The 230,686-nt window shown below is 59.2% G+C and carries 201 protein-coding genes and 1 pseudogene (1 of these 202 only partly in view); 88 read left to right on the top strand and 114 right to left on the bottom strand.

Annotated features, from left to right (window positions below):
• Positions 1 to 482: 482 nt before the first annotated feature.
• Positions 483 to 1,217 (bottom strand): XRE family transcriptional regulator, encoded by a 735-nt coding sequence (locus tag ACYZTM_RS21510; RefSeq protein ID WP_131059339.1) that lies wholly within the window; start codon positions 1,215 to 1,217, stop codon positions 483 to 485.
• A gap of 211 nt (positions 1,218 to 1,428) precedes the next feature.
• Between ACYZTM_RS21510 and mutS the strand changes: the two genes are divergently transcribed.
• Both mutS and fdxA read left to right on the top strand, forming a co-directional pair.
• Positions 1,429 to 3,996, top strand: coding sequence for a DNA mismatch repair protein MutS (mutS, locus tag ACYZTM_RS21505; RefSeq protein WP_461989177.1), 2,568 nt, complete (start codon positions 1,429 to 1,431; stop codon positions 3,994 to 3,996).
• A gap of 142 nt (positions 3,997 to 4,138) precedes the next feature.
• Positions 4,139 to 4,477 (top strand): ferredoxin FdxA, encoded by a 339-nt coding sequence (fdxA, locus tag ACYZTM_RS21500; RefSeq protein WP_131059180.1) that lies wholly within the window; start codon positions 4,139 to 4,141, stop codon positions 4,475 to 4,477.
• A 472-nt stretch (positions 4,478 to 4,949) separates the two neighbouring features.
• Here fdxA and rpoS read toward each other — a convergent pair whose 3' ends face one another.
• From rpoS to ACYZTM_RS21460, 8 genes are all read right to left on the bottom strand, one after another.
• Positions 4,950 to 5,957, bottom strand: coding sequence for an RNA polymerase sigma factor RpoS (gene rpoS, locus ACYZTM_RS21495; RefSeq protein ID WP_010462770.1), 1,008 nt, complete (start codon positions 5,955 to 5,957; stop codon positions 4,950 to 4,952).
• Between the two features lie 105 nt (positions 5,958 to 6,062).
• On the bottom strand, positions 6,063 to 6,920 hold the full coding sequence (locus ACYZTM_RS21490) for a peptidoglycan DD-metalloendopeptidase family protein (RefSeq protein WP_461984529.1): 858 nt from the start codon (positions 6,918 to 6,920) through the stop codon (positions 6,063 to 6,065).
• A gap of 211 nt (positions 6,921 to 7,131) precedes the next feature.
• A complete protein-coding gene (locus ACYZTM_RS21485; RefSeq protein WP_178083816.1) occupies positions 7,132 to 7,767 on the bottom strand; it encodes a protein-L-isoaspartate(D-aspartate) O-methyltransferase in 636 nt (211 codons plus the stop codon).
• Between the two features lie 41 nt (positions 7,768 to 7,808).
• Positions 7,809 to 8,558: a 5'/3'-nucleotidase SurE gene (surE, locus tag ACYZTM_RS21480; RefSeq protein ID WP_131059177.1), complete on the bottom strand. Its 750-nt coding sequence runs from the start codon at positions 8,556 to 8,558 to the stop codon at positions 7,809 to 7,811.
• Complete coding sequence (gene truD / locus ACYZTM_RS21475) at positions 8,546 to 9,604, bottom strand: tRNA pseudouridine(13) synthase TruD (protein ID WP_461984527.1); 1,059 nt, start codon at positions 9,602 to 9,604, stop codon at positions 8,546 to 8,548. Before truD ends, surE begins: the two co-directional genes overlap by 13 nt.
• Positions 9,601 to 10,074, bottom strand: coding sequence for a 2-C-methyl-D-erythritol 2,4-cyclodiphosphate synthase (ispF, locus tag ACYZTM_RS21470; RefSeq protein ID WP_010462780.1), 474 nt, complete (start codon positions 10,072 to 10,074; stop codon positions 9,601 to 9,603). The genes truD and ispF overlap by 4 nt, the downstream gene beginning before the upstream one ends.
• Before the next feature lie 43 nt (positions 10,075 to 10,117).
• A complete protein-coding gene (fghA, locus tag ACYZTM_RS21465; protein ID WP_461984525.1) occupies positions 10,118 to 10,963 on the bottom strand; it encodes an S-formylglutathione hydrolase in 846 nt (281 codons plus the stop codon).
• Between the two features lie 8 nt (positions 10,964 to 10,971).
• Positions 10,972 to 12,084: an S-(hydroxymethyl)glutathione dehydrogenase/class III alcohol dehydrogenase gene (locus ACYZTM_RS21460; RefSeq protein ID WP_131059174.1), complete on the bottom strand. Its 1,113-nt coding sequence runs from the start codon at positions 12,082 to 12,084 to the stop codon at positions 10,972 to 10,974.
• A 107-nt stretch (positions 12,085 to 12,191) separates the two neighbouring features.
• Between ACYZTM_RS21460 and ACYZTM_RS21455 the strand changes: the two genes are divergently transcribed.
• A complete protein-coding gene (locus ACYZTM_RS21455) occupies positions 12,192 to 13,088 on the top strand; it encodes a LysR substrate-binding domain-containing protein (protein ID WP_461984523.1) in 897 nt (298 codons plus the stop codon).
• Between the two features lie 153 nt (positions 13,089 to 13,241).
• Here the strand turns inward: ACYZTM_RS21455 and ispD are convergent, their stop codons facing one another.
• The 23 genes from ispD to rpsB all read right to left on the bottom strand — a co-directional run bounded on the left by ispD (position 13,242) and on the right by rpsB (position 39,437).
• A complete protein-coding gene (gene ispD, locus ACYZTM_RS21450) occupies positions 13,242 to 13,949 on the bottom strand; it encodes a 2-C-methyl-D-erythritol 4-phosphate cytidylyltransferase (RefSeq protein WP_461984521.1) in 708 nt (235 codons plus the stop codon).
• Positions 13,946 to 14,224: a cell division protein FtsB gene (gene ftsB / locus ACYZTM_RS21445; RefSeq protein ID WP_008028992.1), complete on the bottom strand. Its 279-nt coding sequence runs from the start codon at positions 14,222 to 14,224 to the stop codon at positions 13,946 to 13,948. Before ftsB ends, ispD begins: the two co-directional genes overlap by 4 nt.
• Positions 14,225 to 14,395: 171 nt before the next feature.
• On the bottom strand, positions 14,396 to 15,685 hold the full coding sequence (gene eno / locus ACYZTM_RS21440; protein ID WP_131059171.1) for a phosphopyruvate hydratase: 1,290 nt from the start codon (positions 15,683 to 15,685) through the stop codon (positions 14,396 to 14,398).
• A gap of 156 nt (positions 15,686 to 15,841) precedes the next feature.
• Positions 15,842 to 16,687, bottom strand: coding sequence for a 3-deoxy-8-phosphooctulonate synthase (kdsA, locus tag ACYZTM_RS21435; protein ID WP_007949350.1), 846 nt, complete (start codon positions 16,685 to 16,687; stop codon positions 15,842 to 15,844).
• Positions 16,688 to 16,692: 5 nt separating this feature from the next.
• On the bottom strand, positions 16,693 to 18,324 hold the full coding sequence (locus tag ACYZTM_RS21430; protein ID WP_131059170.1) for a CTP synthase: 1,632 nt from the start codon (positions 18,322 to 18,324) through the stop codon (positions 16,693 to 16,695).
• 274 nt (positions 18,325 to 18,598) lie between these two features.
• Positions 18,599 to 19,927, bottom strand: a complete 1,329-nt coding sequence (gene tilS / locus ACYZTM_RS21425) for a tRNA lysidine(34) synthetase TilS (protein ID WP_461984519.1) — start codon at positions 19,925 to 19,927, stop codon at positions 18,599 to 18,601.
• A gap of 131 nt (positions 19,928 to 20,058) precedes the next feature.
• Positions 20,059 to 21,006, bottom strand: coding sequence for an acetyl-CoA carboxylase carboxyltransferase subunit alpha (locus tag ACYZTM_RS21420; protein ID WP_131059168.1), 948 nt, complete (start codon positions 21,004 to 21,006; stop codon positions 20,059 to 20,061).
• 139 nt (positions 21,007 to 21,145) lie between these two features.
• Positions 21,146 to 24,667 carry a DNA polymerase III subunit alpha gene (dnaE, locus tag ACYZTM_RS21415; RefSeq protein ID WP_131059167.1) on the bottom strand — a complete coding sequence of 1,174 codons (3,522 nt, stop codon included), beginning with the start codon at positions 24,665 to 24,667 and terminating at the stop codon, positions 21,146 to 21,148.
• A gap of 139 nt (positions 24,668 to 24,806) precedes the next feature.
• On the bottom strand, positions 24,807 to 25,445 hold the full coding sequence (gene rnhB / locus ACYZTM_RS21410; RefSeq protein WP_131059166.1) for a ribonuclease HII: 639 nt from the start codon (positions 25,443 to 25,445) through the stop codon (positions 24,807 to 24,809).
• A complete protein-coding gene (gene lpxB, locus ACYZTM_RS21405) occupies positions 25,442 to 26,572 on the bottom strand; it encodes a lipid-A-disaccharide synthase (RefSeq protein ID WP_131059165.1) in 1,131 nt (376 codons plus the stop codon). Before lpxB ends, rnhB begins: the two co-directional genes overlap by 4 nt.
• Positions 26,573 to 26,574: 2 nt before the next feature.
• Complete coding sequence (lpxA, locus tag ACYZTM_RS21400) at positions 26,575 to 27,351, bottom strand: acyl-ACP--UDP-N-acetylglucosamine O-acyltransferase (protein WP_131059164.1); 777 nt, start codon at positions 27,349 to 27,351, stop codon at positions 26,575 to 26,577.
• Entirely contained in the window at positions 27,348 to 27,788 is a 441-nt protein-coding gene (fabZ, locus tag ACYZTM_RS21395; RefSeq protein ID WP_008154051.1) for a 3-hydroxyacyl-ACP dehydratase FabZ, read from the bottom strand. Before fabZ ends, lpxA begins: the two co-directional genes overlap by 4 nt.
• A 108-nt stretch (positions 27,789 to 27,896) precedes the next feature.
• Complete coding sequence (gene lpxD, locus ACYZTM_RS21390) at positions 27,897 to 28,952, bottom strand: UDP-3-O-(3-hydroxymyristoyl)glucosamine N-acyltransferase (RefSeq protein ID WP_109628213.1); 1,056 nt, start codon at positions 28,950 to 28,952, stop codon at positions 27,897 to 27,899.
• Between the two features lie 3 nt (positions 28,953 to 28,955).
• Positions 28,956 to 29,459, bottom strand: coding sequence for an OmpH/Skp family outer membrane protein (locus ACYZTM_RS21385; protein WP_150709950.1), 504 nt, complete (start codon positions 29,457 to 29,459; stop codon positions 28,956 to 28,958).
• Between the two features lie 45 nt (positions 29,460 to 29,504).
• Positions 29,505 to 31,895, bottom strand: a complete 2,391-nt coding sequence (bamA, locus tag ACYZTM_RS21380; RefSeq protein ID WP_461984515.1) for an outer membrane protein assembly factor BamA — start codon at positions 31,893 to 31,895, stop codon at positions 29,505 to 29,507.
• 74 nt (positions 31,896 to 31,969) lie between these two features.
• Positions 31,970 to 33,322, bottom strand: coding sequence for a sigma E protease regulator RseP (gene rseP, locus ACYZTM_RS21375; protein WP_131059162.1), 1,353 nt, complete (start codon positions 33,320 to 33,322; stop codon positions 31,970 to 31,972).
• Positions 33,323 to 33,375: 53 nt separating this feature from the next.
• Complete coding sequence (ispC, locus tag ACYZTM_RS21370) at positions 33,376 to 34,566, bottom strand: 1-deoxy-D-xylulose-5-phosphate reductoisomerase (RefSeq protein ID WP_131059161.1); 1,191 nt, start codon at positions 34,564 to 34,566, stop codon at positions 33,376 to 33,378.
• Positions 34,563 to 35,369: a phosphatidate cytidylyltransferase gene (locus ACYZTM_RS21365; RefSeq protein WP_131059160.1), complete on the bottom strand. Its 807-nt coding sequence runs from the start codon at positions 35,367 to 35,369 to the stop codon at positions 34,563 to 34,565. Before ACYZTM_RS21365 ends, ispC begins: the two co-directional genes overlap by 4 nt.
• Entirely contained in the window at positions 35,369 to 36,124 is a 756-nt protein-coding gene (gene uppS / locus ACYZTM_RS21360) for a polyprenyl diphosphate synthase (protein ID WP_131059159.1), read from the bottom strand. Before uppS ends, ACYZTM_RS21365 begins: the two co-directional genes overlap by 1 nt.
• Positions 36,125 to 36,137: 13 nt before the next feature.
• Positions 36,138 to 36,695, bottom strand: coding sequence for a ribosome recycling factor (gene frr / locus ACYZTM_RS21355; protein WP_131059158.1), 558 nt, complete (start codon positions 36,693 to 36,695; stop codon positions 36,138 to 36,140).
• Positions 36,692 to 37,435 (bottom strand): UMP kinase, encoded by a 744-nt coding sequence (pyrH, locus tag ACYZTM_RS21350; RefSeq protein ID WP_003172271.1) that lies wholly within the window; start codon positions 37,433 to 37,435, stop codon positions 36,692 to 36,694. The genes frr and pyrH overlap by 4 nt, the downstream gene beginning before the upstream one ends.
• A gap of 209 nt (positions 37,436 to 37,644) precedes the next feature.
• Positions 37,645 to 38,508, bottom strand: a complete 864-nt coding sequence (gene tsf, locus ACYZTM_RS21345) for a translation elongation factor Ts (protein WP_131059157.1) — start codon at positions 38,506 to 38,508, stop codon at positions 37,645 to 37,647.
• A 191-nt stretch (positions 38,509 to 38,699) separates the two neighbouring features.
• Positions 38,700 to 39,437, bottom strand: a complete 738-nt coding sequence (gene rpsB / locus ACYZTM_RS21340; RefSeq protein ID WP_461984510.1) for a 30S ribosomal protein S2 — start codon at positions 39,435 to 39,437, stop codon at positions 38,700 to 38,702.
• 373 nt (positions 39,438 to 39,810) lie between these two features.
• Here rpsB and map point away from each other — a divergent pair, with 373 nt between their 5' ends.
• From map to ACYZTM_RS21290, 10 genes are all read left to right on the top strand, one after another.
• A complete protein-coding gene (gene map, locus ACYZTM_RS21335; protein WP_131059156.1) occupies positions 39,811 to 40,593 on the top strand; it encodes a type I methionyl aminopeptidase in 783 nt (260 codons plus the stop codon).
• Positions 40,594 to 40,638: 45 nt separating this feature from the next.
• Positions 40,639 to 43,341 carry a [protein-PII] uridylyltransferase gene (locus ACYZTM_RS21330; protein ID WP_461984508.1) on the top strand — a complete coding sequence of 901 codons (2,703 nt, stop codon included), beginning with the start codon at positions 40,639 to 40,641 and terminating at the stop codon, positions 43,339 to 43,341.
• 43 nt (positions 43,342 to 43,384) lie between these two features.
• A complete protein-coding gene (gene dapC, locus ACYZTM_RS21325; RefSeq protein WP_461984506.1) occupies positions 43,385 to 44,584 on the top strand; it encodes a succinyldiaminopimelate transaminase in 1,200 nt (399 codons plus the stop codon).
• Positions 44,585 to 44,948: 364 nt separating this feature from the next.
• On the top strand, positions 44,949 to 45,596 hold the full coding sequence (locus ACYZTM_RS21320) for a zinc metalloprotease (RefSeq protein ID WP_461984504.1): 648 nt from the start codon (positions 44,949 to 44,951) through the stop codon (positions 45,594 to 45,596).
• A 32-nt stretch (positions 45,597 to 45,628) separates the two neighbouring features.
• Positions 45,629 to 46,372 carry a M12 family metallopeptidase gene (locus tag ACYZTM_RS21315; protein WP_461984502.1) on the top strand — a complete coding sequence of 248 codons (744 nt, stop codon included), beginning with the start codon at positions 45,629 to 45,631 and terminating at the stop codon, positions 46,370 to 46,372.
• 484 nt (positions 46,373 to 46,856) lie between these two features.
• A complete protein-coding gene (locus tag ACYZTM_RS21310) occupies positions 46,857 to 47,219 on the top strand; it encodes an ArsC family reductase (protein WP_222589966.1) in 363 nt (120 codons plus the stop codon).
• 32 nt (positions 47,220 to 47,251) lie between these two features.
• Positions 47,252 to 48,286 carry a 2,3,4,5-tetrahydropyridine-2,6-dicarboxylate N-succinyltransferase gene (dapD, locus tag ACYZTM_RS21305; RefSeq protein WP_461984499.1) on the top strand — a complete coding sequence of 345 codons (1,035 nt, stop codon included), beginning with the start codon at positions 47,252 to 47,254 and terminating at the stop codon, positions 48,284 to 48,286.
• Positions 48,287 to 48,445: 159 nt separating this feature from the next.
• Positions 48,446 to 49,651, top strand: a complete 1,206-nt coding sequence (locus tag ACYZTM_RS21300) for an aminotransferase class V-fold PLP-dependent enzyme (RefSeq protein WP_461984497.1) — start codon at positions 48,446 to 48,448, stop codon at positions 49,649 to 49,651.
• Positions 49,648 to 50,058, top strand: coding sequence for a SufE family protein (locus ACYZTM_RS21295; RefSeq protein ID WP_131059148.1), 411 nt, complete (start codon positions 49,648 to 49,650; stop codon positions 50,056 to 50,058). Before ACYZTM_RS21300 ends, ACYZTM_RS21295 begins: the two co-directional genes overlap by 4 nt.
• Positions 50,059 to 50,194: 136 nt before the next feature.
• Positions 50,195 to 51,508: an IS4 family transposase gene (locus ACYZTM_RS21290; protein WP_131063535.1), complete on the top strand. Its 1,314-nt coding sequence runs from the start codon at positions 50,195 to 50,197 to the stop codon at positions 51,506 to 51,508.
• A 52-nt stretch (positions 51,509 to 51,560) separates the two neighbouring features.
• Here the strand turns inward: ACYZTM_RS21290 and tcdA are convergent, their stop codons facing one another.
• Positions 51,561 to 52,370 (bottom strand): tRNA cyclic N6-threonylcarbamoyladenosine(37) synthase TcdA, encoded by an 810-nt coding sequence (gene tcdA / locus ACYZTM_RS21285; RefSeq protein WP_461984495.1) that lies wholly within the window; start codon positions 52,368 to 52,370, stop codon positions 51,561 to 51,563.
• 217 nt (positions 52,371 to 52,587) lie between these two features.
• Between tcdA and ACYZTM_RS21280 the strand changes: the two genes are divergently transcribed.
• The 4 genes from ACYZTM_RS21280 to ACYZTM_RS21265 all read left to right on the top strand — a co-directional run bounded on the left by ACYZTM_RS21280 (position 52,588) and on the right by ACYZTM_RS21265 (position 57,804).
• On the top strand, positions 52,588 to 55,179 hold the full coding sequence (locus tag ACYZTM_RS21280) for a glycosyltransferase (protein WP_461984493.1): 2,592 nt from the start codon (positions 52,588 to 52,590) through the stop codon (positions 55,177 to 55,179).
• A 211-nt stretch (positions 55,180 to 55,390) separates the two neighbouring features.
• Entirely contained in the window at positions 55,391 to 56,542 is a 1,152-nt protein-coding gene (gene dapE, locus ACYZTM_RS21275) for a succinyl-diaminopimelate desuccinylase (protein WP_461984491.1), read from the top strand.
• Positions 56,542 to 57,351: a putative RNA methyltransferase gene (locus tag ACYZTM_RS21270; RefSeq protein ID WP_461984489.1), complete on the top strand. Its 810-nt coding sequence runs from the start codon at positions 56,542 to 56,544 to the stop codon at positions 57,349 to 57,351. Before dapE ends, ACYZTM_RS21270 begins: the two co-directional genes overlap by 1 nt.
• A 75-nt stretch (positions 57,352 to 57,426) precedes the next feature.
• A complete protein-coding gene (locus ACYZTM_RS21265) occupies positions 57,427 to 57,804 on the top strand; it encodes a hypothetical protein (protein WP_461984487.1) in 378 nt (125 codons plus the stop codon).
• 136 nt (positions 57,805 to 57,940) lie between these two features.
• On the opposite strand, the gene ACYZTM_RS21260 is transcribed toward ACYZTM_RS21265, so the two are convergent.
• The gene (locus ACYZTM_RS21260; protein ID WP_010462862.1) at positions 57,941 to 58,150 is read right to left on the bottom strand and encodes a cold-shock protein; all 210 of its coding nucleotides are present in this window, start codon (positions 58,148 to 58,150) and stop codon (positions 57,941 to 57,943) included.
• A gap of 235 nt (positions 58,151 to 58,385) precedes the next feature.
• On the opposite strand from ACYZTM_RS21260, the gene plsB reads away from it, so the two are divergent.
• The 5 genes from plsB to ACYZTM_RS21235 all read left to right on the top strand — a co-directional run bounded on the left by plsB (position 58,386) and on the right by ACYZTM_RS21235 (position 63,291).
• Positions 58,386 to 60,872, top strand: coding sequence for a glycerol-3-phosphate 1-O-acyltransferase PlsB (plsB, locus tag ACYZTM_RS21255; protein WP_131063142.1), 2,487 nt, complete (start codon positions 58,386 to 58,388; stop codon positions 60,870 to 60,872).
• Positions 60,873 to 60,977: 105 nt separating this feature from the next.
• Positions 60,978 to 61,580, top strand: a complete 603-nt coding sequence (locus ACYZTM_RS21250; RefSeq protein WP_461984484.1) for a hypothetical protein — start codon at positions 60,978 to 60,980, stop codon at positions 61,578 to 61,580.
• 153 nt (positions 61,581 to 61,733) lie between these two features.
• Positions 61,734 to 62,099, top strand: coding sequence for a YbaY family lipoprotein (locus tag ACYZTM_RS21245; protein ID WP_131063144.1), 366 nt, complete (start codon positions 61,734 to 61,736; stop codon positions 62,097 to 62,099).
• Positions 62,100 to 62,175: 76 nt separating this feature from the next.
• A complete protein-coding gene (locus tag ACYZTM_RS21240) occupies positions 62,176 to 62,574 on the top strand; it encodes a YbaY family lipoprotein (protein ID WP_461984482.1) in 399 nt (132 codons plus the stop codon).
• A 27-nt stretch (positions 62,575 to 62,601) separates the two neighbouring features.
• Positions 62,602 to 63,291 (top strand): DUF4197 domain-containing protein, encoded by a 690-nt coding sequence (locus tag ACYZTM_RS21235; RefSeq protein ID WP_461984480.1) that lies wholly within the window; start codon positions 62,602 to 62,604, stop codon positions 63,289 to 63,291.
• 49 nt (positions 63,292 to 63,340) lie between these two features.
• Here the strand turns inward: ACYZTM_RS21235 and ACYZTM_RS21230 are convergent, their stop codons facing one another.
• The 3 genes from ACYZTM_RS21230 to ACYZTM_RS21220 form a co-directional block, all read right to left on the bottom strand.
• Complete coding sequence (locus ACYZTM_RS21230) at positions 63,341 to 64,687, bottom strand: Fic family protein (protein WP_461989174.1); 1,347 nt, start codon at positions 64,685 to 64,687, stop codon at positions 63,341 to 63,343.
• A 96-nt stretch (positions 64,688 to 64,783) separates the two neighbouring features.
• The gene (locus tag ACYZTM_RS21225) at positions 64,784 to 67,849 is read right to left on the bottom strand and encodes an efflux RND transporter permease subunit (protein WP_461984478.1); all 3,066 of its coding nucleotides are present in this window, start codon (positions 67,847 to 67,849) and stop codon (positions 64,784 to 64,786) included.
• 6 nt (positions 67,850 to 67,855) lie between these two features.
• Positions 67,856 to 68,956: an efflux RND transporter periplasmic adaptor subunit gene (locus ACYZTM_RS21220; protein WP_131063148.1), complete on the bottom strand. Its 1,101-nt coding sequence runs from the start codon at positions 68,954 to 68,956 to the stop codon at positions 67,856 to 67,858.
• Positions 68,957 to 69,049: 93 nt separating this feature from the next.
• Here ACYZTM_RS21220 and ACYZTM_RS21215 point away from each other — a divergent pair, with 93 nt between their 5' ends.
• Positions 69,050 to 69,694 carry a TetR/AcrR family transcriptional regulator gene (locus ACYZTM_RS21215; protein ID WP_131063149.1) on the top strand — a complete coding sequence of 215 codons (645 nt, stop codon included), beginning with the start codon at positions 69,050 to 69,052 and terminating at the stop codon, positions 69,692 to 69,694.
• Positions 69,695 to 69,817: 123 nt separating this feature from the next.
• Here the strand turns inward: ACYZTM_RS21215 and ACYZTM_RS21210 are convergent, their stop codons facing one another.
• Positions 69,818 to 70,600 (bottom strand): class I SAM-dependent methyltransferase, encoded by a 783-nt coding sequence (locus tag ACYZTM_RS21210; RefSeq protein WP_010462878.1) that lies wholly within the window; start codon positions 70,598 to 70,600, stop codon positions 69,818 to 69,820.
• A gap of 93 nt (positions 70,601 to 70,693) precedes the next feature.
• On the opposite strand from ACYZTM_RS21210, the gene ACYZTM_RS21205 reads away from it, so the two are divergent.
• Positions 70,694 to 71,314, top strand: coding sequence for an energy transducer TonB (locus ACYZTM_RS21205; RefSeq protein ID WP_131063150.1), 621 nt, complete (start codon positions 70,694 to 70,696; stop codon positions 71,312 to 71,314).
• Between the two features lie 3 nt (positions 71,315 to 71,317).
• On the opposite strand, the gene ACYZTM_RS21200 is transcribed toward ACYZTM_RS21205, so the two are convergent.
• From ACYZTM_RS21200 to ppc, 7 genes are all read right to left on the bottom strand, one after another.
• The gene (locus ACYZTM_RS21200) at positions 71,318 to 71,986 is read right to left on the bottom strand and encodes an extensin-like domain-containing protein (protein WP_461984475.1); all 669 of its coding nucleotides are present in this window, start codon (positions 71,984 to 71,986) and stop codon (positions 71,318 to 71,320) included.
• A gap of 29 nt (positions 71,987 to 72,015) precedes the next feature.
• Positions 72,016 to 72,837 carry an isocitrate lyase/PEP mutase family protein gene (locus ACYZTM_RS21195; RefSeq protein WP_131063152.1) on the bottom strand — a complete coding sequence of 274 codons (822 nt, stop codon included), beginning with the start codon at positions 72,835 to 72,837 and terminating at the stop codon, positions 72,016 to 72,018.
• Positions 72,838 to 72,870: 33 nt separating this feature from the next.
• Positions 72,871 to 73,731 carry a DUF72 domain-containing protein gene (locus ACYZTM_RS21190; RefSeq protein WP_461984473.1) on the bottom strand — a complete coding sequence of 287 codons (861 nt, stop codon included), beginning with the start codon at positions 73,729 to 73,731 and terminating at the stop codon, positions 72,871 to 72,873.
• Positions 73,731 to 74,036: a hypothetical protein gene (locus tag ACYZTM_RS21185; RefSeq protein ID WP_131063154.1), complete on the bottom strand. Its 306-nt coding sequence runs from the start codon at positions 74,034 to 74,036 to the stop codon at positions 73,731 to 73,733. Before ACYZTM_RS21185 ends, ACYZTM_RS21190 begins: the two co-directional genes overlap by 1 nt.
• Before the next feature lie 274 nt (positions 74,037 to 74,310).
• A complete protein-coding gene (tsaB, locus tag ACYZTM_RS21180; protein ID WP_131063155.1) occupies positions 74,311 to 74,985 on the bottom strand; it encodes a tRNA (adenosine(37)-N6)-threonylcarbamoyltransferase complex dimerization subunit type 1 TsaB in 675 nt (224 codons plus the stop codon).
• Between the two features lie 93 nt (positions 74,986 to 75,078).
• Entirely contained in the window at positions 75,079 to 75,726 is a 648-nt protein-coding gene (adk, locus tag ACYZTM_RS21175; RefSeq protein WP_131063156.1) for an adenylate kinase, read from the bottom strand.
• 288 nt (positions 75,727 to 76,014) lie between these two features.
• Positions 76,015 to 78,645, bottom strand: coding sequence for a phosphoenolpyruvate carboxylase (ppc, locus tag ACYZTM_RS21170; protein WP_461984470.1), 2,631 nt, complete (start codon positions 78,643 to 78,645; stop codon positions 76,015 to 76,017).
• A gap of 215 nt (positions 78,646 to 78,860) precedes the next feature.
• Between ppc and ACYZTM_RS21165 the strand changes: the two genes are divergently transcribed.
• From ACYZTM_RS21165 to ACYZTM_RS21155, 3 genes are all read left to right on the top strand, one after another.
• Complete coding sequence (locus ACYZTM_RS21165) at positions 78,861 to 79,205, top strand: pilin assembly protein (RefSeq protein WP_461984468.1); 345 nt, start codon at positions 78,861 to 78,863, stop codon at positions 79,203 to 79,205.
• A gap of 374 nt (positions 79,206 to 79,579) precedes the next feature.
• Entirely contained in the window at positions 79,580 to 79,993 is a 414-nt protein-coding gene (locus ACYZTM_RS21160) for a DUF4398 domain-containing protein (protein ID WP_131063158.1), read from the top strand.
• Positions 79,994 to 80,048: 55 nt separating this feature from the next.
• Entirely contained in the window at positions 80,049 to 80,837 is a 789-nt protein-coding gene (locus tag ACYZTM_RS21155; RefSeq protein WP_461984466.1) for an OmpA family protein, read from the top strand.
• A 228-nt stretch (positions 80,838 to 81,065) separates the two neighbouring features.
• Here the strand turns inward: ACYZTM_RS21155 and ACYZTM_RS21150 are convergent, their stop codons facing one another.
• The 7 genes from ACYZTM_RS21150 to prfB form a co-directional block, all read right to left on the bottom strand.
• The gene (locus tag ACYZTM_RS21150; protein ID WP_131063160.1) at positions 81,066 to 81,395 is read right to left on the bottom strand and encodes a hypothetical protein; all 330 of its coding nucleotides are present in this window, start codon (positions 81,393 to 81,395) and stop codon (positions 81,066 to 81,068) included.
• Complete coding sequence (locus ACYZTM_RS21145) at positions 81,392 to 82,306, bottom strand: alpha/beta hydrolase (protein WP_461984463.1); 915 nt, start codon at positions 82,304 to 82,306, stop codon at positions 81,392 to 81,394. The genes ACYZTM_RS21150 and ACYZTM_RS21145 overlap by 4 nt, the downstream gene beginning before the upstream one ends.
• Before the next feature lie 150 nt (positions 82,307 to 82,456).
• On the bottom strand, positions 82,457 to 83,734 hold the full coding sequence (locus ACYZTM_RS21140) for a flavohemoglobin expression-modulating QEGLA motif protein (RefSeq protein ID WP_131063474.1): 1,278 nt from the start codon (positions 83,732 to 83,734) through the stop codon (positions 82,457 to 82,459).
• Positions 83,735 to 83,770: 36 nt separating this feature from the next.
• The gene (locus ACYZTM_RS21135; protein WP_131063475.1) at positions 83,771 to 84,337 is read right to left on the bottom strand and encodes a hypothetical protein; all 567 of its coding nucleotides are present in this window, start codon (positions 84,335 to 84,337) and stop codon (positions 83,771 to 83,773) included.
• A 156-nt stretch (positions 84,338 to 84,493) separates the two neighbouring features.
• Positions 84,494 to 85,210, bottom strand: a complete 717-nt coding sequence (locus tag ACYZTM_RS21130; RefSeq protein ID WP_131063476.1) for a TetR/AcrR family transcriptional regulator — start codon at positions 85,208 to 85,210, stop codon at positions 84,494 to 84,496.
• Positions 85,211 to 85,312: 102 nt separating this feature from the next.
• Positions 85,313 to 86,815 carry a lysine--tRNA ligase gene (lysS, locus tag ACYZTM_RS21125; RefSeq protein WP_461984460.1) on the bottom strand — a complete coding sequence of 501 codons (1,503 nt, stop codon included), beginning with the start codon at positions 86,813 to 86,815 and terminating at the stop codon, positions 85,313 to 85,315.
• A 117-nt stretch (positions 86,816 to 86,932) separates the two neighbouring features.
• Positions 86,933 to 88,028 (bottom strand): peptide chain release factor 2 gene (gene prfB, locus ACYZTM_RS21120; protein ID WP_131063478.1). Its coding sequence is split into 2 segments (ribosomal slippage): positions 86,933 to 87,955 and positions 87,957 to 88,028, totalling 1,095 coding nucleotides; the frame shifts between segments, so codons are not numbered across the junction.
• Positions 88,029 to 88,281: 253 nt separating this feature from the next.
• On the opposite strand from prfB, the gene ACYZTM_RS21115 reads away from it, so the two are divergent.
• The 4 genes from ACYZTM_RS21115 (at position 88,282) to ACYZTM_RS21100 (ending at position 95,832) form a co-directional block, all read left to right on the top strand.
• A complete protein-coding gene (locus ACYZTM_RS21115; protein ID WP_461984458.1) occupies positions 88,282 to 90,348 on the top strand; it encodes a type VI secretion system Vgr family protein in 2,067 nt (688 codons plus the stop codon).
• Positions 90,345 to 91,040 (top strand): DUF4123 domain-containing protein, encoded by a 696-nt coding sequence (locus ACYZTM_RS21110; RefSeq protein ID WP_165557533.1) that lies wholly within the window; start codon positions 90,345 to 90,347, stop codon positions 91,038 to 91,040. The genes ACYZTM_RS21115 and ACYZTM_RS21110 overlap by 4 nt, the downstream gene beginning before the upstream one ends.
• A gap of 227 nt (positions 91,041 to 91,267) precedes the next feature.
• Positions 91,268 to 94,768 (top strand): toxin VasX, encoded by a 3,501-nt coding sequence (locus tag ACYZTM_RS21105; protein ID WP_461984455.1) that lies wholly within the window; start codon positions 91,268 to 91,270, stop codon positions 94,766 to 94,768.
• Positions 94,768 to 95,832, top strand: a complete 1,065-nt coding sequence (locus ACYZTM_RS21100; protein WP_461984453.1) for a hypothetical protein — start codon at positions 94,768 to 94,770, stop codon at positions 95,830 to 95,832. The genes ACYZTM_RS21105 and ACYZTM_RS21100 overlap by 1 nt, the downstream gene beginning before the upstream one ends.
• Positions 95,833 to 96,120: 288 nt before the next feature.
• On the opposite strand, the gene ACYZTM_RS21095 is transcribed toward ACYZTM_RS21100, so the two are convergent.
• From ACYZTM_RS21095 to ACYZTM_RS21050, 10 genes are all read right to left on the bottom strand, one after another.
• Positions 96,121 to 97,122, bottom strand: coding sequence for a diguanylate cyclase domain-containing protein (locus ACYZTM_RS21095; protein ID WP_131062609.1), 1,002 nt, complete (start codon positions 97,120 to 97,122; stop codon positions 96,121 to 96,123).
• 48 nt (positions 97,123 to 97,170) lie between these two features.
• Positions 97,171 to 98,181, bottom strand: coding sequence for a chemotaxis response regulator protein-glutamate methylesterase (gene cheB / locus ACYZTM_RS21090; RefSeq protein ID WP_131062608.1), 1,011 nt, complete (start codon positions 98,179 to 98,181; stop codon positions 97,171 to 97,173).
• The gene (locus ACYZTM_RS21085) at positions 98,178 to 100,466 is read right to left on the bottom strand and encodes a hybrid sensor histidine kinase/response regulator (RefSeq protein WP_131062607.1); all 2,289 of its coding nucleotides are present in this window, start codon (positions 100,464 to 100,466) and stop codon (positions 98,178 to 98,180) included. Before ACYZTM_RS21085 ends, cheB begins: the two co-directional genes overlap by 4 nt.
• Positions 100,463 to 101,146: a chemotaxis protein CheW gene (locus ACYZTM_RS21080; RefSeq protein WP_131062606.1), complete on the bottom strand. Its 684-nt coding sequence runs from the start codon at positions 101,144 to 101,146 to the stop codon at positions 100,463 to 100,465. The genes ACYZTM_RS21085 and ACYZTM_RS21080 overlap by 4 nt, the downstream gene beginning before the upstream one ends.
• Positions 101,143 to 102,414: a CheR family methyltransferase gene (locus ACYZTM_RS21075; RefSeq protein ID WP_461984449.1), complete on the bottom strand. Its 1,272-nt coding sequence runs from the start codon at positions 102,412 to 102,414 to the stop codon at positions 101,143 to 101,145. Before ACYZTM_RS21075 ends, ACYZTM_RS21080 begins: the two co-directional genes overlap by 4 nt.
• Positions 102,411 to 102,947: a chemotaxis protein CheW gene (locus tag ACYZTM_RS21070; RefSeq protein WP_131062604.1), complete on the bottom strand. Its 537-nt coding sequence runs from the start codon at positions 102,945 to 102,947 to the stop codon at positions 102,411 to 102,413. The genes ACYZTM_RS21075 and ACYZTM_RS21070 overlap by 4 nt, the downstream gene beginning before the upstream one ends.
• On the bottom strand, positions 102,947 to 104,569 hold the full coding sequence (locus tag ACYZTM_RS21065; RefSeq protein WP_461984447.1) for a methyl-accepting chemotaxis protein: 1,623 nt from the start codon (positions 104,567 to 104,569) through the stop codon (positions 102,947 to 102,949). Before ACYZTM_RS21065 ends, ACYZTM_RS21070 begins: the two co-directional genes overlap by 1 nt.
• Before the next feature lie 645 nt (positions 104,570 to 105,214).
• The gene (locus ACYZTM_RS21060) at positions 105,215 to 105,568 is read right to left on the bottom strand and encodes a hypothetical protein (protein ID WP_461984445.1); all 354 of its coding nucleotides are present in this window, start codon (positions 105,566 to 105,568) and stop codon (positions 105,215 to 105,217) included.
• A gap of 96 nt (positions 105,569 to 105,664) precedes the next feature.
• On the bottom strand, positions 105,665 to 106,555 hold the full coding sequence (locus ACYZTM_RS21055; RefSeq protein ID WP_461989172.1) for a WD40 repeat domain-containing protein: 891 nt from the start codon (positions 106,553 to 106,555) through the stop codon (positions 105,665 to 105,667).
• Positions 106,556 to 106,752: 197 nt separating this feature from the next.
• Positions 106,753 to 107,475: a tellurite resistance TerB family protein gene (locus ACYZTM_RS21050; protein ID WP_131062601.1), complete on the bottom strand. Its 723-nt coding sequence runs from the start codon at positions 107,473 to 107,475 to the stop codon at positions 106,753 to 106,755.
• Positions 107,476 to 107,649: 174 nt separating this feature from the next.
• Between ACYZTM_RS21050 and ACYZTM_RS21045 the strand changes: the two genes are divergently transcribed.
• The 8 genes from ACYZTM_RS21045 to ACYZTM_RS21010 all read left to right on the top strand — a co-directional run bounded on the left by ACYZTM_RS21045 (position 107,650) and on the right by ACYZTM_RS21010 (position 117,757).
• Entirely contained in the window at positions 107,650 to 108,564 is a 915-nt protein-coding gene (locus tag ACYZTM_RS21045) for a LysR family transcriptional regulator (RefSeq protein WP_131062600.1), read from the top strand.
• A 130-nt stretch (positions 108,565 to 108,694) separates the two neighbouring features.
• Entirely contained in the window at positions 108,695 to 110,152 is a 1,458-nt protein-coding gene (locus ACYZTM_RS21040; protein ID WP_461989170.1) for a gamma-aminobutyraldehyde dehydrogenase, read from the top strand.
• Between the two features lie 82 nt (positions 110,153 to 110,234).
• Positions 110,235 to 111,386 (top strand): putative ABC transporter substrate-binding protein YdcS, encoded by a 1,152-nt coding sequence (gene ydcS / locus ACYZTM_RS21035; protein ID WP_131062598.1) that lies wholly within the window; start codon positions 110,235 to 110,237, stop codon positions 111,384 to 111,386.
• A 253-nt stretch (positions 111,387 to 111,639) separates the two neighbouring features.
• Positions 111,640 to 112,677, top strand: coding sequence for an ABC transporter ATP-binding protein (locus ACYZTM_RS21030; protein WP_131062597.1), 1,038 nt, complete (start codon positions 111,640 to 111,642; stop codon positions 112,675 to 112,677).
• A gap of 1 nt (position 112,678) precedes the next feature.
• Entirely contained in the window at positions 112,679 to 113,626 is a 948-nt protein-coding gene (locus ACYZTM_RS21025; RefSeq protein ID WP_131062596.1) for an ABC transporter permease, read from the top strand.
• Complete coding sequence (locus ACYZTM_RS21020; protein WP_131062595.1) at positions 113,616 to 114,425, top strand: ABC transporter permease; 810 nt, start codon at positions 113,616 to 113,618, stop codon at positions 114,423 to 114,425. Before ACYZTM_RS21025 ends, ACYZTM_RS21020 begins: the two co-directional genes overlap by 11 nt.
• Before the next feature lie 184 nt (positions 114,426 to 114,609).
• On the top strand, positions 114,610 to 116,034 hold the full coding sequence (locus ACYZTM_RS21015; protein ID WP_461984440.1) for a gamma-aminobutyraldehyde dehydrogenase: 1,425 nt from the start codon (positions 114,610 to 114,612) through the stop codon (positions 116,032 to 116,034).
• Positions 116,035 to 116,275: 241 nt separating this feature from the next.
• Positions 116,276 to 117,757, top strand: a complete 1,482-nt coding sequence (locus ACYZTM_RS21010; RefSeq protein ID WP_131062593.1) for an APC family permease — start codon at positions 116,276 to 116,278, stop codon at positions 117,755 to 117,757.
• A gap of 102 nt (positions 117,758 to 117,859) precedes the next feature.
• Here the strand turns inward: ACYZTM_RS21010 and ACYZTM_RS21005 are convergent, their stop codons facing one another.
• Both ACYZTM_RS21005 and ACYZTM_RS21000 read right to left on the bottom strand, forming a co-directional pair.
• Positions 117,860 to 118,417, bottom strand: coding sequence for a hypothetical protein (locus ACYZTM_RS21005; RefSeq protein ID WP_131062592.1), 558 nt, complete (start codon positions 118,415 to 118,417; stop codon positions 117,860 to 117,862).
• A 5-nt stretch (positions 118,418 to 118,422) separates the two neighbouring features.
• Positions 118,423 to 119,004 (bottom strand): ComF family protein, encoded by a 582-nt coding sequence (locus ACYZTM_RS21000; protein WP_131062591.1) that lies wholly within the window; start codon positions 119,002 to 119,004, stop codon positions 118,423 to 118,425.
• Positions 119,005 to 119,481: 477 nt separating this feature from the next.
• Between ACYZTM_RS21000 and ACYZTM_RS20995 the strand changes: the two are divergent.
• Positions 119,482 to 119,953 (top strand): annotated as a pseudogene (locus ACYZTM_RS20995) (BRO-N domain-containing protein).
• A 58-nt stretch (positions 119,954 to 120,011) separates the two neighbouring features.
• Here the strand turns inward: ACYZTM_RS20995 and ACYZTM_RS20990 are convergent.
• Positions 120,012 to 120,197 (bottom strand): hypothetical protein, encoded by a 186-nt coding sequence (locus tag ACYZTM_RS20990; protein WP_131062589.1) that lies wholly within the window; start codon positions 120,195 to 120,197, stop codon positions 120,012 to 120,014.
• Positions 120,198 to 120,589: 392 nt separating this feature from the next.
• On the opposite strand from ACYZTM_RS20990, the gene ACYZTM_RS20985 reads away from it, so the two are divergent.
• Complete coding sequence (locus ACYZTM_RS20985) at positions 120,590 to 122,215, top strand: glucan biosynthesis protein D (protein WP_461984437.1); 1,626 nt, start codon at positions 120,590 to 120,592, stop codon at positions 122,213 to 122,215.
• Between the two features lie 126 nt (positions 122,216 to 122,341).
• Here the strand turns inward: ACYZTM_RS20985 and ACYZTM_RS20980 are convergent, their stop codons facing one another.
• From ACYZTM_RS20980 to ACYZTM_RS20970, 3 genes are all read right to left on the bottom strand, one after another.
• Entirely contained in the window at positions 122,342 to 123,448 is a 1,107-nt protein-coding gene (locus ACYZTM_RS20980; protein ID WP_131062587.1) for an NADH:flavin oxidoreductase/NADH oxidase, read from the bottom strand.
• A 265-nt stretch (positions 123,449 to 123,713) separates the two neighbouring features.
• Positions 123,714 to 125,423, bottom strand: coding sequence for a single-stranded-DNA-specific exonuclease RecJ (gene recJ, locus ACYZTM_RS20975; RefSeq protein ID WP_131062586.1), 1,710 nt, complete (start codon positions 125,421 to 125,423; stop codon positions 123,714 to 123,716).
• Positions 125,424 to 125,489: 66 nt separating this feature from the next.
• Positions 125,490 to 126,032: a YaeQ family protein gene (locus ACYZTM_RS20970; protein ID WP_010462971.1), complete on the bottom strand. Its 543-nt coding sequence runs from the start codon at positions 126,030 to 126,032 to the stop codon at positions 125,490 to 125,492.
• 147 nt (positions 126,033 to 126,179) lie between these two features.
• Between ACYZTM_RS20970 and ACYZTM_RS20965 the strand changes: the two genes are divergently transcribed.
• On the top strand, positions 126,180 to 127,379 hold the full coding sequence (locus ACYZTM_RS20965) for a CaiB/BaiF CoA transferase family protein (RefSeq protein ID WP_131062585.1): 1,200 nt from the start codon (positions 126,180 to 126,182) through the stop codon (positions 127,377 to 127,379).
• A 109-nt stretch (positions 127,380 to 127,488) separates the two neighbouring features.
• The gene (locus tag ACYZTM_RS20960) at positions 127,489 to 128,301 is read left to right on the top strand and encodes a TIGR02285 family protein (RefSeq protein ID WP_461989168.1); all 813 of its coding nucleotides are present in this window, start codon (positions 127,489 to 127,491) and stop codon (positions 128,299 to 128,301) included.
• Between the two features lie 169 nt (positions 128,302 to 128,470).
• Here the strand turns inward: ACYZTM_RS20960 and ACYZTM_RS20955 are convergent, their stop codons facing one another.
• From ACYZTM_RS20955 to ffh, 11 genes are all read right to left on the bottom strand, one after another.
• Positions 128,471 to 128,758, bottom strand: coding sequence for a DUF3509 domain-containing protein (locus tag ACYZTM_RS20955; protein WP_131062584.1), 288 nt, complete (start codon positions 128,756 to 128,758; stop codon positions 128,471 to 128,473).
• Between the two features lie 162 nt (positions 128,759 to 128,920).
• Positions 128,921 to 130,276: a transporter substrate-binding domain-containing protein gene (locus tag ACYZTM_RS20950; protein WP_461984434.1), complete on the bottom strand. Its 1,356-nt coding sequence runs from the start codon at positions 130,274 to 130,276 to the stop codon at positions 128,921 to 128,923.
• A gap of 121 nt (positions 130,277 to 130,397) precedes the next feature.
• Positions 130,398 to 131,807 carry a threonine synthase gene (gene thrC / locus ACYZTM_RS20945; protein ID WP_461984432.1) on the bottom strand — a complete coding sequence of 470 codons (1,410 nt, stop codon included), beginning with the start codon at positions 131,805 to 131,807 and terminating at the stop codon, positions 130,398 to 130,400.
• A 66-nt stretch (positions 131,808 to 131,873) separates the two neighbouring features.
• Positions 131,874 to 133,178: a homoserine dehydrogenase gene (locus ACYZTM_RS20940; protein WP_131062581.1), complete on the bottom strand. Its 1,305-nt coding sequence runs from the start codon at positions 133,176 to 133,178 to the stop codon at positions 131,874 to 131,876.
• A 134-nt stretch (positions 133,179 to 133,312) separates the two neighbouring features.
• Positions 133,313 to 134,044 (bottom strand): bifunctional protein-disulfide isomerase/oxidoreductase DsbC, encoded by a 732-nt coding sequence (gene dsbC, locus ACYZTM_RS20935; RefSeq protein WP_131062580.1) that lies wholly within the window; start codon positions 134,042 to 134,044, stop codon positions 133,313 to 133,315.
• A gap of 291 nt (positions 134,045 to 134,335) precedes the next feature.
• Positions 134,336 to 135,232 (bottom strand): site-specific tyrosine recombinase XerD, encoded by an 897-nt coding sequence (xerD, locus tag ACYZTM_RS20930; RefSeq protein WP_131062579.1) that lies wholly within the window; start codon positions 135,230 to 135,232, stop codon positions 134,336 to 134,338.
• 274 nt (positions 135,233 to 135,506) lie between these two features.
• Positions 135,507 to 135,857 (bottom strand): 50S ribosomal protein L19, encoded by a 351-nt coding sequence (rplS, locus tag ACYZTM_RS20925; protein ID WP_003175895.1) that lies wholly within the window; start codon positions 135,855 to 135,857, stop codon positions 135,507 to 135,509.
• Positions 135,858 to 135,902: 45 nt separating this feature from the next.
• The gene (gene trmD, locus ACYZTM_RS20920; RefSeq protein ID WP_154503229.1) at positions 135,903 to 136,676 is read right to left on the bottom strand and encodes a tRNA (guanosine(37)-N1)-methyltransferase TrmD; all 774 of its coding nucleotides are present in this window, start codon (positions 136,674 to 136,676) and stop codon (positions 135,903 to 135,905) included.
• Positions 136,658 to 137,194, bottom strand: coding sequence for a ribosome maturation factor RimM (rimM, locus tag ACYZTM_RS20915; protein WP_007897576.1), 537 nt, complete (start codon positions 137,192 to 137,194; stop codon positions 136,658 to 136,660). Before rimM ends, trmD begins: the two co-directional genes overlap by 19 nt.
• A gap of 5 nt (positions 137,195 to 137,199) precedes the next feature.
• Positions 137,200 to 137,451 carry a 30S ribosomal protein S16 gene (gene rpsP, locus ACYZTM_RS20910; RefSeq protein WP_007944872.1) on the bottom strand — a complete coding sequence of 84 codons (252 nt, stop codon included), beginning with the start codon at positions 137,449 to 137,451 and terminating at the stop codon, positions 137,200 to 137,202.
• A gap of 249 nt (positions 137,452 to 137,700) precedes the next feature.
• Entirely contained in the window at positions 137,701 to 139,077 is a 1,377-nt protein-coding gene (ffh, locus tag ACYZTM_RS20905) for a signal recognition particle protein (RefSeq protein WP_131062578.1), read from the bottom strand.
• A 210-nt stretch (positions 139,078 to 139,287) separates the two neighbouring features.
• Between ffh and ACYZTM_RS20900 the strand changes: the two genes are divergently transcribed.
• The 3 genes from ACYZTM_RS20900 to ACYZTM_RS20890 all read left to right on the top strand — a co-directional run bounded on the left by ACYZTM_RS20900 (position 139,288) and on the right by ACYZTM_RS20890 (position 143,113).
• On the top strand, positions 139,288 to 140,100 hold the full coding sequence (locus ACYZTM_RS20900; protein WP_131062577.1) for a cytochrome C assembly family protein: 813 nt from the start codon (positions 139,288 to 139,290) through the stop codon (positions 140,098 to 140,100).
• A gap of 12 nt (positions 140,101 to 140,112) precedes the next feature.
• On the top strand, positions 140,113 to 141,348 hold the full coding sequence (locus tag ACYZTM_RS20895) for a transporter associated domain-containing protein (protein WP_461984428.1): 1,236 nt from the start codon (positions 140,113 to 140,115) through the stop codon (positions 141,346 to 141,348).
• Between the two features lie 451 nt (positions 141,349 to 141,799).
• On the top strand, positions 141,800 to 143,113 hold the full coding sequence (locus ACYZTM_RS20890; protein ID WP_461984427.1) for an MFS transporter: 1,314 nt from the start codon (positions 141,800 to 141,802) through the stop codon (positions 143,111 to 143,113).
• Positions 143,114 to 143,200: 87 nt separating this feature from the next.
• Here the strand turns inward: ACYZTM_RS20890 and purT are convergent, their stop codons facing one another.
• The 5 genes from purT to ACYZTM_RS20865 all read right to left on the bottom strand — a co-directional run bounded on the left by purT (position 143,201) and on the right by ACYZTM_RS20865 (position 146,526).
• Positions 143,201 to 144,382: a formate-dependent phosphoribosylglycinamide formyltransferase gene (purT, locus tag ACYZTM_RS20885; protein ID WP_461984425.1), complete on the bottom strand. Its 1,182-nt coding sequence runs from the start codon at positions 144,380 to 144,382 to the stop codon at positions 143,201 to 143,203.
• 99 nt (positions 144,383 to 144,481) lie between these two features.
• Positions 144,482 to 144,949, bottom strand: a complete 468-nt coding sequence (locus ACYZTM_RS20880; RefSeq protein WP_461984423.1) for a preQ0 transporter — start codon at positions 144,947 to 144,949, stop codon at positions 144,482 to 144,484.
• A gap of 183 nt (positions 144,950 to 145,132) precedes the next feature.
• Positions 145,133 to 145,348, bottom strand: coding sequence for a DUF1289 domain-containing protein (locus tag ACYZTM_RS20875; RefSeq protein ID WP_131062572.1), 216 nt, complete (start codon positions 145,346 to 145,348; stop codon positions 145,133 to 145,135).
• Positions 145,345 to 145,869: a gamma carbonic anhydrase family protein gene (locus ACYZTM_RS20870; RefSeq protein WP_007944857.1), complete on the bottom strand. Its 525-nt coding sequence runs from the start codon at positions 145,867 to 145,869 to the stop codon at positions 145,345 to 145,347. Before ACYZTM_RS20870 ends, ACYZTM_RS20875 begins: the two co-directional genes overlap by 4 nt.
• A 57-nt stretch (positions 145,870 to 145,926) precedes the next feature.
• Positions 145,927 to 146,526: a CoA pyrophosphatase gene (locus ACYZTM_RS20865; RefSeq protein WP_131062571.1), complete on the bottom strand. Its 600-nt coding sequence runs from the start codon at positions 146,524 to 146,526 to the stop codon at positions 145,927 to 145,929.
• 146 nt (positions 146,527 to 146,672) lie between these two features.
• Here ACYZTM_RS20865 and ACYZTM_RS20860 point away from each other — a divergent pair, with 146 nt between their 5' ends.
• From ACYZTM_RS20860 to nagE, 7 genes are all read left to right on the top strand, one after another.
• Positions 146,673 to 147,224 (top strand): NUDIX hydrolase, encoded by a 552-nt coding sequence (locus ACYZTM_RS20860; protein ID WP_131062570.1) that lies wholly within the window; start codon positions 146,673 to 146,675, stop codon positions 147,222 to 147,224.
• Between the two features lie 68 nt (positions 147,225 to 147,292).
• Complete coding sequence (locus ACYZTM_RS20855) at positions 147,293 to 147,796, top strand: L,D-transpeptidase family protein (RefSeq protein ID WP_131062569.1); 504 nt, start codon at positions 147,293 to 147,295, stop codon at positions 147,794 to 147,796.
• Positions 147,797 to 148,315: 519 nt separating this feature from the next.
• On the top strand, positions 148,316 to 149,047 hold the full coding sequence (locus tag ACYZTM_RS20850) for a GntR family transcriptional regulator (protein ID WP_010463034.1): 732 nt from the start codon (positions 148,316 to 148,318) through the stop codon (positions 149,045 to 149,047).
• Between the two features lie 31 nt (positions 149,048 to 149,078).
• Positions 149,079 to 150,185 (top strand): N-acetylglucosamine-6-phosphate deacetylase, encoded by a 1,107-nt coding sequence (gene nagA, locus ACYZTM_RS20845; RefSeq protein ID WP_461984419.1) that lies wholly within the window; start codon positions 149,079 to 149,081, stop codon positions 150,183 to 150,185.
• Entirely contained in the window at positions 150,166 to 151,188 is a 1,023-nt protein-coding gene (locus ACYZTM_RS20840) for an SIS domain-containing protein (RefSeq protein ID WP_461984417.1), read from the top strand. The genes nagA and ACYZTM_RS20840 overlap by 20 nt, the downstream gene beginning before the upstream one ends.
• 156 nt (positions 151,189 to 151,344) lie before the next feature.
• Complete coding sequence (gene ptsP / locus ACYZTM_RS20835) at positions 151,345 to 153,861, top strand: phosphoenolpyruvate--protein phosphotransferase (RefSeq protein ID WP_461984415.1); 2,517 nt, start codon at positions 151,345 to 151,347, stop codon at positions 153,859 to 153,861.
• Positions 153,862 to 153,893: 32 nt separating this feature from the next.
• Complete coding sequence (gene nagE / locus ACYZTM_RS20830; RefSeq protein WP_131062565.1) at positions 153,894 to 155,609, top strand: N-acetylglucosamine-specific PTS transporter subunit IIBC; 1,716 nt, start codon at positions 153,894 to 153,896, stop codon at positions 155,607 to 155,609.
• 142 nt (positions 155,610 to 155,751) lie between these two features.
• Here the strand turns inward: nagE and ACYZTM_RS20825 are convergent, their stop codons facing one another.
• Positions 155,752 to 156,018, bottom strand: a complete 267-nt coding sequence (locus ACYZTM_RS20825) for a hypothetical protein (RefSeq protein ID WP_461984412.1) — start codon at positions 156,016 to 156,018, stop codon at positions 155,752 to 155,754.
• 108 nt (positions 156,019 to 156,126) lie between these two features.
• Between ACYZTM_RS20825 and ACYZTM_RS20820 the strand changes: the two genes are divergently transcribed.
• Entirely contained in the window at positions 156,127 to 156,252 is a 126-nt protein-coding gene (locus tag ACYZTM_RS20820) for a hypothetical protein (protein ID WP_461989286.1), read from the top strand.
• Between the two features lie 191 nt (positions 156,253 to 156,443).
• Here the strand turns inward: ACYZTM_RS20820 and ACYZTM_RS20815 are convergent, their stop codons facing one another.
• The 3 genes from ACYZTM_RS20815 to purL form a co-directional block, all read right to left on the bottom strand.
• The gene (locus ACYZTM_RS20815) at positions 156,444 to 156,749 is read right to left on the bottom strand and encodes a hypothetical protein (protein ID WP_461984410.1); all 306 of its coding nucleotides are present in this window, start codon (positions 156,747 to 156,749) and stop codon (positions 156,444 to 156,446) included.
• 248 nt (positions 156,750 to 156,997) lie between these two features.
• Positions 156,998 to 157,309 (bottom strand): NGG1p interacting factor NIF3, encoded by a 312-nt coding sequence (locus ACYZTM_RS20810; protein ID WP_461984408.1) that lies wholly within the window; start codon positions 157,307 to 157,309, stop codon positions 156,998 to 157,000.
• Positions 157,310 to 157,314: 5 nt separating this feature from the next.
• Positions 157,315 to 161,211, bottom strand: coding sequence for a phosphoribosylformylglycinamidine synthase (gene purL, locus ACYZTM_RS20805; RefSeq protein WP_461984406.1), 3,897 nt, complete (start codon positions 161,209 to 161,211; stop codon positions 157,315 to 157,317).
• A gap of 274 nt (positions 161,212 to 161,485) precedes the next feature.
• Here purL and mltF point away from each other — a divergent pair, with 274 nt between their 5' ends.
• Positions 161,486 to 162,946: a membrane-bound lytic murein transglycosylase MltF gene (gene mltF / locus ACYZTM_RS20800; RefSeq protein ID WP_461984404.1), complete on the top strand. Its 1,461-nt coding sequence runs from the start codon at positions 161,486 to 161,488 to the stop codon at positions 162,944 to 162,946.
• 128 nt (positions 162,947 to 163,074) lie between these two features.
• Here the strand turns inward: mltF and pdxJ are convergent, their stop codons facing one another.
• The 8 genes from pdxJ to lptF all read right to left on the bottom strand — a co-directional run bounded on the left by pdxJ (position 163,075) and on the right by lptF (position 171,489).
• The gene (pdxJ, locus tag ACYZTM_RS20795) at positions 163,075 to 163,818 is read right to left on the bottom strand and encodes a pyridoxine 5'-phosphate synthase (protein WP_131062816.1); all 744 of its coding nucleotides are present in this window, start codon (positions 163,816 to 163,818) and stop codon (positions 163,075 to 163,077) included.
• 49 nt (positions 163,819 to 163,867) lie between these two features.
• Positions 163,868 to 164,551, bottom strand: a complete 684-nt coding sequence (gene recO / locus ACYZTM_RS20790; protein WP_461957355.1) for a DNA repair protein RecO — start codon at positions 164,549 to 164,551, stop codon at positions 163,868 to 163,870.
• 165 nt (positions 164,552 to 164,716) lie between these two features.
• Positions 164,717 to 165,619 (bottom strand): GTPase Era, encoded by a 903-nt coding sequence (era, locus tag ACYZTM_RS20785; RefSeq protein WP_131062818.1) that lies wholly within the window; start codon positions 165,617 to 165,619, stop codon positions 164,717 to 164,719.
• Positions 165,612 to 166,301, bottom strand: a complete 690-nt coding sequence (gene rnc, locus ACYZTM_RS20780) for a ribonuclease III (protein WP_010463056.1) — start codon at positions 166,299 to 166,301, stop codon at positions 165,612 to 165,614. Before rnc ends, era begins: the two co-directional genes overlap by 8 nt.
• Positions 166,302 to 166,485: 184 nt before the next feature.
• Positions 166,486 to 167,340, bottom strand: coding sequence for a signal peptidase I (lepB, locus tag ACYZTM_RS20775; RefSeq protein WP_131062819.1), 855 nt, complete (start codon positions 167,338 to 167,340; stop codon positions 166,486 to 166,488).
• Positions 167,341 to 167,345: 5 nt separating this feature from the next.
• Positions 167,346 to 169,145, bottom strand: coding sequence for a translation elongation factor 4 (gene lepA, locus ACYZTM_RS20770; RefSeq protein ID WP_008151572.1), 1,800 nt, complete (start codon positions 169,143 to 169,145; stop codon positions 167,346 to 167,348).
• 171 nt (positions 169,146 to 169,316) lie between these two features.
• Positions 169,317 to 170,378, bottom strand: coding sequence for an LPS export ABC transporter permease LptG (gene lptG, locus ACYZTM_RS20765; protein ID WP_461984401.1), 1,062 nt, complete (start codon positions 170,376 to 170,378; stop codon positions 169,317 to 169,319).
• Positions 170,371 to 171,489, bottom strand: coding sequence for an LPS export ABC transporter permease LptF (lptF, locus tag ACYZTM_RS20760; RefSeq protein WP_461979742.1), 1,119 nt, complete (start codon positions 171,487 to 171,489; stop codon positions 170,371 to 170,373). The genes lptG and lptF overlap by 8 nt, the downstream gene beginning before the upstream one ends.
• Before the next feature lie 307 nt (positions 171,490 to 171,796).
• Between lptF and ACYZTM_RS20755 the strand changes: the two genes are divergently transcribed.
• The 5 genes from ACYZTM_RS20755 (at position 171,797) to rlmF (ending at position 178,566) form a co-directional block, all read left to right on the top strand.
• A complete protein-coding gene (locus tag ACYZTM_RS20755; protein ID WP_461984399.1) occupies positions 171,797 to 173,287 on the top strand; it encodes a leucyl aminopeptidase in 1,491 nt (496 codons plus the stop codon).
• 60 nt (positions 173,288 to 173,347) lie between these two features.
• Entirely contained in the window at positions 173,348 to 173,776 is a 429-nt protein-coding gene (locus ACYZTM_RS20750) for a DNA polymerase III subunit chi (RefSeq protein ID WP_131062823.1), read from the top strand.
• Between the two features lie 8 nt (positions 173,777 to 173,784).
• Positions 173,785 to 174,171, top strand: coding sequence for a DNA polymerase III subunit chi (locus ACYZTM_RS20745; RefSeq protein ID WP_131062824.1), 387 nt, complete (start codon positions 173,785 to 173,787; stop codon positions 174,169 to 174,171).
• Positions 174,172 to 174,462: 291 nt separating this feature from the next.
• Positions 174,463 to 177,309 carry a valine--tRNA ligase gene (locus tag ACYZTM_RS20740; protein WP_461984396.1) on the top strand — a complete coding sequence of 949 codons (2,847 nt, stop codon included), beginning with the start codon at positions 174,463 to 174,465 and terminating at the stop codon, positions 177,307 to 177,309.
• Positions 177,310 to 177,543: 234 nt separating this feature from the next.
• A complete protein-coding gene (gene rlmF, locus ACYZTM_RS20735) occupies positions 177,544 to 178,566 on the top strand; it encodes a 23S rRNA (adenine(1618)-N(6))-methyltransferase RlmF (protein WP_010463074.1) in 1,023 nt (340 codons plus the stop codon).
• 228 nt (positions 178,567 to 178,794) lie between these two features.
• On the opposite strand, the gene ACYZTM_RS20730 is transcribed toward rlmF, so the two are convergent.
• Positions 178,795 to 179,076, bottom strand: coding sequence for an HU family DNA-binding protein (locus ACYZTM_RS20730; protein WP_007905514.1), 282 nt, complete (start codon positions 179,074 to 179,076; stop codon positions 178,795 to 178,797).
• Positions 179,077 to 179,471: 395 nt separating this feature from the next.
• Between ACYZTM_RS20730 and yejK the strand changes: the two genes are divergently transcribed.
• Both yejK and ACYZTM_RS20720 read left to right on the top strand, forming a co-directional pair.
• Positions 179,472 to 180,476: a nucleoid-associated protein YejK gene (yejK, locus tag ACYZTM_RS20725; RefSeq protein ID WP_461984394.1), complete on the top strand. Its 1,005-nt coding sequence runs from the start codon at positions 179,472 to 179,474 to the stop codon at positions 180,474 to 180,476.
• Positions 180,476 to 180,826 (top strand): glutaredoxin family protein, encoded by a 351-nt coding sequence (locus tag ACYZTM_RS20720; RefSeq protein WP_131062828.1) that lies wholly within the window; start codon positions 180,476 to 180,478, stop codon positions 180,824 to 180,826. Before yejK ends, ACYZTM_RS20720 begins: the two co-directional genes overlap by 1 nt.
• Before the next feature lie 128 nt (positions 180,827 to 180,954).
• Here the strand turns inward: ACYZTM_RS20720 and ACYZTM_RS20715 are convergent, their stop codons facing one another.
• The 4 genes from ACYZTM_RS20715 to ACYZTM_RS20700 form a co-directional block, all read right to left on the bottom strand.
• The gene (locus ACYZTM_RS20715) at positions 180,955 to 181,890 is read right to left on the bottom strand and encodes a glutathione S-transferase family protein (protein WP_461984391.1); all 936 of its coding nucleotides are present in this window, start codon (positions 181,888 to 181,890) and stop codon (positions 180,955 to 180,957) included.
• An 88-nt stretch (positions 181,891 to 181,978) separates the two neighbouring features.
• A complete protein-coding gene (locus ACYZTM_RS20710; protein ID WP_131062830.1) occupies positions 181,979 to 182,290 on the bottom strand; it encodes a GIY-YIG nuclease family protein in 312 nt (103 codons plus the stop codon).
• Positions 182,291 to 182,329: 39 nt separating this feature from the next.
• Positions 182,330 to 182,800: a nuclear transport factor 2 family protein gene (locus tag ACYZTM_RS20705; RefSeq protein WP_131062831.1), complete on the bottom strand. Its 471-nt coding sequence runs from the start codon at positions 182,798 to 182,800 to the stop codon at positions 182,330 to 182,332.
• 103 nt (positions 182,801 to 182,903) lie between these two features.
• Positions 182,904 to 183,536, bottom strand: a complete 633-nt coding sequence (locus ACYZTM_RS20700) for a response regulator (RefSeq protein WP_131062832.1) — start codon at positions 183,534 to 183,536, stop codon at positions 182,904 to 182,906.
• A gap of 351 nt (positions 183,537 to 183,887) precedes the next feature.
• Between ACYZTM_RS20700 and ACYZTM_RS20695 the strand changes: the two genes are divergently transcribed.
• From ACYZTM_RS20695 to ACYZTM_RS20665, 7 genes are all read left to right on the top strand, one after another.
• Positions 183,888 to 184,517 carry a DUF1120 domain-containing protein gene (locus ACYZTM_RS20695; protein WP_131062833.1) on the top strand — a complete coding sequence of 210 codons (630 nt, stop codon included), beginning with the start codon at positions 183,888 to 183,890 and terminating at the stop codon, positions 184,515 to 184,517.
• A 66-nt stretch (positions 184,518 to 184,583) separates the two neighbouring features.
• Entirely contained in the window at positions 184,584 to 185,201 is a 618-nt protein-coding gene (locus ACYZTM_RS20690) for a DUF1120 domain-containing protein (RefSeq protein WP_131062834.1), read from the top strand.
• Between the two features lie 51 nt (positions 185,202 to 185,252).
• Complete coding sequence (locus ACYZTM_RS20685; protein WP_131062835.1) at positions 185,253 to 185,969, top strand: fimbria/pilus chaperone family protein; 717 nt, start codon at positions 185,253 to 185,255, stop codon at positions 185,967 to 185,969.
• A 117-nt stretch (positions 185,970 to 186,086) separates the two neighbouring features.
• Positions 186,087 to 188,555: a fimbria/pilus outer membrane usher protein gene (locus tag ACYZTM_RS20680; protein ID WP_131062836.1), complete on the top strand. Its 2,469-nt coding sequence runs from the start codon at positions 186,087 to 186,089 to the stop codon at positions 188,553 to 188,555.
• Positions 188,556 to 188,565: 10 nt separating this feature from the next.
• Positions 188,566 to 189,708 carry a DUF1120 domain-containing protein gene (locus ACYZTM_RS20675; protein ID WP_461984388.1) on the top strand — a complete coding sequence of 381 codons (1,143 nt, stop codon included), beginning with the start codon at positions 188,566 to 188,568 and terminating at the stop codon, positions 189,706 to 189,708.
• Positions 189,709 to 189,788: 80 nt separating this feature from the next.
• Positions 189,789 to 190,412: a DUF1120 domain-containing protein gene (locus ACYZTM_RS20670; protein WP_461984387.1), complete on the top strand. Its 624-nt coding sequence runs from the start codon at positions 189,789 to 189,791 to the stop codon at positions 190,410 to 190,412.
• Positions 190,413 to 190,490: 78 nt separating this feature from the next.
• Positions 190,491 to 191,141, top strand: a complete 651-nt coding sequence (locus ACYZTM_RS20665) for a DUF1120 domain-containing protein (protein WP_461984385.1) — start codon at positions 190,491 to 190,493, stop codon at positions 191,139 to 191,141.
• Here ACYZTM_RS20665 and ACYZTM_RS20660 read toward each other — a convergent pair whose 3' ends face one another.
• The 6 genes from ACYZTM_RS20660 to ACYZTM_RS20635 form a co-directional block, all read right to left on the bottom strand.
• Positions 191,142 to 192,443 carry a CynX/NimT family MFS transporter gene (locus ACYZTM_RS20660; RefSeq protein ID WP_131062840.1) on the bottom strand — a complete coding sequence of 434 codons (1,302 nt, stop codon included), beginning with the start codon at positions 192,441 to 192,443 and terminating at the stop codon, positions 191,142 to 191,144.
• Entirely contained in the window at positions 192,433 to 193,092 is a 660-nt protein-coding gene (locus ACYZTM_RS20655) for a FadR/GntR family transcriptional regulator (RefSeq protein WP_131062841.1), read from the bottom strand. Before ACYZTM_RS20655 ends, ACYZTM_RS20660 begins: the two co-directional genes overlap by 11 nt.
• A gap of 289 nt (positions 193,093 to 193,381) precedes the next feature.
• Positions 193,382 to 194,146, bottom strand: a complete 765-nt coding sequence (locus tag ACYZTM_RS20650; RefSeq protein ID WP_131062842.1) for an amino acid ABC transporter ATP-binding protein — start codon at positions 194,144 to 194,146, stop codon at positions 193,382 to 193,384.
• A 10-nt stretch (positions 194,147 to 194,156) separates the two neighbouring features.
• On the bottom strand, positions 194,157 to 195,254 hold the full coding sequence (locus tag ACYZTM_RS20645) for an amino acid ABC transporter permease (protein ID WP_131062843.1): 1,098 nt from the start codon (positions 195,252 to 195,254) through the stop codon (positions 194,157 to 194,159).
• Between the two features lie 10 nt (positions 195,255 to 195,264).
• Complete coding sequence (locus tag ACYZTM_RS20640) at positions 195,265 to 196,446, bottom strand: amino acid ABC transporter permease (protein ID WP_461984382.1); 1,182 nt, start codon at positions 196,444 to 196,446, stop codon at positions 195,265 to 195,267.
• Positions 196,447 to 196,511: 65 nt separating this feature from the next.
• On the bottom strand, positions 196,512 to 197,540 hold the full coding sequence (locus ACYZTM_RS20635) for an amino acid ABC transporter substrate-binding protein (protein WP_131062845.1): 1,029 nt from the start codon (positions 197,538 to 197,540) through the stop codon (positions 196,512 to 196,514).
• Between the two features lie 467 nt (positions 197,541 to 198,007).
• Here ACYZTM_RS20635 and ACYZTM_RS20630 point away from each other — a divergent pair, with 467 nt between their 5' ends.
• The 5 genes from ACYZTM_RS20630 (at position 198,008) to ACYZTM_RS20610 (ending at position 203,348) form a co-directional block, all read left to right on the top strand.
• On the top strand, positions 198,008 to 198,664 hold the full coding sequence (locus tag ACYZTM_RS20630) for an alpha/beta hydrolase (RefSeq protein WP_131062846.1): 657 nt from the start codon (positions 198,008 to 198,010) through the stop codon (positions 198,662 to 198,664).
• Between the two features lie 85 nt (positions 198,665 to 198,749).
• Entirely contained in the window at positions 198,750 to 200,237 is a 1,488-nt protein-coding gene (gene rhlB, locus ACYZTM_RS20625) for an ATP-dependent RNA helicase RhlB (RefSeq protein ID WP_461984379.1), read from the top strand.
• Between the two features lie 138 nt (positions 200,238 to 200,375).
• A complete protein-coding gene (locus tag ACYZTM_RS20620; protein WP_461984377.1) occupies positions 200,376 to 201,323 on the top strand; it encodes an ornithine cyclodeaminase family protein in 948 nt (315 codons plus the stop codon).
• Between the two features lie 165 nt (positions 201,324 to 201,488).
• Positions 201,489 to 202,616, top strand: a complete 1,128-nt coding sequence (locus tag ACYZTM_RS20615) for an NAD(P)/FAD-dependent oxidoreductase (protein WP_461984375.1) — start codon at positions 201,489 to 201,491, stop codon at positions 202,614 to 202,616.
• Positions 202,617 to 202,706: 90 nt separating this feature from the next.
• Positions 202,707 to 203,348, top strand: a complete 642-nt coding sequence (locus ACYZTM_RS20610; RefSeq protein WP_131062850.1) for a helix-turn-helix transcriptional regulator — start codon at positions 202,707 to 202,709, stop codon at positions 203,346 to 203,348.
• Positions 203,349 to 203,455: 107 nt separating this feature from the next.
• On the opposite strand, the gene ACYZTM_RS20605 is transcribed toward ACYZTM_RS20610, so the two are convergent.
• The 6 genes from ACYZTM_RS20605 to ACYZTM_RS20580 form a co-directional block, all read right to left on the bottom strand.
• The gene (locus ACYZTM_RS20605) at positions 203,456 to 204,232 is read right to left on the bottom strand and encodes an ABC transporter substrate-binding protein (protein ID WP_461984373.1); all 777 of its coding nucleotides are present in this window, start codon (positions 204,230 to 204,232) and stop codon (positions 203,456 to 203,458) included.
• Between the two features lie 294 nt (positions 204,233 to 204,526).
• On the bottom strand, positions 204,527 to 204,979 hold the full coding sequence (moaE, locus tag ACYZTM_RS20600; protein WP_131062852.1) for a molybdopterin synthase catalytic subunit MoaE: 453 nt from the start codon (positions 204,977 to 204,979) through the stop codon (positions 204,527 to 204,529).
• Positions 204,980 to 204,981: 2 nt separating this feature from the next.
• Positions 204,982 to 205,224, bottom strand: a complete 243-nt coding sequence (gene moaD / locus ACYZTM_RS20595; RefSeq protein WP_131062853.1) for a molybdopterin converting factor subunit 1 — start codon at positions 205,222 to 205,224, stop codon at positions 204,982 to 204,984.
• Positions 205,221 to 205,694, bottom strand: coding sequence for a cyclic pyranopterin monophosphate synthase MoaC (moaC, locus tag ACYZTM_RS20590; protein ID WP_059406245.1), 474 nt, complete (start codon positions 205,692 to 205,694; stop codon positions 205,221 to 205,223). Before moaC ends, moaD begins: the two co-directional genes overlap by 4 nt.
• A 236-nt stretch (positions 205,695 to 205,930) precedes the next feature.
• The gene (locus tag ACYZTM_RS20585; RefSeq protein WP_131063347.1) at positions 205,931 to 207,325 is read right to left on the bottom strand and encodes a PhoH family protein; all 1,395 of its coding nucleotides are present in this window, start codon (positions 207,323 to 207,325) and stop codon (positions 205,931 to 205,933) included.
• Positions 207,326 to 207,673: 348 nt separating this feature from the next.
• Positions 207,674 to 208,798, bottom strand: a complete 1,125-nt coding sequence (locus tag ACYZTM_RS20580; RefSeq protein ID WP_131063348.1) for a polysaccharide deacetylase family protein — start codon at positions 208,796 to 208,798, stop codon at positions 207,674 to 207,676.
• A gap of 267 nt (positions 208,799 to 209,065) precedes the next feature.
• On the opposite strand from ACYZTM_RS20580, the gene yaaA reads away from it, so the two are divergent.
• The 13 genes from yaaA (at position 209,066) to ACYZTM_RS20515 (ending at position 227,293) form a co-directional block, all read left to right on the top strand.
• Positions 209,066 to 209,845 (top strand): peroxide stress protein YaaA, encoded by a 780-nt coding sequence (gene yaaA / locus ACYZTM_RS20575; protein ID WP_131063349.1) that lies wholly within the window; start codon positions 209,066 to 209,068, stop codon positions 209,843 to 209,845.
• Between the two features lie 808 nt (positions 209,846 to 210,653).
• The gene (locus tag ACYZTM_RS20570) at positions 210,654 to 211,970 is read left to right on the top strand and encodes a nucleotide sugar dehydrogenase (RefSeq protein WP_109628077.1); all 1,317 of its coding nucleotides are present in this window, start codon (positions 210,654 to 210,656) and stop codon (positions 211,968 to 211,970) included.
• 121 nt (positions 211,971 to 212,091) lie between these two features.
• Complete coding sequence (gene alg8 / locus ACYZTM_RS20565) at positions 212,092 to 213,573, top strand: mannuronan synthase (RefSeq protein WP_371928444.1); 1,482 nt, start codon at positions 212,092 to 212,094, stop codon at positions 213,571 to 213,573.
• Between the two features lie 36 nt (positions 213,574 to 213,609).
• Positions 213,610 to 214,779 (top strand): alginate biosynthesis protein Alg44, encoded by a 1,170-nt coding sequence (locus tag ACYZTM_RS20560; protein ID WP_131063351.1) that lies wholly within the window; start codon positions 213,610 to 213,612, stop codon positions 214,777 to 214,779.
• A 9-nt stretch (positions 214,780 to 214,788) separates the two neighbouring features.
• The gene (gene algK / locus ACYZTM_RS20555; RefSeq protein WP_461984368.1) at positions 214,789 to 216,300 is read left to right on the top strand and encodes an alginate biosynthesis TPR repeat lipoprotein AlgK; all 1,512 of its coding nucleotides are present in this window, start codon (positions 214,789 to 214,791) and stop codon (positions 216,298 to 216,300) included.
• Positions 216,297 to 217,784 carry an alginate export family protein gene (locus ACYZTM_RS20550; protein ID WP_131063353.1) on the top strand — a complete coding sequence of 496 codons (1,488 nt, stop codon included), beginning with the start codon at positions 216,297 to 216,299 and terminating at the stop codon, positions 217,782 to 217,784. Before algK ends, ACYZTM_RS20550 begins: the two co-directional genes overlap by 4 nt.
• Before the next feature lie 26 nt (positions 217,785 to 217,810).
• Positions 217,811 to 219,400: a mannuronan 5-epimerase AlgG gene (algG, locus tag ACYZTM_RS20545; RefSeq protein WP_131063354.1), complete on the top strand. Its 1,590-nt coding sequence runs from the start codon at positions 217,811 to 217,813 to the stop codon at positions 219,398 to 219,400.
• A gap of 10 nt (positions 219,401 to 219,410) precedes the next feature.
• Complete coding sequence (locus tag ACYZTM_RS20540; protein WP_461984365.1) at positions 219,411 to 220,871, top strand: alginate O-acetyltransferase; 1,461 nt, start codon at positions 219,411 to 219,413, stop codon at positions 220,869 to 220,871.
• 11 nt (positions 220,872 to 220,882) lie between these two features.
• Complete coding sequence (locus ACYZTM_RS20535) at positions 220,883 to 222,016, top strand: mannuronate-specific alginate lyase (RefSeq protein WP_131063356.1); 1,134 nt, start codon at positions 220,883 to 220,885, stop codon at positions 222,014 to 222,016.
• A gap of 213 nt (positions 222,017 to 222,229) precedes the next feature.
• Positions 222,230 to 223,795, top strand: a complete 1,566-nt coding sequence (locus ACYZTM_RS20530) for an MBOAT family O-acyltransferase (RefSeq protein WP_461984363.1) — start codon at positions 222,230 to 222,232, stop codon at positions 223,793 to 223,795.
• Between the two features lie 11 nt (positions 223,796 to 223,806).
• On the top strand, positions 223,807 to 224,982 hold the full coding sequence (locus tag ACYZTM_RS20525) for an alginate O-acetyltransferase (RefSeq protein ID WP_131063358.1): 1,176 nt from the start codon (positions 223,807 to 223,809) through the stop codon (positions 224,980 to 224,982).
• A gap of 14 nt (positions 224,983 to 224,996) precedes the next feature.
• On the top strand, positions 224,997 to 225,650 hold the full coding sequence (locus ACYZTM_RS20520) for an alginate O-acetyltransferase AlgF (protein ID WP_131063359.1): 654 nt from the start codon (positions 224,997 to 224,999) through the stop codon (positions 225,648 to 225,650).
• A gap of 191 nt (positions 225,651 to 225,841) precedes the next feature.
• The gene (locus ACYZTM_RS20515) at positions 225,842 to 227,293 is read left to right on the top strand and encodes a mannose-1-phosphate guanylyltransferase/mannose-6-phosphate isomerase (protein ID WP_131063360.1); all 1,452 of its coding nucleotides are present in this window, start codon (positions 225,842 to 225,844) and stop codon (positions 227,291 to 227,293) included.
• Between the two features lie 83 nt (positions 227,294 to 227,376).
• Here ACYZTM_RS20515 and ACYZTM_RS20510 read toward each other — a convergent pair whose 3' ends face one another.
• Entirely contained in the window at positions 227,377 to 230,256 is a 2,880-nt protein-coding gene (locus tag ACYZTM_RS20510; RefSeq protein WP_461984360.1) for an RHS repeat domain-containing protein, read from the bottom strand.
• A 166-nt stretch (positions 230,257 to 230,422) separates the two neighbouring features.
• On the opposite strand from ACYZTM_RS20510, the gene ACYZTM_RS20505 reads away from it, so the two are divergent.
• Positions 230,423 to 230,686, top strand: partial view of a multidrug transporter gene (locus ACYZTM_RS20505; RefSeq protein WP_131063464.1) — the 5' portion only. The gene runs 201 nt beyond the window's last position; 264 of the gene's 465 nt are visible here — the first part of the coding sequence; it begins with the start codon at positions 230,423 to 230,425; its stop codon lies off the right edge, out of view.

The raw sequence follows: 230,686 nt of genomic DNA, 5'->3' as shown, positions 1-230,686 counted from the left end.
TCCTGTTGCTCTGCCGATGCCCAGACGAAAGTTTGATGTGCCTGACGGTAGGTAGGCATTCCAAAAAGCCCGGCGCTCGCCGGGCTTTTCAGTAATGCGGTCCTTCGCGTTGACTTTTCGGCGCTACTGGCGCGGTACGAGTCCATTCAGATTGTTCTTCCGACCGCGGTCCCTGCCCGCCGGATAACTGCTTCTGGTGCTTTACGCTGCACACCCGGGTCAGTTGCCAACCCTCTGAACCGTTGAGGCCGGTTCATCGCTGCCTTTGTGGTGGAACTAAAGAGCTTTGTTTCGAGCTGCTTTGTTGAGCGGCTTGAGACAAAGATTATGCATAGACGCATATACAGTCAATGCATAAATGCATTTATTTATGCGCCGACAATGCACTGACGCATTGAAGTCCCGAAAACAAAGGCGCTGAGGGTTTTTGGCAGACGAAAAAAAACCCGCAACTCGGCGGGTTTTAGCGGACAGCGGTGAGGTTAACGGGCGTACATTCCCCACCAGAAAACGTGACCGAGAATGACGATTTGCTCTTCCTGGACTTCCTGGAAGGTGTAATCCTCGTCCGGGTGTTCATCGCGATTGAAGCTGCGCAGGCGAATGCCGGTGGGCAAGCGATAAAGCTGTTTGACTCGCAATTGACCGTTGTGGTTGATGGCATACAGGTCGCCATCAATGATGTCGCCAATCCCGCACTTGCCCGCATTCACGCCAACGGTGGCGCCATCGCGCAGCACCGGCAACATACTGTTGCCGCGCACCGTCACGCATTTCGCCTGATCAAACTGCACACCGTTGTGGCGCAAACTGCGCTTTCCGAAGCGCAGGCTAGAGCGCTCGCTCTCTTCGATGACGAATCTTCCTGATCCAGCAGCCAATTCAACCTCGCGAAGAAAGGGGACCGACACCTCGTCGTCATCGACGGGCGTATCGTCGTCCCACAGACTTATGTCCTTGAGTTCGGAATGCAATTCATCGCGCCCGGCATTGGCGGTGGACGCAACATCCGCGCGCCCCCGCAACTGATCGGTGCTCACGGCGAAGTACTCGGCAATCTTCGAAATGTGTTTATCTGAAGGATCGACGATCTTCCCACTGAGGATCCGCGAGAGAGTGGATTGAGGCACGCCGGTGCGACGGTGAAGCTCCGTGGGGGAGATTCCGTGCTGATCGAGCAGCGCTCTTAGGACGGTAGAAACATTGCGTTTTTGCATAGCGGGCATAGTGCTTGAACTTTTTTCGGAAGACAAATGCTGTTTTGCATAAATCGTGCATAGACAGCAGAAATGTACAGCAGGGCTTTCACGCCTGCGTCCGGCAGACCGCTCATGTTAACCTTGCGCCTATCGCGGAAAAGCCGGGCCGATGTCCCTCCTTTGCCCTACACCTTTCAACGAATTTGCCTGATATCCGATGAATAAAGCACTGTCCGATCTGTCCAGCCACACGCCGATGATGCAGCAATATTGGCGCCTGAAGAACCAGCACCCCGACCAACTGATGTTCTACCGCATGGGTGACTTCTACGAGATCTTCTACGAAGACGCGAAGAAGGCCGCCAAGTTGCTGGACATCACCCTGACCGCCCGTGGTCAGTCGGCCGGTCAGGCAATTCCGATGTGTGGGATTCCTTACCACGCCGCCGAAGGTTATCTGGCGAAACTGGTCAAGCTCGGCGAGTCGGTGGTGATTTGTGAGCAGGTCGGCGATCCGGCCACCAGCAAAGGGCCGGTGGATCGTCAGGTGGTGCGAATCATCACGCCGGGTACGGTCAGCGATGAAGCGCTGCTGGATGAGCGTCGGGATAACCTGATCGCTGCGGTACTGGGTGACGAGCGTCTATTCGGTCTGGCCGTGCTGGACATCACCAGCGGCAATTTCAGCGTGCTGGAAATCAAAGGCTGGGAAAACCTGCTGGCGGAACTGGAGCGGGTCAATCCGGTGGAGCTGATGATCCCGGATGACTGGCCAAAGGACCTGCCGGCGGAAAAACGTCGTGGGGTTCGTCGCCGTGCGCCGTGGGATTTCGAGCGCGACTCAGCGCTGAAAAGTCTTTGTCAGCAATTTTCCACCCAGGACCTGAAGGGTTTTGGCTGTGAAAACCTGACCCTGGCCATCGGCGCCGCCGGTTGCCTGCTCAGCTACGCCAAGGAAACCCAGCGCACCGCCCTGCCGCACTTGCGCAGCTTGCGTCATGAACGCCTGGACGACACCGTGGTGCTGGACGGCGCAAGCCGTCGCAACCTGGAACTGGACACTAACCTGGCGGGCGGGCGCGACAACACGCTGCAATCGGTGGTCGATCGTTGCCAGACGGCCATGGGCAGCCGTCTGCTGACTCGTTGGCTGAACCGTCCGCTGCGCGATCTCACCGTACTGCTGGCGCGCCAGACCTCGATCACCTGCCTGCTCGACGGTTACCGTTTCGAAAAACTGCAACCGCAGCTTAAGGAAATCGGCGACATCGAGCGAATCCTGGCGCGGATCGGCCTGCGTAACGCCCGTCCTCGTGACCTGGCACGCCTGCGCGATGCGCTCGGTGCGCTGCCTGAGCTGCAAGTGGCGATGACCGAGCTGGAAGCTCCGCACATCATTCAATTGGCGAAGACCACCAGCACCTACCCGGAACTCGCGGCGTTGCTGGAAAAAGCCATCATCGACAACCCGCCCGCGGTGATCCGTGACGGTGGCGTTTTGAAAACCGGTTACGACAGCGAACTCGACGATCTGCAATCGCTCAGCGAAAACGCCGGGCAATTTCTGATCGACCTTGAAGCACGCGAAAAGGCTCGCACCGGCCTGTCTCACCTGAAGGTCGGTTACAACCGCATTCACGGCTACTTCATCGAGTTGCCGAGCAAGCAGGCCGAGTCGGCGCCGGCCGACTACATCCGCCGCCAAACGTTGAAAGGTGCCGAGCGGTTCATCACACCGGAATTGAAAGCGTTCGAGGACAAGGCGCTGTCGGCCAAGAGCCGTGCTCTGGCCCGCGAGAAGATGCTTTACGAAGCGCTGCTCGAAGACCTGATCGCCCAGTTGCCGCCGCTGCAAGACACCGCCGCCGCACTGGCCGAACTGGACGTGCTGAACAACCTTGCCGAGCGCGCCCTGAACCTCGACCTGAACTGCCCGCGCTTCGTTGACGAGCCGTGCATGCGCATCACCCAGGGTCGCCACCCGGTGGTCGAGCAAGTGCTGACCACGCCGTTCGTGGCCAACGACCTGAGCCTTGACGACAATACGCGCATGCTGGTGATCACCGGTCCGAACATGGGCGGTAAATCCACCTACATGCGTCAGACCGCTTTGATCGTGTTGCTGGCGCACATCGGCAGTTTCGTGCCGGCGGCCAGTTGCGAATTGTCGCTGGTGGATCGGATCTTCACCCGGATCGGTTCCAGCGATGACCTGGCGGGTGGGCGCTCGACCTTCATGGTCGAAATGAGTGAAACCGCGAACATTCTGCACAACGCCACCGAACGCAGCCTGGTGCTGATGGACGAAGTCGGTCGCGGCACCAGCACCTTCGACGGCCTGTCCCTGGCCTGGGCCGCCGCCGAACGCCTGGCCCATCTGCGGGCTTACACGCTGTTCGCCACCCACTATTTTGAGCTGACGGTGCTACCGGAGGCGCAACCGCTGGTGGCCAACGTTCACCTCAATGCCACCGAGCATAACGAGCGCATCGTGTTCCTGCACCACGTGTTGCCCGGGCCTGCCAGCCAGAGCTACGGCCTGGCGGTTGCGCAGTTGGCCGGTGTGCCGAGCGAAGTGATCGTGCGTGCTCGCGAGCATTTGGGCCGACTGGAAGCGACTGCCCTGCCTCATGAAGTTCCGAAGCCAGGCAAAGGCAAACCGGCCGCGCCGCAGCAGAGCGATATGTTCGCCAGCCTGCCGCATCCGGTACTGGATGAGTTAGCCAAACTTGATCTGGACGACATGACACCGCGTCGCGCGTTAGAAATGCTCTATGCACTAAAGACACGGATCTAACGCACTTGCCTGCAAGCTGTTAGAATCTCGCGCGGTTTGGGATGCTGCAGGCTAATAGCCTGGCCTGCAGACTATCGCTCCCAAACCTGGCGACCCCAACGTGAAGGGGCTCCGCTGCCGCCGCCTGAGGAGAAAATTAGAAATGACCTTCGTCGTCACCGACAACTGCATCAAGTGCAAGTACACCGACTGCGTAGAAGTCTGTCCGGTGGACTGCTTTTACGAAGGCCCGAACTTCCTGGTGATTCACCCGGATGAGTGCATCGACTGCGCACTGTGCGAACCAGAATGCCCTGCCGTGGCCATTTTCTCTGAAGATGAAGTCCCGCAAGACATGCAGGAATTCATTCAGCTGAACGTTGAGTTGGCCGAAATCTGGCCAAACATCACCGAGAAGAAAGAATCGATGCCGGACGCTGAAGAGTTTGATCGCGTCATCAACAAATCTGTAGGTAGCAAACTCCAAGACCTCGAACGCTGATTTCCCCCGCGTTCTCGAAAAGGCCCCTCGCGGGCCTTTTTGCTTTTCTACAGGCAAAAAAAGGGGCGGTTTGACCCGCCCACATTTTTTCCCTATTCCCTGTGTTCCTTTTCATCGTCCTGATGAATCGCTTCCTGCGATGTCCATTCCCTTCATCCTTGAAGGGCGTGTCTGTCCGTCGACACAGTTCAGATACTAGAGAGTTCCCCACCAAGAGCAATCGGCCAAAATCACCAGAACTCTCTGTCACATGCTTTTAATGTTTAATAATAACTATATAAATCAATTAGATAGTAAGAACGACGTAAGAAGATGGATGACTGCCACCCTGTAAAAATAACGAACACTTACGAAAGAGTAAGCCAAGACTTACAGCGCAAGACTACAAACCTGAGTCGATTGCCACCCATCTCTCAGGCAATAAAAAACCCCGCACCAGTCGGGGTTTTTTAATGCCACTCAAGCTTGTCGCTTACTGAAACAGCGACTCGCTCGACAGGCCGTTCTTCTCGAGAATCTCCCGAAGACGTTTCAGGCCTTCCACCTGTATCTGTCTGACCCGTTCCCGGGTCAGGCCAATTTCCAGGCCCACATCTTCAAGCGTGCTGCTCTCGTGACCGCGCAGGCCGAAGCGGCGCACCACCACTTCGCGTTGCTTGTCGGTCAGTTCCGAAAGCCATTGATCGATGCTCTGGGACAGGTCGTCGTCCTGCAACAGTTCACATGGATCGGTTGGGCGGTCATCCGTGAGGGTGTCCAGCAGGGTTTTATCCGAATCCGGACCCAGCGAGACGTCGACCGAAGAAACCCGCTCGTTCAAGCCGAGCATGCGCTTGACCTCTGCCACTGGTTTTTCCAGCAGGTTGGCAATTTCTTCAGGCGAGGGTTCGTGATCGAGTTTTTGAGTCAGCTCCCGTGCAGCCCGCAGGTACACGTTAAGCTCTTTGACCACATGGATCGGCAACCGGATGGTCCGGGTCTGATTCATGATTGCGCGCTCGATGGTCTGACGAATCCACCAGGTAGCGTAGGTCGAAAAGCGGAAGCCGCGTTCAGGGTCGAACTTCTCCACTGCCCGGATCAGTCCGAGGTTGCCCTCTTCGATCAGGTCCAGCAGCGACAGCCCACGATTGACGTAACGTCGGGCGATTTTCACCACCAGCCGCAGGTTGCTTTCAATCATGCGCTTGCGCCCGGCCGGATCACCACTTTGCGACAAGCGCGCAAAATGAACTTCTTCTTCCGGGGAGAGCAGAGGGGAAAAGCCGATTTCATTTAGGTACAGCTGCGTGGCATCGAGTGCCCGCGTGTAGTCGATGTACTTGTGTTGCTTTAACGAAGCGGAGTGTTTGGATTTGGCACGAACGGAAGGCGGTGCAGCCCCTTCATCATTCGACATCGAATCCGTAGCGATGCCGGTCTCCATAAGGAGAACCTCATCGTCGATGTCAAACTCCGGCACTTCTTTACTGAGAGCCATTGTTATAGTCCTTTGGTGAGTTCGACCTCAAGCTCAAGCGGCGCCTTGATCCTTGGCAACGCTGGAGCCTGTTCCCTCTACGTGACGGAACAGGCTGACAACAAATCAACGACGTGGCAGGAATTGCAGCGGATCTACAGGCTTACCTTGTCGGCGAATCTCAAAATGCAGTTTCACCCGGTCTGTACCCGTTGACCCCATTTCGGCAATTGTCTGTCCGACCTTGACCTGCTGCCCCTCCCGAACCAACAGCCTGCGGTTATGTCCGTAGGCACTGACGTAGGTATCGCTGTGTTTGATGATGACTAATTCGCCGTAGCCCCTTAAGCCACTCCCGGCGTATACCACCGTCCCATCAGACGCAGCTAAAACAGGCTGTCCCAAATCCCCGGCGATATCAATTCCTTTATTCAAACTACCGTTTGAGGAGAACTTTCCAATCAGAATGCCATTAGATGGCCATCCCCAGCCGGTCGGGGCCGGGCCGGCAGGAGGCATCGGAGCGAGGGTCGGCTTGCTGCCGACGGACGGTGCAACCACCGTTGTGCTCGTAGTTGCGCCATTCGGCTGGCGCCGGATTACCGTAGTTTTCAGCGTCGAAGAAGGCGTTGAATCGGTAGCGCTGGCGATCGGCGTCGGGGTTGAACCAGTGCGACCATCGAAGCGAATTGTCTGACCCGGATGGATCGTATACGGCGTAGGAATATTGTTCCGTGCGGCGAGGGCTTTGTAGTCCCAGCCGTAGCGAAAAGCGATCGAGAACAACGTATCTTTTGGTCGAACGACGTACTGACCCGTGGTCACCGCCGGACGCTGGGCGACGCCTTTGTTGCGGTCGACGACACGCACGTCACTCGTTTTGGAACTGGAGCAACCGACCAGCAAGGTGCTCAAGACGAGGCCAATCACCAGGCGCTGAAAGCTCTTTGTACCCATACGCTGCGCAATGACTGTGAGACTCACCCGCCGCTCCCTTTGTGGTGGCTGAAATTGTGGATTGCCGTGTTTCGGCACGAAATGTCGCAAGTATAACGGGCCAAACAGGCTTTACCTTTAATGAAGCGAAATCGCTTCGCGCACACGTTTGCTGCCCGCCGATGAATGCCGTTTAACACTTCGATGCCGCTGTAAGACCCGGGCAATCGAAGAGAATTCAGCGCGCCTGAACAAATGCTCAGGCCAGCGGCCCGTTGAGCAGTGGCACAAAGCGCACCGACCCCAGAACACGACGTGAAAAGCCTTGTTCTTCGCGGATGATCAGCATCAGTTGCTGCACTTCACCGGAGCCGACAGGGATCACCAGTCGCCCGCCTGGGGCCAACTGATCGAGCAGCGCCTGCGGTACATTGGTGGCCACCGCGGTAACGATAATACCGTTGTACGGCGCCAGTGCCGGCCAGCCTTCCCAACCATCGCCCCAGCGAAACACCACGTTGCGCAGGTTCAGCTCCACCAAGCGCTCCTTGGCCCGGTCCTGCAAAACCTTGATGCGCTCCACGGAGAACACCCGTTCAACCAGCTGCGACAGCACTGCCGTCTGATAGCCCGAACCGGTGCCGATTTCCATCACCTTGTCCAGCGGACCGGCCTCCAGCAGCAACTCGCTCATACGAGCCACCATATATGGCTGGGAGATGGTCTGGTTGTGTCCGATCGGCAGCGCCGTGTCTTCGTAGGCGCGATGAGCCAGCGCTTCGTCGACGAACAGGTGACGCGGCGTGCGGCGGATGACTTCCAGCACCTTGGCGTTGGAAACCCCTTCTTCATACAGACGCTGAATGAGGCGTTCGCGGGTCCGTTGCGAGGTCATGCCGATGCCGCGACGCAGAATATCGTCTTGTTCACGAGCCATTAGCGCAGCCCCTCCAACCAGCCATCGAGACTTCTGAAGGCATCATTGAAGGTGCGATCCAGTTGTAGCGGGGTAATCGATACATAACCCTGCATCACCGCATGGAAATCGGTGCCCGGGCCGCCATCTTCGGCATCCCCGGCGGCGGCGATCCAGTAACCGGACTTGCCGCGCGGGTCGACCACTTTCATCGGCGCCGCAGCACGTGCGCGGTGCCCGAGACGGGTCAGTTGAATTCCGCGAATGTGATCCAGCGGCAAATTGGGAATGTTCACGTTCAATACCGTGCGCGGTGGCAAGTCGAGGTCAGCGTGGGCCTCGACCAGTTTGCGCGCAAAGTAAGCGGCTGTGGGAAGGTTCTCCACTTGCCGTGAGACCAACGAGAAGGCGAACGAAGGACGCTCAAGGAATCGTCCCTCAAGTGCCGCAGCGACGGTGCCGGAATACAACACGTCGTCCCCCAGGTTGGCGCCCAGGTTGATGCCGGAAACCACCATGTCCGGTTCGCGTTCCAGCAAGCCGTTAAGGCCCAGGTGCACGCAATCGGTGGGTGTGCCGTTCAGGCTGATAAAGCCGTTGGCCAGGGTTTGCGGGTGCAACGGACGGTCGAGCGTCAGCGAGCTGCTGGCGCCGCTTTTGTCCTGGTCCGGGGCGATAACCACGCACTCGGTGTAATCCGCCAGCGCAGCATACAGCGCGGCGAGACCGGGTGCGGTTACCCCATCGTCGTTAGATATCAGAATACGCATGGGCTGTCCGTCTGCCCCACCGGCACCAGATCAACAAGCTCGCGCACCAATACGGTGGCAAAGCATCCGGCCGGGAGGACGAATTCCAGTTGCAGAATGTCAGGCTCGGGATAATGCCACGTCAACCCACCAATGGGCAGCCGCAGGATGCGACGTTCGTGGCTCATTCCGGCGTTAATCAACCAATCGCGCAGATCCGCTTCGCGAGCGGCGATTGCCTGCTCCAGTACATGGACAGCGCCGGTCGCCGGCGAGTCACCTTCGCCCCACTGGGGACCGGTCGGGTGCAGGTCGAGAATCGCCAGGCGCGGGTCGCTGCACTCGGCTTCACCTGCCGGAAAAAAACTGCGACTGTCGGTGAAGGCCAGCAGATCGCCCACCTGCGCTTGCTGCCAGGTACCATCCGCCACACGCGCCGCCAACACCTGGTTGAACAGAAAACTGCGGGCAGTGGAGAGCAGACGCGAACGTATATTGCGCTGCTCCGGCAACGCTTTACGCGCGGCCCAGGCACGGGCATCGACCACGTTACCGCCGTCGAACCCGAAACGCTGGGCGCCGAAATAATTGGGAATACCTTGCTTGGCGATCAGCTGCAGCCGCGCTTCGATGGCCGCCTTGTCGCCAGCAAATTGCGTCAGGCGCAAAGTGAAGCCATTGGCCGAGTGAGCACCGCGTTGCAGCTTGCGTTTGTGCCGACCGGTCTTGAGGATTTTCAGCGTATCGTTTTCCGCCGCCGACAGATCAGGATCGGCCTTGCCCGGCAGTTGCACGCTGAACCACTGGCGAGTCAGCGCCTGACGATCCTTGAGGCCCGCGTAACTGACGGTGCGCAATGGCACGCCTGCCGCCTTGGCGATCCGCCGTGCCGCTTCTTCGGTATTCAGACCGCGTTTTTCCACCCAGATCCACAGGTGCTCACCATCACCGCTAAGCGGAATATTGAGCACTTCGTCGACCTGAAAATCTTCCGCCGTGGCTTTCAACACCGCGGTGCCGAGAGCGTCACCATAGGCCCGCGGGCCGAGCAATTGCGCCTCGTTCATGCGCGCAGCAACAAGGCAACGGAATGCACGGCAATGCCTTCTTCGCGACCGACAAAGCCGAGCTTTTCGGTGGTGGTAGCTTTCACGTTCACTTGATCCAACTCAACTTGAAGATCCGCGGCAATCAGCGCGCGCATCGATTCGATATGCGGGGCCATTTTCGGGGCTTGGGCGACGATGGTGTTATCGACGTTGCCGACTTTCCAGCCCTTGGCGTGGATCAGTGCGACGACGTGACGCAACAGCACACGGCTGTCGGCGCCCTTGAATGTCGGGTCGGTGTCCGGGAAATGTTTACCGATATCACCCAACGCAGCGGCGCCGAGCAAGGCATCGCTCAAGGCGTGCAGCAGGACGTCACCGTCGGAGTGAGCGAGCAGCCCGAAGCCGTGCGCAATCCGCACGCCGCCCAGAGTAATGAAATCGCCTTCAGCGAAACGGTGCACATCATAGCCGTGGCCAATACGCATAAAAAAACGCCCCGATTTTTGTCAGGGCGTGATTCTACCTGCATTAGACGCCTAGGGCGCGTCCATGATGTTGCAAGTGGTCGTCGATGAAACTGGTGATGAAGAAATAGCTGTGGTCGTAGCCAGGTTGCAAGCGCAACGTCAGCGGATGACCGGCCAGTTTGGCGGCCTGTTGCAAGGTTTCAGGCTTGAGCTGGGTGGCGAGGAAATCGTCGCGATCACCTTGGTCGACCAGCAGCGGCAGCTTCTCGTTCGCCTCGGCGATCAAGGCACAGGCATCCCACTCGCGCCATTTCGATCGGTCTTCGCCCAGGTAACGGGAAAAGGCCTTCTGACCCCAAGGGCAATCCATCGGATTGTTGATTGGCGAGAACGCCGACACCGACTGATAACGCCCCGGATTACGCAACGCGCAGACCAGCGCACCGTGGCCGCCCATGGAGTGACCGCTGATACCGCGCTTGTCCGATGCCGGGAAATGAGCCTCAACCAATGTCGGTAATTCCTGCACGACATAGTCATGCATCCGATAGTGCCGCGACCAAGGTTCCTGCGTGGCATTCAAATAAAATCCGGCACCGAGACCGAAGTCCCAGGCGCCATCCGGATCACCCGGCACATCCGGGCCGCGAGGGCTGGTATCCGGTGCAACGATGATCAATCCAAGCTCGGCGGCCATGCGCATCGCGCCGGCCTTGTGCATGAAATTCTCGTCGGTGCAGGTCAGGCCGGACAACCAATACAGCACCGGCAGTTTGCCGCCCTGCTCCGCTTGCGGCGGCAGGTACACGGCGAACACCATGTCGCAGCCGAGCACATCGGAGCGGTGCTTGTAGCGTTTGTGCCAGCCGCCGAAGCTTTTCTGACAGGAGATATTTTCCAGGCTCATGACCGACCTCAGAAATGAATGACGCTACGGATGCTTTTGCCTTCGTGCATCAGGTCGAATGCCTTGTTGATGTCTTCCAGGCCCATGGTGTGGGTAATGAAAGTATCCAGCGGGATTTCGCCGGTTTCGGCCATTTCGACATAGCTCGGCAACTCGGTACGACCACGCACGCCGCCGAACGCCGAACCGCGCCAGACGCGACCGGTCACCAACTGGAAGGGACGGGTAGAGATTTCCTGGCCGGCACCGGCCACGCCGATGATCACCGATTCGCCCCAACCCTTGTGACAGCACTCAAGTGCGGCGCGCATCAATTGGACGTTGCCGATGCACTCGAAGGAAAAGTCGACGCCGCCGTCAGTCATGTCGACGATGACTTCCTGGATCGGGCGGTCGAAATCTTTCGGGTTCACGCAGTCGGTTGCACCCAACTGCTTGGCGATCTCGAACTTGCCCGGGTTGATGTCGATGGCAATGATCCGCGCAGCCTTGGCTTTGACCGCGCCGATCACAGCCGACAGACCGATGCCGCCGAGACCAAAAATGGCCACGGTGTCACCCGGTTTTACCTTGGCGGTATTGAGTACCGCGCCGATGCCGGTGGTGACACCGCAGCCCAGCAGGCAGACTTTTTCCAGCGGCGCTTCTTTAGCAATCTTTGCGACCGAGATTTCCGGCAGCACGGTGTACTCGGAAAAAGTCGAGGTACCCATGTAGTGGAAAATCGGCTGGCCCTTGTAGGAAAAGCGCGACGTGCCATCCGGCATCAGGCCTTTGCCCTGGGTCGCGCGGATCGCCTGACACAGGTTGGTTTTGCCCGACAGGCAGAATTTGCACTGACGGCATTCCGGGGTGTACAGCGGGATCACATGATCGCCGACGGCGACGGAGGTCACGCCCTCGCCGATCGCTTCAACCACCGCGCCACCTTCGTGACCGAGGATCGACGGAAAAATGCCTTCCGGATCAGCGCCGGAAAGGGTGTAGGCATCGGTATGACAGACACCGGAAGCCACCACACGCAACAGAACTTCACCGGCCTTGGGCATGGCGACATCGACTTCGACGATCTCGAGGGGTTTCTTTGCCTCGAAGGCAACGGCAGCGCGCGACTTGATCATGTGGATTCTCCGGTGAATAAAAACGAGACAGGGAGTGTAATACACCGCCTTACGAGGAATAATCCGGACAAAAGCAAAACATTATTGCCATACAGGGATAATCCTTGATGTCCGAAAATCGCTGGGAAGGAATCGACGAGTTCGTCGCTGTGGCCGAGTGCAGCCAATTCACGGCGGCTGCGGAACGCCTAGGGGTTTCTTCCTCTCACGTCAGTCGACAAATCGTACGCCTCGAAGAGCGCCTTCAGACCCGACTGCTTTACCGGAGCACCCGAAGGGTCACGCTGACCGAAGCCGGGCAAACCTTTTTGCAGCATTGCCAGCGCTTGCAGGACGGTCGCGAAGAAGCCTTGCGCGCAGTCGGCGACTTGACCAGCGAACCCAAAGGCATGCTGCGCATGACCTGCGCCGTGGCGTACGGCGAACGGTTCATCGTGCCGTTGGTAACCCGCTTCATGGGCCTTTATCCGCAACTGCGCGTCGACATTGAACTGAGCAACCGCCCGCTCGATCTGGTGCACGAAGGGCTGGACCTGGCGATCCGCCTCGGTCGCCTTCAGGATTCGCGACTGGTCGCCACACGCCTGGCACCACGGCGCATGTACTTGTGCGCATCACCGACCTACGTGGAACGGTATGGTCGCCCGCACAGCTTGTCGGAACTCAGCCGCCACAATTGCCTGATCGGCAGTTCGGACATGTGGCAACTGGAACAGAACGGGCGGGAATTTTCGCAACGGGTACAGGGAAACTGGCGCTGCAACAGTGGGCAAGCGGTTTTGGATGCGGCGCTACAGGGAGTCGGGTTGTGTCAGCTGCCGGATTATTACGTGTTGGAGCATCTGAAAGCCGGCTCTTTGATTTCATTGCTGGAGGCGCATCAGCCGCCCAATACGGCGGTGTGGGCGCTTTATCCGCAGCAACGGCACTTGTCGCCCAAGGTGCGCAAGTTGGTGGATTATCTGAAGGAAGGTTTGGCCGAGCGGCCGGAGTACCGAGGCTGATGTTTCAGTGCCAGATTTGTTGTTTGATCTACCGCTTTCGCGAGCAAGCCCGCTCCCACATTGAATCTCCGGTGTACACAAATGATATGTTCACTGGAGATTCCATGTGGGAGCGGGCTTGCTCGCGAAAGCAATCTGACAGACACCGCCGAATCAGCGGCGATTAGCCCAACGCTGACGAAGCCATTCAAGATCTTCGGGACGCGTAACCTTCAGGTTATCGGACCGACCTTCAATCAACCGCGGCGCCAAACCTGCCCACTCCATGGCCGAAGCTTCATCAGTCACCAAGGCATCCGCCACCAGACTGTCCGCCAACGCCCGATGCAACGCCCCAAGGCGAAACATCTGCGGCGTATACGCCTGCCAGATCACGCTGCGATCCACGGTTTCAACCACGCGACCGTGCTTATCGACACGCTTGAGGGTATCGCGTGCCGGCACCGCCAGCAGTCCGCCCACCGGGTCGTCAGCCAATTCGCTCAGCAACTTGTCCAGATCGTCGCGGCTCAGATTCGGTCGTGCGGCGTCGTGAACCAGCACCCAATCTTCATCGTCGGCACCCTGTGCATGTAAATGCAGCAAGGCATTGAGCACCGACCCGGAACGCTCATCGCCACCGTCTACCCGCTGAATACGCGGATCGGCAGCACACGGCAGGTTCGGCCAATAAGGATCATCAACAGCAAGACTGACCACCAACCCCTTCAGGGCAGGATGATCAAGGAAACAGCCAAGGCTGTGTTCGAGAATAGTGCGCCCGCCCAGTTGCAAGTATTGCTTGGGACGGTCCGCAGCCATACGGGCACCGACGCCCGCGGCAGGAATCACGGCCCAGAAGGCCGGTAACGAGGGGTTCATTGAGCCAACTGGTAAAGGGTTTCACCGTCCTTGACCATGCCCAACTCATGGCGAGCCCGCTCTTCAACGGTCTCCATGCCTTTTTTCAACTCACTGACTTCAGCGTCCATGACCCGATTGCGTTCCAGCAACCCTTCGTTCTCAGCGTGTTGATCCGCGATCTGCTGAGTCAGCTCGGCCACTTGCGCCAGACTGCCATTGCCCACCCACAGGCGGTATTGCAGGCCAGCCAGCAGCAGGAGCAAGACGAGGAACAACCAATTGGGACTGCGCATCGAATATCAGGTATCCAGTGAAAAAAGACAGCCATGCAAAAACTTTGAAGCTTCTGATAGCACGAAGCCTGGAAGTCCCAGGCTTGTGCTCTTAAGGCATCAGATTAGTGGCAAATCCATCGCTGCTGCGATTTTTCGGACACAATCCGGTGTCTTTTTACCAGTTAACGATTAACCGCGGAATTCGCTGCGACCGTTGTACTTGGCTTTGCCATTCAACTGCTCTTCGATGCGCAGCAGTTGGTTGTACTTGGAAACGCGGTCGGAACGGCACAGGGAGCCGGTCTTGATCTGGCCAGCCGCGGTGCCCACAGCCAGGTCGGCAATGGTCGAATCTTCGGTTTCGCCGGAGCGGTGCGAGATAACGGCGGTGTAACCAGCGGCCTTGGCCATCTGGATGGCTTCCAGGGTTTCGGTCAGGGTGCCGATCTGGTTGAACTTGATCAGGATCGAGTTGGCGATCTTTTTATCGATGCCCTCTTTCAGGATCTTGGTGTTGGTTACGAACAGGTCGTCGCCCACCAGCTGAGTCTTCTCGCCGATTTTGTCGGTGAGGATTTTCCAGCCAGCCCAGTCGGACTCGTCCAGGCCATCTTCAATGGAGATGATCGGGTAACGCTCGGTCAGGCCTTTGAGGTAGTCAGCGAAACCTTCAGCGGTGAACACCTGGCCTTCGCCGGACAGGTTGTACTTGCCGTCTTCGTAGAATTCGCTGGCTGCGCAGTCCAGAGCCAGGGTCACGTCGGTGCCCAGCTTGTAACCGGCGTTGGCCACGGCTTCGGAGATCACTTTCAACGCGTCTTCGTTGGAGGCCAGGTTCGGCGCGAAACCACCTTCGTCACCGACGGCAGTGCTCAGGCCACGGGCCTTCAGGACGGCTTTGAGGTGATGGAAAATCTCGGTGCCCATGCGCAGACCTTCCGAGAAAGACTTGGCGCCTACTGGCTGAACCATGAATTCCTGGATGTCGACGTTGTTATCGGCATGCTCGCCACCGTTGATGATGTTCATCATCGGAACCGGCATCGAGTAAACACCCGGGGTGCCGTTCAGGTTGGCGATGTGAGCGTACAGCGGCAGGTCCTGGTCCTGTGCTGCTGCCTTGGCCGCGGCCAGGGAAACGGCGAGGATCGCGTTGGCGCCCAGGGAACCTTTGTTTTCAGTACCGTCGAGCTTGATCATCGCGTGATCCAGCGCTTTCTGGTCGCTTGGGTCTGTACCTTTCAACAGGTCGCGGATCGGACCGTTGATGTTGGCGACGGCTTTAAGTACGCCTTTGCCCAGGTAACGGCTCTTGTCGCCATCACGCAGCTCGAGTGCTTCACGCGAGCCAGTGGAAGCACCGGACGGCGCGCAAGCGCTGCCGATGATGCCGTTATCGAGAAGCACGTCCGCTTCCACGGTGGGATTGCCACGGGAGTCGAGAACTTCACGACCTTTGATGTCGACGATTTTTGCCATTGTTGTAAACACTCCAAAGTTGACGAAAACGACGCAGCTAGAGGAAATCTTTTACCGTCGGCAAGTGGTGTGCAGCGGGCAGACTTGCGGACGATAAGGCTCAGGCCCGAGGGCCTGAGCAACAAATCGTGCGGTACTTTACCGGAGAAATGAGGTTTACGCGGTCTCTACCGTCGGAAAACTCTTCACCAGTTCGTCCAGAGCTTTGAGCTGGGCCAGGAACGGCTCCAGTTTGTCCAGACGCAAGGCGCAAGGGCCGTCGCATTTGGCGTTGTCCGGGTCCGGGTGGGCTTCGAGGAACAGCCCGGCCAGCGACTGGCTCATGCCGGCCTTGGCCAGGTCAGTAACCTGGGCGCGACGGCCGCCGGCGGAATCGGAGCGACCACCGGGCATTTGCAGCGCGTGAGTCACGTCGAAGAACACCGGGTATTCGAACTGCTTCATGATGCCGAAGCCGAGCATGTCGACAACCAGGTTGTTGTAGCCAAAACTCGAACCGCGTTCGCAGAGGATCAACTGATCGTTACCCGCTTCCACGCACTTGCTCAAGATGTGTTTCATCTCATGCGGGGCGAGGAACTGGGCTTTCTTGATGTTGATCACCGCGCCGGTCTTGGCCATCGCGACCACAAGGTCGGTCTGGCGCGACAGGAAGGCCGGCAGCTGGATGATGTCGCAGACTTCAGCGACGACCGCGGCCTGATCAGGCTCGTGGACGTCGGTGATGATCGGCACGCCGAAGGCTTGCTTGATGTCCTGGAAAATCCGCATGCCCTCTTCCAGGCCGGGGCCACGGTAAGAGGTCACGGAGGAACGGTTGGCCTTGTCGAAGCTGGCCTTGAATACGTAAGGGATACCGAGTTTCTCGGTGACCTTGACGTACTCTTCGCAGACCTGCATCGCCATGTCGCGGCTTTCCAGCACGTTCATGCCACCGAAAAGCACCATTGGCTTGTCGTTGGCAATCTCGATATCGCCTACACGGATGATCTTCTGCGCCATCGGATTTACGCCTTCTTCTGGTGTTGAACCAAAGCTGCTTTAACGAAACCGCTGAACAACGGGTGACCGTCGCGAGGTGTCGAGGTGAACTCAGGGTGGAACTGGCAAGCGACGAACCATGGATGATCCGGAGCTTCAACCACTTCTACCAGCGCGCCATCACCGGAACGACCGGAGATTTTCAGGCCGGCCTCCATGATTTGCGGCAGCAGGTTGTTGTTCACTTCGTAGCGATGACGGTGACGCTCGACGATCACGTCCTTGGCGTAGCAATCGTGGACCAGCGAACCCGGCTCAAGCAGGCAATCCTGCGCGCCGAGGCGCATGGTGCCGCCCAGATCGGAGGTTTCGGTACGGGTTTCGACCGCGCCGGTGGCATCTTCCCACTCGGTGATCAGACCCACGACCGGGTGACCGCTTGCACGATCGAACTCGGTGGAGTTGGCGTCTTTCCAGCCCAGCACATTACGAGCGAACTCGATCACGGCCACTTGCATGCCCAGGCAGATGCCCAGGTACGGAACCTTGTTTTCGCGAGCGTACTGAACGGCGGTGATCTTGCCTTCCACGCCACGCAGACCGAAGCCGCCCGGTACGAGGATCGCGTCGACACCTTCCAGCAGCGCGGTGCCCTGGTTTTCGATGTCTTCGGAATCGATGTAGCGCAGGTTGACCTTGGTGCGGTTGCTGATGCCGGCGTGACTCATCGCTTCGATCAACGACTTGTAGGCGTCCAGCAGTTCCATGTACTTGCCGACCATCGCGATGGTGACTTCGTGTTCCGGGTTCAGCTTGGCGTCAACCACGGCTTCCCACTCGGACAGATCGGCGCTGCCGCATTGCAGGCCGAAACGCTCGACAACGAAATCATCCAGGCCCTGGGAGTGCAGGATGCCCGGGATCTTGTAGATGGTGTCGGCGTCTTCCAGCGCGATCACCGCACGTTCTTCAACGTTGGTGAATTGCGCGATCTTGCGACGCGACGAGATGTCGATCGGATGATCGGAACGGCACACCAGCACGTCTGGCTGCAGGCCAATGGAACGCAGTTCCTTGACCGAGTGCTGAGTCGGCTTGGTTTTGGTTTCGCCGGCAGTGGCGATGTACGGCACCAGCGTCAGGTGCATCAGCATCGCGCGCTTGGCGCCGACTTCGAAACGCAATTGACGGATGGCTTCGAGGAACGGTTGGGATTCGATGTCACCCACGGTGCCACCGATCTCGACCATGGCCACGTCGGCATCGCCGGCGCCCTTGATGATGCGGCGCTTGATTTCGTCAGTGATGTGCGGGATCACCTGGATGGTTGCACCCAGGTAGTCACCACGGCGCTCTTTGCGCAGGACGTGTTCGTAGACACGGCCGGTGGTGAAGTTGTTGTTCTGGGTCATGGTCGTGCGGATGAACCGCTCGTAGTGGCCCAGGTCCAGGTCGGTCTCGGCGCCGTCGTGGGTGACGAACACTTCACCGTGCTGGAACGGGCTCATGGTGCCCGGGTCAACGTTGATGTACGGGTCCAGCTTCAGCATGGTGACCTTAAGTCCCCGCGCCTCCAGGATGGCCGCCAATGAAGCCGAGGCAATGCCTTTCCCCAATGAAGAAACAACACCGCCCGTGACGAATATGTAGCGCGTCATGAAAAACCCTAGAAGTCTGCGTTAAAGCGGTCCGAGCCGCCGGGGAAAGCGAAGGAAGGCCGAAGCCCCCGATCACCTGCATTAATCACAGTGCACCTTTCAAAAAAACCGCCGCGTTGGGACAGACCGGCAGATGAAACACCGATACGTTGCTCGCTACACATTTTTTGGAATCGCCCAGCAAAGACTGCTTGGTAATCGGCAACTCCTGCAATTCAGGCGAATCCACAGAAGTTGTATCAAGAAGGGAGCGTAGTCTACCGGAAACCCCCTTTCAGCTCAAACCTTGATCTTCGGTCGGTGGGTCCCAATGCAAATGCCAGCCTTCCTGCTCGTTGCCATCGAGGCCCCGCAGGTTGGCCACCGCCAGCAATTGCGCGTCCCGGTAGAGCAGCGGCAATCTGCCACGGGCGAAGCCCGGAACACCACGCTCGTTGAGCAAACGCTTGAGATCCCGGTGCCCGCGATCAGGCAGATTCGTGACCTCTCCTCCCTCACGATAGCGGATCTGCAGCGGGCCAGCGGGGATTTGGCCGGTGCAGGTGAGTACGCCATTTTCCGGTAACCCCAGCGCTGTCGAGGGATCAGCCCAGACGCCGGCGTATGGCGGGATACGCAGCCAACAGCCTGATAGCCACCAGATCCGCCCCCCCGCCCGATGCAATTCACCCTCCGCCAATCGCCAGACCGGACGGGCATCGCCAGTGGCATCGCGCAAATCGTCCCAACCCGACCAATGGTCGCTATCCGGCAGTCGCGTCAGTGCTGTGAGCCAGTGACTCACTGCGTTGCGTTGTCGCGCGGCAGAGAGTTTTGCCAGCGGCGCCAACTCCAGGGACGGCAAACCCAGCCAATAAAAATCACTGACAGTGCGGGCACTGGCCAGATCGATTTGCGCCAGGTCGTCGAGTAACCCCTGAGCTTCGCTCAGATGCGCGGCGCTGCGGGCCATGGTCGCCACCGCTTGCGGCCAGCGCTCGGTCAATACCGGGAACACGCGATGCCGCAGGTAATTGCGCGAGAACTGTCGGTCCTGGTTCGAAGGGTCCTCGATCCAGCTCAACCGATGCTCGGCCGCGTAGGCCTCAAGCTCGGCGCGCGTGACATCGAGCAACGGGCGCAGAAGATGCCCGCGACCCAGGACGCGCTCGCGAGGCATGCCCGACAAGCCCCTCACCCCTGCCCCGCGCAACAGCCGAAACAACAGGGTTTCCGCCTGATCGTCGCGGTGCTGCGCGGTCAGCAGCAGTTCATTCGCTTGAGTGACTTCAATGAACGCGCCATAGCGCGCATCCCGGGCCGCACGCTCCAGACTGGCGCCGGGATGGACCTGCACGTGAACCACCTGTAGCGGCACGCCCAGCGCGTCACAGACCGACTGACAATGTTGCGGCCACGCATCAGCCGCAGCCTGAAGGCCGTGGTGGATATGAATGGCTTGAAGTTCGGGCAGGGATTGGTTTTTTGCGAGATGGGCGAGGAGGTACAGCAGAACGGTGGAGTCGAGCCCGCCACTGAAGGCGATGCGCCAGACCGGAGCGTTGCGCCACGGGGCAAGTTTCAGCAGAACTCTGGAAGGCAGATCAATCATGGGCTGACTCATATCGATCACTCCACACAAAACAAATGTGGGAGCGGGCTTGCTCGCGAAGAGGCCATCAAATTCAACATCATCGTTGACTGACACACCGTCTTCGCGAGCAAGCCCGCTCCCACATTTAAGCCAAGGTCAGATCAGAGACCGTAGCTCATCAGACGCTCGTAACGACGGGCCAGCAGCGCTTCGTTATCGAACTTCTTCAACATCGCCAGTTGCGAGCTCAGCTCGGCACGGATCGATGCCGCCGCAGTCGCAGGATCACGATGAGCGCCGCCCAGCGGCTCGCCGATCACCTTGTCGACGATGCCCAGGCCTTTCAGGCGCTCGGCGGTGATACCCATGGCTTCAGCAGCGTCCGGCGCTTTCTCGGCGGTTTTCCACAGAATCGAGGCGCAACCTTCCGGCGAGATCACCGCGTAGGTCGAGTACTGCAGCATGTTCAGCTGATCGCAAACGCCGATCGCCAGAGCGCCACCAGAACCACCTTCACCGATCACGGTGGCGATGATTGGGGTTTTCAGACGAGCCATGACGCGCAGGTTCCAGGCAATCGCTTCGCTCTGGTTGCGCTCTTCAGCGTCGATGCCAGGGTAAGCGCCCGGGGTGTCGATGAAGGTCAGGATCGGCATTTTGAAACGTTCGGCCATTTCCATCAGGCGGCACGCCTTGCGGTAGCCTTCCGGACGCGGCATGCCGAAGTTGCGGCGAACTTTCTCGCGCACTTCACGGCCTTTCTGATGACCGATGATCATCACCGGCTGATCGTCCAGACGGGCAATGCCGCCAACGATCGCAGCGTCGTCGGAGAAGTGACGGTCGCCGTGCAGTTCATCGAACTCGGTGAAGATGTGTTCGATGTAGTCCAGGGTGTACGGACGTTTCGGGTGACGCGCGAGACGTGCGATCTGCCAGCTGGTCAGCTTGCCAAAGATGTCTTCGGTCAGCGTGCTGCTTTTGTCCTGCAGGCGGGAGATCTCATCGCCGATATTCAGCGAATTGTCGTTACCGACCAAGCGCAACTCTTCGATCTTGGCTTGCAGGTCGGCGATCGGCTGTTCGAAATCTAGAAAATTCGGGTTCATAGGCGTCCGTCTTGGGTCGACGTCCAAGAGAGCTTGGGCCGGCCGGTTGTCTATTCGCGCCCTACCTTAAGGGACAGGCGCGTTCAGGTCGAGATTAAAAATTCAGGTCGAGATCAGGGCCTTCGGTGGAACCTGACCGTCAACGGTATTGGAGGAAGACGTTGTCTCGCCCGAACTGGTCACGCAAGGCTTGAATCAACGCATCCGCCGGGTCGATTCGCCAGGTCTCGCCAAACTGCAGCAAGGCCTTCGCATCGGGGCTCGTGTACTCCATGGTAATCGGGCACGCGCCGCGGTGACGCTTGAACAACTCACCCAGCCAGCGTAGCTGATCGCCTTTCAAATCCTTGGTCTGCAACTTCAGGCGCAAGCTTTCGGCGAGGTTGGTGCGCGCATCTTCCATGCTCATCACCCGCTTGACCCGCAGCCGCAGGCCGCCGGAGAAGTCGTCGTTGCTGACTTCGCCTTCGACCACCACCATCGCGTCGGTCTGCAACAGCGACTGCGCCGAATGGAACGCCTCGGCAAACAGCGAAGCTTCGATCCGCCCGGAGCGGTCATCGAGGGTGATGAACCCCATCTTGTCGCCCTTTTTGTTCTTCATCACCCGCAGGGCGATGATCATGCCCGCGACGGTTTGCGTATCGCGAGCCGGCTTCAGGTCGATGATGCGCTGACGGGCAAAACGGCGGATCTCGCCTTCGTATTCGTCAATAGGGTGACCGGTCAAGTACAGGCCCAAGGTGTCTTTCTCGCCTTTCAGGCGTTCCTTCAACGTCAGCTCTTTCGCCTTGCGGTGATTGGCGTAGACATCGGCGTCTTCCTCGACGAACAGCCCGCCAAACAAGTCGGCGTGGCCACTGTCGTGGGTGCGTGCGGTTTGTTCAGCGGCCTTGATCGCCCCTTCCATCGCATTCAGCAACACGGCGCGGTTCTGGTCGATGCTCGCTTGGTAGGCTTTCGGTTCGTCATGGAAATAAGGCCCCAGACGATCCAGCGCGCCGCTGCGGATCAAACCGTCCAGGGTGCGCTTGTTGATTCGCTTGAGGTCGACACGGGCGCAGAAGTCGAACAAGTCCTTGAACGGACCGTCTTGGCGCGCCTCGGTGATCGCTTCCACCGGACCTTCGCCCACACCCTTGATCGCGCCGAGGCCGTAAATAATCCGGCCTTCGTCATTCACCGTGAACTTGAACTCCGAAGTATTCACATCCGGCGCGTCGAGACGCAGCTTCATGGTGCGAATTTCTTCGATCAAGGTCACGACCTTGTCGGTGTTGTGCATATCCGCCGACAGCACCGCAGCCATGAACGGCGCCGGGTAGTGCGTTTTCAGCCACGCGGTCTGGTACGACACCAGGCCGTAAGCGGCGGAGTGGGATTTGTTGAAGCCGTAACCGGCGAATTTTTCTACCAGATCGAAAATGTTACCGGCCAGGTCCGCGTCGATATTGTTAGCGGTGCATCCTTCAATGAAACCGCCGCGCTGCTTGGCCATTTCTTCGGGCTTTTTCTTACCCATGGCCCGACGCAGCATGTCCGCACCGCCGAGGGTGTAGCCGGCCATGACCTGGGCAATCTGCATCACCTGTTCCTGATACAGGATGATGCCGTAAGTGGGTGCCAATACGGGCTTGAGGCCTTCGTACTGGTAGTCCGAGTGCGGGTACGCCAGTTCGGCGCGGCCGTGCTTACGGTTGATGAAGTCATCCACCATGCCCGATTGCAGCGGGCCCGGACGGAACAGGGCCACCAGTGCGATCAAGTCTTCCAGGCAGTCGGGCTTGAGCTTTTTGATCAGCTCTTTCATGCCGCGCGACTCGAGCTGGAACACCGCGGTGGTTTCGGCTTTTTGCAGCAACTGGTACGTCGGTTTGTCATCCAGCGGGATGAACGCGATGTCCAGCGGCGGCTCATCGACCTTGGCGCGGTCGCGGTTGATGGTTTTCAGCGCCCAGTCGATGACCGTCAGGGTCCGTAGACCGAGGAAGTCGAACTTCACCAGACCCGCAGCCTCAACGTCATCCTTGTCGAACTGGGTCACCAGACCGTCGCCGGCCTCATCGCAATAGATCGGCGAGAAGTCCGTCAGCTTGGTCGGGGCGATGACCACACCACCGGCGTGCTTGCCGACGTTACGCACAACGCCTTCCAGCTTGCGCGCCATTTCCCAGATTTCCGCGGCTTCTTCATCGACCTTGATGAAGTCACGGAGGATTTCTTCCTGCTCGTAAGCTTTTTCCAGGGTCATGCCGACTTCGAACGGAATCATCTTCGACAGACGATCCGCCAGACCGTAGGACTTGCCCTGCACCCGCGCCACGTCACGGACCACAGCCTTGGCGGCCATGGAACCGAAGGTGATGATCTGACTCACCGCGTTGCGGCCATATTTCTCGGCCACGTAGTCGATCACGCGGTCACGACCGTCCATGCAGAAGTCGACGTCGAAGTCGGGCATGGAGACCCGTTCCGGGTTAAGGAAACGTTCGAACAGCAGGTCATATTCCAGCGGATCGAGGTCAGTGATCTTCTGCACATAGGCCACCAGCGACCCGGCACCCGACCCCCGGCCAGGCCCGACCGGCACGCCGTTGCTCTTGGCCCACTGGATAAAGTCCATAACGATCAGGAAGTAACCCGGGAACCCCATCTGGATGATGATATCCAGCTCGAAATTCAACCGGTCGACATAGACCTGGCGCTTGGTTTCGTAGTCTTCGGTGGTGTCCCTGGGCAGTAGCACGCTGAGGCGATCTTCCAGACCGTCGAACGAGACCTTGCGGAAGTACTCGTCGATGGTCATGCCATCAGGGATCGGGAAGTTGGGCAGGAAGTGAGTGCCCAGCTTCACTTCGATGTTGCAGCGCTTGGCGATCTCGACGGTGTTGGCCAGCGCCTCGGGAATGTCGCTGAACAGCTCGGCCATTTCCTCGGCGCTTTTGAGGTATTGCTGATCGCTGTAATTTTTCGAACGCCGCGGATCGTCGAGGGCGCGGCCCTCACCGATGCAGACGCGGGTTTCGTGAGCCGCGAAGTCTTCCTGCTTGATGAAACGCACGTCGTTGGTGGCGACCAGCGGCGCACCGATTTTTTCGGCCAGGGCCACGGCGCCGTGCAACTGTTCTTCGTCGTTGGGACGGTTGGTGCGCTGGATCTCCAGATAGAAGCGGTCCGGGAACACGGCCATCCATTCACGCGCGAGGTTTTCCGCTTCAGCTGGATTGCCGCTGAGCATCGCCAGGCCGATCTCGCCCTCTTTTGCCGCCGACAGCATGATCAAGCCTTCGCTGGCTTCGGCCACCCATTCACGCTCGATGATGATCGAGCCATTGCGCTGGCCGTCGATGAAGCCGCGGGAAATCAGTTCGGTGAGGTTGCGATAGCCGACAGCGTTCATCGCCAGCAGGCTGATCCGGCTCAAGGCGTTGTCCGGATCTTTGTTCGACAGCCACAGGTCGGCGCCGCAGATCGGCTTGATGCCTGCGCCCATGGCCGCTTTATAGAATTTGACCAGGGAACACATGTTGTTCTGGTCGGTGACCGCTACGGCAGGCATGTTCATGCCGACCAGGGTCTTGACCAGCGGCTTGATCCGCACCAGACCGTCGACCAGGGAATATTCAGTGTGCAGGCGTAGATGAACGAATGAAGCCGGCATAGTGATCCTGCGTAAAGTCATGAAAACAACAAGGCCCGGAAATCCGGCGTTTAAAGCTACTGCGCTTGGTAAGCCTGCGCTCGCTACGCTTTAAAACGCCGGATTGTACCGGGCCTTGGCGAAAACATCAGCCTCGCAACTAACTCTCGATCAGGTTTTCCCGCGCCTCATAAGCCAGGCGTACCGGGGCGAACGAACGACGATGAATCGGGGTCGGGCCCAGCCGTGACAAGGCTTCCAGATGAACGGGTGTCGGGTAACCTTTGTGTCCACCGATGCCGTAACCCGGGTAAATCAATTCGAAAGCAGCCATTTCACGGTCACGACTGACTTTGGCCAGGATCGATGCCGCAGCGATGGCCGGCACCTTGCCGTCGCCCTGCACCACCGCTTCGGCGCGCATGGACAGTTTCGGGCAACGGTTGCCATCGATCATCGCCAGTTTCGGCTGGATGTGCAGGCCTTCGATCGCGCGCTGCATGGCCAGCATGGTGGCATGCAGAATGTTCAACTCATCGATTTCTTCGACTTCAGCCCGGGCGATGCACCAGCTCAAGGCTTTTTCGCAGATTTCATCGTAGAGCTTTTCGCGGCGGGCTTCGGTGAGCTTCTTCGAATCGTTCAGACCGAGAATGGGCCGGTTCGGATCGAGAATCACAGCGGCTGTCACCACGGCACCACACAGCGGGCCGCGGCCGACTTCGTCAACGCCGGCAACCAATTCTTCGACTTCAGCGACCAAGGTGAAATCGAGACCCATCTGTAGTGCTTTTGTCATTGTGTTTTGCCGATCAGATTCAGTACTGCGTCCGCTGCCTGATTTGAGGCATCCAGACGCAAGGTACGGTGGATTTCATCGAAGCCACGGGTCTGTTCCTCGCCACCTGCGATCAGTGGCGACAACGTCTGGGCCAGCGCTTCAACCGTCGCATCATCCTGCAGCAACTCGGGCACCAACAAGCGCTGGGCCAGCAGGTTCGGCAACGAGATGTAGGGGCTCTTGACCATGCGCTTGAGAATCCAGAACGTCAGCGGCGCCAGACGATAAGCGACGACCATCGGCCGCTTGTACAACAGCGCCTCGAGGGTCGCCGTTCCGGAGGCAATCAACACCGCGTCGCAGGCTGCAAGCGCCAGATGAGATTTGCCGTCAAGCAAGGTCAGCGGCAGGTCGCGACCGGCGAGCAACTCTTCAAGCTGCGCGCGGCGCTGAGGGCTGGCGCACGGAATAATGAACCGCACGCCTGGGCGCATGGCGCGCAAACGCTCGGCGGTATCGAGGAACAACGCGCCCAGGCGCCCGACTTCGCCACCGCGACTGCCCGGCATCAGCGCAACCAATGGTCCATCAGGCAAACCGAGTTCGGCGCGCGCGGCGCAACGATCAGCTTCGAGGGGGATCGCATCGGCCAGGGTGTGCCCGACAAACCGCACCGGCACGCCCTTCGCTTCATAGAACTTCGCTTCGAACGGAAACAGCGTCAGCATCAGGTCGCAGCCTTCGCGAATCTTCAGCACCCGCTTCTGCCGCCACGCCCACACCGACGGGCTGACGTAATGCACGGTCTTGATCCCGGCCTGACGCAGCTTGAGTTCGATATTGAGGTTGAAGTCCGGGGCATCGATGCCGATAAACGCGTCCGGCTTTTCGGCGATCAGGTCGGCAATCAGCTTTTTGCGACGCGCCATCAGCTCGCGCAATCGACCCAGTACTTCCACCAGGCCCATGACCGAAAGACGTTCCATCGGGAAATACGAAGTCAGGCCTTCGGCCTGCATCAGCGGGCCACCGACACCGATGAACTCTACCGCCGGATGCTGAGCTTTGAGTGCGCGCATGAGACCCGCGCCCAGAATGTCACCGGAAGCCTCACCCGCCACCAGCGCAATACGCAAATTAGCCATGATTAACGTGTGATGCCGCGGGTCGAAGACTGGATGGAATCACGGAACACCGCGACTTCCGGGAACTGGTCCGAAGGTTCGGCCAATTCGGCGAGTGCCTGTTCAACCGTCAGGCCCTGGCGGTAAACCACCTTATAGGCACGACGCAGGGCGTGGATCGCGTCTTCGCTGAAACCACGACGTCGCATGCCTTCGAAGTTCATGCTGCGCGCTTCGGCGGGGTTGCCAAACACCGTGACGTACGCTGGAACGTCCTTGCCAATGGCGGTACCCATGCCGGAAAAGCTGTGGGCGCCGATGTGGCAATACTGGTGGACCAGGGTGAAACCGGACAGGATCGCCCAGTCTTCCACGTGCACATGACCCGCCAACGCTGTGTTGTTGACCAGGATGCAGTGGTTGCCGATCACGCTGTCGTGGCCGATGTGGGCATAGGCCATGATCAGGTTGTGATCGCCCAGGGTCGTTTCTGAACGGTCCTGAACGGTCCCGCGGTGAATCGTCACGCCTTCACGGATGACGTTGTGGTCACCGATGACCAGGCGGGTTTCTTCACCTTTGTATTTCAGATCGGGCGTGTCCTCACCTACCGAAGAAAACTGGTAGATGCGGTTATGCTTACCGATTCGGGTCGGGCCCTTGAGAATCACATGCGGCCCGATCACTGTCCCCTCGCCGATTTCCACACCTGCGCCGACGATCGACCATGGGCCGACCTCGACACCTTCGGCCAGGACGGCCGTCGGATCGATGATTGCGCGAGGGTCAATCAAACTCATAGTTTGCGTTCCGCGCAGATGATTTCAGCGGAGCAGACTGGTTTGCCATCGACCGAAGCCTGGCACTCGAACTTCCAGATTTGGCGCTTGCAGCTGATGAAGCGGGCTTCGAGGATCAACTGATCGCCTGGGGTGACGGGCTGGCGAAAACGCAGCTTGTCGGAGCCGACGAAGTAGTAAAGCGTGCCGTCGGCGGGCTTCACGTCGAGCATTTTGAAGCCAAGGATACCGGCAGCCTGAGCCATCGCTTCGATGATCAACACGCCCGGCATGATTGGATGCGCAGGGAAGTGACCATTGAAGAACGGTTCGTTGATGCTGACATTCTTGTAGGCGCGAATGCGCTTGCCTTCCACATCCAGATCCACGACCCGGTCCACCAGCAGGAACGGGTAACGGTGAGGCAGGTATTCGCGAATCTCGTTGATGTCCATCATTTCGGGGGGAAGCCTATGTAAAGATTGGGAGCGCGCGACTGACGCGCACCCCTCTAGCAAATCAAGGAGGCAGTCTAGCGGCTGTGCACACTTGATATGGAAATGGTATCAGCCATCTGATGAAGCATTACCGTCAGGGGTCACGTCCCCTACACGCTTTTCCAGCTGTCGCAAACGTCGCGCGATGTCATCGAGCTGACGGATACGGGCCGCGCTTTTGCGCCATTCGGCTGCTGGCTGCATTGCCGTACCGGAAGAATAGGAACCCTTTTCGGTAATCGAGTGGGTCACCATGGTCATCCCGGTGATAAAAACGTTGTCGCAAATTTCGATATGCCCCACCAGCCCTACGCCACCGGCGAGCATGCAATGCTTGCCGATCTTGGTGCTGCCGGAGATCCCCACACATGCGGCCATGGCGGTGTGATCACCGACCTGCACGTTGTGGGCGATCTGAATCTGATTGTCGAGCTTCACACCGTTACCCAAGACGGTATCGGCCAGCGCGCCGCGGTCGATAGCGGTATTTACGCCAATCTCCACATCATCACCAACCAACACACCACCGATCTGGGCGATTTTCTGCCAGACACCCTTCTCGTTGGCAAAACCGAAGCCTTCTCCACCCAGCACTGCACCGGACTGGATCACCACCCGTTTGCCGATGCGCACGTCGTGGTACAGCGTGACCCGCGGGGCCAGCCAGCCGCCCTCGCCGATTTCGCAACGGGCACCGATGAAGCAATGCGCACCCACGGTCACACCAGCGGCGATACGCGCGCCGCTTTCGATCACCGCAAAGGCACCGATGCTCGCCGCCGGATCAACCACTGCGTCCACAGCCACTACCGCAGTCGGGTGAATACCGGCAGGCGCCTTGGGCTTGGGATCGAACAGATGGGAAATACGTGCGTAGGCCAGATAAGGATCAGGCACCACCAATGCATCGCCGGCAAAACCCTCAGCGTCAGCGGCCTTCAGCAACAGGGCTGCGGCCCGGCAGTCCACCAGGTATTTACGGTATTGGGGGTTTGCGAGAAAGCTCAACTGAGCTGGGCCAGCCTCTTGCAAAGTGGCTAGCCCAGTAATTTCTTTCTCCGGGTCGCCACGTAGCGTGGCGCCGAGGAACTCGGCCAATTGGCCGAGCTTTATAGTCGCTGTCATGGATTACTTCAGCTGATTCATGCGCTCGATAACCTGGCGAGTGATGTCGTACTGAGGTTTGACATCAATCACTGCGCCACGCTCGAAGACCAGGTCAAAAGCACCTTTCTTGATGACTTCTTCCACAGCGCCGTCCAGTTTCGGCTTGAGCTGCTTCAGCATTTCACGGTCGGCAACGGCTTTGGCTTCGTTCAGTTCCTTGGACTGGAACTGGAAGTCACGGGCCTTTTGCTTGAACTCGAGCTCAAGGCGTTCACGCTCGCCTTGCTGCATCTTGTCGCCGCCCGCCATCAGACGGTCCTGGATGCCTTTGGCGCTGCTTTCCAAAGTCTTGAGCTTGGACAGTTGCGGGCCGAACTTTTTCTCGGCATCCACGGCGTATTTCTTGGCCGCGTCGGATTCCAGCAGGGCCATCTGATAGTTCAGAACGGCGATTTTCATGTCGGCAAAAGCCGGACCTGCTACCAGTACGGTCGCCAGGAGAACCAATTGAGTCAACTTACGCACGATGCACTCCTACAAAATCCATTGTCGTTATTGTGGGGCAGACGCTTAGAACGTCTGACCAAGAGAGAATTGGAACACTTGAGTCTCAGCGTCATCCGGTTTCTTGATAGGCATGGCCAACGCGAAGCTCAGAGGACCCAGTGCGGTGACCCAGGTCACGCCCACACCGACGGAACTCGCGACGTTGCTCAGGCTAATGTCGTTGCACTCTGTTTGAGCGGTCGAACCGACATTGGCGTTCGTCGTTTTGTCGCACTTGGAATCGAATACGTTACCCACATCCCAGAATACCGAAGTACGCAGGGAACGCTGATCCTTGACGAATGGCAGCGGGAACAGCAACTCGACACCACCCTGGACCAGGACGTTACCACCGAACGGCAGCGGATCCTGATCCGGGTCTCTGAGGGTGCCGGCGTTACCTGTCTCAGCCGCACCACGACTCGGGGTACTGCGCGGACCAAGGGTACTGTCCTTGAAGCCACGAACCGAGTTGAAACCACCAGCGTAGTAGTTTTCATAGAATGGCAAGCCATCGGTGGAACCGTAGCCATCGCCATAACCCAGTTCGGTGTGAAGACGAACGGTGTAGTTTTCAGTGATTGGCTGGAACAGCTGACCACGGTAATCAAGTTTGAAGAACGACAGGTCGCTACCCGGCGTGGTGGTTTCCAGAGTCAAGCTCTGGGAATGGCCACGGGTCGCCAGGACGCCTTTGTTCAAAGTCGACTCGGACCAACCGGCGGACGCCTTGAAGTTCAGGTAGTTGTCGCCTTCACGGTTAACGAAGTCGAAAATCTCGTCAACGGTGTACTGACCAGTCTTGATCTTGTCCTGTTGCACGCTCAGACCGAAGGTCAGGCGCGACGTCTCGCTGATCGGGTAACCGACGTTAACGCCAGCACCCAGGCTGTCTACGGCATAGCTGGCTACGTCGACATCGAGGTCATCGTAATCGGTGGTGCGATAGAAAGCGTTGTAACCCAGGCTCACGCCATCAGCCGTCCAGTACGGGTCGACATAACCAAAGTTATAGCGGCTCTGGTATTCACTGCGGGTCAAACCGACGCTGACCTTGTTACCGGTACCCAGGAAGTTGTTCTGAGTGATCGAACCACCGAGGATCAGACCGGCGCTTTGAGCGAAACCGACGCTAGCGGTGATCGAACCGGAAGCCTGCTCTTCAACGCTGTAGTTCACGTCAACCTGGTCATCGACACCCGGTACAGCAGGTGTTTCAACGTTGACTTCCTTGAAGAAGCCCAGACGCTCAAGACGGGTCTTGGATTGGTCGATCAGGTAGGTCGAAGCCCAGCCGCCTTCCATCTGACGCATTTCACGGCGCAGCACTTCGTCTTCGGACTTGGTGTTGCCACGGAAGTTGATGCGGTTGACGTAAGCACGCTTGCCCGGATCGACTGCGAAAGTGATGTCGACCGTGTGGTCTTCATCGTTAGGCTGAGGCACACCATTGACGTTGGCGAAGGTGTAGCCCTCGTTGCCCAGGCGGCGGGTGATCAGCTCGGACGTGGTGGTCATCAGCTTGCGCGAGAACACTTGGCCTTTCTGAACCAGCAGCAGGGACTTGACCTGGTCTTCAGGGACTTTCAGGTCGCCGCTCAGCTTGACGTCACGAACGGTGTATTTCTCGCCTTCGCTGACGTTGACGGTGATGTAGACGTGTTTCTTGTCCGGGGTAATGGACACCTGGGTCGAAGCGATATCCATGTTGATATAGCCACGGTCCAGGTAGTAGGAGCGCAGACGCTCCAGGTCACCCGACAGTTTTTCACGAGCGTACTTGTCATCGTTCTTGAAGAACGACAACCAGTTGGTGGTCTTCAATTCAAACAGGTCGATCAGGTCTTCATCAGGGAAGACCGTGTTACCCACCACGTTGATGTGCTGGATAGCCGCAACGGTGCCTTCGTTGATATTGACCTTCAGGCCGACGCGGTTACGCGGCTGCGGCACCACTTCGGTGTCGACGGTAGCCGAGTATCGACCCTGGGCGACATATTGGCGCTGCAGTTCGTTGCGGACACCTTCGAGGGTGGCGCGCTGGAAGATTTCGCCTTCGGCCAGACCGGATTGTTTGAGGCCCTTCATCAGGTCTTCAGTAGAGATCGCCTTGTTACCTTCGATCTCGATACTGGCGACCGACGGACGCTCGACTACCGTGATGACCAGGACGTTGCCATCGCGGCCCAGCTGGATATCTTGAAAGAACCCGGTTTTGAACAGCGCACGAGTGGATTCCACCAGGCGACGATCATCCGCCTGTTCACCGACGTTTAACGGCAAAGCACCAAAGACGCTACCCGCGGAGACCCGCTGGAGGCCATTGACGCGAATATCAGAGATAGTGAAGGACTCGGCGTGAACTTCGGCGATCATCAATACGGTGAGAACCGCAGTTAGCAGCAGACGTTTCATGAAGTCCTTTCTTATTCCAACTGGCAATAAACAAACTGCCGCAAAATGCGGCAGATTCGCAATTCAGCGAAGTGTTACAGACGGCCCAAATCATTGACCAGAGCAAGCAACATCACCCCGACCACCAAACTGATACCGATCTGTATCCCCCAACCCTGCACCCGATCTGACAAGGGACGACCACGCGCCCACTCGATCAGATAAAACAACAAATGCCCCCCATCCAGTACAGGAATGGGCAACAAATTCAGAACCCCCAGGCTAATACTCAGATAAGCAAGGAAATTCAGGAAATCAGCGACACCCGACTGGGCAGAAGCGCCCGCCACTTTAGCAATGGTTATCGGTCCACTCAAGTTTTTTACCGAGAGCTCACCGAACAACATTTTCTTGAGCGAATCGAGGGTCAGTACACTCATGGTCCAGGTGCGTCGAGCACCCTCGCCAATTGCGGCCAACGGGCCATAACTGACTTCGCGAATCATCTCTGGCGGCCAATCGACCGCTTTCACCCCGGCGCCCATGTAACCAGTAGGCGCCTTTTTCTCGCCGCGAGCGGCCAAAGTCACAGGGACGTCGATTTGAGCACCATCACGCTCAACGCGCAGCATGATTTTGGTATCCGGATGCATACGGACCGTGTCGACCACCTGTTGCCAGTCATCAAGTGACTTACCGTCGAGGGCCAACAGCCGATCACCGGTCTTCAGGCCCGCAGCCTGTGCCGGCCCTTTCGGATCAAGTTCGGCCAACACGGGCGGCAACGCCGGACGCCACGGGCGAATACCCAACGAACGGATAGGATCCGGCTCGTCTGCGCCCTTGAGCCATTTATCCAGCATCAGCTCACGCGGCGAATCTGCCGTGGAACCTTGCTCACGCACCAACAATTGAAGAGTACCGCTCTCGCCAAGACGACGGACCAGTTGCAGATTCACTGAGGCCCAGCCGGAAGTCGGCTCGCCATCGATGGCAATGATTTCCTGACCGGCACCCAGACCGGCCTTGGCAGCGATGCTGCCGGATTCGACCGCGCCGATGACCGGCCGCACCTGCTCGCTGCCGAGCATGGCCAGCACCCAGAAAAACACCATTGCCAATAGAAAGTTGGCGATCGGTCCCGCGGCCACGATGGCAATACGCTGACGGACAGATTTGCGATTGAAGGATTGTTCGACCTGATCGGCCGGCACTTCGCCTTCGCGCTCGTCGAGCATCTTCACGTAGCCGCCCAACGGAATGGCCGCCACCACAAACTCTGTGCCTTTCTTGTCGTGCCAACGCAGCAGTGGCATGCCGAAGCCCACGGAGAAACGCAGAACTTTGACTCCACAGCGACGTGCGACCCAGAAATGGCCGAATTCGTGGAAGGTGACCAGCACGCCCAATGCAACCAGGGTGCCGACAATCATATAGAGCGCGCTCATCTACTTTCTCCGCAATCCTATCCAGTGCTGCATGGGCCAGCGTATTGCAGCACTCACCGCCCGTGACGACTCAGCCATTGCCCGGCCAGTACTCGCGCTTTCGCGTCGGCCGTGAACACCGCCTCGAGATCATCCACCGCAACCACAGGCTCAAGGTTTAACACTTCCTCGATGATACTCGCGATTTCCGGGTAGCGAACCCGCCCGTCGAGAAACGCCGCGACAGCCACTTCATTTGCCGCATTGAGCATCGCCGGCGCGCTATTGCCCGCTTCGGCGGCCTGTCGCGCAAGGCGCAGGCAAGGGAAACGCTCTTCGTCGGGCTCCTGAAAGTCCAGGCGCGCGATGGCGAACAGATCCAGCGGCGCTACGCCCGAATCGATGCGCTCCGGCCAGGCCAGGGCATTGGCGATCGGCGTGCGCATGTCCGGATTGCCTAACTGCGCCAGCACCGAGCCATCGATATAGTCGACCAGAGAATGAATCACGCTCTGCGGGTGAATCACCACTTCGACCTGGGACGGCTTGGCGTCGAACAGCCAGCAGGCTTCAATCAATTCAAGCCCTTTGTTCATCATGCTGGCCGAATCGACCGAAATCTTGCGACCCATGGACCAGTTCGGATGAGCGCACGCTTGCTCAGGCGAAACATGCGACAACTCGGCCATCGGTGTCTGTCGGAACGGACCACCAGAGGCTGTCAGCAGAATCCGACGCACACCGACTGCGCCAAGCCCACGGGCGAAATCCTGTGGCATGCATTGGAAAATCGCGTTGTGTTCGCTGTCGATCGGCAGCAGCACCGAGCCGCTTTTGCGCACGGCCTGCATGAACAGGGCACCCGACATGACCAGCGCTTCTTTGTTGGCCAGCAGGATCTTCTTGCCCGCCTCGACCGCCGCCAGGGTCGGACGCAAGCCCGCCGCGCCAACGATGGCCGCCATGATCGCATCGACCTCGGGATCGGAAGCAACCTGGCACAGGCCCTCCTCTCCCACCAACACGCGGGTCGACAGGCCCGCGGCGCGCAAGTCGTCCTGCAAGGTTCGGGCAGCACCCGCTTCCGGCACGACGGCAAACCGCGGCGTATGACGCACGCACAAAGCCAGCAGCTCACTCAGGCGGCTGTAACCGCTCAAGGCGAAAACCTGATAGCGCTCGGGATGGCGAGCGATCACGTCCAGGGTACTCAGACCGATCGAACCGGTCGCCCCCAGAACGGTAATCTGTTGTGGGCGGCTCACGGTGCAGCCATCCACAACAGCACGGCAAAGACAGGGATCGCGGCCGTCAGGCTGTCGATGCGATCCAGCACACCGCCATGCCCCGGCAGCAGGTTACTGCTGTCCTTGATGCCCGATTGACGCTTGAACATGCTTTCGGTGAGATCACCCACGACCGAGATGAACACGATAATTGCCGCACCGATCAACCCTTTGAAAAGCTCGGCAACCGTCCAGTCCCGAACCAGGCCGACAATGACAGTGATTACCAGGCTCAGCGCCAGGCCGCCATACACGCCTTCCCAGCTCTTGCCGGGACTCACCAGCGGCGCCAGCTTGCGCTTGCCAAAGGCCCGACCGGAAAAGTACGCGCCGATATCGGCGCCCCAGACCAGCACCATCACCGCCATGATCAGCCAGTTGCCCAAGGGTTCCTGCTTGATCTGGACCAGACCTTGCCAGGCCGGCAGCAAGATCAGCAAACCGATCACAAGCTTGCAGGCCGTGCTGGACCAGTGTTCGCTGGAGCGCGGGTAAGTCAGCACCAGATACGTCGCCACGCCCCACCAGAGCACCGAAGCACCCAACACCCAGGGCGCGAGCCCCGGCAGGATGTGCATGACAAACAGCATCAATGCGACCACAACCGCATAGGCAACGCGAATCGGCTGGGCGTTAAAGCCTGCCAGGCGAGCCCACTCCCACGCACCGAGGGTCACGACCAGCCCGATGAACAGCGCAAAGCCTGTGCCTTCGAGCAGGAAAAACCCGCACAAGGCGATCGGCAGCAGGATCAGCGCGGTGATGATTCGTTGTTTAAGCATTAAACCCGGGCTCCAGACTCGACCTGCTCGCTCGTTTTACCGAAGCGGCGCTGACGAGAAGCGAAATCGGCCAGCGCGTTACGCATGGCGTCGTGTTTGAAGTCCGGCCAGAACAGGTCGGAGAAGTACAACTCGGCATAGGCCAGTTGCCACAGCAGGAAGTTGCTGATGCGGTGTTCGCCACCGGTGCGGATACACAAGTCCGGCAACGGCAGATCGCCGGTGGCCAGACAGGTCTGCAACAGCTCGGGCGTGATGTCCTCCGGACGCAGATGCCCGGCCTGAACCTCACGCGCCAGACGCTGCGCGGCTTGCGCGATGTCCCACTGACCGCCGTAGTTGGCGGCGATCTGCAAGACAAAGCGGTTGGCACCGGCGGTCATCGCTTCGGCTTCACGCATGGCAACCTGAAGCTCGGGATGAAAGCGCGAACGATCACCAATGATGCGCAGACTGATGTTGTTGTCATTGAGGCGCTTGGCCTCGCGACGCAACGCCTTGAAGAACAAATCCATCAAGGCACTGACTTCATCGGCCGGGCGCTGCCAGTTCTCACTGGAGAAAGCAAACAGGGTCAATACCTCGACCCCTGCCTCGGCACACACCTCGATCACTGCGCGAACTGCATCCACACCCGCTTTGTGCCCGGCGACACCCGGCATAAAGCGCTTTTTCGCCCAGCGATTATTACCATCCATGATGATCGCGACATGGCGCGGCACCGCGGACGGCGCAGTCTGCTTGGTCTTTTCCATGAAAACGCGACCCTTATACGGCCATCAGGTCGGCTTCTTTCTGCTTGGTGGCCGCATCAATGTCAGCCTCAGCCTTGTCGGTCAGCTTCTGGATATCGGCAGCGGCACGACGCTCTTCGTCTTCGCTGATTTCCTTGTCTTTCACCAGCTTCTTCAAATCACCCAAAGCATCGCGACGGATGTTACGTACCGCCACACGAGCGTCTTCGGCAGCGCTACGCGCCTGCTTGGTAAAACCTTTGCGGGTCTCTTCGGTCAGCGCCGGCATGGAGATCAGCAGCAACTCACCCAGATTGGTCGGATTGAGGTTCAGACCTGCGCTCTGGATAGCCTTGTCGACAGCGGCAAGCATATTGCGCTCAAAAGCTACTACTTGCAGGGTGCGGGAGTCTTTTACGGTGATGTTGGCCACTTGGGTGATGGAGGTGTCTGCGCCGTAGTACGGCACCATCACGCTACCCAGAATGCTCGGGTGTGCCTTGCCAGTGCGAATCTGGCCAAATGCATGGTTCAGAGAATCCAGGGATTTCTGCATGCGCTCTTGAGCGTCTTTCTTGATTTCGTTGATCATTGTTGGCCTTCCTCGATCAGGGTCCCTTCAGCGCCGCCATGTACGATGTTCAGCAGGGCGCCGGGCTTGTTCATGTTAAAGACGCGCAACGGCATCTTGTGGTCGCGGCACAGGCAAATGGCCGTCAGATCCATCACACCCAGCTTGCGATCCAGCACTTCATCGTAGGTCAGATGATCGAACTTCTCGGCATGCGGGTCTTTGAATGGGTCAGCGGTGTAGACGCCATCGACCTTGGTTGCCTTGAGCACGACATCGGCGTCGATTTCGATCGCTCGCAAGCAGGCTGCCGAATCCGTGGTGAAGAACGGATTACCGGTACCGGCCGCAAAGATCACGACTTCCTTGGCATTCAGGTGGCGCATGGCTTTGCGACGATCGTAGTGATCGGTCACGCCAACCATGGAAATGGCCGACATCACGATGGCCGAGATATTGGCACGTTCCAGCGCATCGCGCATGGCCAGGGCGTTCATCACAGTGGCCAGCATGCCCATGTGGTCGCCAGTGACCCGATCCATGCCGGCCGCACTCAGTGCAGCACCGCGGAACAAGTTACCGCCACCGATCACCAGACCGACCTGCACACCGATGCCGACCAATTGACCGACTTCCAGCGCCATGCGATCCAGAACTTTCGGATCGATCCCGAACTCTTCCGAGCCCATCAGGGCCTCGCCGCTAAGCTTGAGTAGAATGCGTTTATAGCGAGCCTGATAACCACTGCCCTGCTGAGCCATTGCGAATCTCTCCTGCGGCGTATTTTAAAATTCTTTGCGAGCTGTTTTCAGCTGGCGTTCACTCTAGCTTGGCGCTGCTTCAGCGCCATCGGAACATGGCTTTGTAAGCCAGTTCCAAAGGGAAACCAATTAAAAATTGGTGCCCCATCTGAAAAGAGGCTGCGCGCGTAAGCGGGCAGCCTCTTCAGGGCGACAGTTAAAAAACCGTCTTATTGCTTGGCAGCAGCCAGCTGGGCAGCAACTTCTTCAGCGAAGTTGTCGACCGGCTTCTCGATGCCTTCGCCTACTTTGAAGTAGGTGAAAGAAACGATTTCAGCACCGGCTTTCTTGGCCAGTTCGCCGACCTTGATTTCAGGGTTCTTGACGAACGCCTGCTCAACCAGGCTCGCTTCAGCCAGGAACTTGCTGATACGGCCTTTGACCATGTTTTCAACGATGTTTTCCGGCTTGCCGGCGATCTTGTCAGCGTTGAGGGTCAGGAACACGCCCTTCTCACGCTCGACCGCTTCAGCGGAAACTTCCGACGGCAGCAAGAATTCAGGGTTGGTCGCCGCTACGTGCATGGCGATGTCTTTGGCCAGCTCAACGCTGCCGCCTTTAAGGGCAACCACAACACCGATCTTGTTGCCGTGCAGGTAACCGCCAACAACATCACCTTCAACGCGAGCCAGGCGACGGATATTGACGTTTTCGCCAACCTTGCCGACCAGAACCAGGCGATCAGCTTCTTGAGCGGCGATCAGCGGAGCAACTTCAGTCAGTTTGTCAGCGAACGCTTTTTCAACGCTGGAAGCGACAAATGCCTTGAAGTCATCCTGCAAAGCCAGGAAGTCAGTCTGCGAGTTCACTTCCAGCAGAACGGCGGATTTACCGTCTTCCTTCAGAGCGATAGCGCCTTCAGCGGCTACGTTACCTGCTTTCTTGGCAGCCTTGATGGCGCCAGAAGCACGCATGTCATCAATGGCTTTTTCGATGTCGCCGCCAGCCTTGGTCAAGGCCTTTTTGCAGTCCATCATGCCTTCGCCAGTACGCTCGCGCAGTTCTTTGACCAACGCCGCAGTAATCTCTGCCATTTCAAAATTCCTCTTGGATAGGTTTTCAACCATTCCACCCGATCGAACGGGCGATCAATTCTTCCCGAACCCACTTGTTAGCAGCTGCACGTTACAGAGGCTGTAGCTGCGCCGCTCACAACCGGTTTTCAAGGTGGCAAAAAGGGGGCCAAGCCCCCTTTTTGCTTACTGAGTCAACGCCAGGGCGTCAATTACTCAGCTGCAGCCGCCGGAGCTTCTTCAACGAACTGCTCGGTGCCGCCAGCAACGTGGTTGCGACCGCGGATTACAGCGTCAGCCATCGAACCCATGTACAGCTGGATAGCGCGGATTGCGTCATCGTTGCCTGGGATGATGTAGTCAACGCCTTCCGGGCTGCTGTTGGTATCGACTACGCCGATAACCGGGATGCCCAGCTTGTTGGCTTCGGTGATCGCGATGCGCTCGTGATCAACGTCGATAACGAACAGTGCGTCTGGCAGACCGCCCATGTCCTTGATACCACCCAGGGAACGATCGAGCTTCTCAAGATCGCGAGTGCGCATCAGCGCTTCTTTCTTGGTCAGCTTGGTGAAAGTACCGTCTTCGGCTTGCACTTCAAGGTCACGCAGACGCTTGATGGAAGCACGGATGGTTTTGAAGTTGGTCAGCATGCCGCCCAACCAGCGGTGATCGACGTACGGCGAACCGCAACGTGCTGCTTCTTCAGCAACGATCTTGCCAGCGGAACGCTTGGTGCCGACGAACAGAATCTTGTTTTTGCCCTGGGCCAGACGCTCTACGAAAGTCAGAGCTTCGTTGAACATTGGCAGGGTTTTTTCAAGGTTGATGATGTGGATCTTGTTACGCGCGCCGAAAATGTATTTACCCATTTTCGGGTTCCAGTAACGGGTCTGGTGACCGAAGTGCACACCGGCCTTCAGCATATCGCGCATGTTGACTTGGGACATGATAGTTCCTTAATAAGTCGGGTTTGGCCTCCACGTATCCCAATGACCAACCAGCAGCATCAGCTGAAGGCACCCAGGTCATCGTGTCGACACGTGTGTGGATTTAAGCCTCTCGGGGTATCCCCGGAAAGCGGCGCATTTTATATCACAGGGCTGCAAAAAACGGAACCCGGATTCTCAATTCCTGATGCGCGACTTCAACCGCGCCCTTGGAATCGCCCAAGAATGCGCCAATCTATAGAGAGAAGCGATGCACAGAGGCTCAGATTTGCGCTGATCGTCTGTTAGAATCGCGTTTTTCAGGGCCGCGAAGATCGATCGCGCAATGCCCATTTCGTTTTAGCAAGCGCCATCGAGCGCAGAGAGAGCCTGTATGACCGTCACCCTCAAAACCCCCGAGGACATCGCAAAGATGCGTGTCGCCGGCAAACTGGCCGCCGATGTGCTGGAAATGATTGCCGAACATGTCAAGCCGGGCATCACCACCGAAGAACTGGACCGCATCTGCCACGACTACATCGTCAACGAGCAGAAAGCCATCCCTGCCCCGCTCAACTATAAAGGCTATCCGAAGTCGATCTGCACCTCGATCAACCACGTGGTCTGCCACGGCATCCCGAACGAGAAGCCGCTGAAGGATGGTGACACCCTGAACATCGATGTCACCGTCATCAAGGACGGTTTCCACGGTGACACCAGCCGCATGTTCCACGTCGGCACCGTGCCGGTCTGGGCCGAGCGCCTGTCGCAAATCACCCAAGAATGCATGTACAAGGCCATCGAAATCGTCAAACCCGGCTGCCGCCTGGGCGACATCGGTGAAATCATCCAGAAACACGCTGAAAAGAACGGTTTCTCGGTCGTACGCGAGTTCTGCGGTCACGGCATCGGCAAGGTGTTCCACGAAGAGCCGCAAATCCTGCACTACGGCCGCTCCGGCACCGGCATGGAGCTCAAAGCGGGCATGACCTTCACCATCGAGCCGATGATCAACCAGGGCAAGGCCGACACCAAGGTATTGGGCGACGGCTGGACCGCGATCACCAAGGACCGCAAGCTGTCGGCCCAGTGGGAACATACCCTGTTGGTGACCGAGACCGGTTACGAGATCTTCACCCTGCGCGCGGATGACACCATCCCGCGCGTTTCGGCCTGATCCGACCCGCGCCGTTCAAAGCCTTATAGATAGGAAAGCCAATCGATGCCGCAGGTGGATCCCGAACTCTTCGACCGCGGCCAGTTCCAGGCGGAACTGGCCCTGAAGGCAAGCCCGATCGCGGCCTTCAAGAAGGCGATCCGCCAGGCCCGCGAGGTGCTCGACGAGCGCTTTCGCAGCGGCCGGGACATTCGCCGGTTGATCGAGGATCGCGCCTGGTTCGTCGATAACATCCTGCAAAAGGCCTGGGAGCAATTCAACTGGAGCGAAGACGCCGACATCGCGCTGGTCGCGGTCGGCGGCTACGGTCGCGGCGAATTGCATCCTTATTCCGACATCGACCTGTTGATCCTGCTGGACAGCGCCGATCACGAAGTTTTCCGTGATTCCATCGAGCGTTTTCTGACGCTGTTGTGGGACGTCGGCCTGGAGGTCGGCCAGAGCGTTCGCTCCGTGGACGAATGCGCCATTGAAGCCCGCGCCGACCTGACGGTTGTCACCAACCTGATGGAAAGCCGCACCATCTGCGGTCCCGAACGCCTGCGCCAGCGCATGCTCGACGTCACCAGCACCGCGCACATGTGGCCGAGCAAGGACTTCTTCCTGGCCAAACGCGCCGAGCAAAAGGCCCGTCACCACAAATACAACGACACCGAATACAACCTGGAACCCAACGTCAAAGGCTCGCCCGGCGGGCTGCGGGACATTCAGACGATTCTGTGGGTGGCCCGCCGCGAATACGGCACCCTGAACCTGCGGGCCCTGGCCGGCGAAGGCTTCCTGGTCGAAAGCGAAAACGCCCTGCTGGCCTCGTCCCAGGAGTTTTTGTGGAAGGTCCGGTACGCGCTGCACATGCTCGCCGGTCGCTCCGAAGACCGCTTGCTGTTCGATCACCAGCGTTCGATTGCCGGGCTGCTGGGTTTCGAGGGCGATGACGCCAAGCACACCATCGAAAACTTCATGCAGCAGTATTACCGGGTGGTCATGAGCATTGCCCAGCTCAGCGACCTGATCATCCAGCACTTCGAGGAAGTCATCCTCGCCCCGGAAGACGAAGCGCCGCCGCAGCCGATCAATTCGCGGTTCCAGTTGCACGACGGCTACATCGAGGCGCGCAACGACAACGTGTTCCGTCGTACGCCGTTCGCCATGCTCGAGATCTTCGTGCTGATGGCCCAGCAGCCGGAAATCAAAGGCGTACGCGCCGATACCATTCGTCTGCTGCGTGAGCATCGTCACCTGATCGACGACGATTTCCGCAATGACATTCGCAACACCAGCCTGTTCATCGAACTGTTCAAGTGCAAGATCGGTATCCACCGCAACCTGCGCCGGATGAACCGTTACGGGATCCTCGGGCGTTATCTGCCGGAGTTCGGCTTCATTGTCGGGCAGATGCAGCACGACCTGTTTCACATCTATACGGTCGACGCCCACACCCTGAATTTGATCAAGCACCTGCGCAAGTTGCAGTACACCCAGGTGTCGGAAAAATTCCCGCTGGCCAGCAAGCTCATGGGCAAACTGCCCAAACCCGAGTTGATTTACCTGGCCGGCCTGTACCACGACATCGGCAAGGGCCGGCATGGCGACCACTCGGAAATCGGTGCGGTGGATGCCGAAGCCTTTTGCCAGCGCCACCAATTGCCGGTGTGGGACAGCCGCCTGATTGTCTGGCTGGTGCAGAACCACCTGGTGATGTCGACCACCGCCCAGCGCAAGGACTTGTCCGACCCGCAGGTGATCCACGATTTCGCACAAGCCGTCGCCGACGAAACCCGTCTCGATTATCTGTACGTGCTGACCGTTGCCGACATCAATGCCACCAACCCGACCCTGTGGAATTCCTGGCGCGCCAGCCTCTTGCGTCAGCTCTACACCGAGACCAAGCGCGCCTTGCGCCGCGGCCTGGAAAACCCGGTGGACCGCGAAATGCAGATCCGTCAGACCCAGAGCGCAGCCCTGGATATTCTGGTGCGCGGCGGTACCGATCCGGACGATGTCGAGCAGCTGTGGTCGCAATTGGGTGATGACTACTTCCTGCGTCACACTGCTGGCGACGTCGCCTGGCACAGTGACGCGATCCTCCAGCAACCGGCCGATGGCGGGCCGCTGGTGTTGATCAAGGAAACCACCCAGCGCGAATTCGAGGGCGGCACGCAGATCTTTATCTACGCACCTGACCAGCATGACTTCTTCGCCGTGACCGTGGCCGCGATGGACCAGCTCAACCTGAACATTCACGACGCCCGGGTCATCACCTCCAGCAGCCAGTTCACCCTCGACACCTACATCGTGCTCGACACTGACGGCGACTCGATCGGTGATAACCCGGCACGGGTCAAGCAAATCCGCAAAGGCCTGACCGATGCCCTACGCAACCCGGACGATTACCCGACGATCATCCAGCGTCGGGTGCCGCGCCAGCTCAAGCATTTCGCGTTTGCGCCACAGGTGACGATCCACAACGACGCCCAGCGCCAGGTGACGGTGCTGGAGCTCAGCGCCCCGGATCGCCCCGGCCTGTTGGCGCGGATCGGCACGATTTTCCTGGAGTTCGACTTGTCGCTGCAAAACGCCAAGATTGCGACCCTCGGCGAACGCGTGGAAGACGTGTTCTTTATTACCGACGCGAACAACCAGCCGCTGTCCGACCCGCTGCTGTGCAGCCGCTTGCAGGATGCGATCGTCAAACAGCTCAGCGTCAGCCACGAACCCGATATCAAACTGTCGCACATCAGCATCTAGCCGAGCGCCAGGATTGAGCCGCTTTGAACGAGACCCCGTACCGATGAACAACGCTCTGACCCAATTGCAGCCCTACCCGTTCGAGAAACTCCGCGCCCTGCTCGGCAGCGTCACGCCAAACCCGGACAAACGTGCCATCGCACTGTCCATCGGCGAGCCGAAACACCGTTCGCCAAGCTTTGTCGCCGAAGCCCTGGCCAGCAATCTGGATCAGATGGCCGTGTACCCGACCACCCTCGGCATCCCGGCCCTGCGTGAAGCCATCGCTGCGTGGTGCGAACGCCGTTTCAGCGTTCCGAAGGGCTGGCTCGACCCGGCGCGCAATGTGCTGCCGGTCAACGGTACCCGTGAAGCGCTGTTCGCCTTCACCCAGACCGTGGTCAACCGTGGCGACGACGCCCTGGTGGTGAGCCCGAACCCGTTCTATCAGATCTACGAAGGCGCGGCATTCCTTGCCGGGGCCAAGCCGCATTACCTGCCGTGCCTGGACGAAAACGGCTTCAACCCGGATTTCGATGCGGTTTCGCCAGACATCTGGAAACGCTGCCAGATCCTGTTCCTGTGCTCGCCGGGCAACCCGACCGGCGCCTTGATCCCGGTTGAAACCCTGAAAAAGCTGATCGCCCTGGCCGACGAATACGACTTCGTGATCGCCGCCGACGAGTGCTACAGCGAACTGTACTTCGACGAACAAACCCCGCCGGCCGGCTTGCTCAGCGCCTGCGTGGAATTGGGCCGCAAAGACTTCAAGCGTTGCGTGGTGTTCCACAGCCTGTCCAAGCGCTCCAACCTGCCGGGCCTGCGTTCAGGCTTCGTGGCCGGTGATGCGGACATTCTCAAAGGCTTCCTGCTGTATCGCACTTATCACGGCTGCGCGATGCCGGTTCAGACCCAACTGGCCAGCGTCGCCGCGTGGAATGACGAAGTGCATGTACGCGCCAACCGTGCGCTGTATCGCGAGAAGTACGATGCGGTGCTGGAAATCCTCGGCCCGGTAATGGACGTGCAACGTCCGGATGGCGGCTTCTACTTGTGGCCAAATGTTGAAGGCGACGACGAGGCGTTCTGCCGCGACCTGTTCGTTGAAGAACACGTCACCGTGGTGCCGGGCTCTTACTTGTCCCGTGAAGTTGACGGTTTTAATCCGGGCGCAGGCCGTGTGCGCATGGCACTGGTTGCGCCGCTGGCTGAGTGTGTAGAGGCGGCCGAGCGGATTCGCGCGTTTATTACCCGCAAGCAGTAAACCATGAAACCGTGCCATTCAATATGGCACGGCAACTTGTATTGTCAGACCCCACTTCAATACAACCAACCCCGCCCCACTACAAAACACCAAAGTTCATATAAATCCATATTGCTTCTCGAGCGCAATACCTGGCACTTCCAACAACACCAAGCAACACTTCCCGCAAGTCTTTCTCTTTACCAAATCCAATACCAACACTAGATTCTACTTCTGCCGCACCCCTATTAACAAAACAAGGAAGTTGAATCATGTATTTCACAGTATCTTTTGCTATCACGGCGTACGAAAACTTCGAACCCCCCTGCAACTTTGCAATTACACCGCGCACGCCTACTCAGATTCTCCCAAGAGTGGCAAAATAATGTGGGCCAAGAAAAACCCTTCCAAATTCTGGACTCCCGGTCGCACTCTTCGCATTGCCTTTCTCAATGGAACCGAAGAATTCAAGGCCGCGACCATCACCGCAGCCAACAACTGGCTACCGCATATCAATTTAAGTTTCGAATTCGTCGAAGGTAAAGAAGGCGACATCCGCATACTTAGCGAGGAAGGAACGTTCTCGTCTAACGTCGGCACAGACGCACTGTTATCTACAGATGAGCCAACCATGAGGCTCTGGCCACACTCCCCCATCCAAGCACGTTATTTTGCAGCCAATGTAATGCATGAATTCGGTCATATGCTGGGGGCAGAACATGAACAGACCCACCCGACAGCAAACATCCCCTGGAACACGTCAGCCCTTTATGCAGAGCATGGATTAACTGACAACCCTGAAAAAGACGACTACCAAGCCAAAGTGACACGAGAAAGACTCCACCAATGGTACCTGGATCGCGCAGACCCCGACGCGAGCATTTATTCAGAGTACGACCGAAAGTCGATCATGCACTACGAAATCCGCCAATCCTGGACCGAAGGCGACTTCCGGATCTTTCTCAATTTTGATCTCAGCGAAAAAGACAAGGCCTTCATGGCCAAGGCTTATCCGTATCCCGACAACGAGTGAATCAGACAACTTTAAAGTTAACGAGAACCAAAATGAGAAACGCAAAACCCTGCTCTATAATTTTTCCAAAAAATCGACCAGCCTCATACAATGCAGCCATTACAGAAAATCCGAACAACGCCTTAAACAACGAATCATCCATATTAGCTACTGGCGACTACAAAAAGATGTGGAAGCCTGGTCGCGAACTGAAAATTCGTTTTCTTGAAGATGTTTCATCAAGCTTCTTGCGAGCCTTTTCTCAGGCAATCACCCACTGGGAAAAACATGCAAATCTAAAATTCGCAATAGTGTCCCAGGGCGACGCAGACATCCGAATCACTACGGTCAGTGAAGAAAACAAATCATTGATAGGTACCGACGCCCTGACGTTCGATCAAGACGAAGCGACGATGTACCTCGAAACAACCCCAAGCGACGAACACTTTGAATCGACCGTACTCCATGAAATGGGACACGCACTTGGCTACCTGCACGAGCACTTGCACCAGGACGCAACCATCCCTTGGAACCGAGAAAAAGTTTACGAACATTATTTCGAGAATTACGGATGGAACAAACAGCGCGTAGATGAAAACGTGTTGACGCCCTGTTCGGGTGCGATAGTGGACACCGAATACGATAAGAACTCCATCATGCACTACGAGGTTGATAAAGAGCTGACCGACGGTGTGTGGGAAGTCGGCAAAAATACCGTGCTGAGTGAGCTGGATATAAAAATGGCGAAACGCACTTATCCGGAAGATCCGGATGATGTGCCCTGGAAGAATGTGTAAACGAGTTTCTTGATAATCGGGAAGTCGCTATCTGACCTGCCCCTGACTCGACTCGCTCAGATCCAGCTCACCCCCATATCTCCCGCAGCACGTCATCGCTGATCTGGTGCTGACGGATCAGGCTGTTAAAACACCGAGCGCTGCGCCCGCAGCGCTTTCAAGCGTATTCCGTTGCTGCCAATCAGCAGCGGCTTCCAGACAATCGACAGCATTGAAGTGCCATATTAGCCGCTTAGACTGGGGACTGGCCGTTGCATCAATGCCGCACGCAGTCGCGAATTGCTTGATAAACCCTGTAGGAGCGAGCCTGCTCGCGATGGCGATATTTCAGTCAACATAGCCTGCGACTGACACACCCTCATCGCGAGCAGGCTCGCTCCCACAGGGTTTGCGATGACTTAACAACCACGGCCGACGCGAAACCGTCCGGTCATGGCATAATCCGTCACCTTTAATTTCCAGCACCTGCAAAGGGGGCAATTCCTTGACCGTTTCAAGCAAAACGTTGCACCTTTTCGGCATCAAAGCCTGCGACACCATGAAAAAGGCGCGCACCTGGCTCGATGAACACGCTGTCAGCTATGACTTTCATGATTACAAAACGGTCGGAATCGACCGTGAACACCTGACCCAATGGTGCGACGAGCACGGCTGGCAAGTGGTGTTGAACCGTGCAGGCACGACCTTTCGCAAGCTCGACGACGAACGCAAAGCCGATCTCGACCAGCGCAAAGCCATCGAACTGATGCTCGCACAACCCTCGATGATCAAGCGCCCGGTGCTTGATCTCGGTGACCGAACCCTGATTGGCTTCAAGCCAGATATCTACGCGGCAGCTCTCAAGTAAGCAGCCCGTTCCATTTTGTTAGAGGTATCAACATGTCCACTACCCTGTTCAGCCTGGCCTTTGGTGTCGGCACTCAAAACCGTCAAGGCGCTTGGCTGGAAGTGTTTTACGCACAGCCATTGCTCAACCCGTCGGCCGAACTGGTCGCGGCCATCGCGCCGGTTCTGGGCTACTCCGAAGGCAATCAGGCCATCGCGTTCAGCACCGCTCAGGCTTCGCAACTGGCTGAAGCGCTGAGAGGCGTCGACGCTGCACAAGCTGCCTTGCTGACCCGTCTGGCCGAGAGCCACAAGCCGCTGGTTGCCACCATTCTGGCTGAAGACGCGCAACTGACCTCCACGCCTGAGGCTTACCTCAAGCTGCATTTGCTGTCCCATCGCCTGGTCAAGCCGCACGGCCTGAACCTGGCGGGCGTGTTCCCGTTGCTGCCGAACGTGGCCTGGACCAGCCAGGGCGCAATCGACCTGGCCGAACTGGCCGAACATCAACTGGAGGCCCGTCTGCGCGGCGAGCTGCTGGAAGTGTTCTCGGTAGACAAGTTCCCGAAAATGACCGACTACGTGGTTCCGGCCGGCGTGCGTATCGCTGATGCGGCACGTATTCGTCTGGGCGCTTACGTCGGCGAAGGCACCACCGTGATGCACGAAGGTTTCGTCAACTTCAACGCCGGCACCGAAGGCCCGGGCATGATCGAAGGCCGCGTGTCGGCTGGCGTGTTCGTCGGCAAGGGTTCGGACCTGGGCGGCGGCTGCTCGACCATGGGCACCCTGTCGGGTGGCGGCAACATCGTGATCAAGGTCGGCGAAGGCTGCCTGATCGGCGCGAACGCCGGGATCGGCATTCCGTTGGGCGATCGCAACACCGTTGAGTCGGGCCTGTACGTGACCGCCGGTACCAAAGTCGCGCTGCTGGACGAAAAAAATCAGCTGGTCAAAGTCGTGAAGGCCCGTGAACTGGCCGGTCAGCCTGACCTGCTGTTCCGCCGCAATTCGGAAACCGGTGCTGTGGAATGCAAAACCCACAAATCGGCGATCGAACTGAACGAAGCGCTGCACGCTCACAACTAAGCAGCACGTCAAACGATCACCTGTCTCTGTAGGAGCGAGGCTTGCCCGCGAAGCATTTGGCGGCCTCAAGGGCCACTTCGCGAGCAAGCTTCGCTCCTACAGGTTCGGCGTAGACCCGATCAGGCGTACACCCGCCCATGTTTACCAGGGCCCGATAGCATGATGATTCCCTCTCCCTGGCGGGCCGATTTTCCGGCCATCGCCGCTTTGCAACGGCAAGACCAGACATATCTGGACAACGCCGCCACCACGCAAAAACCTCAAGCCCTGCTGGATGCCCTGGCGCATTACTACGCCAATGGCGCGGCCAACGTGCATCGGGCGCAGCACTTGCCCGGCGCCCATGCCACCCAGGCGTTCGAGGCCAGCCGCAGCAAAGTCGCCCAATGGCTGAATACTGGCGATTGCGGACAAATCATCTTTACCCATGGCGCGACCTCCGCGCTGAACCTCCTGGCGTATGGCCTGGATCATTTGTTCACTCCAGGCGATGAGATTGTCATCAGCGCCCTGGAGCATCACGCCAACCTGCTGCCGTGGCAGCAACTGGCCCTGCGTCGCGACTTGAAACTGGTGATCTTGCCGCTGGACGCTGACGGTTTGATCGACCTTGATGCCGCCGCACAATTGATCGGTCCGAGAACCCGTTTGCTGGCGGTCAGTCAGCTGTCGAACGTGCTCGGCGCCTGGCAGCCTTTGCCCGCCTTGCTGGCGATGGCCAAGGCGCACGACGCGTTGACCGTGGTCGATGGCGCGCAAGGCGTGGTTCACGGTCGGCATGACGTGCAGGCGTTGGGTTGCGACTTTTATGTGTTCTCCAGCCACAAGCTCTATGGCCCCGACGGTTTGGGCGTGCTGTTCGGTCGCCATGAAGCGCTGAAACAACTGCGCCATTGGCAGTTCGGCGGCGAAATGGTGCTGGATGCGGATTACCACAGCGCACGCTTTCGCCCTGCACCACTGGGTTTCGAGGCGGGCACACCGCCGATTGCTGGTGTGATCGGTCTGGGGGCAACGCTGGATTATCTCGCGGGGCTGGATCAGGACGCCGTGTCTGCCCATGAAGCGGCGCTGCATGACTATTTGTTGAAGGGTCTTGAAGCGCGCAATGGCATTCGACTGTTGGGCAAGCCGCAACTGGCGCTGGCCAGTTTTGTCGTCGAGGGTGTGCATAACTCTGATCTCGCGCATTTGCTGACCGAACAGGGCATCGCGGTGCGCGCCGGACATCACTGCGCCATGCCGCTGCTCAAGAGCTTTGAACTGGCTGGGGCGATCCGGGTGTCGTTGGCGCTGTACAACGATTCCGAAGACCTGGAGCGGTTCTTTGAAGCGCTGGATCAGGCGCTGGAGTTGTTGCGATGAGTTTGCCGGCCGATGCCGTTATCGCCCTCGAAACCTTTCAAAATGCTGCAGGTTGGGAACAGCGGGCGCGGCTGTTGATGCAATGGGGGGACCGTCTGCCTGCGTTGAGTGACGTGGACAAGGTAGATGCCAACCGCGTGCATGGCTGTGAAAGCCAGGTGTGGTTGGTGGGCTCGTTGGACGACGGCCACTGGCAGTTCATGGCCAGCAGCGATGCGCGGATGATTCGCGGGTTGGTGGCGTTGCTGTTGGCGCGGGTTAACGGGTTGTCGGCGAATGAGTTGCGGCAAGTGGATTTGCCGGGGTGGTTTGATCAGCTGGGCTTGTCGCGGCAACTGTCACCTTCGCGCAGTAATGGCCTTAATGCCGTGCTACAGCGGATGACTGAGTTGGCTAAGTCCCTGTAGGAGCGAGGCTTGCCCGCGAAGGCGTCTTACCTGACACACCGCTTTCGCGGGCAAGCCTTAATGCCAGTCAGTTAAGAAATTGACTTGCCCGCCCAGCAGTAATAGAAACGGGCTTATGTTTTTATGAGCCCGCTTCATGTCCCTACAAAACGCCCTTCAAGAAGTTACCAAACTCAATCCGATCTCTTTCGAACGCTTTGCGCAACTGATCGATCCCCTGTGGATCGAGCAAGCGCTGGCCTCGACCGGAACGGTTTCTCTGCGCCGTAGACGCCTGCCGGCCGAGCGTATTGTCTGGTTGGTGGTGGGGTTGGCCTTGTTCAAGAACGAGCCGATTTGGCTCATCGTGCAGCAGCTGGGACTGGCTTTGGGCGAAGCAAAGGTGCCTGTGCCCAGCGCAGCAGTCCAGGCCCGGCAACGGCTGGGAGCAGAGCCCCTTGCCGCACTGTTTAAGCAATTGGCAGAGTCATGGGGCGGTGCTGAGCAGCCAGCTTCGGCTGGCTTTTTAGGGTTACGCAGCTTTGCGGTAGACGGCGTGGTTTGGTCCACCCCTGACACACCAGAAAACCGCCAAGCCTTTGGTGGCGGGCGGACTCACTCGGGAGACGGAGCCTGGCCACAAGTGCGCGGTGTTTGCCTGATGGATACCTATAGTCACTTGATTCGGGCTGCCTGTTTTGGCGAGTTTGCTGTCGGCGAACTTCGCTATGCCAAAGGTCTGGAGAAAGCGGTAAGCGATCATTCGGTGACGATTTTTGACCGCGCCTATTACTCGGCGGCCCTCTTGCTCGACTGGCAGCACAGTGGAACCGAACGGCACTGGCTCATGCGGGCACGCAAACCGCTCAAGTACGAGGTGATCGAAGAGTTGGGCGCCGGTGATTGGCTTGTGCGACTGACGGTTTCCAGAGATGCGCTCAAGCAACGTCCAGACCTTCCTAGCCATTGGCAGGCAAGACTGATTGAGTACTCGATAGACGACAAACCCCGCCGCTATCTCACCTCGTTGATCGATGCCGAACGTTACCCTGCCAATCAGGTGGCGGGGCACTACAACGAACGCTGGGAAATCGAGTTGGGTTACCGCGAGATCAAGCAAAACCTGCTCAAAGGAGAGCAATTACGCAGTAAACAACCTGATCTGGTGCGTCAAGAACTGTGGGGAACTCTGCTGGCCTACAACCTGATCCGTCAGGAAATGCGCTTGATGGCTGAAGAAATAAAGGTGGTACCGCAACGCTTGAGTTTTCTCTGGTTGTCTCAAGCGGTCAGCAATGCGCTGCGCTTCTGTCCGCTGGAAACGCCAGGCACGATCCCTAAACGACTGGCAGAACTGAGAATCCAGGCTCAGCACTTCATACTGCCAGCCAGACGAGAGCGAAGTTACCCAAGAGTGGTCAAGCCTAGACCAGTCAAATACCCCAAAAAGAGGGCTGGAGGGCTTAACTGACTGGCATTAGGGCAAGCCTCGCTCCTACAGGGACGCGTGACCAGTTCTCTGTTCAGACGGGTTTAACCCGATCCGCCGGGCGCCGAACGCCCGCCACAATCTTATCCACAGCCTTGGTCGCCGCGACCATGCCGAACGTCGCCGTCACCATCATCACCGCGCCAAACCCGCCGGCACAGTCGAGCTTCACGCCATCGCCGACAAAACTCTTCTGCAAGCAAATGCTGCCATCCGGTTTCGGGTAGCGCAGTTGTTCGGTCGAAAACACGCACGGCACGCTGTAATGACGCGTCACGGTGCGCGAAAAACCGTAATCCCGGCGCAGGGTCGAGCGCACCTTCGAAGCCAACGGGTCATTGAAGGTCCGGTTCAAGTCGCAGACCTGAATCAGTGTCGGGTCAATCTGCCCGCCCGCCCCGCCGGTGGTGATGATCTGGATCTTGCGGCGCTTGCACCAGGCAATCAGCGCAGCCTTCGCATTCACGCTGTCGATGCAATCGATCACGCAGTCGATGTTGGGCGTGATGTATTCGGCCATGGTCTCGCGCGTCACGAAATCCGCCACGGCGTGCACCGTGCAGTCCGGGTTGATCCCGCGTAAACGCTCAGCCATCACCTCGACCTTGGGTTTGCCGACGGTGCTGTCCAGCGCGTGCAACTGACGGTTGGCGTTGCTGACGCAGACGTCATCGAGGTCGAACAGGGAAATTTCGCCCACGCCACAACGGGCAATGGCTTCCGCCGCCCAGGAACCAACGCCACCGACGCCGACGATGGCCACATGGGCGGCGCGCAGGCGCTCCAGGCCGTCGATGCCATACAAACGGGCGATGCCTGCAAACCGCGGATCTTCTGTACTCATGACCATTACCCTAAAAACCGGCGCGCATTATAGGGCTACACGTCGACAAGATCTAAGTTACCGCGACAAGTGTAAGAACTTATGCGAATCGGGATTGCCAAACGTAAGGCATTTCCCTGTCAGCTATACGCTCAGGGAATGCCCGGTGTAGGATGCGCGCCCCTTGGCACACGCCGACCGGTCCTTCGTTCCACAGCCTTTGGAACCTGAAATAGCTATGTCATCGCGTAAATTTGGACTCAACCTGGTCGTGGTGCTTGCCATCGCTGCCCTGTTTACCGGCTTCTGGGCGCTGATCAATCGCCCGGTCACCGCTCCCAACTGGCCTGAACAGATCTCCGGCTTTTCGTACTCGCCGTTTCAGCAAGGCCAGTACCCACAAAAAGAGCAGTACCCGACCGACGATGAAATGCGTCGCGACCTGGAGATCATGAGCAAGCTGACGGACAACATCCGTACTTACTCAGTCGACGGTTCCCTTGGGGACATCCCCAAACTGGCGGAAGAATTCGGCTTGCGGGTGACCCTCGGTATCTGGATCAGCCCGGACGAAGAGCGCAACGAGCGCGAAATCACCCGCGCCATCGAGATCGCCAACAGCTCGCGCAGTGTGGTTCGCGTGGTTGTAGGCAACGAGGCGATCTTCCGTAAGGAAATTACCGCCGCGGAGCTCAGTATTATTCTGGATCGCGTCCGCGCGGCAGTGAAAGTGCCGGTGACCACCTCCGAGCAATGGCACGTCTGGGAAGAAAACCCAAGCCTGGCCAAGCACGTCGACCTGATCGCCGCTCACGTCCTGCCGTATTGGGAACATGTTCCGATGGAGCAGTCCGGACAGTTCGTACTTGACCGTGCCCGCGACCTGAAAAAAATGTTCCCGAAAAAACCACTGCTGCTGTCGGAAGTCGGCTGGCCGAGCAACGGCCGCATGCGTGGCGGCGCCGATGCGTCGCCGGCAGACCAGGCGATTTACCTGCGCACACTGGTCAACAAACTCAACCGCCAGGGCTTCAACTACTTTGTGATCGAAGCGTTCGACCAACCTTGGAAAGCCAGCGACGAAGGCTCGGTAGGCGCCTATTGGGGCGTGTTCAACGCCGCTCGTCAGCAGAAGTTCAACTTCGAAGGCCCGGTCGTCGCCATTCCGCAATGGCGCGTGCTCGCTGTCGGTTCGGTGGTGTTGGCCCTGCTCTCCCTGACCTTGCTGATGATCGACGGTTCGGCCCTGCGTCAACGCGGCCGTACCTTCCTGACCTTCATCGCGTTCCTTTGCGGTTCGGTGCTGGTGTGGATCGGTTACGACTACAGCCTGCAATACAGCACCTGGTTCAGCCTGACGGTGGGCTTCCTGCTTGCCCTCGGTGCGCTCGGGGTGTTTATCGTGCTGCTGACCGAGGCCCACGAACTGGCCGAAGCGGTCTGGACCCACAAGCGCCGGCGTGAATTCCTGCCGGTGGTGGGCGATTCGGACTACCGACCAAAAGTGTCGATTCACGTCCCTTGCTACAACGAGCCGCCGGAGATGGTCAAACAGACCCTCAACGCCCTGGCCAACCTCGATTATCCGGACTTTGAAGTCTTGATCATCGACAACAACACCAAGGACCCGGCGGTCTGGGAACCGGTGCAGGCCTACTGCGAAACACTGGGCCCGCGCTTCAAGTTCTTCCACGTCGCACCGTTGGCCGGCTTTAAGGGCGGTGCGCTGAATTACCTGATTCCGCACACCGCCAAGGATGCCGAAGTGATTGCGGTGATCGACTCGGACTACTGCGTCGATCCGAACTGGCTCAAGCACATGGTGCCGCACTTCGCCGACCCGAAAATCGCTGTGGTGCAGTCGCCACAGGATTACCGCGATCAGAACGAAAGCACCTTCAAGAAGCTTTGCTACGCGGAATACAAAGGCTTCTTCCACATCGGCATGGTCACCCGCAACGACCGTGACGCGATCATCCAGCACGGCACCATGACCATGACTCGGCGTTCGGTGCTCGAGGAACTGGGCTGGGCTGACTGGTGCATCTGTGAAGACGCCGAGTTGGGTCTGCGCGTATTCGAAAAAGGCCTGTCAGCGGCGTATTACCACACCAGCTACGGCAAAGGCCTGATGCCCGATACCTTTATCGACTTTAAGAAACAGCGTTTCCGCTGGGCCTATGGCGCGATTCAGATCATCAAGCGTCACACCACCAGCCTGTTGCGCGGTAAGGGCACCGAGCTGACCCGTGGCCAGCGTTACCACTTCCTTGCGGGCTGGTTGCCGTGGGTGGCGGACGGCATGAACATCTTCTTCACCGTGGGCGCCCTGTTGTGGTCGGCGGCGATGATCATCGTGCCGCAACGGGTCGATCCGCCGTTGCTGATTTTCGCGATCCCGCCACTGGCGCTTTTCGTGTTCAAGGTTGGCAAGATCATCTTCCTCTACCGTCGTGCGGTCGGGGTCAACCTCAAGGATGCGTTCTGCGCGGCACTGGCCGGGCTGGCGTTGTCGCACACCATCGCCAAAGCGGTGCTGTACGGCTTCTTCACCAGCAGCATTCCGTTTTTCCGCACACCCAAGAACGCCGATAACCACGGCTTCTGGGTGGCGATTTCGGAAGCGCGCGAAGAAGTGTTCATCATGTTGCTGTTGTGGGGCGCGGCGCTGGGGATATACCTGGTGAACGGCATGCCGAGCAACGACATGCGCTTCTGGGTGGCCATGTTGCTGGTGCAATCGCTGCCGTACCTGGCGGCGCTGATCATGGCGTTCCTGTCTTCGCTGCCGAAACCGGCACCCGATGCCGAAACGGCACCGGCAGTCTAAATCTGCGCAGATGCACTAAACGGCGGCCAATGGCCGCCGTTTTGCTTTAAGATAACCGCCATTTTGCGCGCCCTGCCCCAATTCCTGTAGGAGCGAGCGATGCGGCGATCCGACTTGCCCGCGAATGGAGCGACTCGGTGTAACAGATACACCGCATTATCGTTCTTCGCGGGCAAGCCTCGCTCCTACACAAGATCTTCTGGAGTCTTACATGACGGTCCACGCCGACCTTTCGCCGACCCTTCAACTCGCCATCGACCTGATCCGCCGTCCGTCCGTGACGCCGGTCGACGCCGATTGCCAGAAGCAGATGATGCAGCGCCTGGGCGATGCCGGTTTCACCCTGGAACCGATGCGCATCGAAGATGTGGATAACTTCTGGGCGACCCACGGCAAACACGACGGCCCGGTGCTGTGCTTCGCCGGTCACACCGACGTAGTACCGACCGGCCCGGTGTCCGCCTGGCAGATCGACCCATTCAACGCGCTGATCGACGAACACGGCATGCTCTGCGGCCGCGGCGCGGCGGACATGAAAGGCAGCCTCGCCTCGATGACTGTGGCGGCCGAGCGCTTTGTCGCCGACTACCCGGACCACAAGGGCAAGGTCGCTTTCCTGATCACCAGCGACGAAGAAGGCCCGGCGCACCACGGCACCAAGGCTGTTATTGAGCGCCTCGCCGCGCGCAAGGAGCGTCTGGACTGGTGCATTGTCGGCGAGCCGTCGAGCACCACCCTGGTGGGTGACGTGGTCAAGAACGGCCGTCGCGGCTCCCTCGGTGCCAAGCTGACCGTGCGCGGTGTGCAGGGTCACGTGGCGTATCCGCATCTGGCGAAGAACCCGATCCACCTCGCCGCCCCGGCCCTGGCCGAACTGGCCGCCGAGCATTGGGACCACGGCAACGATTTCTTCCCGCCGACCAGTTTCCAGATTTCCAACGTCAATTCCGGCACCGGCGCGACCAACGTCATTCCGGGCGACCTGGTGGCGGTGTTCAACTTCCGCTTCTCCACCGAGTCCACCGTCGAAGGCCTGCAAAAGCGCGTCGCCGACATCCTCGACAAGCATGGCCTGGACTGGCACATCGACTGGGCGCTGTCCGGTTTGCCGTTCCTGACCGAGCCGGGCGCGTTGCTGGATGCCGTCGCGTCGAGCATCAAGGACATCACCGGCCGTGAAACCAAGGCGTCAACCAGCGGTGGTACTTCCGATGGTCGCTTCATCGCGACCATGGGCACGCAAGTGGTTGAACTGGGCCCGGTCAACGCGACGATCCACCAAGTCAACGAGCGTGTACTCGCTGCCGACCTCGACGTGCTGACCGAAATCTACTACCAGACCCTGATCAAGTTGCTCGCCTGATGCTCGCCTGCCCGATATGCAGCGAACCGCTGAACGCGGTGGACAACGGCGTGGCCTGCCCCGCCGGGCATCGTTTCGACCGTGCGCGGCAGGGTTACCTGAACCTGCTGCCGGTGCAGCACAAGAACAGCCGCGACCCTGGGGATAACCTCGCCATGGTCGAAGCCCGTCGTGACTTCCTGAACGCCGGCCATTACGCGCCGGTGGCCAAGCGTCTGGCCGAACTGGCTGCACAATACGCGCCCCAGCGCTGGCTGGACATCGGTTGTGGTGAGGGTTACTACACCGCGCAAATCGCCGATGCCTTGCCCAACGCTGACGGTTACGCGCTGGATATCTCCCGGGAAGCAGTCAAACGCGCCTGCAAACGCAACCCGCAGCTGACCTGGTTGATCGCCAGCATGGCGCGGGTGCCGTTGGCCTCCGGTAGCTGCCAGTTTCTCGCCAGTGTCTTCAGTCCGCTGGATTGGGAGGAAGCCAAGCGCCTGCTCAGCCCCGGCGGCGGTCTGATGAAAGTCGGACCGACCAGCGGCCATCTGATGGAATTGCGCGAGCGTCTGTACGACGAAGTGCGTGAGTACACCGACGACAAGCATCTGGCTCTGGTGCCGGAAGGCATGACGCTGCAACACAGTGAAACCCTGGAGTTCAAACTGACGCTTTCAAAGGGTCAGGATCGCGCCAATCTGCTGGCCATGACGCCTCACGGCTGGCGTGCCAGTGCTGAACGCCGGACGGCGGTGATCGAACAGGCCGAGCCGTTCGAGGTCACCGTGTCGATGCGCTACGATTATTTCGTACTTCAATAATTTTTGGTTTCGAGCAATGGCTCGAGGCCGGCTAAATCCGCGAATGGATTTTTCAGACCCGCAGTGAGGACATCCATGCGCCAACCCGATATCGAGATTTACCTGAAAGACGCCGACGTCGACTACAAGGCCATCGCGGCCTGGCTCGGCGCCGCTGTCGGCCCGTGCAGCGACTGGGTTCAGAAGGGACAGACGTTCAAGTGCAAGGCCGGCAACGTGCCCGTCACCTGGCTGCCGAAGGCGGTAGGCAAGTGGAACAGCCTGTACCTGGAAAGCGACCAGACCCCGTGGGACGACGACATCGCCTGCGCCCGCGCAGCCTTTGCCGCGCTGGATATCGAGGTGCGTTGCGCACCGGGTACGTGGGTCGAGGAAGAAGGTGAAGAGACCGCGGATCGCTGGATGCGCATCAGCGCGGATGGTGAAGAAGAGATCACCTGGAAAACTGTGTAAGAAACACACCGATCAAATGTGGGAGCGGGCTTGCTCGCGAATGCGGTGTGTCAGGCAGCAATGATGTTGACTGACACACCGCATTCGCGAGCAAGCCCGCTCCCACAGTGGTTTTGGGTGATCCGTAAGATACGGATTACAGACCCACCACATCCTCGGCCTGCAACCCCTTCTCGCCAGTCACCACGGCGTATTCAACCTGCTGACCTTCAGCCAGCGAACGATGCCCCTCGCCGCGGATCGCGCGGTAGTGCACGAACACGTCCACCCCGTCCTCGCGTTGAATAAAGCCATAACCCTTGGCGTCGTTGAACCACTTCACATTGCCGGTTTCACGTGTTGCCATCTGTTCATACTCCTTTCTTATTATTGATCGGGCTTTTCGCAGGAAAGCCTCGGGAACATTGCTTGCACTGATAGGTGCCACTGTCTGGCCAGTGCGGGCTCGCCGAGTATATGACAGGCATCAAAACTCTCAACAGGAGATTACTTCGCCGCTTTTTTGCCGATTTTCGACGAATCCGGCACACTACCGACCGCCCGAGCAAACGCTCGGTTTCATTCACTCATGCAGATGCCGTATGACCCGTTCCCCGTTCCGCCGTCTTGTGTTTGGCACCCTGCGCCGACTGCTCTATCTCTGGGTTCGCTCGGAGACGATCAACCAGTCGTCGTTCACCCTCAACCTCGACCGCAGTCGTCCGGTGTTCTACGTCCTGCAAAATCCTTCGCTGACTGACCTCGCCGTGGTCGACACCGAATGCAGCAAGGCAGGCCTGCCCCGTCCGGTGCTGCCAGTGTCGGTGGGCAACCTGGTGGAACCGGCCGCGTTTTTCTACCTGACGCCGGAGCCCGACTGGCTCGGCCGTCAGGACAAACGCGGCGCACCGCCAACCCTGACCCGTCTGGTCAGTGCCCTGAGCCAGAACGCCGCAGAAGACGCGCAGATCATTCCGGTCAGCGTGTTCTGGGGGCAGTCGCCTGACAGCGAATCAAGTCCGTGGAAATTGCTCTTCGCCGACAGCTGGGCCGTGACCGGGCGCCTGCGCCGGTTGCTGAGCATCATCGTGCTGGGGCGCAAGACCCGGGTGCAGTTCTCGGCGCCGATTCACTTGCGCGAGCTGATCGACCACGACAAAGGCCACGAGCGCACCGTGCGCATGGCCCAGCGGATCCTGCGCGTGCACTTCCGCAACCTCAAGGCTGCGGTGATCGGCCCGGACATTTCGCACCGTCGCAACCTGGTCAAAGGCCTGCTCAACCAGCCGCTGGTCAAGCAAGCGATCCTCGACGAAGCCGAGCGCGAAAACATCTCCCCGGAGAAAGCCAAGGCCCAGGCCCTGCGCTACGGCAACGAGATCGCCTCGGACTACACCTACACCGCGATCCGCTTTATGGAAGTGGTGCTGAGCTGGTTCTGGAACAAGATCTACGACGGCATCAAGGTCAACAACATCGAAGGCGTGCAGAAGGTCGCCCCGGGCTACGAAGTGATCTATGTGCCGTGCCACCGCAGCCATATCGACTACCTGCTGCTGTCCTACCTACTGTTTCGCAACGGCCTGACCCCGCCGCACATTGCCGCCGGGATCAACCTCAACATGCCGGGCATCGGCGGCCTGCTACGTCGCGGCGGTGCGTTCTTCATGCGCCGTACTTTCAAGGGCAACCCGCTGTACACCTCGGTGTTCAACGAATACCTGCACACCCTGTTCACCAAAGGTTTCCCGGTCGAGTACTTCGTCGAGGGCGGCCGCTCGCGCACTGGGCGCATGCTGCAACCGAAAACCGGGATGCTGGCGATTACCCTGCGCAGCTTCCTGCGTTCGTCGCGCATGCCTATCGTGTTCATTCCGGTGTACATCGGTTATGAGCGTGTACTGGAAGGCCGGACTTACCTCGGCGAACTGCGCGGCGCGAGCAAGAAGAAAGAATCGATCTTCGACATTTTCAACGTCATCGGCGCGCTCAAACAGCGTTTTGGCCAGGTGGCGGTGAACTTCGGCGAGCCGATCAAACTCGCGGAGTTCCTCGACAACGAACAGCCCGACTGGCGTAAACAGGAACTCGGTCCGCAGTTCAAACCGGCCTGGCTCAACGAAACAACCAACCGTTTGGGCGAGAAAGTCGCGCAGCATCTGAACGAAGCGGCGGCGATCAACCCGGTCAACCTGGTGGCCCTGGCGCTACTGTCCACCACCCGCCTGGCGCTGGACGATCGCGCCATGGCGCGGGTGCTTGATTTGTATCTGGCGCTGTTGCGCAAGGTGCCGTACTCGACGCACACCACGCTGCCGGAAGGTGACGGTCGAGCGCTGATCGAGCATGTGAAGGATATGGACCTGCTGTCCGAGCAGAGCGATGCCTTGGGCAAGATTCTGTACCTGGACGAGCAGAACGCTGTCCTGATGACCTACTACCGCAACAACGTGCTGCACATCTTCGCCCTGCCCGCTTTGCTCGCGAGTTTCTTCCAAAGTGCCTCGCGCATGAGCCGCGAACAGATCCAGCGCTACACCCGGGCGCTGTATCCGTACCTGCAATCAGAACTGTTCATTCGCTGGACGCTGGACGAGCTGGATGGCGTGATCGATCAATGGCTCGAAGCGTTCGTCGAGCAAGGTCTGCTGCGTTTCGAGAACGACGTCTACCTGCGCCCGGCGCCAAGCTCGCGGCATTTCGTGTTGTTGACCTTGCTGTCGAAGAGCATCGCCCAAACGCTGCAACGCTTCTACATGACTGTGTCCCTGCTGCTCAACAGCGGCCAGAACAGCATCAGCGCCGAAGAACTGGAAGACCTGTGCACCGTCATGGCCCAGCGCCTGTCGATCCTGCACGGGCTGAATGCCCCGGAGTTCTTCGACAAGAGCCTGTTCCGGCACTTCATTCAAACCCTGCTGGATCTCGACGTGCTCAAGCGCGACGAGGCCGGCAAGCTGAGTTACCACGAACTGCTGGGTGAGCTGGCGGAAGGTGCGGCCAAACGGGTGTTGCCGGCGGAGATTCGGTTGTCGATCCGTCAGGTAGCGTTGCATCGAAGTGAAGATGCGGCGGACCAGGCTAGTTGAAGTAGTCCGTAACTTTCTGACAATGTCTATAGGAACAAGGATGTTCTTATAGTCTGTCAGATATGGATTAATAAGGTCCCATTTAATCCAGATACGGATATCGCAATGAACCCATTGGAAGACACCAGCCAATACGTCACCCTCACTTTTAGTTTGCCTGGAGAATTTTTGCCCCCAAGTGATGGTAAGGGTGAAACCTATATAAGCGTTAAAACTGCCAATACTTCTTCCCCCGTGAACGTAGCGCAATTCCGTGAACCGACAGTGCGTAGTGGGCACTGGAACTTTTCATTTGCGCACAACTATTCCGATGTCAGCGTCAAATACCTTGTGACGATCAACATGACCCACAATGGAGTCCCCCTGTTGATTGACCTGGACTATTTTGTGATTGTCCACCGTGCGCCGCACCGACAGACCCTGCATCTCAGCCCGATCGGCCGTCTCTATATCCAGGCGCAAGCGCCTCGATCAGTCGAACCCGAGCACGCCGTCACCGTTGCCGCCCACGAGCACGACGACACACGTGCACTCGTGACTCAGATATACATCAGCGAAAAAACGGCGGAGGCATTTTATCTGGAATACGATCCCGCCACTGTCGTACCCGGCAAGCGCTATACCCTGACTGCCACCGAAAACGAATATCTGAATTCAATAGCGGTCTATCCGGGATCCGTTGTATTGAAGCCCTTTAGCACGACTTGAAATAAGCTCGACAAGTTCACCTTCGTTGCTCGTTATCCCTATTGCTGCCTATTCGCTCAGCAAGTAGGGAAATGCCCTACATAGTGTTCGTTGCTCTCGGCTATATGCTGACGACTCGTCATTCCCGACGATTATTTTGATAAGGAAATCAAAATGAGCAACGATTACGAAAAGAGCATCAGCGGCACCGTGCACTATCTGCTCAGAATTGAGTTACCAACCAATTCGACACTTCACGTCAATCTGCTGGACATCACTTCCGCAGACGCACCTGCCAAAGAGCTCGCCCAGCAAGTCATTCCTCACGCAGAAACAACCGGGTTGGACTTTAACTTGCTGTACCAGATGGGCGATGTGCTGCCTGGCCACCGATATGTAATCCGTGCACGGATCGAAACCATCGAACAAGTGATCTTCGCGACCACTAAAGATCACGCAGTGGAGTTGGGTGTCGATCACCTGCGCCCTGAGGACGTTATTGTCCGCAACGTTCGTACCAAACCAGACAGTAACTTCTAAGCCCTCAGCTGAAAAAATCCGTTAAATTGTCGTTGGCGCCGGTCTTCTTCGGGCGCCAAGGACAGGGATTCAATTCATGAAAAAACTTTCGCTTCTGGGACTGGCTGCTTTGCTCAGTGCCTGCCAAACCACGCAACCTGCCGCAAAAACCAGCCTCGACGGTGGAGTCTTCTACCTGCAACGCATCGCCCTGCCGCCGAGCGCCACCTTGAGCGTCAGCCTGCAGGACGTGTCCCTCGCCGACGCGCCCGCCGTTGTCCTCGACGAACAGAAAGGCCCGGTCAAAGGCCAGGTGCCGCTGCCGTTTCATCTGAGGTACGATCCGGCCCAGATCAAACCCGGCCATCGCTATTCCGTCAGTGCGCGCATCGAAGTCGACGGCAAACTGATGTTCATCACCACCGAACACCACGCCGTACAGCTTGATGGCCGCGATCCGCAGCCACTGAAAATCCGCGTCGACGCCGTCCGCTAAACCCCTCTTTCGTACAAGGAAGCTGCCATGTTCCGCCCTACACTTCGCTTCGCCGGCCTCTGCGCAGGCTTGATGATCTCCGCCAGCGCGATGGCACTATCGCTCAGCGACCTGTCGCAAAAGGACGCCACCGGTGGCCTCAAGGATGCCCTGACCCAGGGCGCGCAACTGGCCGTCAAACAACTCGGCACGCCGGGCGGTTTCAGCAACAACCCGGACGTGAAAATCGAACTGCCGGGCAAGCTGGGCAAAGTCGCCAGCAAAATGAAACAGTTCGGCATGGGTGATCAGGTTACTCAGCTGGAAACCAGCATGAACAAAGCGGCCGAAACCGCTGTGACCCAGGCCCAGCCAATCCTGGTGGACGCCGTCAAGAAGATGAGCGTCGAGGACGCCAAAGGGATTCTTAGCGGCGGCAATGACTCGGCCACCCAATACCTGAGCAAAACCAGCCGCGAACAGATTCGCCTCAAATTCTTGCCGATCGTGAAACAAGCCACCGACCAGGTCGGCCTGGCCAAGCAATACAACACGTTCGCCGGCCAGGCAGCGACCATGGGTGTGCTGGATACCAAGAACGCCAACATCGAAAGCTACGTCACCGAGCAGGCGCTGAATGGTTTGTTCGAGATGATCGGCAAACAGGAAGAAACCATCCGCCAGAACCCTGCGGCGGCGGCAACGAGTTTGGCGAAGAAAGTTTTCGGTACGCTCTAAGCCTTAACACCGATCCTGTGGGAGCGGGCTTGCTCGCTCCCACAAAAGTTCAGATCGCCGATGCGGCACGCAGAAAGAACACCCATTCACGCCCTATTTTTCTCTTCTCAAACACATTCAACTCCACCAGCCCATTCAAAGTGGCTGAGGCGGTGTTGTACGAGCAGTCCAGATTCTCCTTCACATTGACTGCCGTGAACTCTTTCGCCATTCCACTCTTGGCCACTTGGTAAACGGCGCGCTGCTTCTCGGTCAGGCGATCGAAAAATCCGGATTCTGTCAGCCAGCGATCAAAGCGTTCCGTATACGCCAGACTTTTCCGATATGCCTCGGTAAAACCACTGACAGCTCGCAGAATCACTGAACACTGAACGTCGATGAAATAAGTCAGATCCCGATCATCAGCCTCGGTATTCAAATAGGATCGCCCATATTTCACCGGCGCATTACGCAGCAAAATGCTGATCGCTATATAGCGAAACGCAGAGAAATCATTCTTGAACATGAACCAGTAAAACAGCGCCCGCACGACTCGCCCGTTTCCGTCACGGAAAGGATGCTCATAACCCAGCGCAAAATGCAGCGCGATGCCTTTAATCATCGGATGCAGATAGTCCACCCGCTCGGGATTGTCGTGTGACTGGTTGATCCATTCCGACAATGTACGCAATCGCGAAACCAGACCCGCAGCAGGCGGCGGTGTATAAACGGTGTTGCCCTCCCCGTCCTGAACCACCACATCGTCGTTGGCCCGCAATACCCCTGGGGAATACTGAGCGTCATCAATACCCTCGACACCAACACGGTGCATCGCCGTCATCAGTTCGACACTCAACGGTTCGTAACGCTGTTCCCAGGCGAAGTTCATCATCTTGTAATTGCCCACCACCATTCGCTCATCCGGCGTGCGCGGCAGACGCTTGCGCTTGAGCATGTCCTTGGCCACTCGCGTGGTGGTGGCCGCACCTTCGAGCTGACTACTGCTGATGGCTTCATCTTCGATCAGATCATTCAGCAGATAGCTGAAATGCGCATGCTCACCGATCTGGCTGGTCATGTACTCCAGCGCAGCGGTCGTGGCTTGTCGGTCGACGATCGAAATGGCTTTTTGCGCCAACGGGGTCAGCACGAAGTTGCCCCACTGAACGGGCTCGCCCAACGGCAGAAGGCTTGAATATTGTGCGATCCGGGCTTTCTTCACCAACGCCCAGCACAGACTGGAATCCATTCCTGGCGACCAGCGATAGCGTACTTCGTCGAATGGAAGGTACCGCCCCTGATCATCCAGCGGCTTGAGCAAGGCGAGATAGTCCGGGAGTCGCTCTTTGTGGGGTGATTGCACCAACCAGTCAAACACTGGGTCCGACCTCCCCGTGAGCACGGGCGGTTTTTTCATCATTGATATCTCAAGTGCTCATTAAACTGAGCCTCGAGTACAGCATCCGGATCTCTCTGACTCAATATCAGAGAGATCCGAGATTGTCGTAGGAAGTCAGACCGACTCTTTCTTGATCCTGAACCACGCCGCATACAACGCCGGTAAAAACAGCAACGTCAATGCCGTCGCCACGATCAATCCGCCCATGATCGCCACCGCCATCGGCCCGAAGAACACGCTGCGTGACAACGGGATCATCGCCAGCACTGCCGCGAGCGCAGTCAACACGATCGGCCGGAAACGCCGCACCGTGGCTTCGATAATCGCTTGCCACGGCTTGAGCCCGGCCGCGATGTCCTGTTCGATCTGGTCCACCAGAATCACCGAGTTACGCATGATCATCCCGGACAATGCGATGGTCCCGAGCATCGCCACAAAACCAAACGGCTGACGGAACACCATCAGGAACAGCGTCACACCAATCAAGCCCAGCGGCGCGGTCAGGAACACCATCACCGTGCGGGAGAAACTGCGCAATTGCAGCATCAGCAAGGTCAACACCACCACGATGAACAGCGGCACGCCGGTCTTCACCGAGTTCTGCCCACGGGCCGAGTCTTCCACCGTGCCGCCGACGTCCAGCAAGTAGCCATCGGGCAATTCGGCGCGGATTGGATCGAGGGTCGGCATGATTTGCTGCACCAGCGTCGCCGGTTGTTCCTTGCCGTAGATGTCAGCGCGGATCGTCACGTTCGGCAGGCGATTACGGTGCCAGATAATGCCCTCCTCGAAGCCATATTCCAGAGTCGCGATTTGCGACAGCGCCACGCTGCGACCGTTATCGGTCGGCACCGCCAGGCTTGGCAGCAACGACAGTTCGGTGCGCTCGTGCAAGGTGCCGCGCAGCAGGATCTCGATCAACTCGTTGTCTTCGCGATACTGGCTGACGCTGGAACCGGTCAGGGAGCTTTGCAGAAACTTCGACAGGTTCGCCGTGCTCACGCCCAGCGCCCGGGCGCGGTCCTGATCAACGTTCAGGTACACGACTTTGCTAGGCTCTTCCCAGTCCAGATGCACGTTCACCACGTGCGGATTCTCGCGAACCTTGGCCGCCACTTTACGGGCCAGTGCGCGGACTTCCTCGATGTGCTCACCGGTCACCCGGAACTGCACCGGATAGCCGACCGGCGGACCATTTTCAAGTCGTGTGACCCGCGAGCGCAGGGCCGGGAATTGTTCGTTGAGGGTTTCGATCAACCAGGTGCGCAGGGTCTCGCGCTCCTCGATGGTCTTGGCCAGGACGACAAACTGAGCGAAGCTCGCCGCCGGCAGTTGCTGATCCAGCGGCAGGTAAAAACGCGGCGATCCGGTGCCGACATAGGCCACGTAGTTGTCGATGCCGGCGTGATCCTTCAGCAGCGCTTCAAGGCGTTTGACCTCATCGGCGGTGTTGCTCAGGGACGCACCTTCCGCGAGTTTCAAATCAACCATCAATTCAAGTCGACCCGAGGCCGGGAAGAATTGTTGCGGCACAAATCGGAACAGCACGATGGAGCCGATGAACAGCACCACGGTCAGCACGATGACGGTTTTACGCCAGCGCACGCACCACTCCACCAAGCGCCTGACCCGCTGATAGAACGGCGTGCCGTAAGGATCGGGCTGACCCGTACCGTGTTTGGCAGCATGAATTTTCGCCAGGTCGGGCAGGAGTTTTTCCCCCAGATACGGTACAAAAACCACCGCCGCAATCCACGAAGCCAACAACGCGATGGTCACCACCTGGAAGATCGAACGCGTGTATTCGCCAGTGCCCGATTGCGCGGTGGCGATCGGCAGGAACCCGGCAGCGGTAATCAGAGTGCCGGTGAGCATCGGGAACGCGGTGCTGGTCCAGGCGTAACTGGCGGCCTTGATGCGGTCGAAGCCCTGCTCCATTTTGATCGCCATCATTTCCACGGCGATGATCGCGTCGTCCACCAACAAACCCAACGCCAGCACCAACGCGCCGAGGGAAATCTTGTGCAGGCCGATGCCGAGGTAATACATGCAGGCGAAGGTCATCGCCAACACCAGCGGAATCGCCAGCGCCACCACCATACCGGTGCGCACGCCAAGGGAGAAAAAGCTCACCAGCAACACAATCGCCAGGGCCTCCACCAACACCTGAACGAACTCGCCGACCCCGGTTTTCACCGCTGCTGGCTGATCCGAGACCTTGCGCAGCTGCATGCCCGCCGGGAGGTTCTTCTGGATGCGGTCAAACTCGATTTCCAACGCCTTGCCCAGCACCAGAATGTCGCCACCCTCCTTCATCGCCACGGCCAGGCCGATGGCATTTTCCGCCATGAAGCGCATGCGTGGTGCCGGCGGATCGTTGAAGCCGCGACGCACATCCGCCACATCGGAGATGCGGAAGGTGCGATCGCCGACGCGGATCGGGAAGTTCTTGATCTCGTCGACCGTCTGGAAATTCCCCGAAACCCGTAGCTGCAAACGCTCGCTGGTGGTTTCAAAGAACCCGGCCGTGGACACCGCGTTCTGCTCTTCGAGGGCTTGCTGCACGGCGGCCAATGGCAAACCGAGTGTCGCGAGTTTGACGTTGGAGAGTTCGATCCAGATCTTCTCGTCCTGCAGCCCGAGCAGGTCGACCTTGCCCACATCCTTGACCCGTTGCAGCTGGACCTGGATGCGGTCGGCGTAATCCTTGAGCACCGCGTAATCAAAACCGTCGCCGGTCAGCGCGTAGATATTGCCGAAGGTGGTGCCGAATTCATCGTTGAAAAACGGCCCCTGAATACCCGGCGGCAAGGTGTGCCGAATGTCACTGACCTTTTTGCGGACTTGATACCACAGCTCCGGTATTTGCACCGAATGCATGGAGTCACGCGCAATGAAGGTCACCTGGGATTCGCCAGGGCGCGAAAACGAAACGATGCGCTCGTATTCGCCGGTTTCCATCAGTTTTTTTTCAATGCGTTCGGTGACCTGTCGCGAGACTTCCTGCGCGGTGGCGCCCGGCCAGTTGGTACGGATCACCATGGCTTTGAAGGTGAACGGCGGGTCTTCGCTTTGGCCGAGTTTGGTGTAGGAAAGCGCGCCGACGATGGCCAGCAAGAGCATCAGGAACAGTACGATCTGGCGATTGCGCAGCGCCCATTCGGAAAGATTGAAACCCATCGGGGATTACTCCTTGTCCGCCAGATTGACCACGCGGTTGGAGCGATCCACCGGGCGCACTTGCTGCCCCTCCAGAAGGACATGGACACCAGCAGCGACCACCCAGTCGCTGGCATTCAGGCCTTCGAGCACCGGGACGGTTTTCTCGCCGAAGGCACCGGCCCGGACCGGGGTTTTCTTCAAGGTATTGTTGGCACTGACAACCCAGACGTAGGTCGCGCGGTTTTCCGCCGTCAGTGCCGACAGCGGCACAGACAGCGGTATCACGTCAGCGGTCTGGACGAATACCCGGGCGCTCTGGCCGAGTTCGGCAGGGACTTTGCCGCCGGTGAATGAAATTCGGGCTGCGAAGGTGCGGGATTTTGGATCGGCAGCGGGCGACAGCTCACGGATGCGCCCGGCAAAACGCTGATCGGGTTGGGTCCAGAGTTCTACCGACACTGGCTGACCGACCTTGAAGCGCCCAAAGCTCTGCTCCGGCAGGCTGATCAATACTTCACGCTCGCCATCGGTGGCGAGGGTAAACACGGTTTGCCCGGCCGCCACCACTTGCCCGACTTCAACTGCGCGTTTAGCCACCACGCCATCCTGAGGCGCACGCAGCACCGCGTAGCTGGCCTGATTGGTCGAGACGTTGAATTCGGCTTTGATTTGCTTGAGGCGCGCTTCACCGGATCGGTAAAGGTTTTCGGAATTGTCGTACTGCGAACGGCTGACCATCTGACGGTCCATCAGCGTCTTGTAGCGATCACGCTCGGCGCGCACCAGGCTCAGATTGGCCTCGGCGGCGGCCACTTGGGCACGGGTGGCTTCCAGTTGCAGGCGTACGTCCTGAGGATCGAGCTCGGCCAGAGGCTGATCGGCCTTGACCCGCTGCCCCTCTTCGACCAATCGTCGGCTGACCTTGCCGCCAATGCGAAACGCCAGGTCCGGCTCATAACGAGCCCGCACTTCACCCGGATAGCTTTCCATTGCCTGCGCCGAAGGCTCTGGCTGCACGACCATGGCCGGGCGGACAGTGACTTGAGGCGCCTCTTCGTGGCCACACGCAGACAATAAAAACGCCAGGCTGACTGGCAACGCGAGGGGCAAGGCATAGCGGAACATGGTGAAGGACCTTTCGCTAATGGTGCTTGGAATAATTATACTGGCCAGTATGTTATTAATAGCAAACTCACCAGTCCAGTATTAAAGCGAAGAATGTCGAACAATCTTTCAGCACCCAACGGTCCGGGCCGCCCCAAGGATCTGGCCAAGCGCCAGGCCATCCTCGATGCGGCGAAAATTCTGTTTCTGAGTAATGGTTACGCCAACACCAGCATGGATGCCGTGGCGACCGAAGCCGGCGTGTCGAAGCTGACGGTCTACAGCCACTTCAACGACAAGGAGACGCTGTTCTCCGCCGCCGTGATGGCCAAGTGTGAAGAGCAGTTGCCCACGCTGTTTTTCGAGTTACCGGATGGCATTTCGGTAGAAACGGTGCTGCTGAACATCGCGCGCGGCTTTCATCAGCTGATCAACAGCGATGAATCAGTGAACCTGCATCGGCTGATGATGGCCCTGGGCAGCCAGGACCCGAAACTCTCGCTGATCTTCTTCGAAGCCGGGCCGCAGCGCATGCTGCATGGCATGGAGCGGTTGCTGGCGAAGGTTGATCAGAGCGGCGCGTTAAGCATCGATAAACCGCGTAATGCGGCCGAGCATTTCTTCTGCCTGCTCAAGGGCGCCGGGAATTTCCGCTTGCTGTATGGCTGTGGCGAGCCGGTGACGGGCGATGCGGCCGAGGAGCATGTGCGGGAAGTGGTGGGGTTGTTTATGCGGGCTTATCGACCTGAGTTAGCCTGATAGATATTGGGTGTCTGGTCTGGCGTCTTCGCGGGCAAGTCGGATCGCCGCCCGCTCGCTCCTACAGGGACGGTGGTGCTTTTTGTAGGAGCGAGGCTTGCCCGCGAATGAGGCGACGCGATCTCAGGGCTTGAGTGCTTTCTTCGGATAAATATCATACCGACTGGATTTCCCGTCCAGCGCATGGCTCGGCTTGGGCCCCGCAATACAAGGCGCCTTGCGCGGTCGCTTGACCACCACCCGATGGCTGGCCAGTGCCAACGCGGCTTCGAGCAGCGCCGGTGCATCCGGATCATCGCCAACCAACGGCCGAAACAGACGCATTTCCTTCTTCACCAACGCTGTTTTCTCACGATGCGGGAACATCGGGTCGAGGTAGATCACCTGCGGCGGCTCCCCTTCCCAGTTGCGCATCACCTCGATCGAATTGCCCTTGAGCAACTTCATCCGCGCCACAATTGGCGCGACATCGAAATCTTCCGCACCACGGGCCAGCCCATCCTCAAGCAACGCACCGATCAGCGGCTGCCGCTCGATCAGGCTCATCTCGCAGCCCAGGCTCGCCAGCACGAACGCATCCTTGCCCAGCCCCGCCGTGGCATCCAGCACGCGCGGACGCACGCCTTGGGCGATGCCAACCGCCTTGGCGATCATCTGCCCCGTGCCACCGCCGAACAACCGGCGATGCGCCGCGCCACCTTCGACGAAGTCCACCCGCACCGGCCCTGGTGCGTCCGGCCCGAGTTGTTGCAGCTGCAAACCCTGTTCGCCCACCTGCAAGGCAAACTCGCCGTCATCCACGTGCAAAGGCAAGCCCAGGCGTTCGGCCCATTGCTCGGCTTGTGGCTGAAACGCCGGGGCCGAGGCCTCGACGTGGATGCGGCAGGCCGCAGGTTGCTCAATCATGGGAAAACACGCTCAAAAAATTAATGATCGGCAAAAACGGCCGATAACAAAACTAACGAGCATTTTGCCAGAGCTGAGCGTCGACCGAGAAAAATGTCAGGCATTCAATCCACATCCGTAGGCTACCTATCGCGTCATGGCGATTATGGCCTGCGAAATTCACAGGCATTGAGCGGCGTCAGTCACCTGTGGCAGGATTTTTTTGCCCAGGCCCTGGCTGAACAGTCGACCGATGTGGTGCCGGCGTGCGGGACTTTCCCACCAGTTGATCTCGAAAGCCCTGTGGAGCCGACCGTCGGCAGCGAACTGCTGGCGCACATCGTCAGCCAGCGCGAATGCGATGTGAAAGAAACCCAAGTCAAGCCACCCGAGCCGCTGTTCCTACCGATTGCCGAGTTCGAAATGGACCTGGCCGACAAACCTTTCCCGCCGTTCCCGGCCGAAGAAATCGTCGCGCAACAGAAACAACAAGACTTCGAAAGTGGCTGGGTGCGTCCGATCGTGCTCACCGCCGGTCAGCCTGTGCCCGAAGCCGCCCCTGCGCCACAACCGCGTCCGCTGCACTTGCCGATCGCCGAATTCGAACTCGACCTACTGGACAAACCGTTCCCACCGTTCTCCCCCGAAGAACTGGTGGCGCAACAGAAACAATTCGATTTCGATAACGGCTGGGCTCGCCCGATCGTCCTGCAGAACCTGCGCATCGCCGCTTAAGCCTCAGCGACACACCCACCACGGCCCGACATCGACATGAAAGTGATTGCGATGGGCGGCGTTGTAGTCCGGGCTCAACACCACACTGAACAGGCCACAGGCGCCATCGCGAACCTGGCGCAAAAACCTTGCGTCCTGATTATCCTTCGGCCAATCCTTGAGCACGCTGATGGAGCGACCGTCAGCCAGGCGAAAACCGGCAATGTCCAGCGCGTCGGCGCTGGCATGCTGGCTTCGCCTGCCGTTTTCACGACCGTAGACGTTGCGGCAGGCAAAGCTGCCGAGATGATCGACCCGACTGACGGGCTGTCCATACACCGCTTGCGCGGCGGGTTGCAGGGCATGGTGTTCGAACAGGGCAAACGAAACCGCCAGACGGCAACTGGCGAGGAAGCTGCTGTTCAGCGCCACATCGCCGCCCTGCACACGCAAAGTGTTGATCAACGGACAGGTCGCACCGGGGCTGTCGGCTTGATGCGCAACGCGTAATCCGGAGCTGCTCAAGGCCTGATCACACAATTGCGGATCATCGCGCAGGCGCATCAGTTTGTAGCGCGTCAGAAAGTTCGGTTCAGCCTTCACGTCCAGCGGCGCCCAAGGGTTCCACTGGGGTGGCAGCGTGATCCAGCCGCGCCAGACGCTCACGCCCGCCGCACCGATGATCAACAGCATCAGCAACAGCCACCACCGAAACCGCACCGTCAGCGTTTGAACAATTGATTGGCCTTGGCGTACGGCATGGACCGTGACGTGAACCCGAAGGTGCCCGACGTCTTGATCTCTTCGGCCGCGCGAAAAAACTCACCATAAGCCGCCAAAGCCAGCGCCGAACCGACGCTGATACGTTTAACGCCCATTTCGCTCAACTGCTCGACCGTCAATTTGAGCCCGCCGGACATCAACACGTTGACCGGTTTGGGTGCAACGGCGCGGACCACCGCCAACACGTCTTCAGCGCTGCGCAGACCCGGCGCGTACAACACGTCGGCACCCGCCTCGGCGAACGCCTGCAAACGGCGAATGGTATCGGCCAGGTCAGGATTGCCGTGCAGAAAGTTCTCGGCACGGGCGGTCAGCATGAACGGGAAAGGCAAGCTGCGAGCGGCTGCGACGGCGGCTTCAATGCGCGCCACAGCGTGTTCGAAGCAGTAGATCGGCGCCTCCTCACGACCGGTGGCATCTTCGATTGAACCACCGACAGCACCGGCCGCCGCCGCCTGCAAAATACTCTGTGCGCACTCGGCTGGATCGTCCGCGAAGCCGTTTTCCAGGTCCACCGCCACTGGCAGCTCGGTTGCCGCGACAATCGCCCGGACGTTCGCCAGCGTATCGTCCAGCGTCAATGCGCCATCGGGCCGGGCGTTGGAAAAGGCGTAACCGGCACTGGTGGTCGCCAGCGCCTCGAAACCCAGGCTGGCGAGCATCTTCGCCGAGCCGGCGTCCCACGGATTGGGAATGACAAAAGCGCCCTCGCGTTCGTGCAGTGCTTTGAACGCCTGGGCTCGAAGGGTTTGCGCATCCATTGGCAGGCTCCTGAAAAGGGGAACGAAGCCGCCTCAGAGCAGGCCAAGTTGCTCGGCGGCGGGCTCTCTGTATAGCTCAGGCAACGGCGGCAAGCCAGGCAAACGCAGCATCAGTTTTGCGTGAAAACGTTGCGCCAGTTTCGCGGCCAGCAGGTTATCGGCGGTGTGCATGAAAATGTAGGGCGTACGACCCTCTTCGACCCACACGGCGATTTTCTCGACCCATGGCTCCAGGAACGGATCGTTCGCCTCAAGCTGTGGATGGCCGATGAACCGCACCTGCGGGAATTGAGTAAACGCTGCCGGACGCGGCGGCACTCTGGGCTTTTTCGATTGGGCGTGGAGCACCGACGGATCGGTCGATGTGCAGCTGAACAGCGCGCGCGGATCGAGGCAGATGCGTTCTACGCCACGATCCAGCAGCAGACGATTGAGCAGTCGCTCGCTATCACCTTTGGCGAAGAATTCGTCATGCCGCACTTCAACGGCCAGCGGTCGATCAAGGGCATCGATGAAGCCGGCCAGTTCGGGCAATCGGTGCGGGGTGAAGCTTTTCGACAATTGCAGCCAAAGGGGCGAAACCCGTTCACCGAGTGGGCTGAGCAATTGCAGGAAGGTTTCGGCGGCGGTCAGTTGTTCGCGCAGGTCACCGCTGTGGCTGATCTCGCCGGGAAACTTGGCGGTAAAGCGAAAGTGTTCGGGCATGGTCTCGGCCCAGCGCTGCACAGTGCTGGCAGCCGGGCTCGCGTAGAAGGTCGTATTGCCTTCCACGGCGTTGAATACTTGGGAATAGAGATTCAGAAATTCGGCGGGTTTGGCGTCCGGCGGATACAGATATTCGCGCCAGGCGTTTTCACTCCAGGACGGGCAGCCGAGGTAGTAAGGCAGCAACATCAGATGTACAGGTCGAGGCCCAGCACATCCGCATCCCAATCGACAAAACCGGCGGTACTCAGGTAGCTGGCGAGTGCCATGGCTACGCTTTTCTTCATGGCGCGGTGGTAGATCATGTCTTGCTGACGCGCCGGAAGATTGCTCAAGCGTTGCGCGGAAGCTTTGGCGGCGCGGGCAGCCAGTTGCTCTTCGGACGGAATTTCCAGATCGCCGTCGATATCGACGTAGTCGTCATCCGCCACAGGGCCTTTGCGGGGCTTGCGCTTGATGGGGTAGGACTGGGAGGAAACGCCGTCTATACGCATGGAGTACATGTCCGGTATCAGTAGTGGCAGTCTAATGGCACATAACCCACTTCGCAAACCGCCGAGTGATAACTAGAACACAGAAATACGAAAAGGTTTAAAAGCGGGGGTTAGAAAGTGACGATTGGCAATATCTGATAGATCGCTTTCGCGGGCAAGCCTCGCTCCTACAGGTTTTGAGCCGCCCCCAAAATATGTGAACGACACAAAACCTGTTGGAGCGAGCGGTGCGGCGATCCGACTTGCCCGCGAAGGGGTCAACTCGGTCTCGGAATTAACGCGCTTTCGGTGTCGCCACTTTATCGCGCAGGTAGACCGGTTGAGCCTCATCCGCAACGATCGCCTCACCGCGCTCCCAGGCAAACCGCGCCAGCGTCAGCAGGTCTTCAGCGTGCGGCAGCATGCCTGCGTCCTGCCCGCTCAGGTTGACGCCGATGCGCTCGGCATACCCCCAACCCGTGCCGGCGCCGAACCATTCACCACTGGCATCAACTGGCAATGCGGCCACTTCCGGCGGCAACACCGCTTCATGACCGACCAGACGCATCTCGCCCGCCGTTTCGCGGTAGCAACCCCAATACACTTCATCCATCCGCGCATCAATGGCGGCCGCGACCTGGCTCACGCCGTGTTCGCGATACGCCCGCTGCGCCAACACGGCCAGGTTGGACACCGGCAGCACCGGGCGATCCAGCGCAAACGCCAGCCCCTGCACCACGCCGATGGCGATCCGCACACCCGTGAACGCACCCGGCCCACGTCCGAATGCGATGGCATCGACCGCTTGCAGGGTGGTCCCGGCATCCGCCAGCAGTTGCTGAATCATTGGTAGCAACTTCTGCGCATGCAGGCGCGGGATCACCTCGTAATGACTCGTGACTTTGCCGTCATGCAGCAAGGCAACGGAGCAAGCTTCAGTCGCGGTGTCCAGGGCCAGCAAGGTGCTCATCGATGTGTCCGTAAGAGAGGTCAGAAAAAGTGCGCCAGTATAAACAACTACGGCCCGCAAGCGGGCCGTAGTAGATGAAGCAGTTCAGACTTTTCAGTTCAGCGCTTCAAGCACCTTGCCGGTGATCGCTTCAACCGAGCCAACACCTTCGATGTGGCTGTACTTCGGTTTGCCCTGAGCGACGGACAGCTCCTGGTAAAACTTCACCAGTGGCTCGGTCTGCGCATGGTAGACGGAGAGACGATGACGCACGGTTTCTTCGGTATCGTCTTTGCGCTGCACCAGCTCTTCACCGGTGATGTCGTCTTTACCGGCAATTTTCGGCGGGTTGTAGACGATGTGGTACACGCGGCCGGAAGCCTCATGCACGCGACGACCGGCGATACGCTGAACAATGTCCTCGTCCTTGACGTCGATTTCGACCACGTGATCCAGTTCGACGCCGGCTTTCACCAGGGCTTCAGCCTGAGGAATGGTGCGCGGGAAACCGTCAAACAGGAAACCGTTGGCGCAATCGGCCTGGCTGATGCGTTCTTTGACCAGATTGATGATCAGGTCATCGGAAACCAGGCCACCGCTGTCCATGACGCTCTTGGCGATCAGGCCCAGCTCGGTGCCGGCCTTGACCGCAGCACGCAGCATGTCGCCGGTGGAGATTTGCGGGATGCCGAACTTTTCGGTGATGAACTTAGCCTGAGTACCTTTACCGGCCCCGGGAGCTCCCAGCAGAATGACGCGCATCGATGTGCTCCTCAATTTTTTATATAGATAACAACGGATTCGCCTCGTGGGGCCAATCTCAAAAACAGGGTCGTGACCGCCCAAACGGCCAAAGGCTGATCAAGATACACAGCAGGCCCGGACCACACAAGCCGCCGAAAGTCGGAGAAACCTGCGCCACGCGTGACCTTTCGACGGGGTACCCCAAGTCGCAACCCCATCAATAACTGTCGCCTGGCAGACCTTTTCTGCCCCTCGCCCACAGGCACCCGATGCTCGCGCCGGGCGCCTTCCCCCACGACGAAAACCTTAGCCGGTATTTCGCAAACCGGCAGCAATCCCCGCCACAGACACCAGCAGCGCCTGTTCTACCGGGCTGCCCTGCGCCACTTCCTGTTGCCGCGAACGCGCCAACAGTTCGGCCTGCAATAGATGAAGCGGGTCGAGATAGGTGTTGCGCAAGCGGATGAATTCGAGGGTGTCAGGGCTATGTGCCAGTAGCTGAGACTGGCCGGTCAGCCCAAGGACCACAGCGCAGGCCTGCGACAATAGGTCGCGTAAATGCGCACCCAAAGGGAGCAAATCCGGCTCGACCAAGCGCTCATCGTAGGATCGGGCGATGTCGGAATCCGCTTTGGCCAAGACCATTTCCAGCATATCGATGCGTGTGCGAAAGAACGGCCACTGTTCGCGCATCTGCCCCAGCAGCTCGCCTTCGCCACGTTCCAGCGCCTTGCTCAGCGCCGCTTCCCAGCCAAGCCAGGCCGGCAACATCAGACGCGTCTGGGTCCAGCCGAAGATCCATGGAATGGCGCGCAGGCTTTCGATCCCGCCGGCACGGCGCTTGGCCGGGCGACTGCCCAATGGCAAACGTCCCAATTCCTGTTCCGGGGTGGACTGGCGGAAATACTCGACGAACTGCGGATTTTCCCGCACCACGGCGCGGTAAGCCTTGACGCCGTCGGCGGCCAATTCGTCCATCAGATGGCGCCAGGCCGGTTCCGGTGGAGGGGGCGGCAGCAAGGTCGCTTCCAGCACGGCGGCCAGGTACAGATTGAGATTTTGCTCGGCGATGTCCGGCAGGCCAAATTTGAAACGAATCATTTCCCCCTGCTCGGTGGTGCGGAAACGCCCCGCTACAGAACCGGGTGGCTGCGACAGAATCGCCGCGTGCGCCGGACCGCCGCCGCGTCCCACGGTGCCGCCACGACCATGGAACAACAGCAGCTCGACTTGCTGCTCGCGGCAGATATCGACCAGGCGCTCCTGCGCCCGATATTGCGCCCACGCCGCCGCAGTGGTGCCGGCGTCCTTGGCCGAGTCGGAATAGCCGATCATCACTTCCTGCGGCCCTTGCAGGCGCGAGCGATAGCCCGGCAGCAGCAACAGCTTTTCAATCACCGGACCGGCGTTGTCGAGGTCGGCGAGGGTTTCGAACAGCGGCACCACGCGCATTGGCCGCAACACGCCGGACTCTTTGAGCAACAGTTGCACGGCGAGTACGTCGGAAGCGGCACCGGCCATGGAGATCACATAGGAGCCGAGAGAAGCCCCCGGGGCGGCCGCAATTTCCCGGCACGTCGCCAATACCTCGGCGGTGTCGGCCGACGGTTTGAAGTACGCCGGCAGCAACGGCCGACGGTTGTTCTGTTCACGCACCAGGAAGGCGATGCGCTCCTCCTCGCTCCAGTCTTCATAGCGACCGAGGCCCAGGTAATCGGTGATTTCAGTCATGGCCGCGGTATGCCGCGACGAGTCCTGGCGCACATCGAGCCGCACCAGGAACAGCCCGAAGGTCACCGCGCGGCGCAAGCAATCGAGCAACGGACCATCCGCGATCACGCCCATGCCGCACTCGTGCAAAGACTGGTAACACAACTCCAGCGGGTCGAGCAGGTCACGGTTGTTGTGCAGTACATCGGCTGGCGCCGGGGTGGTGGCCGTCAATGAAGCGTGCGCCCAGTTACGCGTGGCCCGCAGACGTTCACGCAACTGTTTAAGCACCGCGCGATAAGGTTCGGCGCTGTCCCCAGCCTTGGCTTTCAGCGCATCGCTGGCCTGCTGCATCGACAGTTCCGCGGCGAGCTGATCGACATCGCGCACGTACAAATCAGCGGCCATCCAGCGCGCCAGCAGCAAGACTTCGCGGGTCACGGCGGCCGTCACATTCGGGTTGCCGTCGCGGTCGCCGCCCATCCACGAGGCGAAGCGGATCGGCGCGCCTTCCAGCGGCAAATGCAGGCCGGTGGCGGCATGCAGGGCTTTATCGGCCTTGCGCATGTAGTTCGGGATTGCCTGCCATAGCGAATGCTCGATCACCGCGAAACCCCATTTGGCTTCGTCGACCGGCGTCGGCCGGGTGCGGCGGATTTCTTCGGTGTGCCAGGCTTCGGCGATCAGACGCTGCAACTTCGCCTGGATCTGTTCGCGTTCGGCTGTGGTCAGGTCGCGATGGTCCTGGGCGGCCAGTTGCGCGGCGATGGCGTCGTATTTCTGGATCAGCGTGCGGCGTGCCACTTCGGTCGGGTGAGCGGTGAGGACCAGTTCGATCTCCAGCCGGCCGAGTTGCCGGGCGAGGGATTCGGCGCTGTGGCCTTCGGCGCGCAGGCGCGCGAGCAGTTCCGGCAGCACTCGCGCCTCAAACGGGGCCGGCTGCGACTCTTCGCGGCGGTGAATCAGCTGATACTGCTCGGCGATATTGGCCAGGTTCAAAAACTGGTTGAACGCCCGCGCGACCGGCAACAACTCTTCTTCGCTCAATTGGTTGAGGCTGGCGCTCAGCTCAGCGTCCATCGAACCACGACGGTCGGCTTTGGCGCCCTTGCGGATCTGCTCGATCTTCTCGAGAAAGCCGTCCCCGTACTGTTCACGAATGGTGTTGCCCAACAGCTCACCCAACAGGTGAACGTCCTCGCGCAAGCGTGCATCAATATCGGTCATCAGCAGTTCTCCAGCGAAAATCCGGGGGTCTTGGAATGCCATGCTCTGATAGCAGAGAGTGCCGCGCTAAAGCGCTTCTTACAAGCAGACGACGAAGGGACGTTAAACCTTGTGCGTTCAAGCTAGTCTGAAGAGTAAGCCGTACAACGGCTTGCCGCCGAGCATAGGCGGACACTCACACCGCCTGCCACGAGCAGGAGCGCAATGAGGTTTTTATGAAAATCCGCAAACTTGCCCAGCATTGGGAAGAAAACGCCAAGGGTCGCCTGACCGATACCGGTTACAGGATTCATCTGGACATGGAAGCGGCCGCACGGCTGGCGGCGATTACCGAGATGTACCCCAAACGCCAACCCGAAGAACTGCTTGGCGAGCTGATCGGCGCCGCGCTGGAAGAGCTCGAAAAGAGCTTTCCCTACGTGAAAGGATCGACCGTGGTGTCCACCGATGAAGAAGGTGATCCGCTGTACGAAGACGTCGGCCCGACCCCGCGCTTTCTCGCGTTGTCCAGACGTCATCTGCACGATTTGTCATCCGGTGACGACAAGCAAAAGCACTGATTCCCCACCGAACCTGTGGGAGCGGGCTTGCTCGCGAAAGCGGTGCATCAGTCAAGCAGATGGCGACTGACACGACGCCTTCGCGAGCAAGCCCGCTCCCACATTTGACCTGCGTACCCCTTCAAAAATGCGTGTTCCCGAGCCTTGAAAAGGCCAGGAATACCGCCGCACCTCGCCAAAGTTCCCGATCTAGAGCCTTTTCCGCTCGTTCAAAGTATTTTCAGGCGATAGGCCATCTTCTCTGAACTTTTGAAAAACACCTCGGGTCACAGGCATTAACCACGCCTGGGACGGCCGTTTCAAAACACACCGGAAATTGACGGTTACGGCTCCTTGCCCAGCATGGATTTTTAAGTTTTTCAGGAGTTATACCAATGGAGTTGAAGACCATGAAGATCAGCACTGCCAAGTCCTCGTTCAATCACCTGCGCGGTTTGAAACTGGCTGCCCTGGCAATCGGCAGCAGCTTCGTACTGGCCGGTTGCGCTGGCAATCCGCCGACCGAGCAATTCGCCGTGACTCAATCCGCTGTGAATGGCGCCGTCAGCGCCGGCGGCACCGAGTTCGCCGCCGTGGAAATGAAGTCCGCGCAGGACAAGCTCAAACAAGCCGAAATCGCCATGCATGACAAAAAGTATGCCGAGGCCAAAGTGTTGGCCGAACAGGCTGAGTGGGACGCTCGTGTAGCTGAACGCAAAGCTCAGGCGTTGAAGGCCGAACAGGCTGTAAAGGACTCCCAGAAAGGGGTTCAGGAACTGCGTCAGGAAAGCCAGCGCACCGTGCAGTAAGCGCGCATCCCGACCTCAGACTTGAAGCTCTTATCGATAGAAAGGACGAATTATTATGCGTAAACAATTGATGATCCCCGCTCTCCTGGCCGCAAGCGTTGCACTGGCTGCCTGCTCTACCCCGCCTAACGCGAACCTGGATCAGGCCCGCACCAACTACAGCGGCCTGCAAGCCAACCCGCAAGCCAGCAAAGTGGCGGCACTGGAAACCAAGGACGCCAGCGATTACCTGGACAAGGCCGACAAGGCTTATCTGGACAAGAGAGATCAGAACGAGGTCGACCAACTGGCCTATCTGACCAATCAGCGTGTTGAAGTGGCGAAGCAGACCATCGCCCTGCGCACCGCTGAAGCCAACCTGAAAAACGCTGCCGCGCAACGTGCCCAGGCGCGTCTCGATGCTCGCGATCAGCAGATCAAGCAGTTGCAGGACAGCCTGAACGCCAAGCAGACCGATCGCGGTACGCTGGTGACCTTCGGTGACGTGCTGTTCGCGACCGACCGTGCTGACCTGAAATCCAGCGGTCTGGTGAACATCAACAAACTGGCGCAGTTCCTTTCGGAAAACCCTGATCGCAAAGTGATCGTCGAGGGTTACACCGACAGCACCGGCACCGCGAGCCACAACCAGTCGCTGTCCGAGCGTCGTGCCGGTTCCGTGCGCATGGCGCTGGTGAAAATGGGCGTTGATCCAGCACGCGTCGTTGCGCAGGGTTATGGCAAGGAATACCCGGTTGCGGAAAACACCAGCACCTCGGGTCGTGCGATGAACCGTCGGGTGGAAGTAACCATTTCCAACGACAACCAGCCCGTGATCCCGCGTTCGGCTGTCAGCTCGAACTAAGCCTCACCTGCTGAAACACAAAAGCCCCGCCTGAGTCGATCAGGCGGGGCTTTTTATGTCTGCGGTTTATCTGATGCAATCGCGTTATCGTTCTTCGCGGGCAAGCCTCGCTCCTACGGGATGGTGGAGAACCTGTAGGAGCGAAGCTTGCTCGCGAATGAGGCGACTCGGTGTGTCTGACGCTCCGCGTTATCGTTCTTCGCGGGCGCCTCGCTCCTACGGGATCGATTACTGCTCGAGTTTTTGCGGGGTTTCTTCGCCCATGCAGCGCACGGCTTTTTTCTTGCTGTTGACCAATACGCCGGTCAGGCCTTTTTGTTCGGTGTCGAACATCACCAGCACGCCATCAATGCACTGGGCCACTTGCGCCGCGGGTTCCAGAGAGACTTTGTAGTCTTCACCCGGCACGGTCTTGAGCATGGTGAAGTCGCTGAGCAGCAGCGCATCTTCAGGTTTGGCGAAGTGCAGGTAACCGTAGAACCACAGGGCCCCGACGGTGCCGAGGATGCTGCAGATACCGGTGATGATCAGCGGGATGGCGTTACGTTCTTCACTCATTGCGGACTCTCTGATGGTTCATCTTCTGAATGCTTGGGTGCTGGGTAATTGGGGATTTCACCCAAGCGGCGCAGGCCGTTGAAATGCTGCGGGTCGTCGAGATAACGCAGCATCACTTTGCGCCAGACCGGGTCGGCAAATGTCTGCACATGACCACCCCGGGTCAATTGCAGCACGCGCGGCGGCGACGCAGCTTGATACAGACGGATGCCGTTGGAAAGAGGCACGATCGGATCGTCGATGCTGTGGTAGATCAGTTTCGGCACGCCATTGAGCTGCGCCATGGAATTGATCGCGCTGTCGCCGTCCGGCACCAGCCAGGACAACGGCACCTGGAACGCCCAAGTCAGCCAGGAATTGCTCAGGGCAAAACGGCCGATGCTGCGATAGCTGGCGGGCACGCCGTCGAGGACGAAGGCCTTGAGTTGTTTCTGACGCTCGGGATGCTGGACCAGGTAATGCACGGCCATCGAACCACCAAGGCTCTGGCCGAGCAGGATCAGCGGTTTGCCCTTGGCTTCGGGGGCCTGATCGAGCCACTTGAACGCGGCGTCGATGTCCTGATAGATCGCCGGCAGACTTGGTTCGCCTTCGGACAGCCCGTAACCGCGATAATCGATCAACAACACTTGATAGCCTTCCTCAGGCAACCACCAACTGCCGCCCAGATGCATCGGCAGATTGCCGCCGTTGCCGTGCAGATGCAGCACCGTGCCCTTGACCTCTACGCCTTTTTTCGCCGGCAGCCACCACGCGTTCAGCCTGAGGCCGTCGGCGGTGGTGAGGGTCACTTCACGGTAGTCGAGCTTGGCTTTTTCAGGGGTGAATAGCTGGCCGGGCTCGGGGTAGAACAGCAGCGAGCTGCAACCGCTCAGGGTCAGGAGAAGGCAGACGATGCCGAGGATTCTCATCCGTTGAAACCTCGTAAAAACGGGTTGGAAAAGCACCACATCCCCTGTAGGAGCGAGGCTTGCCCGCGAAAGCGATATGTCAGTCAACATAGATGTTGAATGTTAAACCGCCTTCGCGGGCAAGCCTCGCTCCTACAGGTCTTGTGGTGATTACAGGATGTTGGAGTAATCCGCTTCGATCCGGTCCAGGCTCAGGTGATTGAGGAAGTTGGAGAAGCACATCCACGCCGACAGTGCGTTCAGGTCGCGGAACTGATCCGGCAAATACTTCGGTGGCACCACCAGCCCTTCGTCCACCAACTGGCGCAAGGTCCGCATGTCTTCCAGCGTGGTCTTGCCGCAAAACAGCAGCGGAATCTGCTCGAGCTTGCCTTTACGCACGGCCAACTGAATGTAGTTGTAAACCATGATGAAGCCCTTGAGGTAGGACAAGTCTTTGGTAAACGGCAGACCGGTCGGTATCGAACCACGGAAAACCCGACTGGCGTTGCCGTAGCTTTCAGCCATTTCGAAGCCTTGTTCGCGGAAGAATTCGAAGACCTGCAAGAAGTCCGCGCCCTCCTCCACCATGTGAATGGCACGGGTGCGGTTGGTCAGTTTGCGCAGGCGGCTCGGGTAGGAAGCGAAGGTGATGATTTCCATCAGGATCGCCAGTCCTTCCTGGGTCACCGTCGACGACGGTGGGCCTTTTGACAGGAAGGTGCAGATCGGCTGGTTCAGCCCGTTGAGCGTGGTGCCCACGTGCACCAGCCCTTCATGGACTTCCAGGGCGCGCACGTCACGTTCGTTGAACATCGCGTCGGTGCGGATCTTGATGTAGTCGGCGCCGGCCGCCGCATCGGCAACGATACCGTCAGACTCGAACACCCGAATGGTTTCCTCGGCTTCGCCAAACACCTTGCTCAGCCGGGTTTGCAATAAATGCACGGCCTCTTTGGCAGTGAGGATTTTCGGCTCGTCCTTCAGGTCACCCCGGCCATCGATGTTGTTCAGGTAATCGGAGAGCATCAGGCCAAGGTCGGACAGGGTCGGGTCGCCGGCGTGGAACGCGTCGGACGCGGCGCCGTACAACTCCTGGGAAATCAGCCCGAAATCCTCGGTGCCGCGCGCTTCGAGCATGCGCACCACCATCCGATACTCCTTGCACATGCGCCGCATGATCTGGCCGACCGGATTGAACTGGCCGAGCTGACGGGTGATGTCTCGCTCGATGTTCTGGAATTCCAGCTTCACTTTGCTCGAATCAAACGACAGCGGCCTATTGAGGTAATAGTCGCGGTCCACCGCCGGCATTTCCTTGCCCTTGGCCTTGAGGAACCCCTTGCGGATGCCGTCGTCCCACTTGACCGCATCGAGGACGCGAATCGGCGTCTGCGCCAGCACAATGCGATCGGACAAAATGCGTATCGTCTGCTGGTAATCGTCCACCCGAAACTCCTGTAGAAAAACCGTTATGTGCTGGCTTTATTTAACTTTAGCTTTGGCTTTGGCCAGGCGCTGATAGCGCGCCGCCTCGACGAAGACATCGGAATTGGCCGGATCATCGAGGTAAGCAAAGACCTGGTCCATGCTGTTATTGATCAACACGCCGTCGCCATCATCGGTCTGGAAGCCTTCGCCGCTCAGGACTTTTTGCCCAAGGGCTTGATTGATCTGCTCGAGATCGAGGTTGTAGACCACCAATTCGTGCTTATCGTTGAGTTCAAAACCGAAGAGGGTGAAATGCCCGCCGAATTGCGCCGGGACCTTCGCCGACAGGTACCAGCGGCTGCCATGGCGCGACACCGTAAAGGGATAGGCTTCACGCTCTTTGGGCTTGGCCTTGAAGTAGCTGACCGCCTGATAGCGATTGTCGCCCAGACGTGTCAGCTCCAGGTTCATCGGCTCGCCCCAGGCGTTGGTGCTGGTCCATTTGCCGAGCAGACCTTTGGGCGCGGGGTCGCTGGCGGGCAGTGGGTCCTTGAAGGTCACCAGACAGCCACTGAGCAGCAGGAACGACAAGGCGATCACAACGACACGCCAGGCTTTCATTCAACACTCCCTATGAACACAGATCCCCGAATGCTCACCGTCCCTGTAGGAGCGAGGCTTGCCCGCGAAGGCGTAGTGTCAGTCAACATACCTGTTGAATGTTAAACCGCCTTCGCGGGCAAGCCTCGCTCCTACAGGGTCGCGGTGCACCCAGGATTACACCGACGCCAATACCAGGTGCATGTAACGATTCAGGATACCGAGCATTTCGGCTTCGGCGACAGGCTCGGCGTCGTTGAGCAGGCCCTGATATTCCATCCGTCCGATAATCGCCGTCAACACCTTGGCATCCTGTTGCGGTTCGCGCGAACCCAATACCTCGAAAAGCTGGCACGTACCCTGAAGCAGAATTTGCTGATGGGAGCGCACCAACAGCGCCAGGCGCGGGTTCAGCAGCGCTTCCTGACGGAACGCCTGCTCGGCCATCAAGTGTTCGCGACGGTTGATCAGTTGCCGGTGGACATAGTCCGCCATCAACCGCGCAATGTCGTCGGCCAGTTGCGAGCGCGACTCGGGGCTGCCGTCGCCACTGACCACCATATCGCGCAGCAGGCCCTCGTTGTTCACCCACAGCTTGGCCATGAAAGCGGCGCTGCGTTCCACGTATTGGGCGAAGGTATCGGTGAGCAAGTCATCGATATCCTTGAAGTAGTAAGTGGTGGCCGACAGGGGCACGCCGGCCTCGGCCGCCACCGCACGGTGACGCACGGCCCGCACGCCATCGCGCACGACAATGCGCATCGCCGCATCGAGAATGTCCTGTCGACGCTGCTCGCTACCCTGTCGGCTGGCCTTGCGACCCTGGTACTGAACGCTTTCAGCGACCGCAGTGGCGATGCCCGCTGCACCTTCTTGAGCAATTGCACGGTTCACGACAGGTAGTCCTCTCTTACTTCAAAAGTAACCATTTGATACGTTTGTACCAGACAGGCAATAAAAAGCCGCCTGTTATAGGCGGCTTTTTTATCGAAACACTTACGCTTGTGGCCGCATGTGCGGGAACAGGATCACATCGCGGATCGACGGTGAGTTAGTCAACAACATCACCAGACGGTCAATGCCGATACCTTCACCGGCCGTTGGCGGCATGCCGTACTCCAGCGCGCGAACGAAGTCGGCGTCGTAGTGCATGGCTTCGTCGTCGCCCGCGTCCTTGTCGGCCACCTGCGCCATGAAGCGCTCGGCCTGGTCTTCCGCGTCGTTCAACTCGGAGTAGGCGTTGGCGATTTCACGGCCACCGATGAACAGTTCAAAACGGTCGGTGACGCTTGGGTTCTCGTCGTTACGACGGGCCAGCGGCGACACTTCGAACGGGTACTGGGTAATGAAGTGCGGCTGCTCCAGCTTGTGCTCGACCAGTTCTTCGAAAATCATCACCTGCAATTTGCCCAGACCTTCGAAGCCCAGCACCTTGGCGCCGGCCTTCTTGGCGATGGCGCGAGCCTTGTCGATGTCGGTCAGGTCGTCGGCGGTCAGCTCAGGGTTGTACTTGAGGATCGAGTCGAACACCGACAGACGCACGAACGGTTCGCCGAAGTGGAACACCTTGTCGCCGTACGGCACGTCGGTGCTGCCCAGAACCAGCTGCGCCAGTTCGCGGAACAGTTCTTCGGTCAGGTCCATGTTGTCTTCGTAGTCGGCGTACGCCTGGTAGAACTCCAACATGGTGAATTCAGGGTTGTGACGCGTCGAAACGCCTTCGTTACGGAAGTTGCGGTTGATCTCGAACACTTTCTCGAAGCCGCCGACAACGAGGCGCTTGAGGTACAGCTCCGGCGCGATACGCAGGAACATTTCCATGTCCAGCGCGTTGTGGTGAGTCTCGAACGGCTTGGCCGCCGCACCACCGGGAATCGTTTGCAGCATCGGCGTTTCGACTTCCAGGAAGTCACGCTTCATCAGGAAGCTGCGGATGTGCGCAATCACTTGCGAACGCACGCGGAAAGTCTGGCGCACCTCTTCGTTGACGATCAGGTCAACGTAACGCTGGCGATAGCGCTGCTCGGTGTCGGTCAGGCCGTGGTGCTTGTCCGGCAGCGGGCGCAGCGACTTGGTCAGCAGGCGCACTTCGGTCATTTCAACGTACAGGTCGCCCTTGCCGGAACGGGCCAGGGTGCCAACGGCTGCAATGATGTCGCCCATGTCCCAGGTTTTCACCGCGGCCAGGGTTTCTTCGGACAGGGTCTTACGGTTGACGTAGACCTGAATCCGACCGGTCATGTCCTGGATCACCATGAACGAGCCACGGTTGAGCATGATGCGACCGGCAACCTTGACCGGGACTTCAGCCTCTGCCAGCTCTTCCTTGGTCTTGTCCGCGTACTGTTTCTGCAAGTCTTCGCAGTAGTTGTCGCGGCGGAAGTCGTTGGGGAAGGCATTGCCCTTGGCGCGCTCGGCAGCAAGCTTTTCCTTGCGCAGGGCGATCAGGGAGTTTTCTTCCTGTTGCAGGGCTTGCGGGTCGAGTTGTAGGTCGCTCATGTCTTTAAAAATTCCATCACAGGTTCGTTGCCCCCGGCATTCACCGGGGTTCGCGGGCAAGTCGGGCCGCCGCATCGCTCGCTCCTACAGGGTACGACGACCCTGTAGCGCGCGCCTTTACAGCCCTTGTTTCAGGCTCGCCACCAGGTATTCGTCGATATCGCCGTCGAGCACCTTGTCGCAGTCACTGCGTTCGATGTTAGTGCGCAAATCCTTGATTCGCGACGCATCGAGCACGTAAGAGCGAATCTGGTGACCCCAGCCGATGTCCGACTTGGTGTCTTCCAGGGCCTGGGAGGCGGCGTTTCGTTTCTGCACTTCCTGCTCGTACAAGCGCGCCCGCAACATTTTCATCGCGGTGTCTTTGTTGGCGTGCTGGGAGCGTTCGTTCTGGCAGCTGACCACGGTGTTGGTCGGTACGTGAGTAATCCGTACGGCCGAGTCGGTGGTGTTTACGTGCTGACCACCGGCACCCGAGGAGCGGTAGGTATCGATGCGCAGGTCCGACGGGTTGATGTCGATTTCGATGTTGTCATCGATTTCCGGCGACACGAACACGGCCGAGAACGAGGTGTGACGACGGTTGCCGGAGTCGAACGGGCTCTTGCGCACCAGACGGTGCACGCCGATCTCGGTGCGCAACCAGCCAAAGGCGTATTCGCCCTTGATGTGGACCGTGGCGCCCTTGATCCCGGCGACTTCACCGGCGGACAGTTCCATGATGGTCGCGTCGAAACCGCGTTTGTCAGCCCAGCGCAGGTACATGCGCAACAGGATGTTGGCCCAGTCCTGGGCTTCGGTACCGCCGGAGCCGGCCTGGATGTCCAGGTAGGCGTTGTTGGCGTCCATCACACCGCTGAACATGCGACGGAATTCGAGTTTTTCCAGCGACTCGCGCAGGCGCTCGACTTCGGCAGCGACGTCATCGACGGCGGCCTGGTCTTCTTCTTCGGCGGACATCAGCAGCAAATCTTTGGCGTCGGCCAGACCGCTGTGCATTTCGTCGAGGGTTTCGACGATCTGCGCCAGCAGCGACCGCTCGCGGCCCAGTTCCTGAGCGTACGACGGGTTGTTCCAGACAGCCGGATCTTCAAGCTCGCGATTGACTTCAGTCAGACGCTCATGCTTTTGATCGTAGTCAAAGATACCCCCGAATAGTTTCGGAGCGCTCGGACAGGTCCTTGATACTGTTAAGGATCGGGTTGATTTCCATGACGGGCAGCACTCGTTGGCGAACTTTTGAAAGCCGGCGAGTATAACGTAATCAAGCAATCACGGCAGCCCGCCTGGCGGACTGAATGCGCTCCAATTGCGTTTTGGCGGGCTCAGATGAAGGAAACCTTCCCCAAGAAAAATCCTCATCAGCAAAATGACTCGTCCTACACCAGAAACAGATTTGACCTGCATAAACCCCGCATTCACTCATTCACAGTCCCGCCCTTCTAAATCAGCACTAGGGATGTGTGATGTTCGGCCCTGCCAACCAAGCCTCTTTCCTCCTGGACATCGAGGGGTTTGCCCACGATCTGCGAGTCCTTGAGTTCACCGGCAAGGAAGCCATCAGCCAACCCTTTCGCTTTGATCTGAAACTGGTCAGCGAACGTGCCGATCTGGATCTGGAAAGCCTTCTGCATCGAATGGCTTTTCTCAGTTTCGACCGCCACGGCGCCGGCATTCATGGCCAGGTTTACAGCGTCGGCCAGGGCGACGCCGGCAAACGCCTGACCCAATATCAACTCAGCCTGATGCCAAGCCTGGCCTGGCTGGGCCACCGTTTCGACCAGAAAATATTCCAGAAACTGAGCGTGCCGCAGATCATCGCCCAGGTCCTGGAAAGCCACGGCATCCTGCGTGATGGCTACCGCTTCGCCCTCGGCACCGATTACCGCCCACGGGACTACTGCGTCCAATACGGCGAGAGCTGCCTGAATTTTCTGCAGCGACTGTGCGAAGAGGAAGGCCTGCATTACCACTTTGAGCACCGCCGCGAGGGGCATGTGCTGGTGTTCGGCGATGATCAAACGGTCTTTCCTAGACTGGCCCGCGCTACGCCCTACCTGCAAGACAGCGGAATGGTCGCCGATGCCCCGGTGATCAACGCCTTCACCCTCGCCATGGAAACCCGCCCCACTGGCGTGACTCGCCGCGACTACGACTTCGAAAAGCCTCTACTGCAATTGGAGAGCGGCGCGAAAGATCCTTCGCCGCTGCGACTCGAAGACTACGGCTTTCCCGGCCAATTCACCGACCGCGAACACGGCAAGCACCGTGCCCGACGAGCCCTTGAGCGGCACCGCAGCGATTATCGGCAAGCCACTGGACGCAGCGATCAGCCGATGCTGCTCAGTGGCCATTTCCTGCCCCTGACCGGTCACCCGCGCCAGGAATGGAACGATTTGTGGTTGCTGACAGAAGTCATCCACACCGCGAAACAACCGCAAGTGCTGGAAGAGTCGATCACCAGCGCCCCGAGCGACGACTTTTCCCAAGGCTACCGCAACACCTTTCTCGCTACACCGTGGAACACCCCTTTCAGGCCCACGCTCGCTCACCCCAAAACCACGATCAACGGCTATCAGCATGCCGTGGTCTGCGGCCCACCCGGCGAAGAAATCCACTGCGACGAATACGGCCGTGTTCGTGTTCAGTTTCCCTGGGACCGTGACGGCGACCACAACGATCACTCCAGTTGCTGGGTGCGAGTCGCCAGCGGCTGGGCTCACGACCGTTATGGCAGCGTGTTGATCCCCCGCGTCGGCATGGAAGTGATCGTCGGTTTCTATCAGGGCGACCCGGACAAACCGTTGATCGTCGCCTGCCTGGCCAATGGCGCCAATCGTCCCCCGCTCGACCTCCCCGCCGAGAAAACCCGTAGCACCTTCAGAACCCAAAGCAGCCCTGGCGGCGCAGGATTCAATGAACTGCGCATCGAAGATCGCAAAGGGGCCGAGGAAATTTCCGTCCGTGCCCAGCGCGATTACACACAACACGTGCTCAACGACGAACGGATTCAAGTCGACAACCAGCGCAGCATCGTGGTCGCAGGAAACGCCCGTCATGAACTGCACGCCGAAGAACAGCGCATCACCCACGGCAACCGGCTGACGGAAATCAGGCAAGAAGACCACCTGACCGTGCATGGCGACTGCCATATTCGCGCCACCAACCATCAGTTGAGCGCTCAACAGCAGGTGCACCTGAGTGCCGGCCAAAACATCGTCATCGATGGCGGCGCCAGCGTCACGATCCAGGTCGGTGGCGCGTGGATCTCGATCAATTCGGCAGGGGTTTTCAGCAGTGTACCCATTCAAGTGGGCGGTGCACCGATGCCGCTCATGGCGGCGAACCCGGTGGCGCTTGACACAAGCGAACCGCCACTCCGTGAAACAGTTTCAACCGCACTGCTCAAACAACTGCTCGGCGACGAAGCCCTGATCGAACTCTGCCAGATGCCCAGCGGTGGAACGCCAATGGACTGCCCGCTGAGCGACTGCCAATGCCGCAAAGCCTTGGGCTATGGAAACCGCTCATGAACACCTGGATTTTGCTGGAGCGTCCTGCCGCTCAGCTCAAAACCCTTTACAGCATGTCGACACATCCCGACACCCAGAAGCTGTTCGCCGGCACTTCACTCAACGGCTTCGCCGAGCAAAGCCCCCTGCTGGTCAGGCTGAACAACCAGCCAACGCTCACTCAGGCGATCGAGCAAACCCCGGCGCAATGGCCCGGCCTGCTGATCGAAAGCACGTGTGACACGCCTTCGGTACTCGCGCATTTACGCCAAATGCTGTTCGTCAACTTCGACCAGCAACGCAAAGGCGTGCTGCGCTACAGCAACCCGACCGTCGCCAGCTATTTTTTTGCCGCGTGTACCGCGCAAGACCTCAGCCTGTGGCTCGGCCCGATCAATCGTCTGCGCTGGTTGGGTGCGACGTGGGCCACTCAAGCGACGGGCGAAGCTGGCTGGCAGCAGTTGAACAACCTCCACGCGAACGACTGGCGCATTGAACGGACACACCGGGCAATGGTGCTGAGCGTCGCCCAGGAAGAGGCCTTGACGCGCCAGCGCAATGAACAGTTTCTCTATCACTGGTGGCGGCAACATCCCCAGCATTCATTTGTGCAGGCGACCCACTTGATGGCGCAAGCCCTGACTCAGGGCATCGACGACAGTGAAGACATCAGTGCCTTCCTGAGCGCCCACTGCACGCAGGCTCAGTCATGACGCGCCTCGGAAAATTGACCAGTGGCCCCGGCTGCGAGCGCGACAAGCTGATTGTTCAGGTCATTGGCACGGGACATTCGAAAAACCAGCGACTGCTGATCGTTGATCAGTCGGGCGTCGAACCTCTCCAGGCCCTGACCGATGAGGCCACGTGCGAAACCGAGCGTTCGACCAGCGTCCACAGCGAACTGTTTGTGTGGGATTGGTCGGCACAGCTCAAGCACCAGTTGTGGCTGGAGATTGCCACCCGCCAAGGCCCGCCCATTCGCCTGCCGTTGCTGGAGGCCGTGCGTGTCACCCCGCGTCAACTGGAAGCGCAGTGGAATCAGATCGTGCCGGTCCTGCCTTTCGCCGCGTTGCCCGGCACCCGCAGCCGCTATGACCTCGGCACGCCGGTGCTGTGCCGCAGCGGTTATGTCTATGTGTTTTACCGTGATCGTCTCTGGCGGGAGTTGGAGGTGCAGCAGGACGACGAACTCACGACTTACCGCGATATCGACCTGCAGGCGTATCGCCAGAACCAAGAACTCAGCAGCGACTACCGACAGGCCAGCGGAGTCGATCTCAGCGACATCTGGCTGCCCGCGACCTGGAATCATCAACCTGCCGAAGCCGTGCAACTGTGTTTCAGCGAAATCCAGCTCAGCGCTGCACGCCTGAAACGTCTGGAGAAAGACCCGACGTTGCGCACCCAGCGGTGTCAGAGCCCGGAGCTACGATGCGAGAGCAAGACGTTTGAAACGCTTTTCGACCAGCAGCCCGACGGGCAGGCCATGCTGGAAGCCTTCAGTCGCTTCAATGCATGGGATGCACAAGCGTCCGATGCCGCGACGAAGGCCAGCATCACTTGGCGCAACCTGGCCGCGCGAGCCTTTCCGGTCAGCCTGATCGCCCCGCAACGGGCACGCCAAAGCGGTTTCGAATATGTGCTGGAGCATCCTGGGCGTTATGCGTGCGACCTCTCGGGGCAATTCGCGGCGCAACGCAAAACCGAAGCCAAGGCCTGTCTTGATCAGTGGGAGCAAGGCGCCACACCTGCGTTACCTGCAACGTTTGAAAGCAGCGCCTGGGCTGATGGCCTCGCCACGTTGCTGGAGCAATTGCGAGGAAAAACACCGAACGCCGATGAAGCCGATCTCTGGCAGCCCCAGCCCACCGTCGTCGACGTGCTGGAGGCCGCTCGGCAACGGCGCATGTGCGGCGTGCTGCTGGAAGACCCGCGCCACCGCGTGCGGCATCTGGTTTCGCAGATCCAGCAACAGCAGCAATTGCTGACGCTGTACGCCGAGCGCGCCAGCCTGCACCCACACCACGCCAGCGCGGTCATGGTTCAGCAACTGATCGTGCCGGCGACCATCGGCGGCCAGAAAAACCCGTTGCACGCCTGCTTCGACAAAGTGAAAGAGGCCGGCCGCCGCGACATCAACCGCTTCACCGCCACCGCTGAACGCGCCCTGCTCTGGCAACAACTGAACATCGCGCAGTCGCTGCTTGCCGAGTACCTGCAACAACCCGTCACGCAGCAAACCCTGGCCGATCATTTGAGCCTGGAGGGCTTTGACTACCTCGCCGCGCTGTTTGCTGTCAGCCAGGTTTTCACGGCCCTCGCCACAGTGCCCGCGCAACTTGATCCGCTAGCCCGCAATGGTGATGTCACCAATGCGCTGACCGGGTTGAGTCTCTACAGCCCAAAGGCCAGTGTCGGCCAGACGTTGCTCAACGACATTGCCCATGATTCGGCGCACCCGCTGCATGTGATGCTTTGGCCTGCCGTTGATGAAGCTGCATTGGCGGCGCCATATGTGCCGCCCACCGTGAAAACGGTTAACGAGGGCGATGGTTGTTTACGCGCTGAACACCTCGCTGTATTCGAAACCGACCCAGGTCCTTACTACCCGCAGGTCGAACACCTCGACGGGCACTTGCTGGAAGGGTTGCTGGCCAGCGGCAGCCTGAACAGCACACTGACTGGCCAATCGAAAGCGGCGGCCGGCACCCTGCTAAGCATCTACGAAAATATTGCAGGCGCCATTGAAACCGCCATCAGCGCGGTGAACAAACCGTCCGGACCACAAACCACCCACGCCCCTACCAGCGCCTATCTGCATGGCCTGGGCGTGGGGCTGTTGCGCAGCCTGATGCCTAAGACTTTTGGCGAGATGCACTTCATCAATCGCCGTGATGCTGATCCGCAGCGGTATTACATCTTTGGCCTGTCCGATGTGCCGTCCGGCGAGCAGCGGCCACGGCGGGTTATTGGTGAGTATTTGAATGCCCGGGGCGAGCTATTGAAGGTGGGGAATATTGATGCGTTCGAGACACCGGGCGTCCCTCGCACAGGTAATTACAAACTGCTGGCGATGCCGGTGGACCATCCGACGGTGCGCAACCTTAGTGCGCTGAATCAGCGGATTAATGTGGTTCATAAAGAGGATGTGGAAGCTCGGGGGACGGACAACGCGAGAGTGAAAAGTGCGTTGCAGCGGGGAGTGGATGAGCATGTCGAGTTGACTAACAGCCGGGTTTATCGGGTGCTGGGCTCGTTGCCGTTTGCGGTGGGGGTTTTGATGTTGGAGGTTTGGAATCTGCGGATGGAGTGGCAGGGGCGGGAGCAGGTCGCGCGGGAGAAAGGGTTATTTCGCGTCAACATTGGCGCATTCGGAGCAGGGGTGGATCTAGCTATCGCTTTGGAAATGCTGACTGTAAAACTTGCCGGCACCCAATCTGTTTTAGCGGCTGGTCGCAAGGTTCTTTTTACTATTTCGGATGAGGCCGCGAAAACATTGGGTTCTCTAGCAGTCGAGTATTTAGTAAAGGAATTTACCGTGCGACTGGTTGCGCAAATAACCAGTGGTTTGGTTCTTACTGCCATTTGCCTGAAAGACGCCTGGTATGCATGGACATGGGGCGATGACGCGAGTTGGGCATATCTCATGATGGCCGTGGGTGGAGCAATCAGCGCTCTCAGTGGCGTGGTTATCAGTACCGTCACCTTTCTTGGTCTTGGTCCGGCAGGTTGGGTAGCGCTGATATTGATCGTGATAGGTGCAGGACTGGCTTGGTGGCTGACCGACAAGCCCATCGAAGAATGGCTGGTCAATGGCCCTTTCGGCACTCAAGTTCACTCAGGCAACGCGCACCTGCTTGATCCGCAGCGTGGTTTCTACTACCTGATCAGTTTATTTGCCGACATTCGCATTAACGTGGGCACCAACCCTAAATTCGTCCCCAATGCCAAACACGACGTTCACGCAAAAACGCCTTTTCAAGTTATCTCGTCCAATACCTGCATTCGCATGGAAAGTAATTTACCGGGTTTAATTACCAACTTTGGCACCCTCAACATCAATGCTCATTGCCGACTCAATACATTCGAAACTATAGGCGGCCGTATAAAAAGTGAAACCGTGCCATTCCAAAAACTAATTAATAGTCAACTCGTCTCACCCAAAGCGCAAAGGCTGATACCGCAGGGCCTAGAACTGTTCTTCGCAACCCCACCGAGCTATGCCTTTGACTTAGCGACACGCTCATCTGGCATTGAGCAGCAATGGCAAGTGAGAGCGCAGTGTGTATTGGAACAAAAAAATAAACGCTGGCACTTTCCTGCGCCGCCACCCAAGGACGGCACGCCATTCGACGCAACCCACAACAAACCCGACTTCGACAGTGAAGGTTCACTTTACTGGGCAGACGAAGTGACAAATAAATCACGGAACAGTAACTAATGACTGATGAATCGTGGTACGCCAAGACTGCCTATGGGTCGAATGAAGTACCCCAACAAGAACGCTCGGCTGAACGTCCGTGGATCATGCGTTTTGCCAAGGCCAGACTGCCTTGGGGCAATGCAGATGACATAACGTCTGTAAGCCTTCTCGAAAAATTCTCACCAAAAAAACTCCGACTTCATGAAGGATTCAAGAAAGAACGTGAAGAGAAAACAGCCTCAGAAGCCTATTCTCCGAGCCCATACGAACTTATTGACTTTCACATAAGGGATGACCACGAACGATTTAGGTATGCACTTCTCCCCGCAAGCTCTCACTTCTGGCTATATATGAAGTTTTTTGGTAAGTGGTTCTTTTACATACTTTTCATATTTAGTATTCCAAGTCACTTCGTGATGACTTCAGCAACAACAGAACCATTCTGGGAACTAACAAAACGCTCAGCAATCGAGTATTACTCTTGGCTTCTCGGCCTACCACTTCTGTCCTGGGCAATCGGTTCAATAGTCATAAAACACTTCCCCAGCCTCTGGATAAAACCCTCCCGAGGCCCCATCTGGGAACTCAACCGCCGCACCGGCCTGGTCACCGTCTTCGACTACAAAAACAACGGTGAATATAAAAAGAACGGCACCATCGGTGAACTCACCGCGCCGTTCTACGAGTTTGACGCCTACATCGCCACGTCCCCGGACAGTCAGGGCATGCCGATGAACGTGCTCTACCTCGCCCATCGCTACCGCAACATCATGATCAACTTCGGCGCATTACTCTGCCCCGGCCCCGAGGTACAACCCGCGTGCGCCCTGTGGGATTTCATCCAGAACTACATGGACGTCAGCCGCCCCTTGCCGGACCTGCCCCAATACGAGGAATACCGCCACCTCGACCCGACCACAGCCGAATACGACCGCCTCATCGGTCGCAACCCACGTTTCTGGATCGACATGGACGATGCAACGTTCAAACAAGTGGTCAGGGAGATGCATCAACGCGTCGCCGGCATCGATACGTTTCAGCGGCCGAACCTGATGGCCAGGTATGTGACCTATGTCGATTGAGCTACAAAAGATATGCAGCGCATTGCGCGCGAAACACTCTATGGGGAATTGCTGCCGGGGAGTACTAAGCGTACTAAGAGTGAGCGCAGGTGCCGAACGCGAATGACCTGTGGCGAGGGAGCTTGCTCCCGTTCGGGCTGCGAAGCAGTCGTGAAATCTGATCGAAGAGTATGGCAGGGAAAACGCAGGGGGCCGCTTCGCGGCCCAACGGGGCAATCCCCCTCGCCACAGAAGCCCCCCTGCTACAGGGTCTGTGGCATTGTGGAGAAATTGGCTCAGGTCGACCCGCTACTCAATCCCCACCTGATTCCGCCCATTATTCTTCGCCAAATACAGCCCCTTGTCCGCCGCCGAGATCAATTGCCGGCAATCACTGCCCTGCTGCGGGATCATGGTCGACAGGCCGATGCTGATGGTCAGGCTTGAGCCTTCGGTGGGGAAAATGTGCGGAATTTTCAGCGCTTCCACGGTCAGGCGCAGTTTTTCCGCCACCAGTCGCGCGCCACCCGGCGTGGTATTGGGCAGCACCAGGACAAATTCTTCACCGCCGTAACGGGCTGGCAGGTCCGACGGTCGGGCGCTGGCGTCGCGAATCGCGGTGGCGACTTTACGCAGGGCTTCATCACCTTCGAGGTGGCCAAAGCTGTCGTTGTAGGACTTGAAGTAGTCGACATCGATCATCAGCAGCGACAATTGGCTCTGATCACGCAGCGAACGGCGCCATTCCAGTTCCAGGTATTCGTCGAAGTGCCGGCGGTTCGACAGCCCGGTCAAGCCGTCGGAGTTCATCAACCGCTGCAACACCAGGTTGGTGTCGAGCAACTGCTGCTGGCTGACCCGCAACGCGCGGTACGCCGCATCGCGCTGCAACAAGGTCATGTAGGAGCGCGAGTGATAGCGAATGCGCGCCACCAGTTCGATGTTGTCCGGCAGTTTGACCAGGTAATCATTGGCCCCGGCCGCAAACGCCGCGCTCTTGATCAGCGGGTCTTCCTTGGTCGACAGGACAATGATCGGAATGTTTTTGGTCGCCGGATGGTTTCGATACTCACGCACCAGGCTGAGGCCGTCCAGGCCGGGCATCACAAGATCCTGAAGGATCACCGTCGGCTTGATGCGGATCGCCTGCGCAATGGCCTGGTGCGGGTCGGCGCAGAAGTGGAAGTCGATATTCTCTTCGTTCGACAACCCGCGGCGCACCGCCTCGCCGATCATTGCCTGATCGTCCACCAACAACACCATGGCGGCGTTTTCGTCGGTCTTGAAGTCGTCGAGTTGTAAGTCATTCATGGGCGGTCACCTGAATACTGCCTAGGCCAGAGTTGCTGCGAAAAGCCTTCATTTGGGGAAAATCTCCAGCAATCGTGGCGCTATCTTGTCCAGTGGGCGAACTTCCACGGCGGCATCGATGGCCGCTGCCGCTTTCGGCATTCCGTAAACCGCACTGCTTTGTTGGTCCTGAGCGATGGTCATGTAGCCCTGTTGGCGCATGAGTTTAAGCCCCTGCGCGCCATCGCGTCCCATGCCAGTGAGCAAAACACCCACGGCATCGCCGTTCCAGTAACTGGCCACGCTCTCGAAAAACACATCGATCGAGGGCCGATAGATCTCGTTGACTGGTTCGGCGGTGTAGGTCAGCGTGCCGTTTTTTAACAAGCGAATATGGTGATTGGTGCCCGCCAGCAACACCGTGCCGGCCAACGGGGGCTCGCCTTCCTGGGCCAGTCGCACCTTCAGGCCGCTGGCACTGCTCAGCCATTCCGCCATGCCGGCGGCGAACACCTGGTCAACATGCTGCACCAGCACGATCGCGGCCGAAAAATCTTTTGGCAGGCCCTTGAGCAAGACTTCCAGCGCCGCCGGCCCGCCTGCGGACGAGCCAATCGCGACCAGACGCTGACGCGAGGCCGAACTGCGCAGCGGGCTGGGGGCCGATCGCTCCCGATTGCCCTTGTCACCAATCAGCCAGCCAATGTTAATGATCTTGCGCAACAATGGCGCCGCCGCCTCTTGGGCATTGCCGGCACCGAGAGCCGGGGTGTCGACCACGTCCAGCGCGCCGTGCCCCATGGCCTCGAACACCCGATGCACGTTCTGCTGCCGGTCGACCGTGACGATGACAATGGCGCAGGGGGTCTCGGCCATGATCCGCCGGGTCGCCTCCACGCCGTCCATCACCGGCATGATCAGGTCCATCAAAATCAGGTCCGGGGTGAATTCGGCGCAACGTTGCACCGCCTCGGCGCCATTGCCGGCGACCCAGACCACTTGATGCGCCGGTTCGAATGCCAATGCGCGGCGCAGGGCCTCCACCGCCATGGGCATGTCGTTGACGATGGCTATTTTCATGCCCGCGCTCCTCCGATGAGCTCAACCACTGCATCAAGCAGGGCGTCGTCATGAAAACTGGCTTTGGCTAGATAATAGTCGGCTCCGGCGTCCAGTCCGCGACGACGGTCTTCTTCGCGATCTTTATAGGACACCACCATAACCGGCAGTGATTGCAGGCGATTGTCCTGGCGCAACAAAGACACCAGTTCGATGCCGTCCATGCGCGGCATATCAATGTCAGTAATCAGCAGATCGAAATCCTCCGAACGCAGGGCGTTCCAGCCATCCATACCGTCGACCGCCACGGCCACGTCGTAACCGCGATTGAGCAGCAACTTGCGCTGTAACTCGCGAACGGTCAACGAATCGTCGACCACCAGAATCCGTTTACGAGCCGCCTCGACGGCCTGGCTGCCTTGACGGGTAATCCGCTCCAGACGCCCGGTATTGAGCAGTTTGTCCACCGAGCGCAGCATGTCTTCGACGTCGACGATCAGCACCACCGACCCGTCGTCGAGCAAAGCCCCGGCGGAAATGTCCTGCACCTTGCCCAGACGTTCGTCCAGCGGCAATACGACCAATGTCCGCTCGCCAACAAACCGCTCCACTGCCACGCCGTAAATCGCCTCGCGCTCGCGGATCACCACGACTTTCAGGGTTTGTTGCCCACCCGGGCTCGCCGGCCGCTGCAACAACTGACTGGCGGCGACCAGCCCGACATGCCGGCCTTCGTGCCAGAAGTGCTGACGCCCTTCGACCTGAACGATGTCCGCCGGTTCCAGATCACACATGCGTTCGATGTGCGCCAACGGAAAGGCGTACGCCTCATCACCGACTTCCACCACCAGACTGCGCACTACAGACAGCGTCAGCGGCACTTCGAGGTGAAAACGACTGCCCTCGCCCGCCGTCTGCTCCAGCACCACTGCGCCGCGCAACTGACGGACCATGTGCTGAACCGCGTCCAGGCCGACGCCGCGCCCGGACACTTCGGTGACCTTGTCGCGCAGGCTGAAACCCGGCAGGAACAGGAACGTCAGCAGCTCTTCTTCGCTCAACTGGGCGGCGGTTTCCGCCGGGGATAACTGCCGCTCGATGATGCTGCGGCGGACCTTTTCCAGATCGACGCCGTGACCGTCATCGCTCAACTCCAGCACCAGCAGGCCCGCCTGATGGGAGGCGCGCAGACGAATCAGACCTTCTTCAGGCTTGCCGGCCAGCAAGCGTTGTTCGGGGGACTCGATACCGTGATCGACGGCGTTGCGCAGCAAGTGCGTCAGCGGCGCTTCGAGCTTTTCCAGGACGTCGCGATCAACCTGGGTTTTCTCGCCCTCGATCTCCAGCCGCACCTGTTTACCGAGGCTGCGACCGAGGTCGCGGACCATGCGCACTTGTCCACCCAACACGTCGGCAAACGGCCGCATGCGACAGGCCAGCGCGGTGTCGTACAACACCTGCGCCCGTTGACTGGCCTGCCAGGCGAACTCATCCAGTTCGGCGTTTTTTTCCACCAGCAATTGCTGCGCCTCAGCCAACAGCCGCCGGGCATCGCCCAGGGCTTCCTGGGCTTCGAGGCTCAAGGCATGTTCCTTGAGGTGGACGTTGAGGTTTTCCAGCGCCCGCAGGCCATTGTTCTGCATACGCTTGAGGCGCTGCATCGTGGCCAGGTGCGGCTTGAGTCGCTGGGTTTCCACCAGGGATTTGCTCGACAAGTCGAGCAGGCTGTTCAGGCGTTCGGCCGTGACGCGCAGCACCCGTTCGCCAGTATCTGTGGTGCGCCGGGTTCTTTTCGCTGGTTCTACGGGTGACGGTTCGGCGACCGGAACCAGCTCTTCGACCTTTGGCGCGAGCGCTTCGGGCTCTGACTCGGCCATGAAGGGCGCTATCGGCGTGCTGATCGGCATGGCCAACGCCAGCGGATCCAGCAACCGCGCCATCAGCGCCACATAGGCCTCGATGTCCGCCGCCCCGGGATTGTTATTCGGCGTCGCGATGCGCATCAGCAAATCGGTGCCTTGCAGCAAGGCGTCAATGTGCTCGGGCCGCAGGTACAGGCGCCCTTCCTGCGCGCTGACCAGGCAATCTTCCATCACATGCGCAACGCTGACGCCGGCATCGACCCCGACAATCCGCGCCGCGCCTTTGAGCGAGTGGGCAGCGCGCATGCACGATTCAAGGTGATCGGCCTGGGTCGGATCGCGCTCAAGCGCCAAAAGCCCTGCGCTCAGCACCTGGGTCTGGGCTTCGGCTTCGAGGCTGAACAGCTCCAGCAGCGAGGCGTCGCGCATTTGCTCGGGGGTCATGTGAGGCTCCGGGTCACGGCGGACAGCAACTGTTCTTCATCCAGCCAACGCAGGCTGCGACCTTTGAATTGCAACACGCCACGGGTGTATTTGGCGCTGGCCTGAGTGCCGGAGCGGGACGCCGCCTCGAGGAGGTGTTCGTCGATGGCGTGAATCCCGTCCACTTCATCCACCGGCACCACCACCGGCCCGCCGTGGGCGGCGATGATCAGCATCCGCGGCATGACCCGCGCGCCGGACGCCACGCTGCTGGCGCCGTCGAGCCCCAGCAGCTCCACGAGCGACAGGCACGCCACCAGAGCGCCGCGCACATTCGCCACGCCGAGCAAGGCCCCGGAGCGCTGGTGCGGCAAGGAGTGAATCGCTTGCAGCGGCGCCACTTCCACCAGGCTGCGGGTGGCCAGGCCCAGCCATTCTTCGCCGAGACGAAACATCAGCAGCGAGCGGGTTTTCACGTCGATTTCGGCCGTCGTCGAGACCTGCTCGCGATCGTCCTGTTGCAAGGCGTAGCGGTCGAGCAAGCGCGTGGCAGCGGCGGAATACACCGCGCAGTTGCGGCAGTGAATGTGCTCGATCAGCAACGGGCAGGACTTGTCGCCGTGGATACCGATGCGGTTCCAGCAGTCGTCGATGGCCTGGGCATCTTCATGGGTGAGGCTCAAGGTGGCGGAGGCCTTCATCGTTTACGCTCACTGTCGGCGGCGCGCTCGCTGCGGGCGGCGCGGTCCTGCAATCGTCTGGCACCCGTCGTGTCGCCCAACGATTGCAGCAACGCCGCCAGGTGCATCAACGCGTCGGAATGTTGCGGGTCGAGGTACAACGCCTTGCGATAAAAACCCTGGGCCTCCAGAACTCTGCCGGCGACATCGCTGAGCAAGCCCAGCCAGTAAAAGACCTGGGCTGCTGGCTCGTGACTGCGCAAATAGCTCTCGCACGCGGCGCGGGCTTCGGCGCTTTTGCCTTCGTTGGCCAGCGCGGCAATGTTCGCCAGCAGCGCGGCGGCGTCCGGGTTGGCGGTTTTCGTTGCGGCAGGTAACGGCGTCACCGTTGCGAAGGGCCGGCTGCGAACGGGCGGCGGGATCACGCTGCGCGCCGGTTGGCGCACGGGCAGAGGCGTCGGAACGAAAGCCGCAATGGGCGCAGGCTCTGGTGTGCTCTGACGACTGAACGCAAAGGACTGTGGGATGCCGATCGAACACATGCCGAAACGGCCGAGCAAACTGCCCTCGGCCGGACCGATAAACAGCACGCCGTCGACATGGGTCAGGCGCTTGAGCACTTCGAACACTTGCTGCTGGGTCGGTTGATCGAAATAGATCAGCAGGTTGCGGCAAAACACAAAGTCATAAGGCGACTCGTTGGCCAGCAACGTCGGATCCAGCAGATTGCCGACCTGCAAACGCACTTGTTCAAGCACTCGCCCGCTGAGGCGATAGCCCTCGTCTTCGGCGGTGAAATGCCGCTCGCGAAACGCGATGTCCTGACCACGGAACGAATTCTTGCAGTACAGTGCGCACCGGGCTTTTTCCACCGACAACAGGCTGACGTCCATGCCTTCGACCTTGAACTGGTGCGGCTGGAACCCGGCATCAAGCAACGCCATGGCGATGGAATACGGTTCTTCACCGGTGGAACACGGCAGGCTGAGAATCCGCAGCGCGCGCATGTTGTTGATGTCGCTCAGACGTTTGGCAGCCAGTTTCGCCAAGGTGGCGAAAGATTCCGGGTAACGGAAAAACCAGGTTTCGGGGACGATCACCGCTTCGATCAGCGCCTGTTGCTCGTCCCGCGAACCCTGCAAGGTGTGCCAGTACTCATCGGCCGTCAGCGCGCTGGACGCCGTGCTGCGCTGGCGCACCGCACGCTCGATGATCGCCGGCCCCACCGAGGTCACGTCGAGACCGATGCACTCTTTGAGGAAATCGAAAAACCGCTGATCGCTGCTCATGGCCGCTCCTCAAACAGCGCCAGGTCCAGTGGCGTCGACGGAAACAGCAGCGCGCGAACCTGCTCATCGAGCAAGTCGGCGACCCGCACCCATTGCAGCAAACCCTGAGCATCTTCGCGCACCGGCCCGAGGTACGGCGCCTGGCGATTGTCCAGGCCATAAGGCTGAAAATCCGCCGGGTTGCAGCGCAAGGTATCGGTGGCCTGCTCCAGAATCAGCCCGAGCAATTGCGCCTCAGCGGTTTCACCCGGGCGGTAATTGACCAGCACCAAGCGTGTGCTGGTGCGGGCCTGGGCCGGTTGGCCGAAGGTCAGCGCACTGAGGTCGATCACCGGCACCACCGCGCCGCGATAGGCGAACACCCCGGCGACCCAGTCCGGAGCGCGGGGAATCGGCTTCAACGGCAGCCGCGGCAGCACTTCCGCCACCTCGATGGCCTGCAAGGCAAAGCGCTCGTTGCCGATGCGGAACACCAGAAACAATGATTGCAGCGCCGGCTTCACGGCGGTGCGTTTAGCCGTGAGTTCGCTCATCAGACTTTGAATCGCGAAACGCCGCTGCGTAGCCCTACAGCTACCTGGCTCAGTTCATCGATAGCGAAACTGGCCTGACGCAGGGACTCGACGGTCTGGCTGCTGGCATCGCCCAACTGCACCAACGCATGGTTGATCTGTTCGGCGCCGGTAGCCTGCGCCTGCATGCCTTCGTTGACCATCAACACCCGTGGCGCCAGCGCCTGAACCTGATGAATGATCTGCGACAGTTGCTCGCCAACCTGCTGCACTTCGGACATGCCGCGGCGCACCTCTTCGGAGAACTTGTCCATGCCCATGACCCCGGCCGATACCGCCGACTGGATCTCGCGCACCATCTGCTCGATGTCGTACGTGGCGACGGCGGTCTGGTCCGCCAGACGCCGCACTTCGGTGGCGACCACGGCAAAACCGCGGCCGTATTCACCGGCTTTTTCGGCCTCGATGGCAGCGTTGAGAGACAGGAGATTGGTCTGGTCGGCGACCTTGACGATGGTCACCACCACCTGGTTGATGTTGCCGGCCTTCTCATTGAGGATCGCCAGTTTGGCGTTGACCAGATCGGCCGCGCCCATCACCGAATGCATGGTCTCTTCCATACGCGCCAAGCCTTGCTGCCCGGAGCCGGCGAGCACCGAGGCCTGATCGGCAGCGGTGGACACTTCAGTCATCGTGCGCACCAGATCACGGGAAGTGGCCGCAATCTCACGGGACGTTGCGCCGATTTCGGTGGTGGTGGCGGCGGTTTCGGTGGCGGTCGCCTGCTGTTGCTTGGAGGTGGCGGCGATCTCGGTCACCGACGTGGTGACCTGCACCGAGGAGCGTTGGGCCTGGGACACCAGCGAGGTGAGCTCGGCCATCATGTCGTTGAAGCCGGTTTCCACGGCGCCAAATTCGTCCTTGCGCGCAAGGTTCAAGCGGCCGCTCAAATCACCCGTGCGCATGATTTCGAGGATCTGCACGATGCGGTTCATGGGCGCCATGATCGCGCGCATCAGCAACAGGCCGCAGAGGCCAGCGGCCAAAACCGCCACCAGCAGGGAAATGCCCATGATGACTTGAGCGGTGAGCACGGCGTCATGGATGTCCGCCATGGCCTGATCTGCCCTGGCTTTGTTGTACGCAAGAATGTCATTTAGTTTCAGACGCCCCGCGGTCCACGTCGGGGTCAGCTGTTCGTTGAACAACTTGATGGCATCGGCTCGCTGGTTGCGCTGATGCAAGTCGAACACCGCGGCCAGCATCTTGCCGTAATCCTGATGGATTTTTTGGAAAACCGCGAACTCAGCTCTGTCTTCTTCGGTAGTCACAGTGCCGCGATAGTTGTTGATCGCTTCCTGCACTTGCGCTTCATAGCGCTTGAGGTCGGCGACATCTTTGGTACTGATACCCTGCCCTTCCTTCAGACCCAGCATCTCCTCGATGTGGAGGAAGCTGTCGACCCAAGCGCCACGAATCATCGAACTGTAATAGACCCCGGGAAGCGCGTCTTCACGTACGCTGTCTTCGCTGACCTCGATCTTCAACAGCCGCGAATACGAGACGACGACCATCAGCAACATGATGGCGATAATCACCGCAAAGCTCGCCAAAATGCGTTGGCGCAATGTCCAGTTCTTCACAGTCAGTCCTCGGGGTGCGGTTCAAATGTTGCGGAGTATAGCTGAGGGTGTTCCATTTATAAGACAGGTGTCATGCCACTGCTGCATGTGGCGATAACCCGTTCTGTGGTTTATCTGTCGGCCGAGAGGTCTGTTGTGTGCGCCACCTACTCCAGAAAGAAGGGCTGCACCAAAACTGCCGAAGAACAAAATGGGCTGTGGATTGCTCAGTAGGATTTGTTGGGGCTGAGACGCCTTCGCGAGCAGGCTCGCTCCCACTTGGACCGCATTTGTTTCGACAACCCGGTCAACTGTGGCCACGAGCCTGCACGCGAAGAACGTAGATGCGGTTTATAAACCGCGCTTGTGATGTGGAGACCGCTACATTAAAACCCCGCCCCCCAGAACTAATGCTGTTCACTTAAGCGCGGGCACTCATTTGTGGCGAGGGGATTCATCGAAACGTCGCACCGCCCCGTTCGGCTGCGAAGCAGTCGTAAATCCACACAACTCGGTCTGTCTGAACGGGCGCAGGGGGCCGCTTCGCAGCCCAACGGGGCGGTGCGACGTTTCGATGAATCCCCTCGACACAGGTTCTCGCTCGACTGATGATTGTCTTAAATGAACAGCATTACGCCCCCCAGAACAACCGTTGTGTTTTCCTCGTTAACCACGTTTAACCGTAAAATTATCAACGCGAAATTGGCCATTCGCCCTGATTTTTATCTTCCTGATACCTAGGAGACGGCCGGAATCGACCAGCACTTCTGGAAAACCACAGGGTAATCCAACAATATGTCGCGCACCGAGTTCATTACCGGACTCGCCAAAAAACCAAACATCCAAATAAGGAATGTTTGAGGTGTTATTAGCGCCCACCACCCAAAAACTTACTGAAGTTGCGGCTCCCTCAACTAACTCCAGAGAGTACGCCATCATATAATCCGTAAGTGCATCATAGTTATATAGCACATTCCCTTTTACTTGATCACCGTCAGAACCCATATTACTGACTTCCAACCATTACTCCGGATCTGATTTTTCGAGCAACATCACATCAAAGATACTGGTCGATATCACCTCATCGATCTCTGTAATTTTTTTCAGTTCAGTTGATTAAAAATCCTCAACCACTTCAGTTTGAACAGATACCGGGGTGATAACCGAGACAGAGTTTGATGCCAAATTTGCAGTATAAACAGTGCCCGCATGGTCAATCGCCACATCGAACGGGGACGATCCGACAGGTAAACGCACAACCTCTTCAAATGTTGACGTAGAAATAACAGAAATCGAGCTCTCCGAGTTAAGCGCTATGTACGCATGCAGTCCATCGAGGCTAAACACAACTGCTATTGGCCAACTTCCCACGGAAATTGTTTTAATCACTTCCTCCCTTCCAACATTGATTAACGAAACTGTTCTACTCTCATAATTACATACACCGAGGAGCTTGCCATCACGTGAAATAGCGACGTCGAGCGGATCATCTCCAACTTTAATACTACTGATTACTTCCCGAGTATTAGTATCAAAAACCATAATCACGCCATCTTTATCTCCCGAAATGTAAGCTCTGGGTTCACTCGGGCTGATAGCGATCGCTTTTGGCAAACCGGGATTCCATACTGAATGGACTTCTTTCAAACTTCTGGCATCCATCACTACAAACTGAGGCGCGCTCATCTTACAGAAATAGATGTAGTTTCCGTCAGGACTGAATCCCACTGAGTGATCAGCGCCCGTTCCCTCGATAGAGGCTCTGACCTCCAGCGTTTCCGCGCTGATAATCCATGCCCCATTTTGCCAACAAACAATAATGCGTTGATCGTCCGGACTAACAGCAATAGCGCCCACCGCTGTGCCAACTTTTATGACTTTAATAACCTCCAATGTTGCAGCATCAATAATCGTGACTGCGCCATCAGGCGCATCATGAGCAACAAAGACACGCTTTCCATCCCGGCTGCAAGCAAGCGCATTTGGCCTGTCGCTGACCTGGAATATCGAATCTTTTATTTGTTAGTGCCTTGGTGCTGTTGACTGGGTTTTTGGTCATGGTAATGGCTCCTGCCAATGGGTTTGACAGGACTATTGAGAACCCGAAACCAGCTCCCCGGCTACTGTCATATCTGACAGTAGCCGTCGAATTCCGATGAGAGGTGATATCTGATTTTCGACATGAACCAGGCGCCTGGATCGTCCTACATCGCAGCCTGACGCACCTGCTTCTCCAGCTCCGCCTTCAACCCCGGCTCCAGCTTCAATTGCCGCGCCAGCTCATCCAGGTAGGACTTCTCCATGAAGCTCTCCTCATCCACCAGCATCACGCTGGCGATGTACATCTCGGCAGCCATTTCCGGGGTGCTGGCCGCGCGGGCCACTTCTGTCGGGTCGAGCGGCTTGCTGAGTTCGGCATGCAGCCACTGCTGCAATTCCTGATCGTTGTCGAGTTTGGTGAATTCGCCTTCTATCAATGCACGCTCGCGTTCATCAACGTGGCCATCGGCTTTGGCCGCGGCAACCAACGCCTTGAGAATCGCCTGGCTGTGCAGTTCTACTTGCGCCGGGGGCAAACGATCGAGTGTTTGCGGCTCGGTTTTCGGCGCAGTGCCCTGCTGGGCCTGCCAGTTGCCATACGCCTTGTAGGCAATGACGCCGAGGGCCGCGAGGCCGCCGTAGATAGCGACTTTGCCGCCGACGTTGCGGGCCTTTTTGCTGCCGAGCAACAGGCCCATGGCACCCGCCGCCAATGCACCACCACCCGCGCCCGAGAGCAAGCCGCCGAGGCCGCCCGAACCACCGCTGCCGCCGAGCAATCCGCCCAATCCTCCGCTGGACGCTTTGTTTTGAGCGCCGCCGGCTTTGTTTTCCATCAGGTCCTGACCGGACTTGAGTAGTTGATCGAGCAATCCACGCGTATTCATTTTGCCGCCTCCACGAAAGGGGTTAACCGGACACTAAGGCCACCAGCCTAGAACGAAAGTGCCCGGCGACCGGGGACGAGAGTGCTTCTGGATGTTGCCTGGAAAAAAATGGCCATCGATTAAAGCGATATACACTCAAGCGAATCTATAAAAACCGCCCACCGGGTAATTTCCATGATGACCTTGCGTCAGATTCGTCACTTCATCGCCGTGGCCGAGACCGGATCGATCTCCGCCGCCGCACAAACCGCGTTCATTTCCCAATCGACATTGACCCTGGCGATCCAGCAACTGGAGGAGGAGATTGGGGTTGGCCTGTTCAACCGACACGCCAAGGGCATGAGCCTGACGCACCAGGGCCATCAATTCCTGCGCCAGGCGCACCTGATTCTGGCCACGGTGGACAACGCCAAACGCAGCCTGCAACAAAGCACCGACCAGGTCGCCGGTCAGTTGATCATCGGTGTGACCAGCCTGGTGGCCGGTTACTACCTGGCAGATTTGCTCACCCGTTTCCAGCGCGCTTACCCCAACGTCGAGATCCGGGTGATGGAGGACGAGCGCCCTTATATCGAGCATTTGCTGGTCAGCGGTGAAATCGATGTTGGCGTGCTGATCCTCTCCAACCTCGAAGACCGCCACGCCTTGCAGACGGAAGTGTTGACCCACTCACCCCATCGGTTATGGCTGCCGGCCCAGCATCCGCTGCTGGAACACGACAGCATCAACCTTGCCGATGTGGCCCGCGAACCGTTGATTCAGCTGAACGTCGATGAAATGGATCGCAATGCGCAACGCATGTGGTCGGCGGCCTCGCTGCAGCCGCGCATCACATTAAGAACCGCCTCAACGGAAGCCGTGCGAAGCCTGGTCGCCGCAGGATTAGGCGTTTCGATCCAGCCTGACATGACTTACCGCCCGTGGTCACTGGAGGGCGACATCATCGAAGCGCGACCGATTGCCGATTTGAGCCAGACCCTCGACGTCGGCCTGGCCTGGCGTCGCGGCACCGCGCGCCCAGCGCTGGTGGACCCGTTCCTGACCGTCGCCCGTGAGCAACCCCGCGGCGGGCGCAAGCCATCTATTTAATCGAATGCCACCTTCAGTATTTAGAATTTGTCGACCTCGGGCCTGAGCACTAGTCTTGCTGCATCTATAAGACGGTCGGGGCCCAGTCACAGGGAGCACCATGGCCACACAAGAAAAGAGAACCCGAAAAATGGCTGGCGCGCAGACCCCGTTGTTCACCGCGTTGTTGATCGATGGCGAATTGGTCGCGGGCCAGGGTGTTGTCGAGCCGATCCTCAACCCGGCCACCGGGGAAGTGCTTACCCACATCGCGGAAGCCAGCACCGAGCAAGTCGAAGCCGCCATCCTCGCCGCCCACCGCGCCTTTGCCGGTTGGTCGCGGACCACACCGCAGCAACGCTCGAACCTGTTGCTGGACATCGCCAACGCCATCGAAAAACAAGCCGACCTCCTCGCCCGCCTCGAATCCCTTAACTGCGGCAAGCCCTTGCACCTGGCCCGTCAGGATGACTTGAGCGCCACAGTCGATGTGTTCCGCTTCTTCGCCGGCGCCGTGCGCTGCCAGACCGGTCAGCTCAGCGGCGAGTACCTGCCGGGCTACACCAGCATGGTTCGTCGCGATCCGATTGGCGTGGTCGCGTCGATTGCGCCGTGGAACTACCCGATCATGATGGCCGCGTGGAAAATCGCTCCGGCCCTCGCCGCTGGCAACACGCTGGTGTTCAAGCCATCCGAACACACGCCGCTGTCGATTCTGGCACTGGCGCCAGCGCTGGCCGAGATCCTGCCGCGCGGCGTGATCAACATCGTTTGCGGCGGTGGTGAAGGCGTTGGCAGCCATTTGGTCAGCCATCCTAAAGTGCGCATGGTGTCGCTGACCGGCGATATCGTCACCGGGCAAAAAATCCTCCAGGCCGCCGCGAAAACCCTGAAGCGCACCCACCTTGAGCTCGGAGGCAAAGCGCCGGTGATCGTTTGTAACGATGCGGACATTCAAGCCGTGGTCGAAGGCGTGCGCACTTACGGCTATTACAACGCCGGTCAGGATTGCACTGCAGCGTGTCGCATTTATGCACAGGCCGGGATTCATGACCGCTTGGTGGCCGAACTCGGCGCGGCGGTCAGCAGCCTGCGCTTCGCCGGTAAACGCGATGCCGACAACGAGATCGGCCCGCTGATCAGCACCCGCCAACGCGACCGCGTGGCCAGTTTCGTCGAGCGTGCCCTCGGCCAGCCGCACATCGAGCGGGTGACCGGCGCGGCGGTGCATTCCGGCGCCGGCTTCTATTACCAGCCGACCTTGCTGGCCGGTTGCAAGCAGAGCGATGAAATCGTCCAGCGCGAAGTCTTCGGGCCGGTGGTCACCGTGACCCGTTTCGATGGACTCGAACAAGCCGTGGACTGGGCCAACGACTCGGAATATGGCCTCGCCTCGTCGGTCTGGACCCAGAACCTCGACAAGGCCATGCAGGTCGCGGCGCGGTTGCAGTACGGCTGCACCTGGATCAACAGCCATTTCATGCTGGTCAGCGAAATGCCCCACGGCGGCCTGAAACGTTCGGGCTATGGCAAAGACTTATCCAGCGATTCGCTTCAGGACTACAGCGTGGTGCGGCACATCATGGCGCGCCACGGACAGCATCTCTGACTACGCTAATAACCAGCCGCTAACGGCATGCTTCACCACGTTCACAACTGCCCCGACCATAATTAAAGAAGAGGGAATTCCCATGTTCGTGCACAAGACCGCACTGCTCAGTGCAATCACCACCGCGCTGTTGGCCAGCGCCAGCCTCCAGGCCGCCGAACCGCTGAAAGCCGTCGGTGCCGGCGAAGGTCAGCTGGATATCGTGGCGTGGCCCGGCTACATCGAACGTGGCGAAAGCGACAAGGCGTACGACTGGGTGACCGGTTTCGAAAAGGAAACCGGCTGCAAGGTCAATGTGAAGACCGCAGCGACTTCCGATGAAATGGTCAGCCTGATGGCCAAGGGCGGTTATGACCTGGTGACAGCGTCGGGCGATGCCTCCTTGCGGTTGATCGTCGGCAAGCGTGTGCAGCCGATCAACACGGCGTTGATTTCGAACTGGAAAAGCCTCGACCCGCGCCTGAAAGATGCGCCGTGGTACGTGGTCAACAAGCAAACCTATGGCACCCCGTACCAGTGGGGCCCTAACGTGCTGATGTACAACACCAACGTATTCAAAACCGCGCCGACCAGTTGGGGCGTGGTGTTCGATGCGCAGAACCTGCCCGATGGCAAGCCCAACAAGGGTCGCGTGCAGGCCTATGACGGCCCGATCTATATCGCCGACGCGGCGCTGTACCTGAAAACCACCAAGCCGGAACTGGGCATCAAGGACCCGTATCAACTCACCGAAGCTCAGTACAAGGCTGTACTCGATCTGTTGCGCGCCCAGCAGCCATTGATTCACCGCTACTGGCACGACACCACGGTGCAGATGAGTGACTTCAAAAACGAAGGTGTAGTTGCGTCCAGCGCCTGGCCGTATCAGGTCAACAGCCTGATGAACGAGAAACAGCCGATCGCATCGACCATCCCCAAAGAAGGCGCCACCGGTTGGGCCGACACCACCATGCTGCACACCGAGGCCAAGCACCCGAACTGCGCTTACAAGTGGATGGACTGGTCGCTGCAACCGAAAGTCCAGGGTGACCTGGCGGCATGGTTCGGTTCGTTGCCGGCGGTTCCTGAGGGTTGCAAAGCGAGCGAGCTGCTCGGAGCCGAGGGTTGCAAAACCAACGGCTTCGACCAGTTCGAGAAGATCGCCTTCTGGAAAACCCCGCAGGCTGAAGGCGGCAAGTTCGTGCCGTACAGCCGCTGGACCCAGGATTACATCGCGATTATGGGCGGTCGTTAACACTGCCCATCTATGGCGAATGAGCATTTGTGGCGAGGGGGCTTGCCCCCGTTGGGTGGCGAAGCCGCCCCAGAACCAGCCACCGCGGTCTAGCAGATAAACCGCGTTCTCCGTTTCACGGCTGCTGCGCAGTTCAACGGGGGCGCCACAGTGAGCATTCCAGCCCAACAAGCACATTGATCACGATTCAGATTTTTCAGAAGTCCAGGCAGGGGCCGCTGTGATGGCCCTCGCCTTTTCGGAGCACCGCACCATGACGCTTGCAGTCCAGTTCACCAACGTTTCCCGTCAGTTCGGCGAAGTGAAGGCCGTTGACCGGGTTTCCATCGATATCCAGGACGGCGAGTTCTTTTCCATGCTGGGCCCTTCCGGCTCGGGCAAAACCACGTGTTTGCGCCTGATCGCCGGTTTTGAACAACCGAGCGCAGGCTCCATCCGTATTCATGGCGAAGAAGCCGCCGGGCTGCCGCCATATGAGCGAGACGTCAACACGGTGTTTCAGGATTACGCGTTGTTCCCGCACATGAACGTGCTCGACAACGTCGCCTACGGCTTGAAAGTCAAAGGCGTCGGTAAAGCCGAACGGCAGAAACGCGCCGAAGAAGCCCTCGACATGGTTGCCCTCGGCGGCTACGGCGAGCGTAAACCGGTGCAACTGTCCGGCGGTCAGCGCCAGCGTGTGGCCCTGGCCCGCGCCCTGGTCAATCGCCCTCGCGTGCTGCTGCTCGATGAACCGTTGGGCGCCCTCGATCTGAAGCTGCGCGAACAAATGCAGAGCGAGTTGAAGAAGCTGCAACGCCAACTCGGCATCACCTTCATCTTCGTCACCCACGACCAGACCGAAGCGCTGTCGATGTCTGATCGTGTAGCCGTATTCAACAAGGGCCGCATCGAGCAGGTCGACACACCGCGCAACCTGTACATGAAACCGGCCACCACATTCGTCGCGGAATTCGTCGGCACGTCCAACGTGATTCGCGGTGATCTGGCGAAGCAATTGAGCGGCAATCCACAGCCGTTTTCGATTCGCCCGGAACACGTGCGCTTCGCCGAAGGCCCGCTGGCCAGTCACGAGATTGAAGTCAGCGGCTTGCTCCACGACATTCAGTACCAGGGCAGCGCCACGCGCTATGAACTGAAACTGGAAAACGGCCAGACCCTCAATATCAGCCAGGCCAACGTGCAGTGGCTGGACGTCAGCGCCCAGCATCAGACCGGACAACGCATCAGCGCACGCTGGGCGCGCGAGGCGATGATCCCGCTCCACGACACCGTCGTCGGTGGGGTGTGAGATGACCTCCGTGGCTATCCCTCAAACCCCGGCGGGAGGTTCGCCGTTACGCAGGTTTTCCAACCTGTTGTATCGCCGACCGAATTTTTACCTGTCGCTGCTGCTGGTGCCGCCGCTGCTGTGGTTCGGCGCGATCTATCTCGGTTCGCTGCTGGTCCTGCTGTGGCAAGGCTTCTACACCTTCGATGACTTCACCATGGCGGTCACCCCCGACCTGACCCTGGCGAACTTCGCAGCGCTGTTCCAGCCGTCGAACTTCGACATCATCCTGCGCACTCTGGGCATGGCCGTTGCCGTGTCGATCGCCAGCGCCATCGTCGCGTTTCCGATTGCCTATTACATGGCGCGTTACACCACCGGAAAGACCAAGGCGTTTTTCTACATCGCGGTGATGATGCCGATGTGGGCCAGTTACATCGTCAAGGCCTACGCCTGGACCTTGCTGCTGGCCAAGGGCGGTGTGGCGCAGTGGTTCGTTCAACACTTGGGGCTAGAGCCGCTTTTGCAATTTGTGTTGGGCATTCCGGGGGTGGGCGGCAGCACGCTGTCGACCTCGCATCTGGGCCGTTTCATGGTGTTCGTCTACATCTGGCTGCCCTTTATGATCCTGCCGATCCAGGCTTCGCTGGAACGCCTGCCGCCGTCTCTGCTGCAGGCTTCCGCCGACCTCGGTGCCAAGCCACGTCAGACCTTTATGCAGGTGATTCTGCCGCTGTCGATTCCAGGCATCGCGGCCGGTTCGATCTTCACCTTTTCGCTGACTTTGGGCGACTTCATCGTGCCGCAACTGGTGGGCCCACCGGGCTACTTCATCGGCAGCATGGTCTACGCCCAGCAAGGCGCGATCGGCAACATGCCGATGGCGGCCGCCTTCACGTTGGTGCCGATTGTGCTGATCGCCATTTACCTGTCCATTGTCAAACGACTGGGGGCCTTCGATGCACTCTGACAAAGCCTCTATCGGTCTGCGCATCGCGGCCTGGGGCGGGTTGGTGTTTCTGCACTTCCCGATTCTGATTATCTTCATGTACGCCTTCAACACCGAAGATGCGGCCTTCAGCTTTCCACCCAAGGGTTTCACCCTGAAGTGGATCGGCGTGGCGTTCTCGCGGCCCGACGTCCTGGAGGCGATCAAGCTGTCGGCTGAAATTGCCGCCATCGCAACGCTGATCGCGATGGTCCTCGGCACCCTCGCCTCGGCGGCGTTGTACCGGCGCGAGTTCTTCGGCAAGCAAGGCATCTCGCTGATGCTGATCCTGCCGATTGCGCTGCCCGGGATCATCACCGGTATCGCGCTGCTGGCGACGTTCAAGACGCTGGGGATCGAGCCGGGGATGTTCACCATCATCGTCGGCCACGCGACCTTCTGTGTGGTGATCGTCTACAACAACGTCATCGCCCGTTTGCGCCGCACTTCGCACAGTCTGATTGAAGCGTCGATGGACCTCGGCGCCGACGGTTGGCAGACCTTCCGCTACATCGTCCTGCCGAACTTAGGTTCGGCATTGCTGGCCGGCGGCATGCTCGCGTTTGCGCTGTCGTTCGACGAAATCATCGTCACCACTTTCACTGCCGGCCATGAACGTACGTTGCCGCTGTGGCTGCTCAATCAACTCAGCCGCCCACGGGACGTACCGGTGACCAACGTGGTCGCGATGCTGGTGATGATGGTGACCATGCTGCCGATTCTCGGCGCGTATTACCTGACCCGGGGCGGTGAAAGCGTGGCGGGCAGTGGCGGGAAATAACTGACAACTCAATAGGTGAACCGAATCTCGTAGGAGCGAGCGGTGCGACGATTCGACTTGCCCGCGAAGGCGGTGTGCCAGTCAACATCAATGTTGGATGTAATGGCCTCTTCGCGGGCAAGCCTCGCTCCTACAAGAGATTCGGTTTCGGCAGAAAAATAACAGTTTCGATGAGGACAACGTCATGCAAACCAAACTATTGATCAACGGCCAACTGATCGACGGCGAAGGCCCCGCCCAACCGGTGTTCAACCCGGCCCTGGGCCGTGTACTGGTGGAAATCAACGAAGCCAGCGAATTCCAGGTCGATGCCGCCGTGCGTGCCGCCGACAGCGCCTTCGAAGGCTGGTCGCAAACCACACCCAAAGAACGCTCATTACTGCTGCTCAAACTCGCCGACGCCATCGAGGCCCACGGCGAAGAGCTGGCCAAACTGGAATCGGACAACTGCGGCAAACCGTACACCGCCGCGCTGAACGACGAGATCCCGGCGATTGCCGACGTGTTCCGTTTCTTCGCCGGTGCCAGCCGTTGCATGAGCGGTTCGGCGGGCGGCGAATACTTGCCCGGCCACACCTCGATGATCCGCCGCGACCCGGTCGGTGTAATCGCCTCCATCGCGCCGTGGAACTACCCGCTGATGATGGTCGCCTGGAAAATCGCCCCGGCCCTCGCCGCGGGTAATACCGTGGTGCTCAAGCCGTCGGAACAAACCCCGTTGACCGCCCTGCGTCTGGCCGAACTGGCGTCGAAAATCTTCCCGGCCGGTGTGCTCAACCTGGTGTTTGGTCGGGGTCCTACGGTGGGCAGCCCACTGGTCACCCACCCGAAAGTGCGCATGGTCTCGCTGACCGGTTCGATCGCCACCGGTTCGAACATCATTTCCCGCACCGCCGACAGCGTCAAACGCATGCACATGGAACTGGGCGGCAAGGCCCCGGTGATCATCTTCGACGACGCCGATATCGACGCCGCCGTGGAAGGCATTCGCACCTTCGGCTTCTACAATGCCGGCCAGGACTGCACCGCGGCTTGCCGCATCTACGCGCAGGAAGGCATCTACGACAAATTCGTCGAGAAACTCGGCGAAGCGGTCAGCAGCATCAAGTACGGTTTGCAGGATGATCCATCGACCGAGTTGGGTCCGTTGATCACTGCGCAGCACCGTGACCGCGTGGCCGGGTTTGTCGAGCGTGCCGTGGCGCAACCGCATATCCGTTTGGTCACCGGCGGCAAGGCTGTGGAGGGCAATGGTTTCTTCTTCGAGCCCACCGTGTTGGCTGATGCTCAGCAGGACGACGAAATCGTTCGTCGCGAAGTGTTCGGGCCGGTGGTGTCGGTGACCAAGTTCATCGATGAAGCACAGGTGCTGGGTTGGGCCAACGATTCGAACTACGGCCTGGCGTCGTCGGTCTGGACCTCGGACGTCGGCCGAGCGCATCGCTTGTCAGCACGCTTGCAGTACGGCTGCACCTGGGTGAATACGCACTTCATGCTGGTCAGCGAAATGCCCCATGGCGGTCAGAAACTGTCCGGCTACGGGAAGGACATGTCCATGTACGGGCTGGAGGACTACACCGTCGTTCGGCATGTGATGTTCAAGCATTAAAAGCTTCGTCGGATCGCCGCCCGGAGCAAGCCCGCTCCCACAGATGATCGCATGCCCCTGTAGGAGCGAGGCTTGCCCGCGAAGGCGTCACCTCGGCTTCAAGGAAGAAACCGGCATCACGCACCACCAGGTTTCAAAGCCAGAAAACCAAAACAATAACCACCGATCCGGGCAGCGCCTTCAAGGCCCCGCCACGGTTTCGGACATCCGAAATCTGCCGATTTTCCGGAGCTGACACACCATGAGTACACCCGAACTCTCCCCATTCGTTGCCGACAGCGATGCCGAGCAGCTACGCAAACTGGGTTACACCTCGAACTTCAATCGCAGCATGAGCCTGTGGGAAAACTTCGCCCTGGGCTTCACTTATCTCTCTCCGGTCGTAGGGGTTTATACCCTGTTCGGCCTGTGCCTGGCCGCCGGTGGGCCACCGATGTTCTGGGCCTATTTGCTGGTCGGTTGCGGCCAGTTGCTGGTGTGCCTGATCTTCGGTGAAGTGGTCTCGCAGTTCCCGATTTCCGGCGGCGTCTACCCGTGGGCCCGTCGCTTGGTGGGCAAGCGCTGGGCGTGGATGGTCGGCTGGATCTACTCCATCGCCCTGTGCGTCACCATCGCTGCCGTTGCCGTCGGTGCCGGCCCGTACCTGGCCGCGATGATGGGCTTTGAACCGAGCAACAGCACCAACATCGTCATCGCACTGTTCCTGACACTGTTCGCCACCCTGGTCAACCTGAGTGGCACCAAAGTGCTGGCGCGGATCGCCATGTTCGGCTTCCTCTGCGAGCTGGTCGGCGCAGTGATCGTTGGCGTTTACCTGCTGATCTTCGAGCGTCACCAGTCGATCAGCGTCTTGTTCAACACCTTCGATATCAGCATCGATGGCTCGTACCTGCCGGCCTTCCTCACCGCCTCGCTGGCGGGGATGTTCCTGTACTACGGCTTCGAGGCCTGCGGCGATGTCGCCGAAGAAACCCCGAACCCGAGCAAACAAATCCCGGTGGCGATGCGCATGACCATCTACATCGGCGGCATCGCGGCGATGTTCGCCTGCCTGGCGCTGATCCTCGCCGTGCCGGACATGCAAGCCGTGATCAACGGCACCGACAAAGACCCGGTCACCACCATCCTCAACAACGCCTTCGGCCCGGTCGGTTCGAAAGTGGTCATGGGCGTGGTGATGATTTCCTTCATCTCCTGCGTCATCAGTCTGCAAGCGGCGGCGAGTCGCCTGCTGTATTCCTACGCCCGGGATGAAATGGTCATCGGCAGCTCGCTGCTGAAGAAAATCTCTCCTACGACGCAGGTGCCAGTTGCTGCGCTGTTCGTATCCGGCGTCCTGCCGGCGCTGATCATCATCCTCGGCTTCTTCCTGCAAGATGCCGTGGCAACCATCGTCAGCTTCGCCGCGATCGGCATCTACCTGGCGTTCCAGATGATCGTGCTCGCAGCGCTTTATGCGCGCATGAAAGGCTGGAAACCGAGCGGCAAATTCACCCTCGGCGCTTGGGGTTGGGCGGTGAACATCGGTGCGCTGGTTTATGGCGTCGGCGCGATCATCAACATGGCCTGGCCGCGCACACCGGATGCGGCGTGGTACATCAACTATGCGATGGTGCTCAGTACGGCGATCGTTATTGGGTTGGGGTTGTTGTACATGTGGATTGCCAAGCCGTATGACCACGGGACTGCGCCTGCGGGGGATGCCTGGAAGGTTAGTCGGTAAGGTTTCTCGGCACCGTTATTGGGGCCTGCGCTGAAATATCCCCTTTCTCACATTCCTAGAGAAAGGGGAGTTATTTACAGCCATAGACTGAAGATAAAACCATCAAAGCAACAGCTCTGCCTGGTCGTGTTTCAGTAAAGATATGCGATCGAAAAGCTTGATTTTTTCATCTGCCTTTTGTCTAGCGTGATCCGACATAAACGCAACGAGTTCCTCTAGCTGACTCACGTTCCCGACCACTTTAAAGGCTTTTTCTTTATTAACGAAAACGAGCGACTTTTTCTTTCGAGACAACAGCTCAATTACGTTACTCAGTGTTCCAGTACTTTTAGCATCCCATATCATCAAGCCGTAATCCGCAGCCTCGGCCATGACAACATCCTTCGCCGTAAAAAAAGCTCGCGACCCTTTGGAGTGCTTGGTTTCCACTGTTCTAGCCGGCCACTCTCCAAGATTGTTTCGCGGGACGACACCACTGCAATAAATAGTAGTTTTGGATCGGGCCAGGCTCAACAAATACTCTTGGATGTATGTGTCGGCTCCGCCTGCATCGCCAACCACGACATCAAACTCTGAATCAACGATATTATTGATACGCTCTTTAACCTTCGGATCAAGGTGCTTGATATTAATAGAGCCCGCAATAAATACAGTTGTCATCTATCTCATTTCCAAGTTAATGCCGCGACGTAAATTTTGCCCACCTTGGGATACTTACGCAAAGCAGCACAGGCGGCATCCATTGACGCCCCACTGTCAAACAAATCATCAACGACCAAAACATTCCAGCAGCCTGTACTGGTAATTTGATCATTCACACTGAAGCTAGCCCCAATAGCAGCAACCTTTTCAGCCTTGGAATGCAAATCTTTAAGCGATTGCCCCGTAGCGGCCTTTCGGAGTAAATCCGAGAATACAGGCTTTCCAATTATTCGACCTGACTCCATGGCCACCTCAGTAACGGGTTGTCGGGCACGAACATTCGAAGCCGGCATAGGAACTACGAATCCTACTTGAGCAAGCTTAGGTAAAACATTCGCAGCTACAGCTTGAGCCAGAGGGCCCACCTGACTCCAATCCTTCTGGTATTTGAGCTGGTAGGTTGCCTGTCCTACCTCGGTACGGTGGTTATCGAAGCGCGGGTTTCCGTGCTCGTCGTCCCCTAGAAAGGTACTACTTATCATGTGCTTGTCCAGCACCCATCCCAGGTCCCAAGGACCGTTTATCTGTTTGAGGGATACTTTCAAGGCGTTCTCCATTTTTAAGCCTGTCCGTTAAGCACCGAAATTTCCTTGGCGCTTTTTGACCATAGGCAATGAAAAACAGAGATTCCAGTCAAACGCCGCGTGGCGCTGACTCATCATGCAAAAACAGGAAATTCCTACAGACCGAACCTTCCGGTAAAAGCTCCAATTCCTACAACATGCGGCGCCAGAGTAGACTTGGCGCCGCGAGCGCCTGAACGATAGGCTTTACCTCGTCGCTGCCAAATCAGCGACCCGGGGTCGAAGCCGGTAAATCATCAACATGGCGCATCCGCGCCCCCCATATGAACTAGGGCAATTTTTTGCCTTCAGTTTTGCTTTATGGTGGGCCGTGTGGCGCGGGCCTCTCGGCTTTTCCGTGTTGATCGAGAATGTTCCGACTTCGAACGCCGCACAGTCCGCCACCCATAATCTGTCGAAGGATTAGTGGCGGCTCCCTTATCAACATGGAGTCGAAAAATGCTCAAGCACACGCTAAATCCGTCTGAAATCCATCCTCATTTCACCCCCACCGTCTTCACCCGCCACAACCGGCGTACAGGATCTCGGTCGCCTGATGGGCCGTCCGATGGACCAACGCCTCACTCTTAAACTCGATCCCGATCAACGTCGATACGTCTGGTTGCTGAAGGACGGCAAAACCGTCGAATCGCTGATGGTCAGCGAATCGGGAATGTATGCCCTCCTAGTCCATCATTTCATCCCGGAAAACCGAAACCTGCGCCAATGGTTGAGTAACGAAGTCATCCCCATGATGCGTAATTCGAGTGAGCCATCTGTGGATAACATTCCAAGCCTGAGTTCGTTGCAGTGGGCAGGCATCTCGGTGCCGCTGCTGCATTGGCAGCATCAAGCGTGGATCAAGTGGCGGGACATGCCCGATCTGATGCAGTCACAACGACCGTTCACGATCGTGGGCACTTGCAGTTGAAGGAAGGGTGAAAAATGAAAAAGGGGCAGACTTCACAGTCCGCCCCCTGGTTTATCGCTCAAAACCTAGAAACACTCCGCATCGCATCCACCAGATACCGCATCGCGATCCGGTCGCTTTCCGATAACTCGCGATACCTTTCCAGCAACTTCATTTCGTCCGAACTGAGGCGATGCCTTCGCCGCCCGGTCGCCAGGCAGGGAAAGATTCCTAACATTTCAGTGATGCCTTGTACCTTCGTCATGGACGATGTCCTTCTATAAGACCGAGAAAACTTCAAAAACCGCATCGCCCTATCCTTTTCATTAGCCGCCGGCCTGAAGGGCAGAAACCGGTCATGAACACAGGATAGGAACTATCGCGGCGCTGAAAAGCGGTTTTTAGAGTAATTAGTCAAAAAAAGCAGAAATGCCCTATAAATCAGAAAGTGCTGTCGGAAAACTTAACCGACATTTCTTGTTTCATTGCCGCACCATCAAAGTGCTACCAATCATTTTTTCTGTGCAACCGAACGGTTTAAGCTATTTGTTATCTGTTTAAAGTCCGTTGCGTTTGGCCGAAGGCATGTCCGAACCGATATTTTTGATCCAGCACGTGCCAGGAACGGCGCGGGATTGTTAACGACAGGTTGTACTTATGCATCGCAGGAATTTGCTCAAAGCGTCCATGACCATCGCTGCCTATACCGGCTTGTCAGCCACCGGCTTGCTGGCCGCTCATGCCTGGGCGGGCAACGGCGCCGCTGATGGCGAGGCCCAGGCGTTTGATTTCGAGGCCCTGAAGATTCAGGCCAAGCAACTCGCCGGCAATCGCTATCAGGACACCAAGCAGGTGCTGCCGCCGACGCTGGCGACCATGACGCCGCAGAATTTCAACGCGATCCGCTACGACGGCAACCACTCGCTGTGGAAAGACCTGAACGGTCAGCTGGACGTGCAGTTTTTCCACGTCGGCATGGGCTTCAAGCAGCCGGTGCGCATGTACAGCGTCGATCCGAAGACGCGCCAGGCACGTGAAGTGCATTTCCGCCCTTCCCTGTTCAACTACGAAAAAACCACGGTCGACACCAAACAGCTGACCGGCGACCTGGGGTTTTCCGGATTCAAGCTGTTCAAAGCACCGGAACTGGACAGGCATGACGTGCTGTCCTTCCTCGGCGCCAGTTATTTCCGTGCGGTAGATGCCACCGGCCAGTACGGTCTGTCGGCGCGCGGGCTGGCGGTCGATACCTACGCCAAGAAGCGTGAGGAGTTCCCGGACTTCACCAAGTTCTGGTTCGAGACCCCGGGCAAGGACAGTACCCGTTTCGTGGTCTACGCCCTGCTGGATTCGCCGAGCGCCACTGGCGCGTACCGCTTTGACATCGATTGCCAGGCCGAACGCGTGGTGATGGAAGTGGATGCCCACATCAATGCGCGCACCGCCATCGAACAACTGGGCATCGCACCGATGACCAGCATGTTCAGCTGCGGCACCCACGAGCGCCGCATGTGCGACACCATTCACCCGCAAATCCACGACTCGGATCGCCTGGCCATGTGGCGCGGCAACGGCGAGTGGATCTGCCGGCCGCTGAACAACCCGGCGACCCTGCAATTCAACGCCTTCGCCGACACCGATCCGAAAGGTTTCGGCCTGGTGCAGACCGATCACGAGTTCGCCAATTATCAGGACACCGTCGACTGGTACAGCAAGCGTCCAAGCCTGTGGGTAGAACCTACAACGGCGTGGGGCGAAGGCTCAATCGATCTGTTGGAAATTCCTACGACCGGCGAAACCCTCGATAACATCGTCGCGTTCTGGACCCCGAAAAAACCGGTCGCGGCCGGTGATTCCCTGAACTACGGTTACAAGCTCTACTGGAGCGCCCTGCCACCGGTGGGCACGCCGCTGGCGCGGGTCAACGCGACCCGTTCGGGCATGGGCGGCTTCATCGAAGGCTGGGCGCCGGGCGAGCATTACCCTGAGGTCTGGGCACGACGGTTTGCCGTGGACTTCACTGGTGGCGGTCTGGACCGCTTGCCGGAAGGTGCGGGGATCGAGCCGGTGGTGACGTGCTCGAACGGGCAGGTGAAGGATTTCAACGTGTTGGTGCTGGATGACATCAAGGGTTATCGGATTACCTTCGATTGGTACCCGACCAATGACAGCGTGGCGCCGGTTGAGCTGCGGTTGTTCATCCGAACCAATGACCAGACGTTGAGTGAAACCTGGTTGTACCAGTATTTCCCGCCGGCGCCGGATAAGCGTAAGTACACCTGATAGCTACAGGTTGTCTGGGCCGGCCTCTTCGCGGGCAAGTCGGCCTGACAGACGACAAATAATCCGGCCCAGAAACACAAAAGCCCCGATCACATCGATCGGGGCTTTTTGTTTTTACAGCCGCATTCAGTCGCGCAAATCCGACTCATGAATCGGCTGTTCGCGATGGGTCGCCCGCTGATACTGCGCCGGCCATATCGCCTTGCGACCGCCCAAATCATCATCCGCGTGCAGCGGCCAATACGGATCACGCAACAGTTCCCGCGCGAGGAAGATGATGTCCGCCTGGCAGGTGCGCAATATGTGCTCGGCCTGGGCTGGCTCGGTAATCATGCCTACCGTACCGGTGGCGATGCCTGACTCCTTGCGCACACGTTCGGCGAAACGGGTCTGATAACCCGGTCCTGTAGGAATTTCCGCGTTGGCTGCCGTACCGCCCGACGAAACGTCTATCAGGTCCACGCCCAGGTCTTTCAGGCGTCGTGCCAACTCTACCGTTTCATCCGGGTTCCAGCCGTCTTCCACCCAGTCGGTGGCCGACACTCGCACAAACAACGGCAGTTCTTCAGGCCATACCGCACGTACCGCTTCGGTAACCTGCAGCACCAGCCGGATCCGGTTCTCGAACGAACCGCCATATTGATCGCGTCGCTGATTGCTCAGGGGCGAAAGAAACTGATGCAACAGGTAACCGTGAGCGGCGTGTACTTCGACCACTTTGAAACCGGCGGTCAGTGCCCGCTTGGCTGCGGCGACAAAGGCCTGAATGACTTCGGCGATCTCGCCTTCATCAAGCTGTTTAGGGTGGGTGTGTTGCGGGTCAAAAGCAATCGGTGAAGGGCCTACCGGCACCCAGCCACCGTCTTCGGGTTTGATGCTGCCATGCCTGCCGATCCACGGCCGATGAGTGCTGGCCTTGCGCCCGGCGTGCGCCAGTTGAATGCCGGCCACCGCCCCCTGAGCGGCGATGAAGCGCGTGATGCGTTGCAGGGGTTCGATCTGTTCGTCATTCCACAAGCCGAGATCCTCGGCGGTGATGCGCCCGTCGGCCGTGACCGCTGTGGCTTCAGTAAAAATCAGACCGGCGCCGCCAACGGCGCGGCTGCCGAGATGGACCAGATGCCAGTCATTGGCCAGCCCATCGACGCTGGAGTACTGGCACATCGGTGACACGGCAATGCGGTTGAGCAGGGTCAATTGACGAAGGGTATAGGGTTCAAGCAGCAGACTCATGGGGCACCTCTCGAATCAGTGGGCAGGCTCCAGGGTTCTGTTTGAAAAGTCGACGAGTGACAGGAAAAAGGCGCGGCACCCGCCCCCGCGGGCAAAAATTGGACAAGACGTCACAAGGATAATCAAGCAGTGCTTAGAGCCTAGTCGACATCGGGGGATGAGGGAGGGTTCCAAGAAATTCGGCGTAAGGGAAATCGCTTTCGCGGGCAAGCCTCGCTCCTACGGATACCGACACCTGTAGGAGCGAGGCTTGCCCGCGAATGGCTCAACGCGGTTCGATGTGGGCAATCATCAGCTGCACAGTCTCGTTGCCGCGAAACTCGTTGAGGTCGAGTTTGTAGGCCAGTTCCACCCATTTGATGGTCGGGTTCGGCCAGATGTCGCGATCAATGCCGAAGGCAATGCCATCAAGTTTCACCGAGCCGCATTCGCTTTTCAGCACCACTTTGAGATGTCGCTCACCAACGACCCGCTGTTCAACCAACTGAAACACGCCATGGAACAGCGGCTCCGGGAAGTGCTGCCCCCAAGGTCCGGCATGCCGCAGCGCGCGGGCCAGTTCCAGGTGGAATTCCTCGACCGCCAGCGGGCCGTCCGACAGCAGACGCCCAGTCAGGTCTTCTTCGCGCAATTGCCTGCGCACTTCAGCGTCAAAGGCCTCGGCGAACAACGGAAAGTTCGCTTCCGGCAAGGTCAAACCGGCCGCCATGGCGTGGCCGCCGTACTTGCTGATCAGGTTCGGATGCTGCGCGGCCACTACGCTCAAGGCATCGCGAATGTGGAAGCCCTGAACCGAACGCCCCGAGCCCTTGAGCAAGCCATCGCCGGCATCGGCAAAGGCAATGGTCGGACGGAAATAACGCTCTTTCATGCGCGAGGCGAGGATTCCGATGACACCCTGGTGCCACTCGGGATCAAACAGGCACAAGCCAAACGGCATCGATTCGACCGGTAGATCCTTGAGCTGAGCCAGCGCTTCACGCTGCATGCCCTGCTCGATGGATTTACGGTCCTGGTTCATGCCGTCGAGCTGCACGGCCATTTCCCGCGCCAGACCTGCGTCGTCGGTGATCAAGCATTCGATGCCCAGGCTCATGTCATCCAGGCGCCCCGCCGCATTCAGGCGCGGGCCGACAATGAAGCCCAGGTCGGTCGAGGTGATGCGCGCCGGTTCACGCTTGGCCACTTCGAGAATCGCCTTGATCCCCGGACGGGCTCGCCCGGCGCGAATCCGCTCCAGGCCTTGGTGCACCAGAATCCGGTTGTTGGCATCCAGCGGTACCACGTCGGCAACGCTGCCCAGCGCCACCAGGTCCAGCAATTCGCCGATGTTCGGCTGTGGCGTGCTCGCGTACCAGCCGAGGCTGCGCAAACGCGCGCGCAGAGCCATCAACACATAAAAAATCACCCCGACGCCGGCCAATGCCTTGCTCGAAAATTCGCAACCCGGCTGGTTCGGATTGACGATGGCATCGGCCATCGGCAGTTCGTCGCCGGGCAAGTGGTGGTCGGTGACCAGCACATTCAGGCCAGCCTTTTTCGCCGCCGCGACGCCTTCGACACTGGAAATGCCGTTGTCCACGGTGATCAGCAACTGAGGCGTGCGCGTCAGCGCCACTTCAACGATTTCCGGGGTCAGGCCATAGCCATACTCGAATCGGTTCGGCACCAGGTAATCGACATGCGCCGCCCCCAGCAGCCGCAACCCCAGCACACCCACAGTACTGGCCGTCGCGCCATCGGCGTCGAAGTCGCCGACAATCAGAATTCGCTGACGCTGTTCCAGCGCCGTGACCAGCAGATCCACCGCCGCATCGATGCCTTTGAGCTGCTGGAACGGAATCAGCCGCGCCAGGCTCTTGTCCAGTTCCGCCTCCGATTGCACGCCCCGCGCCGCGTAAAGACGCGTCAGCAGCGGCGGCAGATCACCGAGGAATGGCAGGGTGTCGGGCAACAGGCGAGGTTCGATGCGCATGGGGTGACAGGTGCTTCTCTTGAATACGTAGGATAAAACCGGATAACGCGAACGAACGGCGAATAATCAGCCGCGTTCGCCGCTCAGCCACTGCAACTGCACTTCATGCTGACCACGGTCGTCGGTGACGAAAATCGTCCCTTCGCTGATCATCACGTCCCACTTGATCACGCGGGGCATGTCTTTGGCCAGGGTTTCCAGGATGTCCTGCGGAACCGCCGCGATGTGCACGTTTTTCAGGTTTTTGATCGCCGGGATCACTTTGGTTTCCCAGACGCGCAGGCTGCCGTAGGCCAACAGGCTGGTGCGCTCGGTACGGCGCGAGCACCAGGTCAGGCGATCAGCGTCTGGCTGGCCCACTTCAATCCAGTGCAGGACACGGTCGTCCAGGCTTTTTTCCCACAAGGCAGGTTCATCCACGTCTGACAGACCGCGGCCGAACGACAGCTGCTCGTTGTACCAGAAGGCGTAGGCCAGCAGCCGCACGGTCATGCGCTCTTCGGTTTCCGAAGGGTGGCGGGCGATGGTCTGCTTTACGCTCTCGTAGACGCTGCGGTCGAGGTCGGTGAGGTTCAGTTCAAACTTGTAGGTCGTGGACGGCTGGGCCATGAACGGGCTTCTTGATACGAGGAAAGGCGGCAAGTCTAACCGATGCAGTAGGCAATCAACGAATTGAAGGCGATCAACCTTGGTCGTCAGACATTCGGCTATGTTAAAAGGCTATATCCGCTCAGCCTTTGTACTACAGGATCCAGCATGCCGTTCACCGCCAAACCGCTCTCAGGTCTGAAAGTCATCGAATTGGGCACCTTGATCGCCGGGCCGTTTGCCTCGCGCATTTGCGGTGAGTTCGGTGCCGAAGTGATCAAGATCGAGTCTCCCGATGGCGGTGATCCGCTGCGCAAATGGCGAAAACTGTACGAAGGCACCTCGCTGTGGTGGTTCGTCCAGGCTCGCAACAAAAAGTCCCTGACCCTGAACCTGAAACACCCGGACGGCTTGGCGATTCTGAAAAAACTGCTGAGTGAAGCGGACATTCTGATCGAGAATTTTCGCCCTGGCGTGTTGGAAAAACTCGGCCTGGGCTGGGAAGTCTTGCACGCCCTCAACCCGAAACTGGTGATGGTGCGGCTGTCGGGGTTTGGCCAGACCGGGCCGATGAAAGATCAGCCAGGTTTTGGCGCCGTCGGTGAATCCATGGGTGGCCTGCGCTACATCACCGGTTTCGAAGACCGGCCACCGGTGCGCACCGGGATTTCCATCGGTGACTCGATTGCCGCGCTGTGGGGCGTGATTGGCGCGCTGATGGCGTTGCGTCATCGCGAGGTCAACGGCGGCCAGGGCCAAGTGGTGGACGTGGCGCTGTATGAAGCGATCTTCGCCATGATGGAAAGCATGGTGCCGGAGTTCGACGTGTTCGGCTTCATCCGCGAACGCACCGGCAACATCATGCCGGGCATCACGCCCTCCTCGATCCACACCAGCGCCGACGGCAAGCATGTGCAGATCGGCGCCAATGGCGATGCGATTTTCAAACGCTTCATGCTGGTCATCGGTCGCGAAGACCTGGCCAACGACCCGGTGCTGGCCAGTAACGACGGACGCGACAGCCGCCGCGACGAGATTTACGGAGTAATCGATCGCTGGGTCAATTCGCTGCCGCTGGACACCGTGCTCGCGCTGCTGAATCAGGCCGATGTGCCCGTCAGCCGGATCTTCAGCGCCGAAGACATGTTCAGCGATCCGCAATACCTGGCCCGGGAAATGTTCCTGCAGGCCAAGCTGCCGGACGGTAAAGACTTCAAGATGCCGGGAATTGTGCCGAAACTCTCTGAGACACCCGGCGATTGCGAATGGGTCGGGCCCCAACTGGGTGAGCACAACGCACAGGTACTCAACGAACTTGGCTATAACGTGTCGCAGATTGCACAGCTGCGCAAAGACGGAGCCATCTAAGCTGAGGCGCCGGCTAGTGCACTCCATCAGAATCTGCCTGACGCATGGCGGGGGGGCGGGGCGCGCGTTGCTGGTTACGCTTCTGTTCGTCGGACTGTCCCCGTCAGCGATGGCGCAACCCAAGGAAACGCTGGTCTGGCTGATGCGCGATTTGCCGCCACTGACGATTTTCGAGGGACCGAAAAAAGGCCAAGGGGTTATCGATCAACTGTTGCCGCTGTTGATCGCCGGCATGCCGCAGTATGAACACACGCTGATGCGGGTCAATCGAGCTCGCGGCTTGCAAATGCTCCACGAGCCCTCCCTCACTTGCGACGCGGCGCTGAACAAGAGCAAGGAGCGCGAGCGCTGGATCGCGTTTTCAGTTCCGGTTTTTCGAGCAATGAGTAACGGTGTTGCGGTACGGCGCGTGGATCGTGAGACGCTGACGCCCTTTATCCAGAACGGTGAACTGGACTTGGCCGCCCTGCTCGCCAGTGGCCGTGAGAAGCTGGGCATCATTGCCGAGCGCAACTACGGCGAGTACCTCGACGCGCTGCTCAAGCAAGCGCCGCCCGGCGCGCTGACGCTGCACTACGGCAACGACGCCCTGGGCAGTCTCCTGCAAATGCAACGCCTGGGGCGCTTGCGCCTGTTGCTGGGCTATCGTCCGGAAATCCGCTACCAGGCTCAGCAGCAGGGGATCGCGGAGGATGATTTGCAGTTTTACCCGATTCGTGGCGCGGAGAAATCCCTGTCCGGTTACATCGGCTGTACCGACACGCCCATGGGCCGGCAGGCGATCGTCGAGATCAACCAGCTGCTACGCAAACTTCCACGCGACCACTTGAGCGAGGCCTATGCCGAGTGGCTCGACCCGGAAAGTCGCAGCGCTTACCTCGAAGAAGCCCGAGTGTTTTTCGAGCATCAGGCGCAGCAATGACAAATCGCAGGCAAAAGAAACCCCGAGAAGTGGGGAGACGACTCGGGGTTAAACGTGGCCTACATAAAGACCAGTAACAGCAAGCTACAAGCACCGGAGCACAATGCTTGATCCTGCTGTTACATGCTCTGACTGACCTGAGAGCCGGAAGGTTCCCACAAAAAAAAATTCAATTTCGGCGGGCCAGGATCTTGTCCTGGGCAGCGTGACGCAAAGCCGCGATGACGCAGGGCTCCAGCCGTCCTTCGGCAATCAGCACGTCGCGGTGCAAGCCGTCGACGACATCCGTCAGCAGACGGTAATCGGTTAACTGGGCTTGATTGAACGCCCGTTCGACCACGATCGCGCCGGTCGCATTCTTCAGTGTCACCAGGCATTCGCCATGGGCGCCCGACGGGGTCAGCGTGACCTGATACGGGCTCAGAGCCTCACCGAGCAATAGACTAATACTTTCCATCTCGATCACCACTCAATAGTCCGAAAACAAAGTGCCTGGGGCGTATTCACAGTAAGTGACCACTGGCCCGAGAAGAAAGTTCTGGATTCCAGGTGCAGACGCGTCTGCGTCCCTGGTCGATAGAGCATGCACGGCAAAGATGACAGGGAAAAAACAGCCGACTCACATTTGCCTTGTACGGTGACCGATATCGGTCCATCCGCCCAGCAACCCTCGCAATTGACCGTCGACACTGTAGAACGGCACCGTCCACTGGTAGATGTCCCTGGCACCGTTTTTGAACATCAATTGACGTTCACTGAAGCGTGGCTTTCGAGTCTCCATCTGAGCCATGAATTCGGCATGCAGCAGCGCTGCGGTCTCTTTGGGCAACACATCGAGTTCAATCAGCTGTCGGCCCTGAACCTGATCAAATCGGGTGCCGAGGCTTTCCTCATAACTTTTGTTGCACATGATCAAACGCCCTTGCAGATCACGAACAAACATCGGATCGGGCATGGCGTCCATCAACGCTTGCTGGAACGCAAGCTGATCGCCCAGACCTTTCTCAGCGTCTATACGCTGCTTGATCAGCGCTGCCAGCCTGCGGTTCCAGAGCAGGGAAAGCAGACCGAACAGGCTGACGACAAACATGCCCCAGCAAACCCAGTGCGTCATCTGCCGCCAGGGAGAGGGAGGTTGAGCGGGAGCGATCCCATTGAGCCATTTCAGGCGAATGGCGCGCAGTTCAGCTGCAGGAAAGGCCTCAAGCGCCTTGTTCAAAATGCTCAGCAATGGCGACTGGCCTTTGCGAACCGCAAGGTGATCAGCCTCCCATTTGCCCTCCACTGCCCGCCCGAACTTGAGTTGTCCCAACGGATAGAGCTGCGCCCCGATTTCATTTTCGATGGTGGCAAAGGCTTCACCACTTTCAACCAGCGCCCTCGCTTCGGCGTAAGTCTTGACCGTGCGCAACTCGATCGCCGGGTAGTCGCGGCGAATCGTGCCTTCGAGTGCGTGCCGGGCCGGCAGCACCAGCACTCTTTTTGCCAACTGCTCCAGGGAGTGCATGACAGGTGCACCTGCCCGCCCGACAACCACCCACCCAGCGCCACCGAACGCATGACTGAAATCCAGGAACGCCTTACGCTCGTCATTCATTGCCAGGGTGGTGCTCATGTCCGCCTCGCCACTTTCCAGACGCCCGAGCAACTGATCGGTAGAAAACGACTCTTCGTGAACAAACTGCAAACCCGTCATGGCACTGATGCGATTGAGCAGATCGTTGTTCAAACCGCTCCATTGACCGTGCTCATCCTTGAACAGATAAAGCGGGTATTGCACCGATGCGACGATGACTTGCGGGTGCTCGGCAATCCATCTCGATTCCTGAGCATCCAGCTCGATGGTGGCGCCGGCGCCCGATCCCCTGGATTCTGGAATCGCCAATTGAGCCGCCGCCCCTCCTTGAGCAATGCCCAGGACGCCGATCAAAAACATCCAGCACACGGCCGGCTTTAACCCTCTGAAAAACAGCATTACCACTTCCTTCGCGATCAACTCGCCCGTCCTTCCTGGGGCGAAAACGCGACAAGTGTGGCATGCAGAAATGAGAAAGCCCGTCAGGAGACGGGCTTCAAAATGTGACAGCTTTTACCGCTTACAGAGGCTTGCCGCGGTTGCCATGCTGACTGACAAAGGCCTGCACGGCTTTCAAATCATTCGGCAACACGGTGCAACGCTCATCTCGCTCAAACAAATCAGAAAGATGTGCAGGTAGTTCGAGCGCTTTTCCTACGCCGGCTTTCTCCACTGCATCCGGGAATTTGACCGGATGGGCGGTGCCGAGAATCACCATTGGAATATCCAGGCTACGACGGCATTCGCGCGCAGCCTTCACACCGATGGCGGTGTGCGGATCCAGCAGCTCGCCGGTTTGCTCGTAGACTTCGGCGATGGTTTCGCAGGTTTGAGCGTCATCCACGGCCAGGGAATCGAACAACTTGCGGGCTTCGGTCCAGCGTTCCTCTTCGACGCTGAAACCGCCACCCTGCTTGAAGGTGTCCATCAAACCGGCAATCGCGGCGCCGTTGCGACCGTGCAGGTCGAACAGCAGGCGTTCGAAGTTCGACGAGACCATGATGTCCATCGACGGCGACAGCGTGGCGTGCAGGGTTTCCTTGACGTACTGATTGCCGCTCATGAAGCGGTGCAGGATGTCGTTGCGGTTGGTGGCGACGATCAACTGGTTGATCGGCAGACCCATGTTGCGTGCCAGGTAACCGGCGAAGATGTCGCCGAAGTTGCCGGTCGGCACCGAGAACGACACCGAACGCGCCGGGCCGCCCAACTGCAGGGCTGCGTGGAAGTAGTAAACGATCTGGGCCATGATCCGCGCCCAGTTGATCGAATTCACCGCCACCAGACGCGTGCCTTTGAGGAAGCTTTGGTCGGCGAAGCTTGCCTTGACCATTTCCTGGCAGTCATCGAAGTTGCCATCGATGGCAATGTTGTGGATGTTCTCGCCAAAAATGGTGGTCATCTGCCGACGCTGCACTTCAGACACGCGGTTGTGCGGGTGCAGGATGAAGATGTCGACGTTTTCGCAATGCTTGCAGCCTTCGATGGCAGCCGAACCGGTATCACCGGAAGTGGCGCCGACAATCACCACGCGCTCGCCGCGTTTTTCCAGCACGTAGTCGAGCAAGCGACCGAGCAGTTGCAGGGCGAAATCCTTGAACGCCAGGGTCGGGCCGTGGAACAGTTCCAGCACCCATTCGTTGCCGTTCAGTTGACGCAGCGGCGCGACGGCGTTGTGCGAGAACACGCCGTAAGTCTCTTCAAGGATCTTTTTGAAATCGGCATCCGGGATGCTGCCGGTGACGAACGGGCGCATCACCCGGAAGGCCAGTTCGTGGTACGGCAGACCGGCCCAGGAAGCGATTTCTTCCTGGGTGAAACGTGGCAGGTTTTCCGGGACGTACAGACCGCCATCGGTGGCGAGACCGGCCAGCAGGACATCTTCGAAATTCAGGGCCGGTGCCTGGCCGCGGGTACTGATATAACGCATGACTGGCTCCAATAGACAGTGTTCGCAAACCCGGGCCCGCACGCGGGCCCGGTGAACGATAACGGCTTAGTTCAGGTGCTCGACGCGGATCCGTACGACCGGACCGACCACACCTGTCAGGGCTTCCAGAGCGGCGATCGCGTCGTTCATGTGCTGTTCCAGCACGCGGTGGGTCAGCAGGATCATCGGCACCAGACCGTCATGCTCTTCGACTTCTTTCTGCATGATCGATTCGATGTTGATGCCACGCTCCGACAGGATGCTCGCGACCTGGGCCAGTACGCCCGGATGGTCTTTGGCCTGAATACGCAGGTAGTAGGCGCTTTCGCAGGCTTCGATCGGCAGGATCGGGTGCGCCGACAGCGAATCCGGCTGGAAGGCCAGGTGCGGCACGCGATTTTCCGGATCGGACGTCATGGCGCGAACCACGTCCACCAGGTCGGCGATCACCGACGAAGCGGTTGGCTCCATGCCAGCACCCGCGCCGTAGAACAGGGTCGAACCGGCAGCGTCGCCGTTGACCATCACCGCGTTCATCACGCCGTTGACGTTGGCGATCAGGCGATCGGCCGGGATCAGCGTCGGGTGCACGCGCAGTTCGATACCGGCCGCGGTGCTGCGCGCTACGCCCAGGTGCTTGATGCGATAGCCCAGCGCTTCGGCGTAGTTCACGTCAGCGGTGGTCAGTTTGGTGATGCCTTCGGTGTAGGCCTTGTCGAATTGCAGCGGGATACCGAACGCGATGGAGGCCAGGATCGTCAGCTTGTGGGCTGCGTCGATGCCTTCAACGTCGAAGGTCGGATCGGCTTCGGCGTAACCCAGGGCTTGCGCCTCGGCGAGAACGTCTTCGAAGGTCCGGCCCTTTTCGCGCATTTCGGTGAGGATGAAGTTGCCGGTGCCGTTGATGATCCCGGCCACCCAGTTGATGCGGTTGGCGGACAAGCCTTCACGGATCGCCTTGATCACCGGAATACCACCGGCCACGGCGGCTTCGAACGCAACGATCACGCCCTTCTCGCGGGCCTTGGCGAAAATTTCGTTACCGTGAACGGCGATCAACGCCTTGTTCGCGGTTACCACATGTTTTCCGTTCTCGATCGCTTTGAGTACCAGCTCACGGGCAACGGTGTAGCCGCCCACCAGCTCTATGACGATGTCGATCTCAGGGTTCGTGGCCACTTCGAAGACATCGTTGGTAATCGCAATACCGGTCGTCTGGAACTGAGGCTTTGGCGTGCGCATGGCAATTTGTGCCACTTCGATTCCACGCCCGGCACGACGAGCAATTTCCTCGGCGTTGCGCTGAAGTACGTTGAAGGTACCGCCACCGACGGTCCCTAACCCACAGATGCCTACTTTGACCGGTTTCACTGTGAACTCCCCATAAAACGGCCGACTCAAGGCCGGCCGTGAAAACAACCGCATGCTCGCGGTTCTCTATTGATGGCCCGGTGAATGTTACCGCCGGACCATGATCGTCAATGGCTGACCGTGACGATGCAAATTTATTTCGCGTCCAGCGCCAGTTTGGCGACTTGTGGCGCAGGCTGGTAGCCCGGAATGACCTGGCCGTCCGCCAAAACGATGGCCGGTGTGCCGTTCACGCCGATCGACTGACCCAGGGCGAACTGTTTGGAAACCGGGTTATCGCACTTGGCGGCCTTGATTTCCTTGCCGTCGACCATTTTGTCCATGGCCGCTTTCTTGTCTTTCGAGCACCACACCGCTTGCAGCTGTTCGTCACCCGGCGAGCCCAGGCCCTGGCGCGGGAACGCGACGTAACGCACTTCAATGCCGCGCTTGTTCAACTCAGGCACTTCGGCGTGCAGTTTGTGGCAGTACGGGCAAGTGGTGTCGGTGAATACGGTGATGTGCGATTTGGTTTCGCCGATCGCCGGGTAGACCACGGTTTCCGCGACTGGAATGGCGTTGACCAGTTTGGACACGCCCAGGCGTTCGGTCTTCTCGGTCAGGTTGATCGGTTTGCCGTCCTTGAGCTGGAACATGTAGCCCTGAACCACGTATTGGCCATCGGCGCTGGCGTAGAGCACGCGGCTGCCTTGAAGTTTGACTTCGTACAGGCCGGGCAGAGGGCTGGCGGAGATGCTTTCTACCGGTACTTCGAGCTGGAGGTTTTCCAGGCTTTTACGAATCGCTTTGTCGGCCGCGTCATCGGCGACGGCAAAGGTGCTGACCAACGCAATGGCTGCGGCGGCGAAAATCTGGGTCAGACGCATGAGAACTCCTGAAGACGGACAAATGGGACGATCAGAACGCCCGTGCCGAAACACCGGGTCATAACCGCCCATCGTGCAAACCGGCAAAGCCTACCACATAAGGGCTGTGTGGCCGAATGCGGGTGACAAAGACACCGCACTGCTGACACCCATTATTGTGGCGAGGGGATTTATCCCCGCTGGACTGCGCTGCAGTCCCATTTTTTGGGGCTGCTACGCAACCCAACGGGGCGGTGCGGCGTTCCGATAAGTCCCCTCGCCACAGGTGAGCATTCCGCGTCAGGAATTGCGCTATCCGCGCGGGTGGTGTTTGGCGTGCAGGTCTTGCAGGCGTGCGCGGGCGACGTGGGTGTAGATCTGGGTAGTCGACAGATCGCTGTGACCCAGCAGCATTTGCACCACACGCAAGTCAGCGCCATGGTTGAGCAAGTGCGTGGCGAAGGCATGACGCAAGGTATGCGGCGACAGCGACTTGCCGATCCCGGCGACCTTGGCCTGGTGCTTGATGCGGTGCCAGAAGGTCTGACGGGTCATCTGCTCGCCGCGCTGACTGGGAAACATGACATCGCTGGGACGCCCGCCGAGCAGCTCTTGGCGGCCATCACGCATATAACGCTCGACCCAGACAATCGCCTCCTCGCCCATCGGCACCAGCCGCTCCTTGCTGCCCTTGCCCATCACCCTCAGCACACCCTGGCGCAGATTGACCTGCTCCAGCGTCAGGCTGATCAACTCCGTCACCCGTAAGCCGCACGCGTAAAGCACTTCGAGCATGGCGCGGTCACGCTGACCGATAGCCTCACTCAAGTCCGGTGCCTTCAGCAGCGCTTCCACGTCTGCTTCCGACAGAGATTTGGGCAACGGCCTACCCAGCTGGGGCATATCGACGCGCAAGGTCGGATCGACGGCGATCAGCTTTTCACGCAGCAGATAGCGATAAAACCCACGCACACCGGAGAGAAATCGCGCTGTGGAACGGGGTTTGTAGTTTTGCTCCAGGCGCCAGGCCAGGTGATCGAGGATCAACTCGCGGCCGGCGTTGATCAGTTCCAGGCCCGTGTCCTGCAGCCAGCCGTTGAACAAGGCCAGGTCACTGCGGTAGGCATCGCGGGTGTTGTCGGAGAGGCCTTTCTCCAGCCAGAGAGCGTCGAGGAATTGGTCTATCAGGGGATGATCGATGGCAGGCATAGAGGCTCAGGTCACTGGAAAACTGACGGCAAGTCTTTCATAGCCTGCTGAGGCTTTATAGAGCCTGATGTAAACGCGGTGTTGGTAGATCGATTCGCGGGCAAGCCTCGCTCCTACAGGATTGAAAAACGATTCAATCCTGTAGGAGCGAGGCTTGCCCGCGAACGCCGCAACTCGGTCCCGGACCAGGCACGCATACCCCGGCAGCACCGATAAATCGCAGGCAACAAAAAAGCAGCCCGTAGGCTGCTTTTTTCTGCATCGGAAGCTGGACTTAAGCCAGTTTTTCCTTGATGCGAGCTGCTTTACCGGACAGGTCACGCAGGTAGTACAGCTTGGCTTTACGTACGTCACCGCGACGTTTAACGGCCATGCTGTCGATTTGCGGGCTGTAGGTCTGGAAAGTACGCTCTACGCCAACACCGTTGGAGATTTTACGAACGGTGAAAGCACTGTTTACGCCGCGGTTACGCTTGGCGATAACAACACCTTCGAACGCTTGCAGACGCGAACGGTCGCCTTCCTTCACTTTCACCTGAACGACAATGGTGTCGCCCGGGGCAAAGGTAGGGATCTCTTTGGTCATCTGCTCTGCTTCGAGTGCAAGGATGATTTTGTTAGTCATGCTGTGCTCCTAAGGTAAATCAACGGACTTACCATCGATACGTTGTTAACTATCGTCCCGCTCGCGGATGTATTCCTCGAGCAGCTTCTTCTCTTCTCCAGAAAGCGAGCGGCTTTCCAGAAGATCGGCGCGTCGTTCAAAGGTCCTACCAAGGGACTGCTGTAAACGCCAACGCCGGATATGCGCGTGATTGCCACTTAGCAACACGTCGGGAACACGCTGATCCGCATACACCTCAGGTCGGGTGTAGTGCGGGCAATCCAGCAAACCATCCGTAAAGGAATCTTCCTCGGCGGAGTCCGCATGCCCTAAAGCTCCAGGCAGCAGTCGTGTAACCGCATCGATCAGGACCATCGCCGGCAGCTCGCCGCCAGACAGTACATAGTCGCCAATCGACCACTCTTCATCGACATGAGCCTCTATAAAACGCTCGTCAATGCCTTCATAGCGGCCGGCAATCAGGATCAATGCATCCAGATTCGCCAACTCGCGTACCGCCGACTGAGTCAGTTGACGGCCTTGGGGGGACAGGTAAATTACCTTCGCCGCCTCCCCGGCTGCTGCCTTGGCCTGAACCAGTGCATCTTCCAGGGGTTTGATCTTCATCACCATGCCCGGACCACCGCCAAATGGGCGATCGTCTACAGTGTGATGTCGATCCGTCGTGTAGTCTCGCGGATTCCAACAGGTGAGCTGCAACAGCCCCTGTTTCACCGCACGACTGGTGATGCCGTACTCGCTGATGGCGGAGAACATCTCGGGAAACAAACTGATCACTTCTACGCGCAAGTTAGCCACGCTTAGAAGTCCGCATCCCATTCCACCTTCATCTCGCCCGCGGCGAGGTCGACGGCCAACACGCATTGCTCCGTATAGGGCAACAGGCGTTCGCGATCATCCAGGCTGCCAGCGCAAGGCTTGACCACCATTACATCATTGGCGCCGGTTTCCAGAAGATGATCGATTTTCCCGAGCAATTGCCCGAGTTGATCAATAACCTTCAGACCTTCCAGCTGGTACCAGTAGTACTCGCCGTCGGTCAATTCAGGGAACAGGTTGCGCGGCACGCAGATCTCATAACCGGCCAGAAGACGAGCTTCTTCACGATCATCAAGACCCTTGAGCTTTGCGACCAGGAACTTGTCGTTCCCACGTCCGCTGACCAGCTCGACCTGTTTCACATTACCTTCGCGCTTGAGCGTCCAGGTTTTGTACTGCAACAGGTTTTCAGTCGGATCAGTAAAGGAATACACCTTCACTTCGCCGCGAACGCCATGAACAGAATAAATCTTGCCGATAACGATCAAATCATCAGCAACAGCAGGCGTCGCGCTCATATTGCTCAGGCCGCAGCCTTAGCAGCGTCCTTCAACAACTGAGCAACACGCTCAGAAGGTTGTGCACCAACGCTCAGCCAGTAGGCTACGCGCTCTTGGTTCACGGACAGACGGACTTCTTGACCACGAGCAACAGGGTTGAAGAAACCAACCTGTTCCTTGTGCGAACCGTCGCGCGGGTTGCGGCTGTCGGTTACGGTCAAGTGGTAAAACGGGCGCTTTTTGGAGCCGCCAAGGGCAAGACGGATTGTTAGCATGTGAACATCGTTCCTGTAGTCGGTGCTGCAAATCTAAAGGCACAGCGGGCATAGGTGCCCGAAAGGCCGCATATTCTAAGGAATATCCGGACTTTTGCAAATGTCTTTTTCCGGCGGCCTATCGGACGCCATCCAGATTTGCTATAGAGCCGTCGTTGAAAACGGCCAGTCAGCTCCCGCCAAGTGCGGGTTTGCTGGAGATCCCACTTCCGTGTGGGCTGCGCAAGAGCAAGCCCTTGCGCGAATTCTTTACATTTTCGGCATGCCGCCGCCGGGCAACATACCGCCCATGCCGCGCATCATTTTGGCCATTCCGCCTTTTGCGGAGAATTTCTTCATCATCTTCTGCATCTGCTTGTGCTGCTTGATCAAGCGACCGATGTCCTGCACCTGAGTGCCGGAACCCAACGAAATCCGACGTTTGCGCGAACCGCTGATCAGGTCAGGGTCGCGGCGCTCGGCCGGGGTCATGGAATTGATGATGGCTTCCATCTGCTTGAATTGTTTCTCTGCCGCGCCCTGGGCATTGCCCATCTGCGCCAGGTTCACGCCGCCGATGTTCGGCAGTTTGTCCATGAGGCCGCCGAGACCGCCCATGTTCTTCATCTGTTGCAGCTGATCGCGGAAGTCTTCGAGGTCGAAGCCCTTGCCCTTCTTCAGCTTCTTGGCCAGTTTGTCGGCCTTGTCCTTGTCGAGGGTCGCTTCGGCCTGTTCGATCAGGCTGAGCACGTCGCCCATGCCGAGGATGCGCGAAGCAATACGCTCGGGGTGGAACGGCTCGAGCGCTTCGCTCTTCTCGCCCATACCGATGAATTTGATCGGCTTGCCAGTGATGGCACGGACAGAAAGTGCGGCACCGCCACGAGCGTCACCGTCGACCTTGGTCAGGATCACACCGGTCAGCGGCAATGCGTCGCCGAAGGCCTTGGCCGTGTTGGCGGCGTCCTGGCCGGTCATGGCGTCGACCACGAACAAGGTTTCGACCGGGTTGATCGCGGCGTGCAGCGCCTTGATCTCGCCCATCATTTCTTCGTCGATGTGCAGACGACCGGCGGTATCGACGATGACCACATCAATAAACTTAAGCTTTGCTTCTTTTATAGCCGCTTGCGCGATGTCGACCGGCTTCTGGCTCAGGTCGGACGGGAAGAAGGTTACGCCGACTTCACCTGCGAGCATTTCCAGCTGCTTGATCGCCGCCGGACGGTAAACGTCCGCAGACACGACCATGACCGACTTCTTCTTGCGCTCTTTAAGGAAGCGCGCGAGTTTGCCGGCGGTGGTGGTTTTACCCGCACCCTGCAAACCGGCCATCAACACCACGGCAGGCGGAACGGCGCTCAGGTTCAAATCTTCGTTGGCGGCGCCCATCAGGCTTTCGAGTTCGGCCTGGACGATCTTCACGAAGGCCTGGCCCGGCGTCAGGCTGCGCGACACCTCGGTGCCGACGGCGCGCTCCTTGACCGAATTGACGAAGTCTTTCACCACCGGCAAGGCGACGTCGGCTTCGAGCAACGCCATGCGCACTTCGCGCAGGGTGTCTTTGATGTTGTCCTCGGTCAGCTTGGCCTTGCCGGTGACATGGCGCAGCGTTTGCGAGAGACGGTCGGTTAAGTTTTCAAACATTGCGCGATCCTTTCAGGCCCTGTGTAGACCGGGATAATGGCGGCCCAGACCGGAATAAACATGTGCTCGGCGAGCCTGCGGCGTGGGCAGGTCGCGGATTATAGCGAAGACTGCGTCTGGCGGACACCTCATCGTCAGGTTGCATGGTCTTTCGTGCTGCGGGGGTTCTATGCCAAACTCAGCGCCTTTCGGGCTTGCCTAACAGGATTTATGCTCCCCTTGTCACCCAGTTTGCTGACTACCCTCGCCGCCGCCTGCTTATATGCCGCTGCGACCCTCTATCAAGGCACTCGTCTGGCCACCGGAGCCAAGGCGAACAAACGCCTGCTGGTCACGCTCGGCGTACTTGCCGTGCTGGCTCACAGCGCCAGCTTGTTTACCCACCTGCTGACACCGATCGGCCTCGGCCTGGACTTTTTCAGTGCCGCCAGCCTGATTGCCGCGGCGGTCATCGCCCTGACCCTGCTGGCCTGTTCGCGGATCCCGGTGGAAAACCTGCTTATATTGCTGTTCCCGCTCGGTGCCGCCACGGTGCTGCTGGCGCAGTTCGCCCCCGCCGGCACGGTGCAGATCATCGACGAAGAGCCGGGCATTCTCGCCCACATCCTGCTGTCGATCCTCGCTTACGGCATGTTCACCATCGCGATGTTTCAGGCCTTGTTGCTGCTGGTCCAGGACCATCAGCTCAAGCACAAACACCCGTCGGGGTTGATCAAGAACTTCCCGCCGCTGCAAACCATGGAAAGCCTGTTGTTCGGCTTCCTCTGGGCCGGCTGGACCCTGCTGTCGCTGTCGCTGCTGTCCGGCTGGTTGTTCGTCGACAACCTGTTCGCCCAGCACCTGGTGCACAAAACTCTACTGGCTTGCCTGGCCTGGATCGTCTTCAGCGTGCTGCTTTGGGGCCGTAACCGCCTCGGCTGGCGCGGACACAAGGCTATTCGCTGGACCCTCGCCGGTTTCTGCCTGCTGATGCTGGCGTACTTCGGCAGCAAGCTGGTCCGTGAATACATCCTGCATATCTGACGGGCGGCATTAATGGACGACTTGCCCATAGGGCCGATGCTCGCGGTACTGGCTCTGCTGATTTTATGGTCGGGGCTGTTTACCGCCATCGAAACCGCGCAACAATATTTGTTGGCCCAGCGAACCGCATCGCGTTCCAGCGACAAACCGGTAGCGAAGCTGAGCTTCCCGCTCAATAGCCTGATCTTCTGCAATACCTTGTGCCGCGCACTGGCCGTGGTTATCAGCACCCTGCTGGCGATCTTTATCTGGGCAGAAAACGGTCCGTGGATTGCCTGCTTGGGTGCAGGCGCCGCGCTTCTGGTGTTTGCCGACTACCTGCCCCGCACCCTCGCCGTGCGCTATCCCGACGCGGTCCTGGCCCTGGGCAACACGTTGCTCGGCGCGCCACTGAAAATCATCTACCCGGCCGCCTGGCTGCTCAATGGCTTCACCCAGCTGCTGATGCGACCGTTTGCCCGCAAAGTCAAAGTGGTGCAACAGAGCGAAGACGAAAGCCCGAACGACCGGAATGACGATTACGATCAAGCCGTCTGCCGCCCACACCCGCTGGCGGGCATCCACGCGCTCGACAACATCACGGTCAACGACATTCTGGTGCCGCGCAGTGACGTCGACGGGATCAACCTCGACGACTCCCTCGCAGAGATCATCGAGCAACTGCGCAACAACAAGCGCACCCGCCTGCCGGTGTTCCACAGCGACATCAATCAGGTCGAAGCGGTGCTCAATACCCGGCAGATCCGCCACTTGCTGACCGATTCAAGCCTGACCCTCGAAGCGCTGCTGGCCGCCAGTCACGAACCGTACTTCGTGCCGGAAAGCACTCCGCTGCAACTGCAACTTCTGAATTTCCACAAGCAGCAGCGGCGCCTGGGCATGGTGGTCGACGAATACGGCGAAGTGCTCGGCATCGTGACCCTGGAAGACATTCTCGAAGAAATCGTCGGCGAATTCGAAAGCCAGCACAGCCTGGACAACCCGCATATCCATCCGCAGGCCGATGGGCGTCTGGTGATCGAGGGTGCGGCGTCGATTCGCGAATTGAACAAGAGCCTGGGTTGGCACCTGCCCAGCGATGGCCCGAAAACCCTTAACGGGTTGGTGACCGAGGCGCTGGAGACGATTCCGGACAGTGCGGTTTGCCTGAAGATCGGGCGTTATCGCCTGGAGATTCTGGAGACGGAAGACAATCGCGTCACGCGCGTGCTGATCTGGCATACCAGCTCGGTTCCAGCAGTCATCTAAACCTTGGCATATCCCTGTAGTGAGGGGATTTATCTGTGGTGTGGGGTTTATCTGTGGCGAGGGGATTTATCCCCGTTGCGTTGCGAAGCAGCGCCAAAATCTCTGCATTCAGGCAAACCTCTCGGGGCTGCTTCGCAGCCCAAGGGGATAAATCCCCTCGCCACAATTTGATTCCCAATCTTAGTCACTGGTCGCTGGTTGTCGTCGCCAACGATTGGCCACTTGTTTGATCGTTAGCCACCTTCCTATAATCAAATCCGCTTACCCAAGCCCCGCCGGACCACGTGCTTACCCCGCACGCAGCAGGTTCCGGCCAGTCCATCGGCAATATCCGCACTACACCGACGACTGTTCCTACCTTGAACAGCGGCCGCGCCTCACTCCCACATCCCTGGGTGTTCGACCATAATAATTCGCTCCACTGGGGCACATGACTGTCAGGGATAACCGCATGACGACCAGCACGACTTATATCGACGCGCCTACCCAACCGACGAACTCCGCCACCCGCGTAGCCACGGCGAGTTTTATCGGCACTGCCATCGAGTTTTACGACTTCTACGTCTATGCCACCGCCGCTGCGCTGGTGATCGGTCCGGTGTTCTTTCCGCAGACCTCCGGCACCGCCCAGATGCTGTCGGCGTTCCTCACCTTCGGCATCGCTTTCCTTGCAAGACCCTTGGGCTCGGCGCTGTTTGGCCACTTCGGTGACCGCATCGGGCGCAAATCGACACTGGTCGCTTCGCTGCTATTGATGGGTGTATGCACCACGCTGATCGGCGTATTGCCGGGTTACGACAGCATCGGGGCCTGGGCGCCGATCCTGCTCTGCGTGCTGCGTTTCGGCCAAGGCCTTGGGTTGGGCGGCGAATGGGGTGGTGCGGCACTGCTGGCGACGGAGAATGCGCCCAAGGGCAGGCCCGCCTGGTTCGGCATGTTCCCGCAGCTCGGCCCTTCGATTGGTTTTCTGGCAGCTAACGGCCTGTTTCTGACGTTGGCCATGACCCTGAATGACGAGCAATTCCGCTCGTGGGGCTGGCGGATTCCGTTCCTGCTCAGTGCCGCGCTGGTGATGGTGGGCCTCTACGTGCGACTTAAACTCCACGAAACTCCGGTGTTCGCCAACGCCATGGCCCGTCAGGAGCGAGTGAAGATCCCGCTGGTCGAGCTGTTCAGTCAGTACTGGGTGCCGATGCTGCTGGGTGCCGGGTCGATGGTGGTGTGTTACGCACTGTTCTACATCTCGACCGTATTTTCGTTGAGTTATGGCGTGGCGACACTCGGCTACAGCCGCGAAACCTTCCTCGGGCTGCTGTGCTTCGCCGTATTGTTCATGGCGGCGGCAACACCGTTGTCGGCCTGGGCCAGCGACCGTTACGGGCGCAAACCGGTGCTGATCATCGGTGGCGTGCTGGCGATTTTGTCCGGATTCCTGATGGAACCGCTGCTGACCCAAGGCTCGACCTGGGGCGTGGCGCTGTTCCTGTGCATCGAGCTGTTTCTGATGGGCGTGACGTTTGCGCCGATGGGCGCGCTGCTGCCGGAGCTGTTCCCAACTCACGTGCGTTATACCGGTGCGTCGGCGGCCTACAATCTGGGCGGCATTGTCGGGGCCTCGGCAGCGCCGTTCTTCGCACAGAAGCTGGTGGCGATGGGTGGTTTGAGTTATGTCGGCGGGTATGTGTCGGGGGCGGCGGTGCTGAGTTTGATTGCGGTGCTGTGCCTGAAGGAGACGCGGCATAACGATCTGAATCGGGTGGCCTGACAGAAAAAGCTTCGCGGGCAAGCCTCGCTCCTACAGGGACCGCGTGATCCTGTGGGAGCGGGCTAACTCGCGAATGGCGCGCCTCGATTACAGCTCGACTACGACAGCTTGGGATGCGCGGGTCGCCTTGGCACGAGCCGCTTCAATCGACTCATCCCGCGCCAACGCCACGCCCATCCGACGCTGGCCATTCACCTCTGGCTTACCGAACAGGCGCAACGCCGTGTCCGGCTCGCTCAACGCAGCCCCCAGATTGGCGAAAGCGGTCTGGGTCGACTGCCCTTCCACCAGAATGACCGCCGAAGCCGAAGGCCCGAACTGACGGATCAACGGAATCGGCAGGCCCAGAATCGCGCGTGCGTGCAGCGCGAACTGCGACAGGTCCTGGGAAATCAGGGTCACCAGACCGGTGTCATGCGGGCGCGGCGAGACCTCACTGAACCATACCTGATCACCTTTGATGAACAGCTCGACACCAAACAGACCACGGCCACCCAAGGCTTCGGTAACAGCTTTGGCAACGCGCTCGGATTCCGCCAGGGCGATCCGGCTCATGGCTTGTGGCTGCCAGGATTCCTGATAGTCGCCCTTCTCCTGACGGTGACCGACTGGCGCGCAGAAGGTCGTGCCGCCCACGTGGCGTACGGTCAGCAAAGTGATTTCGTAGTCGAAGTCGATGAAACCTTCGACGATCACGCGACCTTTACCGGCGCGACCGCCTTCTTGAGCGTAATCCCACGCGCTTTTCACATCATCGGCGCTGCGCAGCAGGCTCTGGCCTTTGCCTGACGAACTCATCACTGGCTTGACCACGCACGGGAAGCCCAGGTCCTGGACGGCCTTGCTGTAGTCCTCGAAGGTGTCGGCGAAGTGGTACGGCGAGGTCGGCAGGTCCAGCTCTTCAGCGGCCAGGCGACGGATGCCTTCGCGGTTCATGGTCAGCTGCGCAGCGCGCGCGGTCGGGATCACGGTGAAGCCTTCGGCTTCCAGTTCGACCAGGGTCGCGGTGGCGATGGCTTCGATTTCCGGCACGATGAAGTGCGGCTTCTCGGCTTCGATCACGGCGCGCAGGGCAGCGCCGTCGAGCATGTTGATCACGTGGCTGCGATGCGCAACTTGCATGGCCGGCGCGTTGGCGTACCGGTCGACGGCAATCACTTCAACGCCCAGGCGTTGCAGCTCGATCACCACTTCCTTGCCCAACTCGCCACAGCCACACAGCAATACGCGGGTCGCGGTTGGCGACAATGGAGTTCCGATACGGGTCATCTCAGGTCCTCAAGAAGCGGATCATCGAGGGTCGCGGTGCCTGGCACGCTTCCCATGGGGAGAAAGCGCGGCATTTTACATGAACCGAAGGGTTTGGCTTCAGCTGGCGATGGCCTGTTTGCGCAAGCGCCAGGCCATGATCAGCCACACGACCGTCACGCCAGCGAACTTCGAACCCATGGCGGTGAGGATCACGGCCGGGGTGAAGGCGTCGATCATGCCGAAGAAGATGAAGGTATCGAGGGGAATGCTCAGGGCCGAACTTATCCACAGGCGATCGTGCAGCGGGCGCTTGGTAATACTGAACACCAGCCAATCGATGCATTCGGACACCGCGAAGGCTGTGGCGCTGGCCATAGCGATGGACGGATCGGAAGTGACATAGGACAGGACCAGCGCCACGAGCATCGCCGCGATGGCGCCATGGCCAAAACGCGTTTGCACCATGTCACGCAAGACAAACACCAAGCCGCCCCAGGCGGACCAGATGATGTCCAGGTGCGGGGCTGTGGAGAAGGCGTAGTTGATCAGTACGACGCTGCTGATGTAGGCGATCAGGAAAAACATGGGGGTGTGGAAGGCCTGAGAATTCAAGGCGCACAGGGTACTTCAGGTAGTGGGGTCCGGCCAATGGAGGTGTTAGCGTCAGTGGGGACGCCTTCGCGGGCAAGCCTCGCTCCTACAGTTTGAACGCATCATGCAAATCGCCCCAGACCTGTAGGAGCGAGGCTTGCCCGCGAAGGCCGCACCTCAGGAGTCGGATTTGGAAGGCAACATCCAGAGCAAACCACTGGATTTGGCCCGTTCATGACACAACCCCAACACCTTGCGGCGCTCTTCGTTGTCCATCCGGCTCCAGCGCGTGATCTCTTCCACCGTACGCTGACACCCGGTGCAAACATCATCCTCGTCCAGCGCACAGATATTTACACAGGGCGATCGCACCGGGCGTTCGGGCGTGTTCATTCTTCCTGCTCAACCAGGTCACGGGCGTAACGCTGGGAGTTATGCACATAGTGGGCGGCGCTGGCTTCGAGCATTTTCTTCTGCTGTTCAGTCAACTCGCGCACCACTTTACCGGGCGAGCCCATGACCAGTGAGCCGTCGGGAATCTCCTTGCCCTCACCGATCAGCGAGTTGGCGCCGATGATGCAGTTCTTGCCGATTTTCGCACCGTTGAGAATCACGGCATTAATGCCGATCAGGCTGTAATCGCCCACGGTGCAGCCATGAAGCATGGCGTTGTGGCCGATGGTCACGCCGGTGCCGATGGTCAGCGGGTAGCCCATGTCGGTGTGCATCACCGTGCCGTCCTGGACGTTGCTGTTCTTGCCAATCAGGATCAGTTCGTTGTCGCCACGCAACACGGCGTTGAACCAGACGTTGGCGCCCTCTTCCAACTTGACCTTGCCCACCAGCACGGCATTGGGTGCGACCCAGCTCTGCGGATGGGTTTCGACGCGGGCGTCGCCCAAGCGATATTTCATCTTCTTTTTGTCCTCAAGGCTCAGGCAGCCGCGTTTCACGCCATACGAACGATGGCTTCAAATATTGATAAAGCTTTTGGGTGGGTGGTGCAGGCTGATGTCGGCGTCATAGAGCAGGTTGATCAACTCGACGATCATGATCGCCGTCAGGCCCCAGATCTTGTACTCGCCATAACGATAACTCGGCACGTACCAACTACGGCCCTGATAATCGATGCGATGGGTATGTTCCCGAGGATCCTCGCGGAAGAACTCCAGCGGTACGCTGAAGACTGCGGCGATCTCGGCGTCGTTGGCCCGGTACTCAACAAAGTCCGGAATCACACCGACATAGGGGGTGACCTTGATGCCGTGCAGGGAGATCAGCGGGCTCAGCGGGCCGATCACTTCGACCAGCCCCGGCGGCAAGCCGATTTCTTCTTCGGCTTCGCGTAGCGCGGTAAAAATCAGGTCCGGGTCTTCGGGGTCACGCCGCCCACCGGGGAAGGCGACTTCACCGCCATGGGTCGAGAGCCCACTGGCGCGCAGGGTCAGAACCAGCTCCGGTTCGTCACTGCGGGTGATGGGCACCAGTACCGCGGCCTCGGGGAAACGTCGATCGGTTTCCAGGGTACGCGGCGTGTGGCTGCTTACCCGGTGAAGTAGCTCGTCCAGCATGAGTCTTCTCGATTTATTCTCTACTTTGCATCATGCACCAATCACACCGGCCGCCCAACCCCATAACCACTGCATGTCGCTAAACGACAACTTGCCGACAGACACCGTCGCACGCCAAGATAGGCGCAGCATTCAGGAACCCAAGCATGAAATTTTGCAGCCAGTGCGGCAACCCGGTCACCCAGCGCATTCCCGAAGGCGATTCGCGCCTGCGTTTTGTCTGTGACAGCTGTCAGGCGATTCACTATCAGAACCCCAATATCGTCGCCGGTTGCGTGGCGACCTGGGGCTCTAAAGTGCTGCTGTGCCGACGCGCCATCGAGCCTCGGCGCGGTTACTGGACCCTGCCCGCCGGCTTCATGGAAAACGGTGAAACCATCGAACAGGCGGCTATACGCGAGACGGCCGAGGAAGCCTGCGCACGGGTGCGCAACCTGAGCATCTATACGTTGATCGACGTACCGCACATCAGTCAGGTGCATGTGTTCTTTCGCGCGGAGCTGGTGGACCTGGATTTTTCCGCCGGCCCCGAGAGCCTGGAAGTGCAGCTTTTCGACGAAGCCGACATCCCGTGGTCCGAGTTGGCTTTCCGCACGGTGGGCCGTACCTTAGAATACTTCTTCGCTGACCGGCGGACCGAGGTCTACCCCGTGCGGTCCGAATCGATCCCGCCGCTTGCTCAGCCTGCCATCACATAAAGCTCCTGGCTTCAAAATCACCTATAACTAACTAAATAGTCGCGACACCTTTCAGGGATATCGTTTCAATGCGCTGGTTGCTTGCCGTGTTTTGCTTGTCGTTCGTCGCCATGTCACAGGCTTCCGTTGCGGAAACCCTGAACGGCAAAGTCATCGAAAAAGTTCTGGTGCTCAAATCCGCCCACCAATTGCAATTGATCAATGACGGCAAGCCGCTCAAGACCTATCGCATTTCCCTGGGCAAACGGCCGAAGGGTCCAAAGCTGATGGAAGGCGACAAGCGCACGCCTGAAGGTTTCTATTGGCTGGACTGGCGCAAGGTCAGCGATAAATTCAACCTGGCGATGCACATCTCCTACCCGAACGTCAGCGACTCTGCCCGCGCGCGGCGCGAAGGCGTCCCGCCTGGCAGCATGATCATGATCCACGGCACACCGGACACCGAAGAGACCCCGGAAGACCTGTTCCACACCCTGGACTGGACCGACGGCTGCATTGCCATGCGCAACATGGACATGCGTGAGGTTTGGGGCCTGGTGCCGGATGGCACGATGATCGAAATCCGCCCGTAACCTAAAAACTTCCAGCCTGCTGAAGAGCTTTTGTGGTGAGGGGATTTATCCCCGTTGCGCTGCGAAGCAGTGCTAATACCTGCAATTGCATTATGTCTGACTCACCGCGTCGGCTGGTTTCACGACTGCTTCGCAGCCGAACGGGGATAAATCCCCTCGCCACAATGAACCGCGCCAGCCGCGCCTTCTCCTTTTGAACCACCCCATCCGTAACTTCTCCTTTTGAGCACTACCTTCGGTCGCTCCTCGAAAAATAAATTCAAAAGATCGCAGCCCGCGTTGACGCCTACCGGGAAGATACCAATCCCCCCGACCGGCGTTACCGCACGCGGCGATCTTTGCGCTCAAAATCCCCACCTCTAATACCACTTAAAACCAAACCCCATTCACTACGCTCTACAGGGCAGGCTTTCTCGTGCCAAGTGCAAAGTGGTGGCATTGACATGGTATTCAAGTGGTATTAATTTTCACCCACCACCGAGCGACAACAATCCTATATCCGCATCGGACCAAACCTACATGAACGACCTCCAGGCCCTACGCCCTGACGACACCCAGCCCACGCCGTTGTACCTGCAACTGGCGCGCAATCTGGAAGCGGCGATTCATGCCGGCCAGTGGAAAGCCGAGCAGGCGATGCCCTCGGAGCGCAACCTCAGCGAGCTGCTGGGCATCTCACGCGTCACGGCACGCAAGGCGCTGGAAGTCTTGTTCGAGCAAGGCCTGATCCGCCGCAACCAGGGTTCCGGCACATTCATCACGCCGCGCCTCGAACAACCGCTGTCGCGCCTCTCGGGTTTCAGCGAAATGTTGCGCCTCAAGGGCTTCGTCCCCGGCTCGCAATGGCTGGAACGTGAGATCACGCCGCCGACCCACGAAGAACTGATCCGCCTCGGCCTCTCGCCCAACGACAAGGTCGCGCGGCTCAAGCGCCTGCGCAAAGCCGACGACACGGTGATGGCGATCGAGATGAGCACCCTGCCCGCCTCGATCATTCCCAAGCCGCAGGCGGTGGGCGATTCCCTCTATGAATACCTCGACGGCATCGGCAAGCCGATCGTCCGCGCGCTGCAGCACATCCAGGCGATCAACGCCTCGGACGAATTCGCCGCCCTCGTCGGCATCGCCCCCGGCACCGCCATGCTGCTGATGACCCGGGTCGGCTACCTGGAAGACAACACACCGATCGAAGTCACCGACACCTACTGCCGCAACGACTACTACGATTTTGTCGCAGAGCTGCGTAGATAAAGAGCTTCGCTGCTAAAACCGAGAACCGATCATGTCCGAAGACAACATCCTCACCGCCCACGGCTGGGTTCGCGGCCGGCTGATTCACCAACACGGCAAGGTCGTGTCCATCGAAGGCGTGCCGTGCGATCCGGCCGACAACGACTTGCCCTATCTGCTGCCCGGCTTCATCGACCTGCACGTTCACGGCGGCGGCGGCAAAGACATCATGGAAGGCGCGCCTGCCTTCGAAACCATCACCAAGACCCACGTGCGTTTTGGCACCACGTCATTGCTGGCGACCACCATGACCGCGCCGCCGGCAGAGATTTCCAGCGTGCTCAAAGCCGTCGGCGAGTTCTGCGAGCAGCGGCCAACAGGCAGCGCCCGAGTACTCGGCGTGCACCTCGAAGGCCCGTACATCAACCCTGGAAAACTGGGCGCTCAGCCGAATTTCGCCCACACCGCGTTGATGGCCGAAGTCGAGGAATACCTGGCGCTGGCACCGATCCTGGTGATCACCATCGCCCCGGAAATCGCCGGCCACGATGCCTTGATCCGCACGCTCAGCGCTCGCGGCATCCGCATGCAAATCGGCCACACCCTTGGCAGTTACGAGGAAGGCGTCGCCGCGCTGGCGGCCGGTGCCAGCAGTTTCACTCACCTCTACAACGCCATGAGCCCGCTGCATCATCGCGAACCGGGCATCGTCGGTGCGGCGCTGGCCCACGCCAAATATGCCGAATTGATTCCGGATTTGCTGCACGTGCATCCCGGCGCCATGCGGGTGGCCCTGCGCGCTATCCCGTGCCTGTATTGCGTCACCGATTCCACTGCCGCCGCCGGGATGCCCGACGGTGAATACAAGCTCGGCAGCCACACCGTGACCAAGTGCCTGGGCGGCGTGCGTTTGCCCGACGGCACCCTGGCCGGCAGCACCCTGACCATGGATCAGGCACTGCGCAATCTGGTGAAGATCGGTTTGCCGATCGCCGAGGCTTCGCAACGTCTTTCGCAATTCCCTGCCGATTACCTCGGCCTTCAAGAACGCGGCCGCCTACAACCTGGCAGCTGGGCCGACTGCGTGCGGCTGGATCGCTCACTCACACTCACCGCCGTCATGGTCGAAGGAGAAGACATTGACTTCAAAAATGCTTGAAGAGGCACTGTCCTCGTTCGAGGCCGTGCAAGCCCAACTGCAGCAACTCGACCCGCAGATGATCGAGATCGCCGGGCGCCTGCGCCGTCAGCCGCCGCAAGTGGCGATGACCGTCGCTCGCGGCAGCTCCGACCATGCCGCCAGTTACTTCGCCTACCTGACCATGCAGCAACTGGGGATCCCGGTGGCGTCATTGCCGATGTCGGTGGTGACCATGCAGCAAGCGCCGTTGAAGGTCAGCGGCCAAGTGGCGTTTGCGTTCTCGCAGTCGGGGCAAAGTCCGGACCTGGTGAACAGCCTGCGTCTGTTGCGCAAACGCGGCGCCTTGAGCATTTCCATGGTCAACGCCGAAAGTTCGCCGCTGGAAGCGGCGTGCGAATTCAGCCTGCCGCTGTGCGCAGGCACTGAAAGCAGCGTCGCGGCGACCAAGAGTTTTATCGCTACCCTCAGCGCCAGCGCCCGTCTGATCGCCCATTGGAAAGAAGACGTGGAATTGCTGGAAGCCGGCAGCGCCCTGCCGCAAGGTCTGCGCGAAGCGGCAAAACAGGATTGGAGCCTGGCCATCGACGCCCTGCGCGATTGCCAACGTTTGATGGTGATCGGTCGTGGCGCCGGTTTTGCCATCGCTCAGGAAGCGGCCCTCAAGTTCAAGGAAACCTCGGCGATTCAGGCCGAAGCCTTCAGCAGCGCCGAAGTGCGTCACGGCCCGATGGCGTTGATCGATGAAAATTACCCTCTGCTGATCTTCGCACCACGCGGTGCCGAGCAGGCCGGTCTGCTGAGCCTTGCAGCAGACATGCGCCAGCGTGGCGCTCGCGTTCTGCTGGCAGCGCCGGATGACGTTGCCGAACGCGAGCTCACCCTGACCCGCGCCGAGCACCCCGTCCTTGATCCGATTCTGGCGATCCAGAGTTTCTATGTCATGGCCGCCGGTTTGGCCGTGGCCCGTGGCATGGACCCGGATCAGCCGCGGCACCTCAGCAAAGTCACACGCACGCACTAGTCGAATGGCAACCCGATCCCTCATGTAGGAGCGAGGCTTGCCCGCGAAGAAGTCACCGCGGTCTATCTGAATGACCGCGTTATCGTTCTTCGCGGGCAAGCCTCGCTCCTACAGAGACCGCGTTGATCCGAACTGTATTTTTAATGAGACCGAGCCATGCATAACAACAATAAAGAGCTGACCCTCAGCGCCCCGCTCAGCGGCCCGGTGCTCACGCTCGCCAAAGTCCCGGACCCGGTGTTCGCCAGCGGTGCCATGGGTGACGGGATCGCCATCGACCCACTGAACGACACCCTGCACGCGCCGTGTGCGGGCGTGGTGGTGCACGTCGCCCGCAGCGGTCACGCCGTCACCTTGCGTGCCGATAACGGTGCCGAATTGCTCCTGCACCTGGGCCTCGACACCGTCGAGTTGCAGGGCGAAGGCTTCTCGATGCTGGTCAAAGAAGGCGCGCGCGTCAGCAACGGCCAGCCGCTGTTGCGCTACGACCTGGACAAGGTCGCGCAGCAGTGCAAAAGCCTGGTCAGCCTGATGATCCTGACCAACAGCCAAGACTTTCAGGCGCGGCCCATTACGCTGAAATCGGTGAAAGTCGGCGACCCGCTGCTGCACATCATTCGCCGGCTGGCGCCGGGCGCGCAGGCAGACATAGACCTTTCAGGCGAAGAGCTTTTCGGCCATGTCTGCATCGCCCATCGTGGCGGTCTGCACGCTCGCCCGGCCGCGCTGATTCGTCAGACCGCGCAAGGGTTCAAAAGCAAATCGCAGCTGCATTTCGCCGGCAAATCGGCGACTTGCGACAGCTTGATCGGGCTGATGAGCCTGGCCGTCGGCGAGCAGGACGAGGTTCAGGTCAGCTGCCAGGGCCCGGATGCCGAAGCGGCGTTGCAAGCGTTGCTGATCGCCTTGTCCACCGCACTGGCCGAAGACAGCCACGCCGCCGCGCCTGCGCCGATCACCCGACGCAATCGGACGGCCGAAGCCGGCGTGCTGCACGGTGTTTGCGCAGCGCCCGGTCTGGTCGGTGGACCGTTGTTTCGCTTGAACGCCATCAGCCTGCCGTTGGATGCCGGCAGCCACGATTCCGAGCAACAATTGCGCGCCCTCGAAACTGCGCTAAGCGCCGTACGCTGCGAAATCGACCACACGCTGGCCCAGGCCAGAAAACACAAAAACACAGACGAAGAAGCGATCTTCACCGCGCACCTCGCCTTGCTCGAAGACCCGGCGCTGCTGGACGCGGCCAACGTCTCTATCGTTCAAGGCATGGCCGCGACGCACGCCTGGAGTCAATCGATCGACGCGCAATGCGACGTCCTCCAGCAACTCGGCAGCGCACTGCTGGCCGAACGCGCCAACGATTTGCGCGACCTCAAACAGCGGGTGCTGCGCGCCTTGCTCGGCGAGGCCTGGCATTACGACGTGCCGGCTGGCGCCATCGTCGCCGCCCATGAACTGACGCCGTCGGACTTGCTGCAACTGAGCCAGCAAGGGGTCGCCGGGTTGTGCATGGCCGAGGGCGGCGCGACTTCCCACGTCGCGATTCTGGCTCGCGGCAAAGGTCTGCCGTGCATGGTTGCGCTGGGTTCTGCGCTGCTGGACCAGGCGCAAGGCCAGTCTGTGGTGCTGGATGCCGACGGTGGTCGTCTCGAATTGGCACCGACGGCTGAACGCCTGGCCGACGTGCATCAGGCACAACTTGATCATCAGCAACGCCGTGCGCTTCAACTGTCTCAGGCTCACACCCCGGCACTGACACTCGATGGCGTGCACATCGAAGTCGCCGCCAATGTCGCGTCCAGTGCAGAAGCAGCCGACGCACTGGCCAATGGCGCCGATGGCGTCGGCCTGCTGCGCACCGAGTTTTTGTTCGTGGACCGCAACACCGCGCCGGACGAACAGGAGCAAAGCCTTGCTTATCAAGCCGTGCTCGACGCCATGGGCGACAAGTCGGTGATCATCCGCACCATCGACGTCGGCGGCGACAAGCAACTCGATTACCTGCCGTTGCCGGTCGAGGCCAATCCGGTGCTCGGTTTGCGCGGTATTCGCCTGGCACAGGTGCGGCCGGAATTGCTCGACCAGCAACTGCGCGCGCTGTTGCACGTCAGCCCGCTGTCGCGCTGCCGGATGCTGTTGCCGATGGTGACCGAGGTCGATGAGTTGCTGCACATCCGCCAGCGCCTTGAGGCGTTGTGCACTGAACTCGGTGTCAGTGAACGCCCGGAGCTGGGGGTGATGATCGAAGTCCCGGCAGCCGCGTTGCTGGCCGAGCAACTGGCCGAACATGCGGACTTCCTCTCCATCGGCACCAACGACTTGTCCCAGTACACCCTGGCCATGGACCGCGACCACGCCGGCCTCGCCTCGCGGGTCGACGCGATGCACCCGGCGCTGCTGCGGCTGATCGCTCAGACCTGCGCCGGTGCGGCGGTGCATAACCGTTGGGTCGGCGTCTGCGGCGCTCTCGCCTCCGACCCACTGGCCACGCCGGTACTGATCGGCCTGGGCGTCAGCGAACTGTCGGTCAGCCCGGTACAAATCGGTGAAATCAAAGATCGCGTGCGACACCTCGACGCTGCCGAATGCCGACGCATCAGCCACGATCTGCTCAAGTTGAGCAGCGCCAGTGCGGTGCGTCACGCCTGTCACCAGCAATGGCCTCTGAGCTGAACAACAACTAAAAGAATCCAGGGAGATCCGCCATGTACCAATATTTCATCGAGGGACTGCAGCGCTTAGGCCGCGCGCTGATGCTGCCGATCGCAATCCTGCCGATTGCGGGGTTGCTGCTGCGACTGGGCGACACCGATCTGCTGAACATCGCGATCATCCATGACGCCGGCCAAGTGATCTTCGCCAACCTGGCAATGATCTTCGCCATCGGCATCGCGGTCGGTTTCGCCAAGGACAACAACGGCACCGCCGGCCTCGCCGGGGTCATTGGTTACCTGGTGATGATTTCCACGCTCAAGGTGCTCGATGCGAGCATCAACATGGGCATGCTCGCCGGGATCGTCAGCGGCTTGATGGCCGGCGCGCTGTACAACCGTTTCAAGGACATCAAGCTGCCGGAGTACCTGGCGTTCTTCGGCGGGAGGCGCTTCGTGCCGATCGTCACCGGGTTCGCCGCCGTCGGCCTGGGCGTGATCTTCGGTTTGATCTGGCCGCCGATCCAGCACGGCATCAACGGCTTCGGCACATTGATGATGGAGAGCGGCAGCATCGGCGCCTTCGTCTTCGGCGTGTTCAACCGCCTGCTGATCGTCACCGGATTGCACCACATCCTCAACAACATGGCGTGGTTCGTCTTCGGCAACTTCACCGACCCGACCACGGGCGCCATGGTCACCGGCGACCTGTCGCGCTACTTCGCCGGCGACCCGAAGGGCGGCCAGTTCATGACTGGCATGTTCCCGGTGATGATCTTCGGCCTGCCCGCCGCCTGCCTGGCGATGTACCGCAACGCCCTGCCGGAACGCCGCAAAGTCATGGGCGGGATCTTCCTGTCCATGGCGCTGACCTCATTCCTGACCGGCGTCACCGAGCCCATCGAATTTGCGTTCATGTTCCTCGCGCCGTTTCTGTTTTTGCTCCATGCGCTGCTGACGGGCCTGTCGATGGCGATCACCAATGCGCTGAACATCCACCTTGGTTTCACCTTCTCCGGCGGCTTCATCGACATGGTGCTTGGCTGGGGCGAATCCACCAACGGCTGGCGGGTGGTGCCGGTGGGGTTGGCGTACGCGGTGATCTATTACGTGGTGTTTGATTTCTGCATTCGCCGCTTCAACCTCAAGACGCCGGGGCGTGAAGAGGTGCCGACGGGCGACAAGGTTGTGGTCGCCGAGAATGAGCGTGCCGGGGCCTACATCAAGGCACTGGGTGGTGCGCAGAATTTGATCACCGTCGGGGCGTGCACCACACGCTTGCGCCTAGACATGGTGGATCGCAACAAGGCAAACGACGCAGAGTTGAAAGCCCTGGGTGCGATGGCGGTCGTGCGTCCGGGCAAGGGCGGGAGTTTGCAGGTGGTGGTCGGGCCGATGGCGGACAGTATTGCTGATGAGATTCGATTGGCGATGCCGGCGTTGGGACGTGCGCTGGTCTCCTCCCCTCCTGCTGTTATCGATGCACCGAAACCTGCCGCTGTGGCGAATTCAGAAGCGCAGCAATGGCTGAAGGCTTTGGGCGGCGGGGACAATGTATTGCAGATGGATTGCGTGGCCATGACCCGGATTCGCCTGCAATTGGCGGATGGCAAGGCGTTGTCGGAGGTTGATTTGAAGGCGCTGGGTTGTCAGGGGGTCAGCCAGCTTGAGGGTGGTGTTTGGCACTTGCTGATTGGTGACAAGGCGCCGAGTTTGAGTGGGGCGTTGGAAGCGTTGGTTAATCGTAGTGAGGTGAGTGCCAAGGTTTAATACATGAGTTCGTCCTCGCTATTGATTCAACTCTGTCTGGCTGTAGATCAACAAAATGAACGATAAAACACCGCTGGGCAGTCAGACTCAGCGGTGTTTTTGTTTGTTGAGAAAGTAGAGCGGTTTCCAACCTTACCGATCACTAGACAACGGTGAAAGAGAATTTTTTTTCCCAGTTCTGGTGCTGGAACTTGATCACACTAGTATGCGACCCTTTTTCGAATGGAAAACCCAGCGCGGTGGGTGATGAGCTGCTACTCCCCCGCTCTATGCCATTTATCTCCACGACAACCCTATTATCGGGCTCCGAAACATAATGAAACCAAACGAATCCTGGTTTGATTGTGCTGCCTTCAATAATCTCTTGCCCCAGGTGATCACGCACCTCAACTGAATTTTCGACGCTCATAGTAATAGTCCTCTAAAGCTGAGTTATAGAAACCCATCAAACCGTGTCTCTCCATTTACGACAACTGTCAGAACTAACAGGTACGCACTATCATCCGACGGATGGTAAATGCCTGAAACGCAAAAACTGCTGAGCATCAAAGGTCGGCAGCTGTTGATTGGTGACAAGGCACCGAGTTTGTGCGGGGCACTTGAGGCGTTGGTCAATCGTAGTGAGGTGAGTGCCAAGGTTTAGATTTTCTGGCGCCTGGCAGTCCGCCATCGCGAGCAGGCTCACTCCCACATTGGATCTAGGTGCACCGAACCATTGTGGGAGTGAGCCTGCTCGCGATGGGGCCTTGGCAGGCACCGAAGATTCCAGCACCTATAAAAAGCCGCTGACCGACACCGACCCAGCGGTTTTTTTCTGATAGAGGAAAACTGGATTCAGCGTTTCTCCTGTGGTGCCTCCACTTTAAATTTCCAGGCAGGAGACGTTCCCTCAACAGTTTCTGCCGTAATTGCATGCTCTCCCACATTCAGGTCGACCAACCTGAAAAACCATTCGCCATTTGCGTCTATGGTGGCTGCCCCTAGCGAGTCGCCATTGTTGAACAACTGAACGATCAGAGGATGCTTTGCGGTACCGAAAATGTCCACCATGGTGTCTTCAGTGGTACCTCCGTCGGGAATATCCCCTTTGGATCCTTCAATCCTGGTGATGACCGGTGCCACTGTTTTTGTTGAAGTCATGGATGAAGCTCCTTTTGAATGAGTCGAATTGGAGGCTCATCAAGCCTCATCCATTGAGGCGTGGCTACTGTAAGAACTAACAGGCTCAGGTGCTTTCCCGACCTGCGGCAGCATCGGGAACTTGAGCAATCTGTGACTGCGGGCTTGCCCGCGACTGGGCTCAGGCAGGCACTGGAGATTCCAACGCCCCAAAAAAAACCCGCTGACCGGTAAAGGTCAGCGGGTTTTTCCTTTCAGCGGCAATCAGATCAAAAATCTTCCAACCGCCACACTTCATAAGCTGGCGTCTCGTAGGGATGGCTGAGTTTCAGCGCAGCCACCGCAGCCACGATCAACTCATCCACCACCACCAGCTCAACCTTCCATTCCTCAACCTGCTCGACCTGCCCCGCTTCGCCAATAAACGGCTGACTACCGTCCAGTGGACGAAACTGGCCCAAACCTAACGCCTGCCACGCGCAGTGATCATAAGCCCCGATCCGCCCGCCACCGGCAGCGAACACAGCACTCTTGACCAGCTCGACATGACTGGCCGGAACGAAAAAACCGAGCTTATACACAGCTATCAGTTAACCCAGACGCGCGCATTACGGAACATACGCATCCACGGTGCGTCTTCGTTCCAGTCTTCCGAACGCCATGAGTTCTGCACGGCGCGGAACACGCGTTCCGGGTGCGGCATCATGATCGTTACGCGACCGTCGCGGCTGGTCAAACCGGTGATCCCGCGCGGCGAGCCGTTCGGGTTGGCCGGGTAGTTTTCGGTGACCTTGCCATGGTTGTCGACGAAACGCATCGCCACGCAACCCGACAGATCGGCTTCCAGCAACGCTTCTTCGCTGGCGAACTCGGCATGACCTTCACCGTGAGCGATCGCGATCGGCATGCGCGAACCGGCCATGCCTTGCAGGAAGATCGAGTTCGACTCCTGGACCTGAACCATCGCCACGCGCGCTTCGAACTGCTCGGAACGGTTACGCACAAAGTGCGGCCAGAACTCGCTGCCCGGAATCAGCTCGTGCAGGTTGGACATCATCTGGCAACCGTTGCACACGCCGAGGGTGAAGCTGTCGTTACGTTCGAAGAAGCCCTGGAACGCATCGCGAGCACGGCTGTTGAACAGCGCGGACTTGGCCCAGCCTTCACCGGCACCCAGGACGTCGCCGTAGGAGAAACCGCCGCAAGCGACCATGCCCTTGAAGTCGTTCAGGTCGACACGGCCGGCCAGAATGTCGCTCATGTGCACGTCGATCGCGTTGAAACCGGCGCGGTCGAACGCAGCCGCCATTTCCACCTGACCGTTGACGCCCTGCTCACGCAGCACGGCAACTTGTGGGCGGATGCCTTTCTTGATGTAAGGCGCGGCAACGTCCTGGTTGACGTCGTAGCTCAGCTTGACGCTCAGGCCCGGGTTGTCTTCTTCCAGCAGCACGTCGAATTCTTGTTCGGCGCAATCGGCGTTATCACGCAGACGCTGGATCTGGTAGCTGGTTTCAGCCCACTGACGTTGCAGCAGACGACGCTGACCTTCGAAGACAGTGTCGCCGTTGAAGGTGATGCTGATCTCGCCGTTGTTCATCGGCTGACCGACCACCGAAACGCAGTCCCCCAGACCGGCCGCGCTGAACTGCGCGAGGATGTCTGGGGTGGCATCCTGGCGAACCTGAATCACAGCGCCCAGTTCTTCGTTGAACAGGATCGCGGCGATGTCGGCGGAGGTTTCTGCCAGACCGTCGAGGTTAAGGCTCAGGCCGCAGTGGCCGGCGAAGGCCATTTCCACCACGCTGGTCAGCAGACCACCGTCGGAACGGTCATGGTAGGCCAACAGGTGACCGTCGGCGTTGAGGCCCTGGATCACGGCAAAGAAGGCTTTGAGGTCTTCGGCATCATCGACGTCAGGTGCTTGCGAGCCGAGCTTGCCGTGAACCTGAGCCAGGATCGAGGCGCCCATGCGGTTCTGGCCACGGCCCAGATCGATCAGGATCAGGTCGGTGGTGCCCTTGTTCATGCGCAGTTCCGGGGTCAGGGTCTGACGGATGTCAGCCACTGGCGCGAAACCGGTCACGATCAGGGACATTGGCGAGGTGACGGTCTTGTCGACGCCTTCGTCGTTCCAGCGCGTGGCCATGGACATGGAGTCCTTGCCCACCGGAATGGTAATGCCCAGCTCAGGGCACAGTTCCATGCCGACCGCTTTCACGGTGTCGTACAGACGCGCGTCTTCACCTGGGTGACCGGCAGCGGACATCCAGTTGGCCGACAGTTTGATGTCGGAGATTTTGTTGATGCGCGAAGCCGCGATGTTGGTCAGGGTTTCGCCGATGGCCATGCGACCCGACGCCGGAGCGTCCAGCAGTGCCAGCGGAGTGCGCTCGCCCATGGCCATGGCTTCACCAGTGTAAACGTCGAAGCTGGTGGCGGTGACGGCAACGTCGGCCACCGGAACCTGCCACGGGCCGACCATCTGATCACGGGCCACGAGGCCGGTGATGGTGCGGTCGCCGATGGTGATCAGGAAGCTTTTGCTGGCCACGGCCGGGTGATGCAGAACGCGCTCTACGCAGTCTGCAATTTCCAGCGTGCTTGGATCGAAGTCGTCGCCCAGTTCGTTTTCACGAACGGCCGAACGGTGCATGCGCGGGGCTTTGCCCAGCAGCACTTCCAGCGGCATGTCCACCGGGCTGTTGCCGAAGTGGCTGTCGGTGACCGTCAGTTGCGGCTCGGCAGTGGCTTCGCCGACCACGGCAAACGGGCAACGCTCGCGCTCGCAGATCGCCTGGAAGCGTTCGAAATCCGCTGGGCCGACCGCCAGAACGTAGCGCTCCTGGGATTCGTTACTCCAGATTTCGTGCGGGGCCATGCCCGGCTCGTCGTTTGGAATGTTGCGCAGTTCGAAGCGACCGCCACGATTACCGTCGTTGACCAGTTCCGGGAAGGCGTTGGACAGACCGCCCGCGCCGACGTCGTGGATGAAGCTGATCGGGTTTTTGTCGCCCAACTGCCAGCAACGGTCGATGACTTCCTGGCAGCGACGTTCCATCTCAGGGTTTTCGCGCTGTACCGAAGCGAAGTCCAGGTCGGCTGAGCTGGTGCCGGTGGCCATGGAAGAAGCAGCGCCGCCACCCAGACCGATCAACATCGCCGGGCCACCGAGCACGATCAGCTTGGAGCCGACGGTGATCTCGCCTTTCTGTACGTGTTCGGCACGGATGTTACCCATACCGCCGGCCAGCATGATCGGCTTGTGGTAACCGCGAACTTCGTCGCCACGCGGGGTGGTGATCGACTGTTCGAAGGTACGGAAATAACCGGTCAGGGCCGGACGACCGAATTCGTTGTTGAACGCGGCGCCACCCAGTGGGCCTTCGATCATGATGTCCAGCGCGGTGACGATGCGTTCAGGCTTGCCGTACGGCACTTCCCACGGCTGTTCGAAGCCCGGGATCTGCAAGTTCGATACGGTAAAACCGGTCAGGCCAGCCTTTGGCTTGGCGCCACGACCGGTAGCGCCTTCGTCGCGAATCTCGCCGCCGGAGCCAGTGGACGCGCCCGGGAACGGGGCAATCGCGGTCGGGTGGTTGTGAGTTTCGACTTTCATCAGGATGTGCACCGGTTCCTGCACCGCGCCGTACTGGCGGGTTTCAGGGTCCGGGAAGAAACGGCCGGCGACGTTACCGACGATCACCGAAGCGTTGTCCTTGTAAGCCGACAGCACGCCTTCGCTGTGCATCACGTAGGTGTTCTTGATCATGCCGAACAGGCTTTTTTCCTGGCTCTGACCATCAATGTCCCAACTGGCGTTGAAGATCTTGTGACGGCAGTGCTCGGAGTTCGCCTGGGCGAACATCATCAGTTCGATGTCGTGCGGGTTGCGCTTCAAACCAACGAAGGCGTTGACCAGGTAGTCGATTTCGTCTTCGGCCAGGGCCAGGCCCAGCTCGGTGTTGGCTTTTTCCAGCGCGGCGCGGCCGCCACCCAGCACGTCGATCGCGGTCAGCGGTTTCGGCTCGGCGTGGCTGAACAGGCCGGCGGCGTGTTCGAGGTTGCCCAATACGATCTGGGTCATGCGGTCGTGCAGCGCATCGGAGATCAGCTGAGCGTCGGCGTCGCTGAACTGGCCGGCCACGTAGAACGCGATGCCGCGCTCCAGGCGCTGGATCTTGCTCAGGCCGCAGTTGCGAGCGATGTCGCTGGCCTTGCTGGACCATGGCGAGATGGTGCCGAAACGCGGCAACACCAGGAACAGACGACCGGTCGGCTCTTGTACCGGAACACTTGGACCGTACTTCAGAAGGCGCGCAAGCACCTGCTGTTCGTCGCCGGTCAGGACGCCGGTAACTTCAGCGAAGTGAGCGAATTCAGCATACAAGCCGCTGACAGCCGGGACCTTCTGGCTCAGTTGCTCAAGGAGTTTGCTGTGGCGAAAGGCAGAAAGGGCAGGAGCGCCGCGCAGGATCAACATCTTCGGGACAGCCTCGGGAAGGGGTGTGCTTTGAGGCCGTGCATTCTAGCCTAAACCGCCCGCGACAGCACCCGAAACGGTACGCATGGCTGTACCCGAACGTCGGGCCGGGTATCCGGACCTGAAACCTGTGTTCTGCGACGGTTATTTTTTCTGTCACAAAATGCGGTCCGGGCCCATTCCTGCGGGCTCCACGCGGGTTTCCCGCGCCCTACCAGACAAGCCCTTCGCTGTCGAGATATGGCGCTCGTGGTCCTTTGCGTATACTGCGCAGATGTTTTCCCCAACGGCTTTGCGTCCGCGGTACGCCAAATGGCTGATCGCAACCGGACTCTTCCTGATGCTCAGTGGCTGTGTTGATAAACCCAACACACTGGAGCGCATAAAGGAGGATGGCGTGCTGCGGGTGGTTACCCGAAACAGCCCCGCCACCTACTTTCAGGATCGCAACGGTGAAACCGGCTTCGAATACGAGCTGGTGAAGCGCTTCGCCGACGATCTGGGGGTGGAGCTCAAGATCGAGACCGCCGACAACCTTGACGACCTGTTCAGTCAGGTGGGCAAGCCTAACGGCCCGGTGCTGGCTGCTGCCGGTCTGGTCAGCAGCGAGCAACGCAAACAACAGGTGCGGTTTTCCCACTCCTACCTGGAAGTCACCCCACAGATCATCTACCGCAACGGCCAATCGCGGCCGACCGACGCGGGCGACCTGGTCGGCAAGAAGATCATGGTGCTCAAGGGCAGCACCCACGCCGGGCAACTGGCGGAGCTGAAAAAGAAATATCCAGGCATTGAATACGAAGAGTCCGACGCGGTTGAAGTCGTCGACCTGCTGCGCATGGTCGATGAAGGTCAGATTGATCTGACCCTGGTCGACTCAAACGAAGTGGCGATGAACCAGGTCTACTTCCCCAAGGTGCGGGTAGCCTTCGACCTCGGTGACGCCAGCAACCAGAGTTGGGCCGTGGCCTCTGGCGACGACAACAGCTTGCTCAACGAGATCAACGCCTACCTCGACAAGGTGAAGAAGAACGGCACCCTGCAACGCCTGAAAGACCGCTATTACGGGCACGTCGATGTGCTCGGCTACGTCGGCGCCTATACCTTCGCCCAACACTTGCAACAACGTCTGCCCAAATACGAACAGCACTTCAAGGCGTACGCCAAGAAAGAGAAAGTCGATTGGCGCCTGCTGGCCGCGGTCGGCTATCAGGAATCGCTATGGCAAGCGGCCGTCACATCGAAGACCGGCGTGCGCGGACTGATGATGCTGACCCAGAACACCGCGCAGGCGATGGGCGTTTCCAATCGACTGGACCCCAAACAAAGCATCATGGGCGGCGCCAAGTACCTGGCCTACGTGAAGGATCAGTTGGATGAGTCGATCCAGGAGCCGGATCGCACCTGGTTTGCACTGGCGGCCTACAACGTTGGCGGCGGTCACCTGGATGACGCACGCAAACTGGCGGCCAAGGAAGGTCTGAACCCGGACAAGTGGCTGGACGTGAAGAAGATCCTGCCGCGGCTGTCAGAGAAGAAGTGGTACAGCAAGACGCGTTATGGCTACGCCCGGGGCGGCGAGCCTGTGCATTTCGTGGCGAACATCCGTCGCTACTACGACATCCTGACGTGGGTGACGCAACCGCAACTTGAAGGCAATCAGGTGGCCGAGGGCAACCTGCATGTACCTGGGGTCGACAAGACCAAGCCGAATCAGGAAACCCCGCAGCTCTGACAGAACAACCGAGATCAAATGTGGGAGCGGGCTTGCTCGCGAAAGCGGTGTGTCAGTCAACGAAGATGTTGAATGTTAAACCGCATTCGCGAGCAAGCCCGCTCCCACAGGGGTGTTATGTTGGGTTTTTAGGCTTTTGCGGCGGCCAGGATCAATGCCTTCATCTCCGAAACAGCCGACTTGAACCCAACGAACAACGCATGGGCCACCAGCGCATGGCCGATGTTCAATTCGTTGATGCCCTTGATCGCGGCCACGGCTTCAACGTTGTGATAATGCAGTCCGTGACCGGCATTGACGATCAACCCCTGAGCCAGGCCAAACGCGACGCCATCCGCCACACGCTTAAGCTCTTCAGCCACTTCAGTCGGCGTCTCGGCATCGGCATAACGACCGGTGTGCAATTCGATTGCCGGCGCACCCACACGACGGGACGCTTCGATCTGCCGCTCGTCAGCATCGATGAACAGCGACACTTCACAGCCGATCTTTGACAGGCGATCCACCGCTGCTTTAATCCGTACTTCCTGTCCCGCTACGTCCAGGCCACCTTCAGTGGTCAGTTCCTGACGGGTTTCCGGGACCAGGCAAATGTGCGCCGGGCGGATGCGCTCGGCGAACAGCATCATTTCTTCGGTGACGCCCATTTCGAAGTTCATGCGGGTTTGCAGCACGTCCTTGAGCAACAGCACGTCGCGTTCCTGGATGTGCCGGCGGTCTTCGCGCAGGTGCACGGTGATGCCGTCAGCGCCCGCCTCTTCCGCGTCCAGTGCTGCCTTGACCGGATCCGGGTAGCGAGTGCCCCGGGCCTGACGCAGGGTGGCAACGTGGTCGATGTTCACGCCAAGAAGAATGCGATTGCTGGTGGTCAAGGAAGCGCTCCTGAAGATAGGGAAGTTCGGTGCACAGCATACGGGGTGATCAGGGCTTGCGAAACAGTTCGCGGCTGACGAGGGGACGACCGCCCAGGTGAACGGCCAACGCCTGGCGCATCAGACGTTTGGCAGCGGACAATGCGCCGGGCGCGGTCCAGTCAGCGTCGGCCATGGCCAACAGCTCGGTGCCGTTGAACAGGCCGGGTTGCAGCAAGTACACCTGCTCCAGGCCGGCGTCCACTTGCAATCGGTACAGACCGTCCGGGGCGATGGGCTCGCCGTGGATGTCGGTGGTCAGGGCGAAGCCGTAACCGAGGTCGTCGAGCAGGCGCCATTCGAAGGATCGCAGCAACGGTTCCAGTGGGCGCCCTTCGGCCAGCGCGAGCAACGTCGCGGCATAGTGATCGAACACGCCAGGGTGCGGGTCTTCTGCGGGCAACAGGCGGATCAGCAGTTCATTGAGGTAGAGGCCACTGAACAGGGCCTCACCGATGAGCCATGTAGAAGTACCCGCACTTTCCATGCGTCCGACATTCTTCAGCTCGCCACGTCCGCGAAACTCGACTTCCAGCGGCACGAATGGTCGGGCCAATGTCCCGGCCTTGCCCCGCGCGCTACGCAACACCGCCCGCAGCCGACCTTGCGGCGTGAGGAAGTCCACCAGCGCGCTGCTTTCGCGGTAGGCGCGGCTGTGAAGCACGAAAGCGGGTTGGCCGATGGGCTGGGACATGGAGTTCTCAATGACGGAACGCAGTTTTACAAACAACCCGAAACCAATGCGGGAGCGGGCTTGCTCGCGAATGCGGTGTGACAGTCAACATCAATGCTGAATGTTACATCGTCTTCGCGAGCAAGCCCGCTCCCACAGAGGTTATACGGTGCAGCGTCGACCGGGTTACAGATCGCCGTAACCCAGCGAACGCAGAGCGCGCTCGTCGTCAGACCAGCCGCCTTTCACTTTCACCCACAGGTTGAGCATGATCTTGGAGTCAAACAGCAGCTCCATATCCTTGCGCGCCTCGGTGCCGATGCGTTTGATCCGCTCGCCCTTGTCGCCGATGATGATTTTCTTCTGACCGTCACGCTCGACGAGAATCAAGGCATGGATGTGCAGGGTTTTGCCCTGCTGCTTGAACTCTTCGATTTCGACCGTGATCTGGTACGGCAGCTCGGCGCCCATCTGGCGCATGATTTTCTCGCGTACCAGTTCAGCGGCGAGGAAGCGGCTGCTGCGGTCGGTGATCTGGTCTTCCGGGAAGAAGTGATCGTTTTCCGGCAGGTAGCCGGCAATCACACGCTCCAGCGCTTCGAGGTTGTGCCCGTGCTGGGCCGAGATCGGCATGATCTGCGCGTTCGGCAACTGTTCCTGCAACCAGGTCAGGTGCGGCATCAGCTCGGATTTGTCTTCGATGCGATCGGTCTTGTTCAGCGCCACGATCAGCGGGCCGGTCACGTACTGGACGCGTTCGAGAACCATCTGGTCTTCGTCGGTCCATTTGGTGCGGTCAACCACGAAGATCACCACGTCGACGTCTTTCAACGCCGCCGAAGCGGTCTTGTTCATGTAGCGGTTCAGAGCCTTTTCGCCGCCCTTGTGCATGCCCGGGGTGTCGACGTAGATCGCCTGCACGGCGCCTTCGGTCTTGATGCCCAGCATGTTGTGACGGGTGGTTTGCGGCTTGCGCGAAGTGATCGCCAGCTTCTGACCCAGGATATGGTTCAGCAGCGTGGACTTGCCCACGTTGGGACGGCCGACGATGGCAACATAGCCACAGCGAGTTGCAGTTGAATCAGTCATTGCCATTCTCCACACCCAGGGCAATCAGTGCTGCGGCGGCCGCTACCTGTTCGGCAATACGACGACTCACACCCTGACCTCGGCTTTTTTCATTCAGTAAGGTGATTTCACATTCGACGAAGAACGTCCGGCAATGCGGCTCACCCTGGATATCCACCACTTCGTAACGCGGCAGCTCGCAACCACGCGATTGCAGAAATTCCTGCAGGCGGGTTTTTGGATCTTTGTTGGTGTCGACCAGCGTCAGGCCTTCGAACTCACCGGCCAGCCAGGCCAGCACGCGCTCGCGCGCCATGTCCATGCCAGCATCGAGGTAGATCGCACCAATCAGTGCTTCCAGGGCATCGGCCAGAATCGACTCGCGACGGAAGCCGCCGCTTTTCAACTCACCGGAGCCCAGGCGCAGGTATTCGCCCAGGTCGAAACCGCGGGCCAGTACGGCCAGCGTCTCACCTTTCACCAGGCGTGCGCGCAAACGCGACAACTGGCCTTCGCGGGCCAGCGGGAAGCGATCGAACAGCGCCTCGCCAGCGACGAAGTTGAGGATGGCATCACCGAGGAATTCCAGGCGTTCGTTGTTGCGCCCGGCAAAACTGCGGTGAGTCAGGGCCAGGACCATCAGTTCCTGATCCTTGAAGGTGTAGCCGAGCTGACGCTCTAGACGGCTTAAGGAGACGCTCACGGTTTACCCACGCTGAGTTCGTGGCTGGATTCCACCGCCATGGCCGTGGTGCGGCGCAGGCTTGGGACAATTAACGCTGTGTTCAAAAATAACGTCCTGAATATCATTGGCTTCATGCTTTCGGCGCCGATTGTGTCGACTCCAGAAATGCATTCGGCGCTGTGTTCAATAGCGCCGTGTGTGATTACTTGATCAGGCCAACCCGCGAGAAATTCGGCAGGTGACTGAGTTTGGGTTCCGGCCAGCTCATCCAGACTGCGAAGGCCTTGCCGACGATATTCTTGTCGGGAACCATGCCCAGCAGATCCTTGGGAATGCTCGGATCATCCCAGTAGCGACTGTCGTTGGAGTTGTCGCGGTTGTCGCCCATCATGAAATAGTGCCCGGCCGGCACGGTCCACGAATGGTCCGGCGTTGCGCGGTAGCGGCTCATTTCCTTGCGGATCAAGTGCTCGGCCACGCCGAGTTTTTCCTTGTAGAGCTCGGCACTGCCCAGCGTGCCCGGCTCGGAGCCGACCCGTTGTTCGGCAATCGATTCGCCGTTGACAAACAAGCGCTTGTCGGCGGTGTAACGAATCTGGTCACCCGGCAGGCCCACCACACGCTTGATGTAGTTGACGTTCGGATCGCTCGGGTAGCGGAACACCATCACATCGCCGCGCTGCGGATCACCGACTTCGATGACTTTCTTGTCGAGCACCGGCAGGCGGATCCCGTAAGAAAACTTGTTCACCAGAATGAAGTCGCCGACGTCCAGGGTCGGTTTCATCGAGCCGGAAGGAATCTGGAACGGCTCCACGAGGAACGAACGCAGCACCAGCACGATGAACAACACCGGGAAGAACGACTTGCCGTATTCGACCAGCAGCGGCTCTTTGTTCAGTTTCTCGACGACCACCATGTCAGCCTGGCTGACGCTCCCCTGATAGGAGTTGATGGCAGCCCGGCGCCGAGGCGCCAGGAACAGCAGATCGAGCAACGCCAACAGGCCGCAGACGAACACGGCGATGACCAGCAACAGCGGGAAATTTAGCGACATAGGACCTAACTATCCAACCTGAGCACCGCAAGGAAGGCTTCTTGTGGAATTTCCACGTTGCCGACTTGCTTCATGCGTTTTTTACCGGCCTTCTGCTTTTCAAGCAGCTTTTTCTTACGGCTTACGTCACCGCCGTAGCATTTGGCCAATACGTTCTTTCTGAGAGCCTTGACGGAGGTCCGCGCAATGATCTGCCCGCCAATGGCGGCCTGGATCGCGACGTCGAACATCTGGCGCGGAATCAGTTCTTTCATCTTCTCGGTCAACTGGCGACCTTTGTAGTGCGCGTTATCCTTGTGCACGATCAGCGCCAGGGCGTCGACCTTGTCACCGTTGATCAGCACATCCAGTTTCACCAGATTAGCTGATTGATAACGGTCGAAATGGTAATCCAGCGAAGCATAACCGCGGCTGGTGGACTTCAGACGGTCGAAGAAGTCGAGGACCACTTCGTTCATCGGCAAATCGTAGGTCACCTGGACCTGCGTACCGAGGAACAACATGTCGTGCTGCACACCACGCTTCTCGATGCACAGGGTAATGACGTTGCCCAGATGCTCTTGCGGCACAAGAATGTTGGCCCGCACGATCGGTTCGCGCATGTCTTCGATCGAGGACAGGTCTGGAAGCTTCGACGGGTTGTCGACGTAAATCGTTTCACCGGTTTTCAGCAACAGCTCGAAAATAACCGTCGGCGCCGTGGTGATCAGGTCCAGGTCGTACTCGCGCTCCAGGCGCTCCTGGATGATTTCCATGTGCAGCATGCCGAGGAACCCGCAACGGAAGCCGAAGCCCAGGGCGTCGGAGCTTTCCGGGGTGTACTGCAGGGACGAGTCGTTGAGCGTGAGCTTTTGCAGGGCTTCACGGAAATCTTCGAAGTCGTCGGAGCTGACCGGGAACAGGCCGGCGTAGACCTGCGGCTGAATGCGTTTGAAGCCTGGCAGCACGTCAACGTCTGGCGTGGAGCTCAAGGTCAGGGTGTCACCGACCGGTGCACCGTGAATGTCCTTGATGCCGGCAATGATGAAGCCCACTTCGCCGGCCTTCAGGTCAACAGTGGCGGTGTGTTTCGGGTTGAAGACACCGACGCTGTCCACCAGGTGGATCTTGCCGGTGGATTTGACCAGGATCTTGTCGCCCTTCTTCACGCGACCGTGGCGCACGCGCACCAGGGAAACAACGCCCAGGTAATTGTCGAACCAGGAATCGATGATCAACGCTTGCAGCGGATCTTCATAGTTGCCGGTTGGCGCAGGAATGGTCTTGACCAGGCGCTCGAGCACTTCGTCGACGCCCAGACCGGTCTTGGCACTGCACTCGACCGCATCGGTGGCATCGATGCCGATGATTTTTTCGATTTCTTCTTTGACGCGGTCCGGATCGGCCTGCGGCAGGTCGATCTTGTTCAGGACCGGCATCACTTCCAGGCCCTGCTCAATCGCGGTGTAGCAGTTGGCAACCGATTGCGCTTCAACGCCTTGACCGGCATCGACCACCAGCAACGCGCCTTCACAGGCCGCCAGCGACCGGCTGACTTCATAGGTGAAGTCGACGTGGCCCGGGGTGTCAATGAAGTTCAGCTGGTACTTGATGCCATCGCGAGCGGTGTAATACAGGGTGACGCTGTGGGCCTTGATGGTGATCCCGCGTTCACGTTCCAGGTCCATGGAGTCCAGCACCTGGGCTTCCATTTCGCGCTCGGCGAGGCCGCCACACATCTGGATGAAGCGATCGGCCAGCGTCGACTTGCCATGGTCAATGTGGGCGATGATGGAGAAATTGCGGATATGACTCAAATCACTCACGGATCAACACTCAAAAAGGCTGCAGGCATAGCCCGCCGAAAAATAGCCGGGAATTGTACCTGATCCACGGCGCAAGCGTCACGTTCGCAGGTCAGACGGCACTTACAAAAACGCCCCGGTCTTGCGACAGGGGCGTTTTTTGTGACCCGCGGGGTCGGGAAAAACCCGTGATCAGCCGGCTCGGCGCAACAGCCAGACACCGGCCAAGGCACAGACGCCGGCCGGAACCAGCACCGCAAACAGCGGCGAGAATCCGAACACCAGGCTCGAAGGCCCCAGCAAATCCTGGACGATGCGAAAGGTGAAGCCGACCAGCACGCCAGTGAACACCCGCTGACCGAGGGTCACCGAGCGCAACGGGCCAAAGATGAAGGAAATCGCCATCAATACCAGCGCCGCGGTCACCAGCGGCTGCAACACCTTGACCCAAAACGCCAGCCAGTAACGGCCGTTGCTCAACCCCTGGTCAGCCAGGTAGTGGATGTAACCCCACAGGCCGCTGATCGACAGCGTGTCAGGCGACATCACCACCGTGCTCAGCAGTTGCGGACTCAAGGCGACATCCCAACGCTCGTCAGGGGTGGTGACCACTTCGGTGCTCTTTTCATGGAACAGCGTGGTGGTGACGTCGCTCAACTGCCAGTGATCCTGATCGAACTTCGCCCGCTTGGCGAAGCTGGACGACAGCATATGACGCTCATTATCGAAACGATAACGGGTGACGCCGTACAGCAAACCGTTCGGTTGCACAGAGTTGACGTGAATGAACTCATCACCCTGGCGGTGCCACAGACCATGCTTGGCGCTCTGCGCATCGCCGCCACCCTGAGCCAGGGAGCGGTTGGCCTGAGCGGTGACTTCGGTGGCCGGCGCGACGTATTCGCCGATCAGCACACCCACCACCATCAGGACCAGCATTGGCTTCATGACCGCCCAGACGATCCGGCCGACCGACACGCCGGCGGCGCGCATGATGGTCAGCTCGCTGTGGCTGGCCAGGCTGCCAAGGCCGATCAGGCAACCGATCAGCGCCGCCATTGGCAACATGTCGTACAAACGACGGGGCGCAGTCAGCAAGACGTAGCTCAAAACGTCGATCAAGGTGTAGGTATCGCTGACCTCGCTCATCTCATCGATGAAGGCAAACAACGTCGCCAGGCCAAGAATAATCCCCAGTACCGCCAGGATTGCTACGAATACGCTGCTACCGATGTAGCGATCCAACTTAACCACGGGCCACCTCCAGTGCAGCTCGGCGACTCGCCATCTTCAAGCGCAACGGCTCCCAATAGAGCAAGCCCAGGCCAATGGCCAGGAAAATTGCGTGCACCCACCACAACCCCAGCGCCGGCGGGATCTTGCCTTTTTCGAGGGCGCCGCGCGCGGCAATCAGGATGCTCAGGTAAGCCATATAAAGAAGAATCGCCGGCAGCAGCTTGAGGAAACGCCCCTGGCGTGGATTGACCCGCGACAGCGGCACCGCCATCAGGGTCACGATGAACACCAGCAATGGCAGGGACAGACGCCATTGCAGTTCAGTGCGCGAGCGGATGTCATCGCTGCCGATCAAGGAACGGGTGGTCATTGCATCGCGGTCGGTGACTTCGTCGCTGACGTCCGGCTTGGGCAGCAATACGCCGTACTCCTCGTATTTGATCGCCCGGTAGTCGGCCTGCCCTGGGTTACCGTCGTAGCGATAGCCGTTGTCGAGAATCAGATAACGATTGCCGTCAGGGCGGATTTCCTGACGACCCTTCTCAGCCACCAGCACGGAAATCCCGCGATCCTTCTTATCGGAGCTGATGTTTTTTTGCGAAATGAACACACCGCCCAAATTGATGCGGTCATCCGACAGCTGCTCGGTGTAGGTCACCCGGGTACCGTCGCGCAGGGCCTGAAAACGACCCGGCTCCAGGGTATCGAACTCGGTCAGCGCGTCCTGCTTGTTCAGCAGCAACTGGAACTGATTGGCACCTTGTGGCGCCAGGCTCAGACTCAGCCAGGCCACGACCAGCGCAACCAGCGTGGCCGGAAACAGCGTCATGGCAAGCAGACGTTGCTGGCTCATGCCGGTGGCCGACAACACAGTCATTTCGCTTTCGAGGTACAGCCGACCGTAGGCCAGCAGGATCCCGAGAAACAGGCCCAGTGGCAGGATCAGCTGCAGGAAACCTGGCAGACGAAAGCCCATGATCAGGAACAGGGAGCCCGGATCCAGCAGGCCCGAGGCCGCCTGGGCGAGGTATTTGATGAAGCGACCGCTCATGATGATGACCAGCAGCACGGCGCTGACGGCGCTCAAGGTCAACAGGACTTCGCGGGACAGATAACGGAAGACAATCAAACCAGACACTCCAGGGTTGTCAGGCTAAGGCGGCCAAACAAGCAAACGTATCAGACAGCCCGCAGGGCAGGGCCGCCGAAAAAGTTGGCGCATTATCCTGTGATTGAGTGCGCCTGTCACTGCGCATGCTCAAGCAGGCGGGTAATGCGTTGAAGATCGTACAACCGAGGGTTGTCAGGCGCAGTGAGCGAGGTTCAAACTGCGGCCTTTGTCGCGGGCCGTGACCTGCGTCTTTCTATTTATAAGCAAGCGTCTGTGCGCCGCCGTTTTACCCGCGCACGTTGACCATTAATTCAGGGACCCGGACATGGAACTGGTTGTAAAAAGCGTTAGCCCAGAAACGTTGAAGACCGCCACTCTGGTGGTCGCCGTCGGCGAAGGCCGCAAGCTCGGCGCCGTGGCAAAACAACTCGACGAACTGAGCGGCGGCGCGATCAGCACGGTACTCAAGCGCGGCGACCTGGCCGGCAAAGTCGGCCAGAGCCTGTTGCTGCACAGCCTGCCTAACCTCAAGGCCGAGCGCGTTCTGCTGGTCGGCGTAGGCAAGGACGAAGAGCTGGGTGACCGCCCGTTCCGTAAAATCATCGCTGGCGTCCTCAACACCCTTAAAGGCCTGGGCGGCACCGACGCCGTGCTGGCGCTGGACGAAGTCGTGATCAAAGGCCGCGACAGCTACGGCAAAATCCGCCTGCTGGCCGAAACCCTGGTGGACGGCGAATACACCTTCGACCAGTTCAAGAGCCAGAAAGCCGAACCTCGTTCCCTGAAGAAAATCACCCTGGTGACCATCAAGGCTGCACAGGCCGAAGTCGAGCGCGCCGTGGCCCACGCCACTGCGATTGCCAACGGCATGGCATTCACCCGCAACCTGGGCAACCTGCCGCCGAACATCTGCCACCCGACATTCCTCGGCGAACAAGCCAAGAACCTGGGTAAGGAATTCAAAAGCCTGAAAGTCGAAGTCCTTGATGAGAAGAAGATCAAGGAACTGGGCATGGGCTCGTTCTACGCCGTGGGCCAGGGCAGCGCCCAGCCTCCGCGCCTGATCGTCATGCAATACAACGGCGGCAAGAAATCCGAGAAGCCATACGCACTGGTCGGCAAAGGCATCACCTTTGACACCGGCGGCATCAGCCTGAAACCAGGCGCCGGCATGGATGAAATGAAGTACGACATGGGCGGCGCGGCCAGCGTGTTCGGCACCCTGCGCGCCGTGCTCGAGCTGAAACTGCCGATCAACCTGGTGTGCATCCTGGCCTGCGCCGAGAACATGCCGAGCGGCAATGCTTCGCGCCCAGGCGACATCGTCACCACCATGAGCGGCCAGACTGTTGAAATCCTCAACACCGACGCCGAAGGCCGTCTGGTGCTGTGCGATGCACTGACCTACTCCGAGCGCTTCAAGCCGCAAGCCGTGATCGACATCGCGACCCTGACCGGCGCTTGCGTCGTTGCCCTGGGTTCCCACACCTCCGGCCTGCTGGGCAACAACGACGAGCTGATCGATCAACTGCTGAGCGCCGGCAAGGCTGCCGACGACCGCGCATGGCAACTGCCGCTGTTTGATGAGTACCAAGAGCAGCTGGACAGCCCGTTCGCCGACATCGCCAACATTGGCGGCCCGAAAGCCGGCACCATCACCGCAGCCTGCTTCCTGTCGCGCTTCACCAAGAACCTGAACTGGGCGCACCTGGACATCGCCGGCACCGCATGGACCAGCGGCGGCAAGGACAAGGGCGCCACTGGCCGTCCGGTTCCGTTGCTGACCCAATACCTGCTGGACCGCGCCAAAGCCTGAAACCGATGACCTCGGGTGGCGTCACTTCCGGGTGACGCCGTTCGTGGCTCAGGAACCGCAATGACCAAAGTCGACTTCTATATCCTGCCCAGCGCCGATCCGTCGGCACGGCTGGATTTTGCCTGCAAACTCACCGAAAAAGCCTGGCGCATGGGCCACCGCATTTACCTGCATTGCAGCGATGCCGCCCAACGCGAGGATCTCGATGCACGTTTATGGGCTTTCAAGGGTGAAAGCTTCGTGCCTCACGGGCCTGCCGAAAGCGAACCTGAGGGTTTGATTGTGCTAGGACTGGGTGATGACTGCGGTCCGCATCAGGATCTGCTGGTCAATCTCGACCTGAAAGTGCCGGTGTTCGCCAAACAGTTCGCCCGCGTGGCGGAAGTGGTGGTGGAAGATCCGACGATTCGTGCGGCCGCGCGGGAGAGTTTCCGTTTCTATCGCGAACAGGGCTATCCTCTGCAAGATCACCGATTACAGCGACTTTGAGCATTCCGATGGACACTCCAAAACCGCAACAGAAGTCCGCGCACCTGCTGGATGACCTCGAGTCGATCCGCCAACTGCTCGGCGATGACAACCTGCAACCGCCGCTGCTGACCGACACGGTCGAAGACGGTGATCAGGAACAGATTCCGATGTTGTTCGACTCCGTCAGCGGTGCGCCGCAGGACGTCGAACCGACACCACCCGCCCCTGCCGCGCAACCGGCACCGGCGGCCGGCAAAGGTCCTGATGCCTTGCTGCATCTCGACAGCGAACTGCGTGCTGCTGCGATGTTGATCATGCAAGACGTGATCGATGATTTTGCACCGCACATTGAAACCGAGATCAAGCGCCGGCTGGATGCGCGGATGGAGCGGTTGCTTAGCCAGTACGAATAACACCCTCTCCTGTGGAAGCAAGCCTTTGTGGTGAGGGGATTTAGCGAAACGTCGCACCGCCCCGTTGGGCTGCGAAGCGGCCCCCAGCATTTCATTCGCACTACGCATTTACAGGGTTGACGACTGCTGCGCAGCCGAACGGGGTGGTGCGGCATTCCAATTAACCCCTCGCCACAAAGGCTCACTCCCACATTAGGTCTGCGCGCCGTCCGCCCCTGCTCGCCCTCTGCCTCATGCCCCGCTATACTTGCCGGCTTTTCCTGAATAAATGCCAATAGGGTCCCGCCGCGCATGGATAAGACCTACCAGCCGCACGCCATTGAAACTTCCTGGTACAACACCTGGGAGTCAGAGAATTACTTCGCCCCGCAAGGCGCGGGCGAGTCCTACACCATCATGATCCCGCCGCCGAACGTCACCGGCAGCCTGCACATGGGTCACGGCTTCAACAACGCGATCATGGACGCCCTGATCCGTTTCCGCCGCATGCAGGGTCGCAACACCCTGTGGCAACCGGGTACCGACCACGCCGGTATCGCCACGCAAATGCTGGTGGAACGTCAACTCGAAGCCCAGGGCCAGAATCGCCACGACCTGGGCCGTGAGAAATTCCTCGAGAAAGTCTGGGAGTGGAAGGATCAGTCCGGCGGCAACATCAGCCGTCAGATCCGCCGTCTCGGTTCGTCCGTGGACTGGGGCCGCGAGCGCTTCACTATGGACGATGGCCTCTCGGAAGCCGTTAAAGAAGCCTTCGTTCGGTTGCACGAAGACGGCCTGATCTACCGCGGCAAGCGTCTGGTCAACTGGGACACCAAGTTGCACACGGCGATTTCCGACCTCGAAGTGGAAAACCACGACGAGAAAGGTTTCCTGTGGAACCTGAAATACCCGCTGGCCGACGGCGTCAAGACCGCTGAAGGCAACGATTACCTGATCGTCGCGACCACTCGCCCGGAGACCATGCTCGGCGACTCCGCCGTCGCGGTTAACCCGAACGATGAACGCTACAAAGCCCTGATCGGCAAATTTGTCGAGCTGCCGCTGGTCGGCCGCCGCATCCCGATCATCGCCGACGATTACTGCGACCCAGAATTCGGCACCGGTTGCGTGAAAATCACCCCGGCCCACGATTTCAACGACTACGAAGTCGGCAAGCGCCACAACCTGCCGCTGCTGAACATCTTCGACAAGAACGCTGCCGTACTGCCGGCCTGTCAGGTGTTCAACCTGGACGGCACGCTGAATGAAAGCATCGACGGCAAGATACCGGCCGAATACGCCGGTCTGGACCGTTTTGAAGCGCGCAAGCAAATCGTGGCTGCGTTCGATGCTGCCGGCCTCTTGGTCAGCGTCAACGATCACGCGCTGAAAGTGCCGAAAGGCGACCGTTCCGGCACGATCATCGAGCCATGGCTGACCGACCAGTGGTACGTATCCACCAAGCCGTTGGCCGAGCCTGCGATTGCTGCCGTTGAAGACGGCCGTATCCAGTTCGTGCCGAAACAATACGAAAACATGTACTTCTCGTGGATGCGCGACATCCAGGATTGGTGCATCAGCCGTCAGCTGTGGTGGGGTCACCGGATTCCGGCCTGGTACGACGAGTCGGGCAAGGTCTATGTCGGTCGCGACGAAGCCGAAGTACGTGCCAAGAACAACCTTGGCCAGGACGTTGCGCTGCAACAGGACAACGACGTTCTCGATACCTGGTTCAGTTCGGGCCTGTGGACGTTCTCCACCCTCGGCTGGCCTGAGCAGACCGAGTTCCTGAAGAAATTCCACTCCACCGACGTGCTGGTGACTGGCTTCGACATCATTTTCTTCTGGGTCGCCCGGATGATCATGATGACCATGCACCTGATGAAGAATGAGGACGGCACGCCGCAGGTTCCATTCAAGACCGTCTACGTGCACGGCCTGGTGCGTGATGGCCAGGGCCAGAAGATGTCCAAGTCCAAGGGCAACGTCCTGGACCCGCTGGACATCATCGACGGTATCGAGCTCGAAGAGCTGGTGCAGAAACGCACGTCCGGCATGATGCAGCCGAAACTGGCGAAAAAGATCGAGAAGCAGACCCGCGACGAGTTCGCCGATGGCATCGCCAGCTACGGCACCGACGCCCTGCGTTTCACCTTCTGCTCACTGGCCTCCACCGGTCGTGACATCAAGTTCGACATGGGCCGCGTCGAAGGCTATCGCAACTTCTGCAACAAGATCTGGAACGCCGCGCGTTATGTTCTGGACAAGGGTGAAGACTGCGGCCAGAACGGCGAGGCTTACGAGCTGTCCCTGGCGGATCGCTGGATCATCTCGCAGCTGCAACGCACCGAAGCCGAAGTGACCCGTCAACTCGATCAGTTCCGTTTCGACCTGGCGGCACAAGCCTTGTACGAGTTCATCTGGAACCAGTATTGCGACTGGTACCTGGAACTCTCCAAGCCTGTGCTGTGGGACGAAAACGCCCCGGTAGAGCGTCAGCGCGGTACACGTCGCACACTGGTTCGGGTGCTGGAAGTCGCATTGCGCCTGGCGCACCCGTTCATGCCGTTCATCACCGAAGAAATCTGGCAGCGCATCGCGCCGCTGGCCGGTATCGAAGGTAAGACGATCATGCTGCAACCTTGGCCAGTGGCCAATGAAGAGCGCATCGATCCGGCGGCCGAGAACGATATCGAGTGGCTCAAGGAACTGATGCTCGGCACGCGCAACATCCGTGGCGAGATGAACATCGGTCCGGGTAAGCCGCTGCCGATCTATCTGAAAAACGTCAGCGCCGAAGATCAGCGTCGTCTCACCGAGAACGAAGCCCTGTTGAAGAAGCTGGCTCGCCTCGAATCGATCACTGTGTTGGCTGCCGGCGCAGAAGCACCGCTGTCCGCTACCGCACTGGTCGGCGAGATGGAAGTGCTGGTGCCGATGGCCGGCCTGATCGATAAAGATGCCGAACTGGCGCGTCTGGACAAGGAAATCCTGCGTCTGCAAGGCGAAGTTCAGCGCGTGGGTGGCAAGCTGTCCAACGCTGGCTTCGTCGACAAGGCTCCAGCCGAAGTCATCGACAAGGAACGCGCTAAACTGGCCGAAGCTGAACAGGCTTTGGGCAAATTGGCGGAGCAGCATGCGCGGATTGCCAGCCTGTAACGGCAAATCGCAATGAACAAGGGAGGCCCGAAACGGCCTCCCTTTTTTGTGCCTGCCCCTTTTCGCTTTCTGTAGGAGCGAGGCTTGCCCGCGAAGAACGATAACGCGGTCTACCTGATTGACCGTGTCGCATCCTTCGCGGGCAAGCCTCGCTCCTACAGGAGGATCCCCGCGTTGCCATCGACTGTGGGACAATACCCGCCACTTTTAGCCATACCCGAATCGACAACGCCCATGAACGCCCCCCGCACACCAAGACCTGCGCGCAAGAAGCCTGACACCGCCACCCCGGCCAAAGCCGTGGAGCCTCGTGAGAAGGCCAGCCTGCATCCGCGCAACCGCCATCAGGGTCGCTACGACTTTCCGGCGCTGATCAAAACCACGCCGGAACTGGCGAAGTTCGTGATCATCAACCCGTACGGCAAGGAAAGCATCGACTTCGCCAGCCCCGATGCGGTGCGTGTGTTCAACCGGGCGCTGCTCAAGTCGTTTTACGGCATCGCCCACTGGGACATCCCGGCCGATTACCTCTGCCCGCCAGTTCCGGGGCGTGCTGACTACGTGCACTTCCTGGCCGACCTGCTGGCCAGCGTCAACGACGGCGAGATTCCCCGCGGCGCGCCGGTCAAGGTGCTCGATATCGGCATGGGCGCCAACTGCGTCTATCCGTTGATCGGCTACAGCGACTACCGCTGGCACTTCCTTGGCTCGGAAATCGACCCGACGGCCGTGGCTGCGGCCAAAGCCATCGTGCAGTCCAACGGGCTGAACAAAGCCATCCAGTTGCGCCAGCAAAGCAATCCCAAGCACATTCTGTTGGGCCTGCTTGAACCCGGCGAGCGTTTTGACCTGACCATGTGCAACCCGCCGTTTCATGCATCGATGGACGAGGCGACCAAGGGCAGCGAACGCAAATGGCGTGCTCTGGGCCGTGCCGACCCGAAGCGCAAGCTGCCGGTGCTGAACTTCGGTGGTCAATCGGCCGAACTGTGGTGTGAAGGTGGTGAAGCACGGTTTGTGACGCAGTTGATCGCCGAAAGTGCGCATTTCCAGCACAAAGTGCTGTGGTTTAGCACGCTGGTTTCGAAGGCGTCGAACCTGCCTTCGATCCAGACGGCGCTGAAAAAGGCCGGCGTACTGGAAAGCCAGGTCGTGGAAATGTCCCAGGGCCAGAAGCAAAGCCGCTTCGTCGCATGGACCTTCCAGACCAAATCCGAGCAGCAGGTGTGGCGTGAACGTTGGGCCCGTAAAAGCTGAGTAAAGCTATTTCCGAGCTGTCAAAATCAAATGTGGGAGCGAGCATGCTCGCGATAGCGGTGTATCAGTCGACTTTTTTGGTGACTGACCCACCGCCATCGCGAGCAGGTCGAATCGTCGCACCGTCGCACCCACATGGTATTAGGTGTTTGCAGGTCAATCGCTGAATTTCAGACACAAAAAAGCCGTGCCCGGATTGCTCCGGAGCACGGCTTTTTTTACTGCGTCTTACTTGTTAACAGCGTCGGTCAGGCCTTTGGCCACAACCAGCTTGATAACTTTCTTGGCAGCGATTTCGATGGCAGCGCCAGTCGAAGGGTTGCGGCCGGTACGGGCTGGACGCTCGGTCACTTTCAGTTTGCCGATACCTGGCAGAGTGATTTCGCCGCCGTTTTCCAGCTGATCGGCAACGATTTGGCCCAGTTGGTCCAGAGCGTTACGCGCGGTGGTTTTTGGCGCGTCGATAGCTTCAGCGATGTCGGCGATCAGTTGGTCTTTAGTAAGAGCCATGTAGTGTTCCTTCCCTATCAAATTCATATGGATTGCAGAGTGCAGTGTCAGCCATCGAGCCCGATCTTCTGGATCTGGCACCCTCGGCCAATAACCACGGGATCGGGGTTATAGATACCGAAATCAGGGTTTGGTTCGACCTGACAAATGCTGAATGCACGCTTAACGCAGTGACTTCGCGTAAGACCGGGCAAAACTAGCACAGAGACGGGGAAATATCCGCCTCTAGCTACCCATTTGGTCAGCTTTATTGCTCTAAAACGGGAAAAAACCGCATAAGGGCCGCCGGACGGCTGTGAATTGCCCTTCGAGCCGCGCCAAAACCAGTGGTTGCGGTACACTTGGCACTTTTTTGGGGGAGCACGCCCTCCTCTCTTCAATCAGCCGAGAAGCCCATGCCGATCCGTCATTGCATCGTCCACCTGATCGACAAAAAACCCGACGGCACACCTGCAGTTCTCCACGCCCGCGACTCGGAACTGGCCGAGTCGAGCGCTATCGAGAACATGCTTGCCGACCTCAACGAGAGCTACAACGCCAAACAAGGCAAGGCCTGGGGTTTCTTCCATGCCGAGTCCGGGGCGCATCCGTTCAGCGGCTGGCTGAAGGAATACCTCGACGGTGGCAAGGATTTCACGGCGTTCAGCCGGGTGGCGGTGGAACACCTGCAAAAACTGATGGAAGAGTCGAATCTCTCTGTGGGCGGCCACGTGCTGTTCGCGCATTACCAGCAGGGCATGACCGATTACCTGGCCATCGCGCTGCTGCACCACAGTGAAGGCGTTGCAGTGACCGATCAGTTAGACGTGACACCGTCCCGGCACCTTGATTTGGGCCAGTTGCACCTGGCGGCACGGATCAATGTGTCCGAGTGGCAGAACAACAAGCAATCAAAGCAGTACATTTCGTTCATCAAAGGCAAGAACGGAAAAAAGGTTTCGGAGTATTTCCGCGACTTCATTGGCTGCCAGGAAGGCGTCGACGGCCCGGGCGAAACCCGCACCCTGCTCAAGGCCTTCAGTGATTTCGTTGAAAGCGAGGATTTGCCGGAAGAATCCGCCCGCGAAAAGACCAAGACCCTGGTGGATTACGCCAGCAGCCAGGCCAAGCTTGGCGAGCCGATGGGCCTGGTAGAACTCTCGGAACTGATCGATGAAGAGCGCCCGAAAGCCTTCTACGATCACATCCGCAACAAGGATTACGGCTTGTCGCCGGAGATCCCGGCGGATAAACGCACCTTGAACCAGTTCCGTCGCTTCACCGGCCGCGCTGAAGGCCTGTCCATCAGCTTCGAAGCACACCTGCTGGGCTCGAAGATTGAATACGACGAAGAAGCCGGCACGCTGATCATCAAGGGCCTGCCCACGCAGCTGACCGATCAGCTCAAGCGACGCAATTGATGCTGAACGGCCTGCTGAAAAAATTCCTGCTGATCCTGCTGGTGGTCGTGGTTTACCAGAACTGGGGCAAGATCGAGCGGCTATTCAATCCGAGCCAAGTGGTGTCCGAGCAGACCCATGCCAAGGCCAACGTCGTGCTCTACGCGACCGACTGGTGCGGCTACTGCAAACTGACGCGGCGCTTTCTCGATCAGAAAGGCATTCCGTATAAGGAATTCGATATCGAGAAAGACGCCGAGGCCCGCAAGGCCTATGAGGCGCTGGGGGGACGCGGGATTCCGTTGATCGATGTGAACGGGACGTTGATTCGCGGGTATGACCCCGATGAAATTCTCGCTGCCCTGAAATAATCAGCTCGGAATTATCAATACCTGTGGCGAGGGGATTTATCCCCGTTGGACTGCACAGCAGTTCCTTTTCTTAGGGGCCGCTTCGCAGCCCAACGGGGATAAATCCCCTCGCCACAGGTGTGTGTTGATCAGTGCTTTTCGATGCGGAATCCGAACCGCGGAAAGTGCACATGCACCACACCGCCCCGCTCGTCTTCGCGACGCAGAATCAACTCTTCGTGCCCCGCAAACAGCAACTCACCTGCCACCGGGTCAACGCCGTAATCCGTTGCCGCGATGACCACCCGCTGGCCAACCTCAAAACCATTCGGCTCATCGAATTGCTCATCCGGCAACGCGGCCGGTGTGGCATTGCGCGCAATCTCCAGCGCTTCCTCGGACGACATCTCGCTGAAAGCGCCATGCCCGAACCCCATCACGCGACCGAACCACGCCGACACCGCCGGATAAGCATCCACCAACGGTGCGGTCACGGGCGTGGCCTTGAGGAACCACAACGGATGGGCCAGGGCGAAGTCGGCAATCGACGGCTCGCCCAACAGGAAGTCGCCCTGTTCACGCTGAAGCTGCTGCTCCAGGCGTGCCATGAGGGTCGGCCATTGATGCCTGGCTTGCTCGGCAGACAGTTTTGTGGCGCTGCCACCGCTGAAGAGTCCGGCGCGATCAGCCAGAAACGCCTTGATCGCTTCCGGCGGTAAGTTGCCGAAACGCACCGCTATCGATTCCGGCTGAAACACCAGGCTGACCGCATGCTGGAATACCACCGAATCGGCCCAGGCGGCGAAGGTCGCAGCGATCATTTCCTGACCTTCCGGGAAGAACGCCGGCAAGGCTTTTTCCTGCTCCAGACGACGGGCAATCAGCGACGTGTCGCAATAAATATCAGCACCAATCTGCAGCACCGGCGTCCGGCGGTAGCCACCGGTCAGCGCGGTCAGATCAGGTTTTGGCATGATCGGCGCGATCTTCACCGAGCGCCAGGACAGCCCCTTGAAGCCCAGCAGCAGACGGGCCTTTTCGGCAAAAGGGGACGTCGGGTAATGATGGAGAATCAATTCGGACATGCTCGGCTCCGCCGCACGGATAAGGAACCCGCAGCTTAGCGCGCAATCCGGGGGCAGCCTACAGATCTGCCTGATGGGAACTTATCAGTCAGGTTGATAAGCCCGCGACAGCGCTGGCGACCAGACATTCCTTGGCGCTTTTCTTGAGTTTTTTGATCAAGCGTTCTTGCCGCAGTGCTTCGCTTTTATCGCGGCAGACCTCGGTATAGACCAAGGCCACAGCAGGACTGGAGAGGAAGAAACGTGCGCCCTTGCCACTCTGGTGGGTGGCGAAGCGGCGGACGGGATCGTCGCTGATCCCGCAGTACAGCGAACCATTGGCCGCGCGAACGAGGTAGACGAACCAGGATTTGTTCACTGGCGTGTCGGCGTCGACAGGGATTTCGCTGAGGGTAGTCACGTAACGATCAAGGCTTGTAGGAAACAAGCCGCGATCTTATCAGCGACTGGCCTGAAATGCCTTCAACCCCTTCAACGCTTGAGCGCGAACGGCATTTCTCACCGCTGGCGACCAGCCCAGCAGCAACCCCTTGAAACCCAGCGCCTGCCGCGACCAGGCCCACATATCGAAGCTGTCATGGTGCTCGCAAATCTTGCCGTCACGGAAGACGAACTGCGCCTGAATATCGTTGACCACCGTGTTGCCGGTCTGGCTGAACAGGTAGGTCGCGACCCAATGTGCGCCCCCCGTGCGTTCCTCGGCTCGAACGTTGTCGAACGTCATGGAAAATTCCTTCGCCCGAGTCGTGAGCATGCGCCACATGTCGCCGGCATCGCGGCCGTGCAGTTCGCCAAAGGCCGGATCACTGAACAGCACATCGTCGGTGTAGCAGGCGCTCATGGCCTCGGCATCCAGCCGCTGGAAGGCTTGGTAGAACTGGGTGATCAATGCGCGGTTGGCGTCACTCATGGACAGGCTCCGAAGTTTTTACAGGATTGCCTGCACGATAGTCTGCAAATGCACGGAACACTATTGGCATTCGTGGCGGGAATACCCTGAGGTGCGCCGACGCCTAATGCACCATGCCGCTATCACGAGCATAAGCAAAGAGATCCACATCCGTGGAAATGCCCAGCCTCTGCATGGCCATGCTTTTCTGTTTACTGATCGTCGAAACGCTGCGCTTGAAGTAGCTGGCGATTTCACTGACGGTCATGCCACTGGCGAGCATTCTCACCACTTCATGTTCTTTGGCTGACAGCGAAGGGGAACACGACTGAGCCGCGGTGTCTGCCTGAGCCAGCGCCGTGCGCAAGGACTCGCTGATGAAACGCCGCCCTTCGCTCACCGATTTGATCGCCAGGGGAAGCTCCGTCGCCGAGGCATCCTTGGCGACGATCGCCATCACCCCTTGAGCGAATGCCACTCTCAGCGTCGCAACGTTGGCAAACATCGTGACCAGAATAATCGGCGTCGAAGCGTAGTGACGTCGAACCGTGCTGAGCATCTTCAGTCCATCGGCCTGTTGGTTGCCCGGCATGGAGAAGTCCGTGATCAACAGATCGCAAGGCGTGATTGAGAGAAGGCGCAACAGGCTGTCCGGTCCATCGGCCTCACCCACGACCACACACCTGCGGGTTAGATCGATGAGCATCCGTAACCCGATGCGGACGACAGGATGGTCGTCAGCAATAATTACGCGCATTGTCGGATTTATCCTGTTTGGTGACTGGAATACGCGAAAAATAACGCCGTCCTATTCCGACCACAACGACCAATCTCGACCGCATAACCACTTCCCCCAACGTATCCGAGACTCTGTCCTTTCTCTGATAAAACAAAAGGAACCGCCCTACGTTTTAAAGCTACGCAGTTCACACCAAAAGACTACAGACAACACGTCGAAAAATGAGATCTGTAGCTCGCCATGAACTTTCATACCCCGGGCCCTACTTTTTCGTATTAGTTGCATTCCGCCCGGCTACCTCGATCGATAGATTGCGCCCTGTCCGAACAGGGCAACTCTCCAACAATCTTTCATCAAGGAAGAGCCGACATGAACAAAAATGTATCCCTCCTGACGGTTGCTTTGCTGCTGACCGGCGCCTCATCGGCGTTCGCGGCTTCCAGTACTGACCTGACTGTAACGGGCATCATCACTCCGGCGGCCTGTACCCCTGTTCTGTCCAATAACGGAACCGTAGATTTTGGAAAAACATCGGCCAAGGATCTCAACCAGACCAGCGTCACCCATTTGGGCACGGAAAAATTACAAGTCAATGTGGGTTGCGACGCCGCGACTACCTTTGCGCTGACACTGCTGGACAACCGCTCCAGCTCCACGCACAACCCCTATCAATATGGCCTGGGCAAGACCAGTGCCAATGAAAATCTCGGAGGGTTCACTGTGACCTACTTCGACGCCATCACCGACAGCGGCCCAAAAAACGTCATCGTTTCATTCGATGAGGGCGAAACCTGGCGGAACAATCAGCACATACCGGTCGACCCTTTTAGCTGGGCCGCAGTGGGCGACACCTCCACTGGAAGCTGGTATCCGGTTGTGACCAGTAATCTGGCGATGAACGTGGAAGTAGATGCCTTCATCGCTCGTGCTGACAGCTTGACCCTGACAGACGAAGTCACACTCGACGGCTCCGCAACACTCCAGATCAAGTACCTGTAACCCTTCCTCATCAACGAGCAACGCCCGGCACACGGCGTTGCCCGCTCACTCAAAGGACGACCCATCATGGAAAGATGCTCCCTCGCTCTATTGACTCCCCTGTTGCTCGTCTGCGCCCCAGCAGCCTTTGCCGCCAGCAGCGCCGACCTGAGCGTCACCGGTTTGATCACCCCCAGCGCCTGCACAGCCAGCCTGTCCGGCGGCGGCATCGTCGACCACGGCAAAGTGACGGTGAAAGATCTGAGACCGGACCAGCCCACGGCCCTGGAAAACGGCACGCTGTATCTGGAGGTGAATTGCGATGCCGCCACGCTGTTTACCCTGACGACGATCGACAACCGCGAAGGCTCTTCCGCCTTCCACCCCAATAGTCACGGGCTGGGCGTCGTCAACGACGACCAGAACCTGGGCAGTGTTGCGTTCGGCCTGTTCGATACAGTGGCCGATGGGGCGGCGGTGAAAACCATCATTTCCCTCAACGACGGTGCCTGGCGAGTGTCTTCCTACCTGGGGCACGCGGGCCGGACCGCGTTCGCGGCGTTGAGCGACCTGAGTACACCGATCGCCATCAAGGATTTGCGCGCGCGGCTCACGGCGTTTACCACCATCGTTCGCGCGAACGACCTGACGCTGACCGACGAAATTCCCATCGACGGGCATGTCACCGTGCAACTGAACTATTGATAGGTCGGTGATCCCGGCTCCATTTTTTTTGAACATTCAACGAGACACGTCATGACGATGTTTTCCAAAGTCACCCATCATCTGTTCCATTCCGGCATCGGCGCACTCGCCCTGTTGCTGACCGCACACGCTCAGGCCGACGGCATGGTGCCGAACACTTCTGTGGTCATCGTCAACGAGGCCGACGGCGAAGCGTCCGTGTCGGTGACCAACACCGATGCCAACCTGGCGTTGATGCACGTCACCCTCGAAGACATCGCCGAGGACAGCGAATCGCTGGTGTTCGTAACGCCACCGCTGGCGCGCGTCGAAGCGGGCAAAACCCAACTGGTGCGGTTCATTCTGCAATCGGAAAAACCCCTGCTCACTCAACGTTTGAAGCGGGTGATCTTCGAAGGCATCCCCCAAGGCAAAGCCGCCGCCGAGGCGGGTCAGGCACGGGTCGGTGTGACGGTACGCCAGAACTTGCCGGTGATCCTGCACCCCAAAGGCCTGGCGCCCAATCGAACGCCTTGGACCGGTCTGCAATGGTCACTGAAGGATGGTCAACTGACCGTGCGTAACGACACGCCTTATGTGGTCCGTCTGGGCCAGGAAGTGCAATTGTTGCCCGCGGCAGGCAATGCGATGTTGCCGAAAACCTACGTGCTACCCGGTGAGCACATCAGCATCAAGGTGCCCGAAGGCGCCGCCACGCAGGTGCGCTTTCAACCGGCGACGGTCTACGGCTTCGCGGTGCCGCATTACGAGGCGCCCATCCAGTCCTGAACTTCCCTTACGGCGTCCTCAAGGAACGATGAGCACCCATGTTTCAAGGCGACGGCCGCTTGGCCGTTGCCACAGGCGTGCCTGTAACCGCACGCCGCAATAACCCAAGTGAACCCGATGACCACAGTATCGATTTACCGTGATGGCGAAGCCGTGCCCGCTATTGGGGCCGGCGCTCGCTCTCATCCATGGCGGCGGCGAATCACGATGGCGTTGCTGCTGAGCAACGCGCTGATGATGCTCGACGCCCACGGTGAGGCGTCGTTGCCGGCGTCGTTCGACAAGGACACGTTGCTGCAGCGTGGCATTGATCCGGCGCTGGCGACGTTGCTGATGCAGGCACCGCGGTTCACGGTCGGCCGGCACCCGGTCACGCTCAGCGTCAACGGCCAGCGCCAGGGCCGGGTCGACGTCACGTTCGATCGCGAAGGGGCGTTGTGCTTCGATCGTGCGCTGCTCGATGCGGCGAACCTGCAGGTGCCTGCTCGTCTGTTGGACGAGAGCCAGTGCCACGATTTCCTCGACACCGCGCCTCAGACCATCATCGAATCGGACCCCGCGAGCCTCGCCCTGTCGTTGATCGTGCCCACCGATGCGATACGCCCCACTACCCGGGATTTTTCCGGCTATCAAACCGGCGGCATTGCCGGTTTGCTCAACTACGACGTCACCGGTTTGCACAGTCGTTCAGGAGATAGTTCGAGTCGCTACGCCTCGGCCAACACCGAACTCGGGTTCAATGCCGGCGACTGGATCGTGCGCAGCCGTCAGGTACAGACCTGGCAGGACGATATTTCCCGCACCACGCACATTGCGGCCTATGCCCAGCGCACCTTCGCCAGTCAGGAAGCGGTGCTGCAGGCGGGACAGATCAACCTCTACAACCCGGTGCTTGCTGGTGCACAGATCACCGGCGTGCAAGTGCTGAACGAGCAAGCGCTGCAGGTCGAGGGGCAAAGCGCGGTCATTGAAGGGATCGCCAACAGTCAGGCCCAGGTCGAGGTCCGTCAGAACGGTTCGCTGATCCATTCCACGGTGGTGCCCGCCGGCCCGTTCGCACTCACCAACGTGCGACGGCTCAACACGCGCTCCGACGTTGAGGTCACGATCAAGGAGGTCGATGGCAGCGAGCGCAGTTTTACCGTGCCCGCTGCGATGCTGGGGGTCAGTTTGCCGGCGCCCGGTTATTCACTGGGCACCGGTCAGGTGCGAAGTGTCGGTGACGCGCAGGGTGGCGATCCCTGGGTCATCAGCGGCGGCTGGAGCGGTGCGCTCACCCCGCAAGTGTCGCTCAGCGCCGGCCTGACCGGCGCCGCCGACTATCGCGCGGCGGGCGCCAGCGTCGGTCTGTTGCCCTCGCTCGCCACCCAGGTGCAAGCCACGCTGACCGGCGCGGATGCCAGCGGCAGACAAGCCAGTCAGGGGCTTCAGGCTGACCTGAGCGTCTCGCATCGGTTGAGCGAACAGTGGGCACTCAATGCCGGCAGCTCCTACCGAACCCTGGGATACCGGGAACTGGAAGAGGCGGTGTTCGACACCACTTCCGACAACAGCAAGTCCCGTTACCGCGATCAACAAAGCGCAGCCCTGTCGTGGTCGCATCCATGGCTCGGCGCCTTCAGCAGCGGCTTCAGCCGATCCTGCTCGTTCGATGGCCAAAGCAGCAGCCGCGCCCTCGCCTCCTGGGGCACCAGCCTCGGTGGTGTGTCGGTCTCGGCGACCGCCGAATGGCAGGTCAGTGGCGCGAGCCGCAATGATGACAGCCTCTACGTGAACCTCAGCATTCCGTTGGGCGAGAACCGCCGGGCGCGCACCTGGGTGCGCAGTTCTGCCGGCGAATACCGCAGCGGCGTCGGCTTGAGTGAGCAGGTCAACGATCAACTGGGTTACAGGGTGGGTGTCGAACACGACACGCGCGATAAACAAGTGCAGTCCACGACCGGCGTTTCGCTGCTGCCGCGCTACACCCAGCTTGATCTCAACTACACCCGCGCCGACGCCGAACGCTCCAGCTATCAGGCCAGCGCCCGTGGCGGCGCCGTGCTCCACGGCGGTGGCGTGACGCTGTCGCCCTACCCGGTGAGCGACACCTTCGCGCTGCTGTCGGTGGGCGACATGGGTTCGATCAAAGTGTCGACGCCCAGCGGTCCGGTGTGGACCGACTGGCAAGGTCAGGCGGTGATCCCGCAAGTGACGGCTTACGGCCGCAGCCCGGTGGAAGTCGACACCAAAACCCTGCCGCGCAACGCCGACATTCACAACGGGCTGGCGGTGATTTCGGCCGGTCGCGGTGCCGTCGACAACGTTGAATTCGGCATCACGATGACCCGTCGAGCGTTGCTCCAGGCCACCACCGCCAACGGCGCGCCCCTGCCGCGCGGTGCCGCCGTGAACACCGAGGATGGCGAATTCGTGACCCTGGTGCAGGACGGCGGCCTGGTGTTTTTGCCCAACGTTCTCGACCGCCGCTCGCTGTGGATCACCGCACCGGGGCTGGAGCGCTGTGAGCTGAATTTCGAACTGCCTGCCAACGCGGACACCCACGCGTACTACGAAACCGCCCCCGCCAAGTGCCGAACCCTCTGAGGATGACTTCATGAACCTGTCACGCTATCTGCTGCTGACCCTCACGCCTCTGGTACTGAGCGGATTCACTCCACTGGCCAAGGCGTCGACTGACGACTGTCAGTTCAACCTGAGCCAGCCGGTGCTCGATTACGGGCTGATGAACCGGGCTATACGCCCCAATGCCGCACCGGAGCGCAACCTCGGTGAGCGCCCGCTCAGTCTGACCTTGAGCTGTTCGCAGCCCATCGACATGAGCCTGTTCTATCGGGCCATGGCCGCGACCGCCGAACGCTTTCACTTTGCCGAACGTGGCAGCTATCAGGTGCGTATTCGAGACGCCGTGGTTGACGGCCAATCGGTGGAGATCGGGTTGATTGCCGGGGCCGGTCAGCCGCCGGCAGAAATGGCCTCGAACCTGATCTGGCGACCGGAACACGGGGTTGTGCCGGTGCGGGCCGGCGTGCCTGTGCAGGGTCGTAGTTTCTCGGCGCAACTTGAGCTGACTGCCTGGGTTCAAGAGCAAGGGATGCAGGTGCGTGACGCGGTGACTTGGGAAGCTTACGGGGTGTTCGACGCCGTAGCCGCCGGACGTACCCGCGAGGCGACCTTGCGCGCCCGCTTGGCTCCGGCAGCCTGCGAGCCGGTGTTGTCCAACGGTGGCGTGATCGACTTCGGCACCCTGTCCAAAAAAGACCTGCACGCGGACAAGGAAACACGCCTGCCGCCCAAGTCGTTGACGCTGATGGTCGGCTGCGACGCACCGGCGTCTTTCGCCTTGATCATGCATGACAACCGCTCAGCCTCGGCGACGCTCAACAGCGAAAATCACTACGGCCTGGGCAAGGACAGCCGCGGCAACAAGATTGGCCAGTACTCAGTAAATGTGGACCCGGCCGACGCCAATGCCGATGGCTTCGCCCGCCTCTATCGAACCGACTCCGATAACGCCGGCACGGCCTGGAGCACTGGCAGCGCCAACCCGATCGCCATCGGCAAAACCCGTTACCTGGCGTTCACCGACAGCGCCGGCAGCAGCGTCGGCCCGGTGCTGATCCAGAACTTCAGCACCACCGTGACCGTCGACGCCGTCATCGCCCCCACCAACAGCCTCGACCTGAGCACCGCCATCGAGCTCGATGGCGCGGGGACGATCGAGATTATTTACCTGTAACACCCAACCCGATCCTGCTGGGTCCGGGCGCAATTGAGCGGCTCGGGGCAGTCAGGACACAACCTAGAAGTGAGCAAACAATGATTAAAAAGTACTTTGCAGCACTCTCCGCCACCGCACTGATTGGCGTTGCGCCTTATACATTGGCAGCTTCGAGCACTGATTTGACGGTGACTGGCGTTATCACGCCAGCGGCGTGCACGCCAACGCTTTCCGGTGGAGGGATCGTCGATCATGGCAAGCTTTCAGCCAAAGACCTGCATCAGGACAAAGGCACGTTCCTGCCTTACGAGACATTGCAGCTAGCCGTGAGCTGTGACGCAGCGACCGCGTTCAGGCTGTCGCCGACCGATAACAAATTGGGCATGGGTGATGGTACAAATTCATTCGGCCTAAACTCTATCAATGACAATCAGCGGGTCGGCAGTTTCGACGTACGAATCATTGCACCAATGGCGGATGGTGTTGCCGTACAGCCGTTGTGGTCCCCCAACAATGGAGGTTCCTGGAGCACAGTCCCCTTCATGAGCCATAAAAACCTCTCGGCGTTCGGTGCTGTAGGCGGCCCGAACACGCCGATTGCCGTGAAGGATCTACTGACAGACCTTAGGGTCGAGACCGCAATTGCTCGCGCCGACTCACTGGACCTGACCAGCGACGTCGTGCTCGACGGCTCGGTCACTATCACTATCGACTACCCGTAACACCGTAGCCGACCTTGCCCGAGGTCATGCTTCGGGCAAGGACTGATTCCGCTCACCAGACAAAGCGAAACCTGTCCCATGAGAAAGATTCCACACGCTCTGACGATGGCGATCATCGTCCTGACTTCGCCGCTCACGTTCGCCCTCTCGTCGACGGACCTGAAGGTCACAGGCCTCATCACGCCGAACGCTTGCACACCGAATCTGTCCAACAACGGCTTCGTCGACTACGGAAAAATTTCCCGGCAGGACCTCAGCGTCGACAAACGCACGCGACTGCGCGACCAGATGCTCGACCTCAATATTCAGTGCAATGCCCCTGTGCGTTTTGCCCTGCTGATGCGCGACAACCGCGACGGCTCGGCAATCGTCAACAGCGAGATCTACTACGGCCTGAACCACGACCACAGCAACAATAAAATCGGTTTGTATTCGCTCAACTTCGATCCGGCCAGCACCGTGGTGGACGACTTGACGCAGGTCTATCGAACCGACTCCACCACCGGCGGCAAAGCCTGGAGTTCGTCGAACCGCCAGGTCATTCCGATTGGCGCCAAAAGCTATCTCGGCTTTACCGACAGTGCAGGCAGCAGCGCCGGCCCGATTGCCATCCGTACTCTGACCAGCCGGGTGACGGTCGAAACGGTCATCGCGCCCACCTCCGAGCTGGACCTGAGCGCCGAGGTGCAACTCGACGGTTCGGCGACGCTGGATGTTGTTTACTTGTAGTCAGACCTTTTCGCTGACCACCTGCACGTACAGCGAACGCCCGGCGCCCAGGCCGGCGATGATTGCGCCGAGACCGATCACGCCGAAGATCCAGCCTAGCGCCGTCCAGCCGCCGGTCCAGTCGTGCACGATACCCACCGCGAACGGCCCCATCGACGCCAGGGTGTAACCGAAGCCTTGGGCCATGCTCGACAGGTTGGCCGCCACATGGGAATCGCGCGAGCGCAGCACGATCAGGGTCAGCGCCAGACTGAACGCACCGCCCTGCCCCAGGCCGAGCAGAATCGCCCAGCCCCACAGGCCTTCGATCGGTGCGTAAAGACAGCCGAACAAGCCTCCAAGGGTCAGCAACATGACCACGACGATCGCCAGCCGTTGATCCTTGCCGCGAGTCGCCAGCCAGGGCGCCGCCAGTGAACTGGCCAACTGCACGATCACCGAACCGGAGAGGACCAGACCGGCCTGGGTCGGGGTCAGGCCGCGACCGATCAGGATCGATGGCAACCATCCAAACACGATGTACGCCAGCGATGATTGCAGGCCCATGTACAACGTTACTTGCCAAGCCAGCGGATCACGCAACAGGCCGCGAACCCGATACGCAACGTTATGTGCGCCGTGTTTCTGGCCGACTTGCGGCAACCAGAAAATCGCCGCGACCAGCGCCGGCACCACCCAGAAACCGAGGCCCAAGGCCCAGCGCTTGTCGAAATGCTCGCTCAACGGCACCGTCGCACCCGCCGCCATCGCCGCGCCCAGGCATAAGGCCATGGTGTAGACGCCGGTCATGGTCCCGGCCTGTTTCGGGAAGTCGCGCTTGACGATACCCGGCAACAAAACGCCGATCACACCGATGCTCGCGCCGGCCAGCACACTGCCGGCAAACAGGCCGATCTCACCGAACGAACTGCGCAGGATGATCCCGCCGGCCAGCATCAGCAGAATGCCCAACACCACGCGCTCGGCGCCAAAACGTCGCGCCAGCAGGGGCGCCAGCGGAGCGAACAAGCCCAGGCACAGCACCGGCAACGTCGTCAGCAACCCGGCCTGGGCCGCCGACAAACCTAGGGTCTTCGAGACCTCGCTGAGCATCGGCGCCATGCTCGATAGCGCCGGGCGCAGGTTTAGCGCCACCAGAATCAGCCCCAGCAACAACAGCCACGGCCGACGCAGGATCGGGTGACTTTGCTGGACTTCTTCGTCATCGGCCTCGGCGTCGATCAGCAGCTCTTCGAGTTCTGCTGTGCGCTTGGGTTGAGTGGTGTTGTGGCTGGACATGGCATTCTCGGTTTCAAGGTTCATTGATCAACTGCCTCGACAGGGCTTTGGCCCGTTCCGGGTCGCGTTGCTCGACGGCATCAAGCAGTTCGATATGAAGGTCGAACACCTCTTGGCGTCGCGGGGTGATGTTCAGGGTCTGGCGCAAATGCGCGCCGACGATGCTGGAGAAATAGCGATACAGCTCGCTGAGTGTCGGGTTGTGCGCGGCATCCACCAGACGGCGGTGGAACACCATATCGCAGGCGATGTAGCTGTCGAGATCGCCGTGGTAGTGGCTGCCGCTGACGCCCAACGCTTCGCGCAATGCCACAAGGTCCTCGTCAGTTCTGCGCAGGGCAGCGAGGCCGATGGCCTCGACTTCAAGGATGTGTCGGGTCTCGCGGGCCTGTTCATGGGAGCAGCGCGACAAGGCTTTCATCGTGTCCAGCGGATCGATCACCGCCCGCAAGTAACTGCCGTCTCCCTGACGAATTTCGATCAGCCCGGAAAACGCCAATACGCGCATGGCTTCGCGCACGGTGTTGCGGCTGATGCCCAACTCGGCGGACAGCTCTGGCTCGGTGGGTAAGCGTTGGCCGACCTGCCATGCGCCGTTGTTGATGCGCTGGCGCAGTTGATCCAGCGCCTGATCGACCAAGGAACGTTTAACGAGTGGAGAAATGTCTGACATAGGATTCGCCCTTTCATCCAATCATAGGATGAATTTTCTGACATGTTAGTCAGCTTCCTCCGACAGGGCAACCTCTCATAGCGATACGAGCAACCATCCCTGTAGGAGCGGGCTTGCTCGCGAAGAGGGAGTGGTCAGCCAACACATAGGTGTCTGATACATCGCTTTCGTCGGAGCGCCGCCCGGAGCAAGCCCGCTCCCACAGGAATCTTGGCAACACGCGCAATGAAATCGCAGGCAAAAATAAACCCGGAACACTGTCCGGGTTTATTTCACTGCCAAGCGTCAATCAATGCAGGATCTGGCTCAGGAACAGCTTCGTCCGCTCATTCTGCGGGTTATCGAAGAAGTCGTTCGGCGCAGCCTGCTCGACGATTTCACCCTTGTCCATGAAGATCACGCGATTGGCCACGGTGCGGGCGAAGCCCATTTCGTGAGTCACGCAGAGCATGGTCATGCCGTCTTCGGCCAAGCCGATCATGGTGTCCAGAACCTCTTTCACCATCTCAGGATCGAGAGCCGAAGTCGGTTCATCGAACAGCATGATTTTCGGTTTCATGCACAAGGCACGGGCAATCGCTACACGCTGTTGCTGACCGCCGGACAGTTGCCCCGGGAATTTATGCGCCTGCTCCGGAATGCGGACGCGCTCCAGATAATGCATGGCGATTTCTTCGGCCTGGCGCTTGGGCATCTTGCGCACCCACATCGGCGCCAGCGTGCAGTTTTGCAGGATGGTCAGGTGCGGGAACAGGTTGAAGTGCTGGAACACCATGCCGACTTCACGGCGGACCGATTCGATCTGCTTGAGGTCGTTGGTCAGTTCCACGCCATCGACCACGATGCGACCTTGCTGGTGTTCTTCCAGACGGTTGAGGCAACGAATGGTCGTCGACTTGCCGGAACCCGACGGGCCGCACAGCACGATACGCTCGCCCTGCTTGACGTTCAGGTTGATGTCTTTCAGCACGTGGAACTGGCCATACCACTTGTTCACGCCCTGCATCTGAATAATGCCTTCAGGGCTCACAGACTTTTTGATTGCTTCGCTCATTACAGAACTCCTAACGCTTGTGGCCAGTGTCGAGCTTGCGTTCCAGATGCATGGAATAGCGCGACATACCAAAACAGAAAATCCAGAACACCAGGGCCGCGAACACATAGCCTTCAGTGGCCATGCCCAACCATTTCGGGTCGGCGGCGGCTTGTTTGACGCTGTTGAGCAGGTCGAACAGGCCGATGATGATCACCAGGCTCGTGTCCTTGAACAGCGCAATGAAGGTGTTGACGATGCCAGGGATTACCATCTTCAGGGCTTGCGGCAGAATCACCAGGCCCATGCTGCGCCAGTAACCGAGGCCCATCGCTGCAGCCGCTTCGTACTGACCTTTGGGAATCGCTTGCAGACCGCCACGCACCACTTCGGCCACGTAAGCCGACTGGAACAGGATCACGCCGATCAGCGCCCGCAGCAGTTTGTCGAAGTTCATGCCCTCTGGCAGGAACAACGGCAGCATCACCGAGGACATGAACAGCACCGTGATCAACGGCACGCCGCGCCAGAATTCGATGAAGGTCACGCAGACCACCCGAATCGCCGGCATGTTCGAACGACGGCCCAGCGCCAAAACGATACCCAGCGGCAGAGCGCCGGCAATACCGACGGTGGCGATCACCAGGGTTAGCATCAGGCCGCCCCATTGGCTGGTCGCCACCTGGGTCAAGCCGAAAACGCCGCCATGCAACAGGCACCAGGCAATGATCGGGTACAGCACCAGGAAGCTCAGCCCGTACACCGCTTTACGCGGGAAGCGCGAGATGAACAGCGGTGCCACGCCAATGACCGCCAGCCACACGGTCAGGTCCACGCGCCAGCGCAGATCCACCGGGTAGTAGCCGTACATGAACTGGCCGAAGCGCTGCTGGATGAACACCCAGCAGGCGCCCTCCTTAGTGCAGTCGGCCTGGCTGGTGCCGACCCAGTTGGCATCGAGGATCGCCCAACTCAGGATCGGCGGCACCACCAGGTAGATCAGATAGAACGCGAACAGGGTCAGCAGGGTGTTGAGCCAGCTGGAGAACATGTTGGCGCGCATCCACGCCACGACACCGATGCTGCGGCTCGGGGGTGGCATGTCAGGTTTGAAAGTATGAGTACTCATGCGCTTTTCCTTACCGCTCGATCAGCGCAATGCGCTTGTTGTACCAGTTCATCAGCAGGGAAATGCTGATACTGATCGCCAGGTACACGCTCATGGTGATGGCAATCACCTCGATCGCCTGCCCGGTCTGGTTCAGCACCGTACCGGCAAACAACGAGACCATTTCCGGATAACCGATACCGGCTGCCAGCGAGGAGTTCTTCGCCAGGTTCAGGTATTGGCTGGTCAGCGGTGGAATGATCACGCGCAGGGCTTGCGGGATGATCACCTTGCGCAGCGTCGGACCGTTGCGCAAACCCAACGAGTGCGCCGCTTCGGTCTGGCCGTGGCTGACCGACTTGATGCCCGAACGCACGATCTCGGCGATAAACGCCGCGGTGTACACGGTCAGGGCCAGGGTCAGCGCCAGCAGTTCCGGGATCAGCACCCAGCCACCGACAAAGTTGAAGCCCTTGAGCTCCGGCATTTCCCAATGCACGGGGGCGCCGAAGATCAGCGCACACAGCGCCGGGATCACCAGCAACAGCGCCAGGCCGGTCCAGAACTTGCGGAACGGAACGCCGGTGGCTTCGAAGCGTTTGTTGGCCCAGCGGCACATCAGCACGATGGCGACGATGGCCACGACGACGCCGACCACAAACGGCCAGAAACCGTCCGCCGCCAACGCTGCGGGCATATTCAGGCCGCGGCTGCTGACGAAGAAGGTGTCGCCGAAGTTATGGCTGTTGCGTGGCCCTGGCATGGTCAGGAACACCGCGAAGTACCAGAACAGGATTTGCAGCAGCGGCGGAATATTGCGGAAGACTTCCACATAAACAGTCGCCAGCTTGGCAATGATCCAGTTCTTCGACAGCCGTGACACACCGACGATGAACCCGAGGATCGTCGCCAGGATCACGCCGATGAAGGTCACCAGCAGTGTGTTGAGCAAGCCGATGACAAACACCCGGGCATAACTGTCCGATTCGGTGTAGTCGATCAGGTGTTGAGCGATGCCGAAACCGGCACTGCGCTCCAGAAAGCTGAAGCCGGAGGTAATGCCCCGGTGCTCAAGGTTGGTCTGCGTGTTATCGAACAGATACCAGCCCATCGAGACCACCGCCACAATGGTGATGATCTGAAATAGCCACGCACGCACTTTCGGATCGCTGAGGCTGAGCCTCTGCTTTGGTGCGCCGATTGAATTTTGCATGAAGTGCCCCGCAAATAATGGAACAGAACATCACCCGGCGGTTGGCCAGCCGGGTGATAGATCCATCAGCGCACTGGTGGTGCGTATTGAATGCCGCCGTTGTTCCACAGAGCGTTCAGCCCGCGGTCAATGGCCAGTGGAGTGCCCTTGCCGAGGTTTTTCTCGAACACTTCACCGTAGTTACCCACTTGTTTGACGATCTGAACGACCCAGTCCTTCTTCACTTTCAGGTCTTTGCCGTATTCACCGTCAGCGCCCAGCAGACGAGCAACGTCCGGGTTCTTGGTGGCTTTGGCTTCAGCTTCAACGTTTGTCTGGGTGATGCCCATTTCTTCAGCGTTGAGCATCGCGAACAGGGTCCACTTGACGATGCTGAACCACTCTTCGTCGCCTTTACGCACGACCGGGCCCAGAGGCTCCTTGGAGATGGTTTCCGGCAGAACGACGTAGTCGGTCGGGGTCGCCAGCTTGCTGCGTTGTGCGTAGAGCTGGGATTTGTCGGAGGTCAGCACGTCGCAACGACCGGATTCCAGCGACTTGGCGCTTTCATCGGAGGTGTCGAAAGTGATCGGGGTGTATTTCAGACCGTTACCGCGGAAGTAGTCGGAAACGTTCAGCTCAGTGGTGGTACCGGCTTGAATGCAGATGGTCGCGCCGTCGAGCTCTTTAGCGCTTTTCACACCCAGCTTGTTGTTCACCAGGAAGCCGATGCCGTCGTAGTAAGTCACGCCGGCAAACACCAGGCCCATGCCCGAATCGCGGGAGCTGGTCCAGGTAGTGTTACGCGACAGCACGTCGATTTCACCGGACTGCAGCGCGGTGAAGCGCTCTTTGGCGTTCAGCTGGCTGAATTTGACCTTGGTCGCGTCGCCGAATACGGCAGCGGCCACAGCGCGGCAGACGTCAGCATCGATACCGATGATCTTGCCAGTGGAGTCCGGAACCGAGAAGCCCGGCAGACCGTCACTTACACCGCACTGTACGAAACCTTTCTTCTGCACTGCATCCAGGGTTGCACCCGCCTGAGCGAACCCGCTGACACCTAGTACTGCGGCTGTAGTCACGATGGCCAGGGTGGATTTCAACATCTTCATTCAAACCTCCAGTTTTGCTTTTGTTGTGTCGGAGCTTGAGTCCTGTCGCACCCTTATGAGGCGTAGTCGACCCGTGTTGGCTTTTTTTGGGGTCAACCGACGTAGGACCTGCGCTATGAGTCTAGTAGGAGAAAATCCAAATCATGGACCACTCACTTCTCACCAATCGGCCGAACGGGCTGTAGCCCTTTCACGTTCGCGAAGCCCGTAGCGGCCACTGGCGAACATCCATCACCGGATTCTTTGCTATCCCACCAACCACAATGGCCTGATAGTGTTACCGACAGGCGTGGGATTTCAGTACAGGCTTTCCTATAGCAAAGCCCGTACCAGACCGCTCGCCGAAGCCGTTCGGCGACAGGTCAATAGCAAAACTTGTAGCCTTGCGACATCTTCTTAACGGATCAACCAGACCCGCACTCACCTCTCGCACTCAATGAGAGCGCACGCACAAAATTGGAGCAGCCATGACCGAGCCCTTGATTCTTCAACCCGTCAAGCCCGCAGACGCCTGCGTTATATGGCTGCACGGCCTGGGCGCTGACCGCTACGACTTCCTGCCCGTGGCCGAAGCCTTGCAGGAAAGCCTGCTGACCACCCGCTTCGTTCTTCCCCAGGCACCGACCCGCGCCGTCACCATCAACGGCGGTTACAAGATGCCGAGCTGGTACGACATATTGGCCATGAGCCCCGCGCGCGCAATCAGTCGCGAGCAGCTGGAGGCGTCGGCGCAACGAGTGTTTGATTTGATCGAAGAACAGCGATCCAGCGGAATAGACGCCTCGCGGATTTTTCTCGCAGGTTTTTCCCAAGGTGGCGCCGTCGTGTTGCACACCGCATTTCTGAAATGGCAGGGACCGCTGGGTGGCGTACTTGCCCTCTCCACGTATGCGCCGACCTTCAGTGATGAACTCGAGCTTTCCGCCAGCCAGCAGCGCATTCCCGTGCTGTCTTTACACGGCCAGTACGATGATGTCGTTCAAAACTCCATGGGCCGCACCGCCTATGAGTTTTTAAAGCAGCGTGGTGTCACCGTGACATGGCAGGAATACCCAATGGGCCACGAAGTGTTACCCGAAGAAATTCGCGACATCGGCGTCTGGCTGGCAGAGCGTTTACGCTAAAAGCTACCCATTGATCCATCCCCCTACGCCGCGCCCGATTCTTGCATTACACTGGCCGGCGTATATTCCTTAACCAATCGATGAGATGACCGTGCTCAAAGCACTCAAAAAAATGTTCGGTAAAAGCGAGACTGAGCAGCTCGCGCCAGTTCCCAGCGCTCCGTCTCACATCCCCAGCCACCGCACCGACGGTAATCAGCCTGGCCGGACCGCAACCGTAGCGGCACCAAAGCACGAACCGATGGCCACACCGGCCGCCCAACCTGTCGAGACTTTTGCCGCCGAGCCACCGAGCAGCGAAACGCCGAAACCTGCAAAACCGCGTCGCGAACCGAAACCGAAAGCGCCGGTCATTCCCTGGAAACTCGAAGACTTTGCCGTCGAACCTCAGGAAGGCAAAACCCGTTTCCACGATTTCAAACTCGCCCCGGAACTGATGCACGCCATCCAGGACCTGGGCTTCCCGTATTGCACGCCGATCCAGGCGCAAGTGCTGGGCTTCACCCTCGCGGGCAAAGACGCCATCGGTCGCGCCCAGACCGGCACCGGCAAAACCGCTGCGTTCCTGATCTCGATCATTACGCAACTGCTGGAAACCCCGCCACCCAAGGAACGCTACATGGGTGAACCGCGGGCACTGATCATCGCGCCGACCCGCGAACTGGTGGTGCAGATCGCCAAGGATGCCGCCGACCTGACCAAGTACACCGGCCTCAATGTCATGACGTTTGTCGGCGGCATGGACTTCGACAAGCAGCTCAAGCACCTCGAAGCCCGTCACTGCGACATTCTCGTGGCCACTCCGGGCCGCCTGCTCGACTTCAACCAGCGCGGCGACGTGCACCTGGACATGGTCGAAGTCATGGTCCTGGACGAAGCCGACCGGATGCTCGACATGGGTTTCATCCCACAAGTGCGTCAGATCATTCGCCAGACTCCGCCGAAGGACGAGCGTCAGACGCTGCTGTTCTCCGCGACCTTCACCGAAGACGTGATGAACCTGGCCAAGCAATGGACCACCGACCCGTCGATCGTCGAGATCGAGTCGCAGAACGTGGCCAGCGAAAACGTCGAGCAACACATTTACGCCGTGGCCGGTGCCGACAAATACAAACTGCTCTACAACCTGGTCAACGACAACGGTTGGGAACGGGTGATGGTCTTCGCCAACCGCAAGGATGAAGTGCGACGCATCGAAGAGCGCCTGGTGCGCGACGGCGTCAACGCTGCGCAGCTGTCCGGCGATGTCCCGCAGCACAAGCGCATCAAGACCCTGGAAGGTTTCCGTGAAGGCAAGATCCGCGTGCTGGTCGCCACTGATGTGGCTGGTCGCGGCATCCACATCGACGGCATCAGCCATGTGATCAACTTCACCTTGCCGGAAGTCCCGGACGATTACGTGCACCGCATCGGTCGTACCGGTCGTGCCGGCGCGGATGGCGTGTCCATCAGCTTCGCGGGTGAAGATGACTCCTACCAGCTACCGTCTATCGAGGCGTTGCTGGGTCGGAAAATCAGCTGTGAAACACCGCCGACGCATCTACTGCGGGCGGTCGAGCGTAAGCGCCCGTAACCGGCCTTACTGAAAAAGGCGCAGCCGGAAACGGACTGCGCTTTTTTTTCGTCCGGCTTTTCTCAACAGGAGCTTGCCCAAGACAACTATAAGTCCATAATGGACAAATTAGTTTACTTTCAATGCCCGGAGCCGACCATGTCCAGTACCCCTCACGTGATCACCCAACCCCAGGCGCGCGAGCTGTTGGCGCAAGTCGATGTGCCGCAGATCCTGCGCAAGCTGTTCATCGACCTGGCGGCCGGGCAAGCGGTGCAACCGGCGCAACAGTTGGTGGAATTCCCTCAGGGCGCTGGCGACTTCATCAACTACCTGGGCGTGCTGGCTGAAGATGGCGTCTACGGGGTCAAGACTTCGCCCTACATTGTGCGCGAGCAAGGCCCATTGGTGACCGCCTGGACGTTGTTGATGTCGATGCAGACCGGCCAACCGTTGCTGCTGTGCGATGCCGGTGAACTGACCACCGCACGCACGGCCGCGACCACCGCCGTCGCCGTCGATGCCCTCGCCCCGCTGAAGGCGCAGCGCCTGGCGATTATCGGCAGCGGCAAGGTCGCTCAGGCACACCTGCATTACGTTAAAGGTCTGCGTGACTGGCAGAGCATCAGCCTCTACTCGCCGAGCCTGAGCGATAAAAATCCTGAAACGCTGGCACAGCTCAAAAGCCTCGATCCACGCCTGACCATCACCGACAGTCGCGAAGCGGCGATTCAGGACGCCGACGTGATCATGCTCTGCACTTCGTCCGCGGGCCCGGTGATCGATCCATCCAGCTTGAGCAAACCGGCGCTGATCACCTCCATCAGCACCAACGCCCCGCGCGCCCATGAAGTACCGCCGCAGAGCCTCAATGACATGCAGGTGTTCTGCGACTATCGTCTGACCACTCCGGGCTCGGCGGGCGAAATGCTGATTGCCGGTGAGCAACATGGCTGGGACAAGAACGCGATCGTTGGCGACCTGCCCGACTTGCTCAGCGGCAAGGTGCAGCGTCCTGACTACAACCGTCACGTGTTCTTCCGCTCCATCGGCCTGGGCCTGGAAGACATCGCACTGGCCAATGCCATCTACCGCCTACAGCACTAACACCACAAACCCTTGTAGGAGCGAGGCTTGCCCGCGAAGGCGGTGTGTCAGTAAACATAAATCTAGACTGGTACACCGCCTTCGCGGGCAAGTCGGATCGCCGCCCGCTCGCTCCTACAGGGGTCATCTACACATTCGGCATTTGCGCCCCATCAGGAGACGTTCATGAGCCAGGCAGATTTCATCATCATCGGCGGCGGGATTGCCGGCGCTTCCACCGGTTTCTGGCTGTCGCAGCACGCCCGGGTGATCGTGCTCGAACGCGAATCCCATCCGGCCTATCACTCCACCGGACGCTCCGCCGCCCTGTACACCGCGGCCTATGGCACACCGCAGGTTCGCGCGCTGACCCAGGCCAGCCGCGACTTCTTCGACGCGCCGCCCACCGGATTCTGCGAACACCCGCTGCTGACCCCGCGCGGCGAAATGACCGTGGACTTCACCGGCGACCCGGCCGAGCTGAACAATCAATACCTGAGCGCCAAGGCCACGGTGTCGGAGATGCAACTGCTCAGTGCCGACGAAGCCTGTGCACGCCTGCCAATCCTGCGCCGGGAAAAAGTCCACGGCGCGATCTACGACCCGACTGCCAGCGACATCGACACCGATGCCCTGCACCAGGGTTACCTGCGCGGCATCCGTCGCAATGAAAGCGAAGTCCATACCGACAGCGAAGTGTTGAGCCTGACCCGTACTGCCGAAGGCCTGTGGCAGGTTCAAACCAAAGGTCAGACCTTCAGCGCGCCGACCATCATCAACGCTGCGGGCGCCTGGGCCGACAAGATCGGCGAACTGGCCGGCGCCAAACCGCTGGGCCTGCAACCGAAACGTCGCGCGGCGTTCATTTTCGCCGGCCCCGAGGGCGTGGACATCCACCATTGGCCGATGCTGGTCAGCCTCGACGAATCTTTCTACATGAAACCCGACGCGGGGATGTTCCTCGGCTCGCCGGCCAACGCCGACCCGGTCGAGCCCCACGACGTGCAGCCCGAAGAGCTGGACATTGCGATGGGCATCTACCAGATCGAAGAAGCCACCACGCTGACCATCCGCCGCCCGACCCGCACCTGGGCCGGCCTGCGCAGCTTCGTGGCTGACGGCGATCTGATCTGCGGCTTCGATCAACACGTGCCCGGGCTGTTCTGGGTCGCGGCACAAGGCGGCTACGGCATCCAGACATCACCCGCCATGGGCCTGGCCGGCGCAGCGCTGGTGCGCGGTGAAGCCTTGCCCGAACAGCTCAGCCGTTTCGGCCTGGACGCCGAAATGCTCTCCCCCGCTCGCCTGAGCTGATTTTCGTCCTGAGGTGACGTGTCGACACGATTGCGGCAAACTTCCAGCGCCCTTTTTGCAGGGCGCTGACGCTGCTTGGAGCTCCACTGTATGAACGCACCTGAAAAAGACCCGGCTGTGGATAACGCCTCTCTGGACAACTACCGCGCGATCGCCGATGCGATCGCAACGCTGTTCTTCCCCCATGCCGAAGTGGTGCTGCACGACCTGCGCACGCAAAAAGTCGATTACATCGCCAACAACCTGTCCAAGCGGGAAATAGGTGACGACTCGGCGCTGGAGGACATGCTCAGCGACGACGTCAGCGAACGAAACATCGGGCCGTACGAAAAGCTCAATTGGGATGGCCAGAAGATTCGCAGTCTGAGCAGTGTCTTGCGCGACAGCGACGGCCATCCGCTGGCGGTGCTGTGCATCAACCTGAACATTTCGCTGTTCGAAAATGCCAAGGCTGCGCTGGATCTGTTCCTCTCACCAAGCAAGCTGATTCCGCAGCCGGACTCACTGTTTCGCGATGACTGGCAGGAGCGAATCAATACCTTTCTGCACGCTTGGCTGCGCGAACGTCAGCTGAGCCTGAACCTGCTGACGCGCGATCACAAACGCGAACTGGTGCTGGCGCTGCACGCCGAAGGGGCTTTCAAAGGCAAAAGCGCTTCGAACTATGTGGCCAATGTGCTGAACATGGGGCGGGCGACTGTTTACAAGCATTTGAAGGAATTGAAGGGCTGAACCCTGGTAGATGTGTTGTTTGATCGGGCCTCTTCGCGGGCAAGCCTCGCTCCTACAGGGGAACGCGTTTCTCTGTAGGAGCGAGGCTTGCCCGCGAAGGCGATTTATCAGTCGCCGTAGATGTCGGATTTGAAATACTTATCCGAAATCTTCTGATACTCGCCACTCGCGCGAATACCATCGATGGCCGTGTTCAGTTCAGCGACCAACTCACTGTTACCCTTGCGCACCGCAATCCCGGCGCCCTCGCCCACGTACTTCGGATCCTTGAGCTCCGGCCCGGTAAAGCCATAGCCCTTGCCACGCGGCATTGCCAGGAAGTCACTCAGCGGAATGGTGTCGGCAAAAATGGCATCGAGGCGACCGGCTGCCAGGTCCATGTAGATTTCTTCGTTGTTGCCGTAACGCTTGACGTTGATGCCCTTCGGTTCAAAAACCTCGGTGGCGTAACGGTCGGTGGTGGTTGCACGCTGCACACCGACAGTCTTGCCCTTGAGGCTGGCGTACTGGTCATCAACTGCCGCACCTTCCTTCATCACCAGACGCGATGAGGTGAAGTAGTACTTGTGGGTGAAGTCCACCGACTTCTTGCGGTCTTCGTTGATGGTCATGGACGACAGCGCCATGTCGATTTTCTTCACTTTCAGGGAAGGAATCAGACCGTCGAATTCGCCTTCGACCCACACACACTTGACCTTCATCTGCGCGCACAAGGCGTTGCCGATGTCGTAGTCGAAACCGACGATCTCGCCTTTTTCGGTCTTGGACGCGAAGGGCGGGTAAGCGGCTTCGATACCGATACGCAGGGTTTTGTCGGCGGCGAACAGCGTACTGCACGCCAACAAGCTCAGCGCCAGACCGGTGAGGAGGGGGAATTTCTTCATGTTCATTTTCTCGCGGGTTGTTGTTGGTTTGGCAAGACAGAAGAAAGAGCTGAAACGGGGAAAAGCCTTTTTTGTACTTGTAATTCCATACTGGACTTTTATGTATAAGTCGTCAATCGGGGCGATGGCCAACGGTCGGGTGGTGTGTCAGGAAGATATTGGAGGATGCAATGGCCTCTTCGCGGGCAAGCCTCGCTCCTACGGGTTTTGTGTCGCATGCACGTTTTGTGAACAACACAAAATCTGTAGGAGCGAGGCTTGCCCGCGTAGGTGTACTTGCAGACACCGCAGGAATCAATGCTTCCAGCGATCCGCCGCCGCATGATCACTGGCACGCCCTTCCACCCAACGCGGCCCGTCACTGGTGTTTTCCTTCTTCCAGAACGGCGCACGGGTTTTCAGGTAGTCCATGACAAAGGCGCAGGCGTCGAACGCCGCCTGGCGGTGGGCGCTGGCGGCGCCGACGAAGACGATCGGTTCGCCCGGTTCCAAGGCGCCGATCCGGTGCAGCACTTCAAGCTTGAGCAGCGGCCAGCGCTGTTCGGCCTCAAGGGCGATTTTGCCGAGGGCCTTTTCGGTCATGCCCGGGTAGTGCTCGAGAAACATCCCGGCCACATCGAGTCCGTCATTAAAGTCGCGTACGTAGCCAACGAAACTCACCACAGCGCCGACGCCGACATTGGTGGCGTGCATGGCATTGACTTCAGCACCCGGATCGAAGGCCGTGGATTGCACGCGAATCGCCATGATCAGCCCCCGGTCACGGTCGGAAAGAACGCCACTTCGTCACCCTCAGTCACCGGCTCGTCGAGCTGGCAGAGGTCCTCGTTGCGGGCGCACATCAGGTTCTGCTCGCTCAGTACCTCGGCGCCGTCACGTTGAGCCAGCAGCGCACGCACATCGTCGACCGTGGCGAAATCGCCTTCAACCTTTACCGAATCCACGCCAAGCGCTTCGCGGTAACGGGCAAAAAACTTCACGGTGACGTTCATGGCTGATCCGCCTGGAAATGGCCGCTCTTGCCGCCGAGTTTTTCCAGCAACCGTACGCTTTCGATGGTCATGCCACGGTCCACGGCCTTGCACATGTCGTAAATGGTCAGCGCCGCCACACTGGCTGCCGTCAGGGCTTCCATTTCGACGCCGGTCTGTCCGGACAGCTTGCAGCGCGCAACGATGCGCACGGTGTCATCGCCTTCGGCACTGAGTTCGACCTTGACGCCGGTGAGCATCAGCGGATGGCACAGAGGAATCAGATCGCTGGTTTTCTTTGCCGCCTGAATGCCGGCGATGCGCGCCACGGCGAACACATCACCCTTGGGGTGACCGCCGCTGACGATCATCTGCAGGGTTTCGGGCAGCATGCGCACCAGCGCCTGGGCCGTCGCTTCACGGAACGTCACGGCTTTTTCGGTGACGTCGACCATGTTGGCGCGACCTTGGGAATCGAGATGAGTCAGCACAGGGTTACTCCTGATCAGGAGTGTCGATTGTAAACCTGCGGGTCAATTTTCCGCACGTTTGATTATTAAATCGACACACCTCCTGTAGGAGCGAGGCTTGCCCGCGAAAGCGATGTATCAGTCACATTGATGTCGGATGTGCCGCCGTCTTCGCGGGCAAGCCTCGCTCCTACAGGGTATGTGTGGGGCATAAAAAACCGGGCGGCTTTTGGGGCCGCCCGGTTTCGGTGAAGTGGTTACAAATGCGTTTCGGCGTATTCGGCCAGTATCGAACGTGGCACCCCTTGCAGGGTGATGTGCACCCCGTTGGGGAAATCCTTGAAGCGCTCTGTCAGGTACGTCAGCCCGGAACTGGTCGCGGACAGGTAAGGCGTGTCGATCTGTGCCAGGTTGCCCAGGCACACCACTTTGGAACCGGCGCCAGCACGGGTGATGATGGTTTTCATCTGGTGCGGTGTCAGGTTCTGGCATTCATCGATCAAAATCAGACTCTGCTGGAAGCTGCGGCCTCGAATGTAGTTGAGGGATTTGAACTGCAACGGCACTTTGCTGAGGATGTAATCGACGCTGCCATGGGTATTTTCGTCATCCATGTGCAAGGCTTCGAGGTTGTCGGTGATGGCGCCCAACCAAGGCTCCATTTTTTCCGCCTCGGTGCCGGGCAGGAAGCCGATTTCCTGGTCCAGGCCCTGCACGCTACGCGTTGCGATGATCCGGCGGTAGCGCTTGCTGACCATGGTCTGCTCGATCGCCGCCGCCAGGGCCAGGATGGTTTTGCCGGAGCCGGCAGCACCCGTAAGGTTGACCAGGTGGATATCCGGGTCAAGCAAGGCGTACAGCGCCAGGCTCTGATAGATGTCACGCGGTTTCAGGCCCCAGGCTTCCTGGTGCAACAGCGGCTCCTGATGCAGGTCGAGAATCAGCAGACGGTCTTCTTCAATCTCCTTGATCCAGCCGACAAAACCCTGTTCATCGATGATGAACTCGTTGATGTGCACCGCCGGCAGGTTGTCGATCAGCTTCACCTGGTGCCAGGTGCGGCCATGGTCCTGACGGGTCTCGACCTTGCTCACCAGGTCCCAGAAGGAGCCGGTCATGTTGTGGTAACCATTAGGGAGCAGCGATACGTCATCAACCAATTGGTCGGTGCTGTAGTCCTCGGCCGCGATCCCGCACGCCCGGGCCTTGAGGCGCATGTTGATGTCTTTGGTGACCAGCACGACGGGCAGCTTTGGTTCGCGCGCGTGCAAGTCGATCAACTGGTTGATGATGATGTTGTCGTTCAGGTGTTCGGGAAGAATGATGTTCGGTTCAGCACGTTTGCTCATCAGAATTGACAGCAAACCCTTGGGCCCACTTTTGCCACGCTGGATCGGCACACCAAGCTCGACGTCTTCGGGGCTGGCATCACCCAACGTCTTGTCGATCAGGCGAATCGCCTGACGGCATTCCGCAGCCACGCTGTGATGCCCGCTCTTGAGCTTGTCCAGCTCCTCAAGCACGGTCATCGGGATGGCAACGTGGTGTTCTTCGAAGTTAAGCAGGGCGTTTGGATCGTGAATCAATACGTTGGTATCGAGTACATAAAGGATTGGCTGGTTGGAGGAAGAACTACGTCCGTGATCATCCATACTCGGTCACCTTTGTGGGAGCCATTCGACGCAATACCTTGGCGGTGCTGCGCCTCGAAGTGACTACCGAATTCACCTGCGGGGACTCAAGTGAACTGCTCACACAAACTGGGTCTTGGGAGACGCCACCTGTGTTGCAGGTTTCGGCGGTCTGTCTTCGTAATACTCCAAAACCCATGACAGAAAAAAGTACTTTGACGTTTTTTTGAAGTTTATTTTTCAGAGTGACCAATAGCACTAGGCGGATTGCCATCACCCCGTTAAAGTCGGAAGTCCGCCTGCATCGAAATCTTCACGAAATTCACCCCGACTTGCCCTCCTCCCCAATGATTCCGGGCTTTTACGGTTTCAGCGAAAGGCGTCCTGGCAGTCCTCCCAACCGATCCCGCTTTGCGCCGTTTGCGTAATGAGCCAGGGCATCGCCGTTTTCACAGCATCCTGCTTCACATTGAAGTTAATCACCCCGTGTCGCCACAGCAGCATCAGCGTCAACACGCGCTGCGCGCTCGGATTGCCCTTGAGCTTGCCGGCGCCGTCCTGGGCATCGATGTCCCACAAGGCCACCTGCAAACCCTGCGCCTCGAAGAAGCCTTCGGCATCCGAGCGACGCTGGCCATCGGGCGGGCGGAACAGCGGCACGTAATTCTCCGGCAGTTTGCTTTTGACCAGCTCAACGCTGCGGCGCACCGAATCCTGCCAGTCCTGCCAGTGGCTGTGAGAACGAAATTCCCAACCTTGCACGCCGATGCACTGCGCTGAATAGGTCGCTTGCAGACTGGCCACCGCTCGCTCGGCCAGACGCGCCTGGATGTCTTTGCCAAGTACGAAGAACGTGCCGTTCATGTTCGACTTGCGCAAGTACTCTGTGACCCAGCCGGTGTTGTCCGGCGTGACATTGGCGGCGCTGTCGAAAGTCAGCAAGAACAGCCGGTCATGCATCTCGTCGCCGTTGCGCTCGTAGTCGCCAAAACGATCGACTTCGCTGCTGCTCTGTGGAAACAGTGCCGCCTTGCGCAGTTGCTCGTCGAGGTACTGGGCGTGGAACAACCGGCTCGGCTCCGACCACTTTATGTAGTAGCTGTCGTCGCTGACCTGAAACTTGGCCGCTTGCTGGCGCAGGGTGTCCATGTCCTCGACGAGGAAACAGAAGGACGCATCCTGATCACAGCTCTGCTGGGCGAAGTTGTAGTTGGCGAGCAGGCGCTGCCACATGCGCTGGCGCAGGTTGTTGACGGCCTCCAGATTGATGGTGCGCAGGCTTAGGCGTTGCGCCAGGCTCGCTTCATCCAGCGACTCGCTGGCCAGCAGCACGCGCGCGAACATGAGGATTTCGGCGCGTGACGCGACGTCGAACAGCGTTGGGCTGCTGAGCTGTTCCGGCCAGGTGCTGCGATCAAGCGTCGCCACTTCGCCCGGCGCCGCCATGGCACCGAAGCTCAACAGCCACGCCGAAAATAGAAAAACGATACGCAATGGGATGTCTCCATAACAAAACCCGCGCGGCACTATAGCTGATCTGGTCCACATTCCCGCAGCAGCACCGACCCCCTGTGGGAGCGGGCTTGCTCGCGAATGCGGTGTGTCAGTCGGCATCGTCGATAACTGACACACCGCATTCGCGAGCAAGCCCGCTCCCACAGGGTTTGCATAGAGCCACCGATCATTACCTATGGACTTGATAGCTGGAGTCAACCGGCCCAACCCCCTAGAATCGCCCCCACGATTAAAGGAGACGACTTCATGCTGATGGTGATTTCCCCCGCCAAGACCCTCGACTACGAAACACCGCCGGCGACCCAGCGCTTCACCCAGCCGCAATACCTCGACCATTCCCAGGAGTTGATCATGCAGCTGCGCGACCTGACGCCAGCACAGATCAGTGAGTTGATGCACGTCTCCGACAAGATCGGCGGCCTCAACGCCGCGCGTTTCGGCAGCTGGACGCCCGCGTTCACACCGGAAAACGCCAAACAGGCGCTGCTCGCCTTTAAGGGCGATGTGTATACCGGCCTGAACGCACAAACCTTCAGCGAAGCCGATTTCGATTACGCCCAACAGCACTTGCGCATGCTTTCAGGCCTGTACGGCTTGCTGCGACCTCTGGATCTGATGCAACCGTATCGACTGGAAATGGGCACCAAACTGGCGAATGCCCGCGGCAAGGATCTGTATGCATTCTGGGGTACGCGGATCAGCGAATGGCTGAACGAAGCACTGGCTGATCAGGGCGACGACGTGTTGCTGAACCTGGCCTCCAACGAGTACTTCTCGGCGGTCAAACGCAGCGCCCTTAACGCGCGCATCATTAACACCGACTTCAAAGACTTGAAGAACGGCCAATACAAGATCATCAGCTTCTACGCAAAAAAAGCGCGTGGAATGATGAGCCGTTTTGTCATTGAAGAGCGCGTCAACGACCCGGCAGACCTCAAAAAATTTGACGTTCATGGCTATCGCTACAGCGCCGAGCAGTCTAAACCGGACCATTTGGTATTCCTGCGCGATCACGCGCCAGAGTAAGCACCCGGTCGGTGCACGACAGCAAAAAAACGTCGTGCGCCGCCGTCTGATCGTCCAACAATTTCCCGCCTTATTCGCCGACTTACTGGCGCCAGAAATACATCACTCAATTTTCTAACTATTGTTTCACTCGACATTGATGATTTTTTTCAGTAGTGGCACTGAAAATTTTTATCGGTAGTGGCACAAAACTATCTAACCCGATAATCGGCCTATATATAAAGGGCCAAACGGCAAGTGCTATCAATATGAGAGCAGTGCCATCTTTCTCAATATTTCAAGAAATTTCAGAATTCGCGATGGGCGGACCGGAACTATGTCCAAATGCGTAGTTCATACCATCGGTAACGATTCTCCCAGCGTTTGTGCGAGATAACTTACGCAGAGAAGAGCGTCGCGTAGCGAAGTTGTCACATTAACTTCTGCACACTGGACCTCTGATTTGGGCGACACATAAAGGACAGGAGATACGCTAATCAATATCCCCTTCATGACCAAGGCAGCGCCCCTATAAACGTGCTCAGCTGAGCACCCAACCGCTTGATTTACGGGCTTGCGCCTGGCATTGAGCGCGCAAGACCATTGCACGAATGTCTTCTGATTAGAAGATTGGCTGCATAACAGGGCATATCAAAATAATAAGGCCTAGTTGCGCACATTTTGAGTGCACTTATTTAGACACTCGGAACTTTGTATGCCTGCACGCGGCACTGTGGCGCCTGTAAGCCGCACTTTCGAGTGCACTATACCGCTGAACACCATTAACTCCGGCCATGTAATGGCTTGATAAAACACAGAGGTAATTGCGATGCGTATCAGCATATTTGGTTTGGGTTACGTCGGCGCAGTATGTGCCGGTTGCCTGTCTGCACGGGGCCATGACGTCGTTGGCGTCGATGTTGCCAAAGACAAAATCGATATGATCAACGCCGGTAAATCGCCGATCGTTGAACCGGGTCTGGGCGAACTTCTGAAGAAGGGCATCGAGACGGGCAAATTGCGCGGCACGACCAACTTCGCCGAGGCGATTCGCGACACCGACCTGTCGATGATCTGCGTCGGTACGCCGAGCAAGAAGAACGGCGACCTGGAACTGAACTACATCGAAGCCGTGTGCCGCGAGATCGGTTTTGTCCTGCGTGACAAGACCACCCGCCACACCATCGTGGTTCGCAGCACCGTTTTGCCGGGCACGGTCGCAAACGTTGTCATCCCGATCCTCGAAGACTGCTCCGGCAAGAAAGCCGGCGTTGATTTCGGCGTTGCAGTGAACCCTGAGTTCCTGCGTGAAAGCACCGCGATCGCCGACTACGACCTGCCGCCAATGACCGTCATCGGCGAGTTCGACAAGGCCTCGGGCGACGTTCTGCAATCGCTGTACGAAGAGCTCGACGCACCGATCATCCGCAAGGACATCGCTGTCGCCGAGATGATCAAGTACACCTGCAACGTGTGGCACGCCACCAAGGTGACCTTCGCCAACGAGATCGGCAACATCGCCAAGGCGTGCGGCGTCGACGGTCGTGAAGTGATGGAAGTGGTCTGCCAGGACAAGACCCTCAACCTGTCCCAGTACTACATGCGCCCAGGCTTCGCGTTCGGCGGTTCTTGCCTGCCGAAGGACGTGCGCGCCCTGACCTACCGCGCCGGTGCCCTGGACGTGGAATCGCCTTTGCTGAACTCGCTGATGCGCAGTAACGAGTCCCAGGTGCAGAACGCCTTCGACATCGTTTCCAGCCACGACAAACGCAAAGTCGCCCTGCTGGGCCTGAGCTTCAAGGCCGGCACCGATGATCTGCGCGAAAGCCCGCTGGTTGATCTGGCGGAAATGCTGATCGGCAAGGGTTACGACCTGAGCATCTACGACAGCAACGTCGAATACGCCCGTGTCCACGGCGCGAACAAGGATTACATCGAGTCGAAGATCCCTCACGTCTCGTCCTTGCTCAACGCTGACTTCGACGACGTGATCGCCAACTCCGACGTGATCATCCTCGGCAACCGTGACGAGAAATTCCGCGCCCTGGCGCAGAACGCTCCGCACGGCAAGCAAGTCGTCGACCTGGTTGGCTTCATGTCCAAAGCCACCAGCGTCAGCGGCCGCACCGAAGGCATCTGCTGGTAACAAGCGGTATCGGGAGGGATTGCGGCGCTCACAAGGCCCGCAACCCTCCCGGCTTTTTCGCCTGCCTTAACCCCATCGGGCCACCCCACAGGCTCGCCCGAGATAGAGACGGATGCAGATTATGCACAGGCTAAAGCACGGCCTACTTCAGGCCGCCGGTTGGCTGTTTTACCTAAGTTTATTGATGGGCATCGCCATGGCGTTGCCTGCGTCCACATTCGATTCCGATTCGAAGGACTTTATCTTCCTCATCGGTATCATCGGCATCTGGCGCTACTCGATGGGCGCCACGCACTTTGTGCGCGGCATGCTGTTTCTGTACGTGGTCTACCCGCACCTGCGGCGCAAAGTGCGCAAGCTGGGTGACGCGGCAAACCCGTCCCATGTGTTTTTGATGGTCACCAGTTTCCGTATCGATGCACTGACCACCGCTCAGGTCTACGCCTCGGTGATTCGCGAAGCGATCGACTGCGGCCTGCCGACCACCATGGTCTGCTCCATCGTGGAAATGTCCGATGAGAAGCTGGTGAAAAGCCTTTGGTCCCGGATGAATCCGCCGGATCGGGTCAAGCTCGACTTCGTGCGCATTCCCGGCACCGGCAAGCGTGATGGCCTGGCCTACGGTTTTCGCGCCATCTCCCGCCACCTGCCGGACGACCGCGCAGTCGTTGCAGTGATCGATGGCGACACCGTGCTCGCCGAGGGCACCGTGCTCAAGACCGTGCCGTGGTTCCAGCTGTTCGGCAATGTCGGCGGCCTGACCACTAACGAGTTCTGCGAAGTGCGCGGCGGCTACATCATGAGCGAATGGCACAAACTGCGCTTCGCCCAGCGCCACATCAACATGTGCTCGATGGCCCTGTCCAAGCGCGTATTGACCATGACCGGCCGGATGTCGGTGTTCCGCGCGACCGTGGTCACCAACCCGGACTTCATCGCCGACGTGGAAAGCGACTCGCTGCAACACTGGCGCCTGGGCCGCTTCAAGTTCCTGACCGGTGACGACAAGTCGAGCTGGTTCAGCCTGATGCGCCTGGGCTACGACACGTTCTACGTGCCGGACGCCGCGATCCACACCGTGGAGCATCCGCCGGAAAAAAGCTTCATCAAGGCCAGTCGCAAACTGATGTTCCGCTGGTACGGCAACAACCTGCGCCAGAACGCTCGCGCGCTCGGCCTGGGGGTTAAACGCCTCGGCCTGTTCACCTCGGTGGTGCTGTTCGATCAGCGCGTGTCGATGTGGACCTCGCTGCTGGGCCTGACCGTCGCGCTGATCGCCAGCTTCAAGTACGGCACCGCGTTCATCCTGGTGTACCTGCTGTGGATCGGTATTACCCGCCTGATCCTGACCGTGCTGCTGTCCTTGTCCGGTCACCGGATCGGCCCGGCCTACCCGGCGATTCTCTATTACAACCAGATCGTTGGCGCGCTGGTGAAGATCTACGTGTTCTTCCGCCTCGACCAACAGTCCTGGACTCGCCAGCCCACTTCCCTGACCCGTGATCTCGCCAGCTTTCAACGTTGGTTCAACACCTGGTCGTCTCGGACCATGACCTTCTCCGCCGGCAGCATCTTTGTTGCCGTGCTGCTGATGATGGTCTGACCGCCCCCTTATTGAATTAACCAGGAAATTGCCCCTATGAATACCGCCGTCAACGCCAACGTAGTGCATGAGTCAGAAGCCCAGCGCCAACACGCCCGAGTGAAAATCCCGGCCAAGCTGCGCTTCTTCGGTCCCGACCGGACCCCGATGGAAGCTCGAGTGATCGATCTTTCCGCTGGCGGTCTGGCCTTCAACGCCGGTCAGCTGCCACTGAAAATCGGCGACGTGTACAAGGCTCGCCTGCAATTCGTCATCGATAACCTCGGCCTGGCCATGGACGTGGAGCTGCAAGTGCGCTCCTTCGACCGCCCGACCGGTCGTGCCGGTTGCCAGTTCCAGAACCTGGAACCACAAGACATCTCGACACTGCGCCACTTGATCACCTCGCACCTGGCCGGCGACATCGTCAGCATGGGTGAAGTGCTGGCGACCCTACAGCGCGACAACTTCACCAAGGCGCGCAAGGTCAAGGATGGCGGCCACGGCATGTCGGCGTTCGGTCGCCTGCGCGCTGTGACGTTCAGCCTGGCGATTTTCCTCGTCGGCCTGGCGGCGTTCGGTTTCATCTTCAAGTCGGTGTACGGCATGTACTTCGTCAGCCATGCCCAGGCTGGCCTTGTCAGCGTGCCGGGCATGAACATCACCATGCCACGTGACGGCACCGTGCAGAGCCTGATCAAAGCCGACGGCGTTGCCGCCAAAGGCGCTCCGCTCGCGACGTTCAGCACCAGCATGCTCGATGTGCTCAAGGGCCATCTTGACGACAACCAACTGCAACCGGCCAAGGTTGAAGAGCTGTTCGGCAAGCAAATGACCGGCACCCTGACCTCGCCGTGCGATTGCACCGTGGCCCAGCAAATGGTCGCCGACGGTCAGTACGCCAGCAAAGGCGACGTGATCTTCCAACTGGTGCCGCGCAACAGCGAAGCCAATGTCGAAGCGCGCTTCTCCTATCGCCAGTTCGCCGATGTACGTCCAGGCAACACGGTCAGCTTCCAGATCGCCGGCGAAGACACCACTCGCACCGGCAAAATCGTCAGCAGCACCAGCCTGAAAAGCGCCGATCTGTCGTCCGACATCCGCGTGCTGATCCAGCCCGACGAGCCGCTGGACAGCAAGTTCGCCGGTCGCCCGGTCGAAGTGAACAGCACCCGTGGTCCGAACCTGAACTGGCTGATCGACAAAGCCATGGCTTCCGGTCTTTAAGCAGAGGACATGCCTGTGACTATCTCAAAAATCTTGAACGCACCGCACACCTTGTGGGAGCGGGCTTGCTCGCGAAGGGATCAGCTCGGTATGTCTGATGCACCGCAGCGCCTGCTTCGCGAGCAAGCCCGCTCCCACACTGGTTATGCATTCTGTGCACTGGCCCTGGCGGTCAGCCTCAGCGGTTGCGCCGGTCTGCCCGACCAGCGTCTGGCCAACGAAGCCCTCAAGCGCGGCGACACCGCGCTGGCGGCGCAGAATTACCAGCAACTGGCAGACCTGGGCTACAGCGAAGCACAGGTTGGCCTGGCTGATATCCAGGTCGACAGCCGTGACCCGGCACAAATCAAACAGGCCGAGGCGACTTACCGCGCCGCGGCCAGCGTCTCGCCGCGTGCCCAGGCTCGCCTGGGTCGCCTTCTAGTGGCCAAGCCGGGTTCCACCGAAGCCGAACAGCACGAAGCCGAAGGCCTGTTGAAAAAAGCCTCGGCCGCTGGCGAAGGCAACACCCTGATCCCGCTGGCGATGCTGTACCTGCAATACCCGCACAGTTTCCCCAACGTGAACGCTCAGCAGCAGATCAGCCAATGGCGCGCCGAAGGCAAACCGGAAGCGGGCCTGGCCCAGGTGCTGCTCTATCGCACCCAAGGCACGTACGACCAGCATCTGGACGAAGTGGAAACGATCTGCAAAGCCGCGTTGAACACCACGGACATCTGCTACGTCGAACTGGCCACGGTCTATCAGAAACAGGCCAAGCCTGAGCAACAGGCCGAGCTGATCAAGCAGATGCAAGCCGCTCATGCTCGCGGCACGGTAACCGCTCAGCGCGTGGACAGCGTGGCTCGCATATTGAGCGATGCAAACTTGGGCAAGACCGACGAGAAAACCGCTCAGTCGCTGCTCGAAGGCATCGCTCCGGGCTACCCCGCTTCCTGGGTCAGCCTTGCGCAATTGCTCTACGACTTCCCGGAACTGGGCGACGTCGACACGATGATGAAGTACCTGGACAACGGCCGCGCCGCTGACCAGCCGCGTGCCGAGCTGTTGCTGGGCAAGCTCTACTACGAAGGCAAAATGGTGCCGGCCGACGCGAAGGCCGCCGAAGAACACTTCAAGAAAGCCGTCGACAGAGAAGTGGCCGCCGATTACTACCTCGGCCAGATCTACCGTCGCGGCTACCTGGGCAAGGTCTATTCGCAGAAAGCGCTGGACCACCTGCTCAAGGCTGCGCGTAACGGCCAGAACAGCGCCGACTTTGCCATTGCCCAACTGTTTTCCCAAGGCAAGGGCACCAAGCCCGACCCTCTTAACGCTTACGTCTTCAGCCAATTGGCCAAGGCGCAGAACACCCCGCAAGCCACCGAGCTTGCGCAAACACTCGAAGCCCAACTGCCGCCTGCCCAGCTCGCCGAGGCCCAACGCCTGTTGAAACAAGAACAGGCCGTTCGTGGTGCCTTGAGTCAGAACACGCTGGAACTGCATGCCCTGGAAGAAGAAGACGGCGAGGAATCCCTATGAAGTTGAATCCATTCGTGAAGGCCGGTATCGGCCTGTCATTCGCCCTCTTGTGGTCGTGCCCGACCCTGGCGGCCCTGACTGAAAGCAAGAACTACGGCCTTGACGTCAAAGTCACTGCCCAGTCCGAAGACGACACCGACCTGGGTACGGCGAGCGGCGGCGACGTCAACGGCGTCGGCCTCGACTTGCGTCCATGGATTTATGGCGAGAGCGGCGCGTGGAGCGGCTACGCCATGGGTCAGGCCGTGACGTCCACCGACATCATCGAGACCGACACCCTGCAGCAGTCCGACAGCGACGGCACCCAGGCCACCGACAACGGTGATCGCAAGAGCAAGAAAAACTACCTGGCGATGCGCGAGTTCTGGGTCGGCTACAGCGGCCTCACGCCGTACCCTGGCGAGATCCTCAAGCTCGGTCGCCAACGCCTGCGCAACGACGACGGCCAATGGCGCGACACCAACATCGAAGCCCTGAACTGGACCTTCGACACCACCCTGTTGCGCGCCAACGCCGGTGTCGCCGAACGCTTCAGCGAATACCGCACCGACCTCACCGAACTGGCGCCCAAAGACAAGGATCGCCTGCACGCTTACGCCGATGCGGCGTATCAGTGGACGCCGGGCAACTGGGTCGGCATTCGCGGTCATCACACCCACGATGACGGCAAGCTCGACTATCCGCAACCTGGTGTTCCCGCCGATTCTCTGGACAAGAAAGAGAATGGCGACATCAGCTGGATCGGCCTGACCGCCGACAGCGATGCCTACAACTGGCGCAACACCAACACCGTCAATTACTGGGGCAGCGTCACCGGCATGAGCGGCGACCGCGACACGGTCAACCCGCTGACCGCCGAAGGCACCGCGCCCGCACAAGCCAAGACCAGCGGCAACGTCGATGGCTGGGCCACTGACCTGGGCGTGCGTCTGCGCCTCGATCCGCAATGGCAAGTCGGTGCAGCCTATGCCCGCGCCAGCGCCGATTACGAACAGAACGGCCTGCAAAGCAACCGCTCGAACTACACCGGTACCCGTTCGCGGGTTCACCGTTTCGGCGAAGCCTTCCGCGGCGAAATGAACAACATGCAGACCGCTACGTTGTTCGGTTCGTGGATGCTCAACGACGAATACGACGCCAGCGTGATCTACCACAAATTCTGGCGCGTCGACGGCAATAAGCCAGTCGGCAGCAACGGCATCAACGCCGTGCAGAACGACACCGACGACGTGACCGGTGCCGTGCTCTCCAGCACGTCCCTGCCGCTGGAAGATGGCAACAAAGACCTCGGCCAGGAAATGGACGTGGTCGTCACCAAGTACTTCAAGCAAGGCCTGCTGCCCGCCTCCTTGAGCCAGTCGATCGATGAGCCTTCGGCCCTCGTGCGTTTGCGCGGCGGTGTGTTCAAGCCGGGTGATGCGTATGGCAAAGGCGTCGACTCGTACATGCACCGCGCGTTTATCGACGTGATCTGGCGCTTCTGATGCGAACCGCGATGGGAGTTCCTGACATGAACAGTCCGAAGAGAGGCTCGTTGACCTTGCTGGCCGGCGCGATGCTGCTGGCAAGCTCGGCGGCCTTCGCCACGGTGGAGCCGGCCGCGCCCGTCCAGAAAGGGCAGCCGGCGACCGTTGCCAAGGGTCTGCAACAGGCCAAGACCTACACCGTCAGCAGCGCACCGACCGAGCCGCTGGAACTGGCGGCGCCGAAACTGCCGGACACCTCCGGCTACACCGCCGAAGCCATCGCCGCGAAAATCGTGCGTACCAAGGCCGGCAAGATCAGCGTGCGCCGGATGATGCAGGAAGACGCGCTGAAGGACTTCATCGGCGGCGACAACAAGATGGCCGAGTGGGTGGTGCGTCAGCACGGTATCCCGCAGGCAATCTTCGTCGACGACGGCTACATGAACCTCAAGGACCTGGCCAAGAAAGTACCCAAGCAGTACTTCAGCGAAACCTCGCCGGGCGTGTTCCTGGCGAAGTTGCCGATCGTGGTCGGCAAGAACGGCATTCTGGAAATCGACAAGCAGACCCAGGAATTGCGCCTGTCCCAAGAGGCCGGTTCGTTCCTGGTCAACGACGGTCAGTTGTTTGTGCGCGATACCAAGATCACTGGCTGGCGCGAGAAGGACAACGGTCCGGCGACGTTCAAGTCCCCGAAAGAATTCCGTCCGTTCCTGCTGGCCTGGGGCGGCACCCAGACCTACATCGCCAACAGCAAGATGGCGAGTTTCGGCTACGCCAACAGTAAGTCTTACGGCGTGAGTATTTCCCAGTACACGCCGAACATGGCCAAGGTGCTCAAGCGTCCTGAACCAACTGGCTGGATCATCGGCTCCGAGTTCTCGGACATGTGGTACGGCTTCTATTGCTACGAAACCCGCGACTTCGTGGTCAAGGGCAACACCTACAAAGACAACATCGTTTACGGCATTGACCCGCATGACCGTTCCCACGGTCTGATCATCGCCGACAACACCGTTTTCGGGACCAAGAAGAAGCACGGGATCATCATTTCCCGTGAGGTCAACGACAGCTTCATCTTCAACAACCGCAGCTACGACAACAAGTTGTCGGGCCTGGTGATCGACCGTAACAGCGTCAACAACCTGATCGCCTACAACGAGATCTACAAGAACCACACGGACGGCATCACCCTCTACGAGAGTGGCGACAACCTGCTGTGGGCCAACAAGGTGATCAGCAACCGTCGCCACGGTATCCGTATTCGTAACAGCGTGAACATTCGCCTCTATGAAAACCTCGCCATGGCCAACGGCCTGACCGGCGTCTACGGCCACATCAAGGACCTGAGCGACACCGACCGGGACATCAAGCTCGACCCGTTCGACGCCCAGGTGTCGCTGATCATCGTCGGCGGCGAACTGGCCGGCAACGGCAGCGGACCACTGTCCATCGACTCGCCGCTGAGCGTCGAGTTGTATCGCGTGTCCATGCTCGCGCCGACCAAATCCAGCGGCATCAGCTTCAACGGGATTCTTGGCGAGCGCCAGGATGAAATTCTCGACCTGCTGGTGCGCCAGCAGAAAGCCGTGCTGATCGACCCTGTCGAACGCCAGACCGAAATGCAGGACTGAGGATAATTTTATGCACTTACACTTGATCAAATTACTCAGCCTGTCGGCCCTGACCGTCGGCATTTTCGCGGCCAGCGCCGGTGCTCGTGCCGATGAAGCGGCCGGCAACATAAAGCCACCCAGCTTCGACGCTGAACCGTGCTGCAACCTGTGCCCGGCAGCGCACGACGCGAAAAACTACACCACGCGTTACCAGCAGAACTTCACCACGCTGGTGCAGGCTCAGGGCGATTGGCTATTCCGTACGCAAGAAGACTTGCGCACCGAGTTCGACACCACGCCCGCCGGCTACAAACGCATGAAAGAACTGCACGACGCGTTCAAGAGCAAAGGCGTCGAACTGGTCGTCGTTTACCAGCCGACCCGTGGCTTGGTGAACCGCAACAAGCTCAACCCGGAAGACAAAGCCAAGTTCGATTTCGACAAGGCCTTGAGGAACTACAAGACCATGCTCGGGCGTTTCGCCGCCATGGGCTACACCGTGCCGGACCTGTCGCCGCTGACCAACGAGTCGCTGCCTGAGACCCCGCAGGCCCACGACTTCTACTTCCGCGGCGACCAACACTGGACGCCGTATGGCGCCCAGCGCACGGCGAAAATCGTCGGTGAGCAAATCAAGAAAATGCCGGCCTTTGCCGACGTGCCGAAACGCGAATTCGAGAGCCATAAGTCGGGTCGCATGGGCAAGACCGGAACGTTACACAACATGGCCGGTCAACTCTGTGGCACCAGCTACGCGACCCAGTACATGGATCAGTTCACCACCGAGCCCAAAGGCGAAGCAGCTGATGGCGATCTGTTCAGTGATTCCGGCAATCCGGAGGTCACCCTGGTCGGTACCAGCCACAGTGGCAAGAACTACAACTTCTCCGGTTTCCTCGAAGAGGCCATCGGCGCCGACATCCTCAACGTGGCGTTCCCCGGCGGTGGGCTGGAAGGTTCGATGCTTCAGTACCTGGGCAGCGAAGAGTTCCAGACCAAGCCGCCGAAGATTCTGATCTGGGAATTCTCGCCGCTCTATCGCCTCGACCAGGAAACCATCTACCGCCAGATGATGGCGCTGCTGGACAACGGTTGCGAAGGAAAGGATGCACAGTTGACCGGCAGCACCACGTTGAAACCGGGCAAGAACGAATTGATGGTCAACAGCAAGAACCTGAATCTGCAAAACAGCAGCCACCAGGTCGACATTCGCTTCGCCGATCCGTCGGTGAAAAATCTGCAAGCCACCCTCTGGTACATGAACGGTCGCCACGAGGACATCAAAATCGAAAAACCGGAAACCTCCGATACCGACGGGCGTTTCGCCTTTGAGTTGCGCACGGACGAAGACTGGGCCTCGCAGAATCTGCTGGCCGTCGAAATCCAGGGCCCTGAAACGGGTGCCACGCCACAGAAAGTCGAAGCGAAAATCTGCAAACGCAACGTGTTCCCTGGCGCTGGGCAGCGTACCGCTCAGGCCGGGCAGTGAGGCAACCTCTTATGACATGCATGCAAACCCGAACTTTGAAAAGATTAATCGCACCGTCCCTGTTGAGCCTGGCCATGTTTGCCGGTGCGACTCAGGCCGCTGCGCCCCTGCGTCCGCCACAGGGATACTTCGCGCCGATTGAAAAAGTCAAAACCGGCGACAAGCGCGAAGGCTGTGATGCGATGCCGACGCCGTACACCGGCTCCCTGCAATTTCGCAGCAAGTACGAAGGTTCCGACAAGGCCCGTTCGACCCTGAACGAGGCATCGGAAAAAGCCTTCCGCGACACCACGGCCGACATCACCAAGATTGAGCGCGGCACCAGCAAGCGCGTTATGCAGTACATGCGTGATGGTCGTCCGGAACAACTGGAATGCACCCTGAGTTGGTTGACCGCCTGGGCCAAGGCCGATGCGTTGATGTCCAAGGACTTCAACCACACCGGCAAGTCCATGCGCAAATGGGCGTTGGGCAGCATGGCCTCGTCCTATATCCGCCTGAAATTCTCCGACTCGCATCCGTTGGCGAACCATCAGCAAGAGGCGCAACTGATTGAGGCCTGGTTCAGCAAAATGGCTGATCAAGTGGTCAGCGACTGGGACAACCTGCCGCTGGAAAAAACCAACAACCACTCGTACTGGTCCGCCTGGTCGGTGATGGCAACGTCCATCGCCACCAACCGCCGCGACCTCTTCGACTGGTCGGTGAAGGAATACAAAGTCGGCGTCAATCAAATCGACGCCCAGGGTTTCCTGCCCAACGAACTCAAGCGCCAGCAACGCGCCCTCTCCTATCACAACTACGCCCTGCCGCCTCTGGCGATGATCGCCAGTTTCGCTCAGGTCAACGGTGTGGACTTGCGTCAGGAAAACAACGGCGCATTGAAGCGCCTGGGTGATCGAGTGCTCGCGGGGGTCGAAGACCCGGAAGAATTCGAGAAGAAGAACGGTAAAGAACAGGACATGACCGACCTCAAGGTCGACTCGAAATTTGCCTGGCTCGAACCGTTCTGCACGCTCTACACCTGCTCGCCGGATGTGCTTGAGAAAAAGCGCGAGATGCAGCCGTTCAAAACCTTCCGCCTCGGTGGGGATTTGACCAAGGTCTACGACCCGGCGAGTGAAAAAGGCAAAAAAGGCTCCTAGAGCCAAACGCAAAACCCCTGTAGGAGCGAGGCTTGCCCGCGAATGCGGTCTGACATTCACCAATGATGTCGACTGACACTCCGCCTTCGCGGGCAAGCCTCGCTCCTACAGGTAATCGCGGCGATTTTGAATGCAATACATCCTCCCGAATTTCGTGGGGGGTTTGGGGGGGCCGTTGGCCCTTGACTGTTGGTTAAACGTGGAGAGACCGGGATGGTATTTTCATCCAACGTGTTCCTGTTTTTGTTCTTGCCGATCTTTCTCGGCATGTACTACTTAAGCGGAATACGCTATCGCAACCTGCTGCTGCTGCTCGCCAGCTACGTGTTCTATGCCTGGTGGCGTGTGGACTTCCTTGCGCTGTTCGCAGCCGTCACGTTGTGGAACTACTGGATCGGCCTCAAAGTCGGTGCCGCAGGCGTTCGGACCAAACCGGCACAGCGCTGGTTGCTCCTGGGCGTGGGCGTCGACCTGTGCATTCTCGGCTACTTCAAGTACGCCAACTTCGGCGTCGACAGCATCAACGCGATGATGACCTCGGTCGGTCTGTCGCCGTTCATCCTGACCCACGTGCTGTTGCCGATCGGGATCTCGTTCTACATCTTCGAGTCCATCAGCTACATCATCGACGTCTACCGGGGTGATACCCCGGCGACCCGCAACCTGATCGACTTTGCCGCGTTCGTGGCGATCTTCCCGCACCTGATCGCCGGCCCGGTGTTGCGTTTTCGCGACCTCGCCGACCAGTTCAACAACCGCACCCACACCCTCGACAAGTTTTCCGAAGGTGCCACGCGGTTCATGCAGGGCTTCATCAAAAAGGTCTTCATCGCCGACACCCTCGCGGTGGTGGCCGACCATTGTTTCGCCTTGCAGAACCCGACCACGGGCGACGCCTGGCTCGGCGCGCTGGCCTACACCGCGCAGCTGTATTTCGACTTCTCCGGTTACAGCGACATGGCGATCGGCCTGGGCTTGATGATGGGTTTCCGCTTCATGGAAAACTTCAAGCAGCCGTACATCAGCCAGTCGATCACCGAGTTCTGGCGTCGCTGGCACATCAGCCTGTCCACCTGGCTGCGTGACTACCTGTACATCACGCTGGGCGGTAACCGTAAAGGCACGCTGATGACCTATCGCAACCTGTTCCTGACCATGTTGCTGGGTGGTCTGTGGCACGGCGCGAACATCACGTACGTCATCTGGGGCGCCTGGCACGGCATGTGGCTGGCGATCGAAAAGGCCCTGGGCCTGAACACCTCGCCACGCAGCATCAACCCGATCCGCTGGGCACTGACTTTCCTGCTCGTGGTCATGGGCTGGGTGATCTTCCGCTCGGAAAACCTGCACGTCGCCGGTCGTATGTACGGCGCGATGTTCAGCTTCGGCGAATGGTCACTGTCGGAACTCAACGCGGCCAGCCTCACCGGCCTGCAAGTGGCAACCCTGGTGGTGGCTTACATGACTCTGGCGTTCTTCGGCATCCGTGATTTCTACAGCAACCTGCCGCCTGAGAAGACCAAGCCTGTGGTGAACGTCGAGGCCGATGGCCCGGGCGCCGCTCAGCCTGGAATGATCAAAGCAGTCCCGGGCGACAACCCGGCCAGCATCCACGAGCCTGGTTACACCGTCGGCGTTGAAGCCACCGTGCAACCGGCCTACTGGACCGCGGACTGGTCCCGTTACGTGATGCGCACGCTGGTACTGGTGCTGTTCATCGCCTCGATTTTCAAACTCTCGGCGCAAAGCTTCTCGCCGTTCCTTTACTTCCAGTTCTGAGGGATCTGACCATGACCCGCTCATTACGTATCTTCTACATCGCCCTGTTCATGGTGACCCTGCTGGTGCTGGGCCTGTGGTCCACGCGCAGCTTCTTCGGTTTCAGCACCAACGCCGATGCGACGGTGCTCAATGGCCGCTGGGCCAAAGCCGTGGAAACGCACTACGACGACGAGTTCCCGATCAAGCGCCTGGGCACCAACCTTTGGGCCGCGCTGGATTTCAAACTGTTCAACGAAGGTCGTCCGGGCGTAGTGCTCGGTCGCGATCAATGGTTGTACAGCGATGAAGAATTCAACCCGATCGTCAACGAAGAGTTGAACCTGCAAGGCAACTACGCGCTCGTAGAAGGCGTGCGTCAGGAATTGAAAGCCAAGGGCGTGAAACTGGTGATGGCGATTGTGCCGGCCAAAACTCGCCTGTACCCGGAGCACCTGGGCGCAGTGAAGCCTTCGAGCATTCACGCCAACCTCTATGAAGACTTCCACGCTCGTGTGGCGGCCAACAAAATCATCGCGCCCGACCTGTTCGGCCCGATGCTGAAAGCCAAGCTGGATGGTCAGCAAGTGTTCTTGCGCACTGACACCCACTGGACTCCGGAAGGCGCGCAAATCGCCGCCGAAACCCTGGCCAAAACCATTGCCGAGAAAACCCCGCTCAGCGGCGAGCCGCAACACTTCGTTACTGAACCTGCGGAGAAAGTCACGCACAAGGGCGACCTGCGGTTGTTCCTGCCGCTGGACCCGCTGTTCGAAAACCTGATGCCGAAGACGGAACCTTTGCAAAAGCGCAACACCGTGGCGGCGCAAGACCAGCCTGCCGGTGATGACGCGCTGTTCGCCAACACTGAAGTGCCGGTGGCCCTGATCGGCACCAGCTACAGCGCCAACCCTAACTGGAACTTCGTCGGAGCGTTGAAACAAGCGCTGAACAGCGACGTGGTCAATTACGCCGAAGACGGCCACGGCCCGATTCTGCCGATGCTCAGCTACCTGAAAAGTGACGCTTTCAAGAACAGCCCGCCACAAGTGCTGATCTGGGAGTTTCCTGAACGTTATCTGCCTGTGAACAACGAAATCGGCGACGCCGACCCGCAGTGGGTCGCAGCGCTCAAAGAAGCTGGTGCTCGCCAACAAAACGTAGCCGCAAACACTAAATCCGAGACGCCCGACCGGGCGCAAAACTGAAAGAGAGGTACACCATGACTTTCACTACTACTCCTCGCCGTCTCGCCAAGACCTTTGCTCTCGTCGCTGGCATGAGCGTGTTGTCGATGTCCGCCTTCGCTGGCGACGCCGCACTCTACGGCCCGACTGCACCGAAAGGTTCGAGCTTCGTACGTGTCTACAACGCCGGTAACGCTGAAGTCAGCGCCACCGTCGGCACCACCAACCTGGCCGAAGTCGCGCCGCTGTCCAGCACCGACTTCAGCTTCATGCCGGGCGGCGACTACAGCGCCAAGGTCGGCAGCCAGACCCTGCCGGTGAAACTGGCCGGCGATCACTATTACACCCTGGTCAACAACGCCAGCGGCGCGCCGCAACTGATCGAAGAGCCGCCATTCAAGAACAAGCAGAAATCCCTGGTTCGCGTACAGAACCTCAGCGACAAGGCCCTGACCCTGAAAACCGCTGACGGCAAGACCGAAGTGGTTCCGTCCGTGGCCGCCAAGGGCCGTGGCGAGCGTGAAATCAACCCGGTCAAAGTCAGCCTGGCCCTGTATGACGGCGCCACCAAAGTCGGCGACGTGAAGCCGGTTGCCTTGGAACGCGGTGAAGCCGCCGTGCTCTACGTCACCGGTAAAGGCAGCAGCCTGTCGCCAGTCTGGGTAAAACGCCCGGTTTCGACGCGCTAAACATTTTGCCCGACTGACCCCTTTCCCTGTAGGAGCACGGCTTGCCGGCGAAGAGGCCCTTGAGACCGCCTTCGCTGGCAAGCCATGCTCCTACAAGGGACCGAGGTGTCAGTTGGGACACGGAATAAGAACAAGAGTGAAACGACAGAACGCAGTAGCTCTGACCCATACGATTTTCAAGGAGTAACAACATGATTCCGGTGATCTTGTCAGGTGGTAGCGGCTCACGTCTTTGGCCGCTTTCGCGCAAGCAGTTCCCTAAACAGTTCCTCGCCCTGACCGGCGAACACACGCTGTTCCAGCAAACCCTGGAACGCCTGGTGTTTGAAGGCATGGACACCCCGATCGTGGTCTGCAACAAAGACCACCGCTTCATCGTCAACGAGCAACTGACCAACCGTAAACTGGAAACCCAGCGCATCCTGATGGAACCGTTCGGCCGCAACACTGCGCCGGCCGTGGCCCTGACCGCGATGATGCTGGTCAACGAAGGTCGTGACGAGTTGATGCTGGTGCTGCCGGCCGACCACGTACTGGAAGACCAGAAAGCCCTGCAACGCGCCTTGGCCCTGGCCACCGTCGCTGCCGAAAACGGCGAAATGGTGCTGTTCGGCGTGCCGGCCACCAAACCGGAAACCGGCTACGGCTACATCAAGTCCACCAATGACTCGCTGCTGCCCGAAGGCGTCAGCCGCGTCTCGCACTTCGTCGAAAAACCGGACGTGAAACGCGCCACCGAGTTCGTCCAGTCCGGCGGCTACTTCTGGAACAGCGGCATGTTCCTGTTCCGCGCCAGCCGCTTCCTGGAAGAGCTGAAAAAACACGATCCGGACATCTACGACACCTGCCTGCTGACCCTTGAGCGCAGCAAACAGGATGCCGACACCATCACCATCGACGAAGCCACTTTCGCCTGCTGCCCGGACAATTCCATCGATTACTCGGTCATGGAAAAAACCCAGCGCGCCTGCGTCGTGCCGCTGACCGCTGGCTGGAGCGATGTCGGTTGCTGGGCGTCGCTGTGGGAAGTGAATGACAAAGACGTCAACGGTAACGTCACCAAAGGCGACGTGGTCATTCAGGACAGCAAGAACTGCATGATCCACGGCAACGGCAAACTGGTGTCGGTGATCGGCCTGGAAAACATCGTGGTCGTCGAAACCAAGGACGCCATGATGATCGCCCACAAGGACTCGGTCCAAGGCGTGAAACAGATGGTCAACACCCTCAACGAGCAGGGCCGCACTGAAACCCAGAACCACTGCGAAGTCTATCGTCCGTGGGGCTCCTACGACTCGGTGGACATGGGCGGCCGCTTCCAGGTCAAGCACATCTCGGTCAAACCGGGAGCGTGCCTGTCGCTGCAAATGCACCACCACCGCGCCGAACACTGGATCGTGGTCAGCGGCACTGCCGAAGTGACCTGCGACGACAACGTGTTCCTGCTTTGCGAAAACCAGTCGACCTACATCCCGATCGCGTCGGTCCACCGTCTGCGCAACCCGGGCAAGATTCCACTTGAGATCATCGAAGTGCAATCGGGCAGCTACCTGGGCGAAGACGATATCGAGCGGTTTGAAGATATCTACGGTCGCTCCACCCCGATCGAACGCGGCGTGTCGGTGAAAACCATCGCGCAGTAAGCGTTAAGCAAAACCAGAAGCCCCCGTCCAGTTTGCTGCGTTCCCTATCCGCAGCGGGTTGGGCGGGGTTTTTTTTGCTGGTGTCAGCCCTGTGACAGCTGCCGAACCGGAGCTGAATGGGACTTTCCACTCAACGACTGCCGTCTACCAGCATAAGGCTTGGGCGCAACAAGCCCGATCAAATCCTGATTTCTGTTTAAATTCTGAACGACTTCCCCTGTCTGCGATGAGAGCTCGGCGATACGCTCGAAGGCGTTCGGGTCCGAACTGCCAGAGCTGGCGAACTCGTTGTTGATGGCCTGCATCCTGAATTCCAGCAGATCGATCACCGCCGGTATGTCGCCGTGAACTTCACTGAGCGATGCGGCATTCAGGCCCTGTGACGCCTGGTAAAACTCCCGGCCTGTCTTGATCAGGCCCGGCGCTTCTGATCCCAGCTTGCTGGCGACCTTGTCGATAACTTTATCAACCACTGCGGTGGCAACCTTTTTCCCCAGTTCTGTTCGCCCTTCACGGGTCCGCGGGTCCATCGCCGACAGCTCGAATTTTATCGTCTTCAGGTTGGTTTTCTTTTTGGGTTCAACGGCCTCGATGAATGATTTAGGGTTCATTTCGTTACCCTTGAAGCTGATCGGGCGATCCAGTTGATGCGTATCCACCACCCTGGAAATCAGCGCACTTGCCGCTTTAGCCCCGACAGCTGCCCCCGCTTTGCTTCCCAACCCTCCGGTCACAGGTCCTGCTAGCCCACCAATGGCACCGCCGGCCGCAGCCCCCGCCGCCGTACCCACCGAACTGACAGCACTGCTGGCAAGCTGGGTAATGACACGCCTGCCCAACGCTTTGAAACGATGCTGCGCATAAACGTGATTGAGTAGCGAATTCTTGAAGTCAGCAGCGCCACCTCCCACGGATTTCAACAAGGAACTTTGCTTGTCCAGGCTGTCGTTCAGCTCCGAAGCGTCGGTCAATCCTCCACCGTCGCTGTCGACGTAAGTCATGGGATTGTTTCTTACCATCTGATAAAGATTAGGCCCATCAATGAATCCTTTGGGGTCAGGATTGAGCCAACGGAACAACCACGGTACGTAGTAACGCAGCCCATAGTAAAAAAGCCCTGTCGCATCCCGCTCCTTGCCCGAATAACGAAGGGTTTTATAGTCGATGGCGATCACATCCGGGCCGGCGTACCACGCGGTTTCACCGTAGGGGTAAAAGACTTCCTGGCTGATGATTTGTGCATCGTCGGCCAGTTCCACGGTGCAGGATTTCAGGTGATCGACCAGGGTGTACCGGTGCTGATCGTTGACCCCGGACGGTGGAACGCTTTCCCAATGCAGCACCCGCACGGTGTTGAGGCCGGCCTGTGCGGTGATGACCTGCAGCACCTCCCCGGTGCCGTTGTCGGTACGAAGTTCCAGCCCGTGCAAGTAACGCACTTCAGCCGTCACGGTTCGGGCATTGGTCTGCAACGAGCGAGTTTTGCGCACGCGCTGGCCAGCGCCATCATAGAGATAGCGTTCACAGTCATTGCGTCCGGAATCGCGCTCTACCGGGCTGACCGAGTGCAGCTGGTTACGCAAATCCCAAGTCAGAAAGCGTCCTTGATCGAGCACCAGCAAATTGCCGTTGGCATCAAATGCAGCGGCGATTTCTGCTTCGGTTGGTGGCACGCCGTTGCGCCAGGGCAGGCAGCGATTGCTGTACTGTGCGGCGGTCAGTTCACTGCACGGATTCTGTGCGCCGACATGCGTCAGCTTCAGCAGGTTGCCGCCCTCGTCGTAGCAGTAAGTCTGATGGTAATTGGTGATCGCCGCCGGATCAGCGCGACCGACAGAATCCGGTCCTCGGTTGGGGCCGCCCGCCTCCCAGCCAAACGCCTGGATCAATTGATAAACACTGTCGTAGATAAAACGACTGAGAGGGTCGATGCGTTGGTTGTTGAAGTAACGCACCGGCAGCGCCTTGTCTTCGATACTCAGCACATTGCCCATTAGGTCATAGGCGTATAACAGATGTTGCAGCAGTCCGGCTTTATCGCTGTACGCTCGCCGCTCCACTAGACGGCCGTCCTCAGGGTCATACGTGAGCGTTGTTTGTACGCCATTACCCGCCACTTCTCGTAGGGTCTGCCCGTCGGCGTTGTACTCGATCTCGCTGACCAGCGTTTGCCAATTGGTTTTGCCGGCCAGCTTCAAGGCGCTTTGGCGCAGCCGGCCATCCACGGTGAAGGCGAAGGTCTGGCGGTTCTGCCGGGCATCGACCGTTTCCAGCACATCACCCAACGGCCCGTAACGCCACGTCGAGACGGCACCCTCTCCCGGCTCCAGCAGTGTTTGTCGATCGGCTATCGGTTCCGGCCAATCCGGCGCAACGGCTTGCCGGGTGAAGTGCTGAACGTGCGTTGTGCATTGGCCGGTGATCGCAAACGCCGCAAACAGCACGGTCCCGCCGGGGCCATCCTGGCGAATCAACTGCCCGCATTGGTTACGATCGCGGTAAACCGGATCGGCCCCACCATATTCCATACGTTCGGCACACTGGTGTGGTTGCGTGGCGACATGCTCAAACACCGCCACGGGACGAAGCAGGTCGTCGTAGTGAATCTCGCGTCGGGTACCGCGACTGTCCCAGCCCTGCCGCACTTCACTGGCCAAACCGAAAAGACTGATCTGTGAGCCGGCATCGACACTGACCGTACAGAAGGGATCACCGGGCAACGAATGCACGGTCGTGAGATTGGCCGGGGTGGAGGGGTCGTCCTTTTGCAACGCCCACAGCCGCGGATCCCACTGCTTGATCGCGAAACCTGCGACATCGTGGAGGGTGCGGTTGATGCGCGCCTGAGCCGGGGCACCTTCGATCTGGCGCCAATAATCAACCGAACGAACCGGCAGCCCTCGCGGGTCCACGACGAACAATCGGGGTGTTTTGTAGTGCATTCCCGTCGTCGATGCCTGCATGCCGGTTCGTCCCTGTTTGCTTGCGGTTATCCAACCCCTCGTGGCCGGGGCTGGCTACTGTCAGAAATTACAGTGCCGACCAACGGTGATCACGGTTGATCCGCGAATGTCCATTCCCGCAACCGTTCGGTAGGATGGTGGTCATGAGTTCAAGGAGCGTTCAAATATGTTCATCGGCGTCCTGCTGGTCATCACCTGGCTGATTTTATTACTGCGCTACCCGGCCAAGGCGTTGCCGGTCTCTGTGGCGGCCGCCATCGGGCTGGGTCTGGTGGCCACGTGGGTGATCTGGATGGACAACCGCGAGGTCAAGCAACTGGCGCGCCTGGAGTTGCGCATCACCTACGCGCCGGAACACTGCCCGGCAGACCGCCCGTTGCAGCTGACCATGAACAACGGCAACGACGTGCCGCTGACCGAGTTGCGCTGG

This window comes from Pseudomonas sp. MDT2-39-1 (assembly GCF_054898085.1).
This window is presented reverse-complemented; position numbering and strand designations above follow the sequence as displayed.

Excerpts from the sequence above, each read along its gene's own strand:
- ACYZTM_RS21510 (WP_131059339.1), bottom strand. The coding sequence starts at position 1,217 with ATGCAAAAACGCAATGTTTCTACCGTCCTAAGAGCGCTGCTCGATCAG.
- fdxA (WP_131059180.1), top strand. The coding sequence starts at position 4,139 with ATGACCTTCGTCGTCACCGACAACTGCATCAAGTGCAAGTACACCGAC.
- rpoS (WP_010462770.1), bottom strand. The coding sequence starts at position 5,957 with ATGGCTCTCAGTAAAGAAGTGCCGGAGTTTGACATCGACGATGAGGTT.
- ACYZTM_RS21485 (WP_178083816.1), bottom strand. The coding sequence starts at position 7,767 with ATGACCTCGCAACGGACCCGCGAACGCCTCATTCAGCGTCTGTATGAA.
- surE (WP_131059177.1), bottom strand. The coding sequence starts at position 8,558 with ATGCGTATTCTGATATCTAACGACGATGGGGTAACCGCACCCGGTCTC.
- truD (WP_461984527.1), bottom strand. The coding sequence starts at position 9,604 with ATGAACGAGGCGCAATTGCTCGGCCCGCGGGCCTATGGTGACGCTCTC.
- ispF (WP_010462780.1), bottom strand. The coding sequence starts at position 10,074 with ATGCGTATTGGCCACGGCTATGATGTGCACCGTTTCGCTGAAGGCGAT.
- fghA (WP_461984525.1), bottom strand. The coding sequence starts at position 10,963 with ATGAGCCTGGAAAATATCTCCTGTCAGAAAAGCTTCGGCGGCTGGCAC.
- ACYZTM_RS21460 (WP_131059174.1), bottom strand. The coding sequence starts at position 12,084 with ATGATCAAGTCGCGCGCTGCCGTTGCCTTCGAGGCAAAGAAACCCCTC.
- ACYZTM_RS21455 (WP_461984523.1), top strand. The coding sequence starts at position 12,192 with ATGTCCGAAAATCGCTGGGAAGGAATCGACGAGTTCGTCGCTGTGGCC.
- ispD (WP_461984521.1), bottom strand. The coding sequence starts at position 13,949 with ATGAACCCCTCGTTACCGGCCTTCTGGGCCGTGATTCCTGCCGCGGGC.
- ftsB (WP_008028992.1), bottom strand. The coding sequence starts at position 14,224 with ATGCGCAGTCCCAATTGGTTGTTCCTCGTCTTGCTCCTGCTGCTGGCT.
- eno (WP_131059171.1), bottom strand. The coding sequence starts at position 15,685 with ATGGCAAAAATCGTCGACATCAAAGGTCGTGAAGTTCTCGACTCCCGT.
- kdsA (WP_007949350.1), bottom strand. The coding sequence starts at position 16,687 with ATGGCGCAGAAGATCATCCGTGTAGGCGATATCGAGATTGCCAACGAC.
- ACYZTM_RS21430 (WP_131059170.1), bottom strand. The coding sequence starts at position 18,324 with ATGACGCGCTACATATTCGTCACGGGCGGTGTTGTTTCTTCATTGGGG.
- tilS (WP_461984519.1), bottom strand. The coding sequence starts at position 19,927 with ATGAGTCAGCCCATGATTGATCTGCCTTCCAGAGTTCTGCTGAAACTT.
- ACYZTM_RS21420 (WP_131059168.1), bottom strand. The coding sequence starts at position 21,006 with ATGAACCCGAATTTTCTAGATTTCGAACAGCCGATCGCCGACCTGCAA.
- dnaE (WP_131059167.1), bottom strand. The coding sequence starts at position 24,667 with ATGCCGGCTTCATTCGTTCATCTACGCCTGCACACTGAATATTCCCTG.
- rnhB (WP_131059166.1), bottom strand. The coding sequence starts at position 25,445 with ATGACAAAAGCACTACAGATGGGTCTCGATTTCACCTTGGTCGCTGAA.
- lpxB (WP_131059165.1), bottom strand. The coding sequence starts at position 26,572 with ATGGCTAATTTGCGTATTGCGCTGGTGGCGGGTGAGGCTTCCGGTGAC.
- lpxA (WP_131059164.1), bottom strand. The coding sequence starts at position 27,351 with ATGAGTTTGATTGACCCTCGCGCAATCATCGATCCGACGGCCGTCCTG.
- fabZ (WP_008154051.1), bottom strand. The coding sequence starts at position 27,788 with ATGATGGACATCAACGAGATTCGCGAATACCTGCCTCACCGTTACCCG.
- lpxD (WP_109628213.1), bottom strand. The coding sequence starts at position 28,952 with ATGACAGCGACTATAAAGCTCGGCCAATTGGCCGAGTTCCTCGGCGCC.
- bamA (WP_461984515.1), bottom strand. The coding sequence starts at position 31,895 with ATGAAACGTCTGCTGCTAACTGCGGTTCTCACCGTATTGATGATCGCC.
- rseP (WP_131059162.1), bottom strand. The coding sequence starts at position 33,322 with ATGAGCGCGCTCTATATGATTGTCGGCACCCTGGTTGCATTGGGCGTG.
- ACYZTM_RS21365 (WP_131059160.1), bottom strand. The coding sequence starts at position 35,369 with ATGCTTAAACAACGAATCATCACCGCGCTGATCCTGCTGCCGATCGCC.
- uppS (WP_131059159.1), bottom strand. The coding sequence starts at position 36,124 with ATGGAAAAGACCAAGCAGACTGCGCCGTCCGCGGTGCCGCGCCATGTC.
- frr (WP_131059158.1), bottom strand. The coding sequence starts at position 36,695 with ATGATCAACGAAATCAAGAAAGACGCTCAAGAGCGCATGCAGAAATCC.
- pyrH (WP_003172271.1), bottom strand. The coding sequence starts at position 37,435 with ATGGCTCAGCAGGGCAGTGGTTATCAGGCTCGCTATAAACGCATTCTA.
- tsf (WP_131059157.1), bottom strand. The coding sequence starts at position 38,508 with ATGGCAGAGATTACTGCGGCGTTGGTCAAAGAACTGCGCGAGCGTACT.
- rpsB (WP_461984510.1), bottom strand. The coding sequence starts at position 39,437 with ATGTCCCAAGTCAACATGCGCGATATGCTGAAGGCCGGTGTGCACTTC.
- map (WP_131059156.1), top strand. The coding sequence starts at position 39,811 with ATGACCGTCACCCTCAAAACCCCCGAGGACATCGCAAAGATGCGTGTC.
- ACYZTM_RS21330 (WP_461984508.1), top strand. The coding sequence starts at position 40,639 with ATGCCGCAGGTGGATCCCGAACTCTTCGACCGCGGCCAGTTCCAGGCG.
- dapC (WP_461984506.1), top strand. The coding sequence starts at position 43,385 with ATGAACAACGCTCTGACCCAATTGCAGCCCTACCCGTTCGAGAAACTC.
- ACYZTM_RS21320 (WP_461984504.1), top strand. The coding sequence starts at position 44,949 with ATGTGGGCCAAGAAAAACCCTTCCAAATTCTGGACTCCCGGTCGCACT.
- ACYZTM_RS21315 (WP_461984502.1), top strand. The coding sequence starts at position 45,629 with ATGAGAAACGCAAAACCCTGCTCTATAATTTTTCCAAAAAATCGACCA.
- dapD (WP_461984499.1), top strand. The coding sequence starts at position 47,252 with ATGTCCACTACCCTGTTCAGCCTGGCCTTTGGTGTCGGCACTCAAAAC.
- ACYZTM_RS21300 (WP_461984497.1), top strand. The coding sequence starts at position 48,446 with ATGATGATTCCCTCTCCCTGGCGGGCCGATTTTCCGGCCATCGCCGCT.
- ACYZTM_RS21295 (WP_131059148.1), top strand. The coding sequence starts at position 49,648 with ATGAGTTTGCCGGCCGATGCCGTTATCGCCCTCGAAACCTTTCAAAAT.
- ACYZTM_RS21290 (WP_131063535.1), top strand. The coding sequence starts at position 50,195 with ATGTCCCTACAAAACGCCCTTCAAGAAGTTACCAAACTCAATCCGATC.
- tcdA (WP_461984495.1), bottom strand. The coding sequence starts at position 52,370 with ATGAGTACAGAAGATCCGCGGTTTGCAGGCATCGCCCGTTTGTATGGC.
- ACYZTM_RS21280 (WP_461984493.1), top strand. The coding sequence starts at position 52,588 with ATGTCATCGCGTAAATTTGGACTCAACCTGGTCGTGGTGCTTGCCATC.
- dapE (WP_461984491.1), top strand. The coding sequence starts at position 55,391 with ATGACGGTCCACGCCGACCTTTCGCCGACCCTTCAACTCGCCATCGAC.
- ACYZTM_RS21270 (WP_461984489.1), top strand. The coding sequence starts at position 56,542 with ATGCTCGCCTGCCCGATATGCAGCGAACCGCTGAACGCGGTGGACAAC.
- ACYZTM_RS21265 (WP_461984487.1), top strand. The coding sequence starts at position 57,427 with ATGCGCCAACCCGATATCGAGATTTACCTGAAAGACGCCGACGTCGAC.
- ACYZTM_RS21260 (WP_010462862.1), bottom strand. The coding sequence starts at position 58,150 with ATGGCAACACGTGAAACCGGCAATGTGAAGTGGTTCAACGACGCCAAG.
- plsB (WP_131063142.1), top strand. The coding sequence starts at position 58,386 with ATGACCCGTTCCCCGTTCCGCCGTCTTGTGTTTGGCACCCTGCGCCGA.
- ACYZTM_RS21250 (WP_461984484.1), top strand. The coding sequence starts at position 60,978 with ATGAACCCATTGGAAGACACCAGCCAATACGTCACCCTCACTTTTAGT.
- ACYZTM_RS21245 (WP_131063144.1), top strand. The coding sequence starts at position 61,734 with ATGAGCAACGATTACGAAAAGAGCATCAGCGGCACCGTGCACTATCTG.
- ACYZTM_RS21240 (WP_461984482.1), top strand. The coding sequence starts at position 62,176 with ATGAAAAAACTTTCGCTTCTGGGACTGGCTGCTTTGCTCAGTGCCTGC.
- ACYZTM_RS21235 (WP_461984480.1), top strand. The coding sequence starts at position 62,602 with ATGTTCCGCCCTACACTTCGCTTCGCCGGCCTCTGCGCAGGCTTGATG.
- ACYZTM_RS21230 (WP_461989174.1), bottom strand. The coding sequence starts at position 64,687 with ATGAAAAAACCGCCCGTGCTCACGGGGAGGTCGGACCCAGTGTTTGAC.
- ACYZTM_RS21225 (WP_461984478.1), bottom strand. The coding sequence starts at position 67,849 with ATGGGTTTCAATCTTTCCGAATGGGCGCTGCGCAATCGCCAGATCGTA.
- ACYZTM_RS21220 (WP_131063148.1), bottom strand. The coding sequence starts at position 68,956 with ATGTTCCGCTATGCCTTGCCCCTCGCGTTGCCAGTCAGCCTGGCGTTT.
- ACYZTM_RS21215 (WP_131063149.1), top strand. The coding sequence starts at position 69,050 with ATGTCGAACAATCTTTCAGCACCCAACGGTCCGGGCCGCCCCAAGGAT.
- ACYZTM_RS21210 (WP_010462878.1), bottom strand. The coding sequence starts at position 70,600 with ATGATTGAGCAACCTGCGGCCTGCCGCATCCACGTCGAGGCCTCGGCC.
- ACYZTM_RS21205 (WP_131063150.1), top strand. The coding sequence starts at position 70,694 with ATGTCAGGCATTCAATCCACATCCGTAGGCTACCTATCGCGTCATGGC.
- ACYZTM_RS21200 (WP_461984475.1), bottom strand. The coding sequence starts at position 71,986 with ATGCTGTTGATCATCGGTGCGGCGGGCGTGAGCGTCTGGCGCGGCTGG.
- ACYZTM_RS21195 (WP_131063152.1), bottom strand. The coding sequence starts at position 72,837 with ATGGATGCGCAAACCCTTCGAGCCCAGGCGTTCAAAGCACTGCACGAA.
- ACYZTM_RS21190 (WP_461984473.1), bottom strand. The coding sequence starts at position 73,731 with ATGTTGCTGCCTTACTACCTCGGCTGCCCGTCCTGGAGTGAAAACGCC.
- ACYZTM_RS21185 (WP_131063154.1), bottom strand. The coding sequence starts at position 74,036 with ATGCGTATAGACGGCGTTTCCTCCCAGTCCTACCCCATCAAGCGCAAG.
- tsaB (WP_131063155.1), bottom strand. The coding sequence starts at position 74,985 with ATGAGCACCTTGCTGGCCCTGGACACCGCGACTGAAGCTTGCTCCGTT.
- adk (WP_131063156.1), bottom strand. The coding sequence starts at position 75,726 with ATGCGCGTCATTCTGCTGGGAGCTCCCGGGGCCGGTAAAGGTACTCAG.
- ppc (WP_461984470.1), bottom strand. The coding sequence starts at position 78,645 with ATGACCGATATTGATGCACGCTTGCGCGAGGACGTTCACCTGTTGGGT.
- ACYZTM_RS21165 (WP_461984468.1), top strand. The coding sequence starts at position 78,861 with ATGAAAATCCGCAAACTTGCCCAGCATTGGGAAGAAAACGCCAAGGGT.
- ACYZTM_RS21160 (WP_131063158.1), top strand. The coding sequence starts at position 79,580 with ATGGAGTTGAAGACCATGAAGATCAGCACTGCCAAGTCCTCGTTCAAT.
- ACYZTM_RS21155 (WP_461984466.1), top strand. The coding sequence starts at position 80,049 with ATGCGTAAACAATTGATGATCCCCGCTCTCCTGGCCGCAAGCGTTGCA.
- ACYZTM_RS21150 (WP_131063160.1), bottom strand. The coding sequence starts at position 81,395 with ATGAGTGAAGAACGTAACGCCATCCCGCTGATCATCACCGGTATCTGC.
- ACYZTM_RS21145 (WP_461984463.1), bottom strand. The coding sequence starts at position 82,306 with ATGAGAATCCTCGGCATCGTCTGCCTTCTCCTGACCCTGAGCGGTTGC.
- ACYZTM_RS21135 (WP_131063475.1), bottom strand. The coding sequence starts at position 84,337 with ATGAAAGCCTGGCGTGTCGTTGTGATCGCCTTGTCGTTCCTGCTGCTC.
- lysS (WP_461984460.1), bottom strand. The coding sequence starts at position 86,815 with ATGAGCGACCTACAACTCGACCCGCAAGCCCTGCAACAGGAAGAAAAC.
- ACYZTM_RS21115 (WP_461984458.1), top strand. The coding sequence starts at position 88,282 with ATGTTCGGCCCTGCCAACCAAGCCTCTTTCCTCCTGGACATCGAGGGG.
- ACYZTM_RS21110 (WP_165557533.1), top strand. The coding sequence starts at position 90,345 with ATGAACACCTGGATTTTGCTGGAGCGTCCTGCCGCTCAGCTCAAAACC.
- ACYZTM_RS21100 (WP_461984453.1), top strand. The coding sequence starts at position 94,768 with ATGACTGATGAATCGTGGTACGCCAAGACTGCCTATGGGTCGAATGAA.
- ACYZTM_RS21095 (WP_131062609.1), bottom strand. The coding sequence starts at position 97,122 with ATGAATGACTTACAACTCGACGACTTCAAGACCGACGAAAACGCCGCC.
- cheB (WP_131062608.1), bottom strand. The coding sequence starts at position 98,181 with ATGAAAATAGCCATCGTCAACGACATGCCCATGGCGGTGGAGGCCCTG.
- ACYZTM_RS21085 (WP_131062607.1), bottom strand. The coding sequence starts at position 100,466 with ATGACCCCCGAGCAAATGCGCGACGCCTCGCTGCTGGAGCTGTTCAGC.
- ACYZTM_RS21080 (WP_131062606.1), bottom strand. The coding sequence starts at position 101,146 with ATGAAGGCCTCCGCCACCTTGAGCCTCACCCATGAAGATGCCCAGGCC.
- ACYZTM_RS21075 (WP_461984449.1), bottom strand. The coding sequence starts at position 102,414 with ATGAGCAGCGATCAGCGGTTTTTCGATTTCCTCAAAGAGTGCATCGGT.
- ACYZTM_RS21070 (WP_131062604.1), bottom strand. The coding sequence starts at position 102,947 with ATGAGCGAACTCACGGCTAAACGCACCGCCGTGAAGCCGGCGCTGCAA.
- ACYZTM_RS21050 (WP_131062601.1), bottom strand. The coding sequence starts at position 107,475 with ATGAATACGCGTGGATTGCTCGATCAACTACTCAAGTCCGGTCAGGAC.
- ACYZTM_RS21045 (WP_131062600.1), top strand. The coding sequence starts at position 107,650 with ATGATGACCTTGCGTCAGATTCGTCACTTCATCGCCGTGGCCGAGACC.
- ACYZTM_RS21040 (WP_461989170.1), top strand. The coding sequence starts at position 108,695 with ATGGCTGGCGCGCAGACCCCGTTGTTCACCGCGTTGTTGATCGATGGC.
- ydcS (WP_131062598.1), top strand. The coding sequence starts at position 110,235 with ATGTTCGTGCACAAGACCGCACTGCTCAGTGCAATCACCACCGCGCTG.
- ACYZTM_RS21030 (WP_131062597.1), top strand. The coding sequence starts at position 111,640 with ATGACGCTTGCAGTCCAGTTCACCAACGTTTCCCGTCAGTTCGGCGAA.
- ACYZTM_RS21025 (WP_131062596.1), top strand. The coding sequence starts at position 112,679 with ATGACCTCCGTGGCTATCCCTCAAACCCCGGCGGGAGGTTCGCCGTTA.
- ACYZTM_RS21020 (WP_131062595.1), top strand. The coding sequence starts at position 113,616 with ATGCACTCTGACAAAGCCTCTATCGGTCTGCGCATCGCGGCCTGGGGC.
- ACYZTM_RS21015 (WP_461984440.1), top strand. The coding sequence starts at position 114,610 with ATGCAAACCAAACTATTGATCAACGGCCAACTGATCGACGGCGAAGGC.
- ACYZTM_RS21010 (WP_131062593.1), top strand. The coding sequence starts at position 116,276 with ATGAGTACACCCGAACTCTCCCCATTCGTTGCCGACAGCGATGCCGAG.
- ACYZTM_RS21005 (WP_131062592.1), bottom strand. The coding sequence starts at position 118,417 with ATGACAACTGTATTTATTGCGGGCTCTATTAATATCAAGCACCTTGAT.
- ACYZTM_RS20990 (WP_131062589.1), bottom strand. The coding sequence starts at position 120,197 with ATGACGAAGGTACAAGGCATCACTGAAATGTTAGGAATCTTTCCCTGC.
- ACYZTM_RS20985 (WP_461984437.1), top strand. The coding sequence starts at position 120,590 with ATGCATCGCAGGAATTTGCTCAAAGCGTCCATGACCATCGCTGCCTAT.
- ACYZTM_RS20980 (WP_131062587.1), bottom strand. The coding sequence starts at position 123,448 with ATGAGTCTGCTGCTTGAACCCTATACCCTTCGTCAATTGACCCTGCTC.
- recJ (WP_131062586.1), bottom strand. The coding sequence starts at position 125,423 with ATGCGCATCGAACCTCGCCTGTTGCCCGACACCCTGCCATTCCTCGGT.
- ACYZTM_RS20970 (WP_010462971.1), bottom strand. The coding sequence starts at position 126,032 with ATGGCCCAGCCGTCCACGACCTACAAGTTTGAACTGAACCTCACCGAC.
- ACYZTM_RS20965 (WP_131062585.1), top strand. The coding sequence starts at position 126,180 with ATGCCGTTCACCGCCAAACCGCTCTCAGGTCTGAAAGTCATCGAATTG.
- ACYZTM_RS20960 (WP_461989168.1), top strand. The coding sequence starts at position 127,489 with ATGGCGCAACCCAAGGAAACGCTGGTCTGGCTGATGCGCGATTTGCCG.
- ACYZTM_RS20955 (WP_131062584.1), bottom strand. The coding sequence starts at position 128,758 with ATGGAAAGTATTAGTCTATTGCTCGGTGAGGCTCTGAGCCCGTATCAG.
- ACYZTM_RS20950 (WP_461984434.1), bottom strand. The coding sequence starts at position 130,276 with ATGCTGTTTTTCAGAGGGTTAAAGCCGGCCGTGTGCTGGATGTTTTTG.
- thrC (WP_461984432.1), bottom strand. The coding sequence starts at position 131,807 with ATGCGTTATATCAGTACCCGCGGCCAGGCACCGGCCCTGAATTTCGAA.
- dsbC (WP_131062580.1), bottom strand. The coding sequence starts at position 134,044 with ATGCGTCTGACCCAGATTTTCGCCGCCGCAGCCATTGCGTTGGTCAGC.
- xerD (WP_131062579.1), bottom strand. The coding sequence starts at position 135,232 with ATGCCTGCCATCGATCATCCCCTGATAGACCAATTCCTCGACGCTCTC.
- rplS (WP_003175895.1), bottom strand. The coding sequence starts at position 135,857 with ATGACTAACAAAATCATCCTTGCACTCGAAGCAGAGCAGATGACCAAA.
- trmD (WP_154503229.1), bottom strand. The coding sequence starts at position 136,676 with ATGGGATGCGGACTTCTAAGCGTGGCTAACTTGCGCGTAGAAGTGATC.
- rimM (WP_007897576.1), bottom strand. The coding sequence starts at position 137,194 with ATGAGCGCGACGCCTGCTGTTGCTGATGATTTGATCGTTATCGGCAAG.
- rpsP (WP_007944872.1), bottom strand. The coding sequence starts at position 137,451 with ATGCTAACAATCCGTCTTGCCCTTGGCGGCTCCAAAAAGCGCCCGTTT.
- ffh (WP_131062578.1), bottom strand. The coding sequence starts at position 139,077 with ATGTTTGAAAACTTAACCGACCGTCTCTCGCAAACGCTGCGCCATGTC.
- ACYZTM_RS20900 (WP_131062577.1), top strand. The coding sequence starts at position 139,288 with ATGCTCCCCTTGTCACCCAGTTTGCTGACTACCCTCGCCGCCGCCTGC.
- ACYZTM_RS20895 (WP_461984428.1), top strand. The coding sequence starts at position 140,113 with ATGGACGACTTGCCCATAGGGCCGATGCTCGCGGTACTGGCTCTGCTG.
- ACYZTM_RS20890 (WP_461984427.1), top strand. The coding sequence starts at position 141,800 with ATGACGACCAGCACGACTTATATCGACGCGCCTACCCAACCGACGAAC.
- purT (WP_461984425.1), bottom strand. The coding sequence starts at position 144,382 with ATGACCCGTATCGGAACTCCATTGTCGCCAACCGCGACCCGCGTATTG.
- ACYZTM_RS20880 (WP_461984423.1), bottom strand. The coding sequence starts at position 144,949 with ATGTTTTTCCTGATCGCCTACATCAGCAGCGTCGTACTGATCAACTAC.
- ACYZTM_RS20875 (WP_131062572.1), bottom strand. The coding sequence starts at position 145,348 with ATGAACACGCCCGAACGCCCGGTGCGATCGCCCTGTGTAAATATCTGT.
- ACYZTM_RS20870 (WP_007944857.1), bottom strand. The coding sequence starts at position 145,869 with ATGAAATATCGCTTGGGCGACGCCCGCGTCGAAACCCATCCGCAGAGC.
- ACYZTM_RS20865 (WP_131062571.1), bottom strand. The coding sequence starts at position 146,526 with ATGCTGGACGAGCTACTTCACCGGGTAAGCAGCCACACGCCGCGTACC.
- ACYZTM_RS20860 (WP_131062570.1), top strand. The coding sequence starts at position 146,673 with ATGAAATTTTGCAGCCAGTGCGGCAACCCGGTCACCCAGCGCATTCCC.
- ACYZTM_RS20855 (WP_131062569.1), top strand. The coding sequence starts at position 147,293 with ATGCGCTGGTTGCTTGCCGTGTTTTGCTTGTCGTTCGTCGCCATGTCA.
- ACYZTM_RS20850 (WP_010463034.1), top strand. The coding sequence starts at position 148,316 with ATGAACGACCTCCAGGCCCTACGCCCTGACGACACCCAGCCCACGCCG.
- nagA (WP_461984419.1), top strand. The coding sequence starts at position 149,079 with ATGTCCGAAGACAACATCCTCACCGCCCACGGCTGGGTTCGCGGCCGG.
- ptsP (WP_461984415.1), top strand. The coding sequence starts at position 151,345 with ATGCATAACAACAATAAAGAGCTGACCCTCAGCGCCCCGCTCAGCGGC.
- nagE (WP_131062565.1), top strand. The coding sequence starts at position 153,894 with ATGTACCAATATTTCATCGAGGGACTGCAGCGCTTAGGCCGCGCGCTG.
- ACYZTM_RS20825 (WP_461984412.1), bottom strand. The coding sequence starts at position 156,018 with ATGAGCGTCGAAAATTCAGTTGAGGTGCGTGATCACCTGGGGCAAGAG.
- ACYZTM_RS20820 (WP_461989286.1), top strand. The coding sequence starts at position 156,127 with ATGCCTGAAACGCAAAAACTGCTGAGCATCAAAGGTCGGCAGCTGTTG.
- ACYZTM_RS20815 (WP_461984410.1), bottom strand. The coding sequence starts at position 156,749 with ATGACTTCAACAAAAACAGTGGCACCGGTCATCACCAGGATTGAAGGA.
- purL (WP_461984406.1), bottom strand. The coding sequence starts at position 161,211 with ATGTTGATCCTGCGCGGCGCTCCTGCCCTTTCTGCCTTTCGCCACAGC.
- mltF (WP_461984404.1), top strand. The coding sequence starts at position 161,486 with ATGTTTTCCCCAACGGCTTTGCGTCCGCGGTACGCCAAATGGCTGATC.
- recO (WP_461957355.1), bottom strand. The coding sequence starts at position 164,551 with ATGTCCCAGCCCATCGGCCAACCCGCTTTCGTGCTTCACAGCCGCGCC.
- era (WP_131062818.1), bottom strand. The coding sequence starts at position 165,619 with ATGACTGATTCAACTGCAACTCGCTGTGGCTATGTTGCCATCGTCGGC.
- lepB (WP_131062819.1), bottom strand. The coding sequence starts at position 167,340 with ATGTCGCTAAATTTCCCGCTGTTGCTGGTCATCGCCGTGTTCGTCTGC.
- ACYZTM_RS20755 (WP_461984399.1), top strand. The coding sequence starts at position 171,797 with ATGGAACTGGTTGTAAAAAGCGTTAGCCCAGAAACGTTGAAGACCGCC.
- ACYZTM_RS20750 (WP_131062823.1), top strand. The coding sequence starts at position 173,348 with ATGACCAAAGTCGACTTCTATATCCTGCCCAGCGCCGATCCGTCGGCA.
- ACYZTM_RS20745 (WP_131062824.1), top strand. The coding sequence starts at position 173,785 with ATGGACACTCCAAAACCGCAACAGAAGTCCGCGCACCTGCTGGATGAC.
- ACYZTM_RS20740 (WP_461984396.1), top strand. The coding sequence starts at position 174,463 with ATGGATAAGACCTACCAGCCGCACGCCATTGAAACTTCCTGGTACAAC.
- rlmF (WP_010463074.1), top strand. The coding sequence starts at position 177,544 with ATGAACGCCCCCCGCACACCAAGACCTGCGCGCAAGAAGCCTGACACC.
- ACYZTM_RS20730 (WP_007905514.1), bottom strand. The coding sequence starts at position 179,076 with ATGGCTCTTACTAAAGACCAACTGATCGCCGACATCGCTGAAGCTATC.
- yejK (WP_461984394.1), top strand. The coding sequence starts at position 179,472 with ATGCCGATCCGTCATTGCATCGTCCACCTGATCGACAAAAAACCCGAC.
- ACYZTM_RS20720 (WP_131062828.1), top strand. The coding sequence starts at position 180,476 with ATGCTGAACGGCCTGCTGAAAAAATTCCTGCTGATCCTGCTGGTGGTC.
- ACYZTM_RS20715 (WP_461984391.1), bottom strand. The coding sequence starts at position 181,890 with ATGTCCGAATTGATTCTCCATCATTACCCGACGTCCCCTTTTGCCGAA.
- ACYZTM_RS20705 (WP_131062831.1), bottom strand. The coding sequence starts at position 182,800 with ATGAGTGACGCCAACCGCGCATTGATCACCCAGTTCTACCAAGCCTTC.
- ACYZTM_RS20700 (WP_131062832.1), bottom strand. The coding sequence starts at position 183,536 with ATGCGCGTAATTATTGCTGACGACCATCCTGTCGTCCGCATCGGGTTA.
- ACYZTM_RS20695 (WP_131062833.1), top strand. The coding sequence starts at position 183,888 with ATGAACAAAAATGTATCCCTCCTGACGGTTGCTTTGCTGCTGACCGGC.
- ACYZTM_RS20690 (WP_131062834.1), top strand. The coding sequence starts at position 184,584 with ATGGAAAGATGCTCCCTCGCTCTATTGACTCCCCTGTTGCTCGTCTGC.
- ACYZTM_RS20685 (WP_131062835.1), top strand. The coding sequence starts at position 185,253 with ATGACGATGTTTTCCAAAGTCACCCATCATCTGTTCCATTCCGGCATC.
- ACYZTM_RS20680 (WP_131062836.1), top strand. The coding sequence starts at position 186,087 with ATGACCACAGTATCGATTTACCGTGATGGCGAAGCCGTGCCCGCTATT.
- ACYZTM_RS20675 (WP_461984388.1), top strand. The coding sequence starts at position 188,566 with ATGAACCTGTCACGCTATCTGCTGCTGACCCTCACGCCTCTGGTACTG.
- ACYZTM_RS20670 (WP_461984387.1), top strand. The coding sequence starts at position 189,789 with ATGATTAAAAAGTACTTTGCAGCACTCTCCGCCACCGCACTGATTGGC.
- ACYZTM_RS20665 (WP_461984385.1), top strand. The coding sequence starts at position 190,491 with ATGAGAAAGATTCCACACGCTCTGACGATGGCGATCATCGTCCTGACT.
- ACYZTM_RS20660 (WP_131062840.1), bottom strand. The coding sequence starts at position 192,443 with ATGAACCTTGAAACCGAGAATGCCATGTCCAGCCACAACACCACTCAA.
- ACYZTM_RS20655 (WP_131062841.1), bottom strand. The coding sequence starts at position 193,092 with ATGTCAGACATTTCTCCACTCGTTAAACGTTCCTTGGTCGATCAGGCG.
- ACYZTM_RS20650 (WP_131062842.1), bottom strand. The coding sequence starts at position 194,146 with ATGAGCGAAGCAATCAAAAAGTCTGTGAGCCCTGAAGGCATTATTCAG.
- ACYZTM_RS20645 (WP_131062843.1), bottom strand. The coding sequence starts at position 195,254 with ATGAGTACTCATACTTTCAAACCTGACATGCCACCCCCGAGCCGCAGC.
- ACYZTM_RS20640 (WP_461984382.1), bottom strand. The coding sequence starts at position 196,446 with ATGCAAAATTCAATCGGCGCACCAAAGCAGAGGCTCAGCCTCAGCGAT.
- ACYZTM_RS20635 (WP_131062845.1), bottom strand. The coding sequence starts at position 197,540 with ATGAAGATGTTGAAATCCACCCTGGCCATCGTGACTACAGCCGCAGTA.
- ACYZTM_RS20630 (WP_131062846.1), top strand. The coding sequence starts at position 198,008 with ATGACCGAGCCCTTGATTCTTCAACCCGTCAAGCCCGCAGACGCCTGC.
- rhlB (WP_461984379.1), top strand. The coding sequence starts at position 198,750 with ATGACCGTGCTCAAAGCACTCAAAAAAATGTTCGGTAAAAGCGAGACT.
- ACYZTM_RS20620 (WP_461984377.1), top strand. The coding sequence starts at position 200,376 with ATGTCCAGTACCCCTCACGTGATCACCCAACCCCAGGCGCGCGAGCTG.
- ACYZTM_RS20615 (WP_461984375.1), top strand. The coding sequence starts at position 201,489 with ATGAGCCAGGCAGATTTCATCATCATCGGCGGCGGGATTGCCGGCGCT.
- ACYZTM_RS20610 (WP_131062850.1), top strand. The coding sequence starts at position 202,707 with ATGAACGCACCTGAAAAAGACCCGGCTGTGGATAACGCCTCTCTGGAC.
- ACYZTM_RS20605 (WP_461984373.1), bottom strand. The coding sequence starts at position 204,232 with ATGAAGAAATTCCCCCTCCTCACCGGTCTGGCGCTGAGCTTGTTGGCG.
- moaE (WP_131062852.1), bottom strand. The coding sequence starts at position 204,979 with ATGGCGATTCGCGTGCAATCCACGGCCTTCGATCCGGGTGCTGAAGTC.
- moaD (WP_131062853.1), bottom strand. The coding sequence starts at position 205,224 with ATGAACGTCACCGTGAAGTTTTTTGCCCGTTACCGCGAAGCGCTTGGC.
- ACYZTM_RS20585 (WP_131063347.1), bottom strand. The coding sequence starts at position 207,325 with ATGGATGATCACGGACGTAGTTCTTCCTCCAACCAGCCAATCCTTTAT.
- yaaA (WP_131063349.1), top strand. The coding sequence starts at position 209,066 with ATGCTGATGGTGATTTCCCCCGCCAAGACCCTCGACTACGAAACACCG.
- ACYZTM_RS20570 (WP_109628077.1), top strand. The coding sequence starts at position 210,654 with ATGCGTATCAGCATATTTGGTTTGGGTTACGTCGGCGCAGTATGTGCC.
- alg8 (WP_371928444.1), top strand. The coding sequence starts at position 212,092 with ATGCACAGGCTAAAGCACGGCCTACTTCAGGCCGCCGGTTGGCTGTTT.
- ACYZTM_RS20560 (WP_131063351.1), top strand. The coding sequence starts at position 213,610 with ATGAATACCGCCGTCAACGCCAACGTAGTGCATGAGTCAGAAGCCCAG.
- algK (WP_461984368.1), top strand. The coding sequence starts at position 214,789 with ATGCCTGTGACTATCTCAAAAATCTTGAACGCACCGCACACCTTGTGG.
- ACYZTM_RS20550 (WP_131063353.1), top strand. The coding sequence starts at position 216,297 with ATGAAGTTGAATCCATTCGTGAAGGCCGGTATCGGCCTGTCATTCGCC.
- algG (WP_131063354.1), top strand. The coding sequence starts at position 217,811 with ATGAACAGTCCGAAGAGAGGCTCGTTGACCTTGCTGGCCGGCGCGATG.
- ACYZTM_RS20540 (WP_461984365.1), top strand. The coding sequence starts at position 219,411 with ATGCACTTACACTTGATCAAATTACTCAGCCTGTCGGCCCTGACCGTC.
- ACYZTM_RS20535 (WP_131063356.1), top strand. The coding sequence starts at position 220,883 with ATGACATGCATGCAAACCCGAACTTTGAAAAGATTAATCGCACCGTCC.
- ACYZTM_RS20530 (WP_461984363.1), top strand. The coding sequence starts at position 222,230 with ATGGTATTTTCATCCAACGTGTTCCTGTTTTTGTTCTTGCCGATCTTT.
- ACYZTM_RS20525 (WP_131063358.1), top strand. The coding sequence starts at position 223,807 with ATGACCCGCTCATTACGTATCTTCTACATCGCCCTGTTCATGGTGACC.
- ACYZTM_RS20520 (WP_131063359.1), top strand. The coding sequence starts at position 224,997 with ATGACTTTCACTACTACTCCTCGCCGTCTCGCCAAGACCTTTGCTCTC.
- ACYZTM_RS20515 (WP_131063360.1), top strand. The coding sequence starts at position 225,842 with ATGATTCCGGTGATCTTGTCAGGTGGTAGCGGCTCACGTCTTTGGCCG.
- ACYZTM_RS20510 (WP_461984360.1), bottom strand. The coding sequence starts at position 230,256 with ATGCAGGCATCGACGACGGGAATGCACTACAAAACACCCCGATTGTTC.